Below are 226714 nucleotides of genomic sequence, written 5' to 3'. Positions count from 1 at the left end.
CGTCGCGTCCCCGCTCTCCCTGCAGATCGCCGTGACCATCGCGGCGCCGCTGCTTTTCGGACTCACCCGCCTCATCCAGGGCGGCTTCGATGACGCCTTCTTCGTGCCCGTGGGGCTCGACGTGTCGTTCGCGATCATCCTCGGCAGTGTTCTGGTGGTGCTGGGGTGGACGTATCGCTCGGTCGCGGCGAACGTCGACGAGACCCGGGCGCGCGCCGTCGCGAGCTACGCGGCGGCGGCGGCCGCGGCGGCCACCGAGCGCGAGCGCGTCGCTGTCGCAGCCCTCATGCACGACAGCGTGCTCGGGGCGCTCCTCGCCGCTGAACGCGCCGGCACGCCGCGCGAGCGCACGCTCGCCGTCAGCATGGCCCGGGAGGCCCTCACCCGCCTCGCCAACGCGGAGAAGAACGCGTGGGAGGGCAGTGACGAGCCGGTGGATGCTGCGCACCTGGCCGACGAGATCGAGGCGGCCGCGCGCGAGATGGGCGTCGAGACCGCCGTCGTGCGGCGACTCGACGATGAGACGCCGCGTGTGCCGGGGCGCGTCGCGCGCGCGCTGGTGCTCGCTGCGATGCAGGCCGTCGCCAACGCCGTGCAGCACGCCGACGCCGCGGGGCTCGGTGTGGAGTTGCGCGGGCGTGCGGAGCCCGGTGGCGTCACCGTGCGGGTGCGCGACGCGGGCGGCGGGTTCGACATCGACCGCATCCCCGACGACCGCCTGGGCATCCGCGGGTCGATCCAGGCGCGTGTGACCGCGGTCGGCGGTCGCACCGAGATCGAATCGGGGACGAACGGCACGACGGTCACCCTCCACTGGGAGAGCGGTGATCGCTGGTGACCGTCCGCGGAATCGTCTCCGTCATCGGAGTGGCTTTCACGGCCTACCTGGCCGCTCGCGGGCTGCTGTTCACCGGAGCCGTCGACACACCCTGGTTGACCTACCTCGCGCTGACGTTCTATCTCGTCGTCACCTGGACCGTGATCTTCTGGGGGTACCGGCCGGGCGCGGCGTCGACCGGCGCCGTCCCGCGCGCCACCCTGCCGCTGTGGCTCGCCCTGCTCTCCCTGGTCGCGGCGATCGTCGTCCCCAACGCGATCCTCTCGGCCGTGCCGGTCGAATCGCGCAGTCTCCCGTTCGCGACCTCGTTCATCGGGGGCATCGGTGCGCTGATGACGGTCGTCATGGTGCGCCGTCGTCCGGTGACCGCGTGGATCGGCGTGGGGCTCATGTCGGTGTCGGCCATCCTGTGGCTCGGCCCGCTCGCCGCGCTGAGCCTCGGCCTGCCGGGCTCGATCGTGTGGGTCGCCGCCGCTCAGCTGCTCATGTACGCCCTCGATCGGGCCGCCCGCGACACCGAGCAGCTGGCGAGCCTGCAACAGGCGGCGTCCGCGTGGCAGGCCTCACAGGTGGGGCGCCAGCGCGAGCGCCGGGTGCAGGTGCAGCGTGCCCTCCAGGCCGCCGGCCCCGTGCTGGGCCGCACGATCGAGACCGGGGGCAACCTTCGGCCGGACGAGCGGGTCGACGCCCGTCTGGCGGAGGGCCGCCTGCGCGACGAACTGCGGGGCCGCCGTCTTCTCGACGACGCCGTGCGGGCCGAGCTGGAGGCCGTGCGTCGTCGGGGCTCCGCGGTGACCATGTTCGACGAGGGCGGTCTCGAAGACCTCGACGACGCCGCGCTGGCGATCGTCCGCGCCGAGCTCGCCGAGACGCTGCGTGACGCCGCATCCACCCGTCTGATCATCCGCACTTCGCCGCACGCGCAGATCGCCATCACCGTCGTCGGGCGGTCGGGCGACGGGGAGAGCCTGTCCGACGAGGACAGCGTCGATCTCTGGCGCGAGATCCGCAGACCCTGACACGCGAGGAGTCTTCTCCTCCACCGTCCTGGTAGGGGAGGGGTCCAGGACGGTGGAAGAGAAGAAAGAGAAGGCGAGGGGCGGCGAAGCCGCCCGCCCCTCGCCGTGCGAACGGTTACCCGAAAACCGTCCGCGGGACCGATCCTGGCTCTAATGAGCAGGTCGGCCGAACGCGTAATGCGTTCCAGCTCATTCAGTATCTGCGACCCGAACGCCCGCGTCTGTAGGTATTTCGGGGGACAAATGCTTAGCCTGTCGCCGGTTCAGCCGCTGAAGCCGCCCCAACGGCGTTCGCGGTCGAGGGGACGACGCAGGCCACGTGCCGACAGTTCCCACCGCGAACGGGCGGGGGGTGCGACAACGGGTTCCGCAGACTCCTCGAGGTAGGCGCCGCCGACGACCGCGATCAGGGCGGCGAGCTCTTCGTCGGTCGGGTTTCCGCGCCGCACCCGGATGTCGGGCGGCGTCGAATCGCCGGCCGCCGTGCTCTCACTCACAGGGGGATGTTCCCGTGCTTCTTGGCAGGCTGGGTCGCACGCTTGTTGCGGAGGGCACGCAGAGCCTTCGCGATCGACACGCGCGTCTGGGCGGGTTCGATGATGCCGTCGAGCTCGCCGCGCTCGGCGGCGAGGAACGGCGAGGCCACGTTGTAGGTGTATTCGCTCGCGAGACGCGCCCGCACGGCGGCGACGTCTTCGCCGGCCTCCTCGGCGCGCTTGATCTCGCCGCGGTAGAGGATGTTGACAGCACCCTGCCCGCCCATGACGGCGATCTCGGCGGTCGGCCACGCGAGGTTGATGTCGGCGCCCAGCTGCTTCGAGCCCATGACGATGTACGCGCCGCCATACGCCTTGCGGAGGATGACGGTCACCAGGGGCACGGTCGCCTCGGCGTACGCGTAGAGCAGCTTCGCGCCGCGGCGGATGACGCCGGTCCACTCCTGGTCGGTGCCGGGCAGGTAGCCGGGCACGTCGACGAGGGTGACGATCGGCACCGAGAACGCGTCGCAGAACCGCACGAAGCGGCTGGCCTTCTCGCCTGCCTCGATGTTGAGTGTGCCGGCCATCTGCGACGGCTGGTTCGCGATGATGCCGACCGTCCGCCCCTCGACGCGACCGAACCCGATGACGATGTTGGGGGCGAAGAGCGGCTGCACCTCGAGGAACTCGCCGTCGTCCATCAGGTGACCGATCACGGTGTTGATGTCGTAGGGCTGGTTGGGGGAGTCGGGGATGACGGTGTTGAGCGACCGGTCAGCATCCGTCGTCTCGAACTCGAAACCGGAGTCGAACACGGGGATCTCGGCCATGTTGTTGTCGGGAAGGAACCCGAGCAGGGTGCGCGCGTAGTCGATCGCGTCGTCTTCGTCTTCGGCGAGGTAGTGCGCGACGCCCGAACGGGTGTTGTGCGTGTAGGCGCCGCCGAGCTCTTCCATGCCGACGTCCTCGCCGGTGACGGTCTTGATGACGTCGGGACCGGTGACGAACATCTGGCTCGTCTTGTCGACCATGATCACGAAGTCGGTGAGGGCGGGGGAGTAGACCGCACCGCCGGCTGCCGGACCCATGATGAGTGAGATCTGGGGGATGACGCCGGAGGCCGCGGTGTTCAGGCGGAAGATCTCGCCGTACTTGCCGAGAGCGACGACGCCCTCCTGGATGCGGGCGCCGCCGGAGTCGAGGATGCCGATGATCGGGATGCCGCTGCGCAGCGCGAGTTCCATGACCTTGATGATCTTGTCGCCGGCCGCCTCGCCGAGGGAGCCGCCGAAGGTGGAGAAGTCCTGCGCGTAGACGGCGACGGTGCGGCCGTGGATCGTTCCCGTGCCGGTCACGACGGAGTCGCCGTACGGGCGCGACTTGTCCATGCCGAACGCCGTCGTGCGGTGGCGGACGTACTCGTCGAGCTCGACGAACGAGCCCGGATCGACGAGCAGGGCGATGCGCTCGCGGGCGGTGAACTTGCCCTTCGCGTGCTGCTTGGCTTGGGCCGCGGCCTCGGCGTCGACGACCGCCTCCTGGTACCTCGTGCGGAGGTCGGCGATCTTGCCGGCGGTGGTCGCGTGGTCGGGCTGCTCTGTCACGCGTTCCACACTAGCGGCGGGCTCCCTGTCGGCCTTGGAGGGTGCGCACAACGACTCGCCGAATCCCCTGTCGCCCAGCGCATGTCGGTGAGTTCGGCGCGATTCGGTGCGTATTGCTGTTCACGGTCACCGAAGAGCGCCGAACTGACCGATTCGGGTGGGGCGGGTCACCGCGCGAGGTGAAGATTCTGCGCCATGGCGGCCAGGATGGTGGCCTCCACCCGGGGCCAGTCGTCGACGATCTCGCGGTAATCGAAACGCAGCACGGTGTATCCGAGCAACCGCAGCCGGCGGTCGTGGGCGATGTCGGATCGACGTTGTCTCGGATCGGAGTGGTGGGCGAAGCCATCGATCTGCACGACCAGCCTCGCACCGATGAGGCCGTCGACATGATGGCCGTCGATCTTGACCTGCTGTCGTACCAGGACGCCTCGCCTCCGCATCCGTGAGACGAAGTAGGTCTCGAGGCCGGAGTGCGACAGAGCGGTGGTCTCGTCGCGGAGCGCCCGAGCCCGCTCGCCGCGCCAGTCGATCGCACCGATGCTCTCGACAGTGATGAGGCGGGCGCGCACCGCCGATTCCCAGATCGCGAGGGCTTGTTCGTGAGGACGACAGACCGCGACGGCGGCGAGCATGTTCTCGACCGCATCGATGAGAAGCCGCCGGGGGCGCGCAACGATGCCGGCGCCCCAGTGTCCGTGTGCGGCGGGTGGTGACCTGCGCGCTCCTCTTGGCACCGCCAGGTGGACCGTGGGGTCGTCGTCGGCCCGCCAGAGCGTGCGCAGCGATGCCGCGGAGACGCACGTCACCGCGCAGCCGGTTCGGGCGGCGACCAGCAGTTCCGGGGGTGCGCCGGGAATCAGCACCCAGTCGCGGCCCGCTCGCACCAGCCCTTCCCTCTGGACGGCCGCACGAATGGCGTCGGGGCGCCACCCCGCCTCGCGGACCTCCGCAAGATGGATATAACCGCGCGCGGCGACGAGTGGCCGTAATGATCTCGTGCTCGAACCCATCCGCCCACCGTTGCGGCGTGCTCGCGGTGTGGGGATGCAGGAGGGGGTGAATGGGGAGAGATCCCCTCACAGATCGGCTGGGGAGGACACGTCCCCTCTTTCGTCTCTGCGGTGAAATCGGCCCGATTCGGTGCGTGTCTACCTGGACGCGCACCGACTCCGGCCGATTTCACCGATTCGGGCGGCGACGGCGGCGCACGGCTGTCAACCGCGGATGCTGCGCGGCGCGCGTCCGCGTAGGGTGTGGCCATGCCGATCCCCGCCGAGGGCTACCCGCTCGCCGCCGCCGTCAGTCCGCGCCTGCAGGTGGTCGAGACCACCGATTCGACCAACGCCGATGCGGTCGCCGCCGCATCCGCCGACCCCGAGGGATGGCCGCACCTGGCCGCGCTCGTCACGACCGACCAGCGCGCCGGACGCGGGCGGCTGGGTCGCACCTGGACCGCGCCGCCGGGCACCGCCCTCGCCGTCTCGGTGCTCGTGCGGGTCGAGGGGCTCCCCGCCGCGTCGCGCGGGTGGATCCCGCTCATCGCGGGGGCGGCCATGACCCGCGCGGTGGCCGCGCAGCTGAAGGGCACCGGCAACACCGCCCAGCTCAAGTGGCCGAACGACGTGCTCGTCGACGGCGCGAAGATCTGCGGCATCCTCGCCGAAGCGCTTCCCGGCACGATGGATGCCGTCGTCGTCGGCGCCGGCGTCAACACCCATATGACGCGCGCCGACCTCCCCGTCTCGACGGCGACGTCGTTCGCCGCCATCGGGGCGGAGTGCGACGACGACCGGCTGCTGGCCGACTTCCTCCGCGCGCTCGACGAGCAGCTGCAGGCGCTCATCGGCGCCGGCGGTGATGCCTCCGCGGCGAACGTGCGGGGCGAGGTCGAGAGCCTCTGCGCGACGGTCGGACGCGACGTCGTCGTGTCGCTGCCCGACGACAGGGCGCTCGAGGGCCGCGCGCAGCGCATCGACCCCGACGGGCGCCTCGTCGTGGTGGTCGACGGTGTGGAGACGCCGGTCGCGGCCGGCGACGTGCAGCACGTGCGCTGAGCGGTCCGCCGCCGCGTTGAGCGGCGTGCCGCGTGGGATCACCCCGACGTCGGCGGGGAGGGTGACAATGAGAGCGTGACCCAGCCGACGACCCTCGGGGGGCGCCCGCTGATGCCGGCGCCCGGCGCACCGACGCCCGAGCTGCGTGTGGCGCGACTCCGGCCGCGTGCGACCCGGCTGTTCTGGTCGGCCGTCGTGCTCATCGCCGTCGCGGGCGGTGTCGGGTACTTCTACGACAACCTGCGCGAGCCGTTCGCCGACTGGATGCTGCTGAGCGCGGCCGGTGCGGTCGTGTTCCTTCTCGTCGTGCTGCCGTTCCTCAGCTGGTGGGCGCAGCGCTACACGATCACCACGCGCCGCGTGATCGCCCGGTCGGGCCCGTTCGGCCGCCGCCGCGCCGAGCTGTCCCACGTGCGCGGCTATACCGTGCAGCTCAAGCGCGGAATCCTGCAGCGCATCGGCGGTGGGGGAACCCTGGTGCTCTCGAACGGCGTCGACGCACCCGTGCGGCTGCGTCGCATCGCGAACGTCGCCCTCGTCTACGAAGTGCTGGTCGACCAGGTAGAGGTCAACCAGATCCTGGCCCACCGCGACTCGCAGAGCCTGACGCCTCCGCCGCTGCCCTCCTGACCACCGGGCGCGAGTGCGCCAAGATGGGAACGACGGACTCGAACGAGGGAGTGGCATGACGCTGCGTGTGGGTGTGGTCGGCGGTGGCCAGTTGGCACGGATGATGATCGCGCCCGCGGTCGAACTCGGCATCGAGGTGCGCGTGCTCGCCGAGGAGACCGGTATGGCCGCGGCGCTCGCGGCCACGGCCGTCGGCGATTACCGCGACGCCGAGACGGTGCTCGCGTTCGCCCGCGACGTCGACGTCATCACGTTCGACCACGAGCACGTGCCGCAGGAGGTTCTCGCTGCCCTGGTCGACGCCGGCGTCGCCGTGCACCCCGGTCCGAGTGCCCTCGCGGTCGCCCAGGACAAGCTGGTGCTGCGGGCGCGGATGGCCGAGCTCGGTATGCCGCAGCCCGATTGGGCAGCGGTGTCCGACGCCGCTCAGCTGCAGGAGTTCATCGACGCCCACGGCGGGCGTGCGGTCGTGAAGACCCCCCGCGGCGGATACGACGGCAAGGGGGTGCGCGTCGTCTCGGCCGCGACCGAGGCGGCGGACTGGTTCGCCGCACTCGCCGAAGATGCGCGCGGCGGCGACCTGCTCGTGGAGGAGCTCGTCGACTTCTCGCGCGAGCTCGCCCAGCAGATCGCGCGTCGCCCGTCCGGGGGCATGCGGGCGTTCCCGCTCGTCGAGACGGTGCAACGCGACGGCGTGTGCGTGGAGGTCGTCGCCCCGGCGCCCGGGGCGAGCGAGCGTCTGGCGCTCGCGGCGGAGGACATCGGGATGGCGATCGCCGAGGGGATCGGGGTCACCGGGATGCTGGCGGTCGAGCTGTTCGAGACCGTCGACGGCCGCATCCTCGTCAACGAGCTCGCGATGCGCCCGCACAACAGCGGCCACTGGACCCAGGACGGCGCCGTGACGAGCCAGTTCGAGCAGCATCTGCGTGCCGTGCTCGATCTGCCGTTCGGGGCGACCGAGGCGACCCGCCCCTGGACCGTGATGGTCAACATCCTCGGCGGCCCCGCGCAGGGCGGGCTCGACGAGCGCTTCGACGCGGCGATGTCATCGCACCCCGCGGCCAAGATCCACACCTACGGCAAGGCCCCGCGGCCCGGTCGCAAGGTGGGGCACGTCACGGTGGCCGGCGACGACCTCGACGACGTCGTGTACGAGGCCCGCGCCGCAGCATCCGTGTTCCTGGACTGACCCCGCTACCCCTGGCCGCTGATGCTGTCGGCGGCGATCGTGAGGATGATGCGCTGCTGGTCGCGTCCGCCGTACCAGGGGTAGGGCTGACCGGTGTACTTCTGCGACAGGGCCTCAATGCTCTCGGCCCCGCCCTCGGTCGTCATCTCGACGACCCTGCCGCGCACCTGGATGTAGCGGAACGGGTTCGACGGATCCTGGATCGCGACCGCCACGCGCGGGTCGCGCTCGACGTTGCGCACCTTCACGAAACCAACGACCGTGTTGATCACGACGTGCTCGCCGTCGGTGTCGACCCACGTCTCGGTCACCTGGGGCGACCCGTCGGGCATGATCGTGGACAGGAAGCAGGGGCTCGGCTGGCGCAGCAGGTCGAGCAGGGCATCGGGCAGTGTCATCGGGTCTCCTCGAGGGGTGGGCTCTCAGTCTGAGCCCTCACCGGGTGTCGAGGCCGCCCGACGCGCAATCGTGCATCGCGCGCACCGTTTCGGCGATCCGCCCGAAATGGCGCATGTGGACGTTGTGGAACCGATCGCCCGAGAGGCGGTGGGTCGCATTCGGATAGCGCCGCGCGACCGCATCGTGCATCGTGATCCACCCTCGGCCGTAGGTGCCGGTGGTGAGCAGCGCCACCGGGAGGTCGCCGTGCACCGCGTCTGCGAGTTCGGACGCCGCCGCCACGGTTCCGGGGAGCACCGCGCGCATCTCGTCGACCGCGTCGCCGAGGAAGAGGGCGGCCACCGCGCTGTGCCATTCGTCGCGTGCCCGCGGCGTGAGGGCCTCCAGGAACGGCCCGCGGCCGGGGTAGAGCGGCAGGGCGTTCCGGCGTACCAGGCGCGCGAAAAGAGGAGGGGGCAGCATCCGCCGCGCCGTGGCGATGCTCTCGGCGTAGAGGCGGTACCCCCGGCGGCGCACCGGGTCGGAGGCGAGAAGGTCGGGCGTCGCGTCGAGCATCACGAGCCCGGCGACCCGCGCGGGGTGCCGCGCGGCGTAGACGCGTGCGATGAGAGCGCCGAACGAATGGCCGACCAGCAGCACGCGAGGTTCCGGCGCGAGCGCGGCGAGCACGCCGTCGAGCTCCGCGACGAGGCCGTCGATCGTGCGCGGGGATCCGGGGGCGCTCGCTCCGATCCCCGAGCGCTCGTACGAGATCACCCGGGCCGTGCGCGCGAGGAGCGTCTGGAGAGGCAGCCACGATCGGGCGGTGTCGCCCGCCCCGGTGAGGAGCACCACGACCGGTGTACCGCCCGGCGACGCGCCCGCGTCGAAGACCTCGACCCGCCGGCCGCCGACATCGACGAATGCCCCATCGAGGGGCGCGACGCGGGTATCCATCGCCGAGCAGTCTAGGCAGCCGACCCGACGATCGAGCCGGATGCTCGTGCGAGCTCGGCGACCGGCGGGCGGGCCGGTGCGTCGACGCGGGTGGGTCGGGCCGGTCGACTACTGTCGAGCACGACCCCAGGAGGCGCCATGTTCCGCAGCCGTTCGACGATCGGTGTGACCACCCTGCTGGTCGCCGTCGTGCTCTCCGGATGCGTCGCCGAATCGGCGACCACCCCGTCCGGAGCGCCGGCCTCGTCGACGCCGACATCGTCTGCGACCGCAGACCCGACGCCGACCCCCACCGCCTCCGAGACGCCTGCCGGCATCGCCCTGCCCGACGATTGTGCGCAGGTCTACTCGCCGGCGATGATGTCGTCGTTGGAGCAGGAGGGCCTGCCGCTGAACGATCCGGCCGTGACGATGCTGGCGACCCAGAACGCAGCACTCCTGGGCGACCTCGAGACCCTGCCCACCCTCCGCTGCTCGTGGGGCGCTCCCGGCACCGTCGGGATCACGACGAACGTCACCGTCGTCGACGCGGCGCAGGCCGCAGCGATCGAGACGGAGCTCGCCGAAGGCGGGTTCGGCTGCGGCGACCAGGGCGGCGCGCGCATCTGCAGCATCGAACAGCGCGGTGTGAGCCTCGACGACGTCCCGTACGTTCGCGGAGAGACGCACGCGCTCCGGGGCAGCGTCTGGGTGGCGACCTCCTGGCTGAACCGCCCTCTCGACGGGTACGTCGAAGACATCCTCGCCACCCTGGGAGCCTGACCGCTCCACGGGGCGGCGACAGGGGCCTCCGCGCCCGAGCCCATCGACGGCGGCGCGGGGGTGCGCAGCATCCGAGTCGCTCCCGACTGCCGCGCGTTGCGGTGATCTTCCAGCGATGCGTTCTAGCCTTATGGGCGTGACCCGACCGCTGCATTCTTCCGACGCGCCCGTGGTCGGCGTCGTCATGGGCTCCGATTCCGATTGGAGGGTGATGGCGGATGCGTCGCAGGCCCTCACCGACTTCGGGATCGCGCACGAGGTCGAGGTCGTCTCGGCCCACCGCACGCCCGACAAGCTGCTGAGGTACGGCCGTGAGGCGCGCGAGCGCGGTCTTCGCGTCATCATCGCCGGGGCCGGCGGCGCGGCGCACCTCCCGGGCATGCTCGCGTCCGTGACGGCTCTCCCCGTCATCGGCGTGCCGGTGCAGCTCGCGACGCTCGACGGCCTCGATTCGCTGCTGAGCATCGTGCAGATGCCCGCGGGTATTCCGGTCGCCACCGTGTCGATCAACGGGGCCAAGAACGCCGGACTGCTCGCCGCCCGTATCCTCGGAGCCGGGGATCCCGCGATCGCCGACCGCGTGGAGGCCTTCGCCCGCGACCTCGAAGCGCAGGTCGAGGAGAAGAACCGCCGGTTGAAGGAGTCGCTGTGAGCGTTGCGAGCCCGCCGCTCCAGCGCCCCGTGCGCAAGAGCGTCATCGAGTCGCGTCCGATCCGCAACCCCGACGTGACCTCCGCCGGCATGATGACCACACGCGGATGGTGGCTCGTCGCACTCAACTTCTTGCTGCCGGGCTCCGCCCAGGTGCTCGCCGGAAGCCGGAAGCTCGGGCGCTTCGGCCTCGGTGCCACGGTCTTCATGTGGCTGCTCCTGATCTTCGCGGGTCTCGGAGCGCTGCTCTGGCCCTCCGGCACCTTCAGCATCGCGTCGGGCGCCTGGCTGCCCGCACCGCTGTCGCTCCTGCGTCCGATCCCGCTCCTCATCGTGCAGGGGCTCTTCATCGCGTACGCGGTGCTCTGGATCGTTCTCACCGTCGACACGCTGCGGCTGGTGCGGCTCGTCAGGGTCAAGACGCTCTCGCGCATCGGAATCCCCGTCCTCGCGATCATCCTGGCCGCCGCGTCGTCGACCACGGCGGCGTACGGTGCGCAGGTCGCAGGCTCGACGCGTGACGCTCTGGGAGCGATCTTCGGCTCCTCGGCCGCGGTCGTCCCGCCGTCGGACGGCTACTACAACATCCTCCTCCTCGGCGCCGACAGCGGCGAAGGCCGCGACTCGATGCGGTTCGACAGCATCTCGGTGGTGTCGGTCAACGCCGAGACCGGCGCCACCACCATCACCGGCATCCCTCGCGACCTCGGGCACTTCCCGTTCGCGCCGGGGCCGATGCAGGACCTCTACTCCGACGTGCACGAGGGCAAGTCCAGCGCCACATGCGGATGGGGGAGCGGCATCAATCAGCTGCGCACCGAGGTCGAGGTGTGCCGCGACGGCAACGCCCTGTACCCCGACGCCGTAGCCAACGGCTCCGAGCCCGGTGTCGAGGCGACAAAGGACGCCGCCGAAGGGCTTCTCGGCATCACGATCCCGTACTACGTCTTCGTCGACATGCACGGCTTCGCCGCCATGATCGACGCGCTCGGCGGTGTCGACATCGACGTCGCCCAGCGCCTGCCCAAGGGCGGCGGGCCGCAGTACACCGGCGAGCCCGCCGAGGACTGGGCCATCGGCTGGATCGAAGCCGGTCCGCAGCACATGGACGGCGACACCGCCCAGTGGTACGCCCGCTCCCGTTACACCACGAGTGACTGGGACCGGATGCTTCGCCAGCGTCAGCTGCAGGAGGCGATCCTCGCGCAGTTCACCCCCGAGACCGTGCTCACGCGCTTCCAGAGCGTCGCGGCCGCCGGCACGAACCTCGTGAAGACCGACCTTCCGCAGGGGCTGCTGCCGGCCCTCGTCGATCTCGCCCTGAAAGCGAAGGAGCAGCCCGTCACGACGATCGAGCTGACCCCCGAGGCTCACCAGATCGTTCAGGATGCGCCCGATGTCGCGTACATCCAGCAGCTCATCGACAGCACGTTGCATCCGCCGGCCCCGGAGCCGACCGAGTGACGGTCGCGCTGCGCGTCGTCCTCGACCAGCTCGTCGCCCCGACGGCCCCCGCGCTCGCCGAGGCGTCGGGCGAGCTCGTCCGTGCCCTGGCCGAGACCGCGCCGTCGGGCTGCGTCGTCGAGGGGATCGTGCCCTCTCCCGGACTCGACGACGCGGATGCCGCGGGTCTGGCCGACGTGCACCGGCTCGCCCTCGCGCGCCGCGAGCTCGCCGCATCATGGCAGCTCGGAATCGCCCCCGGGGTCGGGAAGGGCATGATCCACGCACCGACGCTGCTTGCGCCGCTCGTGCGGCACGACCGGGTCAACGACACGCACCAGCTTGTCGCCACCGTGTGGGACCTCCGCGCCTGGGAGGCACCCGACACCCTCTCGCGCACCGAGGTCGTCTGGTACAAGGCGATGCTCAAGCGCGCCGAGAAGCACGCCGATGCGATCGTCGTTCCCACTCATGCGCTCGCCGCCAGGCTCGGCGACCTGGGCCGGTTCGGCCGACGTGTGCGCGTCATCTCCGGCGCCGCGCCCGCGGGGTTCCGGGTGCCGAACGACCACGTCGGGCGCCTCCGCGCCCTGGATCTGCCCTCGTTCTTCCTCGCCACGGCGGGCGGCGCCACGGAGTCGGACGCACTCGCGCACGCGTTCCGCGCCGTCGTCGAGTCGGGCGAGACGGCCGACATCGTGGTGCTGGACTGCCCCGAGGGCGAGGAGCCGGCAGTCGTCGAGATCGCCTCGCGCGCGGGGCTGTCCGCCTCGCGCGTGCACGTCCGCGGCGCACTCGACACGTGGGATCGCGCTGCCGTCCTGGGAGGCGCGAGCGTGTTCCTCGCGCCGTCGAGGCGGTCGGACTGGCCGTGGCGCGTCGTCGAGGCGCTGGTCCTGGGCGTGCCGATCGTCGCGGCAGACTCCCCCGTGCACCGCGAGGTGCTCGTCGATGCCGGAATCCTCGTGTGGCAGGAAGAGCTGGGTGCGGCGCTGGTGCGGGCCACCGACGGCGCGGCCGACCGGCTCCGGGTGCTGTCGCGCGATCGGGCGCAGGCCTTCTCGTGGCGCGAATCGGCGGAGCGCATCTGGGCGCTCCACGCCGACCTCTGATCTGCCTCCGCGGATCAGTTGCGCATCAGCGCGACAGCGCTCTTGCTGGCGCCGTCGAACGCGACTTTGCCATCGCGGAGAAGAATGCCCCGTTCGCAGAGGTCGGAGACCATGTCGAGGTCGTGACTGACGACGACGAGGGTCTTTCCCCTCGCGTGAAGCTCGCGGATACGCGCGAGGCACTTCTGCTGGAAGGGCTCGTCGCCGACCGAGAGAATCTCGTCGATGAGGAGGATGTCGACCTCGGTGTGGATGGCGACGGAGAACGCCAGCCTCAGGAACATTCCCGATGAGTAGTGCTTGACCTCGGTGTCGATGAACTGCTCGATCTCGCTGAACGCGACGATCTCGTCGTAACGCTCTTCCGTCTCCTTCTTGCTCATGCCCAGGATCGCGGCGTTGAGGAAGATGTTCTCCCGCCCCGACAGGTCGGGATGGAAGCCTGCGCCGACCTCGATGAGACCCGCGACGCGTCCGCGCGTGAGCACGCGCCCGGTGTCGGGGAGGAGGACTCCGGAGATGAGCTTCAGCATGGTCGACTTGCCCGAGCCGTTGTAGCCCAGGAGAGCGATCGACTCGCCCTGGCCCACCTCGAAGGAGACACCGTCCAAAGCGTGGAACTTCGTGGTCAACGGCTTGCGGCGAACCGCCGCGACGAACGTCTCCTTGATGGAGTGCGTGTGACGGAGTTTGAACTCCTTGTGCACGCCGTCCACCACGATGCGATTGTTCGATGTCGTCACGGTCTCAGAGATCCTGTGCAAAACGTCCCTCCAACCGCCGGAACACCAGCTGGCCGATCACGAGAAGAGCGAGGGAGAGCACTGCGCCGATCCCTGCGAAGAGCCACATGTCGGGGATCAATTGTCCGTTCACCGGCCCCAGGGGGAACCAGATGCCGAAATGGAACAGCTCGACCGCCGCCGTGATCGGGTTCATCCGGTAGAGCACGAACAGCCAGTCCGGAACCTTCTCCTGGACCATCTCCCACTGATACATCACGGGCGAGGCCCACACCGCGCACATGGTGATGATCTCCACGAAGCTCTGGGCGTCGCGGAAGGTCACGTTCACGGCCCCGAACAGCAGGCCGAGCCCGGTGGCCAGCATGGCGACGATGATCAGGCCGAGCAGGAGGGCCGCGATGTGCAACGCCGACGGCGCCCAGCCGAAGAAGACGGCGATCACCGTGACGACCAGGATCTGCGGCAGGATGTTGACAGCCGCGACCAAGACACTCGCGACAGGGAACATCTCTCGGGGCAGGTAGATCTTCTTGATCAGCGCCGCGTTGTCGACCAGCGAGCGGGTGCCGTTCGTGAAGGCCTCGCTGAAGAACGTGACGACCGTGATTCCCGCGAGCAGGTAGAGCGGGAAGTACTCCACCCGCCCGTTCATCCCGAGGAAGACACCGATGGCGAGGTAGAAGACGACGAACTGCACGAGCGGTTTGACGTACGACCACATCCATCCGAGCACGGACCCGCGATAGCGGATGCCGATCTCCTTGCGGACGATCAGCGACAGAAGATATCGGCGGCGGAAGACGTCTGCCAGCCCGACGCTTCTGCCGGGAGCGACGAATGAGGACTGATCGGACATGGGTCTTCTTTCACGGCGCGCGGGCGCGCGGTCATCTACTGTAATCGCGATCGGCTGTGCGCTCGCACCACAGCGCCGCGCGGGTCAGGCGGAGCTTCTCACCCAGCCTGCGGTCAGCTCGCTCGCGTCGGCGGCGGTGAACCCCGTGGCGGTGATGCGGGTGAGGTCGAGGGTGCTGTTGCGGGGGCGCGGCGAGATGGGGCCTGTGGCGTTCTCGAAGTAGGTGGTGGTGTTGACGGGGGTGACGCGGTCGGGGTCGTGTCCGGTGAGTCGGTAGACGTCGCGGGCGATGTCGTACCAGGTGGTGGGTTCGCCGGCGTTGGTGACGTTGTAAGTGCCGTACGGCGCGCGGGTGTCGAGGAGGTGGCGGATGGCGTCGGCGATGGTCGGGGTGAAAGTGAGCCGACCGTGCTGGTCATCGACGACGGTGGGGTTGATTCCGCGTTCGGCGAGGGTGGCCATCGTGCGGACGAAGTTGTTGCCGTCGCCGATGACCCAGCTGGTGCGGATGATGTAGTGGCGGGGGGTGGTGGCGACCGCGGCGTCGCCGGCGGCCTTCGTCTGTCCGTAGACGCCGAGCGGTGCGACGGGGTCGGTTTCGCCGTAGGCGCCGTCTTTTGTGCCGTCGAACACGTAGTCGCTGGAGACGTGGACGAGGGTGATGCCGTTCTGGGCGGCGATGCGGGCGAGGTTGGTCACGGCGGTGACGTTCGCCGCCCAGGCGTCGGCACGCCCCTCGGGGGTTTCGGCGGTATCGACGGCGGTGTAGGCGGCGGCGTTGATGATGGTGTCGTAGTCGCGCCACCGTCGGGCCGTGCCGAGGTCGGGGTCGGTGAGGTCGAGGGTGTCGCGGGTGGTGTATTCGACGTGGGGCGCGTCTCCGAGCGCATCGTGGAGGGCTTTGCCGAGTTGCCCGTTCGAGCCGGTCACGAGGATCTTCGCCGGGGGCATGGGGGTCACATCCTGCAAACGCGGGTGTGCCTTGTCTTTATCGCTGATCTCGACCTGGTCCAGCGGGATCGGCCAGGCGATCGCGACGGTTTCGTCGGCGAGGTTGAGGAAGGTGTAGGAGGCGGTGGGCGACCAGTGGTCGTTGACGAGGTACGTGTACGCGGTGTTCTCGTCGAGGGTCTGGTAGCTGTTGCCGACGCCGCGAGGCACGAAGATCGCCTTCGAAGGGTCGAGCTCGGTCGTGTACACGGCGCCGAACGTCTCTCCCTCGCGGAGGTCGACCCAGGCGCCGAAGATCCGGCCGGTCGCGACGGACACCCACTTGTCCCAGGGTTCGGCGTGGATGCCGCGGGTGGTGCCGGCGGCGTCGTTGAAGGAGATGTTGTTCTGCACCGGGCCGAAGTCGGGCAGCCCGAGGGCGGTCATCTTCTCCCGCTGCCAGTTCTCCTTGAACCAGCCGCGCGCGTCTCCGTGAACGGGGAGGTCGAAGACCACCAGGCCGGGGATCGGGGTTTCGGTGACGGCGAGCGGCTTGGCGTACTCGGTCATCGGGGTTACTGGCCTTTCGAGGCGTAGAAGGCTTCGACGCCGTCTTTCGCGGGTGCCCACCAGGGTTCGTTGGCGGTGTACCAGTCGATGGTGGCGGCCAGGCCCGCGTCGAAGTCGCGGTACTGGGGTGTCCAGCCGAGTTCGGTGCGGAGTTTGGTGGAGTCGATGGCGTAGCGCATGTCGTGGCCGGGACGGTCGGTGACGTGGTCGTACGCGTCGGGGGATTCGCCCATGAGGGTGAGGATGAGTTCGACGACGGTCTTGTTGTCCTTCTCGCCGTCGGCGCCGATGAGGTAGGTCTCACCGATCTGGCCCTTGTCGAGGATGGTGAGGACGGCGGAGGAGTGGTCGTCGGCGTGGATCCAGTCGCGGACGTTCTCTCCCTTGCCGTAGAGCTTGGGGCGGATGCCGCGGATCACGTTGGTGATCTGGCGGGGGATGAACTTCTCCACGTGCTGGTAGGGGCCGTAGTTGTTGGAGCAGTTCGAGATGGTCGCCTGCACCCCGAAGGACCGCACCCACGCGCGGACGAGGAGGTCGCTGCCGGCCTTCGTCGAGGAGTACGGCGAGGACGGGTTGTAGGGGGTGTTCTCGGTGAATCGTGCCGGGTCGTCGAGCTCGAGGTCGCCGTAGACCTCGTCGGTGGAGATGTGGTGGAACCGGGTGCCGTGCTTACGGGCGGCTTCGAGCAGCGTGTACGTGCCGACGATGTTGGTGTCCAGGAACGGGCGCGGGTCGTTGAGGGAGTTGTCGTTGTGCGACTCCGCGGCGTAATGCACGACCGCGTCGGTGTCGGCGAACAGGGTGTCGACGAGGTCGGCGTCGGCGATGTCACCCTTCACGAGGCGCACCCGGTCTTCGGGGAGGCCGGCGAGGGAGGACTCGTTGCCGGCGTAGGTGAGCTTGTCCAACACCGTCACCGTGTGGTCGGTGTGCTGCACGACGTGGTGGACGAAGTTCGAGCCGATGAACCCGGCACCGCCGGTGACCAACAAACGTGCCATGCGTTACTTCCCCCGCTTCAACAGATCCAACAGGTACGTCCCGTACCCCGACTTCACGAGCCTGCCCGCACGCTCTTCCAGCTCCGTGTCGGAGAGGAAACCCTGCCGCCACGCGACTTCCTCGGGCACCCCGATGCGCATCCCGGTGCGCCGCTCCATGGTGCGGACGTACTCACCGGCATCCATCATCTGATCGAACGTGCCGGTATCCAGCCACGCCGTCCCACGGGGGAGGACCTCCACCTGCAGCTTCCCCGCTTCCAGGTACGCACGGTTCACATCGGTGATCTCGTACTCGCCCCGCGGCGACGGAGACAGGTTCCGAGCGATCTCGATCACATCGTTGTCATAGAAATACAGCCCCGGCACCGCGTAATTGCTCTTCGGAGTGGTGGGCTTCTCCTCGAGGGACACCGCACGCCCCGCCGCGTCGAACTCGACCACCCCGTACGCCGACGGCTCCGCAACGTAGTACGCGAACACCGCGCCACCATCGACGTCCGCGTACCGCGACAACTGCGACCCCAGACCAGGCCCGTACAACAGGTTGTCACCCAGAACGAGCGCGACCTTGTCATCGCCGATATGGTCCGCGCCGATCGTGAACGCCTGCGCCAACCCATCCGGCGACGGCTGCTCCGCAAACGACAGATTGATCCCGAACTTCGACCCGTCACCCAGAAGACGCTCGAAGTGCTCCGCATCATGCGGCGTCGTGATCACCAGAATGTCCCGGATACCCGCCAACATCAACGTCGACAACGGGTAGTACACCATCGGCTTGTCGTACACCGGGATCAACTGCTTCGACACACCCAGAGTGATCGGATGCAACCGCGTGCCAGAACCACCGGCGAGAATTATGCCCTTCACCCGTCAATCGTGCCACACCGGGGTCGCCGACTCTGGCGTGTCGAGCCCGTATCGCCGTGGTCCCACCGGGGTTGTCCGCAAGAATATGCCGGTGAGATCTAACACAGCGCGGTCGCGTCCGCTCCGGTTCTTCCTGGCGTTCGTTGCGACGCTCGCGCTGATCGGTGCGACACCGAACGTCGCCGTGGCCGCTGTCGAATCGCAGACGGCCCTCACCGCTATCGGGACACAGCCCACTGTCGCCTCGCGTCAGATGCAGTACGCCGCCGATCTCTCCCAGTTCCGCCCGGGCAACATCATTTCCAACGCGGTCTTCTACGACTCGACGACGATGTCGGAGGCGCAGATCGATGCGTTCCTCCGCGCCCGCGTGCCGAACTGCCAGTCCGGCTACGTCTGCCTGAAGGACTTCCGACAGGACACCACCACCCGAGCTGCGGACGCGTACTGCGATCGATACGACGGTGCGACGGGGGAGTCGGCGGCGCGCATCATCCAGAAGGTGGCCGCCGCGTGCGGCATCAACCCGCAGGTCATCCTGGTGACGTTGCAGAAGGAACAGGGTCTCGTCACGCACACGTGGCCGTCGGACTGGCGTTACACGATTGCGATGGGGCAGGGGTGCCCGGATACGGCCGCGTGCGACACGAGGTACTACGGGTTCTACAACCAGGTCTACGGCGCCGCACGGCAGTTCAAGCTGTACGGGCAGAGCACCTACTTCACCTGGTACAAGCCGGGCAAGACGTGGAACGTGCTGTTCAACCCGAACCAGTCGTGCGGTTCCTCGCCGGTCTACATCGAGAACCAGGCCACGGCGAACCTGTACTACTACACGCCGTATCAGCCCAACGCGGCAGCGCTGCGCGCGGGGTACGGCGAGGGCGACGGGTGCTCGAGTTACGGCAACCGCAACTTCTACAACTACTTCTCGGACTGGTTCGGCAGCCTCCAGACGCGTTACGCCCCGATCGTGAAGTCCGCCTCGTCGCCCGCGATGTACTTCGTGACCGAGGGCGTCAAGCACTACATTCCGGACGAGGCAACACTGCGCGTGCTGATGTCGGCCTTGCCCACGGTGTCCACCGTTCCCGATGCGTACCTCGCTTCGGTGCCGGCCGGCAGGGACGCCTCGCGCTACGTTCACGACGCCCGCAGCGGTGCGCTGTACCTCCTCGAGAGCGACGGCACGAAGCACTGGTTCTCCAGCGGAGACCTCATCGCTCGATTCGGGTACTCGTTCGGTGACTACGTCAACCTGTCTCCCTCGCACATCGACGCGTTCCGCACCGGTGATGCCGTCGGCGACTACTTCAAGGCCGAAGGATCGGCCGACTACTACGTCTGGCGAGAGAACCAGAAGCGTTATGTCGTCGACGAGTGGGCGTGGGCCGAGCTCACCGGCTCGCGTCCGACCTACGTGGCGACCATGAAGCCCGCGTCAGCAGCCGGTATTCCACTCGGGCGTCCGGTCATCGCCTCCGGGATCCTCGCCAAGGAGCAGTCCACGCCGAATGTCTACCTCACGGGGACGGCGGCCGAGCTGGTCTACGTCGACTCGTTCGACACCGCTCGCGACGCGGGGGTGACCCGGTATCGGATCTACCCCGACGGCACCCTGAGCGGGTTCACGAAATCGAATGTGACCCTGGGCCCGGTCCTGACGTGCGGTGGCTCCGTCTTCGCCCTCGCGGGAACGGGCATCGTTCCGGTCAACGGCACAGTCCCGTCCGCGGCGGCGCCGGCTCTGCCGGAATCCGTCTGCGCCGTCCTTCCGCGCAGGGGCAATGCCGTCAGTACTCCGTTCTTCGTCAAGAACCCGGCTGCGGACCCCGTGCTCCTTTACGCCGAGGGGACCCTGCGACACGTTCGCGATCAGCAGACCCTCCAGCGGCTCAATGCCGGACGGCCCCTGGTCTTCCTCTCCTGGTCGGCCGCGTCCATCGCGCGCGTCCCTTCGGGAGCCCCGTACCTGACCGACGGATCGTTCGTGCAGTTCGGGGATCCCGACGTGTTCTATGCCAACGGTGGAGTGCTCAGACTGGTTCCGGACGTAGAGACGCTCACGCGCCTGGCGAGCCCGCGCTGGCCCGTCGTGGAACGGCTGCCGGAATCTTTCCGCGCCTCGTACACGTTCGGTCCGGCGATGCCCCGCTGACCGGGGCGACGCGCCCCGCCCGCCTAGAATGAGAGCATGCCCACGTCGCTCGCCGATCTTCTGATCATCGTCCCGGCCTGGAACGAAGAGGGGAACGTCGGCAACACGGTTCGAGAGATCCGCAGCGCACTTCCAGCGGCTCATGTGCTCGTGGTCGACGACGGATCCACCGATGCCACGGCGATGGTGGCGAAGGCGGCGGGTGCACGAGTCTTGGTCCTGCCGTTCAACCTCGGAGTCGGCGGAGCCATGCGGGCGGGATACGTCTTCGCGCAGCGGCACGGTTTCGCCCGCGCGATCCAGGTCGACGCCGACGGGCAGCACAACCCCCGCGACATCGTGTCGGTGCTCGATGGGCTCGATCGTGCCGACATCTCCATCGGAGCGCGTTTCGCCGAGGTCGGGGAGTTCTCGGCGCGTGGGCCTCGGCGATGGGCGATGGTCTTCCTCGCCTCCATCTTGTCGCGCGTCGCCAAGACCCGGCTCACGGACGTCACCAGCGGCTTCCGTGCCGCGAATCGTCGCGCCATCGACCAGTACGTCCGCTACTACCCGGCGGAGTATCTCGGAGACACCATCGACAGCCTCGTGGCGGCTGCGCACGTCGGTCTCACGGTCACTCAGGTGCCCGTGGCGATGCGACCGCGACAAGGCGGACGTCCGAGCCAGGGCGCGCTCGGATCGACGATCTACCTTCTTCGATCCGTCTTCGCCCTGATGCTCGCGATCATGCGACGACCGACCGGACCGACCAGCCCGGGAGCGCGCGCATGATGGTTTTCGGGGCGATCCTGCTCGCCGTCGCTCTCGTCGTCGCCGTCGTCACCATGCTCCTGCGCCGCCAGTTGCGCGAGAAGTACGCCGTCCTCTGGCTGATCATCGGTGCGGCCGTGCTCGTCCTCGGCATCTTCCCGCAGCTGCTGATGTGGGCGACGGTGTCACTGGGCTTCCAGTTGCCCGCGAATCTTCTTTTCACCCTGGCGATCCTCCTCCTGCTGGGTGTGGCGCTGCACCTCTCGTGGGAGCAGTCGCAGGCGGAGGAGGAGATCCGTCGTCTGGCCGAGGAGGTCGCGGTGCTTCGAGAGAGCATCGAGCGGATCGAGGGTGCCCTCGACGCGGCCTCCGCCGACGCTACCGATCCCTCCGACGGCCCCGACCGGTGATGACCGGCCCTCGCACGAGACCGTCAGCCGTCATCGCTTCCTTTCGCCCCCCGGCGGCACTCGCCGACCTGGTCGCAGTGCTCGCCCGGGATTGCGACGTGGTCGTGGTCGACGATGGCAGCGGGTCTCGGTCCGACGCCGTCTACGAATCGGCGGAGCACGCCGGCGCCGAGGTCGTTCGTCACGAGGAGAACCGAGGGATAGCGCACGCCCTGAATGTCGGCGTCCAGCGGGCGCTGTCATCGGGCGCCGACGCCGTCTTCACGTTCGATCAGGACTCCTCGCCTCCGGAGGACTTCGTCGAGCGGATGAGCGACGCCCTCTCGCGGGCGCGCGCATCCACGTCCTCCTCGGTCGCCGCGATCGTCCCCGAGTTCTTCGCCGACACGGCTCAGTCGCGTGGAGCGGACGTCGCGCCCGGACTGTGCCGGGCGAGGAAAGTCATCCAGTCGGGGATGCTCGTTCCGTACGAAGCGTGGAGCGCGCTCGGTGCACTGCGCGACGACTACTTCATCGACCTCGTCGACACAGAATTCGAGATGCGAGCACTGACCCGCGGCTGGGAGGTTCTCGCAGCGCGGGGCGTGTCGATGCCGCACTCGCTCGGACGCACGATGCGGTTGAGCCTGGCTCCGGGGCTGCACGTCACGACGTCGGTCAGCACGCCGTTCCGTTACTTCTACCGGGCCCGCAACCGCGTGATGCTCAGCCGTGCCTACGTGCGGCGGGCTCCGGTGCGAGTGCTCTCGGATGCTGGTGTCGATCTCGCCTATTTCGTCGTCGCCGTCCTCGGGGCTCGACCGCGCCGGGCACTTGCACACATCGTCGTTCGCGGTCTGGGTGCCGGGTTCCGGGGCGTCATGGGACGCGTACCCGACCGTCTCGCGAACGTGGCCGACGGCGTGCGGTGGAGCGGTGTCGAGGTCAGCGGCGACGTCGTCGCGGACTGATCGTCCCGCACATCCAGCTCGCCAGGTACTGCAGTGCGAATCCGCGGGGAACATAGCCGTCTCGTACCGCTGCGCGAAGGTTGGGAACCAGAGCCCGCAGCCGCCGTCGTGACCCGAAGCTCCGTTCGAGGACGTCCAGTGACGCGGCATCGTCGCGTCGTCGCGCGAGGGTCACCGTCATCGCCTGGCGCCAGCCTACGTAGACGTTGAACGTGGTGCGCACGACCGCGAGAACGCCGTCACCGCCCTCCGCGCTGCGGCTCATCTTCCGAGCATTCCGCCACGACTGGAGGACGGAGGGGCGTGAAGGCATGGAGGTCGGATCGCCGAAGACGTTCGCGGAATGCTGCACGTAGTCCTGCACGACGTCACTCGTGATGTGCGTGCCCGATGTCGCTGCAGCGCACACGGCCAACCAGTGATCGTGAGCTGCTGCCCTCGTGCTCAGCCGCGGGAAGGGGAGGGCGAGTTCCAGCACTTCGCGGCGGAGCACACTGAGTGAACCGGTGAACTGGTTGCTGAGCATCAGACGCTCGAGTGAGCCGTTACGCCGCTCAGTCGTGCCGAGGACGGCACCGGACGGGTACTGCACGAGGCGCGCCTGACCGGAGACCATTCCGTAGGTCGCGAGGTGGGGGAGCAGCACCTCCAGTTTCTCGGGATACCACCAGTCGTCCTGATCGGCGAGGGCAACCCACTCGGTCTCGGGCGGCACGGACAGCAGGCCGCGTTCGAAGTTCAGATAGAAGCCGAGCCGCTCTCCGCCCGTGTCGACGATGGTGAAACGTTCGTCGCCCGGGGCGGCCTGATCCAGGAGAGCGCGGATCGGCGCGGGGTCGCTGTCAGGAGAAATGACACAGATGAAGTCGGGGATCGTCTGGGCGGCGATGGATCGGATCTGCCGTCGGAAGAGCTCCGGGTCGGGCTCGTAGACAGCCATCACGATGGCGCCCGGTGCGGGACGGAGCATCGATCGTCCTCCCGATTGAGCTGCATGGCGGCGCCTCTCGGCGCTGTGGATAGTCTAGATGGCGCGGGCGCGCTGCACGGAATGCGCCGTCGATCGCGCATCCGACCGGAGGATTCACAGTGGACACCACTCCTGCGCCGTCAGGCCCCCGTGTCTCGGTCTGCATGGCGGTGTACAACGGCGCGCGGTGGCTGACGCCGCAGCTGGAGTCCATCCTCGGCGAACTCCGTTCCGACGACGAGATCGTGATCGTCGATGACGCGAGCACAGACGACAGCGTCGCCCTCATCGAAGCGCTCGACGATCCACGAGTGCGCATGGTGAGGCACGAGGCCAATCGTGGGTATGTGGCGACGTTCGAGCATGCTCTCTCGCTCGCGACGCGCGATGTGATCCTGCTCTCCGATCAAGACGACGTCTGGATCCGCGGACGGCGTGATCTTCTGTGCGCTGCCGTGGAATCGGCTGATGTCGCGGCATCCGATCTCGTCCTGTTGGGCGACGGTGCGCCTCTTCCCCACCCTCTGACGAGGCGCCCGTGGCGGTTGGGACGATCCCGGCGCTCCGATCGAATCCGTCGTCAGCTGACGATCTGGGCGGGCGTCGCACCATACTTCGGCTGCGCGATGGCGGTGCGCCGAGAGTTTCTCTCGACGGTGCTGCCCTTCCCGACGTTCCTCACCGAGTCACACGATCTGTGGATCGCCACGGCCGCCAACGCGGCCGCCGCCCTCGAGCACGTGCACTCGCCGTCGGTACAACGGAGACTGCACGAGGCGAACGCGTCGCCCTCGCGTCCCCGAGGAGTTCGTGCGGTCCTTCGCGCTCGCGTCATGCTCGTGCGATGCTCGATGGAGGCCGTGCGCCGTACCCGCGGGCAGTCCCGGAGCAGGTCTTAGCTCATCGTCCGAAAGCGTTCCGCGCCGCTGCGGAGGAAGCGGCGGAGTCGCGTGACCGCACGGCTCCCGGGAGTGCGGCGGCGGAATGGAGTCGCGACGACGGGCGCAGCGCCGCCCAACGCGCCGCTTTCCTCCATCCGCGGGCGCGCGCGCGCACGCTGATCTCGCGGTGGAATCGAGCTTCGTCGCGGAATCGGACGCCGTCGGAGATCGCTGTTTGCGACAGGCTGGATCCGTGCCGCCGGTACTCGAACGACGGCGCACCGTTCATGTACATCACGGTCCCTCCATCGAAGGCGACGTCCAAGATGAAGGCCAGGTCGAGGATGATCGGCAGGTCGAGTCGGAACGGAATCTGCTTCAGCCGGGCGGTGCGGATCGCCAGTGAGGGCCAGTAGAGCCAGTTGCCGCGAACGAGGCTGGCCACGAGGGCCTCGCCCTCGAGCCGCACCGGTCCCGCCGTCGGCGCCGGCGCCAGAACCGTCTTGACACGATCGGCCAGCGGGCTGTGGCGGTCACCGTTCTCATCGATCACGACGACGGCCGGAGCGAAGATATCGACGTCGGGGAACCGCGAGAGGAAGTCTCGAAGCGAGCGGACGTAGTCGGGGAGAAGCCGGTCGTCCGAGCCCAGGATCGTGGTGTATTCCGCGGAGGCCAGCTCAGCGCAGCGACGGAAGTTCTCCGTGATGCCGATGTTGCTGTCGTTACGCAGGTACTGCACTCGTTCGTCGTCGATGTCAGCGAAGAATGCGGGTACCGCCTGGCTCGGGTAGGCATCATCGATGACGGTCAGGCGCCATCCGGGGTCGCTCTGTTCGAGAACGCTTCGCACCGCCTCGAATAGAAGTTCCGGCGGCCCCCAGAAGGGGAGCATGATGTCGACGACGACACCGTCGCCGCTCATCATGCGCAGCCCACGATGCGGTAGAGGCGCGCGTCGCCCTCCTCGTCCACGAGTTCGACTGCCTTCGAGGCGGCGAGTCGGCTGAACCCGGGATAGGAGTGATTTCCGCCGTGGACCTCGCGGGTGCCGAAGTCGAGGACGTACTGCACCCTCGTGTCGTCGACCGCCCGGCACACAGGCCCGCCCGGCACCGCGCGGTCGAGGCCGTCGTTGATGGCGGTCATCTCGCTCGTGATGTCCATGAGGGTGTGGGGCTGAAGAACCTCTCGCCCGCTGATGGCATAGGCGAGTCCGGCACCCGTCCACGGGCTCCCCGCGATCACCGCGTCCGGCTCCACCTCCTCGTCGAGTCGGCGCATGAGGGCCATCTCGTCGGCTGAGACCAGGGGGGAGTCGGCGTTCAACGTGTAGTTCGCCTGCGCCGTGTCGATGGGCGTCCTCATGGGCAGGAGCGCGGCGACGACGGCGATGAGCAGAACGCCCGCGGTCGCGAACGTCCGGAGAGGGCCGCGCAGCCGTGCACGTCGAGCCGCGGCTCGCACACCCGACGACAGGAACAGCGCACCCGCGCCGGCGAGAGGGACCACCGCCGTCGGCAGGATCGCGGCGACCCGCGGGAGGTTGTTGTACCAGCTGCCCGTCAGTACGTCGCGAACGTCGAGGTAGGGGAGCGCGGCGACGACGACGTACAGGCCGCCGACGGCCAGGAGGGCGGCAACGGCATAGAGGGGGGCGCGACGGCGCGCCCGCAGTGCCCAGGCGACTCCCGCGATCATGAGAATGGCGACGAGCAGCGCGAGCGGCGCGCGGTAGGGAGACGCGAACGACACCTCTCCCAGGGCTTGGGCGACGGTCATCTCGGGCGTCCACGTCCGAGCCGCGGCCGGTGGGCGCAGGACCCACCACACGGCGGCGGCGACGATCGCGTAGGTACCGACGAGCAGGACGACGAGAGCACGCTGTCCTCTCGAGCGCGACCCGTTCCACGCGCGCACGGCGGTGAACACGATTCCCACCGAGACGAAGACAATCCACGCGACGAGAGCACCGGGGTGTGCGACGGCCAGGCCGGGCAGCGTTCCGAGGGCGCCGACCACGGTCAACGCCATGGGCAGGCGTCCGGGAGAGGTGATTCGCAGCGCCCGTAGCGCGAGCGCGAGTGCGGCCGGGAGGACGGCCAGGCCCATGTGGAGCGGGTAGAGCACGCCGTAATCGATCATCAGCAGGGGGAACGACGCCGACCCGATGATGGCCAGTCCTGCACCCAGGGCGGTGCCGCGCCCGCGCCCGAAGAGCTCGGACGTCAGCCACATCGCTCCCGCCGGCCAGGCGAGCGCGGAGAACACGAGGGCCATCGCATTGGCGGCGACGGGAATGGATGCCCCGGTCGCCTGAACGACCAGCGCGGCCACCGCGTGCCATGCGGTGGGGTAGAACCACATTCCGCCGCTCGTGCTCGTCATGGACCCGACGAACAACGGCGACGCATTCCCGTTGTCCAACGCATATCGCACGGCGTTCAGGTGGAAGATGTTGTCGAACGTCTGGGAGATGTTGTCGGGGGCACCGATGACGACGACGACCTGTGCCGCGACGATGATCCCTGCCGCTACCACCGCGGCGATGACCCAGTGCCCTCGATCCACCGGCTGCGACGCGGGGAACCGCCAGCCGCGATTCGCAGCGAACCGTACGCCGACGATCACGGCTGCGAACACGACCGTCACGAGCGCGACGGGTAACGGCGACCAGGAAAGACCGATGAGCGGGGCCGCGACGGAGGCCGTGCTGACGACGGTCACTCCGAACGGGAAGGCAGCGGCCCACGACCCGAGCCCGCGCAATCCCATGACGAGGCCGAGCACAATCCCGGGAAGGACGACCACGGCCGCGGTGAGGGCGCCGGCGATGGCGAGATCGATCCAGGTCATACATATGTCTTTCGCTCGGCGCGCGGGGCCCGGAGGGCTCGAACTCGGCGCATATCGGCACCGAGCCCGCAGGGAAGAATAACGGACCTAGATCGACGGACTCCGAGAGGCGGCGCCGCAGGTTCTCGAATCGAGGTCAACTAGTCTCTTCGGGTGGCCACTCTCATCCGACGTCTTGCCGGATTCTCCACACTTCCTTTCATCTCGGCCATCCTGCCCTTCTTGGCCATCCCTATCGTGGGGCGCGCCAGCGGAGAGGACGGATGGGTCGCGTTCAATGTCGGACAAGCCGTCGGCACATACGCCGCCGCGGTCGGCTACGTCGGGTGGAACGCTCTGGGCACGCCCATGGTCGCCGTGGAGACGTCGGGTCGAGCCCGGCACGAGCTCTACGCTCGGTCGTTCTATGCGCGCCTGCCCATCATCGCCGTCGTCGCCGTGGGAGCTGCCATCATCGGCGCCCTTCTCGCGCCCGGAGCGACGGTCGGCGTCGCCGTGACGTTCGCCATCGCCGGGGCGCTGGGCGGCTTCGGAGTGAGCTGGTATGCGGTCGGGGTCTCGTCGATCTCGATCATCGTCTGGTTCGAAATCGTCCCGCGCGCGATCGCTACGGCGATCGCCATCGGCCTGCTGCTGTGGACGGGCGACGTGGTCTGGTACGGCGTCGCCATGATCGTGGCGGCGGTGGCGGGCGTCCTCGCGTTCCACCTCGTCCACCTTCGACGACTGTTCCCACGGTGGGTGGGATGGCGTCGCGTCCGATCGGACATCCAGGGGCTGCGCTCCGCCTGGGGTGTCGAGGTCGTCGGGAACCTCTATTCGAACGCGCCGGTGCCCATCGTCGCGGCGACGTCCTCGCCCGCCGCCTCGGCATCGTATGGATCGAGCGACCGCATCTATCGCTATGGTCTGCTCGGCGTGGTCGCCATGGGGAACGCCCTGCAGGGGTGGGCGCTCGAAGCGCGCGGGCATCATCGCCGCTCGCGCAACCTCGCGTCTATCGGGATCATGCTCGCCCTCGGGCTGGTGGGGTTCGCTTTCCTCGTTTTCCTCGGGGTACCGGCGAGTCAGCTCATCTTCGGGCCGGAGCTGGCAGCCGACCCCGCCATGCTGTTCTGGCTCGGGGTCTCGTACATCGCGATATCCACCTCGACACCGTTGATACGCAACGTGCTGCTGCCGGCACGGCGGGAGGGTTCGGTTCTCTGGGTAACGACGGCGAGCGCAATCCTCGGCTTGTCGGGGATGCTCGTCGGCGGAATCGCCTTCGGTCCGGTCGGAGTCGCTGCGGGCCTCGCCCTCAGCGAGGTGTTCACGCTGCTCTGCTGCGTCTGGTACTCCCGACGGACGGGACTGGCGGAGCCGCTCACTTCCGAGGCGGCATCGCGGTGAGCGCCGACGAGACCGTCTCGGACGTCCACTTCCTGCTACCTGCCCCGGCCCTGACCCCCATCGGCGGGTACAAGGTCGTGTACGAGTACGCCGACGCGCTCGTGCGTCAAGGTGTCGGCGTGACGGTCTGGCACAGCTCGTTCTTCAACGCGTTCGAGAATGGACGGTTCTCGCTGTACCGTGCCGGGATTCTGGCGGCGGGTCTGTGGAGGCGGCGTCTGACCGGGCATGCGACCACGTCCATCCCGTGGTACCGCCTCGACCCGCGCGTACGAGTGAAGGTCACCGCCGCCCGGCCCCGGCCGAAGCTGGGCCGACGCTCTGTGGTCGTCGCGACGGCGGTGCAGACCACCGGGCACGTCGCCGACGTGGCCCGGCGTGCGGGCGCGACGTCTCTCGCCTTCATTCAGCACTTCGAGACATGGGCGGCCCCCGAGGACGTGATCCGTCGTGCCTGGGCACGCGCTGACGAGCGGATAGTCATCGCCCCGTGGCTGGCGGAGCTGTGTTCCCGTGCGGGGCTCTCCAGCGTCCTCCTGACGAACGCGCTCGACGTCGACTCGTTTCCGACGGGTGCCCCGCTCGCGCAACGTCGCCCGATGGTGATGTCGCTGCTCTCTCCTCACGGGTACAAGCGGCCCGATGTCGTCGCACACGCGCTCGGCGCCGTGCGCGCCCGCCGACCGGATGCGCGGGTGGTCGCCTTCGGCATCGATCCCGTTCCGCCGCGTCCGCTCGCCCCCGGCGTGGAGTATGTTTCCGACCCGTCGCCTGAGACGCTGCGGGAGCTCTATCGGTCTGCTTCCGTCTATCTCTGCGGGAGCGATGCGGAGGGGTGGCATCTCCCGCCTGCGGAGGCGACTCTCTCCGGAGCAGCAGTGGTGTCCACCGACATCGGCGGCGTCCGAGCCTCGATGGGTGATGAGGCGCTCTACGGTCCGCCCGGTGATGCCGAGGCACTGGCCTCGCTCGCCGAACGCGTGCTGGAGAATCCGGACGCGGCGCAGGTCCGCGTCGACACCGCGGCTGCGAGGCTCCGCTCGGTGACCTACGCGGAGAACACCCGGACGCTGCTCGCTGTCGCCGCGGCCGTCCGGCAGCGCCGTAGCTGAAAATGCGCGACGGGGCGGCCGTCTAGACTTGATGGCGATTTGCCAACGCAAAGGACGTGACTGTGAATCCTGATCTTCTCGTCGTCGGCTCCGGCTTCTTCGGTCTCACGATCGCGGAGCGGGCTGCGGCATCCGGTCGAAAGGTGACCGTGATCGACCGCCGGCACCATGTCGGTGGGAACGCGTACTCCGAAGCCGAACCGACCACCGGGATCGAGGTGCACCGCTACGGCGCCCACCTCTTCCACACGTCCAACCCGACCGTGTGGGAGTACGTGAACCGGTTCACCCAGTTCACGAACTACGTGCATCGCGTGTACACGAACCACAAGGGCGTCGTGTTCCCCCTGCCGATCAACCTCGGAACGATCAATCAGTTCTTCCAGGCGGCGTACACACCCGCGGAAGCCCGTGCCCTGGTGCAGGAGCTGGCCGGCGAATTCGACCCGAAGGATGCGGCGAACCTCGAGCAACGAGGTATCGGTCTGATCGGTCGTCCTCTGTATGAAGCGTTCATCCGCGATTACACGGCGAAGCAGTGGCAGACCGACCCGAGCAATCTGCCCGCCGAGGTGATCTCGCGTCTCCCGGTGCGTTACACCTACGACAACAGGTACTTCAACGACACGTGGGAGGGCCTCCCCGTCGACGGCTACACCGCGTGGCTGGAGCGCATGGCCGACCACCCGAACATCGATGTCAAGCTGCAGACCGATTTCTTCGACGAGTCGCAGCCGTTGAACAAGCGAGCGACTGTCGGGCAGCTCCCGATCGTGTACACGGGCCCCGTCGACCGCTACTTCGACTTCGCGGAGGGCGAGCTGAGCTGGCGCACCCTCGACTTCGAGCAGGAAGTGCTGCCGGTCGCGGACTTCCAGGGCACGAGCGTCATGAACTACGCCGATGCCGACGTCCCGTACACGCGCATCCACGAGTTCAAGCACTTCCACCCCGAGCGCGCCGACCGGTATCCCTCGGACAAGACGGTCATCATGCGGGAGTTCTCGCGGTTCGCCACACGTGCGGACGAGCCCTACTATCCCGTCAACACCCCCGCCGATCGCACCGGCTTGCTCGCATACCGCGAGCTCGCCAAGGGCGAGAGCGGGGTGCATTTCGGGGGCCGGCTGGGCACATACCAGTACCTCGACATGCATATGGCCATCGGCGCGGCCCTCTCGCTGTGGAACAACACGCTGGCGTCATGACGGAGGACACCTCGATGAACACGACCGACGACTTCGTGACCGTGAACCGGATCGTCTTCCCGACGGAGGGGGTCGCGGAGGTCTCGGCGCTCTACGTCGATACGGGGGCGGGCGACGGGTCGCAGCCGGGCGCCGACTACGAGATCAACGGGCGACGGTCGATCACGGTGTACGCCCACCGCCGGATCTCACTGAGCACCTACTTCAACGCTTTCCCCGCCAGCTACTGGCAGCGCTGGACGAGCGTCCGGTCTGTTCGGCTGATCGTGACGCTTCGCGGTCAGGGACTCCTCTCCGTGTACAAGTCGAGCGCACGCGGTCGAGCCTCCGCCGTCGCTTCGCAGCAGTTCGACGACGAGACCGTGTCATTCGATCTCCCGGTGCTCTCGTTCGTCGATGGTGGGAACTACTGGTTCGACATCGCGTGTGCGCAGTCCGAGGCGACCCTCGAGAGTGCCGAATGGCAGGTGGCCGCCCCCGAGGCGAAGGCGCCCGGCACTGTTTCGGTGGGCATCACGACGTACAACCGGCCCTCGTACTGCCTGAACCAGCTCCTCACGATCGGTGCCGACACCGACATCGCGGGCGTCCTCGACACCGTGTACGTGATCGATCAAGGAACCGATCTCGTCGAGGATCAGCCCCGTTTCGGCGAGGCCGCCGAGCAGCTCGGTGAGCACCTGTCGGTGCTGCGCCAGGCCAACCTGGGCGGGTCCGGCGGGTTCTCGCGAGCGATGCTCGAGACGCTGACGGAGGGCCGCAGCGACTACGTCCTCCTCCTCGACGACGACGCGATCTCCGAGCCCGAAGCGATCATGAGGGCGGTGCGCTTCGCCGACTTCGCGACGGTGCCGACGATCGTGGGAGGGGGAATGCTCCACCTCGACGAGCGGTCTGTCCTCTACACCCAGGGAGAGGTCTGGGACACCCGCAAGTCGTGGATGTCGGCCTCGGGCGAGAGCGAATACGACCACGACTTCGCCGAAGACACCCTTCGCGAGACACCCGAGCTCCACCGTCGTCTCGCGGCCGACTTCAACGGCTGGTGGATGTGCCTGATCCCGACGCATATCCTTCGCGACATCGGCCTCTCCCTGCCCGTGTTCCTGAAGTTCGACGACATCGAATACTCCCTGCGGGCGGCACAGAGCGGCTACCCGACCGTCTGTCTACCCGGCGTCGCCGTGTGGCACATGGCCTGGCACGACAAGGACCCGACCAGGACGTGGGAGGAGTACTTCATCCACCGCAACCGCGTCATCACCGGCCTGCTCCGCTCGCCGGTGCCGCGCGGCGGCTACCTGCCGCTGCATTCGTTCCTCGGTGACGTCAAGCTTCTGTTCATGCTGCAGTACTCGACCGTGCGGCTGCGTCACCAGGCGCTGCGCGACGCGTTCGCGGGCCCGGATGCCTTGCCGGGTTGGCTCGCGACCAAGCAGGGCGACGCGCGACGACTTCGCGCAGACTACGTCGACGCGACCGTCGTCGAGGATTTCTCGACCCTGCCACCCGTGCGCCGTTCGTCACGGGTCATGCTGGGCGCCGTCCGCCGTCCGACCAACCCCGTCGCGGCGGTCGTCCTCGCCCTGCGCGTGGCGGTGAGGCAGCTCTTCATCCGCGAATCGGAGGGCAGCCATCGCAACCCGGAACGCATCATCGCTGCGCCTGACATCACCTGGTGGCGGTTCGCCGACATCGACTCCGCCCTCGTCACCTCGCCGGACGGAGTGGGCGTCGCCTGGTACCAGCGCGACCGTTCCGCGATGCGACGGTTCCTCTTCGACAGCGTTCGCCTGAACATGCGGTTGGCCCGTCGTTGGGCGCGGCTCGCCGAGGAGTACGGTCGGGAGGCGCCGAAGATCACGTCTCCCGAGCAGTGGCGGTCGATCTTCGCGGGAGACGTGACCACCACGAAGTGAGGCACGGGCGCCTGCGGCGGCCGCGTGTCGCGGCAGGCTAGCCTCTTCCGAGGCGGAACGCCGCCTTCGGAGTAGAGGGATCGAGCATGGCGACACCGGCCGTCGAAGCGCCGTCGAACGAGCCCGCTGAGCGCACCCGGATCTTCCGCACCGATATCCAAGCGCTTCGCGCCCTCGCCATCGCGGCGGTCGTGCTCAACCACCTCTGGCCGCTGCGCTTCACCGGCGGTTACGTCGGGGTCGATGTCTTCTTCGTGATCTCCGGCTTTCTCATCACCGGGCATCTCCTCGCGGAGATCGACCGCACGGGGCGCGTGCGCCTCGGCCGGTTCTATGCCCGCCGCGTCCGCCGTCTCCTCCCGGCAGCCCTCCTGGTGCTGGCCGCCGCCGCCGCGCTCGTGTACGTCTTCCTGCCGTATCCGCGGTGGGAGCGCAACGCGGCCGAGATCGCCGCGGCGGCGCTCTATGTCGAGAACTGGGTGCTGACGGGCTTCTCCGTGAACTATTCCGCCGCGAACGAGGCGGCCAGCGCGGTGCAGCACTACTGGTCGCTGTCGGTGGAGGAGCAGTTCTACGTCGTCTGGCCCGTACTGCTGCTGGCGATCGCCGGGTGGGGTGTTCGCCGCGCGGCCGGCCGCCGTCGCCGGGCGCTCCTGCTGATCTCCGTCATCGCGGTCGCGTCCTTCGCGGCGAGCGTCGTCTACACGCAGCTGGCGCCGAGCGCGGCCTACTTCGTCACCTTCACGAGAATGTGGGAGTTCGCGCTGGGTGGGCTGGTCGCCGTCTCGGCTTCGCGCATCCGCGTGCCCCGAAGGGCCGCCGACCTGCTGTCGCTGGTGGGATTCGCGGGCATCCTGGTCTCCGTCGTGCTCTTCGGCACCGAGACTCCGTTCCCGGGATGGGCGGCTCTTCTCCCGGTGCTCTCGACCGTCGCCGTGATCGTGGCGGGGACGGGTCACGATCGGCTCGTCCACTCCGCGGTGACGGGGGCGAGGCCCGTGCAGTGGGTGGGCGACGTCTCGTACTCGCTCTATCTCTGGCACTGGCCCCTCATCGTCGTGGCGCCGTTCGTGTTCGCGGGACCCCTGTCGACGGTGTCGAAGATCGCCGTGCTCGTCATCTCCCTGTTGCTCGCCTGGATGACGCATCGCCTCGTGGAACGACCCGCCCAGCGGTGGCGGTGGTGGTCGACGTCGACCCGCCGGGCCTTCGCCGGGATGGCGGTCGGCATGATCGTGGTGCTCGCAGCGGCGGGCTCGTTGCAGGCGGCCTACGCCCACCAGAGCTCGTACGATCTGCCCGACGGCCCGCTCCGGGCGGGAGCGTGCGTAGGACCGGCGGCGATCGCGGATGCGGCGTCCTGCCCCGATGCGTTCGGACCCCCGGAGTCGGCCGTCATCACCGGCGCGCACGTCTACTGGTGGGCTCCCGAGGTCTGCCGGCCTCTCGACCGGATGGTCTACGACGACCGCGCGACGACGACGCTGTGCGACTTCTCGCGCGGGGGGAGCGACGCCACCGACGTCTGGCTCGTCGGCGACTCGCACGCCGAGCAATGGCAAGGTCCTCTCCTCGACATCGCAGAGAAGCGAGGATGGCGCCTGACGATCAGCCACTTCGGCGGCTGTCCGCCCGCGGACGTACCCTTCGCGGGGTTCCGGACGCCCTGGGGTCCGCCGGAGGTCGCGGTCTGCCGCACCTGGTCGAGGGATGTGTCGGCGGCGGTCGTGGAGAGCCGCCCCGATCTGGTGTTCACATCGATGGCGGGCCGTCTCGAGCTGCTCGAGGGCGACCTTTCACCCGAACTCGCCCAGGAGCGGTTCGCCGACGGCCTCGTCGCGGATTGGGACGCCTGGGCCGACGCGGGGTCGCGCGTCTTCGCCATCGTCGATCCGCCGCTCAACGGCGACGTCCGCGATCCCGACTGCGTTCTGCTCAATCCGCAGCATCCGCTCGAGTGCGCTCGGCCCCGCGCGGTGGCACTGCCTCCGGGCGATCCGCTTCCGCTGGCCGTCGAGAAAGCGGACAGGCCGGAGGTGCGCCTGATCGACCTCACGGACGCGTTCTGCGACGACCGGTCGTGCTTCGCCGTGATCGGTGGAGAACCGGTGTACTACGACGCCGACCACGTGAGCCGGCGATACTCCCGCATGCTTGCCGACCGGTTCGAAGACGCCGTGGATCGCGCGCCCGGCACCTGACGGGCGATCAGGCGGAAGACTCGACGGCGTCGGCGAGAGGAGGCATCGGCCGCCACGACCGATCGCGCGCGATCTTGCGCCCGTCGCGGAGGCCCCGCGCCAGATGGCTCGTGCCGCGGATCGTTCTCTCGACCAGCACGAGACGGACCAGCTCCTTGGCGAGCGTGAGTGCGGTGCCGGCGGCGAACGGCACGGGTTTGTAGGCACCGTGCGCTCGGTAGTACTGCTTCAGGTAGGCGCGGTTGCGCATGATGTAGTACCGGTAGGCGTTGCTCGACGCGTTCATGTGCCGCACGCCGAAGTCGTGCTGCTTGATCTCGCGCGTGCGGCGCAGCACGAAGTCGTCGACGATCACGGACGTCGTCACTCGGGACGCCAGCCAGCCGTACATCTGGTCGTCCCAGTAGATGAAGAACCGGGGATCGGGCAGCCCGATCTCGCGCACGATGTCGCGGTGGATGAACATCCCCTCGAAGCATCCGGAGTTCATCTCCTTGAATCCGGATGCGTCGAACCCCGCGGGCGCGAACGGGATCGGGATCGCCATCGACTCCGCCACGCGGTACTGCCAGTAGAACGCGCTGCCGTCGTAGTCGTAACGCCGGCCCTGGATGCTGCGGAAGCGGGGCGTCCATCCGCCCATGCGGGCGAGGCCGTCGGAGATGACCTCGACGTCGTCGTCCATGAGCCACATCCACTCGGATCCCAGCTCGTAGGCGACGCGCATGCCCTCGCTGAATCCGCCGGACCCGCCGGTGTTGGTGTCGAGCCGACGGTAGACGAGCTCCGTGCCGAGCTGGGCGCGCAGGGACTCGACGACCTCGGTCGTGTCGTCGGTGGACGCATTGTCGATGACGACGACGTGACCCGGCTTGGGCTCCATCCGCCCGATGCTCTCGAGAAGCCGGGTGAGCAGGTGCGAGCGGTTGTAGGTGACGATCGCGATCGTCACGGACGACGGATCGAACGCTTCGGACTCGGGCACGGACGAGCGGGAGGAGGCGTTCATATCGTGCTCGATCCTATCCGAGGGACCTCAGGAGACCTGTCCGGGCGCCTCTCCGCGTTCGATCGCCATGCTCTGCTCGGCGGGTCCGACCCCGATCAGGGGCGCCTGCTTGATCTTCGCGCCGAGCAGCACGAGCAGCATCCATCCCCAGAGGAGGAGCACTCCCGGTTCGGCCACCCCCTCCACGAGAAGGAGCGCCGCCAGCAGAGTCGGGAGGAGCGAAAGGGGGGAGTAGGGGCGGTCGGCGCGCAGGTCGAAGCGGGGACGATCGATCGCGAAGAACCAGGCGCGCCAGATGAAGGCGAGCAGGGTGAGAGCCAGGAGCACCACCCCGACCGGGCCGAGGTGCGCGAAGACCTGGGCCCACGCGCCCTCGGCACGCGAGAGCTCGGCGCCGAAGGCGATCCAGACGACCGCGCCGCCGGCGAGACCCGCCGTGGCGTACAGGAGGTAGTAGCGGGTGCGCTCGCCGGGGTGGGTGGCGGTGCGCATGAGGAGCACGGTCGTGAGGACGAGGGTCACCCCGGCCAGAGCGAGGAGCGACACGGTCGATCCTGAGCGGATGAGGATGAACGCCGCGATCACGATCCAACCGAGCAGGGCGGGGCGCCGCGGAGCCCGGGCAGCGAAGCGGATGACGAAGACGACCATGGCGAGCACCATGAGGGCTCCGAGCACGCCGGGGTCGCCGACGAGACCCTCGAGAGGACTGGCGCCGAAGAAGTCGCCGCTGGACCAGAACGTCGCGGGGTCGGAGCCGGCCGAGGCGACGACGAATCCCGGGAGGAGCGGCCCGCCCACGAAGACGCCGACCGCGAGTTCGAAGACGATGGAGAGCCCGATCAGCCACTTCAGCGCTGACGCGACCGTGCGCACGACATCGCGCCAGGTGAGGGCGGCGGCGATGAACATCGCGTGCACCGCGGCGGCCGCCAGCAGCATCCACACCACCGCTGCCTCTGCGGGTCGGGGACTCCAGACCATCGGCACCGCGGCCCAGAAAAGGAAGGCGAGCGCGACCCACGGAAGCCGACGCCACTGGAGCGGAGGCCGGATCGTGACCCACAGCACGATCGTGACGATCACGGTCGCCGCCACGAACACGCCCGTGCCGACGGGGCCGAGGGCGAACACCCAGCCCGACCCGATGAGTGCTGCGACGATGACGAACACGCACCACCCGCGCAGCAGTAGGTGGCCGGTCGTCTCGCGCGCCGGTGCCTCCGGGGGAGCGGACGCGGGATGCTTCGTCGAGATCGCCATCGTGCCTTCCAGGGTAGTGCGGCAGCGACCCTACGCTAGATGGATGTGCGGTCGTCTCTCCCTCACCTCGCTGCGGCCAGGATGAGTCGGGCGAGCTCTGCCTCCGGAGCACTCTCCGGGCTCCGGACTACGACGAGGACCGTGTCGCGGTCCGCAGAGCGCAGAGCCGACATCGACGGCCTGAGAGCGTTCGCGATCGCTCTCGTCGTCATCTACCACGTCTGGGTCGGGCGCGTCTCGGGCGGCGTCGACGTCTTCCTGATGGTCTCGGCGTACTTCTTGACCTCGTCGTTCCTCCGCCGCGCCGACAGCGTCGATGCTCCCTATCTCGGGCGGTTCTGGCTGCGCAGATTCGCCCGCTTGATCCCCGCCGCCGCTGTCACGGTGCTCGGGGTGCTGCTGCTGGCTGCGGCGGTGTTCCCCACGTCGTCATGGAACACGATCTGGTCGCAATCGTTCGCATCGCTCTTCTACGCGCAGAACTGGCAGTTGTCGGCCGAGTCGGTGGACTACTACGCACGCACCGAGGCCTTCCCCTCGCCGCTCCTGCACTTCTGGTCGCTGTCCATCCAGGGCCAGGTCTTCCTTCTCTGGCCCGTGATCATCGCGGGGGGTCTCTGGGCGGCCCGCAGGCTGCGCCTCGACCCGCGACGGGTGCTGCTGATCGTGTTCGGCGCGGTCTTCGCCGCATCCTTCATCCGCTCCATCATCTACACCGCCGCCGATCAGCAGCTGGCGTACTTCGACACGTGGTCGCGGCTCTGGGAGTTCGCCCTCGGGTCGTTGCTCGCGATCGTCGCGCCGTCGTTGCACATCCGCGCCCGCTCCGGCGCGATCCTGGCGTGGATCGGCATCGCCGGGGTGCTGCTGTGCGGGATCGTCCTGGACGTCGAGTCGGGGTTCCCCGGAGCAGCGGCGCTGTGGCCCACGCTGAGCGCAGCCTTCCTCATCCTGGCGGGACAGGCCGAGGCGACGAGCGCCCCCGTGCGATTCCTCGGCTCCCCCTGGATGGTCAGGCTCGGGACCATCGCCTACAGCCTCTACCTGGTCCACTGGCCCGTGCTGGTGGCGTACCTCGTGGTCACCGATTCGCCCTCGGTCTCGTTCGTCGGCGGGCTCGCGGTCGTCGCCGTCTCGCTGGCGTCGGCGGTGACCCTCAATCGCCTCGTGGAGCGTCGGGCCGAGAAGGTGTCGTCCTCCTCTGTGCGCACGAGCGTCGGCGTCACCGTCGGGTGGCTGCTCATCGTGCTCGTGCCGCTCACGGGGTGGCAGGCCGCCGACAGGGTCCGGTCTGCGATGGCCGACCCGCAGGCGAACCCCGGTGCTTCCGTCCTCCTCCCGCGGAACGCCGCCAACGTCATCGCCGACGCCGACATCGTTCCGGTCGGCACCGCGGTCGACACCGACTGGGTGGAGTTCGATTCGAGGTGCACGGGGGACAGGGTGCCCCGTGATCGTTCGCTGGCTGCGACCTGCCTCGAGACCCTGAGCGCGGAAGGCGCCGCGCAGACCGCTCTCATCATCGGCGACTCCCACGCGCAGCAGTGGTCGGGGGCGTTGGTGCCGATCCTGCAGGACGAGGGCTGGAACGCCGTCGCCCTCCTCAAAGGCGGGTGCTTCTTCGCCCCGGGCGAGGCCGCCCAGGTCGACGCGGAATGCGAGGACTGGGAACGGGCGGCGGCGTCCTACGCGGAGGATTTCCCCGCAGATCTCGTGGTGCTGATCGGCAGCCGCGCCGTCGCGGAGTCGCCGGACGAGCGTCTGCCGCTCGGGATCGCGGAGCGAGTGGATCAGATCGTCGCATCCGGATCCGACGTGCTCCTCATTCGAGACAATCCGCGGTACGAGACCAACATGTATCGCTGCATCGAGGACAACGGGCGAGAGGCCGCCGAGTGCACCCGCGCTCGGGTCGACGTCTCGGCCGAGATCAATCCCGCTGCGGAGCTGGGTTCTCGCCAGGGCGTCCATGCCGTGGATCTCCTCGACTTCCTGTGCCCCGAGGAGACGTGCCACGCGGTCATCGGCAACGTGGCGGTGTACCTGGATCAGAGTCACCTCTCTGCCACCTACGCGGCGAGCTTGACGCCCGCGATGCGCGACGCCCTCGCGTCGATCCCCGGCATCCCCATCGGGTAGCAGGGCTCCCGCTCCGAGAGGCGATGCCGTCTGCCGCCCCGCCCTACGATGGGAGCGTGCTGACCCGCATCTCGAACACACCGCGCGACTACGCCTGGGGTTCCACCACCCTGATCGCCGAGCTGGAGGGGCGCGCCCCGAGCGGCCGGCCCGAGGCCGAGGTGTGGTTCGGCGATCACCCTGGCTCACCCTCCGAGGTGCATGACGGCACCGGTCGCACGCTCGACGACTGGCTTCCGGCGGAGGCCGCCGCCGACGACTCGCCGGCGAAGCTGCCGTACCTGCTCAAGCTGCTCGCGGCCGGTGCGCCGCTGTCGATCCAGGTGCATCCGTCGAAGGCGCAGGCCGAGGTCGGGTTCGCCCGGGAAGAGGCCGCGGGGGTCCCGCGCGACGCGGGCGAGCGGAACTATCGCGACGACAATCACAAGCCCGAGGTCATCGTCGCGCTGAGCGACCCGTTCGTCGCTCTGGCAGGGCTGCGCGATCTCGACACGACGCGGCGCCTGGTCGACGTCCTCGGAGCCGACGCGGTGTCGCTGCGCGCGCATCTCGACGGAACGGATGCCGAAGAGGCCCTCCGCTCGACGATCGGCTGGCTGCTCGGCGGCGACGCGCAGGCCGACGTCGACCGGATCATCGACGCCGCCGCGTCGGCATCGTCGGACGAGTTCGCCGACGAGGTCGCGCTCGCGGCCCGCCTCGCGCAGGCCTACCCCGGCGACCCCGGGGTGGTCGTCGCGCTGCTGATGAATCTCGTGTCGCTGCGGCCGGGCGAGGCCGTCTTCGTGCCGGCCGGCGTGCTGCACGCCTACGTCTCGGGGCTGGGGGTCGAGCTCATGGCTGCGAGCGACAACGTTCTGCGGGGCGGTCTGACCCCGAAGCACATCGACGTCGACGAGCTGCTCTCGCTGGTGGATGCTGCGCCCTCTCCGCCGCCGACGCTCACGCCGGTCGAGCTCGAGGCCGGTGTGAAGCTCTTCGACGCGGGTGTGCCCGACTTCGCGCTGCTGCACGTCGAGTCGGCCGACGCCCCGATCCATGCCGCGCTGCGGGGCACCGCCATCGCCCTCGCGACGCGGGGCACGGTTCGCGTGACGGGCGCGTCGGGGGAGAGCATCGAGCTCTCGCCCGGTCAGGCGGCTCTCGCGACGGTCGACGAGGCGCCGCTCGTGGTCGCGGGCTCGGGCGAGCTCTTCATCGCCATGCCCGGCGACGACTGACCTGCGGGATTCACCCCCGCGACACGCCGATGAATCCGGGTAAAGGTTCAATGCGCGATTGAGGCTTTAGTATCCGCGACTTGATTTCCTCGAATAACACCGGTGTAATTATGAGCGCGTGACCGACACGCGGGGGATCGCGAAAGGGACGAAATGGCGTCAGATTACCGTTCCGGTGCACCCGAGAACTGGTTCGTCGATCCGGTGCAACTCGGCGTCCCCGGTGTCCGCCGCGAAGCCGACGTCGAAGACAACGCCCTCGCCTGGCAGACCGACGCGCTCTGCTCGCAGACCGACCCCGAAGCGTTCTTCCCCGAGAAGGGCGGTTCGACGCGAGACGCCAAGCGCGTCTGCACCACCTGCGACGTCCGCACGGAATGCCTCGAGTACGCGCTGCAGAACGACGAGCGTTTCGGCATCTGGGGCGGCCTCAGCGAGCGCGAACGACGCAAGCTCAAGCGTCGCGCCAGCTGATCGTCGATCCCGTCGGCTTCGGCGCGTGCGGCTCGCCCTCGCCGCCGCCCCGCTTAGGCTGATCGCGCCATGCCCTCGCGAGTCCATGCCATCCTCGTCGTGCGTCCCGAGGGACGTACGCCCGCTGCGGCGCACCTGAAGCGCACGATCGACGCGCTCCGTGCGCAGACCCAGCCGGTCGACGCACTGACGATCGTGCTCTGCGGTGGCGACGCCGCACTGACCGAGATCGCCGCAGCATCCGGTGCCGAGGGCGTCATCACCGCCCCGCACTCGACGGGCTTCGCCGCGGCGACCGCCCTCGCGACGCCGCGGCTCACCGGCGACGCCGTGTGGCTGCTCGCCCAGGACACGGCGCCCGAGCCCCAGGCGCTGACGCGATTGGCCGGCGCCCTCGAACTCGCACCGTCGCTCGCGATGGTCGCGCCCAAGCTCGTCCGCTGGGACGACCGCACCGAGATCGTTTCGCTGGGTGTGAGCATGAGCGGCTTCGGCCGCTCCGTCGAACTGGCCGCCGACGAACTCGATCAGGGCCAGCACGACGCTGCGGCGGACGTGCTCGGTTCCGATATCCGCGGCGTGCTCGTGCGACGCGAGGACTGGCGCGTGCTGGGCGGGCTCGACCCCGCGCTGGCGGGTGCCGACGAAGGCCTCGACCTCGGAGTCCGCGCGCGACTCGCCGGCGACCTCGTCACCGTCGTCCCCAGCGCGCGGGTCGCCGTCGCCGGAGACGGCGTCGCATCCCTCCCCGAAGGTCACCGTGCCTCGCGTCGCGCGTTCGCGGTGCGTACGGCCGAGCTCCACCGTCGTCTGAGCTACGCCCCGGGCTTCGCGGTGCCGCTGCACTGGCTGTCGCTGCTTCCCCTTGCGATCTGGCGCACGATCATGCATCTGGTCTCGAAGGAGCCGGGGCGCGTCTGGCCGGAGTGGCTCGCGACGCTCCGCGTTCTGGTGCGCCTCGATCACGTCGCTCGCGCGCGCGGGCGGATCCGCGCGGTGCGCCGCGTCGGCTGGCCGCGTCTGGCCTCGCTGCGCGTGAGTCGCACCCAGTTGCGGCTGCGCCTCGACGGCGACGCCGAGCCCACCGCGCCCGTGCGCTCCGACCTCCGCTTCTTCACCGGCGGCGCGGCCTGGGTGGTGCTCGGCGCGATCCTCGTGTCGGTCGCCGCCTTCCCCGCGCTGCTGGCGTGGCCGGCTCTCGGGGGCGGCGCGCTCGCCCCGATGCAGGACACCGTCGCACGCCTCTGGGCCGACGCCGGCTTCGGGCAGCGCTCCGTCGGACTCGCCGAGATCGGTCCGGCCGACCCCTTCTCCGCCGTCATCGCGCTCCTGGGCACCTTGTGGCCCTTCGCGCCCGCCCGCGCGATGGTGCTCCTCTGGCTCGCGGCGCTGCCTCTCGCCGTGCTCGGCGCGTGGTTCGCGAGCACGCGCGTCACCGAACGCTCCTCGCTCCGGCTCACCGCCGCCGTCGCGTGGGCGCTCGCCCCGACGTTCCTCGCGGCGCTCTCGGAGGGTCGCGCGGCGGGCGTGCTCGTGCACCTGCTCCTGCCGTGGCTCTTCTACACCGCGAGCGTGGCGCATCGCTCGTGGGCTGCCGCGGGCGCAGCATCCCTGCTCCTGGTCGCCGTGATCGCGTGCTCGCCGTCGCTGGCTCCGGCGTTCGTGCTGCTGTGGTCGGCGACGCTGCTCCTGGCCGCCCTCGTCACGCGCGGTCGCGGACTCGGACAGATCGTCTGGCTCTTCGTGCCCTCGGTGGTCGCCTTCGCACCCCTGGTCTGGCATCAGGTGCGCGTCGGCAACCCGTGGGCTCTGTTGGCCGACCCGGGTGTGCCTTACGCGGGCGGCACGGTCGCGGCCGACGCGGTCGGACGTTTCTTCCTCGCGACGGGTTTCCCGCTCTCCGACCCGGGCGGATGGTCGTCGTTGCTCGCGGGCGCTCCGACATGGTGGGTGCCGCTGCTCGCCGCCCCGATCGCCGTGCTCGCGCTTCTCGCGGTGCTGACCCCGCGATGGGTCAGCGGCGCGGCGCTGCTCGTCATCGCCGGCGCGGGGCTCGCGACGGCGTTCGCCGCGATCGGGGTGGCGGTGTCGTTCGTCGATGCCACAGCCGTCGCGATCTGGCCCGGCGCGGCTCTCAGCCTGGCGTGGCTCGGCGCGATCGGTGCCGCCATGGTCACCCTCGATGCGGGTGTGGTGAACCGCATGCGCGTGGTCCGCCCGGTCGCCGCGGTGCTCGCCCTGGCGGCGTTGGCGGTCGCTGCGGTCCCGGTGCTCACCCTCTCGTTCCGCAATGAGCTGGCGCTGACCAACGGCCCCGCCTCGACCCTTCCGGCCTACGTCGCCGCCGAGGGTCGCGACGACGCGCGGCTGGGCACGCTCGTGCTCGACCCCGACGACACCGGACTCCACGTGCGCGTGGTGTGGGGCGGTAGCGAGACCTTGGGCGGTCAGAGCACCGTCATCTCGACGCGCGACGTCGTCGACGCGTCGGATCGGGAGGTGGCCGATCTCGCCGCGAGCCTCGTCACGTCGTCGGCGGGCGACGCGGTCTCAGGCCTCGCGACGCGCGGGATCGCGTTCGTGCTGTTGACTCCGGGTGATCCGGCCACGGCCGACGCGGCCGCGACGCTGCAGCTGTCGGCATCGACCGCGCTCGACCAGCTCGGCGGGCTCGACACGGTCGGTGAAACCTCTCGCGGCACGCTGTGGCGCGTGACCGAGGCGATCGCCCCGCGCGCCGAACCCTCGCGGATGACGCGGGATACAGCGCTCCTCATCGCCGGCGTGCAGATCGGTGTCGTCGTCATCGCCCTGCTGCTCGCCATCCCCACGACCGCCAGCCGAGGAACGGCGCGCCGATCCCCGCGCATCGTCGGGCCGACCCCCGGGGAGACCCGATGACCGATTCACGCGCACGCCGCTGGGCCACCACGAGCGCACGTCTCGTGGTGGGAACGGGCATCGCCGCGGCCGCCGTCGTCGCGGTCGGGGCCGGGATCGCCGCCCCCTGGCCGAGCCTGTCGGCCGAACCGGTCATGGTCTCGGCGACGCCGACGCCGTCGGCCGCCACGGTCGTCTGCGACGGCCCCATCCTCGCTCTGGGCCGCACCATCGAAGACTCCTCGGCGATCAGCATCGCCGCGGGGCAGTCCGTCGTGTCGGGGCCGTCGACCACCGCCGCGGAGACGGCGAGCGTCACGGGGCCCGCAGGAGCCGAACCCGTCGCGCTCTCGGCCGATCCGTCGGGCGGAGTCCGAGCAGAGTTGGCGGCGTCGGGCTCGGCGTCGCTCGCCGACGCCGACCTCGCCGGATTCGCCGCCTCGTCGTGCACGACGCCGCTGATGGAGTCGTGGCTCGTCGGGGGAGCGACCACCACCGGTTCGAACGATCTCGTCGTCGTGTCCAACCCGGGCGACGTCGCCGCGACCGTGCAGCTGACCGTCTACGGCGTCGACGGTCCGCAGCTGCCTCCCGGGGGCAGCAACCGCGTCGTCGCAGCCGGATCGCAGGTCGTGATCCCGCTGGCCGGCCTCCTCCTCGGCGAGGAGAGCCCGGTGGTGCGGGTCACCTCCAGCGGTGCGCCCGTGCGCGCGTCGCTCCAGGCGAGTCTTGCCCGCGCGCTGACGCCCGGCGGCGTCGACCAGGTCGGCGCGCTCGCCGCCGCCTCACCACGTCAGGTGATGCCGGGCGTATCAGTGGTGTCCGAGCCCGACGGCGCGAACTCCGCGACGATCGTGCGCCTGCTCGCGCCGGTGGGCGATGCCGAGGCGACGGTCACGATCGCGTCGGTCGACGGCTCCGCGCCTGCGCGCACCTCGACGGTTCCTCTGGCGGCGGGGCTACCCTCCTCGCTCGCCTACGACGATCTTGAGCCCGGGCGTTACACGGTCACGGTCGACGCATCCGTGCCCGTCGTCGCCGGCACCTTCCAGGCGACGGGTTTCGGCGAGGGCGACGACTTCGCCTGGTACACGTCGGCCCCCGAGATCTCGACCGCGAGCGTCTTCGCGGTGCCCGACGGCGCCGGTGCCGCCCTGACGATCGCGAACGCGGCGACCGAGGCCGCGACCGTCACGCTGGTCGACACCACCGTCGGCGGCTCCACCACCCTCTCCGTCGCGGCCGGCGGTTCGACCACTGCCCCCGTCTCACCCGGCAGCGTCTACCGGCTCGAGCCCTCCGCGCCGGTGCATGCCGGTGTCGACTTCGCGTCCGAGAGCGCGATCGCCTCGTTCGTCGTGTGGGCAGCGGATGCTGCGGCTCCCGCGCTCACCGTCTACCCCTGATCCGACGCGCCCGCGGTCATCGGCCACGACCGGCACAGCGGAGCGCCCCGTCGCATCGTGTCGGGCCGATCGACCTCACGCGCGCCTCAGAAGAAGCGGAAGCGCTCGGGGCCGAGGTCCCACGGGTCGCGGTCGAGGTATTCTGCGGCGGCGCGGAACACGCACCCCTCGATCACCATGCGACGGTGCAGCTCGTCGTCCCGGTGCAGGTGACTGAGCCGCTCGATCGGCACGCGGAACAGGATGATGCGCTTCTCCTCGCGCAGCACCCGCCACCGGGGGATGCCGGCGTCCTCGGCGAGCGGCGGCATGATGCCGATCTCGAACGAGACGTCGCGCAGTTCGTCCCACGCCGACCGGAGGAACTCCGCCGCTGTGCCGACGGTGAGCTCGAAACGCTCCGCGCGCGTATCGAGCGGCGGGAGCGGAGGGCGCACCACGGGGCTGCGATTCTCGCGCCCGTGGCGCCCGTGGCGAGACGGACGCGGTGCCGCGGTCTCTCGAACCCGTCGCCACGCCATGCGGCCCATCCTACGCGGCGGCGGCCCGGCGTTCGGCGGTGCGCGGGGTGGCGTCGCGGGCGTGGGGGAGGCCCGGACTACGCTCGGGACAATGCGCGAGAGACTGTGTTCCAAGGTGGCGTGCGCCCGTGAGGCCGTGTCGACGTTGACGTACGACTACGGCGATCAGATGGCCGCGATCGGACCACTGGGGCGCGCCGACGATCCGCACGCACACGATCTCTGCGCCATCCATACCGAGCGCCTCTCCGTGCCGCGCGGGTGGATCGTCGTGCGACACGAGACCCTCCAGGTCTGACCCCGGGTTCGACGACTCAGCGCAGCGCGTCGCCCGTGCCCGCGAGGAGTGCGTCCACCCGCTGGTTCTGACGGTTCAGCGCGCGCCACTCACGATCGCGACGCACCGCCGCCACGCCCCGCAGCAGCGTCTCGGCGTCGACCGGAGGGATGGGGGCGACATGCCGACGCGCCTCGTCGGCGAGCGACGCGGCGAGCCGGGCGCGGGGTGCGGGCTGCAGATCGGACGCCTGCCGCACGAACTGGGCGATGCGCGACGAGAGCCGGTCGGGAAGCCGGTCGACATCCGCCGTGCGCGCCCAGTCGACGAGCGCATCGGGAACCCCGGGGGCAGGGGGTGGAAGGCGTTTCGTGCGCGTGCGCTCGGAGTATGTGCCGGCGAGCAGATCGCCCAGCCGCTGTGCGCGCGGCGTGAACGCGCCGACGAGGGCGGCGACCGAGCCGACGGTGAGCCAGATCTCGAGCACTCCCGCCAGGGCGCGCAGCAGCGCGTGCCGGAACCCCGCCGCCCCGCCGTCGGCGCGGACGATCCGGCCGCCCACGGCCAGCTTGCCCAGGCTCCGCCCTCGGGTGATGGTCTCGACGGTCGTGGGCAGCACGACGGCGACGAGCACCAACACGACGATCGCGACGATCGGCAGCACCTCCGCGCTCAGGGCCCCGGCGTCGATGAGGGCGAAGGTCGCGAGCGCGAACAGCACGAGCACCACGATCGAGACGACCACGTCGATCAGGAGGCCGACCCCGCGGAGGAAGAACCCCACGGGCTGCACGTCGAGGGCGACGGCCTCGCCGGTGAGGGTCTCCTCCTGAGGGATCCGTACCGGGGCGGGCGCCTGCGTCATGGATACAGTTAACCAGTGGACCTCGATGCCCTCACCGCCGCGCGACGCGAGGAATGGGCGCGCCTGGACGAACTCGGTCGCCGCCGCCGTCTCAGCGGCGCCGACGTCGACGAGCTGGTCACGCGCTACCGCGCAGCATCCGCCGATCTCGCCGACATCAAGACCTCGGCGGGTCGCACCCCGCAGGGCGACCACGTCTCGACCCTGCTGGCCCGCACGCGGCTGCGGCTGACCGGTGCGCGCGAGAACGTGCTGCGTCAGGTTCCCCGCTTCTTCGTGCGTCAGCTGCCCGCGGCGCTGTACCGCGTGCGGTGGTCGACCCTGGCCGTCGCGGTGGCCTTCCTCGTGGTGGCGAGCCTGGTCGGATCATGGATCTCGTCGGATGCTGCGGCTCTTGCCTCCCTGGGCGAGCAGGTCGATCTGCAGGCCTACGCCGACGACCAGTTCACCGGCTACTACACCGAGAACCCGGCGGCGGTGTTCGCCGGCACGGTGTGGACGAACAACGCCTGGATCGCCGCTCAGTGCGTGATCTTCGGCATCACGGGCTTCTGGCCCGTCATGGTCGTCATGCAGAACGCCGTGGGCGTGGGTCAGGCCGCCGCCATCATGTTCGCTTTCGGCCGGGGCGACATCTTCTTCCAGTTCATCCTCCCGCACGGGCTGCTCGAGCTCACGGCGATCTTCGTCGCGGCAGCGGCGGGCCTCGGCATCTTCTGGGCGTGGATCGCGCCGGGTCGTCGATCGCGCGGCGAGGCCCTCGCCGCGGCGGGGCGTTCGCTCGGCACGATCGCGGTGGGCCTCGTGTTCGTCCTGGCGTTGTCGGGCCTGGTCGAGGGGTTCGTCACGCCGCAGGCGTGGCCGTGGCAGGTCAAGCTCACGATCGGCGCCGGAGCACTCGCGGTGTTCCTCGTCTACATGCTCGTGCTCGGGCGCCGCGCCGCCCAGGAGGGCGAGTCGGGCGATCTCACCGAGTACGAGGCGGGCACGCCCCGCCTCGTTGCCGGCTGACACGCCCGGTGACCTGCTTCTTTTGAGCAGATCAAAAGAAGCGGCTAGGTTGGAGTCGTGCCCGATCTTCCCGCGACCTCCGAGACCGAAGGCGTGATCCGCCGATCTGGTCTCCGCGTCACGGGCACGCGCGTCGCGGTCTTCGACGCCCTGCGAGACCTGCCCCACGCGCGGGCCGATGACGTCTTCGAACGGGTGCGCCCCACGCTCGCTCACACCAGCCTGCAGTCGGTGTACAACGCGCTCGGCGACCTCACGGCGGCGGGCCTGGTTCGTCGGATCGAGCCGGCGGGTCACCCCGGACTCTTCGAGCTGCGGGTCGACGACAACCATCATCACCTCGTGTGCGCGTCCTGCGGTCGCATCGAAGACGTCGACTGCACGGTCGGGGCGGCGCCCTGCCTCGTGCCGGGCGACACCCACGGTTTCACCGTCTTCTCGGCGGAGGTGACGTTCTGGGGTCTGTGCCGACCCTGCAGCGGCGCCGCGGCATCCGCCCCCATCGACTCGACCTCTGCCCTCACCCACCTTGCGGAAGGAACCGAATGACCGACAGCGAAACCCCCGTCGTCACCGACGAGGAGACCGAATCGACCACGACCACCGGCGAGGAGTCGCCCGCCGCCGGCGCGAGCTGCCCCGTGCTGCACGAAGACCTTCCTCGTCCGACCGCGGGTGACCCGAACCACACGTGGTGGCCGAACAAGCTCAACATCGACCTCCTGGCGTTCAACCCGGCCGAGCGCAACCCTCTCGGCGCCGAGTTCGACTACGCAGCCGCTTTCCAGGGCCTCGACCTCGCCGCGGTGAAGGCCGAGATCCTCGAGGTGCTGACGACGTCGCAGCCCTGGTGGCCCGCCGACTTCGGCCACTACGGCCCGCTCATGATCCGTCTCGCCTGGCACAGCGCCGGCACCTATCGGGTGTGGGACGGCCGCGGCGGTGCCGGAAGCGGTCAGCAGCGTTTCGCGCCGCTGAACAGCTGGCCCGACAACGTCGGTCTCGACAAGGGGCGCCGCATCCTCTGGCCGCTGAAGAAGAAGTACGGGCAGAGCCTCTCGTGGGCCGACCTCTTCATCCTCGCGGGCAACGTCGCACTGGAGTCGATGGGCTTCCAGACCTTCGGCTACGCCGGCGGCCGCAAGGACGTCTGGGAGCCCGAGAACGTCTACTGGGGCTCGGAGACCCAGTGGCTCGGCGACGAGAAGCGCTTCCCCGGTGGCCGCGAGGCGAAGAACCTCGAGAAGCCGCTCGCGGCGACCCACCTCGGACTCATCTACGTGAACCCCGAGGGCCCGGGCGGCAACCCCGACCCGGTCGCCGCCGCGCACGACATCCGTGAGACGTTCGGCCGCATGGCCATGAACGACGAAGAGACCGTCGCGCTGATCGCCGGTGGCCACACCTTCGGCAAGACGCACGGTGCGGCGCCCGACTCGAACCTCGAGGGCGACGTCGAGGCCGCGGGCATGGAGCAGCAGGGCCTGGGCTGGAAGAACAACCACGGCACCGGCAAGGGCGACGACCAGATCACGAGCGGGCTCGAGGTCACCTGGACCTACCACCCGACGCGCTGGGACAACGAGTTCTTCCACATCCTCTTCTCGTACGAGTGGGAGCTGTTCAAGAGCCCGGCGGGCGCCTGGCAGTGGCGTCCGAAGGACGGCGCCGGCTCCGACCTCGTGCCGCTGGCTCACGACCCCTCGGCGCGCCGCGAACCGCGGATGCTGACCACCGACCTCGCCCTGCGGTTCGACCCGTCGTACGGTGAGATCTCGCGCCGGTTCTTCGAGAACCCCGACGAGTTCGCCGACGCGTTCGCCCGTGCCTGGTTCAAGCTCACGCACCGCGATCTCGGTCCGAAGGTGCGCTACCTCGGACCCGAGGTCCCGGCGGAAGACCTCATCTGGCAGGACCCGCTCCCGGCGGCCGAATCCGAGCCGATCGACGCGTCGGATGCTGCGGAGCTCAAGCGCCGCATCCTCGAGTCGGGCCTCACGCCCGCTCAGCTCGTGTCGACCGCGTGGGCCGCAGCATCCACGTTCCGCGGCGGCGACAAGCGCGGCGGCGTCAACGGTGCGCGCATCCGTCTGGCTCCGCAGAAGGACTGGGAAGTCAACAACCCCGTCCAGCTCGCGACCGTGCTCGAGGCGCTCGAGGGCGTCAAGAGCGCGTTCGATGCGGCGCAGACCACAGGCAAGCGCGTCTCGATCGCCGACCTCATCGTGCTGGCGGGCAACGCCGGCGTCGAGGAGGCGGCCCGTGCTGCCGGCGTCGAGGTCGAGGTGCCTTTCCGCGCCGGACGCGTCGACGCGACCCCCGAGCAGACCGACGAGAAGTCGTTCGAGTGGCTGGAGCCCGTCGCCGACGGCTTCCGCAACTACCAGAGCCGGTCGGCGTCGCTCCCGGCCGAGTACCACTTGATCGACAAGGCCGCCCAGCTCACGCTGACCGCGCCCGAGACCACGGTGCTCGTCGGCGGACTCCGCGCGATCGGTGCCACCTGGGACGGCTCGTCGTTCGGTGTGCTCACCCAGACGCCGGGCGCGCTCACGAACGACTTCTTCGTGAACCTGCTCGAACTCGGCACCACGTGGAAGCCGCTCGACCCCGGGTCGCACGCGTTCCAGGCGCACGACGACGCCACCGGTGAGGCGACCTGGATCGGCACCCGCGCCGACCTGGTGTTCGGCTCGAACTCCGAGCTGCGTGCTCTCGCCGAGGTCTACGCCTCCGACGACGCCCGTGAAAAGTTCGTCGCCGACTTCGTCGCCGCCTGGCAGAAGGTCACCGAGCTCGACCGCTTCGACCTGGTCTGAGACTCACCACGACGCGGCTCGTCCCTCCGGGGGCGGGCCGCGTCGCTGCATCCGTCCCCGAGACGCGGGGGATCGGTCGGGGCGCGGGCTTTGGGGTGTGGATTGCCCGCGTGTGGGCCGGAAGCCCGCGTGCGGCGCGAGCAGCGCACACCCGCACGCAGCCCGGGCGGGCGCGGCTCAGCGGGCGTAGTGGGCGGCGAGGCGGGCGAGGCCGGCGTCGAGGGACACCGCGGGCGACCAGCGGAGGTCGTGACGGATGCTGTGCTGCTCGAACCAGTGCGCGGTGGAGAGCTGCTCGGCGAGGAACCGGGTCATCGGCGGTTCGTCCGAGCCCGGGCGCACGGCCCACACGCGCTCGATCAGCCCGCCCGCGGCGCGGGCGAGGGGCGCGGGCACGCTGACGCGAGGAACGGACACGCCGGCGGCGCGGCACATGCCGGCGAGGAGGTCGCCGACCGGGCGCGGCTCACCGTTCGTCAGCACGTACGCCCGTCCGCCGACGTCGGGCGCGCGATGAAGAGCGGCGACGATGCCGGATGCGGCGTTGTCGACGTACGTCGAGTCGATGAGCGCTGTTCCCCCGTTGAGCAGCGGCAGTCGCCCGCGCCGGGCGCGGTCGATGATGCGCTCGACGAGCTGAGTATCGCCCGGGCCCCACACCAGATGCGGCCGCACGGCGACCACGGCGAGACCGTCGCGGTTACGCGAGAGCGCGAGGATCTCGGCCTCGGCCTTGGTCCGCGCGTATTCGCCGCGCGCGCCCACCGGGTCGGCGGGTTGCGCCCCGACCCCCGCGAGGGCGCTTCCCGCGTGCGCGACCGACGGGGAGGAGACGTGCACGAAACGGGCGATGCCGTGCGCCTCTGCGGCGTCGAGCAGCATCCGCGTTCCGTCGACGTTCACCGCGCGGAAGTCGGCGGGCGAGCCGGCGAGGGAGACCTTCGCGGCGAGGTGCACGATGGCGTCGACATCTCGCGCGGCGCCGTCGACGACGCCGCGGTCCGTGACCGACCCGAGCACGTCGGTCACGCCAGGAACCCCCGAGGGTCGGCGCTGCAGCGAGCGAACCTCGTGCCCGGCCTCGACGAGCGCCGAGGCGACCGCACGCCCGAGGAAACCGGACGTACCGGTGGCGAGGACGATCACGGCGCGCTCGGTGTGCGGCCCGACAGCACGCCGTCGGCCCACGCCGAGAGGCGCGAGCGGTCGATCTTGGAGTTGTGACGCACGTCTGTCGGGAGCGCCCGCACCTGAAGCACGGCCGCGATGGGCAGATCGGTGCTCTCGCGGATCGCTGTGGTCAGCTCGGGGTCGGCGAGGGCTGCCCGTCGGGCACCCGCGGTGGTCTCGATCACCGCGACGCACTGACGCTGCCCCTCGGGTCCGACACCGACCACCGCAGCTCGCGCGACACCGTGCACCCGCTCGATGCTCTGCTCGGCGCCGACCGGGGTGACGGGTCCGTCGCTCGTCGCGATGACGTGCGGCATCCGGCCCTCGATCCAGAGCCTTCCCTTCTCGTCGAGATGCCCGACGTCGCCGGTGCGGTGCCATCGGGCGGAGGGATCGGATGCGACGTCGCGGGCCGCCTCGCGGTCGGTCGCCCAGAGGCGGTGGTAGCCGCGCTTGAGGTGCGGTGCCGAGATGACGACCTCGCCCGTGACCCCGGGGTCGGTCGTGAGAGCGCCGGTCGCCCGGCCGACCTCGTCGAGCGGGATGATGCGCACGCGGCCCGACCCGATCGGGGCTCCGACGCACACGCCCTGCTGTCCGGATGCTGCGGCGTCCTCGACGTCGGACAGGGTGATGTCGGTGACCAGGAGGCACTCGGTCATGCCGTACGGCGTGTGCGCGACCGCGTGGGGCATGAGCTGCTGCGCGGCGCGGAGCAGCTCGAGGCTCACGGGGGCACCGGTGGAGAGGAACGTGCGCACGTCGGCGAGGGCCGCGCGATCGGCGTCGTCGAGATCGCCGGAGGTGGCCACGACGTTGGTGACCGCGGCGGGGGAGAGGAAGACGATCTTCGCCGCCGACTCCCGCACGGCGCGGGCGACCGCGGTGGCGGTGAGCGTGCGCGGCGCGGAGACGTCCATCTCGGGGGTCGCGGAGCGGGTGCCGAGCGCCGGACCGAGTAGCGCGAAGGGCGCGAAGCCCGTCACGAGACCGGAATCCTCGTGGACGTCGAAATGATCGCCGAGCGCGTCGCGGAGGGCCGAGAGCTGTCCGTGCGTGTAGACGACGCCCTTCGCCGGCCCGGTCGAACCGGAGGTGAAGAGCACCGCCGCATCGTCGCTCGATGCGGGGGGCTCGGGGAGCACACCCGACGCGCCGCGGGCGGCGACGTCGGCGAGGCTGTGCGAGACCCCGAGCAGCCGTGCTGTGGCCGACGGGAGCCGAGCGGCCGAGATCCGCGTGCCCGACCAGCCGAGGGCACGTGCGGCGGCGAGGCCGGCGACCTCTCCGACGACGAACCGAGGGCTCGCACTGCGGACGGCGCGGGAGAGGCCGCGGATGCCGAGCCCGCGATCGGCCACGACCACGACCGCACCGATGCGCAGGCAGGCGTACAGCACGGCCGTCAGCGTCGGCCCGGGCTGCACGAGCAGCGAGACGCGATCGCCGCGTCGCACGCCCATGCGGTGGAACCCGGCGGCGAGCTGCTCGACGCGATCGGCGAGCTGGCGCCAGCTGACGCGCAGCGCGGCGCCGTCGCTGCCGGCGGTCATGTCGATGACGGCGGTGCCGTCGTCGTCGCGGCGGGCGAACAGCCGATCCCACAGGGGAGTCGACACGTCGGACGGGGCGGATGCGGCGACCGGCGCGTCGGGGGGTGCCTCGCCGGTGGAGCCGAGGGTCGGGGCGACACGGTCGGACAGCCAGGCGAGCACCGTCTGGGCGTACGGCCGCTCTTCGACGAGCAGGTGGCCGGCGCCTTCGAACCGATGCACGTCGGCCCACGGCATCCGCCGCGTGAGATCTTCGAGGTGCTTCTCGAGGAAGACCGGGTCTTTCGGGCCCCGCAGCAGCAGAGCGGGCACACCGATCCCGCTCAGTGCGCCCGAGACCCGCTCGAGCGCGGGCGTGCTGCGATGGTCGGGGGTCGCGGGGATGTCGGCGACGAACTCGCCGATCCCTCGCCGGCGCGCGGTGGTCGCGTAGGGCGAGCGGTAGGCCGCCGACACGGCCGGGTCGAGCTTCGGATCGGCGAGGGACAGCGTTGTATCGAGGAACGCCGTGGTGACCGTGGTGGCGGCACCGAGCACGCCTCGGGCCCCGGCGACGCGGAGCGGGAACGGGATGCGCTCGTCGGACGGGTGGTGCACGGCGGTGTTGAGAACGATCGCGCCGGCCAGCCTCGCCGGATTCTCGACGGCCCAGCCGAGCGAGATCGGACCGCCCCAGTCGTGCCCCAGGGTGACGATCGGCCCCTCGGGGGCGAGGGATCGCACGAGCGCGGCGAGATCGCCGATGCGCTGCGCGAGCCCGCGGGATCGCGGGGTGCGCTCGGAGTACCCCATCTCCAGCTGGTCGACCGCGATGATGCGCCAGGCGTCGCCGCCGTCGGCCGCCTGGCGCAGCGACGCGGCGAGCAGGTCGCGCCAGAGATACGACCACGTGGGGTTGCCGTGCACGGCGATGATCGTGCCGAGCGGCTCCGCCCCGAGGCGGCGCAGTGCGTCGCCGGTGTCGAGCACGTGCCACCGCGGGGAGCGGCCGACGTCGACGCCGAATCCCGGCACGGCGACGACCCGGGAGAGATCGGGGTCCAGGCCCGGCAGCCCCTCCGGCGGGAGGGTCGCCGAGAGACCGGTCTCTCGACTCACCAGGCCAGCTCGAGCATGCCGGTGTTCAGGCCCGATCCGACTCCCATGAGCAGTACCCGGTCGCCCGAGCGCAACGTCGCCTTCTCCGCGTCGAGGGTGATCGGGATGGAGGCAGGCCCGACGTTGCCGAGATGCGGGTAGGTCACGGGTACGCGCTTGCGGTCGAGGCCGATCGCCTTGACGATCGCGTTGGTGTGCACCGCCGAGACCTGGTGGGTGATGTAGCGGTCCATGTCCGACCACGACCAGTCCGTCCGAGCCTCTTTCCACGCAGACATGACGAGCTCCATGCCGCCCTTGAGCAGTGCCTTGGCATCGGTGAACATGCCGTCGACGCTGCCGACGCAGAGCTCGTGGAACTGGGTCGCGGCGCGGGTGACGCCGCCGAGGATGCGGTGTCCCTCCGGGTGCTCGCTGGCGCGCCCGAGCACGGCGGCAGCCGATCCCGAGCCCAGCGTGAGGGTGGCGAACTCGCTCATGAAGGAGTCGCGGTCGATGTCGCTGCCCAGAAGGCGCGCGACGGTGTTCACCTGCACGTCGTCCGCATCCTCACCGTTCACGATGAGGGCGTAGCGCACCTGGCCCGACTGGATCATGCCCGCCGCCAGGCTCATCCCGTTGATGAAGCCCAGGCAGGCGTTGGCGACGTCGAAGTTCACGGCCGAGCTCGGCAGGCCCAGCTCGTGGTGCAGACGCACCGCGACCGAGGGCTCGAGGTGCTTCCGTGTCACGGAGGTGTTGATGATCAGCCCGACCTCGCCGGGGTCGACGCCGGCCTCGGCGAGAGCGCGTTGGGCGGCGATGACGGTCGAGGTGTCGGCGGATTCGCCCTCGGCCCAGTTGCGCCGCTCGAGCACGCCGGCGACGCGACGCAGGAGTCCGGGCTTCAGGTGCATCCGGGACAGGGCCGAGGCGAGGCGGCGCTCGATATCGTCGGACGAGGTGACGCGTCCGGGTAGCTGGCTGGCGACCGAGATGAGGGCGACATCATCGAATCGGGTCGTGGCGTTTCCGTGCAAGAGATCTCCGGTAGTGACGGCGGTCGACGGGGCGGGGCACTGCGTGTGCGCGAGCTCGCGGCCACATCCTTGCAACCCTAATCCGCTCCGTATGACGGAGGGCGTATGCATTCGCCTCTTGCGGAATCTCCCCAGGGAGGGATCACAGACGCCCGGCCGCCTTCAGCGCCAGATATCGGTCGGCGACGAGCGGCGGAAGGGCCTCGGCGTCGGCCACGAGAGCCTCGCCCCCGGCGCGGCGGACGGCGCCCGCGACGCGCCCGGCATCGCGCCGTGCGCGCTCCACCGCGGCGGCGGCGTAGACGTCGGAGGCATCGTCGAAGGTCGGGTCCGACGCATCGGCGTCGGTGGCGGTGGCCACAAGGACGCGGGTGCGATCGGTGAGCCCGGAGAGACTGGCGAGGAACCCGCGGGCGGCGAGCGGCTCGTCGTGGGCGGTGAGCAGCACGACCAGCGACGGGCGACCCGTGAGTCGGCGCACCTGCGCGAACGCGGCATCCCAGTCGGTGTCGATGAGCTGCGGCTCGACCGGTGCCATGGCGTCGACCATCGCCGGCAGCAGCGCTGGGCCGTCGAGACGGGTCACCCGCCCTCGCACCGCGCGATCGAACAGCAGGAGATGGACGTGGTCGCCCGCGCGCACGGCGAGGGCGGCGAGCAGCAGGGCCGACTCCATCGCGGCGTCGAGGCGCACGCCGTCTCCCACGCGGGCGGCGGCCGTGCGCCCGGTGTCGATCACGATCACGATGTGGCGGTCGCGTTCGGGACGCCACGTGCGCAGCATGGTCGTGCCCGCCCGGGCGGTGGCACGCCAATCGATCGCACGCACGTCGTCGCCGCGGACGTACTCGCGCAGGGAGTCGAACTCCGTTCCCTGGCCGCGCACCTGCACGCTCGTGTTGCCGTCGAGTTCGCGCAGGCGCGCGAGGCGCGACGGCAGGTGGCGTCGCGACGTGAACGGCGGGAGCACGCGAACGTGGCCGGGGGCGTCGATCCACGCCTGACGGCCCGCAAGACCGAGCGGTCCGTTCGAGCGCACGGCCACTCCGTCGGTGCCGAGCTCGCCGCGACGCCGCGGCCGGAGGGCGATCGGCACCGATCGGCGCTCGCCCGGCGGGAGGTCGACGGTGGGGCGAGCGGCCGATGCACCGGCCGTCGGCTGCCACGCGTCGCGTACCCGGCCGCGCAGTCGGCGGACGCCGGCGTTCGTCAGGAGCAGCTCGGTGGCGAGCGGCTCCTCGCGCAGCACGCGCGAGGGGACGCGCCGTTCGACCGACACACGACGCGGATCGGCCGCAGCCGCAGCATCCGCCCCCATCGCCGCGACCGCGAGCAGCACCCACACGCCGGTGGCGGCCCACGGGCTCACCCCTGCGACAGAGAGCACCACGACGGGCACGACGCCGAGGGCGACGAGAAGAGCGAGACGACCGGTGACGAACATGCGCGCGATCAGATGGGGACGCGGGTCTGCTGGACGACGGACGACAGGATCGCGTCGACCGACACTCCTTCGATCTCGGCCTCCGGACGCAGCCGGATGCGGTGGCGCCACGTCGGTACGAGCATCGTCTGCACGTGGTCGGGGGTGATCGCGGGGTACCCGCCGAGCCACGCCCATGCCTTCGCCGCCGCGAGGAGGCCCGTCGAGGCGCGCGGGCTCACCCCCAGTTCGACGGAGGGGCTCTCGCGGGTCGCCCGGGCGAGGTCCACGACGTAGGCGAGCACGTCGTCGGCGACGGCGACGGATGCGGCGGCCTGGCGGGCGGCGAGGATCTGCGCCGGCGTGACGGCCGCCTGCACTCCGGCGTCGCCGAGTTCGCGCGGGTCGAAGCCGTTGGCGTGACGGCGGAGCACGGCGACCTCCGCATCGCGATCGGGCATTCCCACGACGAGCTTGAGCAGGAAGCGGTCGAGCTGCGCCTCGGGAAGGGTGTAGGTGCCCTCGTGCTCGACCGGATTCTGGGTGGCGGCGACGAGGAACGGCTCGGGGAGGGGGCGCGTGATGCCGTCGGTGGAGACCTGCCGCTCCTCCATGGCCTCCAGAAGCGCGGCCTGCGTCTTGGGCGGGGTGCGGTTGATCTCGTCGGCCAGCACGACGTTGGTGAAGACCGGCCCGGCGCGGAACTCGAATTCGCCGGTGCGCGCGTCGTACACGAGCGATCCCGACACGTCGCCGGGCATCAGGTCGGGCGTGAACTGGATGCGCTTCGTGTCGAGCCCGAGTGCGCGGCTGAACGAGCGGACGAGCAGCGTCTTCGCCACGCCCGGCACGCCCTCCAGCAGCACGTGGCCACCCGCCAGCAGGGCGATGAGCAGCCCGGTCACGGTGCCGTCCTGGCCGACCACGGCCTTGCCCACCTCGAGCCGCACGCGGTGCATCCCCTCGCGGAGGGCGGCGTCGTCGGATCCGACCGTCTCTTCGTGGCTCATGGGGTGTTCCTTTCGGGTCGAACGGCGGCGTGGACGCGCGCCTCGAGGTCGCGCAGGCGGGCGGCCCACTCGACGAGGTCGCCGTCGCTGCGCGGGGTGGTGTCGATGAGGATGCTGCGCACCGACGCGCGGTCGCTGCCCAGGCGCGCGGCGACGGCGTCGACGATGCTCTCGGGACGCGCGGTGACGGACAGACCGAGCGTGCGCGCGAGACGTTCGAGCGCACCGAGTCGCAGCTGGTCGAGAGCGTGCCCCGGATCGTGCGCACGGGCGTACAGGCGAGCGCGCCCGGCCGTCGTCTCCGAGGCCCGCACCATGACGGGCAGGTTCTCGACCACGAGCGGACCGAATCGGCGCCCGCGCCAGAACCCCGCGGCGACGGCGGCGAGCAGGAGCAGCACCAACGCCGGTGTCACCCAGCGCGGCGTCAACTCTCCGAGAGTGGGCGCGGCGGTGGACATGTCGGAGTCGGCGAGCGAAGGGACGTACCAGACGACGCGCGGATGCGCTCCGACGATGCCGAGGGCCAGAGCGGCGTTTCCGGCCTCGGCGAGCACGTCGTTCGCGAACATCGCCCGTCCGTCCACCGCCGTCACGCGCGTCGGCCCCGTCTCGCCGACGAGCAGGGCGAACCCCTCGTCGGACGGATAGCAGCCGGTGATGCCGTCGCCGGGGGTCATGAGCGAGCCGCCGATCACCCCTCCCGCGCGTTGGGCCACCGCGAGGTCGCAGGCGGGGGCGAGTTCGTCGGTGCCGGCCGATCCCGCGAGCTGTGCGCCGGGAAGGAGGAGGCGGAGGGTCCTGCTGCGCGGTTCGAGCATGACGACCTCACCGGCCGCCGATGCGAGCTCGGCGATCGCCTCGTCCGAGAGTGCGGGCGCGTCGGGCATGACCAGCGTCGCCTCGCCGTCGAGGGCGGCCAGCGCCGAGGCGCGATCGCGGGTCACGCGCACGTCGATGCCCTGGTCGACGAGGATGCGTGCGAGTGCGCCGGTGCCCGCAGGGCCCGCGGATTCCGGATCGAGGGCGTCGCGCTCGGCCCACCCGTCGCCGGCCAGCACCGTGCCGATCAGGGCCAGCGCGACCACCGCCGCGACGATCGCCCCCCACCCGAGCAGGGCGCGTCGGAGGCGGCTCGGTGGGGCGGCGACGCGGGTGCGCTCGGTCGTGACGGTCATGAGACGCCCGCCAGGGCCGGACGCGCGCGAGCGAGATCGTCGTCGAGGGCGCTGATCGCGCGGTAGGCGGTCTCGCTTCCGGGGCGCCGCAGGTACCGCACGTCGTCGAAGGCGGCGGCCGCCGCATCCATCCGCTGAGACTCGGCGGGGAAGACGAGCGCTGCCCGTCGTGCGAAACCGTGCACGGTCGTGCCGGCCGACACCTCGACGAGGGTGCGCTCGGCGAGCCCGCGGGCGAGCGCGCGGAAGCGCAGCACGATGGCGTCGTTCCACTCGCCGGCCGATGCGGCGGCGGCAGCGTCTCGACGCAGGTCGGCCGCCGTCCGTGCATCGGCGTCGCCGAACAGCGGCGTCGTGAGGGCGGGGAGGCGGGCGCTGCGCCGCGGCCGACCCCAGACGAGGAGTCCGGCCACGATGAGCACCGCGACGATCACGGCGACGACGATCGCGGCCACCGGCCCCCAGTCGCCCGTGAGCTGTCCGTTGAACAGGCCGCCGACGAACTCGACCACGGCGCGCGCGGCTCGATCGAGGAGGTTCGGCTCCGCCGCGGCGTATCGCGGGTCGGAGAGCTCGCGCTCAGCCCACTCGCGTGCGGCATCGCGGTCGGGCGAGAGCGGAGCCGCGGCGAGCACGTGGGTCAGGATCGCGGGGGCCGTCACGAGCCGTCGCCCGGCGCGGACCAGCGGGTCGGCGAGGGGTCGGCGGGCGCGGTCGGAGCCGGGGGAGCGGGGGGCGCGGCCTCGTTCGGCCCGGCTTGCGCGGGCGCGGGGCGGTCGTACCCCGGCGGGGGCGCGTACCCCTGCGGCGGAGCGTACCCCTGCGGCGGGTAGGGGTACTGCGCAGGTCGCGGGCCCACGGTGCGCCCGATGTTCTCGCGGTAGGGATCGGGCAGACCGGTTCCGCCGGCGTCCCTGCGCTCGACGTAGGTCTGCAGGTCGAGGTCGAGTCCCTCGTGCCGCATGCGGCAGTCGACGTAGATGAGAGCGGTCGCGGTGGACTGCACGATGACGGCCACGCACTGGACGAAGAGGGTGAGCACCTGCGTGAGCAGGGTGGACGCGATGTAGCCGATGATCGCTGTCGGCTCAGGATCGCCCGTGGGCGTCAGAGCGGTGGTGAACCCCAGGGAGATGAAGGAGGTCGGGATGCTGATGAGCTGTGCGATCGCGCCGAAGGTGAACGAGATGATCACCACGATGCCGAGGGTCGGCCAGAACCGCCCGCGGGTGAGCCGCCACGACCGGACGATCGCCGTGCGGATGCTCGCGTGCTCGAGGATGATGACCGCCGGCACCAGCAGAAGTTTCGTGGTGAGCCAGAGCGACAGCGGGATCGCTCCGAGGACGGCGAGGATGCCGCCCAGGATCGCCAGCGGGAGCACCGCGACACCGACCGCGAACAGCAGCCCGCCGACGACCGCGATGGCGATCAGAGCCGCCAGCGTCACGAGGAAGGTGTAGCCGATGAGGCGCCACGCGACCGGCTTCACGCGTCGCCAGATCTCGCCGAGGGTGGGCTTCTCGGCCACGACGGCCGAGGCGACCTCGCTCACCACGACACCCTGAACGATGACTCCGAGGGCGGCGGTGGCGAGACCGAGGACGAAGCCGGTGATGCCCGTCGCGGCGATCGATCCGATCATCACGGCGTCGTAGTCGTCGGTTCCCGACGGGATGGTCTCCAGACGCGAGAACGACGCGAACGCCACCCCGCCCGTGGCGACGATGAGCACGATGTAGGAGACGACCTGCACGCACAGCGCGAAGCCCAGAAGCACCTTCGGGTTCTGCCGGAGTGCCACGAACGAGCGGCCGAGGATCGTGCCGAAGCCGAAGGGGTGCAGCGGGACGATGCCCGGTCTCGGGGCGGGGCTCCAGGCCGGATACGCGGTCACGGTCGGTGCCTCCTCGTGCTGCGGCGGTCGTCCCATCGTGTCATACGCCACGCGGCGGATGCGGCTACCTCTCCGACACGTCGACTACTCTGTGGGGAGCGCACGGGGAGGCTGATGCGCGGGCCCATGGCGCCTGGGCCGGACGCGGGAGGGCGAAGCGCATATGACTTCACGGATCCTGGTGGTCGACGACGACACCGCACTCGCCGAGATGATCGGCATCGTGCTGAGCACCGAGGGATTCGAGACGGCCTTCTGCGCGGACGGAGCGCAGGCCGTCGACGCCTGGCGGCGCGAGCGGCCCGATCTGATCCTGCTCGACCTCATGCTCCCCGGGATGGACGGCATCGAGATCTGCACCCGCGTGCGTGCGGAATCGGGCGTGCCCATCATCATGCTGACCGCCCGCACCGACACCGCCGACGTGGTGAAGGGGCTCGAGTCGGGCGCCGACGACTACATCATGAAGCCCTTCAACCCGAAGGAGCTCGTCGCGCGCATCCGCACGCGTCTGCGCCCCGCAGGCCAGCCGAGCAGCGAGACCCTACGCATCGGCGATCTCACCGTCGACGTCGCAGCGCACGAGGTGCGCCGCGGCGACGCCCCGATCGGACTGACCCCGCTCGAGTTCGAACTCCTCGTCGCGCTGGCGTCGAAACCGCAGCAGGTGTTCTCCCGCGAGATGCTCCTGGAGCAGGTGTGGGGCTACCACTACAAGGCCGACACCCGCCTGGTGAACGTCCACGTGCAGCGCCTCCGCGCCAAGGTCGAGAACGACCCCGACAACCCGCGCATCGTCACCACCGTGCGCGGCGTCGGATACCGCGCCGGGGCGGTCGTGTGAGGCCCTGATGACCGGCCCGGTCATCACCTCGACGGTGCGCGTCATCCGCGACTGGCGGGCGTGGCCGACGCGACTGGCGACGCTGTGGCGTCGTTCGCTGCGATTCCGCACGGTGCTGCTGACGGTAGGACTGACGGCTCTCGCCATCCTCGTGGCGTGCGTCGGCATGGCCCTCGCGATCCAGAACGACCTCTTCCAATCGCGGCTGAACCAGGTGCTCGAGAGCTCCCAGAACGCCACGATCGCGGCGCAGAAGACGCTCGAATCGACCGTGGACACCGGTGAGAGCGCGGTGGCGAGGCAGAACCTCCTGACCAGCATCCAGCAGCCTCTGCTGCAGCAGGCCTCGAGCGACGTGTTCGCCTTCTACCGCATCGGCACCGACATCTCACCGCTCGCGCCCCAGAACCAGACGTCTCGCGGGTTCGACGAGAGCATCCTGTCGTCGGGGCTCCGCGAGCAGGTGCAGAACGGCGACAGCGGCTCGCAGTGGTGGCAGTCGGTGCCCCTTCCGACGTCGGGCGGCGGCACGGTTCCCGGCATCGTGGTCGGCCAGCAGCTCGAGATCCCCGACGTCGGGCCCTACGAGCTCTACCTCGCCTACGACTTCGCCAGTCCCGCTCAGACCCTCTCGTTCGTGCAGTTCGTGCTGTGGATGGTCGGCATCGTGCTGCTCATCCTCATCGGCGGCATCGCCTGGTACGTGCTGCGCTCGGTGACGACCCCCATCGGCGAGGCCGCCGACACGAGCGCGAAGCTCGCGTCGGGCGACCTCGGGGTGCGACTGGACGTCCGGGGCGACGACGAGCTGGCCACACTCGGGCGTTCGTTCAATGCGATGGCCGACAGCATCCAATCGCAGATCAAGGAGCTCGCCGACCTCTCGCTCGTGCAGCAGCGATTCGTCTCCGACGTCTCGCACGAGTTGCGTACCCCGCTGACGACGATCCGTCTCGCAGCCGACATGCTCAACGATCGCCGTGACGACTTCGACCCCGCGACGGCGCGGGCGGCCGAGCTGCTCCACGCCCAGGTGCAGCGCTTCGAGACGCTGCTGACAGACCTCCTCGAGATCAGCCGGTACGACGCCGGGTCGGTGCAGCTCGAGCTCGAGCCCACGAGCCTGGCCCACCTCGCCGAAGACGTCATCGCCTCGATGTCGCAGCTCGCCCAGCAGCACGGATCGGACGTCCGGCTCGTGGCGCCCGGCGGCTACTCGCCGGTCGAGATGGACCCGCGTCGCATTCGACGCATCGTGCGCAACCTGCTCGGCAACGCCATCGAGCACGGTGAGGGACGACCGATCGTGATCACGGTCGACAGCGATCAGCGCACCGTCGCCCTCGGCGTGCTCGACTACGGTATGGGGATGCTGCCGGCCGACGCCGAGCGCGTCTTCGACCGGTTCTGGCGCGCCGACCCCTCTCGCAAACGCACGATCGGCGGCACCGGTCTCGGGCTCTCGATCGCCCTGGGAGACGCGCGTCTGCACGGCGGCACCCTGGCGGTGTGGTCGGAGCCGGGCCGGGGATCGCACTTCGTGCTGACGCTGCCGCGCGACGGCTCGCACGTGGAGGGCTCGCCCATTCCGCTCGCGCCGCGGGAGGGCGAGGCCGCCCCGTTCGGTGCGCTGGGACTCACCCAGCCCATCCACGTCTCGGACGGTGCCTCGTGAGGCGCGTCATCGCCGCGCTCGCGGTGGGGATGCTGCTGCTCCTGGCCGGCTGCACGGGGCTGCCGACCTCGGGGCCGGTGCAGCCGGGACTCCTTCCTCGCGAGGCCGACGACTCGCCGCCGTTCGACCTCGTCCCCGATCCGCCGCAGGCCGGCGCGTCGCCCCAGCAGATCGTCGACGGGTTCCTGCGTGCCGGCGTCGGCGCGCAGAACGACTGGAAGACCGCTCGCGAATACCTCACGACGGACTTCGCGCCCCAATGGCAGCCGAGGTCGGTGACGATCGACCGACTCAGCGAGCGGGCCGCCGCGCCCTCATCGCCGTCCCCGACGCCGTCGCAAGGGTCCGACTCCGTCGAGATCACCCAGCGCGTGACCGCGGAGGCGTTCGTCTCGGAGACGGGGGAGTACACACCCGCCGACGGCAGACCGATCTCGCTGGCATTCCACCTGGTGCAGACCGACGAGGGCTGGCGCATCGACCGCGCCCCGAACGGCATCGTGCTCTACCAGGAGGTCTTCGCGAGCGTCTTCCGGCCGGCGTCGATCATGTACTTCGATCCGACCTACACCTACCTCGTGCCCGATGAGCGGTGGTTCCCGAACACCCTCATCGCGGCGAGGGTCGCCCAGGCCCTCGTCGACGGCCCGCCGAGCGAGTGGCTGGCGCGGGGCATCGCCAACGCCTTCCCCGAGAACGTGACCCTCGCCAGCAGCGCCGTGCCGCTCGAAGACGGCGGCACCACCGCGCAGGTCGAGTTCACCCCGGCCGTCCTCGCGCTCGACGATCTCACCCTCAATCGCATGCAGACCCAGCTCGAGAAGAGCCTCGAGACGGTCGGCGTCGCCGAGGTGCAGATGAACGTCGGCACGACGCCCGTCACGGCGCAGGCCGTCGCCGTGCGCTCCACCCGCGTGAACTCCAACCCCCTCGTCGAGATCGCCGGGGGTGAGTTCGGGTTCCTCAGCTCGAACACCGTGGAGGCCGTCCCGGGCATCTCCGGTGCCGTGCGCGAGATCGACGCCGCATCCGTCGTCCTCGCCGCCGACCGTCGCACCGCTGCCGTCCAGAACACGGACGGCGCGATCCTGCGTGCGTTCGCGGACGGCACGTACGAGGTTCTCGACGGCAGCTCCGTCGACCTCGTCGTGCCGTCGCTCGACACGCAGGGAGCGGTGTGGTCGGCATCGGCGAGCAACCCCGACGCCTTCACGGTGTACCCCCTGGAGGGCGAGCCCGTCGCGGTGTCGGCCTCTCTCTGGACGAGCGCCGTCGAGATCGCGGCGTTCCAGGTCTCGCGCGACGGGACGCGGCTCGCCGCCCTGGTGCTCACCAGCGACCGCACCGAGGTGTGGGTCGCCGCCATCACGCGCGAAGGCGGGGTGCCCGTCGCCGTCGGCGAACCGCAGGTGCTCGCCACCACGTCGTCGCTGGGACTCGACCTTGCCTGGCTCGACGACGTCAGCGTGGGGGTGCTCCTCGCCTCGGAGCAGGGATCGACCGTGCTGCTGCAGCCGGTGGGCGGGCGAGGGTCGTCCAACGCGGTGACGTCCGACGCCGTGAGCATCTCGGGCGGCAACTCCAGCGTCCGCCTGCGGACCTTCGACGGAGCGCTGCTCATCCAGCGTGGCGCGAACTGGGAGGAAGCAGCCGGCGACATCGCTGTACTCGGCGTTCAGCAGGGCTCGGCGGAGTAACCCGTCTCCTCCCCAGGCGGGCGGGAGGCAGCATCCGTTCTCGCCTGCGTGCCCGGGGCGCTTCCGCGCAGGCTGGACGCGCGACGATGACGCGATGGACTCCGCTGTCATCCGGCGCGCGCTCGCCGACGCGCTCGCCTTCGTCCTCCCCGTCGAGTGCGCCGGGTGCGGGGCCGAAGACCTGGCCCTGTGCGCCGAGTGCCTCGCCGCGCTCGAGCCCGAGCCGCATAGCCGCGTGATCGACGGCGTGGCGGTCTGGAGCGGTGTGCGCTTCGAGGGCAGAGCTGCCCGCGTCGTGCGCACGCTGAAGGAGGAGGGGCGCACGGCCCTCGCACGCCCGCTCGGGGCGGCTCTCGGCGCGGCGCTCGCCGTCCTCCCCGCGGGCGCCGCGTTCGTTCCGGTTCCGACCTCGACCGCGTCGATGCGACGACGCGGATACCGCGTGCCCGAGCTGCTGCTGCGCCGAGCGGGGGTTCCCGTCGACAGGGCTCTGCGCATCGTGAGGGCCACGGGCGACCAGCGCGCGCTGGGCATCGACGAGCGCCGAGCGAATGTCGAGCACAGTCTGGTCGCGCGGGGGGTCGCGGGCCGCCGGGTGATCGTGGTGGACGACGTCGTCACGACCGGCGCGACCCTCGGCGAGGCCGTCCGGGCCCTGCGCACGGCAGGAGCCGACGTGGTGGGAGCGGCGACGGCCGCGGCGACGCCGAGGCGTCGCGAGGGCCTTCGCTAGGCGAATCCGATGAGGTTCATCGCATCCGAGTTTCGTGCGTGACAGGCCCGGTCGTCACGACTACGGTGGGGGGACTAGCAAGGCGACGGACCGTTCGCCCTTGGCACCGAACAAGCCGATTGGGCGAACCCGGAACAAGGAGGTCACGGATGGACACCAACATCGTCGGCGTGGGAGTAGGGATCACGGAACGATTCCGAACAGTCGTCGAAGAGAAGGCCTCACGCATCGAAACCCTCGCGCCGCGCGCGCAGGGCCTCGAAGTGAAAGTCACCCATCGCGCCTATCACAACGGGCGGATGGAAGACGAGACCGTCGAGCTCACCCTCGGCGGTAAGGGTCCGGTCGTACGGGCCGAAGCAACGGACGGCGACAAGTTCACCGCCCTCGATCTCGCCGTCGACAAGATGGCCGAGCAGTTGCGTCGAGCCAAAGACAAGCGCGTCGACGCGCGCAACCACCCGCGGGGTGCGAAGTTCGAGAAGGAGAGCGGATCGCTCGCGGGCATCGACATCGAGCCCGCTTCCGCCGAGCTGCTGCACGCCGTCGCGACGGGTGAGGTGCCCGTCGTCCAGGCGGACGACGAGGCCGACTACACGCCGGTCGTCATCCGAACGAAGCAGTTCGACGCCGAGTGGATGACGGTCGAGGAGGCCGTCGACCGGATGGAGCTCGTCGGACACGACTTCTTCCTCTTCGTCGACGCCCGCTCCGATCACCCGAGTGTCGTCTACCGCCGCAAGGGCTGGGACTACGGCGTGATCTCCCTCGAGACGCAGGCCGCTCCGGAGGCACGCGCAGCATCCTGACGTCCCCCTGACGAAGACCGCGAGACCCGATCCGACCGGCGAGACCCTGGCTTTCTGTCAGGGTCTCGCCGCGGAGATCGGGTCTCGCGGTCTGTGGGCGAGCGGATGCTGCGACGAGCCGATCAGCCGTCGAACATGTCGCCGAGCAGCGACCCGATGACGAGGCCGCCGAGCATGCCGCCGACCATGTTGCCGCCGCCCATGCCGCCGCCGCGTCCACCGCCGCGGCCTCCGCCCCACCCGTCGCCGCCCCAGTCGTTCGGGCGCGAGGAGTCGATGTCGTTCTGCGCGAGCTGGAGGGCCTCCGACGCCAGGGCGGCCACCCGCCGGGCCTGCGCGATCGTGCGCTCGCGCGCCTCCTCGTCGATCGGGCCGAGGGGGATCTCCGCGCGGAGGCGCTCGGCCTCCGCGAAGCGCGTGCGCGCGTCTGCTCCGATCCAGCCGCGGTGGCCGGAGATGATGCTGCGGGCCACCGTGAGCTGTCGATCGGCGTCGTCGACGGCGTGGGTCACGTGGGTCTGGGGGATGACCGGCCGCGAGGCGCGCTCGCGGGCGGCGTCGAGCTCGGTGTTCGCCTGACGCAGTCGCGAGAGCGCGCCGAACGGGTCGTCGCGCACTCCGCCGGCCGGGAGCTCGGCCAGGGCCCTCTCAAGCGCCACCATCGCTTCGCGGACGGCCGGGGTCTGCGGACCGCTGCGCGCATCGACCAGGTCGCCACGGGAGTCCTCGACCACGGCGGCGAGCGTCGACTCGGCGCGCAGGGCCTCGATCTCGTAGGAGTCGATGGCGTCGAGCAGCGACTCGGCACGGCGTATCGACTCCGTCGCCGCCTCGAGGGCGACCCCGGCCTGCTCGCGCTGGCCGGCCTCGCGACGGCGCTCCGACACGTCGGTGGTGTGACCGGCGAAGCTGAGCAGCTGCTCGATCTCCTCGGGGTTGCCCGAGATCTGCTGCAGCGCTGCGGGGCTGTATCTGGTCGACAGCCGCTGCACGGCATCCCGGGCGGCGGGCACCCGCAGTGAGAGGCGTTCGCGGTCGGCGCGCACTCGTTCGAGCACCTCGGGCGCGCGACGCACTTTCTCGATCGCGCCCTGCAGCACCGCGGTGCGCTCCTCGAGCAGGTCTTCGGCCCACTCGGAGAGCTGGATGATGCGGGCGTTGCGGGTGCGGAGCTCCTCCGGGGTGTCGGGGATCTCATCGTGATTGAGCTGGTGGAGGTGGAACGCCTCACTCAGGTGGGTCTTCACGGAGTCGAGGGCGTTGCGCAGGTCTGCGGTGGCCGACTCGCCGAGTTCGGCGACCGCGAAGTCGAGCTCATCCGCGGTCAGGCGCACCCGCTCATCGGCCGCGACGATCGCCATCTCGGCTCGCCGCATCAGGTCGGCATCCGCCGCATCCTGCTCTTCGCGCTTGCGTTTTCCCCAGAACCCGGCCATGTTCCGATCCTACGATCCCGGTGCGGTGTCGAAGCCGACTGTTCGCCGTGGGCGCGCAGTGGACGTGCGCACCCTGGTTCCTCCGAGGTCACGAACGGATAACATGGGCGTCATATGCCTGTTCGCAGGCGGGCCTTCGCGCCGCACCCGACAGATGGAGATCCTCCGTGGCCAATCCTCTCGAGAAACTGCTCCGCGCCGGAGAGGGGCGCATCCTCCGCCGGCTCCAGCAGGTGGTCAAAGCGGTCAACGCACTCGAAGACGACTACGCGCAGCTGACCGATGACGAACTGCGCGGCGAGACCGCGGAGCTGCGATCGCGTCACGAAGCGGGCGAGACGCTCGACCAGCTCATGCCGGAGGCGTTCGCCGCGATCCGCGAGGCGGCCAAGCGCACCCTCGGCCAGCGTCCCTACGACGTGCAGATCATGGGCGGCGCGGCCCTGCACCTCGGCAACATCGCCGAGATGAAGACCGGTGAGGGCAAGACCCTGACGGCGACGTTCGCGGTCTACCTCAACGCGATCGCCGGCAAGGGCGTCCACGTCATCACGGTCAACGACTTCCTGGCGAGCTACCAGTCCGAGCTCATGGGCCGCGTCTACCGCGCGCTGGGCATGACCACGGGCGTCATCGTCGCCGGTCAGACGCCGCAGGTGCGCCGCGAGCAGTACGCGGCCGACATCACGTACGGCACGAACAACGAGTTCGGGTTCGACTACCTCCGCGACAACATGGCGTGGCGCAAGGAAGACCTCGTGCAGCGCGAGCACTTCTTCGCGATCGTCGACGAGGTCGACTCGATCCTCATCGACGAGGCGCGCACCCCGCTGATCATCTCCGGTCCTTCGTCGGGCGAGGCCAACCGCTGGTTCGCCGAGTTCGCGAAGATCTCTCGCACTCTCGAGGTCGGTGTCGACTACGAGGTCGACGAGAAGAAGCGCACGATCGGTGTGCTCGAGCCCGGTATCGAGAAGGTCGAGGACTACCTCGGCATCGACAACCTCTACGAGTCGGCCAACACCCCGCTCATCTCGTTCCTCAACAACTCGATCAAGGCGCTCGCGCTGTTCAAGCGCGACAGCGACTACGTCGTGATGAACGACGAGGTCATGATCGTCGACGAGCACACCGGCCGCATCCTCGTGGGTCGCCGGTACAACGAGGGCATCCACCAGGCCATCGAGGCCAAGGAGAACGTGCCGGTCAAGGCCGAGAACCAGACCCTCGCCACGGTGACGCTGCAGAACTACTTCCGTCTCTACGACAAGCTCGCGGGCATGACAGGTACGGCCGAGACCGAGGCCGCGGAGTTCATGTCGACCTACAAGCTCGGCGTGGTGCCCATCCCCACGAACAAGCCGATGGTCCGCAAGGACCAGTCCGACCTCGTCTACAAGAACGAGACGGCCAAGTTCGCCCAGGTGGTCGAAGACATCGCGGAGCGCCACGAGACCGGCCAGCCGGTGCTCGTCGGAACCACCAGCGTCGAGAAGAGCGAGTACCTCTCGCGGCTGCTGGCGAAGAAGGGCATCAAGCACGAGGTGCTCAACGCGAAGAACCACGCGCGCGAGGCCGAGATCGTCGCTCGTGCCGGGCGTCTGGGCGCGGTCACGGTCGCCACGAACATGGCCGGTCGCGGTACCGACATCATGCTCGGCGGCAACGCCGAGTTCCTCGCCGTGCAGGAGATGAAGGCCAAGGGCCTCGACCCCGTCGAGACCCCCGAGGCGTACGAGTCGGAGTGGGACACGGTCTACCAGGGCACGAAGGACGTGGTCTCGGAGGAGGCCGCCAAGGTCGTCGAGGCCGGGGGTCTCTACGTGCTCGGTACCGAGCGGCACGAGTCGCGCCGCATCGACAACCAGCTGCGCGGTCGCTCGGGCCGTCAGGGCGACCCCGGCGAGAGCCGCTTCTACCTCTCTCTGACCGACGACCTCATGCGCCTGTTCCAGTCGGGTGCGGCGGAGGCGATCCTCGCCCGTACGAACTTCCCCGACGACGTCGCGATCGAATCGACCATGGTCTCGCGCGCGATCCGCAGCGCTCAGACCCAGGTCGAGGCGCGCAACGCCGAGGTGCGCAAGAACGTGCTGAAGTACGACGACGTCCTCAACCGCCAGCGTGAGGCGATCTACGCCGATCGTCGCCAGATGCTGCACGGCGACGACATCGCCGGGCGCGTCGAGCACTTCATCGAAGACGCCATCAGCACGGTGATCGACGACCACACCGGCAGCGGCCACACCGAGAGCTGGGACTTCGACGCGCTCTGGACCGAGCTGAAGACGATGTACCCCGTCTCGGTCACCATCGACGAGGTCGTCGCCGAAGCCGGCAACAAGGGCCGGGTGACGGCGGCCGGTCTCAAGCGCGAGATCCTCTCCGACGCGATGATCGCGTACAAGAACCGCGAGGAGACACTGGGCGCGCCCGCCATGCGCGAGCTCGAGCGTCGCGTCGTGCTCCAGGTGCTCGACCGCCGCTGGCGCGACCACCTCTACGAGATGGACTACCTCAAGGACGGCATCGGCCTGCGCGCGATGGCACAGCGCGACCCGCTCATCGAGTACCAGCGCGAGGGGTACCAGATGTTCCAGTCGATGATGGACCAGATCAAGGAGGAGTCCGTCGGATACCTCTACAACCTCGAGGTCGAGGTGCGTCGCGCCGAAGGCGACGAGGCCGAGGTCGAGGCCAAGGGTCTCGCCGCGCCGCCGGTGGAGGGTCAGCGCCTGGAGTACTCCGCCGCGAACGACGCCGGCGAGGTCGAGGTGCGCAACGACCGCGGGCAGGTGCAGCAGGCGGCGACGAACCGCGTGCGTCAGGCAGCGGCCGCGGCATCCGTGCCCTCCGCAGCGCCCGTCGCCGAGGCGCCGCGCGGTGCCTTCGGACAGCGCACCGACGGCGGCCAGGGTGCTCCGTCGGCTGCCCCGCAGAACCGTGCGGAGCGGCGGGCCGCCCCGAAGAAGAAGTGACCGCGGCCCCGGACCGGTCCACGCGATGAGCATTGGCCGGTTCGGGGCGGGTTTATTCTGACTGGATGACCTCGCCACGCTCGCTCGACCAGTCGTCGAAGCTGAAAGACGTCCTCTACGAGATCCGTGGTTCGGCGCTCATCGAGGCCGACCGGCTCGAGAGCGAGGGGCACCGCATCCTCAAGCTGAACACCGGCAACCCGGCCGTGTTCGGCTTCGAAGCACCCTTCCAGATCGTGCGCGACATGATCGACGCCGTTCCGCATGCCCACGGCTACAGCGACAGCAAGGGCATCATGTCGGCGCGCCGCGCGGTCGTCTCGCGGTACGAGCAGGTGCCCGGATTCCCGCTGTTCGATCCCGATGACGTGTACCTCGGCAACGGTGTGTCCGAGTTGATCACGATGGTCATGCAGGCGCTTCTCGACGAGGGCGATGAGGTGCTCATCCCGGCACCCGACTACCCGCTCTGGACGGCGATGACGAGCCTCGGCGGCGGTACGCCGGTGCACTACATCTGCGACGAGCTCGACGGGTGGCAGCCCGATCTCGACGACATCCGGTCGAAGATCACCCCGCGCACCAAGGCGATCGTCATCATCAACCCGAACAACCCGACGGGTGCGGTCTACTCGCGGGAGGTGCTGGAGGGGATCGCTGCCGTCGCGCGCGAGCATTCGCTGCTGCTCCTCGCCGACGAGATCTACGACCGCATCCTCTTCGACGACGCGCAGCACATCCCGCTCGCGACCGTCGCGCCCGACCTGCTGTGCCTCACCTTCAACGGGTTGTCGAAGACCTATCGGGTGGCGGGGTTCCGGTCGGGCTGGCTCGTCATCACCGGTCCGAAGGACCACGCCAAGGGGTTCATCGAGGGAATCACCCTCCTCGCCTCGACCCGTCTGTGTCCGAACGTGCCGGCGCAGTACGCCGTTCAGGCGGCGCTCTCGGGGGTGCAGTCGATCGACGCGCTCATCGCGCCGACGGGTCGGCTCCATGAGCAGCGGGATGCGGCGTGGCAGGGCCTCGAGGCGATCCCCGGTGTCTCCTGCGTGATGCCGCAGGGAGCGCTCTACGCCTTCCCGCGGTTCGACCCGGAGGTCTACGAGATCCCCGACGACGGAAAGTTCGTCCACGACTTCCTCATCGCCGAGCACGTGCTCCTCGTGCAGGGCACGGGGTTCAACTGGCCGACGCCCGATCACGTCCGCATCGTGACGCTGCCGGAGGCGCGGGTTCTGACCGACGCGATCGAGCGGCTCGGCAACTTCCTCTCCTCCTACCGCCCCTAGCGTCACAGGAGGGCGAGCGACGTCGCCCTCCAGCGACGGTCCATCCCCTCCAGCCGGATGGCCACGGCGCGGGTGCGCGCCGGGCCCGCGACGATCACGACCGCCTCGACGACTCCGTCGGCGGGCACGCACTCGCGCACGGACAGGATCCGGTGAACCGGGCGCGCGGCGGGCACCCCTCGTGCGCTGCGGGCCCGGGTGGCGAGGTTGGCGCGCGTCAGGAGGCTGCGGTAGGCATCTTCGGTGAGCCAGCGCGAGAGCTGCTCGATCTCACGGACGCCGGCCAGCACCTCGAGGACGCCCAGCGTGAGGTTGCGCAGCAGCGGTGCGGGGGCGGGCAGATCACTGGAGCGAGTGGGCTGGGGAGCGAAGTACTCGTCGATCTCCAGTGATCGAACCGTGAGGGGGAATGCGCGGGCAGTGCTCGTAGACATCGGTGCCATCAGTGCGCCTATCTCGACCGGGGGGGTGTCGTTGAGTCCAGCGGGGAACTTTCCGCTCAGTACAGCACAACATCTCCTACGGCTGCCGAACTTTTTCGGGATGTGGATAAGAGGCCGGGGCTGCTTCGAGGCTGCCCTAACGTCGGCGTCATGCGATGGGACCGTTTCTTCGAAGACATCGAAGATCAGCTGGAGTCGGAGTGGGAGGCCGAGCGCGCCGCTCTCGACAGCGAAGCGGAGCGCCTGCGGCTGTCGAAGCTGACCCTCCACGAACGTGTCGCCGCGATGGTCGGCGCCGACGCCTCCGCAGCGCTCGAACTCGTCGACGGCACCGTGCTCGATGCCCCCGTCACCGCTCTCGGAGCGGACTGGCTGCTCGTGTCTCCCTGGCAGACCCGCGCCGGAGCCGCGCTCGTCCCGCTGGCCTCCGTGACGGCTGTGCGCATGTCTCACGCCGAGCTTCTGCGCACCGCGCGGCCCGTCGGCGCGACCGCGAAGGCGCCCGTCTCCCGCCGCGCGACGTTCGGGTTCGCGGTGCGCGATCTCGTGCGCCGCCGGGCGGGGGTCAGCATCCACGCGACGTCCGCGCGCGTGTTCTCGGGGACGATCGACCGGGCGGGCGCCGACCACCTCGATCTCGCACTGCACGACCCGGGCTCGCCGCGCCGTCGCGCGGACGTCTCGGCGTACCGGATCATCCCCTTCGCCTCGGTCGCCTGGATCGGCATCGTCGCGCCGATCGCGGTGTGAGCGAGGGGACTCGGTCAGTCGGGGTTGCGCACGCTTCCTCGGCCCCAGAGCTCGGGGAAGCTGGCGGCGTTCGATTGGCGCCAGAGCGCCATCCGCCGCGCCTCCTCCGCCTGATCGTCGAGGTACCCCCCGACGCTGTCCTCGTCGACTCGCCATCTCGCGGGCGTGCCGACGCGGGCGCCTCGAAGGCGTCCGTCGTGGACGAGCGCGATGACCTCCTCGACGGTCACATCGAGCAGTTCGGCCACCTGCGACGGCGCGAGCATCCGCGCGCCGGTCGGGGGGACATCTGGCATGTCTTCATTATGAGCGTCGCCACGCCGGCTCCGCTTCGACCCGCGCCGTTGTGGATAATCGCCACCGCGACGGCGCGGTTCGTTGCACCATGGTCGCCATGACGGCCATCGACTCTCCTCGCCGGCGACCTCGAACGTTCTGGGCCGACGCCCGATTCCTGGTCGGGATCGTCTTCATCGCGATCTCCATCGCCGGCGTCTGGTTCGTCGTGGCCGCGGCCCGGCAGACCGAACCGGTCTACGCTGCGACGCGCACGATCGTGCCGGGGGAGGCGGTGGCCCCTTCCGATCTCCGGGTCGTCGACGTCGCTCTCGGCCCGGCGCGCCGGTCCTATCTCTCGGCTTCGGCGCTCGAAGACGCACTCGTGGCGACCAGGACGATCGGGGAGGGAGAGCTGGTGCCGGTCGACGCCGTCGGCGGTGCCGGCGACGCCCGGACGACCAGCGTCGTCGTCCGCTCGACGACCGACGTCTCCGAGGCGATCGGGGTGGGTACGCGTGTGGAGGTCTGGTACGCACCCCCTCTCGATCGCGACACCTTCGAGGCGCCGCGCATCCTCGTCGCCGACGCCACGGTGGCCCGCGTCAGCCGCGACGACGCGATGGTCGGACGCCCGACCGCGACGCTCGAGCTCGTGATCGCGAGAGCCGATGTCGCAACGATCCTCGGGGCGCAGTCCGACGGCTCGGTGCTGTCGGTGGTCCCGATCGCCGGAGCGACGCCATGACCGTCGTCGTCGCGGTCGACGGGGCACGGGGCTCCCGCCTCGCATCCGAGCTCCGCGGCGAAGGTCTGACCGTCGCCGCGGTCGTCGACGCGGATGCTGCGGCGCGCACGCCGCGCGACATCCTCGCCGCGGGTGCCGACGTGCTCGTGGTGCAGTCGTCTCCTCGAGGCCTGTCGCGGATGCTCGTGGAGGAGTGCCATCGGCGTGCAATCAGGGTCGTCGTGCTCGGTGACGACCCGTGGGCCCGGCGCGACGCAGGGCTGCTCGGACTGGCACGGCCGCTCCCGCTGGACGTCGAGGGGTGGGTGCTCGCCGACGCTCTCGCCAGCCCCGCCGCGGCGTTCGCCGCCGCACCGGCACCGCCGAGAGGGAACGGGGTGATCGCCGTATGGGGCCCCCACGGCGCGCCCGGCCGCTCGACCCTCGCCATCGAGCTCGCGGTCGAGCTGCGACGCAGCGCCGCGAGGGTCGCGTTGGTCGACGCCGACACGCACGCGCCCGCGCTCGCGGTGATGCTCGGGCTCGCCGACGAGGGGCCGGGGTTCGCCGCGGCGTGCCGCCAGGTCGATCTCGCCGAGCTCGACGATGAAGAGCTGAGCCGGATCAGCGTGCCCATCGGGGCCGGCGCGGGTCCCGTCGACGTGCTGACGGGCATCAACCGTCCCGGGAGGTGGCCCGAGCTGACGCATGAACGCGTGACGGGAGCGCTGCGTGCCTGCCGGGGCTGGGCCGACCACGTGGTGGTCGACGTCGCGGCCTCTCTCGAGACCGACGAGGAGATCGTCAGCGACCTCGACGGGCCACGACGCAACGCTGCGACACTCGGCGTGCTGCAGGAGGCCGACATGATCGTCGCCGTGCTGTCGGCCGATCCCGTGGGCGTATCGCGCTTCCTTCGCGCGCACGCCGAGTTGCGTGCTGCGGTGGGGGCGACGCGCGTCGTCGTCGTCGCGAACAGGATGCGCCCGGGCACTCTCGGGGTGGACGCCCGAGGGCAGGTGCGTCGGACACTCGAGCGCTTCGCCGGGATTGAGGACGTCTGGTTCGTCCCCCTCGATCCCCGCTCGGCCGACGCGGCGGTGCTGGCGGCTCGACCGGTGGCAGAGACGTCTCCCCGCTCCCCGCTCGCCGCTGCCGTGCGTCGTGTCGTCGGTGAGGCGGTCGCTCCCGCGGCGGCCGCCTCAGCGGTTGCTCGAACGCGCCGGCGCTCGGTCGGGCGACGCGTGGCGCGTACCGCGTGAGCGTCGGTGGACGGGGGAGGCTCCCCGTACGCTAGGGGGGTGTCCACGCTCAGCGACCTCGTCTATGCCCAGGGCCGATTCACGGAACCGGACGTCGAGTGGCTCCATCGTCTCGCCGGGGACGGGCAGCTGCTCGCCGACCTCGCGTTCGCAGACGTCGTGATCTGGGTGCCGACCGCCGACGACTCGTTCGTCGCCGTCGCGCACACCCGCCCGGGCGGCGCCGCCACCCTGTTCTACCGCGACATCGTCGGTGACCGCGTGCGGCCGCAGTGGCGCACGCAGGTGCTCGAGGCCTTCCAGAGCGGCCGCATCGTCGATTCGGCGTCGCCCGACTGGTTCGAGGAGACTCCGACGCGCGTGCGCGCCGTGCCGATCGTCCGCACCTCGACGCAGGCCGGTCAGGCACCGGTCACGGTCGGCGTGCTCACCCGTCATACGAACCTCGGCGAAGCACGCATCCCTTCGCGTCAGCAGATCACCTTCAACGACTGCGCCGACGACGTCTTCGGGATGGTCGCATCGGGGGAGTTCCCCGATCTCGCGGCTCCGATCGCGCCTCGCCGCGGCGCGCCGCGGGCCTCCGACGGCCTCATCCGGCTCGACGTCGACGGGATCACCACCTTCGCCAGCCCGAACGCCCTCTCGGCGTTTAATCGCATGGGCTTCGACGACGAGCTCGAGGGCGAGGCGCTCGTCGACGTCACCACCCGCATCCTCCCCGCCGACCGCGAGGTCGACGAGTCGCTGCCCGTGGTCGTGACCGGGCGTGCTCCGTGGCGGGCCGACATCGAGGCCCGTGGCGTGCAGGTGTCTCTCCGCACCATCCCGCTCCGCGATCACGGGGTGCGCACCGGTGCGATCGTGCTGTGCCGTGACGTGACCGAGATCCGCCACCAGGAGCAGGAACTCATCACGAAGGATGCGACGATCCGCGAGATCCATCACCGGGTCAAGAACAACCTGCAGACCGTCGCGTCCCTGCTGCGGATCCAGGCGCGACGCACCCATTCCGACGAAGCCCGGGACGCTCTCAGCCAGGCCATGCGACGCGTGTCGGCCATCGCCGTGGTGCACGACACCCTCTCGGAGGGGCTCGCCCAGAACGTCGATTTCGATGACGTGTTCGACCGCGTGCTGAAGCTGGTCGCGGAGGTCGCCGCCGCGCCCAACACCCGCGCACGTACGCGTTCCACCGGCCGTTTCGGAACCCTGCCGAGCGAGTACGCGACGCCGCTCGCGCTCGCTCTCACCGAGCTCGTCACCAACGCGGTCGAGCACGGACTCGCCGGACGCGAGGGCGAGGTGGAGATCACCGCCGAGCGCTCAGACGAGAGACTCGAGGTGCGGGTTCGCGACTCCGGTGTCGGTATGCCCGAGGGGCACGTCGGCCAGGGACTCGGAACGCAGATCGTCCGCACCCTGATCCAGGGCGAACTGGGCGGCACGATCGACTGGCACACTCTCGTCGGTAGCGGCACCGAAGTGACGATCGACATCCCCATGCGCTACATCGACCGCTCTCGCGCCTGAGCGGGGAGCATCCGAAGACGCTCCCCGCTCAGTTGCGGTTGCTCACCGCGCGAGTGGCTTCACCAGGTCTGCGTCGTGTGCCCGGTCGTGGGCGTGTGACGCAGGCGGTGGACGCTCAGGAAGCGCGACGGGCGCGCGCGGCGCGTCGCTTCAGCGCGCGACGCTCATCTTCTGACAGGCCGCCCCAGACACCGGAGTCCTGTCCGGACTCGAGCGCGTACTGCAGGCACACCTCGGTGACGGTGCACCGGGCGCAGACGGACTTCGCCTTCTCGATCTGGTCGACGGCCGGGCCGGTGTTCCCCACGGGGAAGAACAGCTCGGGGTCGACGGTGAGGCAGGCGGATTTGTCGCGCCAATCCATGGTGGTGCTCCTTGTGACGTAAGTCGGAATGGGTTCGGATCCCGTATTCGGGTGTCGGGTACCCTGGTGGGAGATGCGGGCAGAGGCCCGCCCCACTTCGCTGTGGGAGCACACGGCTTCGACCATGCTCCCACAGCGCTCCCGGACGATCAAGAGGTAACCGGCAGGTTTCCAGGGAGTTACCGCCCGCATCCGGTTCCCGAAAGGACGCATCGTGCCCGTGCGCGTTCTCGCTGCAGCCATGCTGGCCCTCGAAGCCGCGGGTGCGCTCGCGCTCGTGGTGTGGCAGATCGTCGCCCTCTTCGAGGGTGACACCGTGTTCCTCACGACCGCTCTCGCGCTGATCGTGCTCACTGCGGTCGCCGCCGGTGCCTTGGCCGCGTTCGCCGTCGCCACGGCGCGCGACCAGTCGTGGGGGCGCTCGGGCGGGATCGTGGTGCAGATTCTCATCCTCGCCGTTGCGCTGGGTGCGCTCACGGGGGTCGGCGCCGATCCCCTGACGGCGCTCGCGATCGCCGCGCCGGGCGTGATCGGTCTCGTGCTCCTCGTCGGGGCCGTCAGGCGGGCCGCGCCGCAACGCCCCGACGGAGAGTGACGAAGACGCCGACCGTCAGGCGGCGTCGACGCCGAGGGTCTTGCGCAGGCGCGCGACGTGTCCCGTGGCCTTCACGTTGTACAGGGCTTCGCGCACGGCACCGTCTTCGTCGAGCACGAACGTCGACCTCAGCACCCCGGTGATCGTCTTGCCGTAGTTCTGCTTCTCGCCCCACGCCCCGTACGCCTCGTGCACGGCGTGGTCGGGGTCGCTGAGCAGGGGGAAGGTGATGCCGTCGTTCTCGCGGAACTGGCGCAGCTTGGCGGGTTCGTCGCGCGAGAGGCCGAGCACGGTGTAGCCCGCCCCCTGCAGCGACGCCATGCTGTCGCGGAAGTCGCAGGCCTGCGTCGTGCAGCCGGGGGTCATAGCGGCGGGGTAGAAGTACAGGATGACGCGACGCCCGCGGAAGTCCGAGAGCGACACCGGTCGCTCGTCCTGGTCGAGGAGGGTGAAGTCGGGCGCAACGGAGCCGGGTTCGAGATGGGTCACCCGACCAGCCTACGATCCGGCGAAGGTGGCCAACAGCCGCTGCAGCGAATCCAAGCGGGCCGCGCCCTCCGGGCCCAGTCGGCCTTCGCCCACGGCCTCCACGATCGCGCAGTCGGGCGCATCGGGGAGATGCGTACACCCGCGAGGGCAGTCCTCGGCGACCAGCGCCAGCTCGGTGAAGGCGCCGAGGATGTTCGCGGGGTCGACGTGACCCAACCCGAACGAGCGGACGCCGGGCGTGTCGATGACCCAGCCCGACCCGCCCTCGCCGCGGTACCGCAGCGACACGGTCGAGGAGGAGGTGTGCCGTCCACGGCCGGTGACCTCGTTCACGTGCCCGGTCGCCCGATCGGAGCCGGTGAGGGCGTTGACGAGCGTGGACTTGCCGACGCCGGAGTGCCCGACGAAGACCGTGGAGTGATCGATCAGAGCGGCGCCGATGCGTTCCAGCGGCATCTCGTCGCGCCCGCTCGTGAACACCTCGAGATCGAGGCCGTCGAAGTGCGAGAGGAAGCGCGCAGGATCGGCGAGGTCGGTCTTCGTGACGACGAGAAGGGGGCGGACCCCGGCGTCGAGTGCTGCCACGAGATAGCGGTCGACGAGGCGCTCGCGCGGCTCGGGGTCGGCTGCGGCCACGACGATGAGCATCTGGTCGGCGTTGGCGACGATGATCCGCTCGACCTGATCGGTGTCGTCGGCGCTGCGTCGGAGGAGGGACGTGCGCGGTTCCAGCCCGACGATCCGTGCGAGCGTGCCCTCGGTCGCGGAGGTGTCGCCGACGACGCGGGCGAGATCGCCGGTGACGATCCGCTCGCGGCGCAGCTCCCGCGCCCGCGTGGTGGTCACGCGTCGCTCCTCCGGGGTGTTCTCGTCGACGAGAACCGTGTAACGGCCGCGATCGACCCCCAACACCCGCGCGATGGTCGCGTCGGCGTGGGCCGGACGCCGCTTCGTCCGCGGCCGGTTCGCCCGCGGGTTGGGACGGGCGCGGAAGTCGGACTCGTCGAACTCCGGCTCGTCGTCGTCGGAGTCGTCGATCCAGCTCATCGGGCCGTCACGGGGTCAGGATCCCGCATCCGCGGAAGACCCGTCGAGCATCCGCTGCCACAAGTGCGCGAACTGGGGCATGGTCTTGGCGGTCGTGCCGATGTCGTCGACCACCACACCGGGCACGCGCAGTCCGATGAGGGCGCCGGTCGTGGCGAGACGGTGGTCGTGGTGCGCACGCCACACGCCACCGGTGAGCGGGCGGGGAACGATCCGGATGCCGTCCTCGAGCTCCTCCGCCTCGCCGCCGAGCGCGCGGAGGTTGCCGACGAGGGCGGCGATGCGATCGGTCTCGTGACCTCGGATGTGTCCGATGCCGTAGAGCGTGGTGGGCGCGTCGGCGAACGCGGCGAGACCGAAGAGGGTGGGGGCGAGCTCTCCCGCCGCGGAGAGGTCGAGATCGACGCCGACGATCGACTCTCCCGCCGTCACGGTGAGGCTGCCGCCGCGACGCGAGGCCCGGCCGCCCATCTCCGTCAGGATGTCGGTGAGCAGGGCCCCGGGCTGGGTCGAGTGCAGGGGCCACCCGGCGACGGAGACACTGCCCCCGGTGAGCATCGCGGCCGCGAGGAACGGGGCCGCGTTCGACAGGTCGGGTTCGATCGTCACGTCTTTGGCGCGTACCGAACCCGCCGGCACGAGCCACTCGCCGGGCGCGGGCTGCTCGACGTGGATGCCGCGATGACCGAGCGCCTCGACCGTCATGTCGATGTGGGGGATGCTGGGGAGCCTGCCGCCCACGTGTCGGAGCCGCAGGCCCACGTCGAAGCGCGGCGCGGCGAGCAGAAGGCCCGAGACGAACTGGCTCGACGCGCTCGCGTCGATCTCGACCTCGCCGCCGCGGACGTGCCCGTGGCCGCGAACGGCGAAGGGGAGCGCCCACCGGCCGCCGTCGTCGATGTCGACGCCCACGTCGCGGAGCGCCGTGATCATCGCGCCCATCGGGCGGTGCAACGCGCTCTCGTGAGCGGTGAGGACGACTTCGCCCGCGGCGAGTCCGGCGAGCCCGGCGACGAACCGCATGACGGTACCGGCCTGCCCGCAATCGATCGAGGTGCCGCCGCGGAAGGGGGCGACGGGGGTGACCATGAGGTCGGGTCCGAACGATCCCGAGTTGGCGACCGCCTCGATCCCGACGCCCAGTTCACGCAGAGCGTCGATCATGCGCGCCGAGTCGTCGGAGTGGAGCGGGGAATGCAGCATCCCCGGTCCGTCGGCGATCGCCGCGAGGATCAGCTCGCGGTTCGTGAGCGATTTCGAACCGGGCACCGACAGCGACGCTCGGATGGCGCCCTCGGCGACGGGCGCGGTCCACTCCCCACGGGGAGCTGTCGCGTTCGTGGTGGTCGGGGAATAGCCGTCGGCGGTCATCGGTTTCAACTCTACTGAAGGCGAAAGGAGCCTGATGCCTGCAATCTTGGAACGAGAGTACGTACGATCGCCGCAGGCGACCGTGCCGGTGTCTGCGTCGTGGCCCGACATAGACTGGCCGGTGATGAACGACGAGGTCGACGCGGCAGCGGAAACGCGCGCGCAGTTCGAGGAGCAGGCGCTCCCCTTCATGGATCAGCTGTACGCGGCTGGCATGCGTATGACGCGCAATCCGGCCGACGCGGCAGACCTCGTGCAAGAGACGTTCGTGAAGGCTTTCTCGTCGTGGTCGTCGTTCACGCAGGGGACCAACCTCAAGGCGTGGCTCTACCGCATCCTGACGAACACCTACATCAACACGTATCGCAAGAAGCAGCGCGAGCCCTACCAGGGCACCATCGACGACCTCGAAGACTGGCAACTCGGGGGAGCCGAATCGACCACGGCCACGAGTTCGCGCTCGGCCGAGGCGGAGGCGATCGACAGGATGCCCGCATCCGTCGTGAAGGACGCCCTCCAGTCGATTCCCGAAGATTTCCGTTTGGCGGTGTACCTCGCCGATGTCGAGGGCTTCGCCTACCAGGAGATCGCCGACATTATGAAGACTCCGATCGGCACGGTCATGAGCCGCCTGCACCGAGGCAGGCGAATGCTGCGTGAACTGCTGGCCGGCTACGCGAAGGAGCGCGGCTTCACTGCCGCGTCGGGAGTAGAGAAATGAGCGACTGCGGCTGCGACAAGGCCCGACGCGACCTGGAGGAGTACCTCCGCCACGAGGTCTGCAAGACCTCGCACCACGACATCGAGCAGCATCTAGAGGGTTGTCCCGGCTGCCAGGACGAGGCCCTGGTCGCGCGCACCCTCACAGAAGTGGTGGCCCGTGCGTGCAAGGAGTCGGCGCCCGAGGACCTGCGCGACCTCGTTCTCGCACGCCTCGCCGCCGCGCAGACCAGTCGCTGACCCCTCGGCCGCCGCCACGGCTCGCTGAGCATCGCGGGTCGGCACGGCACGCCGGCGTGTGCGAGCGTCGCGCCGCACCGCACCACGAAGAAGGCCCCGCACGGCGAACCGTGCGGGGCCTTCTTCGTGGTGCTTACGGGGCGACGGCCTCAGCGAGGATGGCCGCGGACTCGCGAGCGTGCACCTTGGGTGAACCGGTCGCGGGGGAAGCGGCCGCGGAACGCGAGATCCGGCGGATCGTGCGACCGTGCAGGTGCTTCACCAGCTCGAGAGCGATGAACGGCCAGGCGCCCTGGTTCTCGGGCTCGTCCTGCACCCACACCAGTTCGGCGTTCGGGTAGCGGTCGAGCACCGTGTTGAGCTCGGCGATCGGTGACGGGTAGAACTGCTCGAGGCGCACCAGGGCGATCTCCGGGCGCGGGTTCTTCTCGAGCTCGCCGCGGAGGTCCCAGTGGATCTTGCCCGCGTGGAGCAGGACACGGGTCACCTTCGAGGCGTCGATGCCGCGATCGTCGTCGAGCACGGGCTCGAACCTGCCGGTGGTGAAGTTCTCCACCGGGCTCGTCGCCCCGCGCAGACGAAGCATGGCCTTCGGCGTGAACACCACGAGCGGACGACGCGGCCGCTGGTACGCCTGGCGACGCAGCAGGTGGAAGTACGACGCCGGGGTCGACGGACGCGCGACGGTCATGTTGTCCTGCGCGCACAGCTGCAGATAGCGCTCGATGCGCGCCGACGAGTGATCGGGCCCCTGGCCTTCGTACCCGTGGGGGAGCAGCAGCACGACGCTCGACTGCTGGCCCCACTTCTGGTCGGCCGACGAGATGAACTCGTCGATGACCGACTGCGCACCGTTGCCGAAGTCGCCGAACTGCGCCTCCCAGAGCACGAGCGCGTCGGCCCGTTCCACGGAGTAGCCGTACTCGAACGCCATGGCCGCGTACTCGCTCAGCAGCGAGTCGTAGACCCAGAACCGTCCCTGGTTCTGGCTGAGGTTCGACAGCGGGATCCACTCCTGCCCGTTGGCGCGGTCGTGGAGGACGGAGTGACGCTGCACGAAGGTGCCGCGGCGGGAGTCCTGACCCTCGAGCCGCACGGACGTGCCCTCCAGGAGCAGCGAGCCGAAGGCCAGCAGTTCGCCGAAGCCCCAGTCGATGTTGCCGCTGCGGCTCATCTCGAGGCGCTTGTCGAGCAGCTGCTGGAGCTTCGTGTGGACGGTGAAGCCCTCGGGCTTGTTGACGAAGGCGTCGCCGATCGACTGGACGACCTCGATCGACACACCGGTCGTCTCGGGCTCGCCCGCGACGGGCTCGTCCGAAGCATCCGGGTCGGCGATCGGCAGCGCACCGGTCTCGGCGGCATGCGTCTCGGCGAAGGCGACCTCGAGCCGACCCTGGAAGTCGGCCTTGGCCTGCTCGTACTCCTCCTGCGTGATGTCACCGCGACCGATGAGCGACTCGGTGTAGAGGCGACGCACCGACCGCTTCGCCTCGATGAGGTTCGTCATCAGGGGCTGGGTCATCGAGGGGTCGTCGCCCTCGTTGTGCCCGCGGCGGCGGTAGCAGACGAGGTCGATGACGACGTCGCGGTGGAATTCTTCGCGGTACATGAACGCGAGCTGCGCGACGCGGACGACGGCCTCGGGGTCATCGCCGTTCACGTGGAAGATCGGCGCCTGGATGGTCTTCGCCACATCGGTGGCGTAGACCGACGATCGTGCGTCGGAGGGCTGCGTGGTGAAGCCGACCTGGTTGTTGACCACGACGTGGATCGTTCCGCCGGTGCGGAATCCGCGCAACAGCGACATCTGCAGCGTCTCGACGACCACGCCCTGTCCGGCGAACGCCGCGTCGCCGTGCACCAGGACGGGAAGCCACGAGAAGCTCCCGATCGGCTTGCGGTCCTGCTTGGCGCGGACGATGCCCTCGAGCACGCCGTCGACGGTTTCGAGGTGAGACGGGTTGGCCGCGAGGTAGACCGGCAGCTCCGTGCCCGTCTCCGTCGCGAAGGTGCCCTCGGTGCCGAGGTGGTACTTCACGTCTCCCGAGCCGCGCTCGTTTCCGAGAGCGACCGATCCCTCGAACTCGCGGAAGACCTGACCGTAGGTCTTGCCCGCGATGTTGGTCAGCACGTTGAGGCGACCGCGGTGGGCCATGCCGATGGCTGCCCCGTCGAGACCGGCGGATGCTGCGCCCCGCAGGATCTCGTCGAGGAGGGGGATGAGCGACTCGCCGCCCTCGAGGCTGAAGCGCTTCTGTCCGACGAACTTCGTCTGCAGGAACGTCTCGAACGCCTCCGCCTCGTTGAGCTTCGACAGGATGCGCAGCTGCTCGTCGTGGCCGGGCTTGGTGTACTTGACCTCGACGTTGTTCTGGAACCACTTGCGCTGCACGGGATCCTGGATGTGCATGTACTCCAGGCCGATGGTGCGGCAGTAGGAGTCGCGGAGCACGCCGAGCACGTCGCGCAGCTTCATCACGCGCTTGCCACCGAAGCCGGCGGTGACGAATTCGCGATCGAGGTCCCAGAAGGTCAGACCGTGCGACTCGATCTCGAGGTCGGGGTGGGTGCGCTGCACGTACTCGAGCGGGTCGATGTCGGCCATGAGGTGGCCGCGTACGCGGAACGCGTTGATGAGTTCGTGGACCCGGGCTGCCTTGTCGATGCGCTCGGACAGGTCGACGTGGATGTCCTTGCCCCAGCGGATGGGGGAGTACGGAATGCGCAGCGCCGCGAACAGGTCGTCGTAGAAGCCGCGCTCACCCGTGAGCAGCTCGTGCACGCGCTTGAGGAACTCACCGGACCCTGCGCCCTGGATGACCCGGTGGTCGTAGGTGCTGGTGAGGGTGATCGTCTTGCCGACGGCGAGCTCGTTCAGGATCGTGTCGCTCGAACCCTGGAACTCGGCGGGGTACTCGAGGGCGCCGGCGCCGATGATGCATCCCTGCCCCTTCATGAGGCGCGGCACCGAGTGCACGGTGCCGATGCCGCCGGGGTTGGTCAGCGAGAGGGTCGTGCCCTGGAAGTCGGCCGCGGTGAGCTTGTTGTTGCGCGCGCGCTTGACGAGATCTTCGTAGGAGGAGAGGAACTCGTCGAACGTCAGCGTGTCGGCGCGCTTGATGCTCGGGACGAGCAGCGCACGCGTGCCGTCGGGCTTGGGGAGGTCGATCGCGATGCCGAGGTTGACGTGGGCCGGTGCGACGACCGAGGGCTTGCCGTCGACCTCCGCGTAGAACACGTTCTGGCTCGGGAACTCCTTGAGCGCCTGGACGAGCGCCCACCCGATGAGGTGCGTGAAGCTGACCTTGCCGCCGCGCGTGCGCGCCATGTGGTTGTTGATGACGATGCGGTTGTCGATCATCAGCTTCGCGGGCACGGTTCGCACGCTGGTCGCCGTCGGAACGGTCAGCGACTCGTCCATGTTGGCGGCGAGGGTCTTCGGCATACCCCGGAGCGGGGTGACCTTGTCGGCCTCCGGCTCGACCTCGGGCTTCGCCTCGACGGGCGCTGCCTTCGGCGCCTGCGCGGGGATGGGCTGCGGCTTGGCGGGCTTGGCCGTCGTGCGTGCGACCGGCGGGGCGCCGATCACCGGGATCGGAGCCGTCACGGGCTTCGGCTCGGAGGGAGCTGCTCCCGTCGGGTTCGCCTCGTCGACGACAGGGTGGTAGGCCTCGAGAACCGGCCACCAGGCCTTGTCTACGGAATTCCGGTCGGACTTGAACTGTTCGTAGAGCTCGTCGACAAGCCATTCATTGGCGCCGAATTCGCCCTCGTTCGAAGTACCGACGCCCGTCACCTGGCTCGACACGGTCGATCGCCTGCTTTCCTCGATGAAGATGGAGGCGGCGCGTCGATGCTGCCTGTTGCACGCCGCCCCACAAGCGTAGCCCAGTTGACAGAGGGGTCTCCTCGGGGCGGGGCGCAACACGCGGCGGCCGACCCGCGCGTAGCGTAGGGGGCATGGAGTTCTACGGAGAGCGGCCCGAGGTCGATCTGACCTATTCCGACGTGTTTCTCGTTCCGCGCCGTTCGGCGGTCACGAGCCGGCTCGACGTCGACCTCTCGCCCGGTGACGGATCCGGCGCGCGCATCCCGCTGGTCTCGGCGAACATGAACTCCGTCACCGGTCGACGACTCGCCGCCACCCTCGCCCGCAGGGGCGGGCTCGGAGTGCTGCCGCAGGATCTTCCGCTGCAGGATCTCGACGCCGCCATCCGATGGGTGAAGGCCCAGCCGGTGCGGTGGGACAGCGCCCTCGTCCTCCCGCCCGATGCGACGGTCGCCGACGCCGCGCGCCTCCTGCCGCCGACGCAGGGGCACGGAATCGTCGTGGCCGAGAACGCCGAGCGGGTGCACATCGACGATGTGGTGGGCACGGTCTCTGCCACCCGGCTGGGCACGGCCCTGCCCGACGCGCGATTGGGCGACCTCGTGCGGGGACGCCCGCCGGCGATCGACGCCCACGACGTGGAGACCGCGCGGCACGCCTTCGACCTCATCGTGGCCGCCGACGCCGATACGGTCTGCGTGCTCGAGCACGGATATCTCGTCGGCACGCTGTCGCGGCGCAGCGCCCTTCGCTCCACGCTCTACGCCCCGGCCGTCGACGCCTCCGGGCGTCTGATCGTCGCCGCGGCGGTGGGCATCAATGGCGACGCCGCGGCCAAGGCGCGCGCTCTCGCCGCGGCCGGCGTCGACGTGCTCGTGCTCGACACCGCACACGGGCACCAGGACGGTATGCTGCGCGCCCTGCGCGAGGTGGCGTCGCTCGGGCTCGGACTGCCGATCGTCGCGGGGAACATCGTCACCGCCGACGGCGTGGACGACCTGGTCGACGCCGGTGCGACGATCCTCAAGGTCGGCGTCGGGCCGGGGGCGATGTGCACCACGCGCATGATGACGGCCGTCGGGCGTCCGCAGTTCTCGGCCGTGCTCGAGACCGCCGAGGCCGCTCGCGCGCGCGGCGCGCACGTCTGGGCCGACGGGGGAGTGCGCTACCCGCGCGACGTCGCCCTCGCACTCGCGGCGGGCGCCGCATCCGTCATGATCGGCTCGTGGTTCGCGGGCACCATCGAGGCGCCCGGCGAGCTGCTGACCGACGCCGACGGGCGCATCTACAAGGAGTCCTGGGGCATGGCCTCGACCAAGGCCGTCCATGAGCGGTTCGGGCGCCTCGACCCGTACGAGCTGGCGCGAAAGGAGCTGTTCGCCGAGGGCATCTCGTCGTCGCGCATCTACCTCGACCCGCTTCGTCCGGGCCTGGAAGACCTGCTCGACATGATCACCTCGGGCGTGCGCTCGTCGTTCACCTACGCCGGCGCGGCCACCGTGGCCGAGTTCCGCGACCGGGCCCGCGTCGGCCTGCAGTCGGCCGCCGGCTACGAGGAGGGCAAGGCGCTCCCCGTCTCCTGGTGACCCCCACCGCTGCCCCTGCCGCTGCCGGGTGCCCCCCCCGCATCGGTATGTGCCGGATTGTGGCGCATTCCTGCAACTGACGCCAGCGATTCGTAGCGTCAGAAGCAGGATGCTGTCGCAGTCGCCCTAATAGCCGGGGCGACGCATCGAGGTGGGAAGGCCCGCGGCGGTGAGAATGTCCCAGAGGGCGCGGGGGGAGTCGAGGGCGCTGACGCGCCACCTCGCCACGCGATGGACGAGCCGTCGCAGCTCGTCCTCACGGTCCTTCTCGTCGGAGAGCACCTGCGAGGGCGAGCGGCCCGCCCGCATCCGTTCGTCGAGGTACTTCGTCAGGCCGTCGAGCTCGCCGATCACGCGCCACTTCGGCCACCAGAAGTCGGAGTAGGCGACTCCTCCGCCGGGTAGGTCGAATCGCTGCTGCAGCTCGGGGGCGGGGAACCCCAGGGTGTGGATCAAGACCCGGCTCTGCGATTCCCGCACGTTCGCCGCCCGCGCATCGGCGAACCGCGCGACGCGATCGACACGCACGTTGCCACGCCCGATGAACGCGTGAACGGCATCCCCCAGCTCGTCGGCGCTCAGGAGTGCGCCGCCGATCCGGCGTTCCCAGAGTGCCTGGTCTGCCGCGGCGACCCCGATCGTGAACGGGTGGGAGGCCGCGATGTCGACGACCGTCTGAGCGGGCGTCGTCACGAAGTGGTCGCCCCACGCAACGATGCCGTCCACCGGAACGCGCCGCGAATGCCGCACGATGAGACCGGTCGATCGGCCACCGCCGGAGTCGTCGACGGCGACGTCGACGCGGCCGGGCCACGGGCCGAGGGTGTCTATCGACCAGAGCGCAGCTGCGGCGTGACGGACGAATACTGCGCCGGGCTGGAGGCGTGCGGCGGCTTCCCAGACCCGCTGCGCGTGCTTTCGCAGTGGGTCGGCCGCGTCCCACGCATCCCTCCATGCGTACGAGCCGGGGGCGATCCGCACGGCTTCGCCGCTGTCCACGATGCGGCGGAGTCGGCGCTCGTTCACCTCCGCATGTTCGCGCCGCCGGAAGACGGCGGAGATGGGCGGGTGGTCCATCCATGTCATCCGTCGAGCGTGGTGCAGCCGCAGCATCCGCCCGTCAGATACAGCGGGGGTGCGGACAGACGGCGCCGCGCCGACGCCTGTGGAGGAGAGCACGCGGTGGGTCTTCGCATACGACTGCGCCATTGTCCGGCGAATGACGGTGCGAACCTGCGGTATCACTCGCCGGAACGAGCCACATTCCGGCGAGGGACAGATCCCGAGAAGACCCTCCGGGCCAGGAATGCTCGGGATAGAATGGCGGGACGATGGACGACCCTCCCAGTTGTAGATCCTTGCCCCACTGTCCTCTCTCCGCCCCGAGCGGAGGTGGTGCGTGATGGAATTCGTCATGCTGGGCGTGGGGCTTGTGCTCACGGTCGGAACGGGTCTGTTCGTTGCGAGCGAGTTCGCGCTGGTCAATCTGGATCGCGCCGATCTCGAGAAGCGACAGGATGCGGGTGAGTCGCGACTGTCGTTGACGATCGCGGCTCTGCGCATCACCTCGACCCACCTCTCGAGCGCGCAGCTGGGTATCACGCTGACGACTCTGCTGACCGGTTACACGATGGAGCCGGCCATCTCGAGTCTGGTGCGCCCGATCTTCTCCTCGTGGGGATGGCCCGACGGATTCGTCACGCCGTTCTCGGCGATCCTCGGCGTGTCGGTCGCGACCGTCCTGTCGATGATCCTGGGCGAGCTCGTGCCGAAGAACTTCGCCCTCGCGATCCCGCGGCAGACGGCGAAGCTCGTCATCCCCTTCCAGGTCGCGTTCACCGCCGTCTTCCGTCCCGCGATCGCGGTGCTCAACGGCAGCGCGAACGGCATCCTCCGCGCGATGGGCGTGGAGCCGAAGGAGGAGCTCTCGGGCGCCCGCACGGCCGAGGAGCTCTCGAGCCTCGTACGCCGCTCGGCGAGCGCGGGGATGCTCGAGGAAGACACCGCGTCGCTGCTCGACCGGAGCCTGACGTTCGCGCGGCTGAGCGCCGCCGACGTGATGACGCCGCGTCCGAGCGTGCACGCCCTGTCGGCGGAAGACTCCGCCGACGACGTGGTGCAGCTGGCCCGACGCACCGGGCACAGTCGGTTCCCCGTCTACCAGGACTCGATGGACGACATCGTCGGCATCGTGCATCTGAAGGCCGCGATCGGTGTTCCGCGCGACCGCCGGGCCGACGTTCCCGCCGCGGCACTGGCGACCGAGCCGCTGCGCGTTCCCGAGACCGTGCACCTCGACGCACTCGTGGCCGAGCTGCGTGCCCGGGGCTATCAGATGGCCGTCGTCGTCGACGAGTACGGCGGCACCGCCGGCGTCGTCACCCTCGAAGACCTCGTCGAGGAGATCGTGGGCGAGGTGCTCGACGAGCACGACCGCTCGCGCGCCGGCGTGGTGCGCACCGGGGGGTCGATCAATATTCCGGGCGACCTGAGACCCGACGAGGTGCTCGACCGCGCGGGCGTCCGCGTTCCCGAGGGTGACGTCTACGACACCGTGGGTGGGTTCATGATGGCCGAGCTCGAACGCATCCCGGTCGTCGGCGACAGCGTGCCCGTCGAGGACGGCACTCTCACCGTCATCCGGATGGACGGCCGCCGCATCGACCGCGTGGCGTTCACCCCGAATCCCGTGGAGGAGAACGTCGGCGACCTCGTGCGCGCCGCGAAAGGGGGTGACCAACGATGAACGATTGGGCAGGAATCGCCTGGCTCGTCGTCCTTCTGGTCGCCAACGCCTTCTTCGTCGGTGCCGAATTCGCCGTCATCTCGGCCCGTCGCTCGCAGATCGAACCGCTGGCGGAGCGCGGATCGCGCGCCGCCAAGACCGCGCTGTGGGCGATGGAGCACGCCACTCTCATGCTCGCGACCTGCCAGCTGGGCATCACGATCTGCTCGCTGCTGATCCTGAACGTGTCGGAGCCGGCCATCCACCACCTGCTGGCCGAACCTCTGGGTCTGACCGGCATGGGCGAGGTCGCCGTCGACGTGACCGCGTTCGTCGTCGCCCTGCTGATCGTGTCTTATCTGCACGTCGTGTTCGGTGAGATGGTGCCGAAGAACCTGGCGTTCTCTTTGCCCGACCGGGCCGTGTTGATGCTGGCGCCGCCGCTGGTGGCGGTGTCGAAGGTCTTCCGCCCGATCATCGTCACGCTGAACTGGATCGCCAACCACGTGCTGCGCCTGTTCCGTGTCGAGCCCAAGGACGAGGCAGCATCCACCTTCACCCTCGATGAGGTCGCGACGATCGTGAACCAGTCGCGCCGAGAGGGCGTGCTCGACGACCTGGCCGGCACGGTCGCGGCGGTCGTGGAGTTCACCGACAAGAAGAGTCGCGACGTGGCGGTGCCGCTGGCCGACCTGGTGACCCTCCCCGAGACGACCACGCCCGACGAGATCGAGCGGGCCGTCGCCAAGCACGGGTACTCGCGCTACGTGATCGTGGATGCCGAGAACATGCCGGTCGGCTACGTGCACCTGAAAGACGTGCTGCGCGCCGCGGAGGTGGAGGGAGCGGTGACCGACGTCGCCCGTCCGCTGCCGTCGAAGCGGATCCACCACATGGTTCCGGTGATGGAGTCGACCGACCTCGAAGACGCCCTCGCGCTCATGCGGCGCGCGGGCCGCCACCTCGCTCAGGTGCGCAACGAATCGGGCGAGACGACGGCGGTGCTGTTCCTGGAAGACATCATCGAAGAGCTCGTCGGCGAGGTGCAGGACGCCACCGCGCGTCGACGCTGAGGCGTCGCGCGGAGCGCGATTCGCGTGATCGCCACACCTTCCGGCGACTGACCCTGCGAATTCGTGGGGTCAGTCGCCGGAATGCGTCACATTCCTGCGAGGGAGAACGCCGCGGGAGCGGTGGCGGATGCTGCGGGGCGTCAGCGGCGGCGGGCCCGCTCGTACTGCGGGGGCCAGGTGACATCGGCGCCCAGCTCGCCGGCGGCGCGGAGGGCGAAGTGCGGGTCGCGGAGCCACTCGCGCGCCGACATGATCGCGTCGGCGTCGCCGCGGGCGAGCACCTCCTCGGCGAGCGCGCCCGTGTCGATCATGCCGACGGCGTTCACCGGGATGTCGACCCGCGCGCGGACGGCCGCGGCGAAGGCGACCTGGTAGCCCGGTCCGGTGGTGATCTGCTGGTGGGCGACGAGTCCGCCGCTGGAGACGTCGATGAGCTCTGCGCCGAGGTCTTCTGCGACCGCGGCTGCGCGCACGGTGTCCTCGACGTCCCAGCCGCCCTCCGCCCAGTCGGTCGCGGAGAACCGCACGGCGACGACCGCCGTGGGCGCGGCATCCTTCACCGCGGTGACCACCCGGCGCAGCAGCCTCGTGCGGTTCTCGAACGATCCGCCGTACTCGTCGGTGCGCAGGTTCGACAGCGGCGAGAGGAACTGGTGGAGCAGGTATCCGTGGGCGGCGTGGATCTCGAGCACCTCGAAGCCGGCGGCCACCGCGCGGCGGGCGGCGGAGGCGAAGTTCGCCACGACGTGATCGATACCCGTGTGATCGAGTTCCGCGGGAGCCGCGTACCCCTCGAAGGCGACCGCCGACGGCGCGACGCTCTGCCAGCCGCCCCGGTCGGACGGCACGGTTCCGCGCTCGCCGGCGAACGGCGACCACGTCGAGGCCTTGCGCCCGGCGTGGGCGAGCTGGATGCCGGCGACGGCGCCGCGGGAGCGGATCGCGGCGACGATCGGGGCCCAGGCGGCCTGCTGCGCGTCGTTCCAGATGCCGACGTCCTCGGGCGAGATGCGTCCCTCCGGCGAGACCGCGGCCGCTTCGGAGACGACCAGGCCCGCGCCGCCGGAGGCGAACTGGGCGAGGTGCACGTGGTGCCATTCGCCGGGCATGCCGTCGGTGGCGCTGTACTGGCACATGGGGGCCACCCACAGCCGGTTGCGGAACGTCGTCGCACCGATCGTGAGGGGGGAGAAGAGGATGCTCATGGTGCCTCCGGCGCGTAGGGTGTGGGCCATGTCTGGTGAGGGGCTCGAAGCCGCGATCGATCCCACGGTCGGCGAGTGGACCGTGGAGCGCGCGTCGCGTGTCCTCCGGGTGCCAACGGCGTCTGACGACAAGTATTCCCGCGGGGTGCTCGGGGTTCGAACCGGCTCGACCCGCTACCCGGGTGCGGCCGTGCTCGGCGTCGAAGCCGCGTGGCGTACGGGCCTCGGCATGGTGCGCTATCTGGGCCCCGAGCGCGCGCAGGACCTCATCCTCGCCCGCCGCCCCGAGACGGTCACCGCCGACGGCCGGGTGCAGGCCTGGCTCATCGGGTCGGGGACGGATGCTGCCGACCGGCCGGCGTCGGAAGACGCGGCGCTGCGCCGCATCCTCGGCTCCGGCCCCCCGGTCATCGTCGACGCGGGCGCTCTCGATCTCGCGGGCGTCGGGTCCGCACCGCGCATCGTGACCCCGCACGGGCGCGAGCACGACCGCCTTCGCGAGAGCATCGGACTCGCGCCGGTCGGGGGCGACGCCGACGATGTCGAGCGGCAGCGAGGGGCGCTCGAGACGGCCCGCGCACTCGGTGCCACGGTGCTGTTGAAGGGTGCGCGCACGATCGTCGCCACGCCCGGCGGATGGGTGGCGCGCGTGACGTCCGGCACGCCGTGGCTCGCGACCGCCGGCACGGGCGACGTGCTCGGCGGGATCATCGGCGCGGTCGTGGCAGCCGCCTCGGTCGAGCCGGTGACCGACGCGGAGAGCCTGGGCGCGCTCGCCGCCACGGGTGCGTGGCTGCACGGCCGGGCGGCGACGGCGGCCGCCGACCGGTACGGAGAGGCCGGAGGGCCGATCACCGCCCTCGACATCACCGAGGAGCTCCCCGGAACCGTCGCCGCGGTGCTCGCGCACCGCATGAGCTGAAGAGTCGTCCCGCGTCGCACGATGCGGGCGCTCCGGTCGTCGCGCTTAGGATGGACGCCGTGTCGAGGCGGGGTGTGTTGTGGGTCGCCTTCGTGCTGGTCCACGTCGCCGTCGCCGTCGCCGGGTACATCCTGCCCAGTGGGCCGATGGGCGATGTCTACCTCGTCTACGAACCCTGGTCGGCACGGGCGCTGACCGGCGGAGGCATCGTCGGCATCACCGAGCCGTGGGTCTACCCGCAGCTGGCCCTCGTTCCTCTCGTGCTCGCCTGGGTTTTCGGCTTCCTCACGTACACCGCCGGGTGGGCGGTCTTCGTCACGCTCATCGATGCGGTCGTGTTCCGGATGCTGGTGGGCACGGCGCGCTCGCGCGGCCGTGTCACCGGTGCGTGGTTCTGGCTCGCGGCGATCCTCCTCCTCGGTCCGGTCGGGATGTACCGTCTCGACGGGGTGACCGTGCCGCTGGCCATCGCCGGTTCGCTGTGGCTCGTCGGTCGCCCCTGGTTGGGCGCGATCCTGCTCGCCGTGGCGACGTGGATCAAGGTATGGCCGGCCGCCGTGCTCGCCGCGGCCGTCGTGACGCTGCGACGGCGCTTCACCGTGGTCGGCGGGGCTCTCGTCGTCTCGGCCGTCACTCTGGCGATCGTGTTCCTCGCCGGGGGCGGGTCGTACGCGTTCGCGTTCGTGACGGAGCAGACCAATCGGGGCTTGCAGATCGAGGCTCCGGTGAGCGGCTTCTACATGCTCCTGGCTTCGCTCGGCGTCGAGGGCGCGAGCGTCTACTACGAGCCCAACATCCTCACCTTCCAGGTGACGGGCCCGAACGTCGACGCCGTCATCGCCGCGATGACCCCGCTCATGCTGCTGGCGATGGGCTCGGTGTTCGTGATCGGAGCGGTGAAATCCTTGCGGGGCGCGAGCTTCGCGGCGGTCTTCCCCGCACTCACCCTCGGTCTCGTGCTCGGGTTCATCGTGTTCAACAAGGTCGGGTCGCCCCAGTACATCGTGTGGCTCGTGACGCCCGTGATCGTCGGGCTCGTCATCGATCGTGCCCACTGGGCCAAGCCCGCGATCCTCATGCTGGCCATCGCGGGACTCACGCAGGGCGTGTATCCGCTCGCCTACGACGGACTCCTCGTCGCGCAGATCGGCGCCGTCCTCCTGGTGAACCTCCGCAACGTGCTCCTCGTGATGCTGTTCGCGTGGACCGTCTACCGGCTCGCCCGGGTGCGGACGCGCCCCCACGCGGCATCCGTTCGCTCCCGGCGGCCCGCCGCCGTGAAAGGCTGACCCCATGCTCATCGCCTTCTCTGTCGCCCCGTCCGGATCAGGCAACGCCGACGGCTCGGTGCACGACGCCGTGGCCGCGGCGGTCGAGGTCGTCCGCGCGTCGGGCCTGCCGAACCGCACGACCTCGATGTTCACCGAGATCGAGGGGGAGTGGGACGAGGTGTTCGATGTCGTGCGCCGCGCGACCGAGGCCGTGATGCCCTTCGGCTCGCGGGTGTCGCTCGTGCTGAAAGCCGACATCCGCCCCGGACGCACGGGTGAGATCGACGGAAAGATCGAGCGGCTCGAAAGCGCCATCGAATCGATTCGTCATACCGACGCGGGCGGGTCTAGCATCGAGGAATGACCTCCTCGATCCTCTCGAGGGGGGCGGCGATGCGGGCGCTCCTCTCGCTCGCTATAGGCAGCTTCGGCATCGGCATGACCGAGTTCGTGATGATGGGCCTGCTCCCGAACGTCGCGGCGGAATTGCTGCCCACCGCCTGGGCCGCGAACCCCGACGACGCGATCGCTCAAGCCGGCTGGCTCATCTCCCTCTACGCCCTCGGCGTCGTCATCGGGGCCCCCACGATCGCGGGCTCCGTCGCGCGCTTCCCCCGGCATCGTGTGATGATCGTGCTGGCGCTCGCGCTGACGGTGTTCAACCTGCTCACGGTGATCGCTCCGACGTACGAGCTGGTCGCCGCATCCCGTCTTCTCGCCGGCCTCCCGCACGGCGCCTACTTCGGCATCGGAGCTCTCGTCGCCGCCGACGTGCTCGGCCCCGGCAACCGCGCGAAGGGCGTCGCGTTCGTCCTCACCGGTCTGACGGTCGCGAACGTGGTCGGCGTTCCGCTGGGAACCCTGCTCGGTCAGAACTTCGGGTGGCGGCTCGCGTTCCTCGTCGTCGGCGGAGTGTTCGCGCTCGCGACCCTCGCGATCGTGCTCTTCGTTCCCGAGCACCCCGGCGATCCCGGGCGACGACTGCGCGACGAACTGAGAGTGTTCCGGGTCGGTCAGGTCTGGTTCGCACTCGGCATCGGGGCCGTCGGCTTCGGAGGATTCTTCGCGATGTACAGCTACATCGCCCCCATGGTCACCGAACTCGCCGGATCGCCCGAGTGGGCGGTGTCGATCGTGCTCGTCATCGTGGGCATCGGCATGACGATCGGCAACATCGTCGGCGGGCACCTCGCCGACGTGAACCTGAAGAAATGGCTGCTGATCGGCCTCCTCGCGATGGCGGCCGCCTCGGCACTGCTCGCCCTGACGGCGGGGTGGGTCGTGACCCTCGCCCTCTTCGCCTTCGCGGTCAGCTTCGTGGGATCGGCGCTGAGCCCCGCCATCCAGACGCGGCTCATGGACGTCGCGGGCGACAACCAGTCGATCGCCGCGGCGCTCAACCACTCCGCGCTCAACATCGGCAACAGTCTCGGCGCGTTCCTCGGCGGTGTCGTCATCGCGCTCGGCCTCGGGTTCGCCGCGCCCGCGTGGGTGGGGACGGCGCTCGCGATCGGCGGTCTGTTCGTCGCGGTCTGGAGCTTCCGCGTCGAGAAGTCGCGGGCCGCGGAGCCCGTCGCGGTCTAGACGGCGAGCAGGCGCCGCAGGTGGCGGCCGACCTCGTCGGTCTCGATGAGGAAGCCGTCGTGGCCGAAGTCGCTCGAGATCGTCACCGCTTCGCGCCCGTCGAGAGTGTTCGGGATGCTGCGGGCGATGCGATGCTGTCCGTCGATGGGGAACAGGCGGTCGCTGTCGATCCCGAGCACGAGCGTCGTCGCGGTCACGCGCTTGAGGGCATCTTCGATGCCGTCGCGGTCGCGCCCGACGTCGTGGGAGTTCATCGCGTCGACGAGTGTCAGGTAGCTGTTCGCGTCGAAGCGGCGCGTGAACTTGTTGCCGTGGAAGTCGAGGTACGACGCCACCGCGAACCGCCCCCCGCGACCGAGCGGACTGACCCCCGACTGCCAGGAACGCTGGAAGCGCTGGTTGAGCTCGGTGGGACTGCGGTAGTTCAGCAACGCCATCCTGCGGGCGAGCGCGAGGCCGCGGTGCGGGCCGTCGCCGTCGCCCGCGTCGTAGTACTCCCCGCCTGCGAAGCGTGGGTCGATGCGGATGGCCTCGAGCTGCACCGAGTTCAGCGCGATCTGGTCGGCGGTGGTCACCGGAGGCGCCGACAGGATGGCCGCACGCTCGACGCGCGCAGGATGGCCGATCGCCCACTCGAGTGCGTGCATGCCGCCCATCGAGCCGCCGATGACGCCCGCCCACACGTCGATGCCGAGCGCGTCGGCGAGACGGGCCTGCGCGCTCACCTGGTCGCGGATGGTGAGGTACGGGAAGCGCGCCGCCCACTCGTAGCCGTCAGGTGCCACGCTCGCCGGGCCCGTCGACCCCTGACAGCCGCCGAGCATGTTGGGCGCCACCACGAACCACTCGTCGGTGTCGATGGGCGCACCGGGGCCGACGAGGTCCTCCCACCAGCCGGCCGTGGGGTGCCCCGGGCCGGCGGGGCCGCGCAGGTGGCTGTCCCCGGTGAGGGCGTGGAGCACCAGCACGGCGTTGTCGCGGGAGGGGGAGAGTTCGCCCCAGGTCTCGTACGACAGCCGCCACGAGGGCAGCTCCTCGCCACCCTCCGTGCGGAAGCCGGTGAAGCTCGCGAACCGCCGGTCGCCGACGGGGTCGCCGTCGCGCCAGGCGCCCGTGGTCGGTGGACGGCCCAGGAGCATGCGCGCGTCGGCCTCCGTGATCGGTGCCGACGGCACCGTGTCTTCCGACGTCTGCCAGTCCATCGGCACCACCTTTCGCGCCCTTCCAGGCTAGGCGGTCCGACCCGCCGGTCCGCCAACTGTTACACCGACGATCGGTATGGGTGCGATCGCGCCGATACGCCGCGGGCGGCCCGGGTGAGGAGACAATGACGGGGGAGGTACTCCATGGCGCGATATCTGATCATCGCCGCATCCAGCGGTATCGGCGCGGCGACGTGCGAGCTGTTGCGCTCGGCGGGCCACGAGGTGGTGACGACGGCTCGTGAGGCCGGGAACGGCGATCCCGACATCGTGCTCGACGCGACCGACTTCGAGGCCGTCGAGCAGGCTTTCGTCGAGGCCGGGCCGCTGGACGGTGTGGCGTGCTTCGCGGGATCCATGCTGCTCAAACCCGCTCACCTCACCTCGCGCGCGCAGTACGACGGCATCGTCGCCGCGTCGTTGACGACCGCGTTTGCGACCGTCCGGGCCGCCGGCCGGCAGCTGCGGTCGGGCGGCGCGGTCGTGCTGGTCTCCTCGGCGGCCGCGATGGCGGGCTTGCCGAACCACGATGCGATCGCGGCGGCGAAGGCCGGCGTCATCGGGCTGATGCTCTCGTCGGCGGCGAGCTATGCCTCGCAGGGGCTCCGCATCAACGCGGTCGCGCCGGGCCTGACCCGCACGCCGCTGACGTCTGCGCTCACCGCGAGCGAAGGGTCTCGCAAGGTGTCAGAGTCGATGCACGCGCTCGGCCGTCTCGGCGACCCCGACGATGTCGCGCGCGGCGTGCAGTTCCTCCTCGACCCGGCGAACGACTGGATCACGGGCCAGGTGCTCGGCATCGACGGAGGACTCGGGCACCTCCGCCCGAAGGTGCGGGCATGACCTCGCCAGCACCCGATCGCGGATGACCTCGCCCCCGCGCGGGAAGAACGACGGATGCCCCGGCGCCCGTGAGGGCGGTCGGGGCATCCGGATGCTGCGGGTCAGACGCGTGCGGCGTCCACACTGCGGCGAGCCGCGGCGAGTGCCTGCGAGAGATCGGCCTTGAGGTCGTCGATGTTCTCGAGCCCCAGCGACAGCCGCACGAGGCCGGGCGTCACGCCGGTGGTGAGCTGCTGCTCGGGGGTCAGCTGCGAGTGGGTGGTCGAGGCGGGGTGGATCACCAGGGATCGCACGTCGCCGATGTTGGCGAGGTGGCTGAAGAGGGTGAGCGAGTTCACGAACTCCCGCCCGGCGTCGACCCCTCCCTTGAGCTCGAACGACAGCACCGCGCCGACGCCCTTGGGCGCGTAGGTGTTGGCGGCGGCGTACCACGGGGAGGTGGGCAGGCCCGAGTAGTTGACCGTGGCGACATCGGGCTGGCCCTCGAGCCACTCGGCGATCTCCTGAGCGTTCTGCACGTGGCGCTCGATGCGCAGCGACAGCGTCTCGATGCCCTGGATGAGCAGCCACGCGCTCTGCGGCGAGATGGCCGCACCGAGGTCGCGCAGCAGCTGCACGCGGGCCTTGATGACGTAGGCCAGACCGTCGCCGACCGCTGCGGTGTAGCTCGCGCCGTGGTACGAGGGGTCGGGCTCGGTGAGGCCGGGGAAGCGCTCGACGTTCTCCGACCACTTGAACGAGCCGCCGTCGACGATGACGCCGCCGATGACCGTGCCGTGCCCGCCGAGGAACTTCGTCGCCGAGTGCACGACGATGTCGGCGCCGTGCTCGAACGGACGGATGAGGTACGGCGTCGCGATCGTGTTGTCGACGATCAGCGGCACGCCGGCGGCGTGCGCGACGTCGGCGACCGTGCGGATGTCGAGCACGTTGATCTTGGGGTTGCCGATCGTCTCGGCGAAGAACAGCTTGGTGTTCGGGCGCACCGCGGCGCGCCATTCGTCGGCGTCGTCCTGGTTCTCCACGAACGTCACGTCGATGCCGAGCTTCTTCAGCGTGTACTTGAAGAGGTTGTAGGTGCCGCCGTAGATCGACGACGACGACACGATGTGGTCGCCGGCCTCGGCGATGTTGAGCACCGCGAAGGTCTCGGCGGCTTGACCGCTGGCGACGAGGAGCGCGCCCGTACCGCCCTCGAGAGCCGCCACGCGCTCCTCCACGACCGCCTGGGTCGGGTTCTGGATGCGCGTGTAGATGTTGCCGAACTCGGCCAGCGAGAAGAGATTCGCGGCGTGGTCGGCGTTGTCGAAGACGTAAGAGGTCGTCTGGTAGATCGGAGTGGCCCGCGCCTTGGTCACCGGGTCGGGCTGGGCGCCCGAGTGGATCTGCTTGGTCTCGAATCGCCAGTTCTCGGGTGCGGACATGATCGGGCTCCTGCAGTCGGATTGGGTCAGGCGGGTGCGGTGACCTGCTGTGAGACTACGGACGTCGCATCGGACACGCCACCGCTTCGGACACGCGGCGTAACAGCCGTCGGGGGAGCCGGGCGCGGGTAGCGTTGCTCTAATGACGCGACGTGTTGTGGTGACGGGTGCAAGTTCCGGAATCGGTGAGGCGACGGCTCGGATGCTGCGCTCCCGGGGCTGGGACGTGGTGGGGGTGGCCCGGCGGGCCGAGCGCCTCGAAGCGCTCGAGGCCGAGACCGGCATCGTGGCGTACGCGGCCGACCTCACGCGCGGCGAGGACATCGACGCGCTCGCCGAATGGCTCGCCGAGACCGGCCCCGTGCACGCGCTCGTGCAGGTGGCGGGGGGAGCTCGGGGCACCGACCTCGTCGAGCACGGCGATCCGGTCGACTGGCAGTGGATGTTCGAGGTCAACGTCGTCTCGACCCAGCGGCTCGTCGCCGCGCTGCTTCCGTTGCTGCGCGACGCCGCAGCATCCGACGGCCATGCCGACACCGTCTTCGTGACCTCCACCGCCGCCCAGACCGCTTATCCGGGCGGTGCGGGCTACAACGCGGCGAAGGCCGCGGAGGCGATGCTCGTGCACGCGCTGCGCCTCGAGCTGAACGGCGAGCCCCTCCGCGTGATCGAGATCGCGCCGGGCATGGTCGCCACGGAGGAGTTCTCGCTCAATCGTCTGCGCGGCGACCAGAATGCCGCCGACCGCGTCTACGAGGATGTCGAGAACCCGCTCACCGGCGACGACGTCGCCGGTGTCATCGCCTACGCGTTGGAGGCTCCGGGCCACGTCAACCTCGACCTGGTCACGATGCGTCCGGTCGCGCAGTCCGCGCAGCACGCGCTCGCCCGAGGACCGCTGCGGGTGCGTCAGGACTAGATCACCTGCGTCTGCCCGGCGGCCGCATCCGCCGCGTCGGCGTCGCTGAACGCGACCTTCGGGACGAACAAGAGCAGCGCCGCGGCGAGGAACCCACCGACCGCGCAGACGGTCCACACGGTCAGGTAGCCGACCAGGGGTGCGGCGGTGCTGGCGACCGCGGCTCCGACGCCGGCGGCGAGCACCACACCGAAGACGGCCGAGGCGAACGTGCCGCCGATGGTCTTCGTCGTGTTCGTCAGTGCGGAGGCGATGCCCGTCTGGCCGCGGGGCGCAGCCGCGGCGGCGGCGGCGGGCAGGGCCGCCACGAGTGCCCCCGAGCCGATGCCCGCGATCGACAGGTTCGCCAGCACCTGCCACAGCTCGACGTGGAACGGGACGAAGAGCGCGTAGCCGATACCCACGAGCGCCGAGGCGCCGATCAGGATGAGGCGTGGATTGCCCCGGCGCGAGAACACCGCGAAGAGGACGGCTCCGACGATGAGCGACACGAGGTAGACGCCGATCACGTTGGAGCGGTCTGTCGCGTCGAGTCCGAGGCCGTACCCGAGCGATGCGTCCGTGCCGGCGTACGTGGCCAGCGGACCCTGCGCGCCGAGCAGGCTGATGCCCACCAGGAACGCGGTCGCCTGTACCGGCCACATCTCTGGACGCGCGAGCACGCGGATATCGACCGCGGGGTCGGTCTGACGCAGCTCGTACCAGACGAAGACGGCCAAGGCCGCGAGACCGGCGACGAGCAGGGCGACGACGACACCCGCGCCGGGCCCGTCGGGCACCCGGAGGAACGACAGGGCGCCGGTGACGAGCAGCAGCGCGAAAGCCAGGAGCACGAAACCGCCGATGTCCAGACGACGCCCGGGCACGGGTTCGGACTCGGGCACGCCGAGCCAGATGACCACGCAGACGAGCGTGACCGCTACGGCCGGCACCATGAGCGTCAGCTGCAGGTTCTCGCTCGTCGCCGCGAACAGGCGCCCGGCGGCGAGGGCGCCGAGAATCGCGCCGGCCTGGAGGCCCACGACGAGCAGGCCGGCAGCGCGCCGCGTCTGCGACACGCCCCGGGCCTGGCGGCGCCCGCGTTCGAACACGAGCGCGATCTCGAGGGGCAGCCACACCACGTAGAAGCCCTGCAGCGCCCACGCGATGAGGAACGTCGTGAACGAATTGGCGAAGACGAGCCACCAGCTCGCGCCGGCCGTGAGGATCGCCGAGGCGAGGAGCACCTTCTTGTGCCCGTACATGTCGCCGAGCTTGGCGAGGATCGGCAGAACGAGTGCCGAGAGCAGCAGCTGCGCCGCCTCGAACCAGTTGACGTCGGCGTCGGTGACCCCGAGATGCACCACGATGTCGCTGAGCAGAGGCACGTAGTAGCCCTGCAGGATGCCGCTGGTGAGCTCGACGACGACGAACCAGCCGATGAGCCCGGCGGTGATGCCGAACGAGGACCCGCGCAGGCGTTCAGCGGCGGACGATGCGCGTGACATGGGCCCGAGAGTACACCGGGCGTCGGGCGGGAGACGGGCACGGCCGGCCGGATGCCTAGGCTGGAGCGAACCGTCCCCGAGGAGGACCCCATGGCCATGAGCGAAGAGCGCGAGACACTGACGTGGGACGGGTTCGGCGCCGCATCCCGAGACCTCGCCCGCGAGATCCTCGGTGACGGGTTCGTCCCCGAGGTCGTGGTGGCGATCGCCCGCGGCGGTCTGCTGCCGGCGGGTGCGATCGCGTACGGGTTGGGGGTCAAGAACTGCGGCGCGCTGAACGTCGAGTTCTACACCGGCATCGGAACCGTGCTCGACGCCCCCGAGGTGCTGCGCCCGGCGCTCGATACCGAGTATCTCGGTGGTCGCAAGGTGCTTCTCGTCGACGACGTCGCCGACAGCGGGCGCACGCTCGCCCTCGCGGTGGCGATGCTGCGCGAGCGCGGTGCCGACATGCGCTCGGTCGTCATCTACACGAAGCCGACGACGATCATCCAGCCCGACTACTCCTGGAAGGAGACGTCGCTGTGGATCGACTTCCCATGGTCGGCACAGGGGACCGTCGTCGAAGAGGACGAGGCCTGACACCGTGGCGATGACACTGCCCGAGCTATCTTCTGCCGGGCTCCTCGACGACGGGTGGGCCGACGCGCTCGAACCCGTCGCCGGCGACATCGCCGCGCTCGGCGAGAGGCTCCGGGCCGAGGTGGCGGCGGGTCGCTCCTACCTGCCCGCGGGGGAGAACGTGCTGCGCGCCTTCGCTCGGCCGCGCGATGACGTGAAAGTGCTGATCGTCGGGCAGGATCCGTACCCGACGCCGGGCAACCCGATCGGGCTGTCGTTCGCCGTCGACCGGCATGTGCGGCCGATCCCGCGGAGCCTGTCGAACATCTACGCGGAGCTCGAGTCCGATCTCGCCATCCCGCCCGCGCCGCACGGCGACCTCTCGGCCTGGAGCGACCAGGGCGTCATGCTGCTCAACCGAGTGCTGACCGTCGCGCCCGGCGAGGCGGGCTCGCACCGAGGCTGGGGGTGGGAGAAGGTCACCGAGCTCGCGATCCGCAGCCTGGTCGAACGTGACGCACCGCTCGTGGCGATCCTGTGGGGGAAGGATGCGGCGAACCTCCGCCCTCTCCTCGGCGACACGCCGATCGTCGCCTCCGCTCATCCCTCCCCGCTGTCGGCGCGGCGCGGCTTCTTCGGCTCCCAGCCGTTCTCGACGGCGAACGCGCTGCTCGAGCAGCAGGGAGCGACGCCGGTGGACTGGCGCCTGCCCGCCTGATCCGCGGCTGCGCCTCGGGCATGCGTCACCGCCGGGCACGACGCGCAGCCCGCCGGGCACCACGGCAGCCCGCCGGGCACGACGCGCAGCCCGCGAGCGGTCGGAGGCGCGCAGACCACATAAAATGGCGGGCATGCTGGAAGACGAATACGACAAGAGCCGTCGGCGTCTTCCGTGGCATCTGCGCCGCACGCCCGAGCCCGAGCGTCCCTTCACGTACGAGATCCGGCCGGTGCGCGAGGGCGACATCCCCGACATCCGCGAGATCTACAACTACTACGTGACGAACTCGATGGTGACGTTCGACGAGAAGCGCTGGACCCTCGCGCAGTGGCGGGAGAAATACGCGCACCTGCAGAAGCTCGGCATGCCGTTCCTGGTCGCGCAGTCACCCTCGGGCCAGATCCTCGGTTACGCGCTGCTGCAGCCGTGGAAGAGCAAGTCCGCCTATCGCTACACGGTGGAGAACTCGATCTACCTCGGGCAGGCGGCCGCGGGCAAGGGGCTCGGGCGGGCGCTGATGGAGGCCGTCATCGCCGCCGCTCAGGAAGCCGGGATCCGTGAGATCGTTGCGGCCATCAGCGACCGGGGTGCGGAGTCGTCGATCGCCCTGCACCAGAAGCTCGGTTTCGTCGAGGTCGGCCGCATGGGGCGGGTCGGTTTCAAATTCGGCCGATGGCTGGGCGTGGTCTACCTGCAGCTGAGTGTGCCGAAGCTGAAGAAGAAGCGCCTCTTCGGCTGACGCGCCGCGTCAGCCTGCGCGATCGGGTCGACGGGGGCGGGACTGCGCGCGCACCTCGTCGACGAGCGTGCGCCACGGGCCGGCCAGGCTGTCGTCTCCGAGTCGGACTTCGCGCACGGGGGCGTCGTCTCTGCGTGCGCGGATGCTCCACTGGTATCGATCAGCTCCGGGCTTCACGGCGGGCGGGTCGTCCCACGGGCACCCGTCGATCAGCGCGGTCCACCGAGCCACCGCGTCGGGTGCCGGTTCTGCCCGCCACTCGCGCCGCAGCCCGGCGATCCCGCCGGATCGGACGACGGTGACGACCACCCTCGTCGGCTCAGTGGCTCGCTGCATCCTCGATGACGCCGACTCCGGCCCACCCGGCGCGGACGGCGGCGACCTCCTCCGACTCCTCACCGTACTCCGCCGTCGCCGCAGCGATGGTCGCCGCTGCGAACTCGACGAAGTCGGCGGTGGGCGAGAGGGCGCCGCCCGTGAGAGTGCGGTACCACACCCGTCCCGCGCGCTCCCATGCGCGGCCGCCGAGAGCGGTCGCCGCGAGGTAGAAGGCCTTGTTCGGGATGCCCGAGTTGATGTGCACCCCGCCGTTGTCGTCGGTCGTCTCGACGTAGTCGCGCATGTGGCCGGGCTGCGGATCCTTCCCGAGCACGTCGTCGTCGTACGCCGTGCCGGGCGCTTTCAACGAACGCAGGGCGTGACCCTGAACCTCGTCGCTGAAGATGCCCTCGCCGACGAGCCAGGTCGCGCTGTCGGCCGTCTGCCCGAGATGGTGCTGTTCGGCGAGCACGCCGAACACGTCGGACAGCGATTCGTTGATCGCCCCCGACTGTCCCTGGTATTCGAGGCCGCCCTCCGCCTCGGTCACCCCGTGCGCGAGCTCGTGCGCGATGACGCTGAGCGACCGAGTGAAGCCGATGAACACCTCGCCGTCGCCGTCGCCGAAGACCATGCGCTCGCCGTTCCAGAACGCGTTGTCGTAGTCTTCGCCGAAGTGCACCGTTGCCAGCAGCGCGCCGCCCGCGGCGTCGATCCCGTCTCTCGAGAACGCATCCCAGAAGAAGTCGAAGGTGGCGCCGAGGCCGTCGAAGGCTTCGTCGGCCGCGGCGTCGCCGGTGGCCGCATCGTCTTCGGACCGCACGATCGCCCCCGGCAGCCGCTCGGTGTTGCCGGCGTCGAACACGATGCGATCGGGACCCGGCGCGGTCTCGGCGACCAGTGTTCCGGATTCGTCGATCGACAGTCGCAGGCGCGCCCGGACGGGCCGGTCGGGACGACCGACCGCGAGGGTCGCACGCGCGGCGGCCGCGGCGCGGGCGAAGCGGGGATGGTCGGTCTCGGCGAGCCGATCGAGCAGGAACGGGGGGATGATCGCGGGGGACATGCCCGAACACTAACCGCCGGTTCCGACACCTCCGTGTCGCGAGGACTACGGCTGGGGGAGTGTCGGGATGGCGTCGAGCAGCGACCGCGTGTACGCGGTGGTCGGATGCTGCAGCACCGACGCGGTGCGTCCACGCTCGACGATGCGTGCGTCCTTCATCACGACGACGTCGTCGCACAGGTTCTGCACGACGCCGAGGTCGTGGGAGACCAGGAGGAGTGTGAGCCCCGCGGTGGCGCGCAGTTCGGCGAGGAGCCGCAGGATCTGAGCGCGTACGGTGACATCGAGCGCCGACAGCGGTTCGTCGCCGACGAGGACGGCCGGTCGGTGGACGATGGCCCGGGCGATGGCGATGCGCTGACGTTGACCGCCCGAGAACTCGTGGGGGAAGCGGTCGGCCATCCCCGCTTCGAGGCCGACCTGCTCGAGCACCTCGCGAACACGAGCGCGTCTGTCACCGGCGATGTCGAGCGCCCACAGCGGCTCGCCGACGATCCGGCCGATGCTCATGCGCGGATCGAGCGAGGCGTAGGGGTCTTGGAAGACGATGCCCGTCTGTCGGCGCATCCAGTGGAGCGACCGCGCGCTCTGACGGGCGTCCACCGGGCGGCCGTCGAGTTCGACCGTTCCGTCGGTGGGGGTGTCGAGGGCCAGGAGCAACCGCACGAGGGTGGACTTTCCCGACCCCGATTCGCCGATCACGCCGACCGCCGAGCCCGCGGTCACGTCGAGGTCGACCGCATCGAGGGCCGTCGTGACGACCCGCGGCGTGAACAGGGCGCGGCGCGGCGCCGTGTAACGGCGCGTGAGTCCGCGAGCGCGCAGCAGGATCTCGCTCATGACCGACCCTCCGGGCGCCAGAGCGTGGCGCGCGCGTCGCGCACGAGTCCGCGCGTGACGGGTGACGCCGGCGCATCGAGCAGCTGCGACACCTCACCTGCTTCGACGACGCGCCCGTGCTCGAGCACGACCGCCGTCGTCGCGACCTGCGCGAGCACCGCCAGGTCGTGCGTGATGAACACGAGCGACATGCCCGCATCGCGGACGAGGTCTGCGAGAAGGGAGAGGATGCCGGCCTGGATGGTCACGTCCAGAGCCGTGGTGGGTTCGTCGGCGATGAGCAACCGTGGTCGGCAGGCGAGGGCCATGGCGATCGCGACCCGCTGGCGCTGGCCGCCCGAGATCTGGTGGGGGTAGCGGGTCACGATCGTCGCGGGATCGGGGAGGGCCACCCTCTCCGCCTCGGTGATCGCCCGCCGCCGGGCCTCGGCGCGGGAGAGCCCTTCGTGGATGCGCAGCGACTCGCCGATCTGCCGTCCCACGGTGCGGATCGGATTGAGGGCGGTCTGCGGTTCTTGGAACACGACGCCGATCTCGTCGCCGCGCAGCTGCGCGAGGTCACGGTCGGGGAGGCCGAGGATCTCGCGGCCATCCCAGCGGATGCTTCCTGCCGCCGTCGCCCCGTCGGGCAAGAGCCCGAGGATCGCGAGCGCGGTGAGCGACTTGCCCGACCCCGACTCGCCGATCAGTCCGAGACGGCCGCCGTCGGGAACGTCGAAAGAGACGGCGTCGACGGCCCGGCGCCCCCCGATCTCGACCGTCAGATCGCGCACTTCGAGCGTCACGAGACCACCTCCGGGACGTGCAGGCGGGACGCGGCGGTGCGCCGCGACAGCGTGGGATCGGTGGCCTCGCGCAGCCCGTCGCCGAGGAGGTTGAGGCCGAGCACGGTCAGGGTGATCGCGAGCCCGGGCCAGACCACGGTCAACGGGTAGACCGACACGTACCGCTGCAGCTGCTCGAGGAGCACCCCCCACGACGGGTCGGTGAGTGGTGCGCCGAACCCGAGGTACGACAGCCCGGCTTCGGCCAGGACGGCGACGGCCATCGCCCACGACAGCTGCACGATGAAGACGGGCGCGACGTTCGGCAGCAGGTGGCGCCAGAGGTTCTGCGCGGGGGAGAGGCCGCTGGCTCGACCGGCCAGCACGAACTCGCTGTGCAATACGCGACGCAGCTCCGCGCGCGTAACGCGGGCGATGTTCACCCCGAAGCCGATGCCGACCGCCCAGATCACCACGCCGAGGGATCCGCCCCAGACGGCGGTGATCATCATCGCGATGATCAGCACGGGGAAGGCGACGAGGATGTCGATCAGCACCGCCACCGTCTCGCGCACCCACCGGGCCGTCAGAGCGCCGAGCGCGGCCAGAGCGATACCCAGCAGGGTTGCGACCACGCCCGCCCCGAGGGAGACCATCAGCGTGGTGCGCGCCCCCGCCATCAGCAGGCTCAGGATGTCGCGCCCGGTGTCGTCGGTGCCGAGCAAGTGCGGCCAGCCGGGCGACGACCAGCGGGCGCCGATGTCGACCTGCTGCGGCGGGAAGGGGGTCCAGAAGGCCGCGACGATCGCCGTCGCGACGACGACCGCCACGACGATGAGACCGAAACGCCCGGTGCCGAGCGCCCAGAGGCGTCGGAGCCACGCCAGACGCTCGGCGGGTCTCGCGGTGCTCATGCTGCCTCCCGCTGCCGGGGGTCGATGAGTCGCTGCACGAGATCGACGACGAACCCGATGACGAGCACGAAGCCCGTCAGAGCGAGCAGCTCGCTCTGCACCTTGGGGAGGTCTCGCTGCCCGACGTCGGTGACCAGCATCCGTCCGACGCCCGGAAGCGAGAACAGCTGCTCGATGATGACGGCGCCGACCACGATCCCGGCGATCTGCAGACCGAGGACGGTGATGATCGACAGCGCGACGTTGGGGAGCCCGTGGCGGATCAGCGCCCGCGTGCGGGTGAGTCCCTTCGCCGCCGCCGTGCGGACGTAGTCCTGACCGATCGCCTGCAGCGTGGCGCTGCGGACGAAGCGCATGAGCATCGCCCCCTCCACCACCCCGATCGTGAGTGCCGGGAGGATCAGCGAACGGACGGCCGCGGCGGGGTCGTCCCAGCCGTTGCGGGGAAAGCCCTGCGCGGGCAGCCAGCCGAGCCAGACCGCGAAGACGACGACGAGCATCAGACCCGCCCAGACCACCGGCACGGCCGCGAGCGACTGGGCCGCCACGCTCAGCGCGGTGCCGTCGGCGCGGCCGCGGCGCAGGGCGGAGGCGACGCCGAGGGGGACGCTGAAGGCCAGGGCGATCAGCAGCGACATCACGCCCAGGGGCACGGTGACCAGCGCCTTCGAGGCGAGTTCGTCGGCGACCGGAGCGCCGGTCAGCAGCGACGTGCCGAGGTCGCCGCGCAGGAGTCCGCCGATCCAGTCGGTGTACTGCACCACCAGCGGCCGGTCGAGTCCCAGGCCCTCGCGGATGGCCGCGACCTGTTCGGGCGACGAGGTGGTGCCCCCGATCACCGCCGCGACGTCGCCGGGGAGCACACGCAGCGTCAAGAAGATGAGCACGCTGGCGACGAGGAGGCCTGCCAGGAGCAGGACCATCCTCGTCACCGCGTAGCGCATCACTGCGAGGACACCGTCAGTTCTTCGAGCGCATCACTCGGACGAGACCGTCACGCCGGCCAGCGGAAGCCGCACGTTCAACGAGTTCTTCGGAAAATCGCCGACCTGCGTGCTCACCGCGGCTAGCGGAGCCGCCGCGAAGAGCCAGTCGGCCGCGTTGTCTTCCGACACGATCCGCGCGGCCTGGGCGAGAAGGGTGTTCGCCTCGTCCTCGTCCACCGAGGCGACGGCCTCGGCGTAGAGGGACTGGACCTCGGGGTTGTCGTATCCGAAGTAGTAGTCGGGGTCGACCCAGTTCGAGAAGTCGCGGGCCTCGACGTGGCGGACGAAGCTGAGCTCGTAGTCCTTGTTCGTGTAGACGTCCTGGAGCCAGACGGAGAACTCGACCGATTCGACCGTGAGCGTCACACCGATGTCGTTGAACGCCGACACGAGGTAGGTCGGAATGGTCGCGTCGTAGATGTTCGGGATCGTGAGCGTGAGCTCGAGATCCTCCTGACCGGCTTCCGTCAGCAGCTCCTTCGCGCGGTCCGGATCGAACGGGACGAGATCCGAGAGGTCTTCGTACCCCGGGTCGAGCTCGGGAATCGGACCGTAGAGCGTCGAGCCGACGCCGCCGATGGCCTCGACGAGCCCATCGTGATCGATCGCCAGGCGCAGCGCCTCGCGCACCTTCGGATCGTTCAGCGGGGGAGCGGCGTTGTTGAAGGCCAGTGTGCCCTTGTCGGTGGTCTGTCCGGTCTCGATGGTGAACAGGCCGCTGTCCTCGATCTGCGCGCGGAACTCGGGGTCGAGCTCGAGCGTGACGTCGACCTCGTCCGCGAGGGCGGCGTTGGCGGCCGCCGTGCGGTCGGGGATGTAGTCGATGACGACCTCGGCGACGCCGGCCTGCTCACCCCAGTAGGCGTCCGCCCGGTCGAGGGTCAGGCTCTGGCCCTGCGCCCACTGCGACACCGTGAAGGGGCCGGTGCCGTTCGCCTTGGTCTGCAGGTCGGTGGTGTCACCTGCGCGGACGACGAGACCGGCGCGCCCGGTGAGCGAGAAGAGGAAGTCGCTGTTGGGCTCGGCCAGCGTCACGACGACGGTCGCGGCGTCGGGAGAGGTGATCGAGGTCACGCCCGCGAGGTCGGAGTTGCCCTGGACGGTCGGGTCGTCCTTCGCCGTGGTGAGCGAGGTGACGACGTCGTCGGCGGTGAGGGCGCTTCCGTCGTGGAAGGTGACGCCCTCCTGCAGGGTGAACGTGTAGGTCAGCCCGTCGTCGGAGACCTCGTAGGCGCTCGCGAGCTTCGGGACGACATTGTTGTCCTGATCGCGGGAGACGATCCCCTCGTAGACGTTGTCGATGAGCGCCTGGTCGAGGGCTGCCCCCGACGTGCGACGGATGTCGAGGTTCGACGGCTCGAGCGTCGCGGCGATCGTGAGGGTCGCGTCGGGGTCGGGGGCGCCGACGGATGTCGGTGCCGGGGACGGTGAACTGGAGCACCCCGCGAGGATCAAGGCCCCCGTGACGAAGAGGGCGGCAGTGGCGAGGGTGGCGCGGCGGGGCATGTGCGGGCGGGTCCTTTCCCCAGGAGGCGGCGTCATCGATGCTGTCGGACGCCGCGGGCAGGCAATCTCGGTGTGCCTACCAGCCTATGGTTCCGCGCGGGTGCGTGAGGCGACGGTGACGCGGAACGTCACAGGTCGGTGCGTGTGCGGACTCAGAGGAGGTCGGCGATCGCCCGCGCCAGCTCGACCGGTGCGTCCTCCTGCACGTTGTGCCCCGAGGCGAAGGTGACGGTGCGGGCCGCGGGCACGCGACGGGCGAACTCCGCGGCATCCGCCTCGGTGACGTACCCGCGCTCGCCGCGGATCAGCGTGATCGGGGCACGGACGGCCGCGAGGTCGTCCCAGCCCGCGCCCGACAGCAGCGCCGTGACAGCGTCGTCGCGCGACGGAGTGCCTCCGGCGTCGTTCGCGGCGGCTGCGGCGAGATGCGCGAAGTGGTGCTTCCACTCGACCCGCCCGTCGGCGCGAACCCGGGAATTGAGGAACACCCCGCGCGCCGCCTTCTCGCGGGAGCCGCCGCCGAGACCGAACGCGAGTGCTCGGTCGACGAGCTCGTCGCGCGACGCCCAGTCGGTGGGCCCCGCGAAGAAGGTGCGCACCTGCGTGGGGCCGGCGTCGGGATCGACGCCCGGGGTGATGTCGACGATGAGGAGACGGGAGACGGCGTCGGGGGCGGATGCGGCGACCGGGGCCGCCGTGAGGCCCCCGAGCGATTGACCCACCAGCACCTGCGGGCGGTCGGTCCATGCCGACAGCGCCGCGACGACGTCGGGCGCGAGGTTTCGCGGGGTGTAGGCCGCGTCGTCGCGCCACGACGAATCGCCGTGCCCCGCCAGGTCGATCGCCAGCGCAGGGCGGCCGAGCGCCAGGATCGTCGTGTCCCACGTGTGCGCGTTCAGTCCCGCGCCGTGGAGAAGGGTGACTTCGGGGGCCGAGCCGCCGTAGCGCACCGCGCTGAGGGTCCGTCCGTCCGGGAGGGTCAGGGTGAGACGCTCGCCCCGGGGGATCGGAACGGTCAACCCGGCCTCGGCGGCCTGGTCGGGCAGGAACGAGAACTCGTCGAAGTCGGTCACGCGGCTATTCTGCCCGCACACACGCGCGGCGCGCGCCTAGGCTGGTCGCATGACGGATGAAGCGCGTGTCCACCTGTCGCGATCGGCCCCCGACGCGTATCGCGCTCTCGAGGCGTTCGCGAAGACCGTCGGCGCGGTGGCGTCGGATTCGGGTATCGAGCCGCGACTGCGCGAGTTGGTGCAGATCCACGCGTCGCAGCTGAACGGGTGCTCTTTCTGCGTACGGGTGCACGTGGACCGCGCCGTCGCGGCGGGCGTCACGGCCGACGAGATCGCGCAGGTCGCGGTGTGGCGCGATTCCGGCGTCTTCACCGACCGCGAGCGTGCCGCCCTCGAGCTGGCCGAGGCGTTCACCTTCATCTCGGAGGACGGCATCCCCGACGAGGTCTACGACCACGTCGGCAGCATCCTGAGCGAGAAGGAGTACGTCGGGCTGAGCTGGATCCTCGTGGCGATCAATGCCTTCAACCGCGTCGCGATCGCCGGTCGTTACGCCGTGCCGGCCCGCGAGGCGCAGGCATGAGCGAGGCGCCGCCGACGCTCGTCTCGGGCGTGATGAACTTCCGCGACGTCGGGGGTCTGCCGGCCGAGGGCGGCCTCACCCGCAGTGGCGTGCTCTACCGGTCGGGAAACCTCGCCGACGTCGACGCCGCGGGGGCCGAATCCCTCCGCGGACTCGGACTGCGCCGCATCCTGGATCTCCGCGACGACGAGGAGGTGACGCGCTCGCCGAGTCGGGTCGACGGACTCGACCTCACGACCCAGCGCGTGCCCCTGTTCCTCGGCTCGGTCGCGTCCTTCTTCCGCAACGACCCGAGCCTGGGCGAGTTGTACGACAGCCTCATCGAGGACTCGGCCGACCGTGTGGTCGAGGTGGTGCGCAGCGTCCTCGTCGACCAACCCGTGCTCGTCCACTGCACGGTCGGCAAGGATCGCACCGGGGTGACCGTCGCCCTCACCCTCGCCGCAGCGGGTGTCGACCTCGACGCGGTGGTCGACGACTACGCCCGCACCGAGACCCTGCTGCCCGCGTCACGCAACACGCAGGTCATCGCCCGGCTGCGGGCGATGCATCCCGAGGCGCTCCATCTCGAGGAGCTCGCGACCCGGTCGCCGGCGCCCGTGATGCGAGACCTGCTGGCCCGGCTCGAGCGCGAGTACGGATCACCGAGCGACTACCTGCGTGCCCAGGGGCTCGGCGACGACGAGATCGCCGAGCTGCGCCGCATCCTGATCGTTCGCCCGACATAAGGTGAGGCAACCCTTCCCTCGCGTATAGTGAGAGGGTCATGGGTACCCAGAACGAGCACAACGAGACCGTCTGCCGGTCGTCGCGTCACACGCGCGTGCAGCACCTCATCACGGCCGACGAGTCGTCGCTGGTCGAGCTCGAGACGCTGCTCGTGACGCTCCCGATCTGTTCGACGGGTCGCGTGTTCATCGAGGTGCCCGACGCGTCGTGGATCGGCCCCCTCCGTGCCCCCGCCCGCATGACGGTCACCTGGCTCGACCGTTCGCGTCGCGCCGGCGCGCCCGGCACCGCCCGTTCGTGCACCCCCGGTGAGGCACTGACCCGCGCCGTGACGGGGTGGGCGGGCGAGATGCTCTGCGACGCCGAGTCCGCAGCCCACACGCGGGTCTTCCTGCTCGGCGGATACCTGGGGACGGCCGACATCGTCGACGAGCTGACCTCGGCATACGCCGTCGATGCCTCCACGATCCACACCCCCGAGCGGTTCGGACTCGCGACCGCCCGCTGACGCCCGCTCGCAACCCCCGCTGATACGCACTTTCGGGCGAGACACACCGCCAGGCGGTGGGTCTCAGCCGATGCGTGTGTTTCGCCGGGAGGCGCCCCGCATCACGCGTCGCGAGGGACGTAGTTGCCGTCGACCAGGCCGGCCTCGATCTCGAAGCGGTTGCGCAACGGATCGCGCCCGGCGAAGGCGTACAGGAACGGCATGAGCATGCCGTAGTGCCGCCACTGCCGCTGATGCACGGCCTCATGGCGCAGTATTGCGGGGGTCACTCGCGCGGATCCGGTGAGGAAGCATCCGCCCACGCAGACGCCGCCGCGCCCGTAGGTCCAGGCGGGCATCCCGCGGAAGACCCAGAGATCGCCGTGGCGCTCGACGCGCCCGGTGCTCCAGATCGTGCCCCAGATCCACCCTGTGGCCGTGCCGTAGAGATAGCCCAGCCGGCTCAGAGGGGAGTCGAGGAGGAACGACGGAATCCACCGATCGAGTCGGCGACCGCGCTCGACGGCGCGCTCGGCGCGTTGCTCCCACCCGTCGGGCGGCGTGGCGACCGGGCTCACGCGAGCGCCCCGACGATGCGGAGGATCGTGCCGAGGTCGTCGACGGCGGCGTCCGGCGAGGAGGGCGAGAACTCGGTCAGGGATGCGCCGGCGAGCGGCATCCGGGCCCGCAACGCGCGGATCGAACCGATGAGGTCAGCGGTCGCCACCCCGAAGGGCTCCGCGAGGCCGATTCCGGTGATCTCCGCGGGATCCAGCACGTCGAGGTCGACGTGCACGTAGACACGCGCGGCGCCGGTCGCCTCGACCGCGTCGGCGAGAGCGTCGTGGTTGGACAGGTCGGTGGGCGTCAGCATCCGGATCTCCGACCCGGCGACGTAGAGCTCCTCTTCGAGGTCGAGGGAGCGCGTGCCGGCCAGCACGACGCGCGACGGCGTGACGAGCCCGGCCTCGACGGTCATGCCGTCGGGACCGTCGCCCAGGATGCTGCGCAGGACCATGCCGTGGAAGGCCCCCGACGCCGACGTCTCGGGGTTGTGGGCGTCGGCGTGCGCGTCGAGCCAGACGACGGCGAGATCGTCGCCGGCGACGGCCGAGACCGAGCCGAGCGTGACACCGCAGTCGCCGCCGACGACGACGACGGTCTCGGTGGCCTCTCTCACCGCCTCTTCGACCTGGGTGCGAACGCGATGCAGCGCGCTCAGCCGGTGCACGCCCGAGCCGAGCGCGTCACCGGCTTCGAGGGGGATGTCGAGCCGCGTCGTGGCGCTGCGCGGCAGATCTCCGGCGATGGCGTCCGCCCCGTCGACGAGCTGCATCGCGCGCGACGACGACGAACCCTGCCACTGGGGAACCACGACGAACCTGGTCATGCGTCCATCCTGCCTGTGCGGGCCCGGGCGGGCCCTTCTTCAGGGACGGAGCCTCGGCACGGTGTCCATCCTGCCGCAGGTCGCGGGGGTTCAGCCCTTCGCGTCGGAAGCGGCCTTCCTCTTGGCGTTCTTCTCGGTGAACAGCGTCTCGGACTGCTCCAGCGCCATGCCCTTCGTCTCGGGGATCTTGATCGCGACGTACACGAACGACAGGGCGGCGAACAGCGCGTACATGCCGTAGGTCAGCGGGAGGGACCATTCCGACATGACGGGGAACGTCACGGTGATGAGGAAGTTGGCGACCCACTGCGCGGCGGCGGCGACGCCGAGCGCCTTGCCGCGGATGCGGCTCGGGAAGATCTCGCCGAGCAGCACCCACACCAGCGGACCCCACGATGCGCCGAATCCGACGACGAACAGGTTCGCGGCGACCAGCGCGATCGGGCCCCACGCCCCGGGGAGGCTCACTTCGCCGTCCACGGTCTCGGCGAAGGCGAAGGCCAGCGCCATCGTGCCGAGCGACAGCGCCATGAGCGTGGATCCGGTGAGGAGGATGGGCTTGCGTCCGACGCGGTCGACCAGCCAGATCGCGATCAGGGTCACCACGACGTTCGTCACCGAGGTGATCACGCTGATGAGCAGCGAGTTGCTCTCGCCGAAGCCGACCGCCTGCCAGAGAGTGGTCGAGTAGTAGAAGATCACGTTGATGCCGACGAACTGCTGGAAGACCGAGAGGATGATGCCGGTCCACACGATGCCCTGCAGCCCCAGCACCGGTCCGCGCAGCGACGCGTTCGCGTTCTTGCGGTCGGTCTCGATGGCCTGCGCGATCTCGTTCACCGACTTGTCGAGGTCGGCGGGCGGCACGAGGCGCGCGAAGATCGCGCGGGCCTCGTCGGCGCGGTCCTTCGACAGCAGGTAGCGCGGCGACTCGGGCATGACGAACGCCAGCGCGCCGTACACGGCCGCGGGGACGACGCCGATGAGGAACATCCACCGCCAGGCCTCCAGGCCCCACCACAGCTGCTCCGAGGCCCCACCCGCGGAGGTGGCGAGCACCGCATCGCTCAGCAGCGCGGCGAAGATGCCGAGCGTGATCGCGAGCTGCTGGAGCGAGGCCAGCGCGCCGCGGATCTGCCGCGGTGCGATCTCGGCGATGTACGCGGGAGCGACCACCGAGGCGATGCCGATGCCGATGCCGCCGATCACGCGCCAGAGGATCAGGTCGGGCACGCTGAAGGTGAGCGCCGATCCGACAGAGGAGACGAGGAACATGATCGCGCCGAGCTTCATCACGCGCAGCCGGCCCCAGCGGTCGGAGAGGTTGCCGGCGATGATGGCGCCGAGCGCGCAGCCGAGCAGCGCGATGGCGACCACGAACCCCTTGAGGAACTCGCCCAGGGCGAAGTTCTCTTGGATCGAGTCGACGGCGCCGTTGATCACCGAGGAGTCGAACCCGAAAAGGAACCCGCCGACGGCGGCAGCGATCGAGAGGGCGGCTGCGCGTCGACCGAACGGGCTCTTCATCGAGAACGCGTTCGCGGGAATGGTGCCGGTTGATGTCATGGCCGTCACCGTACTCCTCGCCGGGAGACAAGACGAAGGCTTGCGCGCGAGGTCGTAGGGTAAAAGGATGCCTGTAACCCTGCTCGGGGCGACCGAGATCCGCCGACTGGCGGCGGAGCTCGACGTCACCCCGACCAAGAAGCTCGGGCAGAACTTCGTCGTCGATGCGAACAGCGTCAGACGCATCGTGCAGGTCGCGGGCGTGACCGCCAGCGACCGTGTCGTCGAGATCGGCCCGGGTCTCGGTTCGCTCACCCTCGCCATCCTCGAAACCGGCGCGACGGTGACGGCGGTCGAGATCGACCACCGCCTCGCCGCTCGCCTCGCCGAAACGGCCGCTGCACACGGCGTCCCCGCCGGCGCGTTGACCGTCGTCGACGCCGACGCGTTGAGAGTGACGGAGCTTCCGGGCGACCCCGAGGTGCTCGTGGCGAACCTGCCCTACAACGTCTCGGTGCCCGTGCTGCTGCATTTCCTCGAGACCTTCCCGGCGCTGCAGCGCGGTGTCGTGATGGTGCAGGCCGAGGTGGGGGAGCGCATGGCCGCGGGCCCCGGCTCGAAGATCTACGGCGCGCCCAGCGTCAAGGCGGCCTGGTACGGATCGTGGCGGCTCGCCGGAAACGTGTCTCGACAGGTGTTCTGGCCGGTGCCCAACGTCGACTCCGTGCTCGTCGCCTTCACCCTCGACTCCGAGACGCGTGGCACGGAGGAGGAACGCCGCCGCACCTTCGCGATCGTGGATGCGGCGTTCCAGCAGCGACGCAAGATGCTGCGGCAGGCCCTCGCGGGCGTCGTCGGCACGACGGCCGCCGAAGCATCCGCCCTGCTCGAGAGCGCCGGCGTCGCGCCGACGGCTCGCGGCGAGGAGCTCGGCGTCGAGGACTACCTCCGCATCGCCCGCATCAGCGTTTCATGACGTGTCCACCCGACGTTCACGAAACATGTCTGTAACATTTCCCTCGTTCTGCCACGATGATCGCCCGGCAGCCGGACTTCCGGCTCCACGGCACGAGGAGACACATGCGGTATGCGGAGTACCCCAAACCCGAGCGGGTACTGCTCCACCTGAGTGACACTCACCTGCGCGCGCACGGCGCCCCGCTGTACGACAGCGTCGATTCCGAGGCCTATCTCGCCCGTGCGCTCGCCGCGATCTCGGCCTCGGGCGTGCAGCCCGACGCGCTGATCTTCACCGGCGATCTCGCCGACCACGGCGAGGACGACGCCTACGACCGGATCGCCGCCCTGGTCGAGCCGCTCGCCGCGTCGCTCGACGCGCGTGTGATCTGGGTCATGGGCAACCACGACGATCGCGCCGCCTTCCGCGCGCGGCTCCTACCGGGCGATGCGGCCGGCGACGCGCCCGTCGACCGGGTCGACGAGCTCGACGGCCTGCGCGTCATCACGCTCGACACCACCGTTCCGGGGCATCACCACGGCGAGGTGACCGACGCACAGCTGCGCTGGCTCGCCGGCGAGCTCTCGACGCCGGCGCCCCTCGGCACGATCCTGGCCCTGCACCACCCGCCCGTTCCGAGCGTGCTCGAGCTCGCAGCATCCGTCGAACTGCGCGATCAGCGTCGCCTGGGCGACGTGCTGCGCGGCAGCGACGTGCGTGCCATCATCGGCGGCCACCTGCACTACTCCACGTTCGCGACGTTCGCGGGCATCCCGGTGTCGGTCGCTTCGGCCACCTGCTACACGCAGGACCTCACCGTGCCGGTCGGCGGAACGCGCCCCCACGACGGCGCACAGGGGTTCAACCTCATCCACGTCTACGACGACACCGTGGTGCACTCGGTCGTTCCGCTCGACACCGCGGCACCGCTGCAGTTCGTGGATGCTGCGGAGTCGCTCGCGAGACTGCGTGCCGCGGGCATCGAGACGCCCGCGGCTCGCGCGCTCACACCATCGACGCCGCCGACGGCTCCGATGACGTCGATCCGCTGAGTTCGGCGGAGGCGACATCGGCGCGCTCCCACGGCGCGCGCACCGGGAAATAGCGCTCGAGGCACGAGCGCAGCGCCTTGACCCGCATCTCTTCGGGGATCTCCGGTTCGCTGCCGTCGTTGAGGCAGAACATGTCGGTGTCGCGCCGCTCGATCAGGCGCTCCATCCTGCGGAGCGAATCGAGCTTCGTGGTCTGTATGTAGCGCACCCTCGGCTCGGTCGTCACGACCGCCCGCCCGGTGAACAGCGAGTAGTAGTGGTACAGGCTGTTCGTCACCGAGACATCGGTGGCCGAACGGAATCGGCTGCCCGCCGTGCGGGCGTAGTCGTCGGCGAAGGTGCGCTCGAGTTCTGCGGCGATGGATCGGCGCATCGGGACGGCGCTGTGCTCGAGGTCGTGGGTGATCACGCGCCCGAAGCGTTCGCGCAGCAGCGCACGGTTCACCCGCAGCGCGTTGTCGTGGCCCGAGCGCTCCGGGGCTGACGCCCCACTGCCGATGCGGATGCCGCTCTCGACGAACCGGCTGACGCCCGATCCGCTGAAGAACAGCTCCGGCGAGACGGGGCGACCGAAGAACATGTCGTCGTTGCTGTAGAGGAAGTGCTCTGCGAGCCCCTCGATGCGGTGCAGCTGCGCTTCGACCGCATGCGAGTTGTGAGTGGGGAGCGTCGACGGGTCGGCGAAGAACTCCTCGCTCCGCACGATCGTCACGTTCGGGTGGTCGTCGAGCCACGCCGGCCGCGGGGAGTCGGTCGCGATGAAGATGCGCCGCACCCAGGGTGCGTACATGTGCACGCTGCGCAGCGCATAGCGGAGCTCGTCGATCTGGCGGTACCGCGCGGGGGCGTCGTCGCCGTCGCCGACCACGTACCCCTGCATGCGGGCGGCTCGCTGGCGCTGGAACTCCGAGTCGGTGCCGTCCACCCACGAGAAGACCATGTCGACGTCTTCGGTGAACTCGTTCGCGTGGGGCTCGAACATGCCCTCCACGGTGCGCCAGCGACGACCGTGGCGTTCGACCTCGACGAAGGACAGGTCGGAGGCGGCCATCACGCGTCGGGTGAGGGCGTTGGGACGCGGGGCTTCGACCAGCGTGTCGCCGAATCGCCAGAACTCGAGGTGCGGCGCCAGGGCGGAACCGTAGCGGAACGCGCCGTCGACGGAGGCGCGGGGGCGGAAGACGGCCATCGCCGAGACGGCGTCGGTCGCGAGCGTCGCGGTGTGCACGGGTGTGGGGTCTTCACCCGACGTCTTGAGGTAGAGCGGTTCGTCCGCTGCGGCCAGGCGCAGCGCCGAGAGCGCGGCTGCAGCATCCGCCAGATCCACGACGATCTTCGGGCGGCGGTTGGTGTCGCGCACGAGCAGGATGTCGATCGACGCGGACTCCAGCGCTGCGGCGATGTAGAGAAGGTCGGCGTCGCGAGCTTCGGCCGGAGCGGTGTCGTCTCCGACGAGATGCAGGATGCCGTCGGAGAGGCGGACGTCGTCGCGCGAGAGGATGCGGCGAAGCGGATCGGTCTCGGCCGGCAGCGGTGTGATTCGGGGCAACGAGGCTCCTTGAAGGGCAGGATGTGGCGCGCTTCGCGAGCGCGAAGGTGTACTAAAGGTAAACACACCGTGTTGCGCCCGCATTTCACAACGGCTTCCTTCGGGGGCGGGGTCGCGCGCTAGGGTCGAAGAGTGAGTGATTCCGACCGTTTCGGCGCCGAAGTTCGAGACCTGCACCGGCCGTACGCCGCCCGGGCCGAACGGTACTCGGGAGTCGAGTACCGCCAGGTCGGAACGAGCGGGCTGTACCTGCCGCCGATCTCGCTCGGGCTGTGGTGGAACTTCGGTGACAACATCCCGTTCGATCAGCAGCGCGCGCTTCTTCGTCACGCCTTCGACCGGGGCATCACGCACTTCGACCTCGCCAACAACTACGGACCGCCCTACGGCTCGGCCGAGACGAACTTCGGCCGCATGATGCGAGAAGACCTCGCGCCCTACCGCGACGAGCTGATCATCTCGTCCAAGGCGGGGTACGACATGTGGCCCGGGCCCTACGGGAACTACGGCTCGCGCAAGTACCTGATCGCCAGCGCCGATGCCTCGCTGAAGCGGATGGGGCTCGACTACGTCGACGTGTTCTACTCGCACCGGGTCGACCCGGTCACGCCGATCGAGGAGACCATCGGGGCGCTCGACACCCTCGTCCGCGACGGCAAGGCCCTCTACGTCGGCATCTCGTCCTACAGTGCCGAGCTCACGGCCGAGGCCGTTGCCGTCGCGCGCTCGATGGGCACGCCCCTCGTGATCCACCAGCCGTCGTACTCCATCGTGAACCGGTGGGTGGAGGACGGCCTGACCGGCGTCCTGCGTCAGGAGCAGATGGGCGCGATCGCGTTCACCCCGCTCGCGCAGGGGCTCCTGACCGACAAGTACCTCGGCGACGGACGGGCCACCCGTGCTCAGAAGCGGTCGTCGCTGCCGGAGGCGGCGCTGCCGCATCGCACGGTGTCGGCGCTGCGCACCCTGAACCTCATCGCCAAGGAGCGCGGGCAGACGCTCGCCCAGATGGCGATCCAGTGGGTGCTGCGCGACCCGGTGGTCGCCTCCGCTCTCATCGGCGCTTCCCGTGTCGAGCAGCTCGACGACAACATCGCCGCTCTCGACGGCCCCGCGTTCGACTCCGAGGAGCTCGAGCGCATCGACGCCATCTCTGACATCGTCGGCGCCGATCCGTGGGCGGATTCGGCGAAGCAGTGACTCTCGCGTCGTCGTCCGAGCGCGTGCACGTGCGCGCGCCGGGAAAGATCAACGTCTTCCTCGAGGTCGGCGACGTGCAGGACGACGGGTACCACGACGTCGCCACGGCCTACCAGGCCGTCTCGCTGTACGAAGATCTCTGGGCGAGTGATGCCGACGAGATCACGGCCCACGTCTCGGGGACCGTCGCGATCGGCGACGTGCCGGTCGACGACCGCAACCTCGCGGTCCGGGCGGCGCGACTGCTCGCCGGGGCCGCCGGGGTCGATCGCGGCGTGCACCTCGAGATCCGCAAGTCGGTTCCGGTCGCCGGCGGTATGGGCGGCGGATCGGCGGATGCTGCGGCCGCCCTGGTCGCGTGCGATGCGCTCTGGGGCACCGGGCTGTCCACCGCGGAGCTTGCCCGTCTGGGCGCGCGGCTCGGGGCGGACGTGCCGTTCGCGCTCCTCGGGGGCACCGCGATCGGGACGGGCCGCGGCGACGAGCTGAGCCCCGCACTCGCGCGCGGACGGTTCGACTGGGTGCTGGTGGTCAGCGACGAGGGGATGTCGACCCCCGTCGTCTACGGCGAGCTGGACGCCCACCGTGCGCGCCACCTCGTCGACATCGGTCCCGCACCGAGGCAGCCGCGCGTCGACCCCGACGTGCTGCACGCGCTGCGCCAGGGCGACGCGGGCATGCTCGCCGCGGCGCTCCGCAACGACCTGCAGGCACCGGCGCTGCTTCTGCGCCCCGACCTCGGCGCAGCACTCGAGACGGGGGAGAAGGCCGGGGCGTTGGCCGGCATCGTGTCGGGTTCGGGCCCTACCCTGGCGTTCCTCGCCGCCGACGACGCATCCGCGCTCGATCTCCAGATCACCCTCAGCGCTGCCGGCTTCTCCGCGCTCCACGTGCACGGACCCGTCTCGGGCGCGCGCGTCGTCTGACGCGATCACATAACACGTCGGCGTCATACGCGGCAATCTCGGTCGAGACCGAGCCGGGCGTCGGTAGCCTCGGGTACCGTGGCGGGATCGCACGGGTTTCCGTGCCCTGCGGAGCTCCGAGGAGGACTCATGAAGGCTGTGCTCGACGGTGTCGTGATCGCTGAGGCGGATCGCGAAGATCTGATCTCGATCGAAGGCAACTGGTACTTCCCGCCCGCCAGCATCCGCGAGGGTGCGCTGACGAAGACCCCCACCCCCTACACGTGCCCCTGGAAGGGTGCGGCGCAGTACTGGAGCATCGCGCTCGACGGCGCCGAGCTCACCGACGGGGCGTGGTCGTATCCCGACCTGCTGCCCGGCGCGGTGGAGAAGGCCGGCGGCGACTTCGCGGGCTTCGTGGCGTTCGACCGGAAGGTATCGGTCCAGGACTGAGGCGGTCGACATGATCGAGTTCACGAACGTCTCGAAGGAATTCCCCGACGGCACGCGCGCGGTGGGCGACTTCGACCTCGTTCTGCCGTCGCGCAAGACGACCGTCTTCGTCGGATCTTCGGGATGCGGCAAGACCACTCTGTTGCGCATGATCAACCGCATGGTCGAGCCCACCGCCGGCACCATCTCGATCGACGGCGAGAACATCGCCGACCGCTCGCCGGTGGAGTTGCGTCGCAGCATCGGTTACGTCATGCAGAACTCCGGTCTGCTGCCGCACTTCACCGTCGCCGACAACATCGCAACGGTGCCGGTGCTGCAGGGACAGTCGCGCAAAGCCGCCCGCACCCGGGCTCTCGAGCTGATGGAGACGGTCGGGTTGGAGCCCTCCATGGCCGACCGTTACCCGAGTCAGCTCTCGGGCGGTCAGCAGCAGCGCGTCGGAGTGGCGCGCGGACTCGCCGCCGATCCCAACATCCTCCTCATGGACGAGCCGTTCGGGGCCGTCGACCCGATCGTGCGGGCCGAGCTGCAAGAAGAACTGCTTCGACTGCAGCGCGACATCGGCAAGACGATCGTGTTCGTCACCCACGACATCGACGAGGCGTTCCTGCTCGGCGATCAGGTCGTCATCCTCGAGAAGGGCGCCAAGGTCGCCCAGCTCGGCACGCCGACGGAGATCATCCAGAACCCGGCCAACGACTTCGTCGCCAGCTTCGTCGGAACGGAGCGCGGCAAGCGGGCGCTGCACATCGAGACGACGGCGAACGGGTCGTTCCTCGTCGACGGTGAAGGACGCACGCAAGGTGCGCTCGTGGACGGACCCACCGGGTGAGCTGGGTTCTCGACAACCTCGGTCTCATCGGCGGCCTGACGCTCGACCATCTGCGTCAGAGCGTCATCCCGCTGGTGATCGGGTTCGTCGTCTCGGTGCCGCTCGGATGGGTGGCGTGGCGTTACCGTCTCGTGCGCAGCGGTGTCATCACGATCACGGGTCTGCTCTACACGATCCCGTCGCTCGCGCTGCTCATCCTGCTGCCGTCCGTCCTGGGCTACAGCATCGTCAGCGAGACCAACCTCATCGTGGCCCTCGCGATCTATGCGGTCGCGATCCTCGTGCGCTCCGTCGCAGACGGTCTCGACTCCGTCGACCCCGGCGTGCGCCAGGCATCGACCGCCATCGGGTACGGCACGTTCCGCCGCTTCTGGGCGGTCGACTTCCCGCTCGCGGGTCCGGTCATCCTCGCGGGCCTGCGCGTCGCCGCGGCGAGCACCATCTCGCTCGCGACGGTGGGCATCCTCGTCGGCGTGATCAACCTCGGCTACCTGTTCACGAACGGTCTGCAGCGCCGGATCATCCCCGAGGTGCTGGCCGGGGTCGTGGTGGTGGTGCTGCTCGCGCTGCTCGTCGACTTCGTGCTCGTCGTGGCCGGTCGACTGCTCATGCCGTGGACGCGGGCGACGTCGGTTCGCCGTGCGCGCCGCGCCCCGATCGGTGCGGAGGCGACAGCATGAACCTCTTCATCGACGCCTTCGCGTGGATCTTCTCGCCCGACCGTCTGTCCGGCGACCTCCCGCTGCAGCTCGCCCTCTTCCAGCAGCTGGCCTACACCTTCGTCTCGGTCGTCATCGCGGCCCTCATCGCGGTGCCCGTCGGTTGGGCCATCGGCCACACCGGGCGCGGTCGCGAGGTGGCGGTCGCGATCTCGGGCGCCGCGCGCGCCATCCCCTCGTTCGGTCTGCTGATCCTCCTCGTGCTGCTCCTCGGCGTGCTGCGCAAGCCCGAGGCCGCGGTGATCACCTTCGTCATCCTGGCCATCCCGTCGATCCTCGCCGGTGCCTACACGGGTCTCGAGGCGATCGATCGACGGGTCGTCGACGCCGGGCGGGCGATGGGAATGACCGAGTGGCAGATCCTGTGGCGCATCGAGGTGCCGCTCGGACTACCCCTGCTCGTCGGCGGGCTGCGGGCCGGAACGCTGCAGGTGGTCGCCACCGTGGCGATCGCCGCGTACATCGGTCTGGGAGGACTCGGGCAGTACATCATCAGTGGTCTGCAGCTGCGCCAGCTCGACGTGATCATCGGCGGTGCCATCCTCGTCGCCGTTCTCGCCCTGGTGCTCGATGCGCTGTTCGCGATCGTCCAGCACCTGGTCGTGCCGCGCGGCATTCGCGCCGGTGCCGTCGCTGCCGGTTCGGAAGGCCGCAAGAAGACCTCGCGCACCGCAATCGAAGAACGACCGGTGAGCGTCACGACGGCTGACGCCGCCCGTTAGACGCCCTCGGGAACACGAACCCCACCAAGGAAAAGAGAGATCACATGTTCACAGCACGAACTCGAAAGGGCCTCGTCGGCACAGCCGTCGGCGCGGCGGCGCTCCTCGCCCTGGCCGGCTGCTCGTCCAGCAGCCCGCTTGATTCCGGTGCGTCGGCCGGCGACGGCGGATCCGACGGTCCCATCGTCGTCGGCTCGCAGGCCTACCCCTCGAACGAGATCATCGCCGAGATCTACGCCCAGGCTCTCGAGGCCGCCGGCTTCGAGGTCACGACCCAGTTCAGCATCGGACAGCGCGACGCCTATATCCCGCTGCTCGAAGACGGCTCGGTCAACCTGTTCCCCGAGTACTCCGGCAACCTGCTGCAGTACTTCGACGACGCGACGACCGCGCGCACGTCCGACGAGGTCTACGCGGCGCTCCCCGACGCGCTGCCCGAGGGCCTGAAGGTTCTCGACCAGTCGGCGGCGACCGACCAGGACTCCTACACGGTCACGGCCGCTTTCGCCCAGGAGAACGACCTCACCACGATCGCCGACCTGGCGAACGTCACGGTCCCGCTGACGCTCGGTGGCAACGCCGAGCTGGCGGAGCGTCCCTACGGTCCGACCGGTCTGAAGGACACCTACGGCGTGGACGTCTCGTTCACCCCGACCGGTGACACCACCGTCGAGGATCTCCTCGCCGGCACCGTCAACATCGCGAACGTCTACACGGCCGATCCGCGCATCGAGACCGACGACCTCGTCGTGCTGGAAGACCCCGAGGGCCTGTTCCTCGCCTCGAACATCGTGCCCGTCGTGAGCGCCGACTTCCCGGCAGACGCAGCCGACGTCATCAACAAGATCAGCGCGGCGCTGACTCCCGAGGGCCTCGTCACGCTGAACGTGCAGAACACGGTCGACCAGCGTTCGGCGAGCGACATCGCGGCCGACTGGCTGAAGGAGAACGGCCTGGCCTGACCAGCATCCGTTCCCCGAGGGCCGTCCGGCATCCGCCGGGCGGCCCTCGTCGCGTCACCGGGCAGCATCCGATCAACACGTTCGCGCTAGGATCCTCACTCCAATGCCGCCGCAAGATGTTGATTCGGGCAAAGGTGGGTGGAACGGGCGGAGCGGTGTCGCGGTCCGTGACACCGCGCAGCCCGCACCGTTATCACGCCGCCACCCGCGCACACCATCCGCACACCCGCGACCCCGTAGCCTGGAGGCAATATGGCGCATCTTCTCGGGGCCGAGTCCCTGCATCTCGAGTACCCGACCAAAGTCGTTTTCGACTCCGTGACCGTGGGGGTGTCGGAGGGCGATCGCATCGGCATCGTCGGCCGCAACGGCGACGGTAAGTCCAGCCTCCTGGGCATGCTGGCGGGCCTGCGTCAACCCGACTCCGGACGCGTCACGGTCCGCAGCGGCGTCACGGTGGGCGTGTTGCACCAGGCCGATGAGCTCGACGATGACGACACCGTCTCGAACGCTGTCGTCGATGGGCGCGCGGAGCACGAGTGGGCGGGCGACGCGCGCACGCGCGACGTGATCGCCGGCCTCCTGTCCGACGTCCCCTGGGAGGCGCGCATCGGAACGCTCTCGGGCGGTCAGCGCCGCCGAGTCGCGCTCGCGCGGCTGCTCTCGGGAGACTGGGACATCCTCTTCCTCGACGAGCCGACGAACCACCTCGACGTCGAGGCGATCACCTGGCTTGCCGCACACGTGAAGCGCCGGTGGGCGGCGAGTTCGGGGGCCCTTCTGGTCGTGACGCACGACCGGTGGTTCCTCGACGAGGTGAGCACCGTGACGTGGGAGGTGCACGACCGCATCGTCGAGGCCTTCGAGGGTGGATACGCGGCTTACATCCTGCAGCGTGTGGAACGCGATCGGCAGTCGGCGACGATCGAGGCGCGTCGTCAAAACCTCGCCAAGAAAGAACTCGCGTGGCTGCGCCGCGGCGCGCCCGCGCGATCGACCAAGCCCAAGTTCCGCATCGACGCGGCGAACGAACTCATCGCGGATGTGCCCGAGATCCGCGATCGCATCGCGCTGCAGTCGCTGGCGACGTCACGACTGGGCAAAGACGTCGTCGACCTGATCGACGTGGCCGTGAGCTACCCCTCGACGGGCTCAGAGCAGGCGCGCCAGGTCTTCGACGACGTCACGTGGCTGATCGCCCCGGGGGAGCGCACCGGCATCCTGGGCGTCAACGGCGCCGGCAAGTCGACTCTCCTCGGCCTCGTGGACGGATCGATCCAGCCCACCGAGGGCCGCGTCAAGCGCGGCAAGACCGTGCATGTCGCGACGCTGACGCAGCGCCTCGACGAGCTCGAGCAGCACCTCAAGGATCCCGTGCGCGTGGTGATCTCCCGGTTGCGCACGTCGTACACGTTCGGCACCGGCTCGAAAGCGCAGGAACTCTCACCCGGACAGCTGCTCGAGCAGCTCGGTTTCTCCAGCGCGCAGCTCTCCACCCCGGTGAAGGATCTCTCGGGCGGACAGAAGCGGCGCCTGCAGCTGCTGCTGATCCTGCTCGATCAGCCGAACGTGCTGATCCTCGACGAGCCCACGAACGACCTCGACACCGACATGCTCGCGGCGATGGAGGATCTCCTCGACTCGTGGCCGGGCACCCTGCTGGTGGTCTCGCACGACCGGTACTTCCTCGAGCGCGTCACCGATCAGCAGTACGCGATCCTCGGCGGCAAGCTCCGGCACCTGCCCGGGGGTGTCGATCAGTACCTGAAGCTCCGCGCGGCGGGCGAGGGCGACGCATCCGGTCGTGCTGCCACGGCCCAGCCGTCGGCCTCGTCTCTCGCCGGAGCCGAGCTGCGCGCGGCGCAGAAAGAGGTCTCGTCGATCGAGCGACGCATCGTGAAGCTCGACGCCCAGGTGTCGACGGCGCGCACGGCGCTGGCCGAGTGGGATCCGTCCGACTACGAGGGGCTCGGGGCCGAGATGGCGAAGATCACCGCTCTCGAAGCCGAACGCGACGAACTGGAAGTCCGCTGGTTAGAGCTGAGCGAGGCGCTGGGCTGAGCCGCGGCGTCAGGAGTCGAAGCCGAGGCTGAGCTTGCGCAGCAGCCCGGCCAGGCGGTCTCGATCGCCGCGCGAGAGCGCACCGAGCAGCACCGCCTCGGCGTCGACGAGGCGCGTGATCGCCGCGTCGACGCGCGTTCGTCCGTCGGCGGTGAGGGTGACCAGGATGCTGCGTCCGTCGCCGGGGTCCGACTCCCGCCGCACGAGCCGCCGCCCGACCAGGCGGTCGATACGGTTCGTCATGGTGCCGCTGGAGACGAGGGTCTGCTGGAGCAGCTGCTTCGGGCTCAGCTGGAACGGCTCGCCCGCCCGGCGGAGTGCCGACAGCACGTCCCACTCCCACGACTCGAGGTCGCTGCGGCGGAACGCCTCCTTGCGCGCCCGGTCGAGGTGGCGGGAGAGCCGGTCGACGCGGGAGAGCACTTCCAGGGGCGAGAAGTCGAGATCGGGGCGTTGGCGCACCCAGGCGTCGACGATGCGGTCCACCTCGTCGCTGTGCTGGGTCATCGCACCATTATGTCGAGCCGCGCCCCGGCCCTGTCGACGAGGGCGTCTTCGCCTGTCGCCGTGTGCGGGTGCGACCCGCCGAGTGCGACAGGCGAGCGTCGACGACGAAGCTCCGCCGTCACGGATGCGGCGGTCGACCCGCCCTTCGCGACGGGGAAGCGGGGCGGAGACGACGGCACGCGCATGGCAGACTTGTCGGGCGCCGACAGCCCCGAGGCGGGCGCGGTCCGCCGTGGTGTAATGGCAGCACGACAGCCTTTGGAGCTGTTAGGTCTAGGTTCGAATCCTGGCGGCGGAGCATGAACGAAACGAGCGAACTCGCCATCGTGATCCTGGCCGCAGGCCAAGGAACGCGCATGCGCTCCACCCTGCCGAAGGTGCTGCACGCGGTGGGCGGTCGTCCGCTCGTCGGGCACGTGCTCGACACGGCCGGGGCCTTGAACCCCACGCGCGTCATCGTCGTGGTGCGCCACGAGCGCGATCTCGTCGCCGACACCGTGCTCGGTCTCGCTCCCGGCGTCGTCATCGTCGATCAGGACGAGATCCCCGGAACGGGACGCGCGGTGCAGGTCGCCCTCGCCGAGCTCGGCGACTTCGACGGCGATGTGCTCGTCCTCAGTGCCGACGTGCCGCTGCTGGAGTCGTCGACGCTCTCCGACCTGCTCGACACCCACCGCGCTCAGCGGGCGGCGGCGACCCTACTGAGCGCACGACTGGACGATCCCACCGGTTACGGCCGCATCATCCGCGGAGCCGGCGGCGGCGTCGAGCGCATCGTGGAGCAGAAGGATGCGACGGCCGACGAAGCATCCGTCACCGAGATCAACGTCGGTGTCTACGTCTTCCAGGCGCCGTCACTGCGTACTCACCTCGAGCTGGTGGGCACGGCGAACGCGCAGGGCGAGAAGTACCTGACCGACGTCGTTCGACTCCTCCGCGACTCCCGCCACACGGTGGCTGCCGCCGACGCTCCCGACGCCTCGACCGCGCTCGGGGTGAACGATCGCGTGCAGCTCTCGGAGGCTGCGCGCATCCTCAACGCGCGAACGGTGCGGCACTGGCAGCTCGAGGGCGTCACGATCCTCGACCCGGCAACGACCTGGATCGACGTCACCGCGACGCTCGCCCCCGACGTCACCGTGCTGCCGAACACCCACATCCTGCGCTCCACGACCGTGGGCCGGGGCGCTCTGATCGGTCCCGACACGAGCCTCGTCGACTGCGAGGTGGGGGAGGACGCGACGGTCACCCGCACCGATGCCACGCTCGCCGTGATCGGAGCGAAGGCGACCGTGGGTCCGTTCGCCTACCTCCGACCGAACACGGTGCTGGGTGCCAAGGGCAAGATCGGCACGTTCGTGGAGACGAAGAACTCCACGATCGGTGAGGGCAGCAAGGTGCCGCACCTGTCGTACATCGGCGACACCACCATCGGCGAGCGGGTGAACCTCGGAGCCGGCGCGATCACGGCGAACTACGACGACGTGACCAAGCACCGCACCGAGATCGGCGACGAGGTGCACACCGGCTCGCACAACGTCTTCGTCGCGCCCGTTAGGATCGGAGACGGCGCGAAGACCGGCGCGGGAGCCGTCGTCCGCAAGGATGTTCCTCCCGGCGCCCTGGCACTCAGCGTGGCCCCCCAGCGCAACATCGAGGGGTGGGTCGACAAGAACCGATCGGGCACCGGAGCGGCAGCCGCCGCGGCACGCGCCCGGTCTGCACAGGAAGCCGGCGATGGCTCGTAAGAAGAAGACCGTAGACCTCGACCGCGAGAACGACATCGCCCCGGGCTTGGTCGCCAAGACCAAGAAGCGGCTCGTGGTCGCGACGGGTCGTTCGCACCCCGACCTCGCGCACCAGGTCGCGCAGCAGCTCGGCACCGAGCTCGCGCCCACCGAGCACCGCACCTTCGCGTCGGGCGAGATCTACACCCGGTTCGAGGTCTCGATCCGCGGCTGCGACGTGTTCGTGATCCAGTCGTTCGGCCCCCCGGTCAACGAGTGGCTGATGGAACTGCTCATCATGCTCGATGCGCTCAAGCGCGCGTCGGCGAAGCGCATCACCGTCGTCGCCCCCTACTTCCCGTACTCGCGGCAGGACAAGAAGGGCCGTGGCCGCGAGCCCATCAGCGCCCGCCTCGTCGCCGACCTGCTGAAGACGGCCGGCGCTGACCGCGTGATGAGCGTCGACCTGCACGCCGCGCAGATCCAGGGCTTCTTCGACGGGCCGGTCGACCACCTCTTCGCCAAGCCCGTGCTGCTCGAACACTTCCAGGCGAACCTGAGCCCCGAAGACCGCGAGACGCTGACCGTCGTGTCTCCCGACATGGGCCGCGTGCGCGTCGCCGACACCTGGTCGGACAGCCTCAACGCTCCGCTGGCGATCATCCACAAGCGCCGCGACCCGAAGGTCGCCAACCAGGTCACGGTGCGCGAGATCGTCGGTGAGGTCGACGGCCGCACCTGCCTCCTCGTCGACGACATGATCGACACGGGCGGCACGATCGCGAAGGCGGCGCAGGCGCTGAAAGACGCGGGCGCGCGCAAGGTCATCGTCGCGGCGACCCACGCGATCTTCAGCGATCCGGCTCGTGAGCGGCTGCAGCATCCCGCCATCGACCAGGTCGTCGTGACCGACACGGTTCCCATCCCGGAGGAGAAGCGTTTCCCGTCGCTCATCGTGCTGCCGATCGCGCCCCTTCTCGCCCGCGCCGTGCGCGAGGTCTTCGAGGACGGTTCGGTCACGAGCATGTTCGGCGGCGAGGCGTAAACCCTTCCACAGTGCGCGCATAAGGTGAACCGTCACGCTGATGGTCTCGTGTCACCTGAGTGACGATCCTGCTCGGTAGAGCAGCAGGATCGCGAGGCACTGCTGAAGGAGCACCCCCCATGATCCGCACCACCGCCGTACCCCGCCCCGTCCGAGCCGGAGGCGCCCTCGTCGGCGTCCTCGGCATGGTCGCCCTCGCCGGATGCGCCGGCACCACGACGCCCGCCGCTGACGCCGAAGAGACGACGCCCGCGACCACCGCTCCCTCGTCCTCGACCGCAACCGGCACCGACACGGGGTCGATCGTCGGCAGCGCCTACACCGACGGGACCTACACGGCCGAGGGGTCGTACTCGACCCCGGAGTCGGTCGAGACCGTCGAGGTGACGATCACGCTCGAGAGCGACGTCGTCACGGCCGTCGAGGTGACCGGCGACCCGCAGGCCGCCGAGTCGAAGCGGTACCAGTCGGAGTTCATCGGGGGCATCTCCGACGAGGTCGTGGGCAAGCTGGTCGACGACGTCTCGGTCAGCCGTGTCGCGGGGTCGTCGCTCACCAGCGGCGGGTTCACCAAGGCTCTCCAGACGATCAAGTCCGAAGCCGCAGCCTGACCGGCGTCGTGAGCAGCGCGACTCCCACCCGCGCGGTGTGGTCGTTCGAGGCGATCGGCACGGTGTGGTCGATCGAGACCGACGCCCCGCTCGATCATGGGGTGCGCCGTGAGGTCGAGACCGTGATCGACGCGTTCGACCGCGACTGGTCGCGGTTCCGCGACGACTCGGTCGTGTCTCGATTGGCCGGCGCAGGAGGCTCTGCTCCCGTTCCGCCCGATGCCGCCGCGATGCTCGACGTCTACACCGAGCTCGACACGGCCACGCGAGGGGCGGTGAACCCGCTCGTGGGCGCATCGCTCGCCCGCCTGGGCTATGACGCGCGGTACTCGCTCGCCGCGCAGGGCGACCCGGTCGCGGCGCCCGAGCAGTGGCGCGAGATCGTGCGGTGGGATGCCGGCACCCTCGCGGTGGCCGCACCCGCGACGATCGACGTGGGTGCTCTGGGTAAAGGGCGGCTGGTCGACCTCGTGACCGATGTCGTCTCGCGCGCCGTCGACGGCGGTTTCGTCGTCGACGGCGGCGGCGACCTCGCCGTGCGCGGGACCGCTCAGCGGATCGGGTTGGAGCATCCGTACGATCCGCGCCGCGTCATCGGCGTCGTGACGGTGGCGGATGCTGCGCTGTGCGCCTCGGCCGTCACCCGCCGCGCCTGGGGCGAGGGGCTGCACCACGTGCTCGACGCGCGGACGGGCGCCCCCGTGCGCGCGTACGCGGCGACGTGGGCGATCGCCCCCGACGCCCTGCACGCCGACGCGCTCGCGACGGCGCTGTTCTTCGACGGCGGGCCCGAGCTCGCCGCTTCCTGGGGAGCCCACTGGGTTCGAATGCGCACGGACGGCCGCGTGGAGTGGTCGCCGGGCAGTGAGGCAGAGTTGTTCACGTGATCGCCACCCTCGTCGCGGGTTCTTCCCGCGTTCTCGCCGTCCTCGGACGCGTCTCGATGTACCGACTCGTGATGATGTCGCTCGCCGTGCTGGCCGCGCTGTCGTTCGTGCTGTCGTTCTTCGACCTCGTCGGCCCCGGGCCGTTCGAGATCCTCGTCACGGCGGTCGTGCTCGCCCTCGCGTGCGCGGGCACCGACCTCGCCGCGCAGAGCGTGCTGCGCCTCCCTCGACGCTTCGAGTCGTCATTCATCACCGCGGCGATCCTCCTGTTCGTGCTGCGTCCGACGCTCGAGCCGATCGCGATCCTGGGCGTCGTGCTCGCCGCGGTCGCCGCATCCCTCTCCAAGTACGTGCTCGTCTGGCGAGGCCGTCACATCTTCAACCCCGCGGCCGTCGGCGCCACGGTGCTGACCTTCGTCAGCGTTCTCGCCCCCGACCTGGGCGCCTCGTCGTGGTGGGTGGGCACCCCCGTGCTCGCGGCGCCCGTCGTCGTGCTGGGGGTCGCGATCCTCTGGCGAACCGAGAAGCTGCGCATGGTGGTGGGTTTCTGGATCGTGGCGACGGCGGTCGCCTTCCTTCGCACGTCGTCGCAGTACCAGGCGATCGGCGAGACGATCGACCCGGGCGTGCTGCTCACCCAGGTCGCGTTCTCCTCGCCGTTCCTCTTCCTCGGCGCCTTCATGCTGTCCGAGCCGCTGACCATGCCGCCGCGTCGATGGCAGCAGTACACCGTCGCCGTCGTCGTCGGCGTCTTCGCCGGGTGGCCCATCCCGGTCGACCTCGGCATCGGCACCGTCACGCTCGGTCAGGAGCGCGCGCTCCTCATCGGCAACCTGCTCGCGTTCTTCTTCGCCCTCCGCGCGGCGGTGCGTCTGACGCTCGAGCGCCGACGCGACCTGACCCCCACCGTGCGCGAGCTCACGTTCGAGGCGAAGCGCCCGTTCGCGTTCCGCCCCGGGCAGTACCTCGAGCTCGACGTCCCTCACACGCACCCCGATGCGCGGGGAACGCGGCGCGAGTTCTCGATCGCCTCGGCTCCCGAAGACCTGCCGATGGTGCGGATCGCGTTCAAGGAGGGGTCGAAGAGCAGCTTCAAGCGCGCCCTCGCCGAGGTCGCGCCGGGCTCGCCGCTGGCTGTCACGGGCGTGTGGGGCGACTTCCTGCTGCCCGTGAAGTCGTCGTCACCGGTGCTGCTGGTGGCCGCGGGGATCGGCGTGACGCCCTTCGTGTCGCAGTTGCGTCACCTCGTCGCCACCGACCAGGACCGCGACATCGTGCTCGTCTACGTCGCCTCGTCGGCGGACGAACTGGCCTTCCGCGACGATATCGTCGCCGCGGGCATCCCCGTCGTGGTCTTCACGCGCGACGAGCCGGCCGATCTACCCCCGCGCTGGACGTGGGCCGGCCGCAGCACCCGCCTCGACTCCGACGGCCTCATCCGCGCGGTCCCCGACATCGAGGGCCGTCATGCCTACATCTCGGGTCCGCCCGCGCTGATCGCCGACCTCGCGCCGGCTCTGGGGCGCGCTCGCTCGCTGACCACCGACGCCTTCGCGGGTTACTGACCCCGCCGCCCCGCCGCTCACGTGCGCGAGCACACGGGTTCGGTTCGTGCGCACGGGGTGGTGCCGGTCGTAGAGCGTGCGCTCGGGCGCAGAGCGTGTGCTCGCGGGGAGGGCGGGGCGGATGCTGCGCGTCAGGCGGGGTCGGACGGCTTCGCCGGCAGGCGCACCTCGAAGGTGGTGTCGCCGGGAACGCTGCTGACGGAGATGGTGCCCGCGTGGGCCTCGACGATGGCGCGGGCGATCGAGAGGCCGAGGCCGGTGCCGCCGGTCTTGCGTGCCCGCGAACGGTCGGCACGGGAGAACCGCTCGAACAGTTCGTCGGCGACCGCGGGGTCGACCCCGGGTCCGTCGTCGTGCACGCGCAGCACCGCCTCACCGCCGTCGCGGCGAACCGAGACGGTGACGGTCGTGCCCTCGGGCGTGTGGGTGCGCGCGTTGGCGAGGAGGTTCGCGACCACCTGGTGCAGGCGCGACGTATCTCCGGCGAGATGGACGGGCTCGTCGGGCACGTCGATCTCCCACCTGTGGCCGCGACCGGCGGGTCGGGCGTCGCCGACCGCTTCGAGGGCGAGCTGAGTGAGGTCGACGGTTCCGTAGACGAGCTCCTGCCCCTCGTCGAGGCGTGCGAGGAGGAGGAGGTCCTCGACCAGGGTCGTCATGCGCAGCGACTGCGCCTGGATGCGGGAGAGCGCTTCGTGGGAGGTGTCGCTCAGCGTGCGGTCGCGCAGCGACAGTTCCGAATAGCCCCGGATCGATGCCAGCGGGGTGCGGAGCTCGTGGCTGGCATCGGCGACGAACCGCCGCATGAGCTCCTCGTTCTGCTGGCGGGCCGACAACGACGCATCCACGTGGTCGAGAAGACTGTTGAGCGCGGCGCCCACCTGGCCGATCTCGGTGCGATCATCGGTCTGCTCGTCGGGCACGCGCTCGGTGATCGACACCTCGCCCTGATCCATGCGCACCGACGCGACGCGCTGCGCCGTCTCGGCAACGGCGCGCAGCGGTTTCAGACCCGCTCGGATGACAATGGCGATGATCGACCCGAGGAGCACGAGCCCGCCGGCGGTGACGAGAGCGATCGTGGTGAGGATCTGAGCGATCGTCGAGGTCACGTCGGTCAGCGGCAGTCCGAGGACGGCCGATCCCGTGCTGGCCACCCGGTACTCGCCGAGCCCGGGCAGGTCGATGACCTCCGACGCCGGGGCACCCACGAGAGCGTTGACGACGTCGTCGATCTGGTCGGCGTCGAGCTCGCGAACGGTGTCGCCGTCGACATACGCGCCGGTGACACCGGCGAAGTTCGACACGACCAGCACCGTGCCGGGCTCGAAGAACCCGGCCCTGAGCACCGCGCTGGCCGTACTCTGCGGGCCGAACCGCAGCTCCTGCGTCTGCGACTGCACCTTCGTCTGCAGATTCTCCTGCAGCACGTTGCTGAGGATCGCGCTCGTGCCCAGAGCGATGCTCGCCAGGATGATGGCGACCATGCCGATGATCGCCATCATGAGTCGAGCCTGCAGGCTGTAGGCGTGCCCGCGGCGCGTCGTCGTGGTCGCTTCGGCGGTGTCGGCCGTCACTGCGGTGCTTTGATCATGTAGCCCACGCCCCGGACGGTGTGGATCAGCGGTTCGCGACCGGAGTCGATCTTCTTGCGGAGGTAGGAGATGTAGAGCTCCACCACGCTGGATCGGCCGCCGAAGTCGTAGTTCCACACGCGGTCGAGGATCTGAGCCTTCGATACGACGCGACGCTGATTGCGCATGAGGTAGCGCAGCAGTTCGAACTCGGTCGCCGTCAGGTCGATCGACGTCCCCGCACGGGAGACCTCGTGGCTGTCCTCGTTCAGCGAGAGGTCGCCCACGTGAAGGATCGGTTCGCCGCCCCCGGCGAACGCCGTGCCCGCACGTCGCATCAGTCCACGCAGGCGCGCGACGACCTCCTCCAGGCTGAACGGCTTCGTGACGTAGTCGTCGCCGCCCGCGGTCAGGCCCGCCACGCGATCGGAGACGGCGTCCTTCGCGGTGAGGAAGAGCACCGGCACGTCGTTGCCCGAATGGCGCAGCCGCTGCAGCACGGCCATGCCGTCGAGGTCGGGCATCATGACGTCGAGCACCATGGCGTCGGGGGCGAAGTCGCGTGCGGCCTGAAGCGCCTGCAGGCCCGACGCGGCGGTCTGCACGTCCCAGCCCTCCATCCGCAGTGCCATCGACAGGAGGTCGGTGAGCATCTGCTCGTCGTCGACGACGAGCACGCGCAGCGCAGAGCCGTCAGGGCGGGTGAGGGCGGGGGAGGCGACGGTCGCGGTCATGCACTCATTGTGCTCGCCCACCTATGTGGTTCCTATGGCGAATGTTATGGCTGCGCTGTGAATCCGATCTCATCGTGTTTCCACACGTCCGCCACACGCACGGCATGAGTGCGCTTCCTACCGTCGGGGGGACGGCGGCATCCGGTCGCCGGAAGGAGACACATGTACTGGACGTACCTGCGCCGCGAGCTCGTCGGGCGTAAGAAACACACCATCATCGTGGCTGCGGGGCTCGCGATAGCGATCGCCCTCGTCATCGTCGTCGCTTCGCTCTCTGCCGGCGTCCGCGATGCCCAGACCCGGGCACTCGCCGCGGTCTACGGTGTCGGCACCGACCTCACCGCCACGGGTGCGTCGGTCGAGGCCGGCCAGGGAGGGGGCTCGCGCTTCGACTTCGGCCAGGACGACGGCGAGACCGTAGACGGCACGACCAGCCTCAGCCAGTCGCGCCTGATGACCGACATGATGCGGGGCACGCTCGACGCCGCTGCCGTCGACACCGTGGCCGCGCTCGATGGTGTGGCCGCCGCATCCGGGGCCCTGTCGCTTACGAACACCACCTTCTCGGGCGAGATGCCCGATATGTCGCAGATGGGCGAGGGAGAAGACCCCGGTCGGCCGCCCGCGGGCGGCGCGGACGGCGCCGGGGGCAGCGCCTTCGACATCCAGTCGTTCAGCGTGCTCGGGATCGACCCCGCCGCATCCGGGGTCGGTCCGCTGTCATCGGTCGCCGTCACCGACGGACGGGGGCTGGATGCTTCGGACGCGGGCACGAACGTCGCCGTGGTCGACGGCAGCTACGCCGCGACGAGTGCGCTCGCCGTGGGCGACACGATCGACGTCGGCGGCACCGCGATGCAGATCGTGGGCCTGGTCTCGTCGACGTCGTCTGATGCGGACACGGCGGCGAACGTCTATCTGCCGCTCGACGTGGCGCAGACGCTCGCGGGAGTGGGCGAGGTCGTCTCGACCGTCTACGTGCGGGCGGCGTCGGCCGACGGCATCGGCGCGGTCCAGACCGAGATCCGGTCGGCGCTCCCCGACGCGACGGTCAGCTCGCAGTCGGAGCTCGCCTCCACGGTCTCGGGATCGCTCACCAGCGCCTCGTCGCTCGTGTCGAACCTCGGCACCTGGCTGCCGGTGCTGGTTCTCCTCGTCGCGCTCGTGCTGGCCGTGCTCTTCACGATCTCGGGGGTCTCGCGCCGCACGCGGGAGTTCGGCACCCTCAAGGCGATCGGGTGGTCGAACGGACGCGTGGTCGGACAGGTGGCGGGGGAGTCGCTCGTGCAGGGGCTCATCGGCGGCGTGGCGGGGCTCGTCATCGGCCTGGCGAGCATCGCCGTGATCAACGTCGTCTCGCCGACGATCTCGTCCGCTCCCGAGACGACGACGGTCGGCCCCGGCGGGATGGGAGCCGGCGGCGGGCCCTTCGGGCAGGCAGCGACGCAGGTCGCCGACGTCGTGCTCGACGCTCCGCTGACCCCGTGGATCATCGTGGCCGCCGTCGGTCTCGCTGTCGGGGGCGGACTCGTCGCGGGAGCGTTCGGCGGCTGGCGCGCCGCGCGCCTCAGCCCCGCAGAAGCACTGCGGTCGGTCGCATGAGACTCGACCGTCCGTTCGACACCTCAATCGGAGAAGAGAGCATGACCATCGCAGAGACCCCGAGCATCCCGTCCGACACCGACGAGCGCTCGCCGATCTACCGCCTCGCGGGGGTCACCCGCACCTACCGACAGCGCGAGCGCGTCGTCGCCGCGCTCGCGGGAGTCGATCTCGAGATCGAGCAGGGCGACTTCGTCACCATCCAGGGCCCGACGGGCGGTGGCAAGTCGACGCTGCTTCAGCTGCTCGGTGCGCTCGACCGCCCGACGGCCGGGTCGGTGCGGCTCGGCGAGGTCGACGTCGCCGCCGCATCGAATGCCGAGATCGGGCGCCTGCGTGCCACCCAGATCGGCTTCGTCTTCCAGGGGTTCAACCTCATCCCGACGCTGACCGCCACCGAGAACGTCGACATGGGTCTCGAGCCGCTCGGCCTCGGCGGCGACGAGCGTGCGACCCGGGTGGCCGAGGCGCTCGCGCAGGTCGGTCTCGCCGATCGGGCCGACCACCGGCCGGGGGAACTCTCGGGAGGTCAGCAGCAGCGCGTCGCGATCGCCCGGGCGGTGGCGAAGCGTCCACGGGTGCTGCTGGCCGACGAGCCGACGGGCAATCTCGACGAGCGGATGCGCGACGAGATCCTCTCGGTGCTGGAGGGGCTCAACGCGGCCGGCCTCACGCTCATCGTGGTGACGCACGATTCCGCGGTGGCCGCGCGCGCCCGTCGACGCCTGCGCCTCGATCGCGGCCAGGTCACCGACCTCACGCGCCGGTGACACAGGAACCGCGAGACGTCATCCCCGGCACGAGACAGCGGACTACGGTCGCAGTCTCGTATACGGAGTGACGTCTCGCGGTTCGGGCGTTCGCGCCGGGCGGCGCGGCGTCAGTGCGTGTCTTCGGCCTCGATCTCGCTGCGGTCGCCCGACCACAGCGTGTGGAAGGTGCCCGGCTTGTCGATGCGCTTGTACGTGTGCGCACCGAAGAAGTCGCGCTGGCCCTGGATGAGGGCGGCGGGAAGACGCTCGGCGCGGAGCCCGTCGTAGTACGCCAGCGACGACGAGAACGCCGGCGCCGGGATGCCCACTCGTGCGGACGTCGCGACGACGTCGCGCCAGGCGGACTGGCTGAGCTCGAGAGCTTCGACGAAGTACGGCGCCGTCAGCAGCACCGCGAGGTCGGGCGTCTCGGCATAGGCCTCGGTGATGCGGTTGAGGAACTGGGCGCGGATGATGCAGCCGCCGCGCCAGATGCCGGCGATGGCGCCGAGGTCGATCTTCCAGCCGTACTCGGCAGCGCCCGCGCGGATCTCGTCGAATCCCTGCGAGTAGGCGACGATCTTCGACGCCCACAGGGCGAGACGGATCTTCTCGATGAACTCGTCGGCGTCGTCCACCGCGAAGTCGCCCTCCGCCGACGGGCCGGGAAGCCCGCCCGAGATCTCGCGCTGCTCGGCGTGCGACGAGAGCGACCGGGCGAAGGTCGCCTCGGCGATGCCCGAGACGGGCACACCGAGCGAGAGGGCGGTCTGCACCGTCCACGCTCCCGTGCCCTTCGCGCCGGCCTGGTCGACGATCACATCGACGAGCGGGCGTCCTGTCGCCGCATCCGTCTGTCGGAGCACCTCGGCGGTGATCTCGATGAGGTACGACTCGAGCTCGCCGCGGTTCCACTCGGCGAAGATGTCGGCGATCTCGGCGGGGGACTTGCCGGTTCCGCGACGGATGAGGTCGTACGCCTCGGCGATCAGCTGCATGTCGGCGTACTCGATGCCGTTGTGCACCATCTTGACGAAGTGGCCGGCACCGTCGTGACCCACGTGGGTGACGCAGGGCTCGCCCTCGGCGATTGCGGCGATCGACGTGAGGATCGGGCCCAGGGTGACCCACGACTCATCGGAGCCGCCGGGCATGATCGAGGGGCCGAGGAGAGCGCCCTCCTCGCCGCCGGAGACGCCCATGCCGACGAAGTTGATGCCGGTCTCGCGGACGGCCTTCTCGCGGCGGATCGTGTCGGTGAACAGCGCGTTGCCGCCGTCGACGATGATGTCGCCCGGCTCGAAGACGCGCACGAGCTCGTCGATGACGGCGTCGGTGGGGCGGCCGGCCTTGACCATGATGATCGCCGCGCGGGGCTTCTGCAGGGTCGCCGCGAACTCCTCGTAGGAGAAGGCGGGTGCGAAGCCGGCCTCGGGGTGCGCCTGCACGAGGTGCTCGGTCTTGTCGGAGCTGCGGTTGTAGACCGCGACGGTGTTGCCCTCGCGGCTGGCGAGGTTGCGCGCGAGGTTCGATCCCATCACCGCGAGACCGACGACACCGATGTTCGCCTGCCCGCCGGTGGCGGGGGCGTCGACGCCGGCTTCGCCGACGGGGCGGCGGACGTTCTCCGAACCGGGGGCCGATTCGTGATCGGGGGCAGAATCCGGCCCGTCGGCCTGATCTTGCGAAAGGTGCTTCTGTGCGGACGTGGGGTCAGAGGACACGCGAACTCCTTGAAGTCTCGGAACCCCCTCAGGCTATCGGGATCGAACCGGGCACCGTCGACGGCTGCTGGAGCGCGCTGACCTCGTCGGCGACGAGCGACAGATGGTGCCGGGCCTCGCGCTCGGCGACGTCGACGTCGCCGGCCGCGACGGCTGCGGCGGTCGCGACGTGCGCTTCGAGCGTGCCGGGTCGCGGGTCGGAGGGGGTGAGCCCGTACGAGGTGCGTCCGCGCAGGATCTCGGTCACGGGACCTGCCATCTGGGCCAGGAGCGCGTTGCCGCTGGCCGTCAACAGCAGCGAGTGGTAGGCGATGTCGGCCGCGAGGTATTCGTCCGAATCGCCGAGGCCCGCAGCGCCCAGGTCGCTGAGGGCGGTTGCCGAACGCAGGAGTTCGGCCCGCTGCGCGGCGGTGGCGCGCTGAGCGGCGAGCCTCGCCGCGACCGGCTCGACGGCTTCGCGCAGATCCATGAGCTCGATCAGCTGATCGCGGCGCCGGGGGCCGTCGAGCGTCCACTGGATGACAGAGGCGTTCAGGTTGTCCCACTCGGTGCGTGGCTGCACGGTGATCCCCACCCGGCGACGGGATCGGACCAGCCCGTGGGTCTCGAGGACGCGCACCGCCTCCCGCACCACGGTGCGCGACGTGCCGAACTCCTCCTCGAGCCCGGCGAGCGTCAGCACGGTGCCCGCGGGCAGTGTGAGACCGGCGATCCGGCGTCCGAGTTCCTGCACGACACGGCTGTGCGAACCCTCGCGCATCCCGCTCATCAGGCCTCCGTTTGTAAAAGTACTATCTTTGTGGCAGCCTAACGGTGGCTTCCAGGGAAGCGCTCCGTCGAGGCGGTCCCCACCCTAGTCAGCCCCGGTCGCGCGGCGTCAGCCACCGGCCGGTCACCCTCGAATTCAACGGAGAATCCCCATGGAAGAGTGGACTCAGACACTCGGAGCGCTCCCGCTGCTCGGCATCGCCGCAGCAGCGATCGCGGTCATCCTGTTCTTGGTCATCGTCGTCAAGCTGCACGCGTTCCTCGTGCTCGTGCTGGTGTCGCTGCTGACCGCGCTCGCCACCGGTATCCCGACCGGTGAGATCTCGGGAGTGCTGGTCAGCGGGTTCGGAGGCACGCTCGGATCGGTGGCCCTCCTCGTGGGTCTCGGTGCGATGCTCGGCAGCCTCGTCGAATCCAGCGGCGGCGCCCGCGTGCTGGCAGAGAAGATGGTCGACGTCTTCGGCGAGAAGCGCGCGGCCTTCGCCCTCGGCATCGCTTCGCTGATCATCGGCTTCCCGATGTTCTTCGACGCCGGACTGATCGTCATGCTGCCGGTGGTCTTCGCCGTCGCGCGCCGCGTCGGCGGCAACAACCTGCTGCTGTACGGGATCTCCTCGGCGGCGGCGTTCTCGGTGATGCACATCTTCCTCCCGCCGCACCCGGGTCCGGTCACCGCGACGGAGTACTTCCAGGCCAACCTCGGCGTCGTCCTGCTCGTCGGCATGCTGGTCGCATTCCCGACCTGGTACATCTCCGGATACCTCTGGGCCAAGCGCGTCAACAAGCGCATCCCGATGCCCGTGCTGGCTCTGTTCGGTCGTCCGGAAGACGACGTGCAGGCGGTCAACCCGCCGAAGGCGGGCACGGTGATCGGCATCATCGCCGTCCCCATGCTGCTCATCTTCCTCAACACCGGACTCGACGCCCTCGGCTCGATCGGCGTCGTCGATCCGGCAGCGCTCTGGGTGCAGTTCCTGACGCTCATCGGCACCAGCCCCGTCGCCCTTCTGATCTCGGTGCTCGTCGCCCTCGTCGTCCTGGGCCGTGCCCGCGGCGTCGGCGGAAGCGCGCTGGAAAAGATCGTCGAGCGCTCGCTCGGTCCGATCTGCTCGGTGATCCTCATCACCGGTGCCGGCGGGATGTTCGGCGGCGTCCTGCGCGCCTCGGGCATCGGCGATGCGCTGTCGGGCACTCTCGCCGACCTGGGCCTCCCCGTCATCTTCGCCGCGTACCTCATCGCCGTGGTGCTGCGCCTCGCGCAGGGCTCCGCGACCGTCGCGCTGGTCACCTCCGCGGGTCTCGTCGCTCCCGCGGTGATCTCCGGAGACTTCAACCCCCTCGAGGTCGCGGCGATCACGCTCGCCGCCGCGGCCGGCTCGGTCTTCGCCGGACACGTCAACGACTCCGGGTTCTGGCTCGTCGGTCGCCTCATGGGTATGGACGTCAAGACGACGCTCAAGACCTGGACGGTGCAGCAGGGTCTCGAGTCGATCATCGGCTTCGTGCTCGTGCTGATCGTGTACGCCGTCGCCCAGCTGTTCTGACAGAAAGGCACCCCGAGAGATGAACGCGATGTTCGACCTCACCGGCAAGGCTGCCCTCGTCACGGGCTCGTCCCGTGGCCTGGGCCGCGCCCTCGCCCTCGCGCTGGCGGATGCGGGCGCCGACCTCGTGCTGCACGGGCGCGACGAGGCGGCGCTCGCGGAGTCCGCCGACCTGATCCAGGCGCGCAGCGGTCGCCGACCCGTGACGGTGACGTTCGACGTGACGGATGCCGCGGAGGTCGAGCACGCGATCGGCGGGCTCATCACCGCTCACGGCGTGCCCGACATCCTGGTGAACAATGCGGGGGTCCAGCGGCGTGCGCCGTTCGCCGAGTTCCCCGTCGCAGACTGGGACGCCGTGATCGCGTCGAACCTCTCGAGCGTCTTCTACGTGTCGCGCTTCCTCGCGCCCGCGATGATCGAGCGGGGGTCGGGCAAGATCATCAACATCGCGTCGGTGCAGTCGATGCTGGCCCGGCAGACGATCGCGCCCTACTCGGCGAGCAAGGGCGGGGTCGCGCAACTCAGCCGGGGAATGGCGGCCGACCTCGCGCGGCACAACATCCAGGTCAATACGCTCTCGCCGGGGTACTTCGCGACGGAGATGAACTCCGCACTCGTCGCCGACGCGGAGTTCTCGGCGTGGGTCGAGCAGCGCACCCCGGCTCAGCGCTGGGGGCGTCCCGAAGAGCTGGCGGGCACGCTCCTTTATCTCTCGTCGTCGGCGAGCGATTTCGTCAGCGGGCAGAACATCTTCGTCGACGGCGGCATGACCTCCGTCGTCTGATCACCCCCGTCCCGTCACGAAAGGAACGACCATGAGATCGGTCGTCATCACCGGCAAGCTCGACCTCGACGTCGTCGACGCCCCCGAGCCGCAGCCGGCCGCGGGGCAGGTGCGCATCCGGGTCGACTTCGTCGGGATCTGCGGGTCTGACCTGCACTACTACTTCGAGGGTGCCAACGGCGCGTTCGTCGTGGAGGAGCCGCTCGTCCCCGGCCACGAGCTCTCGGGTCGCGTCGACCTCGACCCCCGCGGCGTCCTGGCTCCGGGAACCCCGGTCACGGTGCACCCGGCGCGGTTCGGCACGCCGACGAAGGGGACAGAGGGCGAGCCTCACCTCTGGCCGGGGGGCTCGTACCTCGGCAGCGCGTCGACGCGCCCGCACACCCAGGGCGCGATGAGCGAACTGCTCGTCGTCGAGGCCGACATGGTGCGGGTGCTCCCCGCCGACCTTCCCGTACGTCGCGCCGTGCTCGCGGAGCCCCTGGCCGTGGCGCTCCACGCGATCACGCGCGTCGGCGACATCACCGGCTCGCGGGTGCTCGTGTCGGGCGCCGGACCGATCGGACTCCTGACCGCCGCCGCGGCCCGCGCACGCGGGGCCGAGCACGTGACGGTGTCGGACGTGCTCGCCGAGCCGCTCCGCCGGGCCACCGGCCTCGGAGCCGACGCCGTCGTGCGCATCGGCGAGCAGCCCCTGCCCGACGAGGCCTTCGACGTGGTCTTCGAGTGTTCGGGCGCCGCCCCGGCGATCTCCGCCGCGCTCGCCGCCGTCCGGCGACGTGGCACGGTGGTGCAGGTCGGGATGGTGCCGAACGAGCCGAAACCGCTCAACATCGCGCCCCTGATCTCGAAGGAGGTCGCCCTCCTCGGCGTGTTCCGGTTCCACGACGAGATCGACGACGCCGTCCGGCTCCTGGCGCAGCATCCGCAGATCGAGGCCGTCATCACGCACGTGCTTCCCGTCGACGACGCCGTGCGGGCGTTCGAGATCGCCAAGGACTCCACGGCGAGCGGCAAGGTCGTCGTCGAGCTCTCCGCCGGCCGCTGACCTGGGAGGATCTGACCATGACGGATGCTGCGGACCTGGTCATCGGGCTCGACCTCGGAACGACGAGCACCAAGGCCGTGGCCTTCGCGGTCGACGGCACCCAGGTGGCCACCGCATCGCACGGGTACGCCCTCGACACCCCATACCCCGGGTATGCGGTGCAGGACCCGGAAGCCATCCTCGAAGCCGCCTATGCCGCCGTGCGCGACGTCGTGGCGGTGACGGGCGCCGCCCGGATCGCGGGCATCTCGTTCTCGTCGGCGATGCACAGCCTCCTCGCCCTCGACGCGGCGTACCGGCCTCTGACGCCCGTCGTCACCTGGGGCGACACGCGCGCCGGCGTCCATGCCGAACGTCTCCGGGCCCAACCGGGCGGTCTCGCACTGCACCGGCGCACGGGTACCCCGCTGCACCCGATGTCGCCCCTGCCCAAGCTGGTGTGGTTCCGCGAGGTCGAGCCGAAGCTCCACGAGGAGACGGCGTTCTGGGTGGGCATCAAGGACTGGCTGCTCGTGCGCATGTGCGGCGCGCTCGTCGTCGACCACTCGCTCGCCTCCGCCAGCGGCCTCATGAACATCCACACGCTCGCCTGGGACGACGAGGCCCTGTCGATCGCCGGGATCTCGGTGGAGCAGCTCCCCGAACTCGTCCCCACCCGTCACGTGCTGCGGGGCATCACCGAGGAGGCCAGCGTCGCGATGCGCCTTCCCGCCGACACGGCGGTGGTCGTCGGCGCCGGTGACGGTCCGCTCGCGAACCTCGGCGTCGGAGCGGTCGGCCCGGGTGTCGCCGCGTGCTCGATCGGGACGAGCGGAGCCCTTCGCGTCGGAGTCGACAAGCCCGCGGTCGATCCTCAGGGCGGGGTGTTCTGCTACGCGCTCACCGAGGATCGCTGGGTTGTCGGCGGGGCGATCAACAACGGCGGCGCGACCCTCGACTGGGTGCGCACGCTCCTCGCGCCCGAGATCGCCGCGGGCGAGGAGGCCGAGCTGCTCGAACTCGCCGCCCGCGCCCAGCCGGGTTCCGGTGGGCTGATCATGCTGCCGTACTTGCTCAGTGAACGCGCCCCGCATTGGAGTGCGCTTCCCAAGGGCGCCTACATCGGGCTGTCGCGAGCGCACACCCGTGAGCACCTGATCCGGGCGGCGCTGGAGGGGGTCTGCCTGCAGCTCGCGCTCGTGCTGCAGTCGATGCGTGCCGCGGGGCTCGAGATCACGCAGGTGCGTGCCACCGGGGGAGTGATGAAGAGCGACGTCTGGCGCGACGTGCTCGCCGCGGCGCTCGACATCCGCGTCGACTTCGCCGAGGGGCAGGAAGGATCGAGCTTCGGAGCAGCCCTCCTCGGGATGGAGGCGCTCGGATTGATCGACTCGATCGATGTCGCCGCCGACCTCATCCCTGTCGATGACCACGTACGGCCCGATCCGACCGCAGCATCCGTCTACCGACAGCTGCAGCCGGTGTTCGGCGCGCTCTACGACCAGCTCGTACCCACGTTCGCCAGCCTGCGGCGGCTCGCGCCGTCGCTGCCGGTCGAATTGCGCGAGCGGCCCTGATCGGTCAGGGCTTGCGGTAGCCCTGTCGTCCCATCGAGAACAGTGCCGCGATCAGGCCCACTCCGCCGACCGCGGCGATGCCGCCGACGATCCACAGCATGACGTAGGAGAAGAAGTGAGCGTCCAGGTCCAAGGGGTCCTCCGGAAGGGATCGGGTGCGTCTTCATCGTACCGTCGCCGCTGATAGACTCTGTGCTTGAACTTCGGCGAGGGATGCCCACGTCGCCCGCGAGGGTGATCGCAGCATCCGTGATCGACGCAGTGAAGCAGGCTCACGGCTTTCCTCACGCGCTCGCGTTCGAGTCGAATCCACCCCAGACCACAAGCACTGGGCAGTACCCGTGAACTGCGGGCCGCACGCCCACGAGGAGAACAACCATGTCGGAAGACAACAAGGTCAGCGCCGAGCTGCGCGAGAACTTCGGCAAGGGCTTCGCCCGTCGCCTGCGCGCCGAGGGCAAGATCCCCGCCGTCATCTACGGTCACGGCACCGACCCGAAGCACGTCTCGCTGCCCGGCCACCAGGTCTCGCTGCTCATCCGCCGCGCCAACGCGCTGCTCGAGCTCGACATCGCCGGCACGCCCGAGCTCGCCCTGGTCAAGGACGTGCAGAAGGACCCCGTGCGGCAGATCATCGAGCACATCGATCTGCTCGTGGTCAAGAAGGGCGAGAAGGTCTCGGTCGACGTCCCGATCTACGTCGTCGGCGAGCCCGCCCCCGGAACCATCGCGAATCTCGAGGGCAACACCGTGTCGCTCGAGGTCGAGGCCACCCACATCCCCCAGAACCTCGAGGTCAGCGTCGAGGGTCTCGAGGACGGCACGCACATCACCGCGGCCGACCTGAAGCTTCCCCGCGGCGCCGTCCTCGCCGGCGACCCCGAGGCGCTCATCATCGCCGTCTCCGTCCCGGCCGCGACCCTCGCCGCCGAAGATGAGATCGCCGAGATCGACGCCGCCGTCTCGGCCGCACAGGCACTCGAGTCGGCCGACGAAGAAGCATCCGAGTAAGAGCAATCCTCGCCCGCCGCGGTCCTCGACTCCGTCGAGGGGCCGAGGCGGATCGGAGAGACGAGGGGGCGCCCGGTGCGCCCCCTCGTTTCGTTTCCGGGTATCGGTTCGTTGGAGGATGAGGGCATGGCAGACACGTGGCTGGTGGTCGGACTCGGCAACCCCGGACCCCGGTACGAGGCGACCCGGCACAACATCGGGCAGCTCGTCGTCGATGAGCTCGCGGCCCGGCGCCGCGAGACGTTCCGCGCGCACAAGTCGCACGCGCGAGTCGTCGAGACATGGCTGCGGCCCGGTGCAGCCAAGCTCGTGCTCGCCAAGCCCGACAGCTTCATGAACGTCTCCGGCGGGCCCGTCTCGTCGCTGGCGAAGTTCTACGGCGTCCAGCCGGAGCGCGTCGTCATCGTGCACGACGAGCTCGATATCCCGTTCGACACGATCAAGCTGAAGACCGGCGGCGGGCACGGCGGGCACAACGGCGTCCGCGACGTTGCGAAGGCGCTCGACACCCCTGACTTCCCGCGCGTGCGCGTGGGCATCGGCCGCCCTCCCGGGCGGCAGGATGCGGCGGATTGGGTGCTGGATCCGTTCGGCGCGGCCGAACGCAAGACCCTGCCGATCCTCGTGGGCGATGCCGCCGACGCGGTGGAGCAGCTGGTCGCCGAGGGGCTCGTCGCGGCTCAGCAGCGCTTCCACGCCCCGCGCGCCTGAGGCCCGGCGCCTCGCGCCCGCTCATGACAAAGGCCCCGCCTCCCGGAGGAGACGGGGCCTTCTCGGCGCGTGGGCGTCAGGCGCTGATGTACGGAGCGGCGCCCGCGGCGAAGCCGACGCCCCAGATGATGGAGACGATCACACCGCCGACGACGGCGACGATGATCGCGGCGATGCCCCAGCCGCGGCCGCGCTTCTTCACGACGGCGACGATGCCCTGGATGAAGCCCCAGAGCGCCAGCACACCGAAGACGGCGAACCCGGCGACGGTCAGCAGTCCGCCGGAGGCGGCGATCTGCTGTGCGGCCGGCGGCAGATCGTTCGCATCGACGGTGCCCGAAGTGCCCGTGTACTCGATCAGGGTGCCCAGGCTCTGTCCGCCGAGGTACGTCACGATCGATCCGATGACCACGGCGGCGAGGGCGACGACGAACGCGATCACGCCGAGCTTGTTCGACCCCTTCGGCTGTTCCGTCGGGTAGTCGGACGGCGCTGCCGGGTAGGAGCCGGGGGCGGAGTACTGGGGAGCGGGCGGCGGCGCGGAGGCTCCCGGTGTCGGGGGCTGGTACGCGGGCTGCGAACCCTGCGGCTCGGGGGCGGGCGGGACGTTGCTCATGGCTACTCCTGGCTGTCGGCGAGCGGGGTACAGCCGCAAAATGGCTGTGAACCCGTCAGTCTAGGGTCCCCGGTGGAATCGAGCCAGGGCACTTCGGACCCTCGCGTCACAGACCGTCGCGCCTCTATCATTTCGCTCTCGTGAGAGAACGGATGCGGCGGCGAAGCCCCGTGGGGGTGGAGGCGCGTATGCTTCTCCGGTGACAGTTCCCGGGATCGTGCGCGCCCTTGAGCAGGATGAATCGTTCCGGGAGGCGATGGCCGCCGCGGTGGTCGATGCCGACCTCTCGCTGGTCGAGGGGCTCCACGCCCCGGCCCTCGCCGGCCTCCTCGAGCGGCGACGCTCAGCCGGGAAGCCCCCCGCGCTGCTGGTCATCGCTCCCACCGGCCGTCGTGCCGACTCGCTGGGCCCTGCCCTGGAGGCCCTCGTCCCGGGTGCTCAGGTGCTGCACTTCCCCGCGTGGGAGACGCTGCCCCACGAGCGGCTGAGCCCGAGTCCCGAGACCGTCGGCCGCCGTCTCGACGCCCTGCGACGCGTCGCGTCGTGGGACGGCGAGACACCCCTCATCGTCACAGCATCCATTCGCAGTGCTCTGCAGCCGCTCGCGTCCGGCCTCGCCGACGTGGCGCCGATCGACCTCACCGTGGGCGGGCGCGACTATGACCTCGAGTCGGTCACGCGCCAGCTCGTCGAGCGCGCCTACCTCCGCGTCGACATGGTGTCGCGCCGCGGCGAGTTCGCCGTGCGCGGCGGCATCCTCGACGTCTTCCCGCCCGTCGCCGACCACCCGCTGCGGGTGGAGTTCTTCGGCGACGAGGTCGACCAGATCCGCGCGTTCTCGGTGGCCGATCAGCGGTCGCTGCCCGGAGACGTCACCTCCGTCTCGCTCGTTCCGAGCCGTGAGCTGCTGCTGACCGCCGAGGTGCGGGCGCGGGCCGCCGAGCTGCGCGATGAGCTGCCCGCCCTTCGGTCGATCCTCGAGAAGATGGCCGAGGGCATCCCCGTGGAGGGGATGGAGTCGCTCACGCCCGCGCTGCTCGACCGCGTCGTACCCCTCGTCGAGTACCTGCCCATGGGGGCGGCCGTGGCGCTCGTCGACCCCGAGCGGTCGTTCGCCCGCGCCACCACCCTCGCCGATACGAACCGCGAGTTCCTCGACGCCGCCTGGTCGGCCGCGACCGCCGGTGCGGAGACGCCGATCAGCCTGGGGGCGGGCGACTTCCTCTCCCTCGCCACCCTGCGCGACGCGGCCCGCGAGCGCGAGGGCGTGTGGTGGTCCTTGTCGTCGTTCGACTCGGGGGCCTCCGACGCGACGTCGGACTTCGAGGGCACGGAATACGACGGGCTCGCCGCCGACGGCTCGCTGCGCGTGCGCGGCCAGGCCGTGCCCTCCTTCCAGGGCAACATCGACGGCGCGACCGAGCACGTCGGGCAGCTCTTGACCGACGGCTGGCGGGTGGTCGTCGTGGCCTCCGGGCCCGGTCTCGTCGACCGCGCGCGTGACGTGCTGGCCGAGCGCGGCATCGCCGCCCGGCGTGACGAGGCGCTCATCCAGGAACCCGCCCCGGGGGTGGCCCTTCTCGTCTGCGCCGAACTCGAGCGCGGGTTCGAGATGCCGGGGTCGCGGTTCGCGGTGCTCACCGAGGCGGAGTTCTACGGGCGCGCCGTCGCCAACGACTCGCGCACGGTCAAGAAGCTGGCCTCCAAGCGGCGCAACGTCGTCGATCCGCTGCAGCTGAAGACCGGCGACTTCGTCGTGCACTCGACGCACGGCATCGGAAAGTTCGTCGAGCTGCAGCAGCGCGAGGTCTCCAGCGGCGGTCGCAATGCGGTCAAGAGCATTCGCGACTACCTCGTGCTCGAGTACGCACCGTCCAAGCGCGGCTACCCCGGCGACAAGCTCTACGTGCCCACCGACCAGCTCGACCTTCTCTCCCGCTACGTCGGGGGAGAGGCGCCCACCCTGTCGAAGATGGGCGGCAGCGACTGGGCCCAGGCGAAGGGACGCGCGCGCAAGGCGGTGCGCGACATCGCGGTGGAGCTGGTGAAGCTCTACTCGGCGCGCATGGCCGCGAAGGGCCACGCCTTCGGCCCCGACACCCCGTGGCAGCGCGAGCTCGAAGAGGCGTTCCCGTTCGCCGAGACCCCCGACCAGCTGCAGACGATCGACGAGATCAAGGCAGACATGGAGAAGCCGATCCCCATGGACCGCCTGCTGTCGGGCGACGTCGGATTCGGCAAGACCGAGGTCGCCGTCCGCGCCGCCTTCAAAGCGATCCAGGACGGCAAGCAGGTCGCGATGCTCGTGCCGACGACCCTGCTGGTCAAGCAGCACACCGAGACCTTCGCCGAGCGGTTCGCCGGGTTCCCGGTGAAGGTGCGCGCGCTCTCGCGCTTCCAGACCGACAAAGAGGCCCGTGAGGTGCTCGCGGGCATCACCGACGGCACGATCGACATGGTCATCGGTACGCACCGCATCCTCACCGAGAAGGTGCAGTTCAAAGACCTCGGGCTGATGATCATCGACGAGGAGCAGCGCTTCGGCGTCGAGCACAAGGACGCGCTGAAGAAGATGAAGACGAACGTCGACATCCTCGCCATGAGCGCGACGCCGATCCCTCGCACGCTCGAGATGGCGGTCACCGGCATCCGCGAGATGTCGACGCTGCAGACCCCGCCGGAAGACCGGCACCCGATCCTGTCGTACGTCGGCGCTCGCAACCCCAAGCAGATCGCTGCGGCCATCCGCCGTGAGCTTCTGCGGGAGGGGCAGGTGTTCTACGTCCACAACCGGGTGCAGTCGATCAACAAGGTCGCCGCAGAGCTGGCCGAACTCGTTCCCGAGGCGCGGATCGCCGTCGCCCACGGCCAGATGGGCGAGCACGCCCTCGAGCAGGTCGTCGACGACTTCTGGGAGCGCCGGGCCGACGTGCTCGTTTCGACGACGATCATCGAGACGGGTCTCGACATCGCCAACGCGAACACGATCATCATCGATCGCGCCGACAAATACGGGCTGTCGCAGCTGCACCAGCTGCGCGGCCGCGTCGGGCGCGCCCGCGAGCGTGCCTACGCCTACTTCCTCTACGACGACCAGAAGCCGCTGTCCGAGACGGCCGCCGACCGTCTCGAGACGATCGCGGTCAACAACGACCTCGGCAGCGGCATGCAGGTCGCGCTGAAGGACCTCGAGCTCCGCGGCGCCGGAAACCTGCTCGGGGGCGAGCAGGCAGGACACATTGCCGGTGTCGGCTTCGACCTGTACCTGCGCATGGTCGGCGAGGCCGTCGCGACTTTCCGCGGTGAAGACACCGAGGGGCCGGCCGAGCTGCGGCTGGAGCTCCCCGTCGACGCGCGCCTTCCCGAGTCGTACATCGACAGCGAGCGCCTGCGGCTCGAGGCTTACCAGAAGCTTTCGGCCGCAGCATCCGCCACCGCCAAGGACGACGCGATCGACCTCGTCATCGATGAGATGCGCGACCGCTACGGCGAGCCCCCGGCCGAGGTCGACGGATTGATCGCCGTCGCGCGTCTGCGCCGCCGTGCGGCGCGCGCGGGGCTGGAAGACGTCGTGGCGATGGGGCCGAACCTGCGCGTCGCCCCCGCCCGACTGGCCGATTCGATGCGCGTGCGCCTGCAGCGCTTGTACCCGAAGGCGAAGCTCGTCTCCGGCGGCGACGCGATGGTCGTGCCGCTGCCGACCGACACGCACGACGCCGCGCTGATCGCCTGGGTCGCCCAGCTGCTCGACGCGCTCTTCCCCGAGCCCGTCGCCGCGCCCGCCGAGCCGCAACCCGCCTCCGCCTGAGCCCTCCTCACGCCGAGAGTGCCCGTTTTCGCCGAGAGTGCCGCAACTAGCGGGCACGATCGGCGAAAACGGGCACCCTCGAGCGGATGCTGCGCGCTCAGCCCGTGTTCTGGAGCCCGGCCGCGACCCCGCTGACCGAGAGCAGCAGCAGGCGCTCCTGCTCGGGATCGCTGGGCGTCGCCTCGTCGCCGGAGCGGAGCGACCGCAGCGCCCGCAGCTGCAGGAGCGAGAGGGCGTCGACGTAAGGGCTGCGCATCTTCACCGCGCGCTGGAGCACCGGCTTGTTGTCGAGCAGCTCCGAGCCGGCGGTCACGCGGATCACCCACGACCGCGTCAGCAGCATCTCGCCCATGACGAGGTCGGCGAGGTCGTCGCGGTCGCCGAGGTCGAGGTAGCGCCGGGCGATCCGCGCGTCGGCCTTCGCGAGGCTCATGGCCACGTTGTCGACGAGGGTGCGGAACAGCGGCCAGTCGGCGTACGCCTGACGGAGCCGGTGCTCGTCGCCGACGGCCTCGAGGGCCGTACCGAGTCCGAACCAGCCGGCGAGGTTGATGCGGGCCTGCGTCCACGCGAACACCCACGGGATCGCCCGCAGGTCTTCGAGCGACTCGACCGACAGGCCACGGCGCGCGGGGCGCGAGCCGAGTGCGAGGTTGCCGAGCTCCTCCATCGGTGTGACGGTCGCGAACCACGGAGCGAAGCCGGGCGCCTTGACCAGTTCGAAGAAGCGGGCGCGGGATGCTTCGTCCATCGCCGCGGCGACATCGGCGTAGCGCTCGGCGGCATCGCGGTTGCGGTCTTCGTTCGAGGGCGCCGAGGCCATGAGCACGGCGGCGGCCACCTGATCGATGTGTCGCATCGCGATGGCGGGGTCGCCGTAGCGGGCGAAGATGACCTCGCCCTGCTCGGTGAGCTTGAAGCGCCCGTCGACCGAGTGCGGCGGCTGGGCGAGGATCGCCGAGTTCGCGGGCCCGCCGCCGCGGCCGAGCGCACCGCCGCGACCGTGGAACAGCGTCAGCTCGATGCGGCTCTCATCGGCCCAGGCCGCGATCTTCGCCTGCGCCTCGTAGAGCGCGAGATTCGCCGCGACCGGGCCGACGTCCTTCGACGAGTCGGAGTAGCCGAGCATGACCTCCAGGCGGCGGTCGGTCGCGTTCAGCCGCGCCTCGAACTCGGGGTGATGCACGACCTCGGCGAGGATGGCCGGCGCGGCCTGCAGATCGGCGAAGGTCTCGAACAGCGGGATGACGTCGAGAACGGGCAGGGTCGCGCCCTCGCCCATGGCGTGACGGGCCAGCTCATGCACGTTCGCGAGGTCTTCGGCCGACTGCGTGAACGACACGATGTAGCGTCCCGCAGCGCGCGGGCCGAAGCGCTCCTGCACGAAGGCGATCGCGCGGAAGACCTCGAGCACCTCTTCGGTCTGTTCGCTGCGCGCGCCGCCGGCGGCGAGCTCGGCGAGCACGGCGCGGTGGACGGCGGAGTGCTGACGCACCTCGAGCTCGGCGAGGTGGAAGCCGTACGTCTCCACCTGCCAGATCATGTGCTGCAGCTGGCCGTACGCCTGGCGCGGTGCACCGGCCGCCACGAGCGACTCCTGCACCGTGCGGAGGTCGGCGAGGAGGTGGTCGGGGTCGCGATACGCCAGGTCGGCGTCACGGGTGCGCGTCGCGGCGATCTTCCGAGCCACGACGAGCAGGATGCGGCGGTGCGGCTCGTTGGGCGAGCGCTTGGCGATCTCGGTGGCGGCGTCCTCGTCGGCGGCGCGGAGACGCCGCCACAGTGCCAGCAGCGCCTCGCTCGGCGGAGTCGTCGTCGCGTCGAGCGTCAGACCGCGGCCGATGCGCTGCGCCGTGCGCTCGAGACCGAGGAGCACGTGCTCGCTGGCGATCCCCGCGGCTTTGCGGGTCACCTTCGCGGTCACGAACGGGTTGCCGTCGCGGTCGCCGCCGACCCACGATCCCACGCGCACGAAGGGGCGCACGATCGGCGGGCGGGACCCCGCATCCGCTCCCTGGATCGCCTCGTCGATGCGCCGGTAGACGTCGGGCACAGCCGTGTAGAGGGTCTCGTCGAAGATCGCCATGACAGCGCGCACCTCGTCGGTGGGAGACGGCTTCTCGGCGCGCAGCGGCGCGGTGCGCCACAGGGTGTCGATCTCCTCGATCATCTTCGGTTCGATGCGGGCCGAGTCGGCGCCGTCGCGGATCGCCGCGTCGCGCTCGTCGATGAACTCCGCGAGGCGTCGGATGCTGCTCGACACCGCGCGGCGGCGGGCTTCGGTCGGGTGCGCGGTGAAGACCGGGTGGAACCGCAGCGACTGCAGGCGGGTCAGCGCCGCCGCCTCGCCGACCTCGGACGACAGCTGCGCGTACGCGCCGGCGATGGAGTCGGTGGCGGAGCGCCCCGGTCGTCCGTCGCGCTCGCGAAGCGCACGCACGCGCTGGTGCTCCTCCGCGAGGTTCACGAGGTGGAAGTAGGCCGTGAAGGCGCGGGCGACCTCGTCGGCACGCGCGACGGTGAACCCGTCGGCGATGGCCGCCGCACGCGCGAAGGCCTCGGGGGTCTCATCGGTGTAGGCGTGGATCGTCGCCGTGCGGAGGCGTTCGACGTCTTCGTACAGACCGGGGGAGCCGCTCTCACGCAGAACGCGCCCGAGCAGCGAGCCGAGCAGTCGCACGTCGGAACGCATCTGCTCGGGCAGCTCCTCGGCGGCTTCGAAGCGGCCGACCAGGTCGATGGCCTCCGTGTGGGTCAATTCGCGCATCCCTCCACGCTAGCGCCGCCGGATGACGGTGATGTGACACGGCCCGTCTCGACGGGTGGGTCCGGTGCGGCCGGAGGACCGCGATACTCGTCTCGTGGCGCGCACGCCGCAGCATCCTTCTCCCCGGGAGTCCTCATGAGCACCGTCGATCCGCTCCGCGAAGCCGCTGAGACCATGCGCGCCGTGCGCGACCGGTGCGTCTGGTCGCAGCAGATCGATCACCGCGCCCTCGTGCCCTACCTGGTCGAGGAGAGCGCCGAGGTGATCGATGCGGTCGAGGCGGGCAGTCGCGACGACCTGCGTGAAGAGCTGGGAGACCTGCTGTGGCAGGTGCTCTTCCACGCCGAGATCGCGTCTCGCGATGAGGACGACCCTTTTGACATCGACGACGTCGCACGGGTGCTGACCGAGAAGATGGTGCGCCGTCACCCGCACGTGTTCGCCGGCGAGGTGGCAACGACGCCCGAGCAGGTGCTCGTGCACTGGAATGCGGCCAAGGCCGCGGAGAAGCGCACGCGCACGAGCGTGCTCGACGGCGTGTCGGAGCACATGCCGTCACTCGCGCTCGCGCAGAAAGTGCTCGGCCGCGCCGCGCAGGTCGGCGTCGAGGCGATGCCTGCCGCTGCGCCGGCGCGGACGGAGGCCGAGCTCGGCGACGCGCTCCTCGCGCTCGTCGCCGAGGCGCGCGGCAACGGCTGGGACGCCGAGCGCGCGCTCCGCGAGCGTCTGCGGATGCTGCAGGCCGACGTCCGCGCGGCGGAGGAGCCCGCGTAGCGCGCTGAGAGTCCACGACACCCGGACGCGCCTCGCGCTGCCTCCGGGTGTTGTGGACTCTCAGTGATCGGGCGCGGCGGAGCGCCCCGCGGCAACCTGGAAGAATGGCGCGGTGGCAACCGTGAACCCGCCGCGCGGCATGCGCGACTTCCTCCCCGCCGAGAAGGCCCGTCGCGAGCGCGTGCTCGCCGTCATCCGTGATCGCTACCGCGCGCACGGCTTCGACGAGATCGAGACCCCCGTCATGGAGGAGTACTCGCGCCTGCACGCGGGCATCGGTGGCGACAACGAGAAGCTCGCCTTCAACGTTCTGGCCCGCGGGCTCGACGCCGACGCCATCCGCGCCGCTGCCGACGACCCGGCGGCCCTCACCGACCTCGGGCTCCGCTACGACCTCACCGTGCCGCTCGCGCGCTTCTATGCGAGCCACCGCGGCGAACTGCCCGGGGTGTTCCGCGCGATCCAGATCGCCCCCGTCTGGCGTGCCGAACGGCCGCAGAAGGGCCGCTACCGCCAGTTCGTGCAGTGCGACATCGACATCATCGGCGATGCCACCGCGCGCGCCGAGGCCGAACTCATCGCCGCCACGCTCGACACCCTCGACGCGCTCGGGCTCGAGGGAGGGGTCGTGCGGGTGAACGATCGCCGGGTGCTCGACTGGATGCTGTCGAGCTTCGGTTTCGCCGAAGACGAACGCCCCCGCGTACTCATCACGATCGACAAGCTCGACAAGATCGGGCCCGACGGCGTGGTGCGCGAGCTCGCCGACCGCGGTGCCGCCGCCGCGGCCGTCGAGGCGTTCGGGGAGTTCCTCCGCCGCACCTCGGATGCGGACGTGCCGTTCGGCGAGCAGCAGATCCGCGGTGCGCTCCCCGACGGGGTCCCCGATGAGATCGTCGCGCACCTGACGGGGATCGGCGACGCCGTCGCCGCCGCGCGGCCGGGGGAGTCCGGCATCCCGGTCGTGTTCGATCCGTTCCTCGTGCGCGGCATGGGCTACTACACCGGCACGATCTTCGAGCTCGCCCACCCGAGCGTCGGCTACTCGCTCGGCGGCGGCGGCCGTTATGACGGCATGATCGGGAGGTTCCTCGGCCAGGACGTGCCTGCCGTCGGTTTCTCGATCGGTTTCGAGCGCATCGTCGACCTGCTCGAGGGCGATGCGGACGCCGCCGACCGGGCGATCGTGCTCGTGCACGACCGCGATGTCACGGTCGCCGAGCTGGTCGCCGTGAAGGCCGCTCTCGTCGCGGAGGGCGCACGCGTCCGCCTCGAGCAGCGCCCGAAGAATCTCAAGCCGCTCCTCGAACGCGCGGCCACTGACGGCTACACCGGGTTCGCCTTCGTCGCCGCGGGCGCGAACCCGTCCGACATCGAGGTGAAGCCGCTCGCCTGACGGGGGGCCTCTTCACCCTCCGGCAACGTACCGTTCAGCTCGCCGGGGTCGAATCGGGGCATGAGCCGCATTCGAGTGGCCGCGATCGCCGCGTCCGGACTCGCCGGGGCCGGCGTCGTGGTCGTCGCATCGCGCGAGGTGCTGCGCCGCCAGGCGGCCGTCGCGCGCAGACGCATCGGCAAGCCTCTGGGTGAGCTCGCGCCCGACTCCGACCGGGTGTGGCGCCGCTCGCTCGAGGGGGCACCGGTCGAGCTCCTGCTGCTCGGCGACTCCATCGCCGCCGGCCTCGGAGCCGAACGACGCAAAGACACCCTCGGCGCGCGCCTCGCGAAGGGGCTCGCCCGGCGCACCCATCGGCCCGTGCGGCTGAGGACCGCGGCGGTGGTCGGCTCCGAGTCCTCGGCGTTGGCAGGACAGCTCGACACGCTTCCCCCCGACTACGCCGCCGATCTGGCGGTCATCGTCGTCGGCGGCAATGACGTCACCCACCGTGTACCGGTGTCGGTGGCGACCGGGCACCTCATCGAGGCGATCGGCCGGTTGCACGAACGCGGCGCGGCCGTCGTCGTCGCGACCTGTCCCGACCTCCGGTCGTTGCGGGCCGTCCCGCAGCCCCTGCGGAGCCTCGCCTCCCGGCTCTCACGACAGCTCGCGAACGAGCAGGCGGAGGCCGCGACTGCCGCGGGTGCCGAGGTGTTCTCCCTGCGCCGGACGGTGGGGCCCATGTTCCTGTCCGAGCCCGACGAGATGTTCAGCCTCGACCGCTTCCACCCCAGCGCCCTGGGCTACCGGCGCACGGCCGAGGCGCTCCTCCCCGTCGCGCTGCACGCGCTGACGCGCCACGCCTGACCCCGCAGCATCCGCCCGCCCTCCTCGGTCCGCGAGCGTGCGGTCTCGCGGGGGAGCACCTTGACCAGGCGCGCGCCGGGACGCGAGGCTGGCGGCATGAGCGAGCTCACCCCCGCCGCGTACCGCGCGGTCGACGCCTATCTGTCCGAGACCCTCGTCGGACACGACCCCGCTCTCGAGGCGGCCGTGGCAGACCAGGATGCTGCGGGGCTGCCCTCGATCGAGGTGGCACCGGTCAACGGCAAGCTCCTCCACCTGCTCGTGCGGATGAGCGGCGCGCGCCGGGTGCTCGAGATCGGCACGCTCGGTGCCTACTCGACGATCTGGCTGGCACGGGGCCTTCCCGCCGACGGGCGTGTCGTCACGATCGAGGCCGAGGCGGCGAATGCCGCCGTCGCCCGCGCGAATCTCGAGCGGGCGGGGGAGAGCGGCCGGGTCGAGGTGCTCGAAGGTCGGGCGGCCGACGTGCTCCCCACCCTCGCCGGCGGCGAACCGTTCGATCTCGTCTTCATCGACGCCGACAAGGAGTCGAACACGATCTACCTCGACTGGGCGGCCCGGCTCGGGCGCCCCGGAACCGTCGTGGTCGTCGACAACATCGGCCGCAACGGCGACGTCGCCGACGCCGACACCGTCGACCCGCGGATCGTCGGCACCCGCGCGGGCCTGGCGATGCTCGGCGGCGACCCGCGATTCGACGCCACCGCGCTGCAGACCCTCGACCGCAAGGGCTGGGACGGCGTGGCCATCGCGCTCGTGACGGACGCCGCATCCTGACCCGCCCCGTGGAGAGCCGTTCGCATCACTAGACTCGACGAGGACCGACGACGCTCCGCACCACCTCACACCCCGAGATCACACAGGGAGTCCTCCGTGGCACTTATCGAGGCTGTCAACGCGCGCGAGATTCTGGATTCGCGCGGAAACCCGACCGTCGAGGTGGAGGTGTTGCTCGACGACGGCATCGTCCAGCGCGCGGCCGTTCCGTCCGGCGCATCCACCGGCGCCTTCGAGGCGTACGAACTCCGCGACGGAGACAAGAGCCGCTACAGCGGCAAGGGCGTCCTCAAGGCCGTCGCTGCGGTCGTCGATGAGCTCGGCCCCGCGCTCGAGGGCGTCGAAGCCAGCGAGCAGCGCATCGTCGATGAGATCCTCATCGAGACCGACGGCACCGAGAACAAGTCGCGCTGCGGCGCCAACGCCATCCTCGGCGTCAGCCTCGCCGTGGCCAAGGCCGCCGCCGACAGCGCCGACCTGCCGCTGTTCCGCTACCTGGGCGGACCCAACGCGCACGTCCTCCCCGTGCCGCTGTTCAACGTCATCAACGGTGGTTCGCACGCCGACAACGGCATCGACTTCCAGGAGTACTTCCTCGCTCCGATCGGCGCGGAGTCCTTCTCCGAGTCGCTGCGCTGGGGCACCGAGGTCTACCACGTGCTCAAGGGCCAGCTGAAGGCCGCCGGCTTCGCCACCGGCCTCGGCGACGAGGGCGGCTTCGCCCCCGACCTGCCCAGCAACCGCGAGGGGCTCGACTTCCTCATGGGCGCGATCGAGAAGGCCGGCTTCACGCCCGGCACCGACATCGCCGTGGGCCTCGACGTGGCCGCGACCGAGTTCTTCGCCGACGGCGTCTACACCGTCGAGGGCAAGTCGTGGTCGGCCGAGCAGCTGACCGACTACTTCGCCGACCTCGCCGCGAACTACCCGATCGTCACGATCGAAGACGCGCTGGCAGAGGACGACTGGGACGCGTGGAAGCTGCTCACCGACAAGCTCGGCACCCAGGTGCAGCTCGTCGGCGACGACCTCTTCGTCACGAACCCCGAGCGCCTCCAGCGTGGCATCGACCTGGGCGTCGCCAACGCCCTCCTGGTCAAGGTCAACCAGATCGGCACGCTCTCCGAGACGCTCGACGCGATCTCGCTGGCGACGCAGAACGGTTACCGTTCGATGCTCTCGCACCGCTCGGGCGAGACCGAAGACACCACCATCGCCGACCTCGCCGTCGCGGTGAACGCGGGTCAGATCAAGACCGGCGCGCCCGCCCGCAGCGAGCGCGTCGCGAAATACAATCAGCTTCTGCGCATCGAGGAGGAGCTGGGCGACGCCGGCGTCTTCGCCGGCCGCGGCGCCTTCCCGCGCTTCAAGGGCTGACACGCAGTAACACGCACGACGAGAGGGAGGAACCATGAGCGATCGGGTTCCTCCCTCTCGCACGTCCGGCCAGGGCGACCCTCGCGTCGACGTGCGCGCGTGGCTGGGCGGCATCCGCTTCTCCGGGTTCATGGTCATCATGCTCGGGCTCGTGGTGCTCGCCGTGTTCACCCTCGTGCCGACGGTCGGAACGTACGTCGATCAACGCCAACAGATCGCGGGACTCCAGGATGCTGTCTCGCTCAGCCAGTCCGAGGTGGACGACCTCGAAGCGCAGCGCGAGCGATGGACGGATCCCGCCTACATCACGACGCAGGCCCGTGAGCGTCTCTACTACGTCAAGCCCGGTGAGGTCGTCTATCTCGTCGACGACGACCTGCCCCCGTCGGTCCTCCCTCAGGACGAAGCTCCGGTGAGCGAGGACGTCGAGCAGACCCGCACCGACTGGATGGCACAGCTCGTGCGATCGGTCACGACGGCAGGTCTCGCCCAGACCGCGGTTCCCGCCCCCTGACATCGGCGGTCGGCGCCGCCGATCGGCGTGAGGGGCGCGCCGCACGGTAGCCTGGGGGCGATGAGTACGCCGCCCTACCCGCCGGTCACCGACGCTGAGCTCGCCGTGCTCCGCGAGCAGCTCGGGCGCCCCGCGCGCGGCGTGGTCGGCATCGCCGCCCGTTGCGTCTGCGGCAACCCGACCGTCGTCGCGACCCTTCCGCGTCTCGACGACGGATCACCGTTCCCGACGTTCTACTACCTCACGCACCCGGCCGCCACGGCAGCGATGTCGACGCTCGAGGCGGATCACGTGATGCGCGAGTTCACCGACGAGCTCGCCGAGGACGACCTCGAGCGCGACGCGTACCTCCGCGCACACGAGGCGTATCTGCGCGATCGGGCCCGGTACGGCGAGCCCGAGGAGATCGCCGGTGTGTCGGCCGGTGGCATGCCGACGCGGGTCAAGTGTCTCCACGCCCTGGCGGGCCACGCGCTCGCCGCCGGCCCGGGGGTGAATCCCATCGGCGACCGCGCACTCGAACGCTCCACCTGGTCGCCCGAGCAGTGCGTCTGCGTGAGTCCGGGAGCGGCGGCATGAAGCGCTTCGCCGCGGCCGTCCTCTCGGTGGTCGTGGCGGGCACGCTGGTCGGGGCGGCGACCCCGGCCCCTCCCGTGGTCGACGATCCCGCCGACGGCGTGAGAGCGGCGGAGTACTGGCTTGATCAGTACGGCATCCGCGAGGCGTGGAACACCACCCGCGGCGCCGGCTCGCGGATCGCCATCATCGACACGGGTATCGCGTCGGGGCCGGTGGAGTTCACCGGCGCTGTCGCCGGGGGTATCGACGTCTCCGGCGTGGGCACGCCCGACGGACGCACCCCGGTGGGCGGCACCGACCGCGCGCACGGCAGCTGGGTCGCGTCGCTCGCGGGCGCGCGGGGCACCGGTGACGGGCGGGGGATGATCGGCGTCGCCCCCGAAGCTGAACTGCTGTCCGTCTCCGTCGGGTTCGGCGGCACCTCTTCGGTGTCGTTCATCCAGCAGATCGCCGAAGCCATCCACTGGTCGGTCGACAACGGCGCCAACGTGATCAACCTCTCCTTCACGACGAACACCCTCGACTGGGATGAGACCTGGGACGAAGCGTTCCAGTACGCGTTCGACAACGACGTCGTCGTCATCGTCGCGGCGGGAAACCGCGGGAGCGGAACCAACCGCGTCGGCGCACCCGCCACGATCCCCGGTGTGTTGACCGTCGGGGGCGTCGATCCGTCGGGCGTCGCGAGTCAGGAAGCATCCACTCAAGGCATCACCATCGGGGTCTCGGCTCCCAGCGAGCGTCTTCTCGGCGTTTCGCCGAGCGGTCAGCTCGTCTGGTGGGACGGCACGAGCGGCGCGGCCCCGCTGGTCGCGGGGATCGCCGCCCTCATCCGCTCGGCGCACCCCGAGCTCGACGCCGACAACGTGATCAACCGACTGATCAAGACCGCCAGTCCCGTGCCCGGGATCGCCGCGCTGCCCGATCCCCTCTACGGGTACGGTCTCGTGAACGCCTCCGCGGCGGTCACCGCGCAGGTGGCGACCGTCGACGAGAGCCCGCTCGGGCTGACGCTGGAGGAGTGGATCCGCCTCTACCGCCGGGCCGACGCCGCGCCCGCGCCCGCGGTCACGCCGACCCCGGTGGAGGTGCCCCCGCTTCCCGATGCCGAGGAGCGTTCCTCGGAGGCTTCGCCGTTCGTCCCGAGCGGCGACACCCTGCTCTATGGGACGGTGCCGCTCGTGGCGGGCACGCTCGCGGCTATAATGATCTCGCTCGGCTTCACCGCTGCTGTCCGGCGCATCAGATCGGCGCGCGCATCTCGCGGGCCAAGCCGCACCATCATCTAGGAGTTCTTCCACCGTGACCAACACCGTTCCCAGGATCCTCATCGTCGGTGGCGGATACGCGGGGTTCTACACCGCGTGGCACTTCGAGAAGCGGTCCCGCCGCGGCGAAGCGGATGTCACGATCGTCGACCCGCTGCCGTACATGACCTACCAGCCGTTCCTCCCCGAGGTCGCGGCCGGCGCCATCGAACCCCGCCACGCCGTCGTCGCCCTGCGTCGCCACCTGAAGCGCACGACGGTCGTCACGGCGAAGGTCACCAAGATCGACCACGCGAACAAGGTCGCCACGATCACGCCCGCCGAGGGCGAGCCGTGGCAGCAGGAGTACGACCAGATCGTCGTCACCGCCGGAGCCGTCTCGCGCACCTTCCCGATCCCGGGCATCGCCGACAACGCGATCGGACTCAAGACCATCGAAGAGGCCGTCGCCGTGCGCGACCGCCTCATGTCGAACTTCGACCGTGCGTCGGTGCTCCCCGCCGGCCCTGAGCGCGAGAGACTCCTCACGGTCGTCGTCGTCGGCGGCGGTTTCGCCGGCATCGAGGTCTTCGCCGAGCTGCGCTCGCTGGCATCGGCGCTGCTGAAGGATTACCCGCAGCTGTCGTTCGACGAGACCCACTTCCACCTCATCGAGGCGATGGGGCGCATCATGCCCGAGGTCTCGCTGAAGACGAGCGAGTGGGTGCTGAAAGACCTCGCCAAGCGCGGCGCGTTCGTGCACCTCGACACGCAGCTGCAGAGCGCGGTCGACGGCATCGTGCAGCTGTCGACGGGCGAGACGATCCCGACCGACCTCATCGTCTGGACCGCCGGCGTCATGGCCAACCCGACCGTCGTGCGCGGCGGCGACCTGCCCGTCGAGGAGCGCGGACGCATCCGCACCCGTCCCGACCTGCGTGTCGGCACCGACGACGAGATCGTCGAGGGCGCCTGGGCCGCCGGTGACGTGTCGGCCGTCCCCGACCTCTCCGGTGGTGGTGTCGGCGGTTTCTGCGTGCCGAACGCCCAGCACGCCGTCCGTCAGGGCAAGCTCCTCGCGAAGAACGTGCTCGCGATCGTCCGCGGCGAAGAGCCGAAGAACTACTTCCACAAGAACCTGGGAGCCGTCGCCGGCCTCGGTCTCTACAACGGCGTCTTCCAGTCGGGCAACATCGCTCTCAAGGGTCTCATCGCGTGGTTCGCCCACCGCGGTTACCACGGTATGGCGATGCCCTCGTGGGAGCGCAAGATCCGCGTGGTGTGGGGATGGATCAACAACTTCTTCCTCGGTCGCGACATCGTCAGCCTCGAGGCCGTCCAGACCCCCCGTGCCGTGTTCGAAGAGTTCGCCGCTCGTCCGAAGCCCCCGCAGCCCGCGGCGGTCGAGGAGTCGAAGCCGGCTGCCGAGAAGGCCGAGCCCGAGAAGGTCGCCGCCGCCGGCTGATCCGCCCGCGTCGTCGAACGAGCCGGTGCACCCTGCGGGGTGCCCGGCTCGTTCTGCACCGGCACTACGGTGGTGGTGTCGGCGACGTGCAGGTGCCGGCACCGGCCCCCGTAGCCCAATGGCAGAGGCAGGCGACTTAAAATCGCTTCAGTCTGGGTTCGAGTCCCAGCGGGGGCACATCCGAGCGGTCGGTTCGGCGCTCACCCGGCCGCGCCGGGGAACACCATCTCGAACGTCCCGATGCGCAGGGTGACGCCCTCCGGACGCCGCAGCAGCGTGAGCATCGTGTGGGTGCACGACCGGCATCGCACGATCGCGCCGGCCTCGTCGAGTTCGACGAGCGCTTCGGCGAGCACGCTCTGATCGCCGCACGTTCCGCAGGTGAGCTGCAGCAGGGTCGCGTCGGACTGCAGGGCGTCGGACAGCAGTCCCGCGACCGCATTACCGTCGACGATCACGCTCTCGACCGTGTCGCCCGGTTTCACTCTGACCATCCCTATCCTCCGAATCGCTCGGTGCGCACGCGCGCGGGGTCGTGGCCGAGGGCGACCAGCGCCGTCGCGACCGTCTCGACGAAGCCGGTCGGACCGCACACGAACACCGCCGGCGACTGCGCGGGCGACCACGCAGCATCCCGCAACAGGTCTTGGCTCACGCGACCTGCCGGCCGCGTCCACCCGACCGGTGCCTCGCGCGTGTAGGCCCAGGTGATGTCGACACCGTCGCCGAGCGTTTCGATCTCGTCGCGGTACATGGCATCGTCGGGGCACCGCACCGAGTACAGCAGACGGAACGGCGCCGCGGAGGCGGACGCGGCGCGTGCGCGCGCCATGGCGATCAACGGAACGATCCCCGATCCGCCGGCGATGAGCTGCACGGGGGAGGGGTCGTCGTCGCGCCAGACGAAGTACGCGCCGAGGGGGCCCTTCACCTCGACGGCGTCGCCGGGGCGCGCGTCGAGCACGAGGTAGGGCGACACCTCGCCGTCCGGAACCTCGTCGACCCCCAGCTCGACCCGCTCACCGGGGCCGAAGGAGGCGATCGAATACGAACGGACCGCCTGGTAACCGTCCTCGGCCGTCAGGCGAAGATCGAGGTGCTGCCCGGGGAGGTTGCCCGTCCACCCCGGCACGTCCAGACGCAGCACGCGCGCGCTCGGAGTCGAGGGCTCGATCGCGGCAAGAGTGGCTGGCAACCAGCCGCCGACGCTCACCAATAGCGTTCCTCGGTCCAGGGGTCGCCGTGCAGGTTGTACCCGTTCTGCTCCCAGAATCCCGGATCGTCGTGCTTCTGCATGGTCAGTCCGCGCACCCACTTCGCGCTCTTCCAGAAGTACAGGTGCGGCACGAGCAGCCTCGCGGGCCCTCCGTGCTCGGGATCGAGCGGTTCACCGCCGAACTCGAACGCCACCCATGCCTTACCTCCGAGCAGGTCGGCCATCGCGATGTTCGTGGTGTATCCGCCGTACGAGTGCGCCATCGCGTAGGCGAAGTCGGTGTCGACGCCCGCGAAGAGGGTGTCGAGCGAGACGCCCCGCCACGAGGTGCCGAGCTTGGACCACCGGGTCACGCAGTGGATGTCGGTGTCGACCTCTTCGATCGGCAGATCGTGCAGCTGGTCCCATGACCAGGTGGTCGTCGTGTTCTTCTCGGTCTGGATGCTGAAGCTCCACTCCGCGGTGTCGATCCGCGGGGTCGGCCCGGCGGAGAGCACGGGGAAATCCTCGGTCAGGTACTGGCCGGGAGGGAGCTTCGGGTCGGACTCGCGCCTGCGAGCCCCGAAGCCTCGGGAGAAAACGGCCATGAGGGTCCTTTCGGTCCGTCGGCGCGATGCATGCGCGCCCCGCACCAGGGTACGGCGCGGACGGCCCCGGCGGGAGAGACGTGCGGGCCCGACTCGCGACGGCCCCGTCCGCTAGTCTTTCCATTCAGGCGCATCAGAGTTGCTTTGGGGGGCAACCATGACCGTGACAGAACCGACGACCAGTGCGAGAACGCTCGTTCTCACCGAGACGGTCGACCGATTGTCGACCGCGACGAGTTCCGCTCAGGTCACCGCGATCGTCGCAGAAGCCGTGCGCGCTCTCACCGGGGCCGACGGAGCGACCTTCGTGCTCCGTGAAGACGACCAGTGCTTCTACGCCGACGAGAACGCGATCGCGCCGCTGTGGAAGGGCAGTAGATTCTCGCTGAACGCGTGCGTGAGCGGGTGGTCGATGCTGCACCGGCAGACGGTCGTCATCGCCGACATCTACGACGACGACCGCGTCCCGCACGACGCGTACCGACCGACCTTCGTCTCGAGCCTGTGCATGGCGCCCATCCGCTCGTCGGATCCGATCGGCGTCCTCGGCGCGTACTGGGCTGAGCCCCATGTCCCCGAGCCGGAGGTGGTGCGTCACCTGGAGGTGCTCGCCAACAGCACCGCGGTGGCTCTCGAGAACCTGGAGCTGCGGGGGGCCATCGCCCGCCGCAGCGCGGAACGCGACCAGGAGGCCGCGCGGGCGGACGAGCTCGATGCCGCCATGCACTCGCTGGTGCACGACCTGCGCGGGCCCCTCGGCGCAATGATGGGCTTCTCCGAGCTGGTCGCCGACGGCACGGCGACCGACGTCGCCAGCGCCGCCGCCTACGCCCACTCCGCGCTGGGCGCCGGTCGGCGCATGTCGGATCAGATCGACCGGATGCTGTCGGTCTACCGCCTCTCGACCGAACCGCTGCATGTCGAGCCGGTCGATCTGAGCGCGGTCGCGGAAGGGATCGCCGCCGACCTTCGTGTGCAGGGCCGCGCCCACGGCGTGACCATCGAGGTCGAACCGGCCATCCGGGTCTCGGCGGATCCCGCGATGGTGCACCTGCTGCTGAGCAACCTGTTCGACAACGCGGTGAAATACACCTCCACGACCGACGACGCGACGATCCGGCTGCGCTGCGTCGGATCGGACGGAGCGTTCCGCACGCTCGAGGTGAGCGACAACGGCGTGGGATTCGACGCCTCCGATGCCGACCGCGTCTTCCGTCCCCTCACGCGTCTTCACAGCGAAGACGAGTTCCCCGGCACCGGCCTCGGGCTCGCGTCGGTGTCGAGGATTGTCGCGCTCCACGGCGGGGCGGTCTCCGCGAGCGGGGCGAAGGGCGTCGGCGCTGTCTTCACGTTCTCACTGCCGACGACGACCTGACCGCCGCGCTGCGGCCGATGGTTCTAGGCTGACCCCACACGCGGAGGGAGACGCACACGGTGTCGATCGATCTGATCTCTCGTCCGGCGGCGCACCCGCCGGCCTCGGAGCTCTGGCCGCACCTCGGCCGAGCCGTCTCGTCGGTGAGCGGTCCGTTGGCGACCATCCACCTGCCCGCACTCCGCTACAACGCGGCGGATCTGCTCGTCCGCGCAAGCGGGGTGCCGGTGCGTGTCGCGAGCAAGTCGGTGCGGGTGCGCTCGGTGCTCGACGCCGTGCTCTCGCTGCCCGGTTACCGGGGCATCCTCGCCTACACGCTCCCCGAGGCGCTGTGGCTCGCGGCCGACCACGACGACATCGTGCTGGGCTATCCGACCGTCGACAGGGAGGCCCTCTCGCGACTGGCGAACGACGACGAGGCCGCGTCGCGCATCACGCTGATGATCGACGATCCGGCCCAGCTGGATCTCATCGACGCCCTCGCGTCGCCGGGCGCGCGAACACGCATCCGGATCGCGATCGACGCGGATGCTTCCTGGCGGTCGGCCGTTCTCGGACATATCGGTGTGCACCGTTCGCCCGTGCACGAGCCGGCGGAGGTCGTCGCCCTCGCCCGCCGCATCGCCGACCGGCCCGGCTTCGATCTCGTCGGACTGATGATGTACGAAGCGCAGATCGCCGGGCAGGGGGACGACACGGGGGTCGCCGACCCCGTGATCCGCTGGATGCAGCGTCGCTCGGCGGCCGAGCTCCTCGAGCGCCGCGGGGCGATCGTCGCGGGTGTCCGCGACGTCGTGCCGCTCGAGTTCGTCAACGGCGGAGGGACGGGATCGCTGGAGGAGACGGCCTCCGACACGTCCGTCACCGAGCTCACCGCCGGGAGCGGTCTGCTCGGGGGCCACCTCTTCGACGGATACCGAGCGTTCCAGCCGGCGCCGGCTGCGGCGTTCGCGCTGGAGGTCGTGCGCAAGCCCCGCCCCGACATCGTGACGGTGCTCGGCGGCGGGTGGATCGCATCGGGGCCGCCGCTAGCGTCGCGACAGCCTTTGCCGGTGTGGCCCGAAGGGCTGGCCATGTTCTCGCGCGAGGGGGCGGGGGAGGTGCAGACCCCGTTGCGGGGCGTCGCCGCGCGGGGCCTGCGGATCGGAGATCGCGTCTGGTTCCGGCACGCCAAGAGCGGCGAGCTCGCCGAACGGGTCGACCGCTACCTCCTCGTGGAGGACGACCGCGTCGAGGGTGAGGCGCTCACCTACCGCGGCGAGGGGAAGACGTTCCTATGACCCGTCCGGGTGGCGTCTGGCGCAACTGGGGGCGCTCGCAGAAGGTTCGGCCCCATCGCATCGAGTTCCCCGCCGACGAGGGTGCGGTCCGCCGCGCCGTGACCGCAGCATCCGCCCGTTCTCTCACCGTGAAGGCCGTCGGCGCCGGGCACAGCTTCTCGGGCATCGCCGTTGCGGCAGGCATCATGCTCGACCTGCGCGATCTCAGAGGCCTCATCGACGTCGACACCGATCGCGGACGCGTGCGTCTGCGCGCTGGAACGCGTCTGTGGGAGATCCCCGCCATCCTGGCGCCGTACGGACTGGCGATGCCGAACCTCGGCGACATCGACCGGCAGACCGTCGCCGGAGCCATCTCGACCGGCACCCACGGCACGGGTCTGCGCTTCGGCGGCATCTCGACGCAGGTGGTCGGCGCGACCCTCGTCACCGCCGACGGCGAGGTGCTGCGTGTCGACGACGAGAGCAATCCCGAGCTGCTCCCGGCCGTGGCGGTGGGTCTGGGCGCGCTCGGGATCCTCGTCGACGTCACGCTGCAGTGCGTGCCCGCCTTCGTGCTCGACGCCACCGAGCGCCGCGAACCGCTCGCCGACGTCACCGGCTCTCTTCACGACCGCGTCGGCGCGGCCGACCACTTCGAGTTCTACTGGTTCCCACACACGGACGACGCCGTGACGAAGGAGAACCTGCGGTTGCCGCAGGGGAGTCCCACCCGTCCCCTCCCGCCGGTGCGGCGATGGGTGGACGAGTCGCTTCTCGCGAACGGCGTGTACCGAGCGACGTGCGCGGTGGGCACGGTGGTGCCCGCAACGGTTCCGCCGGTGGCGCGTGTCGCCAGTGCACTGATGGGCAATCGCACGTACGCCGACCGTTCCCACCGCGTCTTCACGCAATCGCGCACCGTGCGGTTCCGCGAGATGGAGTACGCGGTCGCCCTCGACGACCTGCCTGCGGCGTTCGCCGCCGTGCGCGATCTCGTCACCGAGCGCGGGTGGCGCATCTCCTTCCCCGTCGAGGTGCGCGTGGCGGCCGCCGATGACGTGTGGTTGTCGACGGCGTCGGGGAGGGAGAGCGGTTACATCGCCGTGCACCGGTACTGGCGAGAAGACCCGACGGAGTACTTCGAGGCGGTCGGTGAGGTCATGCGCGGTTTCGCCGGACGACCGCACTGGGGCAAGGAACACTCGCTCGGTGCCGACGAACTCCGCGCGCTCTACCCACGATTCGACGACTTCCTGGCGGTGCGGGATCGGCTGGATCCGGATCGGCTCTTCGTCAATCCCTATCTGGCACGCGTGCTCGGTGAGTAACCCCTGGGAGGCGGGGTCGCGAGTCTTCTGCGTCGACCGCCGCGGCTAAGATGAGGAAAACCGTCGAACGGAGAACCCGGCAATGTGGGAATGGCTCATCCCCGTCTTGGCCGTCGTCGCCCTCGTGGCCATCGGCGGAATCTACCTCTGGGCGACGTATAACTCGCTGGTCCAGCTCAACGTCCGCGTCGACGAGGCGTGGAGCGACATCACCGTGCAGCTCAAGCGCCGGGCCGATCTGCTGCCGAACCTCATCGAGGCGGTGAAGGGCTACGCGGCCCACGAGAAAGCCGTGTTCGAGAACGTGACGCGGGCGCGCGCAGAGACCCTGTCGGCGACCGGACCGGCCGAGGCCGGCGTGGCGGAGGGGCACATGCAACAGGCCCTGAAGTCGATCTTCGCGGTGGCCGAGGCGTATCCCCAGCTGCAGGCGAGCCAGAACTTCCTGCACCTTCAGCAGTCGATCGTCGATACCGAAGACAAGATCCAGGCATCGCGCCGGTTCTACAACGGTGGCGTTCGTGAACTGAACACCAAGGTCAAAGTCTTCCCGAACAATCTCTTCGCCCGCCGCCTCGGGTTCTCCGAGCGCGAGTTCTTCGAAGTGGTCGACGGCGCGGCGATCTCCGAGCCGCCCCGCGTTCAGTTCTGACCGTCAGACTCCGGGCTCTTCCGGCGCGAGCGCGAGGGCCTCGAGGGTCGTCGCTCGCTCGTGCCGACCCGCACCCGGAAGCGCTCGTGCGAGGTCGTCGGAGGCGTCGCCCCATCGTGAGACCGACACCCGTTCGAGCCCCTGCCACGCGGCGGCCAGACGTATCTCGGCGGCGATGCGGTCAGCGGCGTCGGACGGTCGCCGGTGCTCCCACCAGGCGGATTGCACGAGAAGAGTGCTCGCGGCGCGATCGGCCTTGAGGTCGATGCGTCCGACGATGTCGTCGTCGACGAGCACCGGGAGAGAGTAGTAGCCGTACCGGCGTTGCGGCGCCGGCGTGTAGATCTCGATGCGGTACTCGAAGTCGAAGAGGCGTTCCGCGCGGTCGCGGAACCACACCACAGGGTCGAACGGGGTGAGGATCGCCGCTCCGGTCAGGCGGCGCGGCAGCACCGCGTCGCGGTGCAGCCACGCCTTCGCGGGGCGTCCGCCGATCTCCCACCCCTCGACGGTGACACGGTGCAGCTCGCCCTGGTCGGTGAGCTCGTCGAGTGCGGTCAGCACGGCCCGGCGATCGCGGATGCGCCAGTAATCGGCGAGATCGGATGCTGTCGCGACGCCGTAGGCGCGAGTCGCGCGCCGCACCAACTCTCGAATGGCATCGGGCCGCGCCACGGGCGATGCGAGTACGGAGGCGGGGATCACCTGCTCGGCGAGCGCGTAGCGACGTTCGAATCCTCGTCGCCCCGCGATGGCGACGTCGCCCACGAGCCACAGGTACTCGAGGGCGAGCTTGATGTCGTTCCAGCCCCACCACGGGCCGCGCTGACCGCCCGCGGCATCGTGTTCGATCTGGGCCGGCCGCAGCGGACCGCGAGAGGCGAGCTCGGCGCGCACCCACTCGACGATCTCGGAATGCGTCGCCATCCATGCGTCGGCCTTCTCGGCGTACTTGGCGCGGTGGTCGTCCATCCGGAAGCGGAACAGGCCCCAGTCATCGGCCGGGATGAACGCTGCGACGTGCGCCCAGAACTCGACGTACGAAGGTCTGCGCGAGAACAGCAGGCGATCGAGCAGGGCGGTGTCGTACGCACCCAGCCGTGAGAACAACGGCATGTAGTGAGAACGGGCGAAGACGTTGACCGAATCGATCTGCAGGGTCGCCATACGCGCGAGCGCGGCGTTGAGCTGCCGCGTACCGACCGTCTCGGGACGAGGTCGCGCGAACCCCTGCGCGGCGAGGGCGATGCGACGCGCTTCAGCTCGTCCGAGGGTCTGTCTCACCGAGCCAGCCTATTGATGGCCACCGACACCGCGGCGGCCATGCCCGCCGCGGAATGCCCCGAGCCTAGACTGAGTGGATGAGCGATCCCGCCCCCGAATCCCGCGGTTCGTTCCTCGACGCGCTGCGTCGCCGCACGGTCACGATCGACGCCCCGAGCGCCGTGCCGAACGCCCTGCGCATCGCGACCTCCTACGCGTGGCGACTGCTCGTGCTCGCCGCCGCGATCGGTGTCGTGATCTGGCTGGTCATCCAGCTCAAGCTGCTGGTCATCCCGCTGCTGATCGCGATCCTCATCACGGCTCTGACCTGGCCCGCGTTCACCTTCATGCTGCGCCACCGGTGGCCCCGGTGGCTCGCCATCGTCGTGACGGTCATCGGCACGATGGCGATCGTCGGCGGACTGTTCTGGGTCGCCGTGTGGCAGATCACCCGCGACTTCCGCTCGGTGCAGGAGCGCACCGTCGCGTCGGCCCAGCAGTTCCGTCAGTTCCTCATCGACGGACCCCTGCATCTGACGGCGGCCCAGATCGACGACGGGCTCGCGCAGGCGATCGACTTCGCGCAGCAACAGGCCCAGGTGCTCTGGACCGGGGCGCTCGCCGTCGGTAGCACCGTCGGGCACGTGGCCACCGGACTCCTCCTGACCATCTTCATCCTCCTGTGCATCCTGGCCGACGGCGGACGCATCTGGCAGTGGACGACGCGTCTGTTCCCGAAGGACGCCCGTCCGGCCGTCGACGGAGCCGGACGCGCGGGCTGGCGCACCGTCGTGACCTACGCCCGGACGCAGCTGCTCGTCGCCACGATCGACGCGGTCGGCATCGGGCTCAGCGCCCTCTTCCTGGGCGTGCCGCTGGCCATTCCGATCGGCGTGCTCGTGTTCCTCGGCGCTTTCATCCCGTTCGTGGGCGCCGTCGTCACGGGTGCCGTCGCCGTGTTCATCGCCCTCGTCTACAACGGGCCGTGGATCGCCCTGTGGATGCTCATCTTCGTGTTGCTCGTGCAGCAGATCGAGAGCCACATCCTGCAGCCGATCCTGATGGGCTCGGCGGTGAAGGTGCATCCGCTCGCGGTCGTGCTGGTCGTCGCCGGTGGCGCCATGGTCGGCGGCATTCCCGGGGCACTGTTCGCGGTTCCGCTCGCGGCGTTCGTGAACGTCGTCGCGGTCTACCTGTCGTCACGGGCCTGGACGACCGTGGGCGAGCAGCCCCTCACGGGAGATCTGATCTGGAGCACCGTGCCACGCAAAGAGAGAAAAAAGGCATGACCGATCCCACCCTGGCCGAGTTCGAAGACGCGGCCGCCTCCCTTCGCGGCATCATCACGCGCACCCCGCTCGACCAATCGCAGCACCTCAGCGACCTCCTCGACGTGCCGGTGCATCTGAAGCTCGAGAACCTGCAGCGCACCGGATCCTTCAAGATCCGGGGGGCCACCTACCGTTTGTCCCGTCTCACGGCCGACGAGCGTGCGCGAGGCGTCGTCGCCGCCTCGGCGGGCAATCACGCTCAGGGCGTCGCTCTCGCCGCGCAGCAACTCGGCATCCCCGCGACGATCTTCATGCCGCTGGGCGTGCCGTTGCCGAAGCTGCTGGCAACGCGCGGGTACGGCGCCGAGGTGATCCTCGAGGGTGACACGGTCGAGACGCCGCTGCGGCTGGCGGCGGAGTTCGCCGCGCAGACCGGTGCGGTGCTCATCCACCCCTTCGATCACCGTGACATCGTCGTGGGGCAGGGAACGCTCGGTCTCGAGCTCATGGACGACCTCCCCGACCTCGAGACCGTCATCGTGGGCATCGGCGGGGGAGGCCTCGCGGCCGGAGTGGCCGCCGCCGTCAAGGCTCGCGCCGCCGCTGAAGGACGCACCGTGCGGGTCATCGGGGTGCAGGCCGAGAACTCCGCGGCGTACCCGTCGTCACTCGCCGCGGGGCGTCCGCTCCAGGTCGAGACCCGACCGACCATCGCCGACGGCATCGCGGTCGCCCGCCCCGGCGATCTGCCGTTCGCCCTCATCAGCACGCACCTCGACGACGTGGTCACCGTGACCGAAGACGACATCGCCCGCGCGCTCCTCGTGCTGCTGGAGCGGGCGAAGCAGGTGGTCGAGCCGGCCGGCGCGGTCGGGGTCGCGGCGATCCTTGCGGGCAAGGTCACCGCCTCCGGTCCGACCGTGTCGATCCTGTCGGGCGGCAACATCGATCCGCTGCTGCTGCAGCGCGTCGTCGCGCACGGGCTCGCAGCATCCGGTCGCTACATGACCCTGCGCATCCCGCTGCCCGATCGTCCGGGGCAGCTCGCGCGGGTGTCGGAGCTCCTGGCGCAGGTGGGGGCGAACGTGGTCGAGGTGATGCACACCCGTCACGGTCAGGGCATGCAGATCAGCGAGGTGGTGCTGCAGCTGAGCGTGGAGACGCGGGGCGAAGACCACCGTGGTCTCGTGATCAGCACGCTCGAAGAGGCGGGGTTCACCGCCACCGTCTCGCGCGACTGACGACGCCGGGCTACTCGCCGGAGTAGGTCTCGACCTTGACGACCTCGACCGGGATCTCGCGGCCGTTGGGCGCGGTGTACGTCACCTTCGCTCCCTCGCTCTGGCCGAGGATCGCGGCTCCGAGCGGGGAGGCCTCGCTGTAGACGTCGAGTTCGGAGTCGACGGCGATCTCGCGATTGCCGAGGAGGAAGCGCTCTTCGCCCCCCGCGACGATGGCGGTCACGATCGTTCCCGACTCGACCACGCCGTGGCTCTGCGGAGCTTCGCCGACCGTGGCGTCCTTCAGCAGCGCTTTCAGGGTGCGGATGCGTGCTTCCTGCTTCCCCTGCTCGTCCTTCGCGGCGTGGTAGCCGCCGTTCTCCTTGAGGTCGCCCTCTTCGCGAGCCGACTCGATGCGCTTCGCGATCTCCTCGCGGCCGGTCGTCGACAGGTGTTCGAGTTCGTTGGCGAGGCGGTCGTAGGCATCCTGGGTGAGGAACGTCACCGGGGCGTCGCTGGACACGGTCGGTCTCCTTGGTCGTCGTGGGGCGTCGATAGCGACGCCCTCAATTCAAAACGCCCCGGCGTCGGCCAGGGCGTCGATCGAATGTGGGTCCTGAGTTTACGTGACCCAGCAGCTGTTGACCAAACCATTGGTTGCCAGGGCGACCGTCGGGATCTCCTCCGAGAAGGCCCGTGCATGCGTGTCGACCGCGGGATACTCCACGACCCGCCAGCCCACGATCCCGTGCTCCTCGTCCTGCGCTTCCAGCACGCACGCGACTCCACGACCCGGGGGAGAGGTGATCTGGAACGTCACCGAAACCGTGTGCGCGTCGACGACCTCGTAGGCGGTGAGGTTGTCGTCGATCTCGTCGATGGAGCGCGCCACGGTGCCCCAACCGACCCATCCGATCAGCCCGACCGCGACGGCCCCGACGACGGTCCAGCCGATCGCCCGACGTCCGCGCGAGCGTCGCCGTCCGTACCGTTCGTCGAGCATCTGCTGGGTCATCGCTACCTCGGGTCGGAACTAGGCTGGAACTCCAGGTTAAGCGCTACCCGCGCAGAACGAGGATGTGTGATGTACGCCGCGATTCTTCTCGCCGCAGTGACCCCCGAGCCCAGCGCGCCTCCGGCCGAACTCGTCACCCCCGGACCGTGGGGCTTCGCTGCCATCGCGTTCATCGCCGTGGCGGTGTTCCTGCTCGTCTGGGACATGCTGCGCCGCATCCGTCGCGGACGGTATCGCGCCGAGGTCAACGAAGACCTGGATGCTGCGGAGGCGCAGGCGAGGGCGGCAGAGGAAGCATCCGACACCGATGACCAGGACATCGATCCGCGCGACGATCGCTTCCGTCGCTGAGGGTCATCCCGCGTGGAACGCGGGGTGCAGCACGATGAGCAGGGACGCGGTCCAGTGGCAGAGGAACGCCAGCACCGTGCAGACGTGGAAGATCTCGTGGAAGCCGAAGTGGCCGGGCCACGGGTTCGGACGCTTCAGCGCGTAGATCACCGCGCCACCGGAGTACAGCACACCGCCGATGACGACGAGCACCATCATGGCGACGTTCGCGGCGAACAGATCGCCCATGTACATCACGGCTGCCCATCCGAGCGCGAGGTAGAGGGCGACGTAGAGCCATCTCGGCGCGTTCAGCCAGAACACGCGGAAGAAGATGCCCAGGATGGCGCCGCCCCAGACGATCGACAGCAGGATGATCGCCTTGTCGGTCGGGAGGGCGAGCACCGACAGCGGCGTGTAGGTGCCGGCGATCAACAGCAGGATGTTCGCGTGGTCGATGCGCTTGAGGATCGCGCGGGTTCTGGGCTTCCAGTGGAAGCGGTGGTAGAGCGCGGAATTGCCGAACAGCAGCAGCGAGGTGGCCATGAAGACCACCGACGCCCACTTCGCGGGAGCCCCCTGTGCCACAGCGATGAGGACGATGCCGGCGGCGATGGCGACGGGGAAGGTTCCGGCGTGGATCCACCCGCGCCAGGTCGGCTTCAGCTCGTCCTGCGCGCCGACCGCCGCCGCCTCGATGAGGGGCAGCTGCGGCATGTCGGGGCCGTCGTTGTCGGCCGCGCGGGAGGAGGCTGGGCGGGTCACGCAACGAGCCTACGTCCGGGTGTATGCCGCTGAGCGCACGCTGTGCGGTTCCGCATGGACTGCACAGGTCGGGGGTAGCGTAGGGGCGTGACGGAGAACGGGATGAACGAGGGCAGAGGACCTCTGTACCGCCTCTACATCAATCGACTCCGCCGCCGATTGACGCCCGACGTGGTTCCCCACCACGTCGCGATGATGATCGACGGCAACCGCCGGTGGGCCCGACAGCTCGGGTTCGATTCCGCCGCGCACGGCCATCGAGCGGGTGCGGCGAAGATGCGCGAGTTCCTCCGTTGGTGCGACGATCTCGGGGTCGGCGTCGTCTCGCTGTACCTGCTCTCCAACGACAACCTCGTCAAGCGCGACTCCCGTGAGCTCGCCGATCTCCTGGAGATCATCGCCGAACTGGCCGACGAGGTCTCCCGCGAGCCGAACTGGCGGGTGCAGCACGTGGGTCGCGCCGCCCACCTGCCGACCGAGCTCGCGCGAGTGCTCGCCGAGTCGGCGGACCGCACCCGTGCTCACACGGGTCTGCACGTGAATCTGGCGGTCGGCTACGGCGGACGCAGCGAGATCGTCGACGCCGTGCGCAGCATCATCGCCCAGCACGACAGCGAAGGCGGCTCGCTCGAGCAGCTCGCCGCGAGCCTCACGCCCGAGCAGATCGGCGAGCACCTCTACACGGGCGGGCTGCCCGACCCCGACCTCGTGATCCGCACGTCGGGCGAGCAGCGGCTCAGCGACTTCCTGCTCTGGCAGAGCGCCCACAGCGAGTTCTACTTCGTCGAAGCCCTCGGCCCCGACCTGCGCGAGGTCGACTTCCTGCGCGCCGTCCGCGACTTCGCCAAGCGCGACCGCCGCTACGGCGGCTGAGGCTTCCGCGTAACCGCAGCGGCGCGCCGAGACCCGCGCATGATGGCAGGGTGTCGTCGCGCAGACCGGCTCTCGCGGTCACCGGCGAGCGGTCACCGGCGAGCGCAGTGGCGAGCGGAGTGGGAGAATAGCCGTTTGTGACCGACTTCGATACCTACGTGCACTCCTTCGGCGACGAGACGGGGTATCTCGATTGGGCGTCCTTCGGCCCGCTCGCCCCCTCCGTGGTGGCGGAGACGAACGCTGACGCCGAGCTCCTCGCGTCGGGTCGGCGATCGAGCATCGACCTGGTGGTCGATCACATCGCTGAGGCCGGTGCCGCCGTGGCCGAGGTGCTGGGCGCACCGGCCGAGCAGGTCGTGCTGCAGCCCTCGACGGCGCATGGCCTGATGCAGGCGATCTATGCCCTCCGTGGCACGCTGCTGCTCTCGTCGGCCGAGTTCCCGAGCCTGACGGTCGCCGCGGCGCGCTCGGCCGCGGTCGGGGGCGCACAGGTCTCATGGATGCTGCCGCCGGCCGGGTTCGTGACTCCGGAGGTCGTCCGCGACGCCCTCACCGACGATGTGACCGCGGTGGCCGTGAGCCTCGTCGACTTCCGCACCGGCTACCTCGCCGACCTCGCCGCCATACGTGACGTGATCGGCGACCGATTGCTCATCGTCGACGCCGTCCAGGGATTCGGTGTGGTCGAGGCGGACTTCGCCGCGGCCGATGTCGTGTGCGGCAACGGGTACAAGTGGCTGCGCGCGGGCCGGGGCACCGGCTACTCCTGGTTCGGAGATCGCGCACTCGATCGGCTCGACCCCGTTCTCTCGGGATTCACCGGAACCGAAGCGGAGGGACTGCCGCTCGACGAGGTGCCGCCGCCGGTGCACCAGGCTCGCGCCTTCACGGTGAGCGCGTTCGACTCGCTGGCCGCGGGTCGCCTCAAGACGGCGGTGACCGACATCCGAGATGTCGGCGTCGCCGCGATCGGCTCCCGTGTCGCCGAGCGAGCCGCCGACGTCTTCGCCCTGGCCGAGCAGCACGGCATCCCCGTGACGACACCCCGCGATCCCGCGCACCGTGCCGGCATCATTGCGCTCGCCCCCGGCGCCCAGGACGCCGCGCCGTTGGCCGCCGCCCTGTCGAACCACGGTCTGGCCGTCACCGTTCGCTCAGGCGGGATCCGGATCGCCGTGCACGCCGGTACCAGCCCTGACACTCTGCGCCAGCTCGGTGATGCCATGGCCGCGTTCGCGGCGTCGCGGGTGTGGTGAGGAAGTTCACCTACTCGTAACGCGAACCGAGGGGCGTGTCGCTGCGCGCCCGGTGGGTTCCGTCGTAGCTTGATCGCATCGGGCAAGGCGCCCGTTCGAGTCGGCCTTCTGGATCGCGACTCGTGACCCCTGGTCGACTCGTCGCTTTCCGGGAAAGTGTCCCGGGTCGGGAGTGGGTTGTGAGCGCACGAGCACCTCAGAAGCAGCGTCTGGAGAACACCGCGGAAGACGCGTCGACGGAGCAGGACCTCCGCACGTACGTGCTCGACACGTCTGTTCTCCTCAGCGATCCGCGCGCCATCTTCCGCTTCGCCGAGCATTCCGTCGTGATCCCGGTCGTCGTCGTGACCGAGCTCGAGGGAAAGCGCCACGACCCGGAGATCGGATACTTCGCGCGCCAGGCTCTTCGCCACCTCGACGAGCTGCGGATCGAGCACGGGCGGCTCGACTTCCCGGTGCAGGTCGGCACCGGGGGAACCTTCCGCGTCGAACTCAACAACACCGATCCTTCGGTGCTGCCCTCGGGTATGCGGCTCGGCGACAACGACAGCCGCATCCTCGCCGTGGCGATGCATCTCTTGCAGGACGGCAGCGAGGTCACCGTCGTGTCGAAGGATCTTCCGATGCGGGTCAAGGCCGCATCCCTCGGTCTCTCGGCGGAGGAGTACCTCGCGGAGCAGGCCGTCGACTCGGGCTGGACGGGCATCGCGACGATCGACGTCTCCGGCGACGACATCAGCGACCTCTACGAGAGCGAGGTCGCCGTCAGCGACGACGTCGTCGGCCTTCCGGTCAACACGGGGCTGATCATCCACTCCGAGCGGGGCTCTGCCCTGGGCCGGGTGACCGGAGACGGCGGGTACAAGCTCGTGCGGGGAGACCGCGACGTGTTCGGGCTGCACGGCCGCTCGGCCGAGCAGCGCATCGCGATCGACCTGCTGACCGACCCCGAGGTCGGCATCGTTTCGCTTGGGGGGCGTGCGGGTACCGGCAAGTCGGCTCTTGCCCTGTGCGCTGCCCTCGAAGCCGTGCTCGAGCGGCAGGAGCAGCGGAAGATCATCGTCTTCCGACCGCTCTTCGCCGTCGGCGGCCAGGAGCTGGGGTACCTGCCGGGCGACGCTCAGGAGAAGATGAACCCCTGGGGGCAGGCCATCTTCGACACGCTCGGCTCGGTCGTCTCACCCAACGTGGTGGAGGAGGTCGTCGCCCGCGGCCTTCTCGAGGTGCTTCCTCTCACGCACATCCGGGGGCGGTCTCTTCATGACGCGTTCGTGATCGTCGACGAGGCGCAGTCGCTGGAGCGCAACGTGCTCCTGACCGTGCTGAGCCGCATCGGACAGAACTCGCGTGTCGTGCTCACCCACGACGTGGGCCAGCGCGACAACCTCCGCGTGGGCCGTCATGACGGGGTCGCGTCGGTGATCGAGACCCTGAAGGGGCACGCTCTCTTCGGCCACGTCACGCTGACGCGCTCCGAACGGTCGGCGATCGCCGCTCTCGTCACCGAGCTGCTCGAAGCGGGGGAGCTCTCCTGAGGCGCGTCCCGCGCTGAGGCGCATCATGAGAGGGCGGGATGCTGCAGCATCCCGCCCTTGTCATTGCGGGGCGACGTGCACTGAACATGAGAGGACTCTCACCTCGGGTTCCTCGGGTTCTCACGCGTCGAGATGAGGATGGACAGCAGCGAGGGAAACCTCTCTACCGCCCACCGGCGGATTCCCCCACAGAGGTACGGGCCCATCGGGTCCGCCACGGAGAAGGAGTCATCGCGATTCGGGTATCGCGACAGGCATGCGAGATCTTCCCCCAAAGATCTCCGACTCTCCCATAGCCCCCGGCGTCCCCCAGCGCCGGGGGCTCTCTCTGCCTGCGGGTGGCTCTTTACACCCCTGATGCCGTGCGGGCTCGCACCTTCGAACAGCGCGATAATCGGAGGATGAGTCGCATGCCGAGACTGTTCTCGGCGCGCGCGCGGATTCTCGGGGCCGTCCTCGCCGTGGCGTGCGTCGGCCTCATCGTCGTCGGCGGCGTCACGTTCTGGGCGCAGCGCAACCACGTCGTCACCGCGATAGACCGCCAACTGGAGGCCTTCGCCGCCGCGTTCACGAACCTCTCGGGTGTCGAAGCGGCCACGGAGATCGTCGTCGACACCGTCGGCGGCCCGACCGAGGGCGCTCTGCTGCTCTCGGGAGGCGCCGTGGTGGCCACCGCGTCACCGTCGTCGGGGTTGGATCTGGCTGCCGATACGGCGTTCATGGACCAGGTCATCGGTGCGCCCGAGGGACTCGGCACGGCGGTCGGTGACGGCGGGATGTATCGCTACGTCGTCGTGTCGGTGGGCGACGCGGAGATCGTCACTGCGGTGTCTCTCAGCGCGCGCATGGAGTTGGTGCTCATCGGCGTCGGTACGTACGCGATCGCGGCTGCGGTCGTGCTCTTCGCCATCGGCACGGTCGGCTGGTTCGTGACGGGTCGACTGCTGCTGCCCATCCGGCGGCTGCGCGAGACGGCCGACTCCATCACCATCTCCGACCTCGGCGCGCGCATCGCCACCGACGGCACCGACGAGATCTCCGACCTCGGCCGCACGATGAACTCGATGCTCGATCGCCTCGAGGGGTCGGTCGATGTGCAGCGGCAACTGCTCGACGACGTGCGGCACGAGCTGAAGACGCCGATCACGATCGTGCGCGGCCACCTCGAGATGATGGATGCCTCGGACCCGGCCGACGTGGCGAACGCCCGCGAGATCGGCATCTCGGAACTCGATCGCATGACGCGTCTCGTCGACGACATCGACCTGCTCGCCGCGGTCGAGGGAGGCGGATTCTCGATGGGCGTCGTCGACGTCGATGCCCTCACCGCTCGCGTCGGAGAACTCGTCGCGGTCATTCCCGGTCACCCCTGGTCGGTCGAGCAGCGCGGGCGCGGCCGGGTGGAGGGCGACTACGACCGGCTCTTGCAGGCGTGGTTGCAACTCGCCGACAACGCGTCCAAATACACGCCCGAAGGGTCGCCGGTCGAGATCGGCAGCTCTGTCGACGATCGCGGAGCGCTGCTGTGGGTGCGCGACCACGGACCGGGGATCCCGCCGGCCGCGCGTCACCGCATCTTCCGGAGGTTCGACCGCGCTCTCGGCAAGCGCACCGTCGGCGGTTCCGGGCTCGGGCTCGCGATCGTCGACGCGATCGCGAAGGGGCACGACGGCCACTGCGCCGTCGTCGAGACGCCCGGCGGCGGCGCGACCTTCACGATCCACCTTCCCCTGGGACGGAACACGGCACCCGCCGGGTTCCCGGCCCCCGTGCGCGCCGGCGACGTCGTGCTCCAGCGAGAGGCCGCCGGATGACTCGTATCCTCATCGTCGAAGACGAGAGCCGCATCTCGGCCTTCGTCGCCCGCGGGCTCGAGGCCGCGGGGTACCAGACCGCCGTCGTCGAAGACGGCGAGGAGGCCCTCGAGCGCGCCATGTCGGGCGAGGTCGACCTTATGCTCCTCGACATCGGCCTGCCCACCATGGACGGGTTCGAGGTGCTGCGTCACCTCCGCGGACAGGGTTCGACGCTCCCGGTGATCATGCTCACCGCGCGCTCCAGCACGAGTGACACGGTCGACGGACTCGATGCCGGCGCCAACGACTACATCGCCAAGCCCTTCAAGTTCGACGAGCTGCTGGCGCGGGTGCGGTCGCGCCTGCGCGAGAACGTCGCGACCGCCACGATCGCCGTGTCGCACCTCGACGTGAGCCTCGACGTGCTGACGCGCCGGGCCACGGTATCGGGGCGGGAGGTCGACCTCAGCGCGCGGGAATTCGCGCTCGCCGAGCAGTTCCTGCGTCACCCCGGCCAGGTGCTCAGCCGTGAGCAGCTGCTCAGTCGCGTCTGGGGCATGGACTTCGACCCCGGCTCGAACATCGTCGACGTCTACGTGCGGTACCTCCGCGGCAAGTTCGGCCACGACCGCATCACGACGGTGCGCGGAGCCGGCTACCGCTGGGAGTGACCCGGTCCCTGCGCCGCTGCTTCCTCCCCGCCTTCGACAGGAATGTGGCGCATTCCTGCGACTGACGGCATCGATCTGTGCGGTCAGTCGCCGGAAACGGGCGCAGTCCGCCGTTCGGGGCGCCGGCCGCGCGGGCGCGGGCCGCGCAGGCGCGGGGCGTGGACGGATGCTGCGGACACGCGAAACCGCCGCCGCCCCGGAGGGCGACGGCGGTCGACGCACGTACGGCTCAGCCGGGGTGGGTCATCGAGAGCAGGTCGAGCTTCTCGTCGAGCTGTGCCTCGGTGAGTTCGCCGCGCTCCACGTAGCCGAGGTCGATCACGGCCTCACGCACGGTGATGCCCTTCGCGACCGAGTGCTTGGCGATCTTCGCAGCCGCCTCGTAGCCGATCAGCTTGTTCAGCGGCGTGACGATCGAGGGCGACATGCCCGCGTAGGCAGCGGCGCGGTCGACGTTGGCCTGGAGCCCGTCGATCGTCTTGTCGGCGAGCACGCGCATCGCGTTCGACAGCAGGCGGATCGACTCGAGCAGGGCGGTGCCCATGACGGGGATGGCGACGTTGAGTTCGAACGAGCCGGATGCTCCGGCCCACGCCACCGTCGCGTCGTTGCCGATGACTCGGGCCGACACCATCAGCACGGCCTCGGGAACGACCGGGTTCACCTTGCCCGGCATGATCGACGACCCGGGCTGCAGATCGGGGATGTGCAGCTCGCCGAGGCCGGTGTTCGGTCCGGAGCCCATCCACCGGATGTCGTTGTTGATCTTCGTGAGCGACACGGCGATCGTGCGCAGGGCGCCGGATGCTTCGACGAGGCCGTCGCGGTTCGCCTGCGCCTCGAAGTGATCCTTCGCCTCGGTGATCGGCAGCTCGGTCTCAGTGGCGAGCAGCTCGATGACCTTCTGCGGGAAGCCGAGCGGGGTGTTGATGCCCGTGCCGACCGCCGTTCCGCCGAGAGGCACCTCGCCCACGCGGGGGAGGACGGCCTGCACGCGCTCGATGCCCAGGCGCATCTGGCGGGCGTAGCCGCCGAACTCCTGGCCGAGCGTCACGGGGGTGGCATCCATCAGGTGGGTGCGGCCCGACTTCACGACCGACTTCCACTCGTCGGCCTTGGCCTCGAGGGCGACGGCGAGGTGGTCGAGCGCGGGGATGAGGTCGTCGATCAGAGCCTGGGTGACGGCGATGTGCACCGACGTCGGGAACACGTCGTTCGACGACTGCGACGCGTTGACGTGGTCGTTGGGGTGCACGGGCGACCCGAGGCGCTGGGTCGCGAGGGTCGCGAGCACCTCGTTCATGTTCATGTTCGACGAGGTGCCGCTGCCGGTCTGGTACGTGTCGACGGGGAAGTGCGCGTCGTACTGCCCGGTGATGACGTCGTCGGCCGCACCGGCGATGGCGTCGGCGATCGCCGCATCCAGCGTGCCCAGCTCTTTGTTCGCGAGCGCGGCGGCCTTCTTGATGCGGGCGAGGGCCGCGATCTGGGTGGTCTCGAGACCCGAACCCGAGATGGGGAAGTTCTCGACCGCGCGCTGCGTCTGCGCCGCGTAGAGCGCGTTCTTCGGAACGCGCACCTCGCCCATGGTGTCGTGTTCGATGCGGTACTCGGTGTCGGTCACGTCGTCGTCCTCCAGTTGCCGATGTGCGGGGTTGTTCACGGGTGCGAATCGCCGGCGTCGCCCACGATCACGTCGGGCTCGACCAGGCCTTCATTGAGGCGGTAGTTCGCGCCGACGATCGCGACGCGTCCTTCGGCGATGGCTTCGCTGATCAGTTCCGACGAGTGCAGCAGCTCTCCGACGGTGTCGCGGAGGTGCTCGCGGCCCACCAGCTCGGGGTCTGCGGGGCCCTCGTTCGCGCGCAGCACGCGTCGGACGGCGGGCACGATCGGGGCGATCTGCTTCCAGATGCCGGCGGGAAGGTCGGGGGCGTCGAGGCCGGTGCTGTCGATGGCGGCGCTCACGGCTCCGCACGCGTCGTGCCGCAGAACCACGATGAGCTTCACGTCGAGGACCGCGACGGCGTATTCGAGGCTGCCGATCACCGAGTCGGAGATGACCTGACCGGCGTTGCGCACGACGAACAGATCGCCCAGGCCCTCATCGAAGATGATCTCGGCGGCCAGTCGGGAGTCGGCGCACCCGAAGAGTGCGGCGCGTGGCGTCTGGCCCCCCGCGAGGTCGTGGCGTCGCTCGACGTCCTGTCGTGGGTGCTGCGGCTCGCCGGCGACGAAGCGCTCGTTGCCGAGTCGCATCTCGTCCCAGACCTGGCGCGGAGTGAGTCGAGTCGTCGTCACGGGGTTGCCTCTCGGAGTTCGCGGATGTCGGCGGTGACGGCCGACGCGGCCGCCTTCGCGATGTCGGGCGCGGCCGTGCCGTAGACGAGAACGCGGTCGTCGCCGGCGGTCGTGGCGAGCGCGTAGGAGATGTTGCCGGCACCGGCGGCATCGGAGATGGAGTACTCGGCCCACTCGATGCCGTCGATCGTGACGGTGGCCGATGTCGTGGCCCCCCGCAGCATCTCGGCCGGCCACGACTCGCTCGCGCCGAACCCCTGCGCGATGTTGAGGAACCCGCGCTCGGCCCGGGGGGCGTACGAGATGGTCCACGCGTCGACGCTGCCGCCCTCGATGCGAGCGGCGTTCACGCGCCAGTCGTCGGGGACGGCGGGGTCGATCACGGGGTGTCCGAGGTCGGCCGCCAGGGCGGCCGATTCGGCGGTGACATCGATGGGAGGAGCCTCGGCGGGCGTGCCGCGCGGAACGCCGAGCACGACGACGAACATGATGGCGAGGGTGGCGAGAATGGCCGCCAAGAGGCTGGGGAACGTCTTGCTCGACCGGTAGCGGCGGGAGAACTCGGCCTTGCGGGCCGCGGTCTCCTCGGCGGTCTCGGGTCTGCCGAGCTCTGCGACGACGCGGGCCATCATGCCTCCGCGCGTGCGTCGGTCGAAACTTCGCCGCGGGCGGCGTCGAGCCGCCGCTTGGCTCCGAGCAGCCACTCCTCGCAGCGGGCGGCCAGGGATTCGCCGCGCTCCCAGAGCGCCAGCGATTGCTCGAGCGTCGGCGCACCCTGCTCGAGCTCAGCGACGACGCGCACGAGTTCGTCGCGGGCCTGCTCGAACGACAGCGTCGCGACGTCGGCGGTGGGTTCCGAGGGCGACGCGGTCATGGGTTCCATTCTAGGGCGGGGCTCCGACGGCTCAGGCTCCGCTCGGAGACTCCGCGACCTCGCCGTCCGAGCGCGCCGCCACCGATCCGCGTGCCACGGTGATGGTCATGGCGGTGCCCGCGGGCGCCTGCGCGGCGTCGCGCACGATCACGCCGTCGCCGATGTGGGCGATCGCGTAGCCACGGGCGAGGGTCGCGACGGGCGAGAGGGCGCGCAACGACGCACGCAGCTCCATCGTGCGTCGCTCGCGCAGCGAGAGGTCGCGCTCGACGAGGTCGCGCCCCCGGCTCGCCAGCATCCAGATCTCCTGAGCACGCGCGGTGAGGGTCGTCTCCGGGGTGCGCAGCACCGGTCGCGAGCGCAGTTGGTCGAGCTGCGCGATATCGTGGCCGACGCGCTGCGAGAGGCGCCCGACCAACCGCGCGCGCAGCTGCGCCACCAGCGCCCGCTGCTCCGAGACGTCGGGCACGACCCGCTTCGCCGCGTCGGTGGGGGTCGAGGCGCGCAGATCGGCGACGTCGTCGAGGAGCGGGTGGTCGTTCTCGTGACCGATCGCGCTCACGACGGGGGTGGATGCGGCGGCCACCGCGCGCAGCATCCGTTCGTCGCTGAATCCGAGCAGCGTCTGCGGGTCGCCGCCGCCCCGGGCGATGATGATGACGTCGATCTCGGGGTCGGCGTCGAGCGCCTTCAGCGCCGCGATGGTCTCGGGCACGCACCGGTCGCCCTGCACGGCGGCGTGCTTGGTGCGGATGAGCACGTGCGGCCAGCGCAGCTCGGCATTGCGGTGCACGTCTTTCTCGGCGTCGGAGTTCTCTCCGGTGATGAGCCCGATGTGCCGGGGGAGGAACGGCAGGGGTTTCTTGCGCGACGGATCGAAGAGGCCCTCTTTGCGCAGCGCGAGCCGCAGCTGCTCGAGCTTTTCGAGCTGATCGCCGAGACCGACGTGGCGCATCGCCGACACCGAGAAGCTGAAGTCTCCTGTGCGGGGGAAGTAGTCGGGCTTGACGCACGCGATGATGTGGTCGCCGACCTTGAGGTCTCGGGGAAGGCGCTGCAGAGTGCTCGACCAGATGCGGAATGAGATGGTGGCATCGGTGGCGAGGTCTTTCATGCGTCCGAAGACGTTTCCGCCGCGTTGGTTCCACGACGTGATCTCGCCCTCGACCCAGACCGATCCCCATTTCTCGACGAACCCGCGGATCGTGTCGTTCAGGCGCGCGACCGAGGTGGGGGCCTGCGCGGTGGAATCACGCGGGGGCACGGAGTCGGGCGGCGGCGGTTGTCCCGGAACGGCCTCGGGCTGGAACGTCGTCATATGCTCCGGGTTCGTCGGGGTGTGGCGGGTATCGGCCGTCATCCAGGGGCACCCCCGTAGAATCGAGGGGTGAGTACTCCTGTCGTCAAGCTGCCCCTGCCCCGCATACCGGGGCGTCGAGGACGGCTCCAGGATATCCCGGTGCCCGGACACAAGAAGGTGCTGCTGGCGGCCCCGCGCGGGTACTGCGCCGGCGTCGACCGCGCGGTCGTCGCGGTGGAGAAGGCGCTCGACCGTTTCGGTGCACCCGTCTACGTGCGCAAGCAGATCGTGCACAACATCCACGTCGTGCGCGAGCTCGAGTCCCGCGGGGCGATCTTCGTCGAAGAGGTCGACGAGGTTCCGCCGGGATCTCACCTCGTCTTCAGCGCCCACGGCGTCTCGCCGGCGGTCGTCAACGCGGCCGCCGAGCGTCAGCTCCAGGCGATCGATGCCACGTGTCCTCTCGTCACCAAGGTGCACCGCGAGGCCGTGCGCTTCGCTCGTGACGACTTCGAGATCCTGCTGATCGGCCACGAAGGCCACGAAGAGGTCGAGGGCACGGCGGGCCACGCGCCCGACCGTGTGACGATCGTGAACTCTCCCGACGAGGCCGACACCGTCGAGGTGCGCGATCCGTCGAAGGTCGTGTGGCTCTCGCAGACGACCCTCTCGGTCGACGAGGCGATGGAGACCGTGCGGCGTCTGCGCCTGCGTTTCCCGCAGCTGCAGGATCCGCCGTCGGACGACATCTGCTACGCCACCCAGAACCGCCAGGTGGCGATCAAGAAGGTCGCGCAGGACGCCGATCTCGTGATCGTCGTCGGCTCGGCGAACTCGTCCAACAGTGTGCGTCTCGTCGAGGTCGCGCTGGAGTACGGCGCGAAGGCCGCCTACCGTGTCGACTACATCGACGAGGTGAAGCAGGAGTGGCTCGACGGCGTCGAGACCGTCGGTGTCACCAGCGGCGCATCGGTGCCCGAGGTGCTCGTCGAGGAGGTCATCGCCGAACTCGCCGGTGCCGGCTATCGCGACGTCGAAGAGGTCAAGACCGCCGAGGAAGACCTCCTGTTCTCGCTCCCGAAGGAGTTGCGGTCGGACGACCGTGCCCTCGGCGGGCGGAGCCGCGCGTGAGTACTCCCGACCCTGACGATCGGCCGCGCCCGCAGTACGGCGAGTACGCCTCGCCGGAGGAGCAGCGGGCGCGCATCCGTCAGCCCGATGCCACCGACGCTCTGCTCGCGGGCCAGGCCCTCGATGCTCCCGCGACCTCCGCCTCCGCGCCCCCGGCGACCCTGGCCGAGCAGACGCGGCGAACGACATCGGCCCCCTCGACGTCGGCGCTCGCGCGCCCTCTCACCGGCTGGCGTCTCGCCGATCGGATCATCACGATCGGTCTGCTCGCCTACGGGCTGGTCAACGTCATCGCCACATCGGTGCAGCTCTTCTCGTTCGAGCAGTACGCCAACACGATCCTCGGATTGTTCGGCGTCGATCAGGCCTTCACCAATGTCGCGCAGGGCCAGCTGTGGGGAACCGTCGCCGGGATCACGATGATCGTCGGGTGGCTGCTGACCGCCACCCTCACGTGGCGTCAGCTGCGCCGCGGCCGCATCGCGTTCTGGATCCCCGTGGCCGGAGCGCTCGTCGTCAGCATCGCGGTGTCGATCTTCATCACGGTTCCGATCCTCAACGACCCCGCCTTCAGCGAACTGTTCAACCAGGTCGCGACGTCGGGGAGCTGAACCTCCGGCGCCTCCGTCTCGTGTTCTGAGGAGGAGGCGGTCGATGCGTGCAGACGAGGCGGAACAGCTCGCGGCGCTCTACGACGCGCACGCGGCCCCCGTGTGGCGGTACGTGGTATCGCTGACGGGTGATCGTGCGGGTGCCGACGACATCGTGCAGGAGACCCTGCTGCGCGCCTGGCGGACGCCCCGCATCATGGCTGATGACCCTGCCGCGCTCCGCTCGTGGATGATCACCGTGGCCCGCAACCTCGTCGTCGACGAGGCGCGGAGCGCGCGGCGCCGGCATGAGAACCCCGTCGCCGACATCCCCGACCGTGCGACCTCCGACGACACCGACGCCCTCTTCGACGCGCTGCTCATCGAGGAAGCCCTCGCGGCGCTCAGCGCCGATCATCGAGCCGTGATCGTGACCGCCTACTACGGCGGCCGCAGCGTCGCGCAGTGCGCGGCCGCCCTCGGGATCCCCGAAGGTACGGTCAAGTCGCGGCTGCACTATGGATTGCGAGCGCTGAAGCTCGCCCTGCAGGAGAAGGGAGTCACGCGATGAACCCCGATCACGCGCGCTTCGCGGAATGGGACGCCGCCTACGTGCTGGGCGCCCTGTCGGCATCCGACCGACGCGACTACGAAGACCACCTGGCGGAGTGCGCCGAATGCACGCGCGCGGTCGGCGAGGTCGCCCCCACCGTCGGCCTGCTGTCGCGGATCGCCGCGCCGCCGCTGACCGAGCGCGACGAGGAGCCGGATGCTGCGCGCCGCGCGCAGCTCGTTTCGATCGCGGGTCGCCGCGCACGCCGTCGGCGGGGGTGGTGGGTGGGCGCGGGCGTCGCGGCCGCAGCAATCGTCGTCGCAGCCGTCGCCGTTCCGTTGACGATCGAGAGTGCTTCGCAGCAGGGGAGCGTCTATGCCCTGGAAGACCTCGCCAACGCGCCCCTCGAAGCATCCGTCCGGCTCACGGACGCCGCGTGGGGAACCCAGATCGACCTGGTCTGCCGATACAGCGGCGAAGTGCTCGATGCGCCCGAGGGCGGGTGGCCGTACGCGCTCGCCGTCGTCGATGCGAACGGCGCGTCGACGACCCTCTCGACCTGGCGGGCGGAACCCGGGTCGACCACGCAGCTGAGCGCGGGGACCGACCTGGGCGTCGGCGACATCGGGGCGGTGGAGATCCGCACGATCACCGGCGAGCACGTGCTCATGCGCTACGAGGCCGATCGCTGAGCCGCACTCGCGGGGTCGTAGGATCGTGCGATGCCCCGACTCCTCGCCGTCTGCGCCGTGCATCAGCTGCGTCCTGATTCGGGGTCGCTCGGCGTCACCGCGATCGACAAGCGCCCGCTCGACGGCGCGGTGAAGGTCGGGCCCTTCGGTGTGCGCGGCGACGTGCAGGCGAGCCGTAAGCACCACGGCGGTCACGACAAAGCGCTCTACGCCTACGCGCAGGAAGACGCCGAGTTCTGGGAGCGCGAACTGGGCCGGGCACTGCCGCCCGGCTGGTTCGGCGAGAACCTGCGTGTCGAGGGACTCGACGTCAACGCGGCGCGCATCGGCGAGGTCTGGCGCATCGGCGACCGCCTCGAGGTGCAGGTGACGATGCCGCGCACGCCCTGCGCGACGTTCGCCCGGTGGGTGGGCGGCAGCGCCGCGCGCGGCTGGGTGAAGCGCTTCGACGCCGAGCGCCGCCTGGGGCCGTACCTGCGCGTGCGGCGGGCGGGCAGCATCCGTGCCGGTGACGAGATCGTCGTGGTCGCCGCGCCGGCCGGCGCACCCGCGCTGCTCGACGGCTACCGCGGCGCCTGAGACCGAAACGACCGCGAGACCCGTCCTGCGTGACGAGACTCCCGCAGAATGTCGGGGTCTCGCCGCGCGGAACAGGTCTCGCGGATGCTGCGGATCGGGTCAGGCGGCGAGGGACTTGCCGTGCGAGCCGAGCTGCTTGGTCGCCTCGACGACGCGGACGGCCATGGCCGACTCTGCGACCTTGCCCCACGCACGCGGGTCGTACAGCTTCTTGTTGCCGACCTCGCCGTCGAGCTTCAGGACGCCCTCGTAGTTCGAGAGCATGTACCCGGCGATCGAGCGGGTGAAGGCGTACTGCGTGTCGGTGTCGATGTTCATCTTGATGACACCGTTCGCCACGGCGAGGGCGATCTCTTCGTCGGTCGAGCCGCTGCCGCCGTGGAAGACGAGGTCGAGGGGCTTCGGTCCGGTGCCGAAGCGCTCGGCGATGCCGGCCTGGATCTCACCGAGCAGCTCGGGACGCAGCTTCACGCCGCCGGGCTTGTAGACACCGTGCACGTTGCCGAAGGTCAGGGCAGAGATGTAGCGACCCTGGTCGCCGAGACCGAGGGCCTCGACGGCCTTGGTCACGTCGGCGACGGTGGTGTACAGAGCCTCGTTCGAGCCCTCGTGCTGAACGCCGTCCTCTTCGCCGCCGACGACGCCGACCTCGATCTCGAGGATGGCGTTGATGTTCTTCAGGCGCGGAAGCAGGTCTTTCGCGATCTGGATGTTCTCGTCGAGGGGCACCGCCGAGCCGTCCCACATGTGGGACTGGAAGATGGGGTTGCGCCCCGCGCGGACCTCTTCTTCGGACGCCTCGATGAGCGGGAGCACGAAGCCGGGGAGGGCGTCTTTCGGGCAGTGGTCGGTGTGGAGCGCGACCGTGATGGGGTAGTTCTTCGCGACCTCGGTAGCGAACTTCGCGAACGCCAGCGCGCCGGTGGCGCGGGCCTTGACGCTCTGACCGGCGAAGTAATCGGCGCCGCCGGTGGTCACCTGGAGGATGCCGTCGGAGCCGGCCTCGGTGAGGCCCTGGAGGACCGAGTTGATGGTCTGCGAGCTCGACACGTTGATGGCCGGGTACGCGAAGCCGCCGGCCTTCGCGCGGTCCAGCATGTCGGCGTACTGCTCAGGTGTGGCGACGGGCATAGTCGTGCTCCTTGGGTTAGACAGGGGTCTTCGCTCAGCCTAGCGAAGGGGGCCGCGGCGCACCGGGAGGTCGCCAGCCCGACCAGATCGACGCCGGATGCTGTGTGGTTAAGAACTGCGATTCCTTCGCGTTCTGTCGACGTCAATTCTCCGGATCGGTGCGATCATGCCGCGTAGGCTGGCCGCATGGTGAGCCTTACCGCGGACATGAGCCCGCTGCATCCCGACCGCAACCTCGCACTCGAGCTCGTTCGGGCGACGGAGGCGGCGGCGATTCGCGCCGTCCCGTTCGTCGGTCGCGGAGACAAGGAAGCCGCCGACGGCGCCGCCGTCGACGCGATGCGGGCGTTCTTCACGACCGTCGATTTCGACGGCACGATCGTGATCGGCGAGGGCGAGAAAGACAACGCCCCCATGCTCTACAACGGCGAGAAGGTCGGCAGCGGGCGGGGACCGCAGTGCGATGTCGCCGTCGACCCGATCGACGGCACGACGCTCACGGCCGCGGGGCGTCAGAACGCCCTGTCGGTCATCGCCGTCTCCGATGCCGGCAGCATGCTCGACGCCTCGACGGTGTTCTACATGGACAAGCTCGTCACCGGTCCGGCCGGCGTCGGCGTCGTAGACATCCGGCTGCCGATCGGTGAGAACATCCGCCTCCTGTCGAAGGCGCTCGGCAAGCCCGTTGAAGAGATGGTCGTCTCGGTGCTCAACCGCCCCCGTCACGAGCAGCTGATCCAGGAGATCCGGGAGGCCGGCGCCGGAACCCGGCTGATGAGCGACGGCGACGTCGCCGGCGGCATCAACGCGGCGCGCCACAACGCGCGCACCGACATGTGCGTCGGGGTCGGCGGAAGCCCCGAGGGCATCGTGACGGCGTGCGCGATCAAAGCGCTCGGCGGTCACATCCAGGGTCGACTGCGTCCGCGCGACGACGAGGAGCGCCAGAAGGGCGCCGACGCCGGGTTGAGGTTCGACGACTACGTCTACGAGGCCGATGACCTCGTCCGCGGCAAGAACACGATCTTCGTGGCCACCGGCGTCACGGACGGTCAGCTCGTGGGGGGCGTGCGCCGCGAGGGCGACTTCCTCTATACGGAGAGCGTCGTGCTGCGCGGAGCTTCGGGAACCCTCCGGTGGATCTCGTCGGAACACCTCACGTCGAAGTGGCTCTGACGCCTCTTCTGTGACCGCCCCGTGTGCGGCATCGACGCGCGGACCCGCCGTCGTGACCGAGTCGTGACGACTCGTTCAGGTGATGCATGGCAAAATTGACCTCGGTGTCAACGGCGATGCTTCCGTGATCACAGACGTGAGGGGAGTGGACATGTCCGCTCAGTCGAGCCAGTCCGCACCGCAGACCGGTGCCCAGGCCGTCGTCGCCGACGCCGTGGCACACGCCGCCGCAGCCGCCGCCGTCGCAGCTCCGATCGACCCCGCGCGTCGGCCCGACGTGCTGTTCCGCGTGCGACGGGAAGAGGGCCACGAGCCCAGCGTCTGGTGGATGATCGGCGCGTTCGTGATCGTCTCCGGCGCCGTCATCTCGCTGCTGAGCTTCGTGCCCGGCGGGGCAGGCTGATTTCTCCCGTGGCGCCGATCGGCGCCACGTCGGCTCGCTAGAGCCGTCCGCGAAGGTCGCCGAGGTCGGCGATGGTCGACGGCGCCGCATCGTCGAGGCCGTCGAGAAGTTCGGGCGCCGTCCACCGGCGCGTGCTGCGGTCGATCACCGCGGGGGCCGACGCCGCCTCGAGGCGTGTGTCGTCGATACCGGGGAACTTGCGCGCGCTGACGAGCACGCGGCTCTCGAGCGACCCCGCGAACTTGTTGTACGAGTCGACCGTGCGTTCGATCGCCCGGCGAAGGTCGTCGGCGTGCCCGGCGAGGGTGCCGATGCGCTCGTACATCTCGGTGCCCAGGGCGAAGAGCTGCCGCGCCTCCTGCGAGACGTCCTGCTGCGTCCACGTGTAGGCCACGGTCTTGAGCACGGCCCAGAGGTTCACCGGTGATGCGAGTGCGACCCGCTTGCCGAAGGCGTAGTCGAGCAATGCCGGGTCGTGCTCGAGTGCGGCGGACAGGAGGGATTCGCTCGGGATGAAGCACACCACGAACTCGGGACTCGATTCCAAGCCCGACCAGTAGCTCTTCTTCGCCAGGGCGTCGACGTGCGCCCGCACGGCCCGCGCGTGTCGGTCGAGCAGCGACGCGCGTCGCGCGGCTTCTTCGCCCTGGGCGGTGAAGGGGATCGCGCTCGCCTCGAGGTAGGCGTCGAACGGCACCTTCGCATCGATCGCGAGCGTCTTATCGCCGGGGAGCCGCACGATCATGTCGGGACGCCCCGCGCCGGCCACCGTCGAGATCGTCGCCTGTGTATCGAAGTCGACGTACCGCATGAGGCCCGCCGCCTCGACCACGCGGCGGAGCTGGGTCTCGCCCCACACGCCACGGGTGCTGCTCGAGCGCATCGCCGACGCAAGGGCCTCGGTCGTGGAGCGCAGCGCCTCGTCGGATTCGTGCGCGCGCCGCAGCTGCTCGCTCAGCGATCCGAACTGCATCCCGCGCTCGCGCTCCAGTTCTTCGACCTTGCGATGCATCGTCTCGAGGGAGTCGCGCACGGGCGCGAGCGCCCGAAGCACCGTCTGCTCTCGACGCTCGCGTTCCTCGCGCGCGGCCTGATCGGCGCGTGCCTGACCCGCGAGGTCGCGGTAGAGCAGCTGCTGGTGGTCGAGCTGCGCCTGCACACCGATCCTGGCCGCGTCAGCCGCGGCGAGCCGGGCCGCAGCATCCGCCTGATCGCGCACCGCACGCACGTTCGCGCGACTCGTGCCGACGACGAAACCGGCGGCGAGACCGAGGGCGACGCATACGACCAGCGTCAGGAGGAAAGCAGGTGCGTCCATGTCGTCAGGATGCCGCAGCCCTCCGACATCGCGTCACGCCACGGCGGAGAGGGCCGGAACGGCGGGCTCGGCGATGGCGATCCGGCCCATGCGCACGCCCGCGGATGCTGCGAGATCGGCGATGTTGCTCACACCGGCTCGCCGCGCGGCGTCGATGACGATGTGCGCGCACGCGAGCGAGTCGGCGACGGCGTCGTGATGGTCGAACTCGCTGAAGCCCGCCTCGGCGGCGACGAAGGGCAGCCGGTACGACGGGAGCTCGTACGTCTTGCGCGCGAGCTGCAGGCTGCAGAGGTAGCGGTAGGGCGGGCACTCGTCGCCCGTCGCCTCGCAGGCCCGGCGCAGCACGGCCATGTCGAACCCGGCGTTGTGCGCGACGAGCACGTCGGCCCCGGCGAAGGCGGCCAACGGCGTGAGTTGCTCGGACCAGCCGAGGGCGTCGGCGCAGTGCTCGGGGCGGATGCCGTGGATGCCGATGTGGAAGTCGAGGAACTCGTCGTGGCCCGGCGGGGGCTTGATCAGCCAGCCCGCGGTCGCGACGACCTCGCCGTCGCGCACTCGGGTGAGTCCCACGGAGCACGCCGAGGCACTGCTGGAGTTCGCCGTCTCGAAATCGATAGCGGTGAAGTCCAGGGGCACGGATCCAGGGTCGGATGCCGGAGTGGGCACCCGGGGGAGGCGCGCCGGGGCCGACACAACTCCGGCAGGACGACGCCGCAGGCGCGGAAGCGGCGGTTCGCGTCGCGGGGCGGCCCGCGACGTCCGTTCTGAAGCAGGTGTGTCGGTCGTAGGGTCGATGCATGGCCGATCGCACGGAGATGTCGAGATCGTTCGGGGCCGAAGCCGCCGCCTACGAGGCCGGTCGCCCCGACTACCCGCTCGAGGCGGTCGAATGGATGCTGGAGCCCATCCGTCGCTCCGGGCATACGCCGCGGGTGGCCGACGTGGGTGCGGGAACCGGCAAGCTCACCCGCGTTGCCCTGGCGGCGGGGGCGGAGGTCGTCGCGGTCGATCCCGACGCCCGGATGCTCGACACGCTGCGCGCCCACGTCGCCGGGGTGCCGACCCGTGTCGGCACCGCCGAGAAGCTTCCGCTGCCCGACGGCTCGCTCGACGCGGTTCTGGTCGCGCAGGCGTGGCACTGGGTCGACCCGGAGGCCGCCTCCGCGGAGGCCGCGCGCGTGCTCGGCGACGGCGGAGTGCTCGGGCTCGTCTGGAACCTGCGCGACGAGAACGTCGACTGGGTGCGCCGTATGACCGAGGTGATGACGCCGAGCAACGCCGAGCTCATGCTCGCTCAGGGGACGCCTCCCGTGGGCCCGCCCTTCGGCGAGTTCGAGCATCGGCGCTGGACGTGGAGCCGACCCATGACGCGCGAGACGCTGTTCGCGATGGCGCGCTCGCGCAGCTACTCGGCGACGGTCGACGATGCCACTCGCGCCCGCATGGCCGCGCAGCTCGGCGAGCTGTTCGACGACATCGGTGCGACGGGTGACGCGGTCGTCGAGCTCCCGTACACGACGGAGGCGTTTCGCTTCCTGCGCCCCTGACGGACCGCTCTTGACGCACCGGGCGGAGGGCGCAGCATCCGCCCGCCTAGACTTGGTGCCCGTGGCTCTTACCATCGCGATCGTCGGACTGCCCAATGTGGGCAAGTCCACCCTGTTCAACGCTCTGACGAAGAGCACGGTTCTCGCGGCGAACTATCCGTTCGCCACGATCGAGCCGAACGTCGGCGTGGTGAACCTCCCCGACCCCCGGCTCGACCAGCTCGCCGGGGTCTTCTCGAGCGAGCGCACCGTGCCCGCCGCCGTGTCGTTCGTCGACATCGCCGGCATCGTGCGCGGCGCGAGCGAGGGCGAGGGGCTGGGCAACCAGTTCCTCGCGAACATCCGAGAGGCCGACGCGATCGCGCAGGTCGTGCGCGGATTCGCCGACGGCGACGTCGTGCACGTCGACGGCGCGGTCAACCCGCAGAACGACATGGAGACGATCAACGCCGAGCTGCAGCTCGCCGACCTCCAGACGCTCGAGAAGGCCATCACCCGGTACGAGAAAGAGGTGCGCGGCAAGAAGCTCGACCCCGTCGTGCTCGAGACCGCCACCGCCGCGCGCGACGCGCTGCAGCGCGGCGAGGTGCTCTCCGCCACGTCGATCGATCTGGCTCCGATCCGCGAGCTGGGCCTGTTGACCGCCAAGCCCTTCATCTTCGTGTTCAACGTCGACGAGGCGGTGCTGACGGATGCTGCGCGCAAGGCCGAACTCGCAGCCCTCGTCGCTCCTGCCCAGGCCGTGTTCCTCGACGCGAAGATCGAGTCGGAGCTGATCGACCTCGACCCCGAGGACGCCGCCGAGCTGCTCGCGTCGACCGGTCAGGACGAGTCGGGCCTGGACCAGCTCGCCCGCATCGGCTTCGCCACCCTCGGACTGCAGACGTACCTGACGGCGGGTCCGAAGGAAGCGCGCGCGTGGACGATCCCGCAGGGCTCGAAGGCCCCGCAGGCGGCGGGCGTCATCCACACCGACTTCGAGAAGGGCTTCATCAAGGCCGAGGTCATCTCCTTCGCCGACCTTTTGGAGCTCGGCTCGGTCGCCGAGGCCCGCGCGAAGGGCAAGGCTCGTCTCGAGGGCAAGGACTACGTCATGCAGGACGGCGACGTCGTGGAGTTCCGCTTCAACAACTGACATCCCGCGCGGTGGGCGCCGCTAAGGTCAGGGTCATGGATAGCCCGAACGAGCGCGCGTTCGCCGACTTGAAGCGAATGGTCGACACGTACGGCTGGGCGGTGAGACACGTACTCGGCATCGCGTCTGCCGCACCGTTCTCCTACACGGTTGGTCTCACGACGAGAGGGTGGGACGAGCTCCTGATCACCGGCCTGCCTGCAGACGTCGCTGACGTCTTCATCAGGAATGCGGTGGACGAACAGGAATCGAGAGGAGCGTTCCAACCGGGCGATCGCACAGATGCCCTTACGGAGTCGGGCTCGGTGGCGCTTATCCGGGTCGATGACCGCCGCGGGTTGACGGCGGCTGAGAGGATGCTCGGCGACTTCGAAGCACTTCAAATGGTGTGGCCGGATTCGAGCGGCAATCTCCCGTGGGATATCGGCTATCGCAATACGCCAGAAGCACAACCGGTCCTAGGTCCAACTCCGAGGCCGAATCGTGCGCCGTGATGCTCATCGGTGGCGTAACCCGGTGGAGTTCCGCTTCAACAACTGGCGGACACGAGGCAGGGCATGAGCGGTGTGGGTGTCGACGTGACCGCTCCTGTGCTGCATCCGCTCGAGACCTCTGATCGTCCGGGTTTCATCACGCGCCTGCAGGCCGCCTTCGATGCCGGTGCGGCGGCCTTCGGGAACGAATCCGACGAGCCGGTGATCTCCGAAGCGGAGATCCGTCAGTCGATGGATCAGCCGGGTGCCGCAACGTGGGACGTCCGACAAGATGGCAGACGCGTGGGCGGCGCCGTCGTCGCGATCGGCGAAGACGGGCGCCGAGCATCTCTGGACCTGCTGTTCATCGACACAGCCGAGCAGGGGAAGGGCCTCGGCAAGAGGGTGTGGGCCTGCATCGAGGCCCGCTATCCCGCGGTCGAGGTCTGGAGAACCCTGACCCCGTACGAAGACACGAGGAACATCCACTTCTACGTCAACACGTGCGGCTTCCACATCGTCGAGTTCTTCCACCCGGGCCACCCCGATCCGAGCGAACCTCCTCGAGCCGGGAGCGCGGGGGAGGCATCCGGTGCGGATCTGATGTTCGCGTTCGAGAAGAGGCGTTCGCCCGCGGATGACGACGCCCGCTCAGACGTGCGCGTCGATGGGCCGCAGGACGAGAATCCGGTGGAGCTCCGCCCCGATGACCGAGGGGGCGTTCTGGGGACGGAAGGCGTCACAATGCGGCGACGGCTTCGAGACGGATTCGATGCGACGTCCCTCGCGCTGGCGGACATCTTCCAGACTTGGGACGTGCTCGGTGTGTACGAGGACGAAGACGACCGGCCCGAGGATGACGAAGAGTACGACGACCTGGTGAGCCCGATGCGCGTCTGGCTGTCGAGCGGCATGACCCCGGAAGAACTGAGCCGGTCACTGACGGAGAAGCTCCGACGCGACTATGGACTCTCCCCGGAATCGCCCTTGGCTGAACTCGACTTCACGTCGCGAGTCCATTCATGGTGGCATTCATCCGCACGACCGGGCCCAGTACGCGGGTCAGCGCGCGAGGGATGAGCGGAAACGGGCGGGCGTGGTGCCCAGCAGTTTCACGAAGTGTCTCGTGAGGTGCGCTTGATCGTGGAATCCCGCCTGCGCGGCTGCGCGCGCGGGGCGATGCCCGCTGATGAGGAGTTGGCGTGCGAGGTCGACTCGTCGTCCGGTGACGTAACGATGGGGCGGGAGGCCGAAGGCCGCGACGAACGACCTCGAGAGATGGCTGGGATGACTGTTCAGCAGATCGCTCGCCTCCGCGAGTGACACGGCGCCGGGCAGTCGTGCCTCGAGAAGCTCGCGGAGACGGCGGGCAAGGCCATGGTCGCGGAACGACCGACCGGTGTCGTCGGCTCGCGAGGCCACAGCATCCGAAAGTTCGATGAGGGCTTGTTCCGCGGCGAGCCCTTCGCCGGGGGTCGCCAACGCCCGATGTGCGCGGCGCGTGGCAGTCAGGAGATCGACACGAGTGGGCTGGTCGACGATGGCGCCGATTCCGGACCGAGAGGCCCACGACGCGTCGAGATACGCCACGCGCTTGGCGAAGCCCGCCGCGCCGGGAGCAGCGCGTCCGTCGTGAGCGACTCCCGGCGGAAGCAGAGTCGCGGCGGCGTTGTCGGCGATATGCGCTCGGCCGCCCAGGGTGTAGACCACCGCGCCTTCGTCGACCAGCATGAGCGCCCAGTCGGCGTGGGCGTGCAACGGATAGGCGTGGGTCGTCATCCGGGCGTGGAGGACTTCTCTCACCCCGGGCACCTCCGATGGCCACACATGCATCTGTGTGAGCTCCGCCATGCGAGAAACGTACAAGACTCCGCCCGCCCCCGTGCCGGATCGTGGAGCCATGACCGACGAACCCGTGCGCTTTCCCACCCGCATCGCCCTCATCCTCCGCGACGATCTCGAGCCGTGGCAGAGCGTCAACGTGGCCGCGTTCCTCGCGAGCGGCGTCGCCGCTGACACCGCCCTGCTCGGCGAGCCGTACGTCGATGCGGATGGCACCGAGTATCTGGCGATCTTCGGACAGCCCGTCATCGTCTGGGAAGGGGACGGGGAGGTGCTGCAGGGTGTGAGAGCGAGAGCCGTCACGCGTGACCTCCGCGTGTCGGTCTACGACCGGCGGATGTTCGGTACGACCCACGACGCGGCGAACCGCGAGGTCGTCGCCGCATCCGCCGGTGTCGACCTCGACCTCGTGGGTGTGGCCGTCCACGGGTCGAAGAACGCCGTGGATCGCATCCTGAAGGGTGTTCCCCGCCACCGGTGAGACACGGGGGACGAGCTCACCGCGCGGCGGTCAGGACTCCGAGGGCTCCAGGGGGAGCTCGAGTCCGTAGTTCCACGACATGATGGCGGGCTGCTCGCGGTAGAAGCTCAGAACCGACACCGATCCGGCATCCAGGGTGATCTGAGCCCCGAAACGCGGCGCCATGCGCAGGAAAACGGCGGTCAGGATGCGGAGGAAGTGGCCGTGGGCCACGAGTGCCACGTCGCCGTCGACCATCGCGGGGAGCACCCGGGTGAGCACCCGCGAGGCGCGTCCGGCGACCTCTTCGACCGTCTCGCCCGGCGTCTCCCCACGGATCACGCCGTGGGTGAAGGCGCTCCAGTTGTAACCGAGCTCTTCGCGGATCTCGCGCGTCGTGCGCCCCTCGTACCCGCCGTAGTCCCATTCGACGAGCAGCGGGTCGATCTCGGGGTGCAGGCCTGCGAGCTCGGCGGTGCGTCGCGCGCGCTCGAGCGGAGAGGTCAGCACCAGCGAGAAGTCGTACCCCGCAACCAGACGGCCGGCGCCGCGGGCGAGGTCCTCGCCGCGAGCGGTGAGGGGGATGTCGGTGAGTCCGGTGTGCTTGCCGCTCTTGGACCACTCGGTCTCGCCGTGGCGGAGGAGAACGAGCTTGCCCGAGGGGTTGTCGGGTGCGGGCCGGTCGGGCAGCGGGTCGTTGGTGATCACACCGCAACCGTACTGTCCGCCGGGGCGAGAACGGCGCCGATCGGGCGGGCGCTCTCACTCGCCCGGCCATAACTCAGGATGGATGGTGCGCCGCGGTGGCGGCATCCGCATGTTTCCGGGGTAGCGCACCCGGCAGACCGGCATCCATCCTGCGTTCTGGTCGGACGTTCTGCTCGGGCGGCCGGTCGGGCGTTCTGGTCGGAAGGAGGAGCAGGTCCGGTGGCCGGCGTCCGTCACCGGGCCCGGCGGTCGGGGAGAATGGAGGCATGACGATCAGTGCCCCGCAGACCTTCGAACCCGACGGCCGTTCCATCCCCTTCGTCGACGAGGGCGAAGGGCACCTGCTCGTGCTCCTGCCCGGTCAGGGTCTGAGCATCGCCTCGCTCGGCACGCTCGCGCACGTGCTCGAGGAGGAGGGCTTCCGCATCCTCCGCATCGGCGTGCGCGCGCAGTCGCCCGACACCGCCCCGGTCACCCTCCACGACCTCGGCCGGGACGTCGTCGACGTACTCGACCACCTCGGCATCGGTCAGGCCTGGATCGGCGGCCACGGCTTCGGCAGCACGCTCGCGCGCGTGATCGCCCGCGACCACGCCGACCGCGTCGAGGGCCTCGTGCTGCTCGGCGTCGAGGGATCCGAACCCGTCTCCGCCGACGCGTCCGCCGCTCTCGATTCAGCCTTCGCTGCAGAGACGGCGGCCGAGGCGGGAGACGCCATCCGCGTTCTCGCGGGCGAGGCGGTCGACGCGGGCTTCGCATGGAACGTCTTCTCGCGCCTGCGCGACGACGATGCGCGCGCGCTGCAGGCGGCCGCACGGGCGGCGACCCCCGTCGAGGACTGGGAGCCGCTGGCCGAGCGCATTCCGGTGAACATCATCCAGGGCACGCACGACCGCATCGATCTTCCCGAGACGGCCGAGAAGCTGCGGGCGACGGCCCCGACGCGGGCGAGCCTTGCGAGCATCGAGGGCGGCGGGTACCTCGCGGTGATCACGCACCCGGGCGAGATCGGCGCCGAGATCGAGGACTACCTCGGCTGGGATTGACCCGCCCCTCCGACACGGACGACAGGACACAAGATGACCGCGACACTCGTGGCTCGCGGTGTGGCCGGCGGCTACGGCCACCGCACGCTCTTCGACGCGCTCGACCTCACCATCGCCCCGGGCGACGTCGTGGGCGTCGTCGGGGCGAACGGCGCCGGCAAGTCCACGCTGCTGCGTCTTCTCGCCGGGGTGGACGAACCGCAGGCCGGCACCATCACCCTCGCGCCCACCGACGCCTTCGTCGGGTGGCTGCCGCAGGAGCACGAACGCGTCCCCGGTGAGACGGTCGCGCAGTACATCGGACGCCGCACCGGCTGCACGCGGGCGACGGACGAGATGGATGCTGCGGCCGCCGCGCTCGCCGATCCGTCGCCCCCGGACGGTGCCGACCCTGCCGACGTCTACTCGGCGGCGCTGGAGCGGTGGCTGGCGAGCGGCGCGGCCGATCTGGACGAGCGGATCCCCGCGGTGCTCGCCGACCTCGGCCTCGATCTCGCGAGCGAGACAGAGATGACGTCGCTGTCGGGCGGTCAGGCGGCGCGGGTCGGACTCGCGGCCCTGCTGCTGTCGCGGTTCGACATCGCCCTTCTCGACGAGCCCACGAACGACCTCGACCTCGACGGTCTGGAGCGGCTCGAAGCCTTCGTGCGCGGCCTGCGGGGCGGCGTCGCGCTCGTCAGCCACGACCGGGAGTTCCTCGCGCGGTGCGTCACGCGGGTGCTCGAGCTCGATCTCGCCCAGGGGTCGAACCGTGTGTTCGGCGGCGGGTACGACGCATACCTCGAGGAGCGCGCGACGGTGCGACGTCACGCGCGCGAGAAGTACGACGAGTTCGCCGACAAGAAGGCCGATCTCGTCGCCCGCGCGCGCACTCAGCGCGAGTGGTCGAGCCAGGGCGTGCGCAACGCGATGAAGAAGGCGCCCGACAACGACAAGATTCGGCGGAAGGCCGCGACGGAGTCGAGCGAGAAGCAGGCGCAGAAAGTGCGCCAGATGGAGAGTCGCATCGCCCGCCTCGATGAGGTCGAGGAGCCGCGCAAGGAGTGGCAGCTCGAGTTCACGATCGGTGCGGCGCCGCGGTCGAGTTCGGTGGTGTCGACGTTGAGTTCAGCGGTCTTCACGCAGGGGCCGTTCACGCTCGGTCCGGTGTCGGTGCAGGTCAACGCGGGGGAGCGGATCGGCATCACGGGGCCCAACGGCGCCGGCAAGTCGACGCTGCTCAGGGCGCTCCTGGGCCGTCAGGAGCCCACCGAAGGAACGGCCGGTCTCGGCGCCAACGTGCGCATCGGGGAGATCGACCAGGCTCGTTCCCTCTTGGCAGGCACCCAGCCGTTGGCCATCGCCTTCGAGGCGTTCGTACCCGAGATGGGGTCGGCGGACGTGCGCACGCTTCTGGCGAAGTTCGGGCTCAAGGCGGACCACGTCAACCGTCCGGTCGACGAGCTGTCGCCGGGCGAGCGCACGCGCGCGGGGTTGGCGCTGCTGCAAGCGCGGGGCGTGAACGTGCTGGTGCTCGACGAGCCGACGAACCACCTCGACCTGCCGGCGATCGAGCAGCTCGAGCAGGCGCTGGAGTCGTACGACGGAACCCTGCTGCTGGTCACGCACGACAGGCGGATGCTGGACGCGGTGCAGACCGACCGCCACTGGCACGTCGACGCCGGTCGGCTCACCGAAGCCTGAGACCGCGGGTCGCGAGGGACGGACGCCGTCAGCGCCCCTGGCGCTTCTTGAACGGCTTCGGCTGTCCTTTGACCACGGGAGCTCGGCCCGTTCCCTTCGACGCCTTCGCCTTGCCACCCGCGGGTGCGGGCACGTTGCCCGACGACACGGGGGTCTCGGCGATCTGCCGGCGGGCCTCGTCGAGGAACAGCTCGCCGGCGGGTGTGAGTGTCGTCTTGCCGTTCGCGCGTGTGAAGAGGGGGTGCCCGATCTCGTTCTCGAGCTTCTGGATCGCCGAGTAGAGCGCGGGGAGCGAGATGCCGAGCGATTCCGCGGCGCGAGGGAAGTGCAGCTCTTCTGCGGCGGCGACGAACCGCACGAGGGACTTGAGACGGCTCACCTCTCGAATCTAGCCTGGCGACCGCCCCGCCCCGATCCCGGGGCCGCGTGGCAGACTGCCGAGGTGACAGACATCGAGATGGCCCGGATCGGCGGAGGGGCTGTCGTTCTGTACGACGCCCGCCTCGAACGACGGTGGACGGTGGAGCTCGAACCGTTCGAGATCGGCGTCTACCCGGTTACCCAGGAGCAGCTGTCCGAGATCATCAGCGCACCCTCACCCGACCCGCGACGGCCCGCGACGGGGGTGAGCTGGCTGCGCGCGATCCGGTTCTGCAATGCGGCCTCGGAGTGGGAGGGACTCGACCCCGCCTATTCGTTCGAGGGTGAAGAGGTGACCTGGCACGTCGATTCCGACGGCTTCCGGCTACCGACCGAGGCGGAATGGGAGTTCGCCTGCCGCGCCGGTTCGACGGGCTCGCACTACGGCCCGCTGCGTGAGGTCGCATGGACGAGCGCGGACGGGGTGACGACTCCGCAAGACGTGGGCGCGAAGCATCCGAACCTCAACGGGCTCTTCGACACGCTCGGCAACGCGTGGGAATGGTGCTGGGATCTGCTCGATCCTGCACGCTACGGCGACTATCGGGTATTCCGAGGCGGCGGGTTCGCTGACGACTCGTGGACGGTACGCGCGTCGACCCGCCGCGGTGGGCATCCTCGCACGGGCCAGGACGACGTCGGATTCCGTCTCGCGAGGGGCGGATTCGACGGCACGGATGCTGCGCAGGGGTGGTCGGCGGCGCTGGATGCCGAACGGGGCGCGGCCGCAGACCCGCACTAACGAATCTCACAGCCGTCCGTGTCCCCCATATGGGGGACAAGACACTAGAGTATTCCGAGTTGGGCAACCCTCACTGCCCCTTCTCAAAGGACGCCCCCTCCTGGGCGGCGAGGGTTGCCCGACTTTCGAGCCGACCTGCTCTCAGGCGTCGGCCGGGGCGGGAGCCGCCTCCGGTGCTTCGCCCGGACGGCGGGCAGACGCATCGGCGAACGCCTCTCCGACCGCTCGGCCCTGGATGATGGCGGTCAGGTCGATTCCGGTCGCGGCGCGGACCGCGTCGAACGATGCGCGAAGCCCCGTCGCCGACTCGGTCGCGAGGTGTCCGCTGGCGCCTTCGCCACCGAGCACGGTGATCGAACCGACCTTGTCGTAGCCCTTGGCGAACTCGGTCATCATCGGCACGAGCGTCTCGAGCGCCCGCTGAGCGAGGAGCGCCTGCTGGTTCAGCGAGAGCGCCTCGGCCTCGGCGCTGATCGCTGCGGCTCGAGCCTCACCGGTCAGGCGCAGAGCGTCGGCGTCGGCCTCCGCCTTGAGTCGAACGGCCGTAGCTTCCTGCGCGGCGATCTGCGCCCGCGCCTCGGCGGCCTTGACCTGGGCGTACGCCTCGGCGTCGGCCTCCTGCTTGCGCTGGTAGAGGTCGGCGTCGGCGACGCGGCTGACCTCGGACTCCAGGCGGGCCTGGGTGTTCTGCGCCTCTTGGACGAGCACCGCCTGCTGACGCTCGGCACGGGCGAGGGCCTCTGCCTGCTCGGCCTCGGCGTTTGCGCGGCCGACCTCGGCCTTGGCGGCGGCGTTGTTCTTGTCGAGCGCGGTCTGCTCGATCAGGTTCGCCTCGTCGGTTGCGATCTGGCGGGCCCGGATCTCGCGGACGGCGTTGATGCGGGCCACCTCGGCTTCGCGCTTCACGCGCTCGACCTCGGTCGCACCGAGCGCGGAGATGTAGCCGTTCAGGTCGGTGATGCCCTGGATCTGGAACGAGTCGAGGATCAGACCCTGTGACGAGAGGTCTTGCTTGATGCCCTCGGCGATCTGATCCGACAGGCGCTGCCTGTCGCGCATGAGCTCTTCGACGGTCAGCGTGGCGACCACGCCGCGCAGTGCGCCCTCGAGCTGCTCGGTGGTGAACTGTTCGATGGCTTTGTCCTGCGAGGCGAAGCGCTCGGCGGCTCGGCGCACCGACTCGGGGTCGGAGCCGATCTTCACGAGGGCGACGCCGCTCACGTTGACCGTGACACCCGTCGACGACTGAGCGGTGGGCTCCATCTTGATCTGGCGGGCGCGCAGCGAGATCATCTCGGCGCGCTGCGTGAGCGGGTTGACGATGGCGCCGCCGCCGGTGATGACGGTGATGCGCGACGAGGTCACGCCGTCGGTGCTGCGCTGACGCTTACCGACGATGACGAGGGCTTCGTCGGCCTTCGCTACGCGGTACCACGCGCGGATCAGGAGGGCGATGAGGATCAGGGCGACGAGCGCCACCCCGACTCCGATCAGAACCAGAATTCCGATTCCTGCGATTTCCATGGGGTCTCTTCCGTCGTGCGTCGATAGTCGACGCGGCGGTATGCCGGCCACGTCCAATCTATCCGGGGCCTCAGACACGGAGTCAATCGGGGCAGCGGAACGCTCACACCGCGCCGGTCCGCGGCTCTAGAGTGGCCGCATGATCCGTCGTCGCGTCACCGCCCTCAGCGTCGCCGCCGCGGCGGCCGTCCTCCTCCTCGCCGGATGCGCCGGCAGCGCCGACCCGAGCGGGAGCCCGACGCTCTCGGCCTCGCCGACGGCGACGTCCGCATCGCCGACCCCGACTCCGACTCCGACACCTCCTTCGACGCCGACCCCGACGACCTCCACCGAGACGTTGCCGACGGACTGCGCGCAGCTCGGATCCGCCGCGACGCGCGCAGAGACCGTCGGTGACATGACTCTGCAGAGCGACGGCGCAGGCTTCATCCGTCCCGCGCCCGAGGGAGCCACCCTCGCTCTCGGGTGCGACTGGATCGTGGGTGAGGGGGCGGGGGTGCTGCTGCTCATCAGCACCGCGCCCGCCGCGAACGTCACCGCTGCGCTCCCCAGCCTCGCGTCGGAGGGGTACACGTGCCAGGCGGCGGAGGATTTCGGCGCGCAGTACTGCCTCCTGCCGGGGAGCGGCACCGACACGGAGGAAGCGATCGTCGCTCGCGACGACGTCTGGATCTACTACGCGACCGTGAACCGCAACGGCCGCGCCCTGCTGTCGGAGATCGCCTCGGGCATCTTCGGCTGAGGGCGCGGACCGTGTTCTAGCGGTTCGACGAGTCGCCGAGGTCGGTGTCGGTGTATTCGCCGGGGGTCACGTCGTCCTGGTGCGTGTCGCGCCCGTCCGGCGTCTCGACGTCGGTGTATTCGCCTTGGTCGGTGGTCTCGCGCTGGGCTGCGTCTTCGGGATGCTTGTGGTCGGTCATGGCCGCCTCCTCGGGGTATGAGGTCTCGAACGCTACTCCCGGGGCCCCCGGTGCGCACGCCCTTGACACATTCACGTCAACGGTCGGCGGATGCGGCGAGGGCGACGAGGTCTTCGCGGAGGTATCTCGCGTATCCGCCCGGCGTGCGCCCTTCCGAACGCCCGCTCGTGACGACGTTCGCCCGTGCGGAGGCGACGATCGTCGCACCGGCGGCGCGCGCTCGATCCACGATCATGACGTCCTCGTGCTCGGGCACGGGCGCGAAGCCACCCGCCGCTACGAGCGTCGATGACCGGATGCCGAGGTTGGCGCCGTGCACGGCTCCGTTTGCGACTCCGATCTCGTAGGTCGCCAGCCACGCGCGGCGCTGGTGATCGTCGAGATCGCGCAGGTCGGGGTGGACGGTCCCGACGACGACGTCGGCACCGGCCGCGGCGAGGTCGAGCTGATGCGAGAGCCAGTTCGGCGGCACCACCGAATCCGCGTCGGTGTGCGCCGTCCACAGGCGTTCGGGGTCGATGCCGGAGAAGACAGCGCTCGCCGCCGCGGCCCCCGCGGCGCGGGCCGCGCCGACTTTTCCCTCTTCGATCACCACGGTGGCCACGTCGTGCCCCGCGGCGATGGTCGCAGACAGGTCGGTGCACGCGTCGAGCACGACGAAGACGGCGACGGGCACGTGGCTCACCGATCGGACGGTGGCGGCGACCGAGCGCAGGCAACCGCCGAGCAGCTCTTCCTCGTCGTGCGCGGGAACGATGACGGCGATCGCGTCGATGTCGGCACTCACGCCAGCCCCTCCCGCTCGGCGACGGACCCCGGAGCGGTCGCGAAGACGTCGAGCACGAAGTCGGCCTCCTCGTGGCGTGCGATCCGGTGCAGGCCCAGCGAGCGCGACAGCTCGTGATGCACGCGGTCGCCGGTCGTCGCCGCGTCGTCGATGCGACGACGCCAGTGGCACGCGATGACCACGCCGTCGTCGGTGAGCGATCCGCGGATGCGTCGTGCGAGGAGCTCTCGGTCGTCCGCGCCCAGGTAGTAGGCCAGTTCCGACACGATGACGAGGTCGAAACGGCCGTCGGGCCAGGCGCCCGGAAGCATGAACTGTTCGACCCGCACGTTCGCGAGGTCTCGGGTGCGGTCCGACGCGGCCCGCACCGCGGGCTCGGAGGCGTCGACGGCGAGCAGATCGTCGCACCGGTCGGCGAGCTCGGCGGTCAGGACACCGTTGGCGCACCCGAGTTCGAGCGCCCTCGCGAACGATGCCCGCGGGAGCGATGCCCGCAACACCGAGCGCTTGCGTGCCTCGTACCAGCGCGACTCGAACCCCCACGGATCGTCGTGTCGGCGGAAGAAGTCGTCGAACGCCGCGATATCCGCACTCGTCTCCTCGGTGGGGGGAGCGCCGACGTACACCTCGTCGTCGCGGAGGAAGTGCGCGCGCATGCCGTCGTGCACGATCGCCTCTCCGCCGGGGAGCGGTGAGAGCGGCTCGACCTGCGTGCGGTGACGGGCGATCGCTCCCGACTTCGCGGTCCGTTCCGCATCCGTCAGGTGCAGCACCCGCCAGCCGGACGTGTCGACGGCGTCGGGTGTCGCCCAGTGCCAGAGCCAGATGGGATAGCCGACGACCTCCACCGTCGGCGCTCCCAGGTCGAGCGCGATCTCGCCGAGCACGCGATGATCGCGGTGCCCGTCGCCCCACCAGGGTGCCGCCACGAGAACGGCACGATCGGAGAAGCCCGAGAGAACGGCGTTCACGCGTTCGGAGATGTCGGCGCGCTGCTCGTCGACACGCCCATCGTCGAACCCGAGGAACACGAGCGCCGCCGACGGAGCGAGATCGGCGACCGCCTCGACCGTCTCGCTCCGTCGCTCGCGCGCGAGGTCGCGCTCGTCGCCGAGAAGGGGATGCGACGCGCCGCCGTCGGTGACGACGACGACCGTGACCGGGATGCCGACGGCGTGGCACCGCGCGACCAGGCCGCCGGCGCCGAGCGTTTCGTCGTCGGGGTGTGCGGCGAGGACGACCACGGCGTCGGCGGTGAGCCGCAGCGGGGGAGCGGAGCGCCAGGGCGCAGCGTCAGCCCATGTCTGCTCGAGCGTCCCAGGATCGCGGTGGTCGAAGGCGACGCTCACGATGCGACCAGCTTGCGGCCGAGCCCCGCGAGGTCGCGCCGACCGTGATGCTGCCGCAGGTAGATGCGCAGGTCGGCGATCCTGCGTGCGAACGGTTCGTCGGTCGTCAGCGGGGCGGGTCCGAGCGCCTGCTCGGCGAGCGAGGCGATGCGATCGGCGGTCTCGGCGACGGTGGCTCGGACGCGGTGGGCGAGCACCGCCGGCGCGTCGACCCCGCGGCCGGCGCGCCCAGCCGCATCGGTGAGAACCGCTCGTGCGGCCCACGACGCGGCATCCGCCTCGCCCGCGTACGCCGCCGCGAGCTGGTCGGCCCCCTCGCGCGCCGCCGCGCGCGCGAGTGCCTCCGTCAGCGGAAGAGAGGCGCCCCACCAGACGGCGGCCACGCCGATACCGCCCCAGGCGAATCCGGGTCGCCGGAGGTACCACCCGTCGTCGCCGACCGGCGCCGCCGCCGCATCGTCGAAGTCGACGGGCGCGCTCACGACCTGCGCGAGGCCCCGCGACACCCAGGGGCCCGTGTGCGGGTGCACACCGGGTGCGCGAAGATCGACGGCGAAGAGCCGACGTTCGTCGGGCGCTGTCCACGCCGTCACGAGAGCGTGGCTGAGGTGCGACGCCAGGGAGCACCAGGGTTTCGTGCCCGAAAGCACCCACCGCCCCTCGTGCTCGCGGGCCCGCACCGAGACGCCTCTCCCCTCGGCGGCGAAGACTCCCCACGTCGCGTCCTCGCCTGGGACCGCGTCGGTGCTCACGGCGTCGGCACGGGCGGCCTGCGCGAGGATCTGCAGAGCATCGACGTGGGGCTCCAGCATCCGCGCCCCCGCGACGTCGACCGCCGCCGTGGCGGCGAGCGACTCCCAGCCCGCGGAGTGCGACGCAGACGCGACGTCGGGGCCGACCGCGCGCACCCACGCGAGCGTCGCGTCGATGTCGAGGCCGAAGCCGTCGGCCGCGCGCGCCGACCTCGAGATCGCAGCGGCGAGATCCGACGGACTCCCGGGGCCGAGGGTCACATCGACATCGTCCATGTCGCGAGCCTATGCGCGGGTGAACTCTGGGTGTCCGGCATTGCCCGTTGCCCCGCCGGCTGGTATCCGACAGGCATACTGGTCACGTGACTACACCCACCGTTCTCTTCGTGTGCGTTCACAACGCCGGCCGTTCACAGATGGCTGCGGGCTACCTGCAGGCCCTCGCCGGCGACCGGGTCGACGTGCGCTCGGCCGGTTCGGCCCCCAAGGACGAGATCAACCCGGTCGCGATCGAGGCCATGGCCGAGGAGGGGATCGACATCGCGGGCAACGCGCCGAAGGTGCTCACCGTCGAGGCCGTCCGCGAATCCGACGTCGTGATCACCATGGGCTGCGGCGACGCGTGCCCGATCTTCCCCGGCAAGCGCTACGAGGACTGGGAGCTCGACGACCCCGCCGGTCAGGGCATCGACGCCGTCCGCCCCATCCGCGACGAGATCCGCGCGCGCGTGGAGACGCTCATCGCCTCGCTCGTGCCGGACGCGCCGCACGCCTGAGCCGTGTCTCGATCCGGGTCGGCCGCCGAGGTGTTCGGCGTCTTCGCCAAGCTCGGGCTGACCTCGTTCGGCGGACCGATCGCGCATCTCGGGTACTTCCGCGACGAGATCGTGACACGCCGTCGGTGGATCGACGACGAGCGCTACGCCGACCTCGTCGCGCTCTGCCAGTTCCTCCCCGGCCCGGCGTCCAGCCAGGTCGGATTCGCGCTCGGGATGCTGCGCGCCGGCGTCGCCGGTGCGCTCGCCGCCTTCGTCGCCTTCACCCTGCCCTCGGCCGTGCTGATGATCGTCGCCGCCTACGGGGCCGGCGTGATCGGCGGCCCCGTCGGCGGCGGAATCGTCGACGGGCTGAAGATCGTCGCGGTCGCCATCGTCGCCCAGGCGGTGTGGGGCATGGCGAAGACGCTGACACCCGACCGGCAGCGCGCGGCGATCGCCGTCGTTGCGGCCACGATCGCGCTGGTGCTGTACGGCGCAGGCGGCCAGGTGCTCGCGATCGTGGTCGGAGCGCTCGCCGGCCTGTGGCTCTGCCGCGCGGGGGCGGAGCCGGGGGCGGGGATGCTGCGGTTTCCTGTCTCGCGAACGGTCGGGTGGGTCTGTCTCGCAACGCTCGTCGTGCTGCTGATCGGGCTGCCGATCGTGGCGGCTCTCGCGGGAGGCGGCGCGGTGTCGCTGTTCGACGCGTTCTTCCGCGCCGGGGCGCTCGTCTTCGGCGGCGGCCACGTCGTGCTGCCCCTCCTGGATGCGGGCGTGGTGTCGACCGGATGGCTCGCACCCGACCAGTTCGTCGCCGGCTACGGCCTCGCCCAGGCGATGCCCGGACCGCTGTTCACCTTCGCGGGATACCTCGGCACGCTCTCGTCGGTCGGACCCGGGGGTGTGGCCGGCGGCGTGATCGCGCTCGTGGCGATCTTCCTGCCCGGATTCCTGCTGCTGGTCGGCGTGATGCCGTTCTGGAACGCACTGCGCACCCGGCCGTGGGCCGGTGCGATGCTCCGCGGCGCGAGCGCCGCCGTCGTCGGCATCCTGGGGGCCGCGCTCTACGACCCGGTTTTCGTGTCGGGCGTGGTCGACGGCGGGTCGTTCGCTCTCGCCCTCGTCTGCTTCGTGCTGCTCGTATCGTGGCGGGTCGCGCCGTGGATCGTCGTGCTCGTCGGCGCCGCGGGCGGCGTGCTGCTCGCGTTCCTCTGAGCGGCGCTGGAGGTAGGAGAAGGGCCCGGTGCAGGACGATCGCGGTCGGATCGTCCTGCACCGGGCCCATGTCCTGCCTCGAGGACGCGCGGCGGGCTACTGAGCGTTGTTGAGGTCGTGGATCAGTTCGCGCTCGACGTCCTCCGACAGCGACGTCTGGACGACCTTGCCGTTGAACGGGGCGAGGGCGGCGGCGAACTTGTCTTCGGTGATCTTCGTGGCGTAGATCACGATCGCCGACTTGCCCTCCGACACGGTCGACTTCACGCGATCGCGGAACTGCGCGTCGAGACCGGTCTTGTCGAGGCCGGCGAACAGTCCGCCGAAGAGTCCTCCGAAGACGAGGCCGGCGAGCGGCACGAAGAAGAGGATGCCGATGAGCGTGCCGAAGAGCGCTCCGCCGGCCGCGCCGGCACCGATTCGCGCTCCCGAACCCGGGTACTCGACCTTCGTCTTCCCCTCTTCGTCGACCTTGACGAGGGCGAGGCCCGCGAGCTGGACGATCAGATCGTCCTGCAGCTCCTGAACCTTCGCGTAGGCCGCCTCGGCCTCGCTCTCTTTGTCGAACGCGATAACGATGAGATCTGCCATGTCGCATCTCCTGATCAAGGGTCTGGTCCGCCCGAACGGCGGGTTCGAGTGCGACCTTAGTGGACCCTGGAGAACGGCGACAGACGTCAGCGCCCGGGCGAGGTCTCGCCGAAAACGCCCACGGCCCGCCCGGCGGTGTCGACGTCGATCGTGAAGATCGATCCGCTGAGCGGGGCCGCGCGCAGATCGTCCTCCGAGAGGTTCTCTCGCGCCGAACCGACGAAGAGCGTCCGTCGCTCGCGACCGCCGAGAGCGACCGATGTCAGGTTGGGTGCGGGCACGGCGAGACGGGCGATCACCTCGCCGTCCGGGCTCCATCTCAGTACCTCGCCGCCGCCGTAGACGGCGTTCCAGAAGCATCCGTCGACGTCGCGCACGAGACCGTCGGAATCGTAGCCGCGGAGGTACGGCTCGAGCTCGCCCAGCTCGCCGCGACCCGGCCCGTAGGGCGCGCGGTAGACGGTCTTCGTCGACGTGTCGGTGACGTATATCTCGCCGCCGTCGGCGGCCCACTCGAAGCCGTTGGCGACGCCGAACCCGCCCCGCAGCACCTCGGGGCGCTCGTCGGCGCTGAAGGCGTAGAGCGCCGCGTCGGGGTTGGCGGAGGTGACGTCCATGCCGCCCACGATGAACCGCCCGAAGGGGTCGACCTTGCCCTCGTTGAAGCGGATGCCCGCGTGCGCGTGCTCGACCTCGGCGATCGTGCCGGTGATCGTCCCCTCCGCGTCGAGCGACACGATGCGATCCTTCAACGCCGCGACGAACCCGCCCCCGTGCGCGGGCTGCACCGCGCTCATCGGCGCGGGCAGCTCGACCACGCGGTCGTCCGAGCCGTCGACCGCACCGTCGAGCCGCGCGCGATGGAAGGTTCCGGTGGTGATGTCGACCCACGAGACCTCGTCGTAGCGCTCGTCCCAGAAGATGCTCTCCACGAGCACCGAATCCAGGTGGCGGAAGAGCTTCGGGTCAGCGTTCATCGAGGAGCCTTCGATCGTGTTCGTGGTGAGCGGATGCTGCAGATGTGCGGGGCGGGGAGGTCAGTGGCCCTCGAGCTTCTGTGCGGGTGCCAGGTCTCGAATCGTCAGGGCTGCGGTGACGAGCGCCAGGTGGCTGAGCGCCTGGGGGAGATTGCCCCACGACTCGCCGTCGGACTCGTCGATCATCTCGGCGTAGACCCCGACGTCGTTGCCGCGCGTGACGAGGTCGTCCATGGTCGCGATCGCCTCATCGTGGCGTCCGACGCAGGCCAGGGTCGCGGCTCGCCAGAACGCGCAGGCGACGAACGTGTGCTCCTCCTGGTCGACGCCCGAGTACCGGTACAACAGGTTGCCGGCGCCGAGGTCGCGAGTGATCGCGTCGATCGTCGACGACATGCGTTCGCCGCGGTCGTAGCCGCTGGGGCCGTGCAGCAGCACGGAGGCGTCGAGGTCGGTCGAACCGGGGTACATGACGTAGGCCTGGGCCTGCTCCGACCAGCCGTTCTCCTCGATCCACTGGCGGATGCGTTCGCGCTCCGACGCCCAGCGTGCCGCGCTTCCCGGGATCTGCCCCGCCTCGGCGAGAACCACCGCGTCGTTCAGGGCCTGCCAGCATCCCATCTTCGACGAGGTGTAATGACGGATCTCGGGCAGCTCCCACATCCCCGAATCGGGATTGCGCCACAGATCGCAGACGCGGTCGGCCGTGTCGGCGAGCATGCGACCTGTCGCCACGTCGAGCACGTTGCCCGCGTCGACATAGGTGCGGCAGATGGCGAAGAGGTCGCCGTAGACGCCCAGCTGCAACTGGCCCTGGGCCGGATTGCCGGTGACGACCGGGCCGATGCCGCGCCACCCCTCGACATCGAAGGTCTGCACGTCGGTGCTGGTACCACCGCGGAGGGTGTACATGACGTGCAGATCGGGACCGTTCTCGCGGATCGTCCGCAGCAGCCACGAGATCGCGGCGTGGGTCTCTTCGCGCAGACCGAACAGGATGAGGGCGTGGGAGGCGTACGCGAGGTCGCGCACCCAGGCGAACCGGTAGTCCCAGTTCTTACCGCCGCGCGGGTTCTCGGGGAGCGACGTGGTCGCCGCCGCCGCCATCGACCCGGTGGGGGAGTAGACGAGCAGTTTCAGCGCGAGCGCGCTGCGCTGCACATGCCGGGCCCAGGGGCCTTCATAGGAGAACTCCTTCGACCATGCCCGCCAGCCCCCGATCGTGCGGTCGATGCCGCGGTCGACGTTGTCGGGGTCGGGGAGATGCAGCGGCTCGTCGTCTGTCGCGGCCAGCACGATGAGATGCCGGGAGCCGGTCGTCGTCGTGAAGCGCCCCTCGACGCGGGGAGCCGACGCCGAACCGGGCTCGGGGTCGGCGCGACCGTGATTCTTCCCCACGATCGCGAAGGAGATCTCGCCCACCCGCATCACGCACGCCCCGTCGATGTCTTCGATCCACGGTGATGCGGTCTGCAGCTGGGTACCGGGGCGGATGACCCACTCGACCTCGACCTCGCCCTCGATGCCGTCGACGCGGCGTGCGAGCTCCGCCCACGGCAGCCGCCCGGCAACCCCGGTCACCATGGCGTCGGTGAGTCGCATCGTGCCGGTGGAGGTGGTGAACGTCGTCTCCAGCACGTTCGTCCGCGGGATGTATCGCCGCTTCACCTCGTAGTCGCCGGAGGGGTGCAGATCGATCGCGCCCCCGGTCTCGGCGTCGAGCAGGCGGGCGAACACCGGATGCGAATCCAGGTTCGGCAGCGGCATCCAGTCGATCTGTCCGCGCATCCCGATCAGTGCGACCGTGCGACCGTCGCCGATGGGTGCGTAGGAACTGAGAGGGTCGGCGGAGGTCGGAGTGTCGGGCACGTTCCCACCGTACGAACAGCCGACCGCTGGGAGTGCGGGCTTGCGCGAACCCTCGGGCCCGACTAGCCGCCGCGCACTAACAACGAACGGATGCATCGACAACCCCCGTGGCGTCGGCGCGGAGCGGGTCTACCGTCATTCACATACCCGTTGCGACCGTCAGGAGACATCATGGCAACCGACTCGAAGACAGCCCCCCGTAACCGCCGTCGCCCCGCGAAGGGCGGAAGCGGCGCGGGCCTCACCGCGACCGAGAACGCCGAGAGCGGCTTCACCGCTTCGGCGAAGCTCAGCGAGAACCTCCAGCGTGTTCTGGTCGACCTGATCGAGCTCTCGATCCAGGGAAAGCAGGCGCACTGGAACGTAGTGGGCAAGAACTTCCGCGACACCCACCTGCAGCTCGACGAGGTCATCGAGGCCGCCCGCGAATTCAGCGACACCGTCGCCGAGCGCATGCGCGCCCTGCACGCCCTTCCCGATGGACGCAGCGACACGATCGCCGAGACGACGACTCTGCCGGAGTTCCCGCAGGGCGAGGTCGACACGAGCGAGGTCGTCGATCTGATCACCGAGCGCCTCGAGTCGGCCACGTCGACCGTGCGCGAGGTGCACGACGACGTCGATGAGGAAGACCCCACGAGCGCCGACATCCTCCACTCCATCCTCGAGCGCCTCGAGCAGCTCGCGTGGATGGTCAGCGCCGAGAACCGCACGCCGCGCAAGCGCTGAGACGCCCGCATAGACGGCTTCGACCGCCGCCGCAACCCCCGGGAGCGGCGGCGGTCGCTCGTTCTAGCGTGACGGAATGGCCGACAACATGTACACGCCCCAAGACCCCAACACCCAGTTCCCCCGGCCGCCGTTCCCCCCGCAGCAGCAGACCGGCCCCGGCGACATCCGCAAGATGGATCCGGCTCCCGACCACGGTGAGACCAGCTACATCGGCAACAACCGCCTGCCCGGCCGGAAGGCCCTCATCACCGGCGCAGATTCGGGCATCGGCCGAGCCGTGGCGATCGCGTACGCCCGTGAGGGTGCTGACGTCGCCCTGAGCTACCTGCCCGAGGAGCAGGAGCAGGCCGAAGAGGTCGCCGCCCTGATCGAGAAGGAGGGCCGCAAGGCCGTGCTCCTCCCCGGTGACCTCCAGGACGAGAGCGTCGACAAGGAGATCGTCGACAAGACGGTCGCCGAGCTCGGCGGTCTCGACATCCTCGTGATCAACGCCGGCACGATGCCGACGGTCGACAGCATCGACGACTTCGAGACGAAGACCCTCGACCACGTGCTGAAGGCCAACATCTACCCGCTCTTCTGGCTGACGAAGGCGGCATCGCCGCACCTCAAGCCCGGTGCGTCGATCATCACGACCTCCAGCATCCAGGGCTTCGTCCCGTCTCCGTCGCTCGCGGAGTACGCCGTGTCGAAGGCCGGCATCGCGAACTGGACGCGCGCGATGGCTCAGCAGCTCATCGAGCGCGGCATCCGCGTGAACGGCGTCGCACCCGGACCGGTCTGGACGCCGTTGCAGCCCGCCTTCGTGCCGAACGAGAAGATCGAGTCGTTCGGTGAGGAGACGCCGATCGGCCGTGCCGGTCAGCCCGTCGAGCTCGCGCCGCCGTTCGTCTTCCTCGCCTCGCAGGAGTCGAGCTACGTCATCGGCGAGACCATCGCGGTCACGGGCGGATCGCCCACGCACTGACCGTGCCAGCACAGCCCCGGACGCTGCGACGAGCTCGGCGTCCGGGGCTTCGCTGTGCGCGCGGCGTAGCCGCTCCTGAGCTCGTCGGAGGGCACTGCACCCGCCAACGAGGAGGAGGATGCTCTCATGCCCGAGTCACCGGAAGTGCAGGCCCTCGCCGAGTACCTCGACCGGCACCTCGTCGCGCAGCGGATCGTCGGCGCGGACCTCGAGGAGTTCCGTGCGCTGAAGACCCGAGCCCGTCCGCTCGACGAGCTGATCGGCGCGACCGTCTCCGGGGTGCGGCGCTTCGGCAAGCACCTGGAGATCGCCACCGACGCCGCCGGGCTGCTGATCAGCTTCGGCCGCGCGGGGTGGGCGCTCCTCGACGAGCAGACGGATGCGCCGGTCCTCGCGCGCCTGGAGTTCGACGGCGGTGCGTCCCTCACGGTGACCGACGCGGGGTCGTTCCTGTCGCTCGGGCTGTCGGTCGTGGACGACGCGCGCGACGTCGCCTCCATCGCCAAGCTCGGTCCGGATCCCCTCGATCCGACCTACTCTCGTGCACAGCTCGATTCCGCCCTCGGCTCGAGGCGCAAGCAGATCCGCGCCCTCCTGCAGGAGCAGGAGTCCATCGCCGGCGTCGGGGGAGCCTACTCCGACGAGATCCTCCACGTCGCGAAGCTGTCGCCCGTCGTGCACGCGGTCGATCTGAGCGACGACGATCGAGACCGGCTGTTCGCTGCGGTCGTCGAGGTTCTGCGTGAGGCGGTCACGGCTCGCCGAGGCATCCTGCCCTCCGGGCAGAAAGCGGCGAAGGTCGACGCGATGCGCGTGCACGGGCGAACCGGCGAGCCCTGCCCGGTGTGCGCAGGCACCGTGCAGGACGTGCCCGGTTCGAAAGGCGCGGCGCAGTACTGCCCGACGTGCCAGACAGGGGGAGTGCCCATTCCGGGGTGAGGTCTGGGGCCTGCGCTCGGTGTGCGGGGCGTGACGAACACGGTCTGCGGCGAGAGATCGGGCTCGGTCGTCTGCGCGAGGACAGGCGACCGAGCCCGAGCGGGCCGAGGGCCGTCAGTGTGCCAGCGGTAGTTCCGCCGGGGCGTCGGCCGGCTTCTTGATCAGGAACGCGCCCACCAGCAGCGGCAGCGAGATGATCGCGGCGACGAGGAATGCACCCCGCGCGCCCGCGGCCTCGGCGGCCGCGGCGGTCTCGGTCGACGCGCCCATGACCGATGCCATGGTCGTGATGAGGATCGAGATGCCGGCTGCCCCCGCGACCTGCTGCAGTGTGTTGACGACGGCCGAGCCGTACGAGTACTGGCGAGGCTGAAGAGAGCCGAGCGAGGCGGTGATCAGCGGGGTGAAAGACAGCGCCAGACCGAGCGAGAGCAGCGTCTGCATGATCACGACCATCCAGATCGGCGTCGTGGTGGTGCTCAGCAGAGCGTACGCCCACAGCATCGCGCTCACGAGGATGGCGCCGGAGACGAGGAGCACCTTCGTGCCGCGGCGGTCGTAGATGCGGCCGATGACCGGACCGGCCAGACCCATCGCGAGCGCGCCCGGGAGGAGCACCAGTCCGCTCTCGGCGGCGTTCAGCCCCAGTCCCTGCTGCAGGTACAGCGGAAGCAGCGTGATGGTGCCGAAGAACGCCAGCGACATGACGCCGAGCTGGGCGACGGCCAAGGAGAAGTTGCGCACCCGGAACACGCGCAGATCGAGCAGTGCGTCGTCGGTTCGCTGGAGACGGAGCTGCCGCCAGCCGAAGAGCACGAGGGCGATGGCGCCGCCGACGAGGGCGACGATGAGCACCAGCGGAGACGAGGGTTCGCTCGCCGCATCCGCCTCGCCGTGGCCGCCGCCCAGCTGGCTGAGGCCGAAGACGATGCCGCCGAAACCGATCGCCGACAGCACCACCGAGAGGATGTCGATGCGGTTGTGCTCGGTCTCGGAGATGTTGCGGATCCAGGTGGCGCCGATGGCGAGCGAGACGAGGGCGATGGGCAGCACGAGGCCGAAGTTCCAGTGCCACCCGATCGTGTCGACGACGAAGCCGGACACGGTGGGACCGATCGCGGGCGCCAACGAGATGACGATGCTGACCCGGCCCATCATGCGGCCGCGCAGGTGCGGAGGAACGACCGTCATCAGGGTGGTCATGAGCAGCGGCATCATGATCGCCGTGCCCGAGGCCTGGATGACACGCGCGGCGAGCAGCATCGGGAAGCCGACCGAGAGGAAGGCGACGAGGGTTCCGGTCGAGAAGAGGGACATCGCGGCGATGAACATCTGGCGCGTGCTGAAGCGTCGCAGAAGGAATCCGCTGATGGGGATGATCACGGCCATGGTCAGCATGAACGCTGTCGTCAGCCACTGCGCGGCGACCGCGGTGATGCCGAGATCCTCGATGAGGGCGGGAATCGCCACGCCCATCGTGGTCTCGTTGAGGATCGCCACGAACGCGGCGACCAGGAGAAGCCAGATGACCCGGCTCTGCTCGGGGGAGACGCCCGACGCGGACGTGGCGGATTGGGGCTGTCGGATGCTATCGGTGGCGGGGGCGGCCATAGGTGGCTCCTCATCGTGCAATCGGGGCGCTGGTCGCCACCGGACCGGTGGCACCAACTCCGTAACGTCGGTCGACGGCGCGGCATTCCCTCGACGGCGAACAATCTCGATCGGCGGTGCGCATCCCGGGCCCGGTGTCGGCGGGCGGACGTAGGCTGACCGGCATGAGCATGGCAGGCGGCGTCGGATTCCGCGGCGTCGACATCGAGGCGCAGCGAAAGCGCAACGCCGATGCCCCACGGGTGGCGAACCTCGGCAGCCGGGTGGTCGCGCTCTTCCGCCGCTACCGGTGGCGCATCGCGATCACGGCGCTCCTGGTCGTTCTCGGCGCCGCCGTCGCGGTCGTGCCGCCGCTGCTGGTGCAGCGCATCTTCGACGACGGCCTGTTCCCCGTCGCCGGGGGGCCGCCCGACATCCCGGTGCTCGTGCGGCTCGTCGTGCTGATGATCGCGTTCTTCCTGCTCTCGGCGGTGCTCGGCGTCGGTCAGACGTGGCTCACCGCCACCGTGGGCAACGCGGTGACAGGAGACCTGCGCCTGCGGCTCTTCGACCACCTGCAGGCGATGGAGCTCGGCTTCTTCACCCGCACCAAGACCGGAGTGATCCAGTCGCGCCTCCAGAACGACGTCGGGGGAGTCTCCGGCGTACTGACGAACACGGTCACCAGCATCCTGGGCAATACCGTCACGGTCGTCGCCTCACTCGTGGCCATGGTGCTCATCGACTGGCGGCTGACCCTCATCGCCGTGGTGATGATGCCCATCCTCGTGCTGGTGCAGCGGAGGGTCGGCCAGGTGCGGGCGCGCATCGCGGGCGAGACCCAGGAGTCGCTATCGGAGCTCACCTCCATCACGCAGGAGACGCTCAGCGTCTCGGGCATCCTGTTGTCGAAGTCGTTCAACCGCCAACGCGCCGAGTCGGGGCGGTTCGCCAACGAGAACACCAACCAGGTGCGCCTGCAGGTGCGCCGCGCGATGAGCGGGCAGGGATTCTTCGCCGTCGTGCAGGTGCTCATGGCGAGCGTGCCGGCCGTGATCTACCTCGTGGCGGGGTTCCTCGTCACCGGCGGCGATGGCGGCACGGTCACGGCGGGAACGATCGTCGCCTTCACCACCGTGCAGGCGCGATTGCTCATGCCGCTGATGGGACTCATGCGCGTGGCCCTCGATCTGCAGACGTCGGCGGCTCTGTTCGCCCGCATCTTCGAATACCTCGACCTGGTTCCCGCGATCACCGACAAGCCCGACGCGATCGACGTGACGCAGGCCCCGGGGCCGCTCGGGCGCCTCGAGTTCCGTGATGTGCAGTTCCGATACCCCGATGCGGCAGAGGCCGCGCGTCCCACCCTCGACGGGGTGTCGTTCGTGGCCGAGCCCGGGCGGCACGTGGCGTTCGTCGGCCCGTCGGGGGCCGGTAAGACGACGATCCTCTACCTCGCACCGCGCATGTACGAGGCGTCCGGGGGTGCGGTGGTGTTCGCCGGGGCCGACGTGCGCGACCTGCGCGCCGAGTCGGTGATCGACCAGATCGGAATCGTGTCGCAGGAGACCTATCTCTTCCACGCCACGATCCGCGAGAACCTCCGCTACGCCCGGCCCGATGCGACCGACGCCGAGCTCGAGGCCGCCTGCCGATCGGCGAACATCCACCACGTGATCGCCGGGTTCGAGAACGGTTACGACACGGTGGTCGGCGAGCGGGGCTACCGGCTGTCGGGCGGAGAGAAGCAGCGCATCGCCATCGCGCGCGTGCTGCTGAAAGATCCGCCGGTCCTCCTTCTCGACGAGGCGACGAGCGCGCTCGACACCGTCTCGGAGCGCATCGTGCAGGAGGCATTGGATGCTGCGGCCCGCGGCCGCACGACGCTCACCGTCGCCCATCGCCTGTCGACGGTGATCGGTGCCGACGTGATCCACGTCGTCGACGACGGACGGATCGTGGAGTCGGGCACCCACTCGCAGCTCCTCGCCGCGGGCGGCCTGTATGCGAGCCTCGCCGCCGAGCAGCTGGCAGCGACCCGCGTGCTGACCGAGGAGCAGACGGCGGGCTGACGTTCAGCTGACACCGATTCAGCTGTCGCGTGCCGGGGTGAGATGCGCGCCGGAGACCCCGGCTCACGGCACCTCGGTGACCCGGGCACGCGGAGTGTTCGTTCGCGCGCGAGGTCTCGTTCACCTTCGCGCACATCGCCCGTTCTCTGCGCCGCGGGACGGTGACGGTGCCCGAACACACCGTCTCCGCGGACGCGCCGTGCGCGCACGCCCGCCAGCCAGGGAGAACCATGCCTCTTCTGCTCGCCGCCCCGAAGCGTCGGCTTCCGCTTCTCCTCGGTGGAGGTGCCACCGCTGCGGTGGTCGTCGCCGGGGTTCTCGTCGCAACCCTCGCCGGGGGTGCCGCATCCGCTCTCGAGGGCTCCGGAACGGCCGAGGCCCCCTACGTCATCGACGACGCGGCGGAGTTCTCGACCTTCATCCAGAGCGTCAACGCCGACACGGCCGGAACGGGGGCCGCCGCCGCGCACTACGAGCTCGGCGCCGACATCGCCCTCACCGCACCGGTGCCGATGATCAACAGCTTCGCCGGTGTGCTCGACGGCGCCGGACACACGGTCTTCGGACTCTCGATCGACTACTCGACGTCGGCCGCCTACCAGGCGTCCAACGGCGTCAACAAGACCGCGGCCCTCATCAACGCGCAGCGCGGCACGGTCGAGCGGATCGGCTTCAGCCAGGTCTCGATCACGGGAACCAGCGCGGCCGAGTCGCAGACGACCGCGACCAAGAAGGCCACGGTGGCCGCTCACAACTACGGACTCATCGACCAGGTCTACGCCCTCGGTTCGGTGGACGGCGGGTGGCGTACCGGCGGCCTCGTCGCCGACAACATGGGTGGCGGAACCATCCAGAACAGCTACTTCCGCGGGTCGGTCGTCTCGGGCTGGGAGGCGGGCGGAATCACCGCACGCAACGACAACGCCGGCGTCGAGAAGATCACGAACGTCTACGTCAGCGGCACCGTGTCGACCGCGACCCGCAACATCGGCATGATCGCCGGCTACAGCTACAGCACGGCCACCATCCGCGGCGCGGTCGCCCTCGACGGCTCGGTCACTCAGGGGTCTGGCCAGTCCGCCAACAACATCGGTCGCATCAACGGTCAGAACAACACCAGCGTCGGCAGCCGCGGTGCGACCTACGCCGACAACCTCGCGCTCGATTCGATCCGTCTGACCACGGGCACGGCGGGCGTGACGGTCACCGGCACCGCCGCCGACCGACAGGGCCTGTCGAAGACCTCCGCCGAGCTGACCCAGCAGTCGACGTTCGAGAGCATCGGCTGGGACTTCACGTCGACCTGGCGGATGGATGCGGCGACGCTGCGCCCGCACCTCGGAGGAGTCGCCGAGAAGGCGGCGCCCGTCGTCTCGACGCCCACGCCCACGCCCACGCCCACGCCCACGCCCACCCCCACCCCCACCCCCACCCCGACCCCGACGGTCACCGACCTCACGTCGTCCTCCGCCGTGACCAGTCCCGACGGCAAGACCGTCGCCACGGTGCGCACCGACGCCGCGGGAGACCTCACCTACTCCGTCACGCAGGACGGCAGCACGATCGTTCGCGACTCCGCCCTCGGCCTGGTCGTCGACGGCATCGATTGGGGCCAGGGCGTCTCTCTCGGCACCGCCGTCACCTCGACGACCGACGAGTCGTACCCGTTGATGGGCCTGAACGACACCGGACGCGACCACCGCAACACCAGCGTGCTCCCGCTGCGCAAGGGCGACGGGTCGCTCGTCTCGGTCGAGGTTCGCGTCTTCGATACCGGCGTCGCCGTCCGTTACGTGCTCGACCCCTCCCTGGTCGGCGCGGTCGTCTCGCGCGAAGACACGGCGTTCTCGTTCGACCCGGCGTCGACCCTGACCTACCAGGCGGTCACGGCGAGCACCATCGACGACCTGCAGAACAGCTTCGCCCGGTCGAGCTTCGATGCCGCCGGCGACCGCGACATCACGGTGCTGCCCACGGTGGAGACCCCCGACGGGCACGTCGCCAACATCACCGAGGCGAACATCCTCGACTGGCCCGCGATCGCGTTGAAGACCACCCGGGGCGGCGTCATCTCGACCTACTACTGGGCGACCGACAACGGGCAGGGCACGTTCGTCGTGAAGGCCGAGAGCCCGCACTCGCCGTTCCGTGTCATCACGATCGCCGACAACCTGACCGACTTCACCAACTCCGACATCGTCACCGCCGTGAACCCGGCGATCGACACGTCGGTGTTCCCGGGCGGCGACACGAGCTGGATCGAACCGGGCACGAACGCCTGGTCGACGCTGACGACCAACGATCAGAGCGTCACCGGCATGCAGGCGCTCCTCGACGCCGCATCCGACGCCCGCATCCCCGGGATCCTCATCGAGGGAAACCTCACGCACTCCTCGTGGGGGTCGACCACCGCCCAGCGGTTCGCGAACATCGCGGCCCTCGTCGAACGCGGGAAGGCGAAGGCGTTCCCGGTCTCGGTGTGGCTGTGGACCGACTACGACAGAGCGGCCGGCGTCGACAGCACGTTCACCGCCGGTGTCACGTACGACTCGGCAAGCCCGTACCCGCAGGTGAGCCTGCAGAACCCCGACCTGCGCGAGGCCTACCTCGACCTGGTGCGGGCGACGGGCATCGCCGGCACGAAGGTCGACCACACCAACGAAGAAACCGAGACCAAGGTCACCTTCTTCCGCGACTTCGCCCGCGACTCCGCGGCTCGCAAGCTCATGGTGATCTATCACAACCCGCTCGAGCCGACGGGTCTCAACCGCACCTATCCCAACGAGCTCGGGCGCGAAGCGATCAAGGGCCTTCAGTCGGGCTACAGCGCGAACCAGCAGACCCTCGCGCCGTTCACGCGCCTGATCGCCGGCACCGCCGACTACACGCCGTTCCTGCTGTCGGGATCGGGTGGCAACGTCACCTGGGCGCACCAGCTCGCTTCCACGGTCGTCTACTCGATGCCGTATCTGCAGCTCTCGGAGCGCCCCGACCACCTCGCTCCCGGCGGGCAGTACCACGACCTCGTCGGCGACGTCATCGCGAACCTGCCGACCACGTGGAAGCAGAGCCGGATGCTGCCGCAGAGCGCGATCGGCGCGACCACCGCGGTCGTGCGCGAGACCTCGGACGGGGAGTTCTGGATCGCCGTGACGGCGGGGGCAAGCGCCGGCGGTGAGATGTCGATCCCGCTCGACTTCCTGCCGTCGGGCACGACCTATAACGCCGACGTCTACGCCGACAAGAGCACATCCTCCGCGATGAGTCGCACGGTGTCGCAGGTCGACAGCGCGTCGACGCTCACCGCAGCAGTGCGCAACGGCGGAGGCTTCGTCGCCCGCATCACGACCGGGGCGATCGACAACCCGCTCGGCGAGGGCGGGACGAACGGCTACACGATCGACGACGAGGCCGACCTCGCGCTCATCGCGCAGCATCCGATGGCCACCTTCACGCTCACCGCCGACATCACCCTCACCAAGCCCTGGACCCCGGTGCCGTCGTTCCTCGGCACCATCGACGGCGACGGTCACAAGATCGTCGGCCTCGAGGTCGAGGGCGGTGCGTCGAAGGCGTTCATCCTCAACAACTCGGGCGTGATCCGCCGGCTGGGGTTCGTCGATGCGGTCTCGACGGTCGCCGCACCGTACGTGCAGAGCACACGCGTCGCCGTGGTCGCCGTCGCCAACGCGGGTCTGATCGACGAGGTCTTCGTGCGGGGCGCCGAGGTCGCGGGCGGATGGCGGACGGCGCCGATCGCGGCCGAGAACACCGGTGAGGTGCGCTCGAGCTACACCGTGGACGCGAAGGTCGTATCGAACTGGGAGGCGGGCGGCCTTGTCGCGTGGAACTCCGCGGCGGGCGTGCTGACGAAGAACTACGTCGTCGGCGCCGACGTGCGCGCCGAGGTGCAGAACGGCGGCATCCTCACCGGCTACGGCTACTCGGGCACCCAGGTGCGCGGCAACGTCGTCGTGAGCGGGTCGATCACCACGGCGAACGCCCCGCGGGCCCGCATCGTGGCCCGCGAGAACGGCGTGCCCACCTACAGCGACAACCTCGCGCTCGCGACGGCTCAGGTCAACGGGGCTGCCGTGACCGGTGGCACCGCGGGCAACCGCAACGGCGCCGACCGCACCGCGCAGGAGCTCGCCACCGCCTCGACGTACGAGGCGATCGGGTGGGACTTCTCGGAGGTGTGGGAGTTCGACACCGACAAGGGTCGCCCGGTGCTCCGGGCCGTGGACGAGGCGGTCGCCTCCGGGCCGTCGACGGCCTCGCAGCAGGTGCAGGTCGCTGTGCCGCAGATCTCGGAGGGCGAGTTCGTCTGGAGCATCGACGGGTCGAACGACACCGTCGACCTGGGCGAGGCCGTGCAGGGGCCGGGGTACTTCCAGGCGACGGGCGAGATCCACCCGATCCGTGTGACCGACACCCGCCGCACGGCCGGAGCGTGGTCGCTGTCGGGCCAGGTCACCGACTTCACCGGCACCGCCGGCACGTTCGGCGCGGAGCACCTCGGATGGACCCCGAAGATCGTCGAACCAGGCGCGGGTGCCCGTGCCGGTGCCGCCGTGGCGCCCGCGCTCGACGGGGGCACCGGACTCGGCGTGTCGGCGACGCTCGGCTCGGCCGACTCCGGGCACGCGACGGGCTCGGCGCGACTGGGCGCCGACCTGCTGTTCAAGCTGCCCGCCGAGGTCGCCGACGGCACCTACCGCGGCACGCTGACCCTGACGGCGCTCGGCTGAGCGCATGAGTTGCCGCAACTCGGGGCCTTAGATCGGAAGAG

The 226714-nt window shown here is 70.0% G+C and carries 210 protein-coding genes and 2 tRNA genes (1 of these 212 running past the window's edge); 127 read left to right on the top strand and 85 right to left on the bottom strand.

Annotated elements, in window-relative coordinates; translation table 11 throughout:
* Positions 1-838 carry the 3' portion of a sensor histidine kinase gene (locus ABTU82_RS03875; RefSeq protein WP_407171862.1) on the top strand. The gene continues 416 nt to the left of window position 1, outside the view, so the window shows 838 of its 1254 coding nt (coding positions 417-1254); its start codon lies beyond the left edge, outside the window; its stop codon occupies positions 836-838.
* Entirely contained in the window at positions 835-1857 is a 1023-nt protein-coding gene (locus ABTU82_RS03870; protein WP_240606747.1) for a hypothetical protein, read from the top strand. The genes ABTU82_RS03875 and ABTU82_RS03870 overlap by 4 nt, the downstream gene beginning before the upstream one ends.
* Before the next feature lie 263 nt (positions 1858-2120).
* On the opposite strand, the gene ABTU82_RS03865 is transcribed toward ABTU82_RS03870, so the two are convergent.
* From ABTU82_RS03865 to ABTU82_RS03855, 3 genes are all read right to left on the bottom strand, one after another.
* Positions 2121-2354, bottom strand: a complete 234-nt coding sequence (locus ABTU82_RS03865) for an acyl-CoA carboxylase subunit epsilon (RefSeq protein WP_407171860.1) — start codon at positions 2352-2354, stop codon at positions 2121-2123.
* The gene (locus tag ABTU82_RS03860) at positions 2351-3940 is read right to left on the bottom strand and encodes an acyl-CoA carboxylase subunit beta (protein WP_407171858.1); all 1590 of its coding nucleotides are present in this window, start codon (positions 3938-3940) and stop codon (positions 2351-2353) included. The genes ABTU82_RS03865 and ABTU82_RS03860 overlap by 4 nt, the downstream gene beginning before the upstream one ends.
* Positions 3941-4107: 167 nt before the next feature.
* Positions 4108-4953 carry an endonuclease domain-containing protein gene (locus tag ABTU82_RS03855; RefSeq protein WP_407171856.1) on the bottom strand — a complete coding sequence of 282 codons (846 nt, stop codon included), beginning with the start codon at positions 4951-4953 and terminating at the stop codon, positions 4108-4110.
* A gap of 249 nt (positions 4954-5202) precedes the next feature.
* Here ABTU82_RS03855 and ABTU82_RS03850 point away from each other — a divergent pair, with 249 nt between their 5' ends.
* The 3 genes from ABTU82_RS03850 (at position 5203) to ABTU82_RS03840 (ending at position 7819) form a co-directional block, all read left to right on the top strand.
* Entirely contained in the window at positions 5203-5997 is a 795-nt protein-coding gene (locus ABTU82_RS03850; RefSeq protein ID WP_116646024.1) for a biotin--[acetyl-CoA-carboxylase] ligase, read from the top strand.
* 75 nt (positions 5998-6072) lie between these two features.
* A complete protein-coding gene (locus tag ABTU82_RS03845; protein ID WP_116646025.1) occupies positions 6073-6627 on the top strand; it encodes a PH domain-containing protein in 555 nt (184 codons plus the stop codon).
* Between the two features lie 55 nt (positions 6628-6682).
* On the top strand, positions 6683-7819 hold the full coding sequence (locus ABTU82_RS03840; RefSeq protein WP_407171853.1) for a 5-(carboxyamino)imidazole ribonucleotide synthase: 1137 nt from the start codon (positions 6683-6685) through the stop codon (positions 7817-7819).
* A gap of 5 nt (positions 7820-7824) precedes the next feature.
* Here the strand turns inward: ABTU82_RS03840 and ABTU82_RS03835 are convergent, their stop codons facing one another.
* Together ABTU82_RS03835 and ABTU82_RS03830 are read right to left on the bottom strand one after the other, a co-directional pair.
* Positions 7825-8217 (bottom strand): PPOX class F420-dependent oxidoreductase, encoded by a 393-nt coding sequence (locus ABTU82_RS03835; RefSeq protein WP_116646027.1) that lies wholly within the window; start codon positions 8215-8217, stop codon positions 7825-7827.
* A 37-nt stretch (positions 8218-8254) separates the two neighbouring features.
* On the bottom strand, positions 8255-9154 hold the full coding sequence (locus ABTU82_RS03830; RefSeq protein ID WP_407171851.1) for an alpha/beta fold hydrolase: 900 nt from the start codon (positions 9152-9154) through the stop codon (positions 8255-8257).
* A 138-nt stretch (positions 9155-9292) separates the two neighbouring features.
* On the opposite strand from ABTU82_RS03830, the gene ABTU82_RS03825 reads away from it, so the two are divergent.
* From ABTU82_RS03825 to ABTU82_RS03810, 4 genes are all read left to right on the top strand, one after another.
* A complete protein-coding gene (locus ABTU82_RS03825) occupies positions 9293-9916 on the top strand; it encodes a RodZ family helix-turn-helix domain-containing protein (protein WP_407171848.1) in 624 nt (207 codons plus the stop codon).
* A 184-nt stretch (positions 9917-10100) separates the two neighbouring features.
* Positions 10101-10568, top strand: coding sequence for a 5-(carboxyamino)imidazole ribonucleotide mutase (gene purE / locus ABTU82_RS03820; protein ID WP_116646753.1), 468 nt, complete (start codon positions 10101-10103; stop codon positions 10566-10568).
* The gene (locus ABTU82_RS03815) at positions 10565-12031 is read left to right on the top strand and encodes an LCP family glycopolymer transferase (RefSeq protein WP_116646030.1); all 1467 of its coding nucleotides are present in this window, start codon (positions 10565-10567) and stop codon (positions 12029-12031) included. The genes purE and ABTU82_RS03815 overlap by 4 nt, the downstream gene beginning before the upstream one ends.
* Positions 12028-13122, top strand: a complete 1095-nt coding sequence (locus ABTU82_RS03810; protein WP_407171845.1) for a glycosyltransferase — start codon at positions 12028-12030, stop codon at positions 13120-13122. The genes ABTU82_RS03815 and ABTU82_RS03810 overlap by 4 nt, the downstream gene beginning before the upstream one ends.
* Before the next feature lie 14 nt (positions 13123-13136).
* On the opposite strand, the gene ABTU82_RS03805 is transcribed toward ABTU82_RS03810, so the two are convergent.
* The 5 genes from ABTU82_RS03805 to rfbA form a co-directional block, all read right to left on the bottom strand.
* Complete coding sequence (locus ABTU82_RS03805) at positions 13137-13865, bottom strand: ABC transporter ATP-binding protein (RefSeq protein WP_407171842.1); 729 nt, start codon at positions 13863-13865, stop codon at positions 13137-13139.
* 4 nt (positions 13866-13869) lie between these two features.
* A complete protein-coding gene (locus ABTU82_RS03800; RefSeq protein WP_407171840.1) occupies positions 13870-14724 on the bottom strand; it encodes an ABC transporter permease in 855 nt (284 codons plus the stop codon).
* Positions 14725-14808: 84 nt separating this feature from the next.
* On the bottom strand, positions 14809-16224 hold the full coding sequence (locus tag ABTU82_RS03795; protein ID WP_407171838.1) for a sugar nucleotide-binding protein: 1416 nt from the start codon (positions 16222-16224) through the stop codon (positions 14809-14811).
* A gap of 5 nt (positions 16225-16229) precedes the next feature.
* On the bottom strand, positions 16230-17228 hold the full coding sequence (rfbB, locus tag ABTU82_RS03790; RefSeq protein ID WP_407171835.1) for a dTDP-glucose 4,6-dehydratase: 999 nt from the start codon (positions 17226-17228) through the stop codon (positions 16230-16232).
* A gap of 3 nt (positions 17229-17231) precedes the next feature.
* Positions 17232-18101 (bottom strand): glucose-1-phosphate thymidylyltransferase RfbA, encoded by an 870-nt coding sequence (rfbA, locus tag ABTU82_RS03785; RefSeq protein ID WP_407171833.1) that lies wholly within the window; start codon positions 18099-18101, stop codon positions 17232-17234.
* Between the two features lie 91 nt (positions 18102-18192).
* On the opposite strand from rfbA, the gene ABTU82_RS03780 reads away from it, so the two are divergent.
* The 4 genes from ABTU82_RS03780 to ABTU82_RS03765 are packed head-to-tail and all read left to right on the top strand — an operon-like array spanning position 18193 to position 22372.
* Entirely contained in the window at positions 18193-20259 is a 2067-nt protein-coding gene (locus ABTU82_RS03780; protein ID WP_407171831.1) for a hypothetical protein, read from the top strand.
* Positions 20260-20295: 36 nt separating this feature from the next.
* Complete coding sequence (locus tag ABTU82_RS03775) at positions 20296-21033, top strand: glycosyltransferase family 2 protein (RefSeq protein ID WP_407171830.1); 738 nt, start codon at positions 20296-20298, stop codon at positions 21031-21033.
* Positions 21030-21422: a DUF2304 domain-containing protein gene (locus ABTU82_RS03770; protein ID WP_407171828.1), complete on the top strand. Its 393-nt coding sequence runs from the start codon at positions 21030-21032 to the stop codon at positions 21420-21422. Before ABTU82_RS03775 ends, ABTU82_RS03770 begins: the two co-directional genes overlap by 4 nt.
* A complete protein-coding gene (locus tag ABTU82_RS03765; RefSeq protein WP_407171826.1) occupies positions 21422-22372 on the top strand; it encodes a glycosyltransferase in 951 nt (316 codons plus the stop codon). The genes ABTU82_RS03770 and ABTU82_RS03765 overlap by 1 nt, the downstream gene beginning before the upstream one ends.
* On the opposite strand, the gene ABTU82_RS03760 is transcribed toward ABTU82_RS03765, so the two are convergent.
* Positions 22347-23342, bottom strand: a complete 996-nt coding sequence (locus ABTU82_RS03760) for a glycosyltransferase (protein WP_407171824.1) — start codon at positions 23340-23342, stop codon at positions 22347-22349. The two genes, ABTU82_RS03765 and ABTU82_RS03760, sit on opposite strands and share 26 nt — an antisense overlap.
* Positions 23343-23461: 119 nt before the next feature.
* Here ABTU82_RS03760 and ABTU82_RS03755 point away from each other — a divergent pair, with 119 nt between their 5' ends.
* Positions 23462-24241 carry a glycosyltransferase gene (locus ABTU82_RS03755; RefSeq protein WP_407171821.1) on the top strand — a complete coding sequence of 260 codons (780 nt, stop codon included), beginning with the start codon at positions 23462-23464 and terminating at the stop codon, positions 24239-24241.
* 1 nt (position 24242) lies between these two features.
* Here the strand turns inward: ABTU82_RS03755 and ABTU82_RS03750 are convergent, their stop codons facing one another.
* Positions 24243-25148 (bottom strand): glycosyltransferase, encoded by a 906-nt coding sequence (locus tag ABTU82_RS03750; RefSeq protein ID WP_407171819.1) that lies wholly within the window; start codon positions 25146-25148, stop codon positions 24243-24245.
* Positions 25148-27079, bottom strand: coding sequence for a DUF6541 family protein (locus tag ABTU82_RS03745; protein WP_407171817.1), 1932 nt, complete (start codon positions 27077-27079; stop codon positions 25148-25150). Before ABTU82_RS03745 ends, ABTU82_RS03750 begins: the two co-directional genes overlap by 1 nt.
* A 153-nt stretch (positions 27080-27232) precedes the next feature.
* Here ABTU82_RS03745 and ABTU82_RS03740 point away from each other — a divergent pair, with 153 nt between their 5' ends.
* The 5 genes from ABTU82_RS03740 to ABTU82_RS03720 all read left to right on the top strand — a co-directional run bounded on the left by ABTU82_RS03740 (position 27233) and on the right by ABTU82_RS03720 (position 34911).
* The gene (locus tag ABTU82_RS03740) at positions 27233-28471 is read left to right on the top strand and encodes a lipopolysaccharide biosynthesis protein (RefSeq protein WP_407171814.1); all 1239 of its coding nucleotides are present in this window, start codon (positions 27233-27235) and stop codon (positions 28469-28471) included.
* The gene (locus tag ABTU82_RS03735) at positions 28468-29583 is read left to right on the top strand and encodes a glycosyltransferase family 4 protein (protein WP_407171812.1); all 1116 of its coding nucleotides are present in this window, start codon (positions 28468-28470) and stop codon (positions 29581-29583) included. The genes ABTU82_RS03740 and ABTU82_RS03735 overlap by 4 nt, the downstream gene beginning before the upstream one ends.
* Before the next feature lie 62 nt (positions 29584-29645).
* The gene (gene glf, locus ABTU82_RS03730) at positions 29646-30791 is read left to right on the top strand and encodes a UDP-galactopyranose mutase (protein ID WP_407173286.1); all 1146 of its coding nucleotides are present in this window, start codon (positions 29646-29648) and stop codon (positions 30789-30791) included.
* Positions 30788-32710 carry a glycosyltransferase gene (locus ABTU82_RS03725; protein ID WP_407171809.1) on the top strand — a complete coding sequence of 641 codons (1923 nt, stop codon included), beginning with the start codon at positions 30788-30790 and terminating at the stop codon, positions 32708-32710. The genes glf and ABTU82_RS03725 overlap by 4 nt, the downstream gene beginning before the upstream one ends.
* Before the next feature lie 86 nt (positions 32711-32796).
* A complete protein-coding gene (locus tag ABTU82_RS03720; protein WP_407171807.1) occupies positions 32797-34911 on the top strand; it encodes an acyltransferase family protein in 2115 nt (704 codons plus the stop codon).
* Between the two features lie 7 nt (positions 34912-34918).
* Here ABTU82_RS03720 and ABTU82_RS03715 read toward each other — a convergent pair whose 3' ends face one another.
* The gene (locus ABTU82_RS03715; protein WP_407171804.1) at positions 34919-35920 is read right to left on the bottom strand and encodes a glycosyltransferase family 2 protein; all 1002 of its coding nucleotides are present in this window, start codon (positions 35918-35920) and stop codon (positions 34919-34921) included.
* Positions 35921-35947: 27 nt separating this feature from the next.
* On the bottom strand, positions 35948-37183 hold the full coding sequence (locus tag ABTU82_RS03710) for an O-antigen ligase family protein (RefSeq protein WP_407171803.1): 1236 nt from the start codon (positions 37181-37183) through the stop codon (positions 35948-35950).
* A 141-nt stretch (positions 37184-37324) separates the two neighbouring features.
* On the opposite strand from ABTU82_RS03710, the gene ABTU82_RS03705 reads away from it, so the two are divergent.
* The 5 genes from ABTU82_RS03705 (at position 37325) to ABTU82_RS03685 (ending at position 45302) form a co-directional block, all read left to right on the top strand.
* On the top strand, positions 37325-39322 hold the full coding sequence (locus ABTU82_RS03705; RefSeq protein ID WP_407171802.1) for an acyltransferase family protein: 1998 nt from the start codon (positions 37325-37327) through the stop codon (positions 39320-39322).
* A gap of 56 nt (positions 39323-39378) precedes the next feature.
* Positions 39379-40542, top strand: a complete 1164-nt coding sequence (manA, locus tag ABTU82_RS03700; protein WP_407171800.1) for a mannose-6-phosphate isomerase, class I — start codon at positions 39379-39381, stop codon at positions 40540-40542.
* A 153-nt stretch (positions 40543-40695) separates the two neighbouring features.
* Positions 40696-41016, top strand: coding sequence for a WhiB family transcriptional regulator (locus ABTU82_RS03695; RefSeq protein WP_116646056.1), 321 nt, complete (start codon positions 40696-40698; stop codon positions 41014-41016).
* Between the two features lie 69 nt (positions 41017-41085).
* Positions 41086-43917, top strand: a complete 2832-nt coding sequence (locus ABTU82_RS03690) for a glycosyltransferase (protein ID WP_407171796.1) — start codon at positions 41086-41088, stop codon at positions 43915-43917.
* Positions 43914-45302, top strand: a complete 1389-nt coding sequence (locus ABTU82_RS03685; RefSeq protein ID WP_407171795.1) for a DUF5719 family protein — start codon at positions 43914-43916, stop codon at positions 45300-45302. Before ABTU82_RS03690 ends, ABTU82_RS03685 begins: the two co-directional genes overlap by 4 nt.
* Positions 45303-45388: 86 nt before the next feature.
* Here the strand turns inward: ABTU82_RS03685 and ABTU82_RS03680 are convergent, their stop codons facing one another.
* A complete protein-coding gene (locus tag ABTU82_RS03680; protein ID WP_116646059.1) occupies positions 45389-45742 on the bottom strand; it encodes a metallopeptidase family protein in 354 nt (117 codons plus the stop codon).
* Positions 45743-45914: 172 nt separating this feature from the next.
* Between ABTU82_RS03680 and ABTU82_RS03675 the strand changes: the two genes are divergently transcribed.
* Positions 45915-46121, top strand: a complete 207-nt coding sequence (locus ABTU82_RS03675) for a DUF3499 family protein (protein WP_116646754.1) — start codon at positions 45915-45917, stop codon at positions 46119-46121.
* A gap of 16 nt (positions 46122-46137) precedes the next feature.
* Here the strand turns inward: ABTU82_RS03675 and ABTU82_RS03670 are convergent, their stop codons facing one another.
* Positions 46138-46965, bottom strand: a complete 828-nt coding sequence (locus ABTU82_RS03670; protein WP_407171793.1) for an RDD family protein — start codon at positions 46963-46965, stop codon at positions 46138-46140.
* 15 nt (positions 46966-46980) lie between these two features.
* Here ABTU82_RS03670 and ABTU82_RS03665 point away from each other — a divergent pair, with 15 nt between their 5' ends.
* Genes ABTU82_RS03665 through katG form a run of 3 tightly spaced genes read left to right on the top strand, consistent with a single transcriptional unit; the run spans position 46981 to position 50795 of the window.
* Positions 46981-47976 (top strand): stage II sporulation protein M, encoded by a 996-nt coding sequence (locus ABTU82_RS03665; RefSeq protein WP_116646061.1) that lies wholly within the window; start codon positions 46981-46983, stop codon positions 47974-47976.
* 57 nt (positions 47977-48033) lie between these two features.
* On the top strand, positions 48034-48525 hold the full coding sequence (locus ABTU82_RS03660) for a Fur family transcriptional regulator (RefSeq protein ID WP_116646062.1): 492 nt from the start codon (positions 48034-48036) through the stop codon (positions 48523-48525).
* Positions 48522-50795 (top strand): catalase/peroxidase HPI, encoded by a 2274-nt coding sequence (katG, locus tag ABTU82_RS03655; protein WP_116646063.1) that lies wholly within the window; start codon positions 48522-48524, stop codon positions 50793-50795. The genes ABTU82_RS03660 and katG overlap by 4 nt, the downstream gene beginning before the upstream one ends.
* A gap of 177 nt (positions 50796-50972) precedes the next feature.
* Here katG and ABTU82_RS03650 read toward each other — a convergent pair whose 3' ends face one another.
* The 8 genes from ABTU82_RS03650 to ABTU82_RS03615 all read right to left on the bottom strand — a co-directional run bounded on the left by ABTU82_RS03650 (position 50973) and on the right by ABTU82_RS03615 (position 61146).
* Positions 50973-51941: an NAD-dependent epimerase/dehydratase family protein gene (locus ABTU82_RS03650; protein WP_407171790.1), complete on the bottom strand. Its 969-nt coding sequence runs from the start codon at positions 51939-51941 to the stop codon at positions 50973-50975.
* Complete coding sequence (locus tag ABTU82_RS03645) at positions 51938-54619, bottom strand: alpha/beta fold hydrolase (RefSeq protein ID WP_407171787.1); 2682 nt, start codon at positions 54617-54619, stop codon at positions 51938-51940. The genes ABTU82_RS03650 and ABTU82_RS03645 overlap by 4 nt, the downstream gene beginning before the upstream one ends.
* Complete coding sequence (locus ABTU82_RS03640; RefSeq protein WP_240606749.1) at positions 54616-55638, bottom strand: 3-oxoacyl-ACP synthase III; 1023 nt, start codon at positions 55636-55638, stop codon at positions 54616-54618. Before ABTU82_RS03640 ends, ABTU82_RS03645 begins: the two co-directional genes overlap by 4 nt.
* Positions 55639-55780: 142 nt before the next feature.
* The gene (locus ABTU82_RS03635) at positions 55781-57082 is read right to left on the bottom strand and encodes a DUF58 domain-containing protein (protein ID WP_407171785.1); all 1302 of its coding nucleotides are present in this window, start codon (positions 57080-57082) and stop codon (positions 55781-55783) included.
* A gap of 8 nt (positions 57083-57090) precedes the next feature.
* Entirely contained in the window at positions 57091-58071 is a 981-nt protein-coding gene (locus tag ABTU82_RS03630; RefSeq protein ID WP_116646067.1) for an AAA family ATPase, read from the bottom strand.
* Positions 58068-59249, bottom strand: coding sequence for a DUF4350 domain-containing protein (locus ABTU82_RS03625; protein ID WP_116646068.1), 1182 nt, complete (start codon positions 59247-59249; stop codon positions 58068-58070). Before ABTU82_RS03625 ends, ABTU82_RS03630 begins: the two co-directional genes overlap by 4 nt.
* Positions 59246-59911 (bottom strand): DUF4129 domain-containing protein, encoded by a 666-nt coding sequence (locus ABTU82_RS03620; RefSeq protein ID WP_407171782.1) that lies wholly within the window; start codon positions 59909-59911, stop codon positions 59246-59248. Before ABTU82_RS03620 ends, ABTU82_RS03625 begins: the two co-directional genes overlap by 4 nt.
* Positions 59908-61146 carry a DUF7847 domain-containing protein gene (locus ABTU82_RS03615; protein ID WP_116646070.1) on the bottom strand — a complete coding sequence of 413 codons (1239 nt, stop codon included), beginning with the start codon at positions 61144-61146 and terminating at the stop codon, positions 59908-59910. The genes ABTU82_RS03620 and ABTU82_RS03615 overlap by 4 nt, the downstream gene beginning before the upstream one ends.
* 163 nt (positions 61147-61309) lie before the next feature.
* On the opposite strand from ABTU82_RS03615, the gene mtrA reads away from it, so the two are divergent.
* The 5 genes from mtrA (at position 61310) to hpf (ending at position 66904) form a co-directional block, all read left to right on the top strand.
* The gene (mtrA, locus tag ABTU82_RS03610; RefSeq protein ID WP_116646071.1) at positions 61310-61990 is read left to right on the top strand and encodes an MtrAB system response regulator MtrA; all 681 of its coding nucleotides are present in this window, start codon (positions 61310-61312) and stop codon (positions 61988-61990) included.
* Positions 61991-61997: 7 nt separating this feature from the next.
* Entirely contained in the window at positions 61998-63665 is a 1668-nt protein-coding gene (mtrB, locus tag ABTU82_RS03605) for an MtrAB system histidine kinase MtrB (protein WP_116646072.1), read from the top strand.
* Positions 63662-65362 (top strand): LpqB family beta-propeller domain-containing protein, encoded by a 1701-nt coding sequence (locus ABTU82_RS03600; protein ID WP_116646073.1) that lies wholly within the window; start codon positions 63662-63664, stop codon positions 65360-65362. The genes mtrB and ABTU82_RS03600 overlap by 4 nt, the downstream gene beginning before the upstream one ends.
* A 94-nt stretch (positions 65363-65456) precedes the next feature.
* A complete protein-coding gene (locus ABTU82_RS03595) occupies positions 65457-66095 on the top strand; it encodes a ComF family protein (RefSeq protein ID WP_407171777.1) in 639 nt (212 codons plus the stop codon).
* Positions 66096-66244: 149 nt separating this feature from the next.
* The gene (gene hpf / locus ABTU82_RS03590) at positions 66245-66904 is read left to right on the top strand and encodes a ribosome hibernation-promoting factor, HPF/YfiA family (protein ID WP_121148980.1); all 660 of its coding nucleotides are present in this window, start codon (positions 66245-66247) and stop codon (positions 66902-66904) included.
* Positions 66905-67026: 122 nt separating this feature from the next.
* On the opposite strand, the gene ABTU82_RS03585 is transcribed toward hpf, so the two are convergent.
* Positions 67027-68340, bottom strand: coding sequence for a coiled-coil domain-containing protein (locus ABTU82_RS03585; RefSeq protein WP_407171775.1), 1314 nt, complete (start codon positions 68338-68340; stop codon positions 67027-67029).
* 167 nt (positions 68341-68507) lie between these two features.
* Between ABTU82_RS03585 and secA the strand changes: the two genes are divergently transcribed.
* Complete coding sequence (gene secA, locus ABTU82_RS03580; protein ID WP_407171774.1) at positions 68508-71318, top strand: preprotein translocase subunit SecA; 2811 nt, start codon at positions 68508-68510, stop codon at positions 71316-71318.
* A 65-nt stretch (positions 71319-71383) separates the two neighbouring features.
* Entirely contained in the window at positions 71384-72610 is a 1227-nt protein-coding gene (locus tag ABTU82_RS03575) for a pyridoxal phosphate-dependent aminotransferase (protein WP_116646078.1), read from the top strand.
* A 2-nt stretch (positions 72611-72612) separates the two neighbouring features.
* On the opposite strand, the gene ABTU82_RS03570 is transcribed toward ABTU82_RS03575, so the two are convergent.
* On the bottom strand, positions 72613-73044 hold the full coding sequence (locus ABTU82_RS03570) for an Rv3235 family protein (RefSeq protein ID WP_116646756.1): 432 nt from the start codon (positions 73042-73044) through the stop codon (positions 72613-72615).
* A 159-nt stretch (positions 73045-73203) separates the two neighbouring features.
* On the opposite strand from ABTU82_RS03570, the gene ABTU82_RS03565 reads away from it, so the two are divergent.
* A complete protein-coding gene (locus tag ABTU82_RS03565) occupies positions 73204-73803 on the top strand; it encodes a hypothetical protein (RefSeq protein WP_116646079.1) in 600 nt (199 codons plus the stop codon).
* Positions 73804-73817: 14 nt separating this feature from the next.
* On the opposite strand, the gene ABTU82_RS03560 is transcribed toward ABTU82_RS03565, so the two are convergent.
* Positions 73818-74099 carry a helix-turn-helix domain-containing protein gene (locus ABTU82_RS03560; RefSeq protein WP_205781190.1) on the bottom strand — a complete coding sequence of 94 codons (282 nt, stop codon included), beginning with the start codon at positions 74097-74099 and terminating at the stop codon, positions 73818-73820.
* A 98-nt stretch (positions 74100-74197) separates the two neighbouring features.
* Here ABTU82_RS03560 and ABTU82_RS03555 point away from each other — a divergent pair, with 98 nt between their 5' ends.
* Genes ABTU82_RS03555 through ABTU82_RS03545 form a run of 3 tightly spaced genes read left to right on the top strand, consistent with a single transcriptional unit; the run spans position 74198 to position 77601 of the window.
* Positions 74198-74827, top strand: coding sequence for a hypothetical protein (locus ABTU82_RS03555; RefSeq protein WP_407171770.1), 630 nt, complete (start codon positions 74198-74200; stop codon positions 74825-74827).
* Complete coding sequence (locus tag ABTU82_RS03550) at positions 74824-76068, top strand: CpaE/TadZ family protein (protein WP_407171768.1); 1245 nt, start codon at positions 74824-74826, stop codon at positions 76066-76068. Before ABTU82_RS03555 ends, ABTU82_RS03550 begins: the two co-directional genes overlap by 4 nt.
* Positions 76069-76107: 39 nt before the next feature.
* Positions 76108-77601: a sensor histidine kinase gene (locus ABTU82_RS03545; protein WP_116646082.1), complete on the top strand. Its 1494-nt coding sequence runs from the start codon at positions 76108-76110 to the stop codon at positions 77599-77601.
* A gap of 115 nt (positions 77602-77716) precedes the next feature.
* Here ABTU82_RS03545 and ABTU82_RS03540 read toward each other — a convergent pair whose 3' ends face one another.
* On the bottom strand, positions 77717-77965 hold the full coding sequence (locus ABTU82_RS03540) for a WhiB family transcriptional regulator (protein ID WP_116646083.1): 249 nt from the start codon (positions 77963-77965) through the stop codon (positions 77717-77719).
* A gap of 214 nt (positions 77966-78179) precedes the next feature.
* Here ABTU82_RS03540 and ABTU82_RS03535 point away from each other — a divergent pair, with 214 nt between their 5' ends.
* Positions 78180-78560 carry a histidine kinase gene (locus tag ABTU82_RS03535; protein ID WP_407171766.1) on the top strand — a complete coding sequence of 127 codons (381 nt, stop codon included), beginning with the start codon at positions 78180-78182 and terminating at the stop codon, positions 78558-78560.
* A gap of 15 nt (positions 78561-78575) precedes the next feature.
* Here the strand turns inward: ABTU82_RS03535 and bcp are convergent, their stop codons facing one another.
* From bcp to aroA, 3 genes are read right to left on the bottom strand one after another with little or no spacing between them, the layout of a single operon-like run.
* On the bottom strand, positions 78576-79049 hold the full coding sequence (bcp, locus tag ABTU82_RS03530) for a thioredoxin-dependent thiol peroxidase (RefSeq protein WP_407171764.1): 474 nt from the start codon (positions 79047-79049) through the stop codon (positions 78576-78578).
* Between the two features lie 9 nt (positions 79050-79058).
* Positions 79059-80096, bottom strand: coding sequence for a ribosome small subunit-dependent GTPase A (rsgA, locus tag ABTU82_RS03525; protein WP_407171762.1), 1038 nt, complete (start codon positions 80094-80096; stop codon positions 79059-79061).
* A gap of 15 nt (positions 80097-80111) precedes the next feature.
* On the bottom strand, positions 80112-81467 hold the full coding sequence (aroA, locus tag ABTU82_RS03520; protein ID WP_407171760.1) for a 3-phosphoshikimate 1-carboxyvinyltransferase: 1356 nt from the start codon (positions 81465-81467) through the stop codon (positions 80112-80114).
* A 34-nt stretch (positions 81468-81501) separates the two neighbouring features.
* Between aroA and ABTU82_RS03515 the strand changes: the two genes are divergently transcribed.
* Both ABTU82_RS03515 and ABTU82_RS03510 read left to right on the top strand, forming a co-directional pair.
* On the top strand, positions 81502-82188 hold the full coding sequence (locus ABTU82_RS03515; protein WP_116646087.1) for a sigma-70 family RNA polymerase sigma factor: 687 nt from the start codon (positions 81502-81504) through the stop codon (positions 82186-82188).
* Positions 82185-82427, top strand: a complete 243-nt coding sequence (locus ABTU82_RS03510; RefSeq protein ID WP_116646088.1) for a zf-HC2 domain-containing protein — start codon at positions 82185-82187, stop codon at positions 82425-82427. Before ABTU82_RS03515 ends, ABTU82_RS03510 begins: the two co-directional genes overlap by 4 nt.
* Positions 82428-82560: 133 nt before the next feature.
* Here ABTU82_RS03510 and ABTU82_RS03505 read toward each other — a convergent pair whose 3' ends face one another.
* Positions 82561-86235 carry a multifunctional oxoglutarate decarboxylase/oxoglutarate dehydrogenase thiamine pyrophosphate-binding subunit/dihydrolipoyllysine-residue succinyltransferase subunit gene (locus tag ABTU82_RS03505; protein ID WP_116646089.1) on the bottom strand — a complete coding sequence of 1225 codons (3675 nt, stop codon included), beginning with the start codon at positions 86233-86235 and terminating at the stop codon, positions 82561-82563.
* 152 nt (positions 86236-86387) lie between these two features.
* On the opposite strand from ABTU82_RS03505, the gene guaB1 reads away from it, so the two are divergent.
* Complete coding sequence (gene guaB1 / locus ABTU82_RS03500; protein WP_407171756.1) at positions 86388-87842, top strand: GMP reductase; 1455 nt, start codon at positions 86388-86390, stop codon at positions 87840-87842.
* A gap of 126 nt (positions 87843-87968) precedes the next feature.
* Here the strand turns inward: guaB1 and ABTU82_RS03495 are convergent, their stop codons facing one another.
* Positions 87969-88919 (bottom strand): hypothetical protein, encoded by a 951-nt coding sequence (locus ABTU82_RS03495; protein WP_116646091.1) that lies wholly within the window; start codon positions 88917-88919, stop codon positions 87969-87971.
* A 325-nt stretch (positions 88920-89244) separates the two neighbouring features.
* Here ABTU82_RS03495 and ABTU82_RS03490 point away from each other — a divergent pair, with 325 nt between their 5' ends.
* Together ABTU82_RS03490 and ABTU82_RS03485 are read left to right on the top strand one after the other, a co-directional pair.
* On the top strand, positions 89245-90588 hold the full coding sequence (locus ABTU82_RS03490) for a hemolysin family protein (RefSeq protein ID WP_407171752.1): 1344 nt from the start codon (positions 89245-89247) through the stop codon (positions 90586-90588).
* Positions 90585-91640, top strand: a complete 1056-nt coding sequence (locus tag ABTU82_RS03485; RefSeq protein WP_116646093.1) for a hemolysin family protein — start codon at positions 90585-90587, stop codon at positions 91638-91640. The genes ABTU82_RS03490 and ABTU82_RS03485 overlap by 4 nt, the downstream gene beginning before the upstream one ends.
* A gap of 140 nt (positions 91641-91780) precedes the next feature.
* Here ABTU82_RS03485 and ABTU82_RS03480 read toward each other — a convergent pair whose 3' ends face one another.
* A complete protein-coding gene (locus ABTU82_RS03480) occupies positions 91781-92845 on the bottom strand; it encodes an NADH:flavin oxidoreductase/NADH oxidase (RefSeq protein ID WP_407171750.1) in 1065 nt (354 codons plus the stop codon).
* Positions 92846-92873: 28 nt separating this feature from the next.
* On the opposite strand from ABTU82_RS03480, the gene ABTU82_RS03475 reads away from it, so the two are divergent.
* From ABTU82_RS03475 to ABTU82_RS03460, 4 genes are read left to right on the top strand one after another with little or no spacing between them, the layout of a single operon-like run.
* A complete protein-coding gene (locus ABTU82_RS03475) occupies positions 92874-93767 on the top strand; it encodes an ADP-dependent NAD(P)H-hydrate dehydratase (RefSeq protein ID WP_407171748.1) in 894 nt (297 codons plus the stop codon).
* A 59-nt stretch (positions 93768-93826) separates the two neighbouring features.
* Positions 93827-95056, top strand: a complete 1230-nt coding sequence (locus ABTU82_RS03470; RefSeq protein WP_407171747.1) for a hypothetical protein — start codon at positions 93827-93829, stop codon at positions 95054-95056.
* A 4-nt stretch (positions 95057-95060) separates the two neighbouring features.
* Positions 95061-95402 carry a thiamine-binding protein gene (locus ABTU82_RS03465; RefSeq protein WP_116646096.1) on the top strand — a complete coding sequence of 114 codons (342 nt, stop codon included), beginning with the start codon at positions 95061-95063 and terminating at the stop codon, positions 95400-95402.
* Entirely contained in the window at positions 95399-96622 is a 1224-nt protein-coding gene (locus ABTU82_RS03460) for an MFS transporter (protein ID WP_116646097.1), read from the top strand. Before ABTU82_RS03465 ends, ABTU82_RS03460 begins: the two co-directional genes overlap by 4 nt.
* Here ABTU82_RS03460 and metX read toward each other — a convergent pair.
* A complete protein-coding gene (gene metX, locus ABTU82_RS03455; RefSeq protein ID WP_407171744.1) occupies positions 96619-97824 on the bottom strand; it encodes a homoserine O-acetyltransferase MetX in 1206 nt (401 codons plus the stop codon). The genes ABTU82_RS03460 and metX overlap by 4 nt on opposite strands.
* Positions 97825-97968: 144 nt before the next feature.
* On the opposite strand from metX, the gene ABTU82_RS03450 reads away from it, so the two are divergent.
* Complete coding sequence (locus tag ABTU82_RS03450; protein WP_116646099.1) at positions 97969-98667, top strand: SDR family NAD(P)-dependent oxidoreductase; 699 nt, start codon at positions 97969-97971, stop codon at positions 98665-98667.
* A gap of 101 nt (positions 98668-98768) precedes the next feature.
* Here the strand turns inward: ABTU82_RS03450 and ABTU82_RS03445 are convergent, their stop codons facing one another.
* On the bottom strand, positions 98769-100091 hold the full coding sequence (locus ABTU82_RS03445) for a bifunctional o-acetylhomoserine/o-acetylserine sulfhydrylase (RefSeq protein ID WP_116646100.1): 1323 nt from the start codon (positions 100089-100091) through the stop codon (positions 98769-98771).
* Between the two features lie 142 nt (positions 100092-100233).
* On the opposite strand from ABTU82_RS03445, the gene ABTU82_RS03440 reads away from it, so the two are divergent.
* A complete protein-coding gene (locus ABTU82_RS03440; protein ID WP_407171740.1) occupies positions 100234-101010 on the top strand; it encodes an SDR family oxidoreductase in 777 nt (258 codons plus the stop codon).
* Here ABTU82_RS03440 and ABTU82_RS03435 read toward each other — a convergent pair.
* A complete protein-coding gene (locus tag ABTU82_RS03435; protein ID WP_407171739.1) occupies positions 101007-102497 on the bottom strand; it encodes an MFS transporter in 1491 nt (496 codons plus the stop codon). The two genes, ABTU82_RS03440 and ABTU82_RS03435, sit on opposite strands and share 4 nt — an antisense overlap.
* Positions 102498-102593: 96 nt before the next feature.
* Between ABTU82_RS03435 and ABTU82_RS03430 the strand changes: the two genes are divergently transcribed.
* From ABTU82_RS03430 to ABTU82_RS03420, 3 genes are all read left to right on the top strand, one after another.
* Entirely contained in the window at positions 102594-103079 is a 486-nt protein-coding gene (locus ABTU82_RS03430; protein ID WP_116646761.1) for a phosphoribosyltransferase, read from the top strand.
* Between the two features lie 4 nt (positions 103080-103083).
* Complete coding sequence (locus ABTU82_RS03425; RefSeq protein ID WP_205781193.1) at positions 103084-103776, top strand: uracil-DNA glycosylase; 693 nt, start codon at positions 103084-103086, stop codon at positions 103774-103776.
* Between the two features lie 133 nt (positions 103777-103909).
* The gene (locus ABTU82_RS03420; protein ID WP_116646762.1) at positions 103910-104518 is read left to right on the top strand and encodes a GNAT family N-acetyltransferase; all 609 of its coding nucleotides are present in this window, start codon (positions 103910-103912) and stop codon (positions 104516-104518) included.
* 9 nt (positions 104519-104527) lie between these two features.
* Here the strand turns inward: ABTU82_RS03420 and ABTU82_RS03415 are convergent, their stop codons facing one another.
* The 8 genes from ABTU82_RS03415 to ABTU82_RS03380 form a co-directional block, all read right to left on the bottom strand.
* Positions 104528-104854 carry a hypothetical protein gene (locus tag ABTU82_RS03415; protein WP_407171737.1) on the bottom strand — a complete coding sequence of 109 codons (327 nt, stop codon included), beginning with the start codon at positions 104852-104854 and terminating at the stop codon, positions 104528-104530.
* Positions 104838-105902: a M4 family metallopeptidase gene (locus ABTU82_RS03410; RefSeq protein ID WP_116646104.1), complete on the bottom strand. Its 1065-nt coding sequence runs from the start codon at positions 105900-105902 to the stop codon at positions 104838-104840. Before ABTU82_RS03410 ends, ABTU82_RS03415 begins: the two co-directional genes overlap by 17 nt.
* Before the next feature lie 45 nt (positions 105903-105947).
* Positions 105948-106742 (bottom strand): ATP-binding cassette domain-containing protein, encoded by a 795-nt coding sequence (locus ABTU82_RS03405; RefSeq protein ID WP_407171735.1) that lies wholly within the window; start codon positions 106740-106742, stop codon positions 105948-105950.
* Positions 106739-107527 carry an ATP-binding cassette domain-containing protein gene (locus tag ABTU82_RS03400; protein WP_116646106.1) on the bottom strand — a complete coding sequence of 263 codons (789 nt, stop codon included), beginning with the start codon at positions 107525-107527 and terminating at the stop codon, positions 106739-106741. The genes ABTU82_RS03405 and ABTU82_RS03400 overlap by 4 nt, the downstream gene beginning before the upstream one ends.
* Entirely contained in the window at positions 107524-108420 is an 897-nt protein-coding gene (locus ABTU82_RS03395; RefSeq protein WP_407171733.1) for an ABC transporter permease, read from the bottom strand. The genes ABTU82_RS03400 and ABTU82_RS03395 overlap by 4 nt, the downstream gene beginning before the upstream one ends.
* Entirely contained in the window at positions 108417-109367 is a 951-nt protein-coding gene (locus tag ABTU82_RS03390; protein ID WP_407171732.1) for an ABC transporter permease, read from the bottom strand. Before ABTU82_RS03390 ends, ABTU82_RS03395 begins: the two co-directional genes overlap by 4 nt.
* A gap of 30 nt (positions 109368-109397) precedes the next feature.
* Entirely contained in the window at positions 109398-110912 is a 1515-nt protein-coding gene (locus ABTU82_RS03385; protein WP_407171730.1) for an ABC transporter substrate-binding protein, read from the bottom strand.
* 152 nt (positions 110913-111064) lie between these two features.
* Positions 111065-111985, bottom strand: a complete 921-nt coding sequence (locus ABTU82_RS03380; RefSeq protein WP_407171728.1) for an alpha/beta fold hydrolase — start codon at positions 111983-111985, stop codon at positions 111065-111067.
* Between the two features lie 49 nt (positions 111986-112034).
* Between ABTU82_RS03380 and ABTU82_RS03375 the strand changes: the two genes are divergently transcribed.
* The 3 genes from ABTU82_RS03375 to ABTU82_RS03365 are packed head-to-tail and all read left to right on the top strand — an operon-like array spanning position 112035 to position 113745.
* Complete coding sequence (locus tag ABTU82_RS03375) at positions 112035-112508, top strand: carboxymuconolactone decarboxylase family protein (protein ID WP_116646111.1); 474 nt, start codon at positions 112035-112037, stop codon at positions 112506-112508.
* Positions 112505-113236: a tyrosine-protein phosphatase gene (locus tag ABTU82_RS03370; RefSeq protein WP_116646112.1), complete on the top strand. Its 732-nt coding sequence runs from the start codon at positions 112505-112507 to the stop codon at positions 113234-113236. Before ABTU82_RS03375 ends, ABTU82_RS03370 begins: the two co-directional genes overlap by 4 nt.
* Positions 113237-113274: 38 nt before the next feature.
* A complete protein-coding gene (locus tag ABTU82_RS03365) occupies positions 113275-113745 on the top strand; it encodes an SIP domain-containing protein (RefSeq protein WP_116646113.1) in 471 nt (156 codons plus the stop codon).
* A gap of 101 nt (positions 113746-113846) precedes the next feature.
* Here the strand turns inward: ABTU82_RS03365 and ABTU82_RS03360 are convergent, their stop codons facing one another.
* From ABTU82_RS03360 to ABTU82_RS03350, 3 genes are all read right to left on the bottom strand, one after another.
* Positions 113847-114302 carry a Fe-S oxidoreductase gene (locus ABTU82_RS03360; RefSeq protein ID WP_116646114.1) on the bottom strand — a complete coding sequence of 152 codons (456 nt, stop codon included), beginning with the start codon at positions 114300-114302 and terminating at the stop codon, positions 113847-113849.
* Entirely contained in the window at positions 114299-115114 is an 816-nt protein-coding gene (locus tag ABTU82_RS03355; RefSeq protein ID WP_407171725.1) for an arginase family protein, read from the bottom strand. Before ABTU82_RS03355 ends, ABTU82_RS03360 begins: the two co-directional genes overlap by 4 nt.
* A gap of 90 nt (positions 115115-115204) precedes the next feature.
* Positions 115205-116680 carry a sugar porter family MFS transporter gene (locus tag ABTU82_RS03350; RefSeq protein ID WP_116646116.1) on the bottom strand — a complete coding sequence of 492 codons (1476 nt, stop codon included), beginning with the start codon at positions 116678-116680 and terminating at the stop codon, positions 115205-115207.
* Between the two features lie 67 nt (positions 116681-116747).
* On the opposite strand from ABTU82_RS03350, the gene rsmA reads away from it, so the two are divergent.
* Both rsmA and ABTU82_RS03340 read left to right on the top strand, forming a co-directional pair.
* Positions 116748-117596, top strand: a complete 849-nt coding sequence (gene rsmA, locus ABTU82_RS03345; RefSeq protein WP_116646117.1) for a 16S rRNA (adenine(1518)-N(6)/adenine(1519)-N(6))-dimethyltransferase RsmA — start codon at positions 116748-116750, stop codon at positions 117594-117596.
* Positions 117597-117700: 104 nt separating this feature from the next.
* Positions 117701-118630, top strand: coding sequence for a phosphodiesterase (locus ABTU82_RS03340; RefSeq protein ID WP_116646118.1), 930 nt, complete (start codon positions 117701-117703; stop codon positions 118628-118630).
* Here ABTU82_RS03340 and ABTU82_RS03335 read toward each other — a convergent pair.
* On the bottom strand, positions 118584-120179 hold the full coding sequence (locus ABTU82_RS03335) for a stealth conserved region 3 domain-containing protein (protein ID WP_116646119.1): 1596 nt from the start codon (positions 120177-120179) through the stop codon (positions 118584-118586). The genes ABTU82_RS03340 and ABTU82_RS03335 overlap by 47 nt on opposite strands.
* A 132-nt stretch (positions 120180-120311) precedes the next feature.
* Between ABTU82_RS03335 and ABTU82_RS03330 the strand changes: the two genes are divergently transcribed.
* The 8 genes from ABTU82_RS03330 (at position 120312) to ABTU82_RS03295 (ending at position 128036) form a co-directional block, all read left to right on the top strand.
* Positions 120312-121379 carry an aldo/keto reductase gene (locus tag ABTU82_RS03330; protein ID WP_116646120.1) on the top strand — a complete coding sequence of 356 codons (1068 nt, stop codon included), beginning with the start codon at positions 120312-120314 and terminating at the stop codon, positions 121377-121379.
* Positions 121376-122305 (top strand): 4-(cytidine 5'-diphospho)-2-C-methyl-D-erythritol kinase, encoded by a 930-nt coding sequence (locus tag ABTU82_RS03325; RefSeq protein ID WP_116646763.1) that lies wholly within the window; start codon positions 121376-121378, stop codon positions 122303-122305. Before ABTU82_RS03330 ends, ABTU82_RS03325 begins: the two co-directional genes overlap by 4 nt.
* A 129-nt stretch (positions 122306-122434) precedes the next feature.
* Complete coding sequence (locus tag ABTU82_RS03320; RefSeq protein WP_116646121.1) at positions 122435-122737, top strand: DUF427 domain-containing protein; 303 nt, start codon at positions 122435-122437, stop codon at positions 122735-122737.
* A 10-nt stretch (positions 122738-122747) separates the two neighbouring features.
* Positions 122748-123572: an ABC transporter ATP-binding protein gene (locus tag ABTU82_RS03315; RefSeq protein ID WP_116646122.1), complete on the top strand. Its 825-nt coding sequence runs from the start codon at positions 122748-122750 to the stop codon at positions 123570-123572.
* Positions 123569-124252 carry an ABC transporter permease gene (locus tag ABTU82_RS03310; protein ID WP_116646123.1) on the top strand — a complete coding sequence of 228 codons (684 nt, stop codon included), beginning with the start codon at positions 123569-123571 and terminating at the stop codon, positions 124250-124252. The genes ABTU82_RS03315 and ABTU82_RS03310 overlap by 4 nt, the downstream gene beginning before the upstream one ends.
* On the top strand, positions 124249-125013 hold the full coding sequence (locus tag ABTU82_RS03305; protein ID WP_116646124.1) for an ABC transporter permease: 765 nt from the start codon (positions 124249-124251) through the stop codon (positions 125011-125013). Before ABTU82_RS03310 ends, ABTU82_RS03305 begins: the two co-directional genes overlap by 4 nt.
* A 44-nt stretch (positions 125014-125057) precedes the next feature.
* Positions 125058-125975 carry an ABC transporter substrate-binding protein gene (locus ABTU82_RS03300; RefSeq protein ID WP_407171717.1) on the top strand — a complete coding sequence of 306 codons (918 nt, stop codon included), beginning with the start codon at positions 125058-125060 and terminating at the stop codon, positions 125973-125975.
* Positions 125976-126227: 252 nt separating this feature from the next.
* Positions 126228-128036: an ABC-F family ATP-binding cassette domain-containing protein gene (locus tag ABTU82_RS03295; protein WP_407171716.1), complete on the top strand. Its 1809-nt coding sequence runs from the start codon at positions 126228-126230 to the stop codon at positions 128034-128036.
* A gap of 9 nt (positions 128037-128045) precedes the next feature.
* Here ABTU82_RS03295 and ABTU82_RS03290 read toward each other — a convergent pair whose 3' ends face one another.
* Complete coding sequence (locus ABTU82_RS03290; RefSeq protein ID WP_116646127.1) at positions 128046-128543, bottom strand: MarR family winged helix-turn-helix transcriptional regulator; 498 nt, start codon at positions 128541-128543, stop codon at positions 128046-128048.
* A 226-nt stretch (positions 128544-128769) separates the two neighbouring features.
* Between ABTU82_RS03290 and ABTU82_RS03285 the strand changes: the two genes are divergently transcribed.
* The 6 genes from ABTU82_RS03285 (at position 128770) to ABTU82_RS03260 (ending at position 134378) form a co-directional block, all read left to right on the top strand.
* Positions 128770-128841: transfer RNA gene (locus ABTU82_RS03285), tRNA-Gln, on the top strand.
* Between the two features lies 1 nt (position 128842).
* On the top strand, positions 128843-130291 hold the full coding sequence (gene glmU, locus ABTU82_RS03280) for a bifunctional UDP-N-acetylglucosamine diphosphorylase/glucosamine-1-phosphate N-acetyltransferase GlmU (protein WP_116646129.1): 1449 nt from the start codon (positions 128843-128845) through the stop codon (positions 130289-130291).
* Positions 130281-131315, top strand: a complete 1035-nt coding sequence (locus ABTU82_RS03275; protein ID WP_121149028.1) for a ribose-phosphate diphosphokinase — start codon at positions 130281-130283, stop codon at positions 131313-131315. Before glmU ends, ABTU82_RS03275 begins: the two co-directional genes overlap by 11 nt.
* Positions 131316-131434: 119 nt before the next feature.
* Positions 131435-131926 carry a hypothetical protein gene (locus tag ABTU82_RS03270; protein WP_407171713.1) on the top strand — a complete coding sequence of 164 codons (492 nt, stop codon included), beginning with the start codon at positions 131435-131437 and terminating at the stop codon, positions 131924-131926.
* Positions 131927-131934: 8 nt separating this feature from the next.
* Positions 131935-132813: an FAD:protein FMN transferase gene (locus ABTU82_RS03265; protein WP_407171712.1), complete on the top strand. Its 879-nt coding sequence runs from the start codon at positions 131935-131937 to the stop codon at positions 132811-132813.
* Entirely contained in the window at positions 132810-134378 is a 1569-nt protein-coding gene (locus ABTU82_RS03260; protein ID WP_407171710.1) for an FAD-dependent oxidoreductase, read from the top strand. Before ABTU82_RS03265 ends, ABTU82_RS03260 begins: the two co-directional genes overlap by 4 nt.
* A gap of 131 nt (positions 134379-134509) precedes the next feature.
* On the opposite strand, the gene ABTU82_RS03255 is transcribed toward ABTU82_RS03260, so the two are convergent.
* Both ABTU82_RS03255 and ABTU82_RS03250 read right to left on the bottom strand, forming a co-directional pair.
* A complete protein-coding gene (locus ABTU82_RS03255; RefSeq protein ID WP_240606803.1) occupies positions 134510-135883 on the bottom strand; it encodes a sensor histidine kinase in 1374 nt (457 codons plus the stop codon).
* A gap of 68 nt (positions 135884-135951) precedes the next feature.
* Positions 135952-136686, bottom strand: a complete 735-nt coding sequence (locus tag ABTU82_RS03250; RefSeq protein ID WP_116646133.1) for a response regulator transcription factor — start codon at positions 136684-136686, stop codon at positions 135952-135954.
* 162 nt (positions 136687-136848) lie between these two features.
* Here ABTU82_RS03250 and ABTU82_RS03245 point away from each other — a divergent pair, with 162 nt between their 5' ends.
* Together ABTU82_RS03245 and ABTU82_RS03240 are read left to right on the top strand one after the other, a co-directional pair.
* Entirely contained in the window at positions 136849-138288 is a 1440-nt protein-coding gene (locus ABTU82_RS03245; RefSeq protein ID WP_407171708.1) for an ABC transporter permease, read from the top strand.
* A 41-nt stretch (positions 138289-138329) separates the two neighbouring features.
* Positions 138330-139058 (top strand): ABC transporter ATP-binding protein, encoded by a 729-nt coding sequence (locus ABTU82_RS03240; protein ID WP_407171706.1) that lies wholly within the window; start codon positions 138330-138332, stop codon positions 139056-139058.
* A 110-nt stretch (positions 139059-139168) separates the two neighbouring features.
* Here ABTU82_RS03240 and gndA read toward each other — a convergent pair whose 3' ends face one another.
* Positions 139169-140764, bottom strand: a complete 1596-nt coding sequence (gene gndA, locus ABTU82_RS03235) for an NADP-dependent phosphogluconate dehydrogenase (RefSeq protein ID WP_116646135.1) — start codon at positions 140762-140764, stop codon at positions 139169-139171.
* Positions 140765-140792: 28 nt separating this feature from the next.
* Complete coding sequence (locus ABTU82_RS03230) at positions 140793-141533, bottom strand: FadR/GntR family transcriptional regulator (protein ID WP_240606751.1); 741 nt, start codon at positions 141531-141533, stop codon at positions 140793-140795.
* Between the two features lie 151 nt (positions 141534-141684).
* Between ABTU82_RS03230 and ABTU82_RS03225 the strand changes: the two genes are divergently transcribed.
* From ABTU82_RS03225 to ABTU82_RS03210, 4 genes are read left to right on the top strand one after another with little or no spacing between them, the layout of a single operon-like run.
* Positions 141685-143076 carry a GntP family permease gene (locus tag ABTU82_RS03225; RefSeq protein ID WP_116646136.1) on the top strand — a complete coding sequence of 464 codons (1392 nt, stop codon included), beginning with the start codon at positions 141685-141687 and terminating at the stop codon, positions 143074-143076.
* 19 nt (positions 143077-143095) lie between these two features.
* A complete protein-coding gene (locus tag ABTU82_RS03220) occupies positions 143096-143863 on the top strand; it encodes an SDR family oxidoreductase (protein ID WP_407171702.1) in 768 nt (255 codons plus the stop codon).
* 31 nt (positions 143864-143894) lie between these two features.
* Complete coding sequence (locus ABTU82_RS03215) at positions 143895-144911, top strand: L-idonate 5-dehydrogenase (RefSeq protein WP_407171701.1); 1017 nt, start codon at positions 143895-143897, stop codon at positions 144909-144911.
* A gap of 17 nt (positions 144912-144928) precedes the next feature.
* Positions 144929-146467, top strand: a complete 1539-nt coding sequence (locus tag ABTU82_RS03210; RefSeq protein ID WP_407171700.1) for a gluconokinase — start codon at positions 144929-144931, stop codon at positions 146465-146467.
* A 4-nt stretch (positions 146468-146471) separates the two neighbouring features.
* Here the strand turns inward: ABTU82_RS03210 and ABTU82_RS03205 are convergent, their stop codons facing one another.
* Positions 146472-146600 carry a hypothetical protein gene (locus ABTU82_RS03205; protein WP_276308324.1) on the bottom strand — a complete coding sequence of 43 codons (129 nt, stop codon included), beginning with the start codon at positions 146598-146600 and terminating at the stop codon, positions 146472-146474.
* Positions 146601-146845: 245 nt separating this feature from the next.
* Between ABTU82_RS03205 and ABTU82_RS03200 the strand changes: the two genes are divergently transcribed.
* Positions 146846-147478: a 50S ribosomal protein L25/general stress protein Ctc gene (locus ABTU82_RS03200; protein ID WP_116646140.1), complete on the top strand. Its 633-nt coding sequence runs from the start codon at positions 146846-146848 to the stop codon at positions 147476-147478.
* Positions 147479-147604: 126 nt separating this feature from the next.
* Positions 147605-148189, top strand: a complete 585-nt coding sequence (gene pth, locus ABTU82_RS03195; RefSeq protein ID WP_116646141.1) for an aminoacyl-tRNA hydrolase — start codon at positions 147605-147607, stop codon at positions 148187-148189.
* 76 nt (positions 148190-148265) lie between these two features.
* Here pth and ABTU82_RS03190 read toward each other — a convergent pair whose 3' ends face one another.
* On the bottom strand, positions 148266-148805 hold the full coding sequence (locus ABTU82_RS03190) for a hypothetical protein (protein WP_116646142.1): 540 nt from the start codon (positions 148803-148805) through the stop codon (positions 148266-148268).
* 199 nt (positions 148806-149004) lie between these two features.
* Here ABTU82_RS03190 and mfd point away from each other — a divergent pair, with 199 nt between their 5' ends.
* Complete coding sequence (gene mfd, locus ABTU82_RS03185; RefSeq protein ID WP_407171696.1) at positions 149005-152613, top strand: transcription-repair coupling factor; 3609 nt, start codon at positions 149005-149007, stop codon at positions 152611-152613.
* Positions 152614-152710: 97 nt separating this feature from the next.
* Here mfd and ABTU82_RS03180 read toward each other — a convergent pair whose 3' ends face one another.
* Positions 152711-155380 (bottom strand): phosphoenolpyruvate carboxylase, encoded by a 2670-nt coding sequence (locus ABTU82_RS03180; protein ID WP_407171693.1) that lies wholly within the window; start codon positions 155378-155380, stop codon positions 152711-152713.
* A gap of 135 nt (positions 155381-155515) precedes the next feature.
* Here ABTU82_RS03180 and ABTU82_RS03175 point away from each other — a divergent pair, with 135 nt between their 5' ends.
* From ABTU82_RS03175 to ABTU82_RS03130, 10 genes are all read left to right on the top strand, one after another.
* On the top strand, positions 155516-156154 hold the full coding sequence (locus ABTU82_RS03175; RefSeq protein WP_116646145.1) for a nucleoside triphosphate pyrophosphohydrolase: 639 nt from the start codon (positions 155516-155518) through the stop codon (positions 156152-156154).
* Between the two features lie 139 nt (positions 156155-156293).
* Positions 156294-157550, top strand: a complete 1257-nt coding sequence (gene hisS, locus ABTU82_RS03170; protein WP_407173285.1) for a histidine--tRNA ligase — start codon at positions 156294-156296, stop codon at positions 157548-157550.
* A 60-nt stretch (positions 157551-157610) separates the two neighbouring features.
* Positions 157611-158399, top strand: coding sequence for an SGNH/GDSL hydrolase family protein (locus ABTU82_RS03165; protein WP_407171691.1), 789 nt, complete (start codon positions 157611-157613; stop codon positions 158397-158399).
* 96 nt (positions 158400-158495) lie between these two features.
* Entirely contained in the window at positions 158496-159176 is a 681-nt protein-coding gene (locus ABTU82_RS03160; RefSeq protein ID WP_407171689.1) for an O-methyltransferase, read from the top strand.
* A gap of 96 nt (positions 159177-159272) precedes the next feature.
* The gene (gene eno, locus ABTU82_RS03155; RefSeq protein WP_407171688.1) at positions 159273-160553 is read left to right on the top strand and encodes a phosphopyruvate hydratase; all 1281 of its coding nucleotides are present in this window, start codon (positions 159273-159275) and stop codon (positions 160551-160553) included.
* 34 nt (positions 160554-160587) lie between these two features.
* Complete coding sequence (locus ABTU82_RS03150) at positions 160588-161067, top strand: FtsB family cell division protein (protein ID WP_407171687.1); 480 nt, start codon at positions 160588-160590, stop codon at positions 161065-161067.
* 60 nt (positions 161068-161127) lie between these two features.
* Positions 161128-161646: a DUF501 domain-containing protein gene (locus ABTU82_RS03145; protein ID WP_407171685.1), complete on the top strand. Its 519-nt coding sequence runs from the start codon at positions 161128-161130 to the stop codon at positions 161644-161646.
* Entirely contained in the window at positions 161643-162935 is a 1293-nt protein-coding gene (locus tag ABTU82_RS03140) for a S8 family serine peptidase (RefSeq protein WP_407171683.1), read from the top strand. The genes ABTU82_RS03145 and ABTU82_RS03140 overlap by 4 nt, the downstream gene beginning before the upstream one ends.
* Positions 162936-162948: 13 nt before the next feature.
* The gene (locus ABTU82_RS03135; protein WP_407171681.1) at positions 162949-164358 is read left to right on the top strand and encodes an NAD(P)/FAD-dependent oxidoreductase; all 1410 of its coding nucleotides are present in this window, start codon (positions 162949-162951) and stop codon (positions 164356-164358) included.
* Positions 164359-164462: 104 nt separating this feature from the next.
* A tRNA-Leu gene (locus tag ABTU82_RS03130) sits at positions 164463-164535 on the top strand.
* 23 nt (positions 164536-164558) lie between these two features.
* Here the strand turns inward: ABTU82_RS03130 and ABTU82_RS03125 are convergent.
* From ABTU82_RS03125 to ABTU82_RS03115, 3 genes are read right to left on the bottom strand one after another with little or no spacing between them, the layout of a single operon-like run.
* On the bottom strand, positions 164559-164852 hold the full coding sequence (locus tag ABTU82_RS03125; RefSeq protein ID WP_116646153.1) for a DUF6510 family protein: 294 nt from the start codon (positions 164850-164852) through the stop codon (positions 164559-164561).
* 2 nt (positions 164853-164854) lie between these two features.
* On the bottom strand, positions 164855-165571 hold the full coding sequence (locus tag ABTU82_RS03120) for an FAD-binding oxidoreductase (protein WP_407171680.1): 717 nt from the start codon (positions 165569-165571) through the stop codon (positions 164855-164857).
* Positions 165568-166161 carry a molybdopterin-dependent oxidoreductase gene (locus ABTU82_RS03115; protein ID WP_407171678.1) on the bottom strand — a complete coding sequence of 198 codons (594 nt, stop codon included), beginning with the start codon at positions 166159-166161 and terminating at the stop codon, positions 165568-165570. Before ABTU82_RS03115 ends, ABTU82_RS03120 begins: the two co-directional genes overlap by 4 nt.
* Positions 166162-166318: 157 nt before the next feature.
* Here ABTU82_RS03115 and ABTU82_RS03110 point away from each other — a divergent pair, with 157 nt between their 5' ends.
* From ABTU82_RS03110 to ABTU82_RS03095, 4 genes are all read left to right on the top strand, one after another.
* Positions 166319-167536 carry a sensor histidine kinase gene (locus ABTU82_RS03110; RefSeq protein WP_407171677.1) on the top strand — a complete coding sequence of 406 codons (1218 nt, stop codon included), beginning with the start codon at positions 166319-166321 and terminating at the stop codon, positions 167534-167536.
* 59 nt (positions 167537-167595) lie between these two features.
* Positions 167596-168816, top strand: coding sequence for an alanine racemase (locus ABTU82_RS03105; protein WP_407171675.1), 1221 nt, complete (start codon positions 167596-167598; stop codon positions 168814-168816).
* The gene (locus ABTU82_RS03100) at positions 168813-170126 is read left to right on the top strand and encodes a D-arabinono-1,4-lactone oxidase (RefSeq protein WP_407171673.1); all 1314 of its coding nucleotides are present in this window, start codon (positions 168813-168815) and stop codon (positions 170124-170126) included. The genes ABTU82_RS03105 and ABTU82_RS03100 overlap by 4 nt, the downstream gene beginning before the upstream one ends.
* An 82-nt stretch (positions 170127-170208) precedes the next feature.
* The gene (locus ABTU82_RS03095; RefSeq protein WP_116646158.1) at positions 170209-170778 is read left to right on the top strand and encodes a LemA family protein; all 570 of its coding nucleotides are present in this window, start codon (positions 170209-170211) and stop codon (positions 170776-170778) included.
* 3 nt (positions 170779-170781) lie between these two features.
* On the opposite strand, the gene ABTU82_RS03090 is transcribed toward ABTU82_RS03095, so the two are convergent.
* Positions 170782-172062 (bottom strand): winged helix-turn-helix domain-containing protein, encoded by a 1281-nt coding sequence (locus ABTU82_RS03090; protein WP_407171672.1) that lies wholly within the window; start codon positions 172060-172062, stop codon positions 170782-170784.
* A gap of 77 nt (positions 172063-172139) precedes the next feature.
* Between ABTU82_RS03090 and ABTU82_RS03085 the strand changes: the two genes are divergently transcribed.
* Both ABTU82_RS03085 and ilvA read left to right on the top strand, forming a co-directional pair.
* A complete protein-coding gene (locus ABTU82_RS03085) occupies positions 172140-173330 on the top strand; it encodes an AI-2E family transporter (RefSeq protein ID WP_116646160.1) in 1191 nt (396 codons plus the stop codon).
* Positions 173327-174553, top strand: a complete 1227-nt coding sequence (gene ilvA / locus ABTU82_RS03080; protein WP_116646161.1) for a threonine ammonia-lyase — start codon at positions 173327-173329, stop codon at positions 174551-174553. The genes ABTU82_RS03085 and ilvA overlap by 4 nt, the downstream gene beginning before the upstream one ends.
* Positions 174554-174563: 10 nt before the next feature.
* Here ilvA and greA read toward each other — a convergent pair whose 3' ends face one another.
* Both greA and ABTU82_RS03070 read right to left on the bottom strand, forming a co-directional pair.
* Complete coding sequence (gene greA / locus ABTU82_RS03075; protein WP_116646162.1) at positions 174564-175055, bottom strand: transcription elongation factor GreA; 492 nt, start codon at positions 175053-175055, stop codon at positions 174564-174566.
* A gap of 99 nt (positions 175056-175154) precedes the next feature.
* On the bottom strand, positions 175155-175547 hold the full coding sequence (locus tag ABTU82_RS03070) for a DUF4307 domain-containing protein (RefSeq protein ID WP_116646163.1): 393 nt from the start codon (positions 175545-175547) through the stop codon (positions 175155-175157).
* A gap of 69 nt (positions 175548-175616) precedes the next feature.
* Between ABTU82_RS03070 and ABTU82_RS03065 the strand changes: the two genes are divergently transcribed.
* Positions 175617-175898, top strand: a complete 282-nt coding sequence (locus tag ABTU82_RS03065) for a hypothetical protein (RefSeq protein ID WP_116646164.1) — start codon at positions 175617-175619, stop codon at positions 175896-175898.
* Positions 175899-175901: 3 nt separating this feature from the next.
* On the opposite strand, the gene trhA is transcribed toward ABTU82_RS03065, so the two are convergent.
* Positions 175902-176594, bottom strand: coding sequence for a PAQR family membrane homeostasis protein TrhA (trhA, locus tag ABTU82_RS03060; RefSeq protein ID WP_116646770.1), 693 nt, complete (start codon positions 176592-176594; stop codon positions 175902-175904).
* A gap of 150 nt (positions 176595-176744) precedes the next feature.
* Here trhA and ABTU82_RS03055 point away from each other — a divergent pair, with 150 nt between their 5' ends.
* From ABTU82_RS03055 to ABTU82_RS03035, 5 genes are all read left to right on the top strand, one after another.
* On the top strand, positions 176745-177515 hold the full coding sequence (locus ABTU82_RS03055; protein WP_116646165.1) for an isoprenyl transferase: 771 nt from the start codon (positions 176745-176747) through the stop codon (positions 177513-177515).
* A 137-nt stretch (positions 177516-177652) separates the two neighbouring features.
* Positions 177653-178774: an aminotransferase class V-fold PLP-dependent enzyme gene (locus ABTU82_RS03050; RefSeq protein ID WP_116646166.1), complete on the top strand. Its 1122-nt coding sequence runs from the start codon at positions 177653-177655 to the stop codon at positions 178772-178774.
* 179 nt (positions 178775-178953) lie between these two features.
* On the top strand, positions 178954-180309 hold the full coding sequence (locus tag ABTU82_RS03045) for an RNA 5'-3' helicase PhoH2 (protein WP_116646167.1): 1356 nt from the start codon (positions 178954-178956) through the stop codon (positions 180307-180309).
* Positions 180310-180719: 410 nt separating this feature from the next.
* Positions 180720-182123, top strand: coding sequence for a sensor histidine kinase (locus ABTU82_RS03040; protein WP_407171667.1), 1404 nt, complete (start codon positions 180720-180722; stop codon positions 182121-182123).
* On the top strand, positions 182120-182776 hold the full coding sequence (locus tag ABTU82_RS03035) for a response regulator transcription factor (RefSeq protein ID WP_116646169.1): 657 nt from the start codon (positions 182120-182122) through the stop codon (positions 182774-182776). Before ABTU82_RS03040 ends, ABTU82_RS03035 begins: the two co-directional genes overlap by 4 nt.
* A gap of 229 nt (positions 182777-183005) precedes the next feature.
* Here ABTU82_RS03035 and ABTU82_RS03030 read toward each other — a convergent pair whose 3' ends face one another.
* The 5 genes from ABTU82_RS03030 to xseA are packed head-to-tail and all read right to left on the bottom strand — an operon-like array spanning position 183006 to position 187269.
* Positions 183006-184400, bottom strand: a complete 1395-nt coding sequence (locus ABTU82_RS03030) for a class II fumarate hydratase (protein WP_116646771.1) — start codon at positions 184398-184400, stop codon at positions 183006-183008.
* A gap of 35 nt (positions 184401-184435) precedes the next feature.
* Entirely contained in the window at positions 184436-185035 is a 600-nt protein-coding gene (locus tag ABTU82_RS03025) for a carbonic anhydrase (protein ID WP_116646772.1), read from the bottom strand.
* 38 nt (positions 185036-185073) lie between these two features.
* On the bottom strand, positions 185074-185706 hold the full coding sequence (locus ABTU82_RS03020) for a DUF4245 family protein (protein WP_116646170.1): 633 nt from the start codon (positions 185704-185706) through the stop codon (positions 185074-185076).
* Positions 185706-185951 carry an exodeoxyribonuclease VII small subunit gene (locus ABTU82_RS03015; RefSeq protein WP_407171664.1) on the bottom strand — a complete coding sequence of 82 codons (246 nt, stop codon included), beginning with the start codon at positions 185949-185951 and terminating at the stop codon, positions 185706-185708. Before ABTU82_RS03015 ends, ABTU82_RS03020 begins: the two co-directional genes overlap by 1 nt.
* 31 nt (positions 185952-185982) lie before the next feature.
* Positions 185983-187269, bottom strand: a complete 1287-nt coding sequence (gene xseA, locus ABTU82_RS03010; protein WP_116646172.1) for an exodeoxyribonuclease VII large subunit — start codon at positions 187267-187269, stop codon at positions 185983-185985.
* Positions 187270-187338: 69 nt separating this feature from the next.
* Here xseA and ABTU82_RS03005 point away from each other — a divergent pair, with 69 nt between their 5' ends.
* Genes ABTU82_RS03005 through ABTU82_RS02985 form a run of 5 tightly spaced genes read left to right on the top strand, consistent with a single transcriptional unit; the run spans position 187339 to position 190796 of the window.
* Positions 187339-188382 (top strand): 4-hydroxy-3-methylbut-2-enyl diphosphate reductase, encoded by a 1044-nt coding sequence (locus ABTU82_RS03005; RefSeq protein ID WP_205781197.1) that lies wholly within the window; start codon positions 187339-187341, stop codon positions 188380-188382.
* On the top strand, positions 188379-188993 hold the full coding sequence (locus tag ABTU82_RS03000; protein WP_116646173.1) for a DUF6264 family protein: 615 nt from the start codon (positions 188379-188381) through the stop codon (positions 188991-188993). The genes ABTU82_RS03005 and ABTU82_RS03000 overlap by 4 nt, the downstream gene beginning before the upstream one ends.
* 43 nt (positions 188994-189036) lie before the next feature.
* Positions 189037-189543 carry a sigma-70 family RNA polymerase sigma factor gene (locus ABTU82_RS02995; protein ID WP_116646174.1) on the top strand — a complete coding sequence of 169 codons (507 nt, stop codon included), beginning with the start codon at positions 189037-189039 and terminating at the stop codon, positions 189541-189543.
* Complete coding sequence (locus tag ABTU82_RS02990) at positions 189540-190217, top strand: zf-HC2 domain-containing protein (RefSeq protein ID WP_116646175.1); 678 nt, start codon at positions 189540-189542, stop codon at positions 190215-190217. The genes ABTU82_RS02995 and ABTU82_RS02990 overlap by 4 nt, the downstream gene beginning before the upstream one ends.
* A 30-nt stretch (positions 190218-190247) precedes the next feature.
* Positions 190248-190796, top strand: a complete 549-nt coding sequence (locus ABTU82_RS02985; RefSeq protein ID WP_116646176.1) for an MOSC domain-containing protein — start codon at positions 190248-190250, stop codon at positions 190794-190796.
* 99 nt (positions 190797-190895) lie between these two features.
* On the opposite strand, the gene fbaA is transcribed toward ABTU82_RS02985, so the two are convergent.
* A complete protein-coding gene (gene fbaA, locus ABTU82_RS02980; protein WP_116646177.1) occupies positions 190896-191927 on the bottom strand; it encodes a class II fructose-bisphosphate aldolase in 1032 nt (343 codons plus the stop codon).
* A 186-nt stretch (positions 191928-192113) separates the two neighbouring features.
* Here fbaA and glpX point away from each other — a divergent pair, with 186 nt between their 5' ends.
* Both glpX and ABTU82_RS02970 read left to right on the top strand, forming a co-directional pair.
* The gene (gene glpX, locus ABTU82_RS02975) at positions 192114-193103 is read left to right on the top strand and encodes a class II fructose-bisphosphatase (RefSeq protein ID WP_116646178.1); all 990 of its coding nucleotides are present in this window, start codon (positions 192114-192116) and stop codon (positions 193101-193103) included.
* Positions 193104-193254: 151 nt separating this feature from the next.
* Positions 193255-193506 carry a UDP-N-acetylmuramyl pentapeptide phosphotransferase gene (locus tag ABTU82_RS02970; protein WP_116646774.1) on the top strand — a complete coding sequence of 84 codons (252 nt, stop codon included), beginning with the start codon at positions 193255-193257 and terminating at the stop codon, positions 193504-193506.
* Positions 193507-193543: 37 nt separating this feature from the next.
* Here the strand turns inward: ABTU82_RS02970 and ABTU82_RS02965 are convergent, their stop codons facing one another.
* A complete protein-coding gene (locus tag ABTU82_RS02965) occupies positions 193544-194824 on the bottom strand; it encodes a DNA recombination protein RmuC (protein WP_407171658.1) in 1281 nt (426 codons plus the stop codon).
* Between the two features lie 33 nt (positions 194825-194857).
* Positions 194858-195463, bottom strand: coding sequence for an exonuclease domain-containing protein (locus tag ABTU82_RS02960; RefSeq protein ID WP_407171656.1), 606 nt, complete (start codon positions 195461-195463; stop codon positions 194858-194860).
* A gap of 161 nt (positions 195464-195624) precedes the next feature.
* Between ABTU82_RS02960 and ABTU82_RS02955 the strand changes: the two genes are divergently transcribed.
* From ABTU82_RS02955 to ABTU82_RS02940, 4 genes are all read left to right on the top strand, one after another.
* Positions 195625-196374 carry a class I SAM-dependent methyltransferase gene (locus ABTU82_RS02955; protein WP_407171654.1) on the top strand — a complete coding sequence of 250 codons (750 nt, stop codon included), beginning with the start codon at positions 195625-195627 and terminating at the stop codon, positions 196372-196374.
* A gap of 61 nt (positions 196375-196435) precedes the next feature.
* Positions 196436-197509: a redox-regulated ATPase YchF gene (gene ychF, locus ABTU82_RS02950; protein ID WP_116646182.1), complete on the top strand. Its 1074-nt coding sequence runs from the start codon at positions 196436-196438 to the stop codon at positions 197507-197509.
* A 35-nt stretch (positions 197510-197544) separates the two neighbouring features.
* Positions 197545-198003 (top strand): DUF4262 domain-containing protein, encoded by a 459-nt coding sequence (locus ABTU82_RS02945; protein WP_133241689.1) that lies wholly within the window; start codon positions 197545-197547, stop codon positions 198001-198003.
* Positions 198004-198066: 63 nt separating this feature from the next.
* Complete coding sequence (locus ABTU82_RS02940; RefSeq protein WP_407171650.1) at positions 198067-199062, top strand: GNAT family N-acetyltransferase; 996 nt, start codon at positions 198067-198069, stop codon at positions 199060-199062.
* On the opposite strand, the gene ABTU82_RS02935 is transcribed toward ABTU82_RS02940, so the two are convergent.
* The gene (locus tag ABTU82_RS02935) at positions 199045-199785 is read right to left on the bottom strand and encodes a helix-turn-helix transcriptional regulator (protein ID WP_407171648.1); all 741 of its coding nucleotides are present in this window, start codon (positions 199783-199785) and stop codon (positions 199045-199047) included. The genes ABTU82_RS02940 and ABTU82_RS02935 overlap by 18 nt on opposite strands.
* Positions 199786-199882: 97 nt before the next feature.
* Here ABTU82_RS02935 and ABTU82_RS02930 point away from each other — a divergent pair, with 97 nt between their 5' ends.
* Positions 199883-200305, top strand: coding sequence for a DUF2000 family protein (locus tag ABTU82_RS02930; protein WP_407171646.1), 423 nt, complete (start codon positions 199883-199885; stop codon positions 200303-200305).
* A 30-nt stretch (positions 200306-200335) separates the two neighbouring features.
* Here the strand turns inward: ABTU82_RS02930 and ABTU82_RS02925 are convergent, their stop codons facing one another.
* Positions 200336-200989 carry a histidine phosphatase family protein gene (locus tag ABTU82_RS02925; protein ID WP_116646776.1) on the bottom strand — a complete coding sequence of 218 codons (654 nt, stop codon included), beginning with the start codon at positions 200987-200989 and terminating at the stop codon, positions 200336-200338.
* 269 nt (positions 200990-201258) lie between these two features.
* On the opposite strand from ABTU82_RS02925, the gene ABTU82_RS02920 reads away from it, so the two are divergent.
* Together ABTU82_RS02920 and ABTU82_RS02915 are read left to right on the top strand one after the other, a co-directional pair.
* Positions 201259-202038, top strand: a complete 780-nt coding sequence (locus ABTU82_RS02920; protein ID WP_407171644.1) for an alpha/beta fold hydrolase — start codon at positions 201259-201261, stop codon at positions 202036-202038.
* 33 nt (positions 202039-202071) lie between these two features.
* Positions 202072-203721, top strand: coding sequence for an ABC-F family ATP-binding cassette domain-containing protein (locus ABTU82_RS02915; RefSeq protein WP_407171641.1), 1650 nt, complete (start codon positions 202072-202074; stop codon positions 203719-203721).
* A 28-nt stretch (positions 203722-203749) separates the two neighbouring features.
* Here the strand turns inward: ABTU82_RS02915 and ABTU82_RS02910 are convergent, their stop codons facing one another.
* Entirely contained in the window at positions 203750-204100 is a 351-nt protein-coding gene (locus ABTU82_RS02910; RefSeq protein ID WP_116646188.1) for a LysR family transcriptional regulator, read from the bottom strand.
* A gap of 63 nt (positions 204101-204163) precedes the next feature.
* Here ABTU82_RS02910 and ABTU82_RS02905 point away from each other — a divergent pair, with 63 nt between their 5' ends.
* A complete protein-coding gene (locus ABTU82_RS02905; RefSeq protein ID WP_205781198.1) occupies positions 204164-204883 on the top strand; it encodes a formylglycine-generating enzyme family protein in 720 nt (239 codons plus the stop codon).
* Positions 204884-205024: 141 nt separating this feature from the next.
* On the opposite strand, the gene ABTU82_RS02900 is transcribed toward ABTU82_RS02905, so the two are convergent.
* On the bottom strand, positions 205025-206407 hold the full coding sequence (locus ABTU82_RS02900; RefSeq protein ID WP_116646189.1) for an SPFH domain-containing protein: 1383 nt from the start codon (positions 206405-206407) through the stop codon (positions 205025-205027).
* 139 nt (positions 206408-206546) lie between these two features.
* On the opposite strand from ABTU82_RS02900, the gene ABTU82_RS02895 reads away from it, so the two are divergent.
* Positions 206547-207149: a hypothetical protein gene (locus tag ABTU82_RS02895; protein ID WP_407171639.1), complete on the top strand. Its 603-nt coding sequence runs from the start codon at positions 206547-206549 to the stop codon at positions 207147-207149.
* Positions 207150-207165: 16 nt separating this feature from the next.
* Here the strand turns inward: ABTU82_RS02895 and ABTU82_RS02890 are convergent, their stop codons facing one another.
* From ABTU82_RS02890 to ABTU82_RS02875, 4 genes are all read right to left on the bottom strand, one after another.
* Entirely contained in the window at positions 207166-207327 is a 162-nt protein-coding gene (locus tag ABTU82_RS02890) for a hypothetical protein (RefSeq protein ID WP_165817896.1), read from the bottom strand.
* Positions 207328-207403: 76 nt separating this feature from the next.
* The gene (locus ABTU82_RS02885; RefSeq protein WP_240606754.1) at positions 207404-208114 is read right to left on the bottom strand and encodes a glycosyltransferase family 2 protein; all 711 of its coding nucleotides are present in this window, start codon (positions 208112-208114) and stop codon (positions 207404-207406) included.
* On the bottom strand, positions 208111-209463 hold the full coding sequence (locus tag ABTU82_RS02880) for a PIG-L family deacetylase (protein ID WP_407171635.1): 1353 nt from the start codon (positions 209461-209463) through the stop codon (positions 208111-208113). Before ABTU82_RS02880 ends, ABTU82_RS02885 begins: the two co-directional genes overlap by 4 nt.
* Complete coding sequence (locus ABTU82_RS02875; protein ID WP_407171633.1) at positions 209460-210491, bottom strand: acyl-CoA dehydrogenase family protein; 1032 nt, start codon at positions 210489-210491, stop codon at positions 209460-209462. The genes ABTU82_RS02880 and ABTU82_RS02875 overlap by 4 nt, the downstream gene beginning before the upstream one ends.
* Before the next feature lie 86 nt (positions 210492-210577).
* On the opposite strand from ABTU82_RS02875, the gene ABTU82_RS02870 reads away from it, so the two are divergent.
* The gene (locus ABTU82_RS02870; RefSeq protein ID WP_407171631.1) at positions 210578-210991 is read left to right on the top strand and encodes an arsenate reductase ArsC; all 414 of its coding nucleotides are present in this window, start codon (positions 210578-210580) and stop codon (positions 210989-210991) included.
* A gap of 3 nt (positions 210992-210994) precedes the next feature.
* Positions 210995-212185: a chromate efflux transporter gene (chrA, locus tag ABTU82_RS02865; RefSeq protein ID WP_407171630.1), complete on the top strand. Its 1191-nt coding sequence runs from the start codon at positions 210995-210997 to the stop codon at positions 212183-212185.
* A gap of 96 nt (positions 212186-212281) precedes the next feature.
* Here the strand turns inward: chrA and ABTU82_RS02860 are convergent, their stop codons facing one another.
* From ABTU82_RS02860 to ABTU82_RS02850, 3 genes are all read right to left on the bottom strand, one after another.
* The gene (locus ABTU82_RS02860; protein ID WP_116646195.1) at positions 212282-212776 is read right to left on the bottom strand and encodes a DUF1269 domain-containing protein; all 495 of its coding nucleotides are present in this window, start codon (positions 212774-212776) and stop codon (positions 212282-212284) included.
* 86 nt (positions 212777-212862) lie between these two features.
* Positions 212863-213753 carry an SMP-30/gluconolactonase/LRE family protein gene (locus ABTU82_RS02855; protein WP_407171627.1) on the bottom strand — a complete coding sequence of 297 codons (891 nt, stop codon included), beginning with the start codon at positions 213751-213753 and terminating at the stop codon, positions 212863-212865.
* Between the two features lie 60 nt (positions 213754-213813).
* Positions 213814-215622, bottom strand: coding sequence for a glycoside hydrolase family 15 protein (locus ABTU82_RS02850; protein WP_240606755.1), 1809 nt, complete (start codon positions 215620-215622; stop codon positions 213814-213816).
* Positions 215623-215793: 171 nt separating this feature from the next.
* Here ABTU82_RS02850 and ABTU82_RS02845 point away from each other — a divergent pair, with 171 nt between their 5' ends.
* From ABTU82_RS02845 to ABTU82_RS02835, 3 genes are all read left to right on the top strand, one after another.
* Positions 215794-216351 (top strand): Dps family protein, encoded by a 558-nt coding sequence (locus ABTU82_RS02845; protein ID WP_116646198.1) that lies wholly within the window; start codon positions 215794-215796, stop codon positions 216349-216351.
* Positions 216352-216427: 76 nt separating this feature from the next.
* Positions 216428-217321, top strand: coding sequence for an SDR family oxidoreductase (locus tag ABTU82_RS02840; RefSeq protein WP_407171623.1), 894 nt, complete (start codon positions 216428-216430; stop codon positions 217319-217321).
* 126 nt (positions 217322-217447) lie between these two features.
* Positions 217448-218260: a DNA-formamidopyrimidine glycosylase family protein gene (locus tag ABTU82_RS02835; protein WP_407171620.1), complete on the top strand. Its 813-nt coding sequence runs from the start codon at positions 217448-217450 to the stop codon at positions 218258-218260.
* A 114-nt stretch (positions 218261-218374) separates the two neighbouring features.
* On the opposite strand, the gene ABTU82_RS02830 is transcribed toward ABTU82_RS02835, so the two are convergent.
* A complete protein-coding gene (locus tag ABTU82_RS02830) occupies positions 218375-219871 on the bottom strand; it encodes a DHA2 family efflux MFS transporter permease subunit (RefSeq protein WP_407171617.1) in 1497 nt (498 codons plus the stop codon).
* Between the two features lie 170 nt (positions 219872-220041).
* Here ABTU82_RS02830 and ABTU82_RS02825 point away from each other — a divergent pair, with 170 nt between their 5' ends.
* Positions 220042-221922, top strand: a complete 1881-nt coding sequence (locus ABTU82_RS02825; RefSeq protein ID WP_407173282.1) for an ABC transporter ATP-binding protein — start codon at positions 220042-220044, stop codon at positions 221920-221922.
* Positions 221923-222152: 230 nt separating this feature from the next.
* Positions 222153-226673 carry a glycoside hydrolase family 97 N-terminal domain-containing protein gene (locus ABTU82_RS02820; protein WP_407171615.1) on the top strand — a complete coding sequence of 1507 codons (4521 nt, stop codon included), beginning with the start codon at positions 222153-222155 and terminating at the stop codon, positions 226671-226673.
* Positions 226674-226714: the final 41 nt, after the last annotated feature.

The sequence above is a fragment of the Microbacterium deferens genome (assembly GCF_045517775.1).
GTDB lineage: Bacteria > Actinomycetota > Actinomycetes > Actinomycetales > Microbacteriaceae > Microbacterium.
The sequence above is the reverse complement of the archived record's forward strand: the minus strand, read 5'-3'. Positions and strand labels throughout refer to the sequence as shown.

What these genes read in the sequence shown, in the direction of transcription:
- ABTU82_RS03855 (WP_407171856.1), bottom strand. Translation starts at nt 4,953, where the DNA reads ATGGGTTCGAGCACGAGATCATTACGGCCACTCGTCGCCGCGCGCGGT.
- ABTU82_RS03475 (WP_407171748.1), top strand. Translation starts at nt 92,874, where the DNA reads ATGTCTGGTGAGGGGCTCGAAGCCGCGATCGATCCCACGGTCGGCGAG.
- ABTU82_RS02900 (WP_116646189.1), bottom strand. Translation starts at nt 206,407, where the DNA reads ATGGAAATCGCAGGAATCGGAATTCTGGTTCTGATCGGAGTCGGGGTG.
- ABTU82_RS03840 (WP_407171853.1), top strand. Translation starts at nt 6,683, where the DNA reads ATGACGCTGCGTGTGGGTGTGGTCGGCGGTGGCCAGTTGGCACGGATG.
- rfbB (WP_407171835.1), bottom strand. Translation starts at nt 17,228, where the DNA reads ATGGCACGTTTGTTGGTCACCGGCGGTGCCGGGTTCATCGGCTCGAAC.
- ABTU82_RS03225 (WP_116646136.1), top strand. Translation starts at nt 141,685, where the DNA reads ATGGAAGAGTGGACTCAGACACTCGGAGCGCTCCCGCTGCTCGGCATC.
- ABTU82_RS02855 (WP_407171627.1), bottom strand. Translation starts at nt 213,753, where the DNA reads ATGAACGCTGACCCGAAGCTCTTCCGCCACCTGGATTCGGTGCTCGTG.
- ABTU82_RS02875 (WP_407171633.1), bottom strand. Translation starts at nt 210,491, where the DNA reads ATGGACGATGTCGATGTGACCCTCGGCCCCGGGAGTCCGTCGGATCTC.
- ABTU82_RS02990 (WP_116646175.1), top strand. Translation starts at nt 189,540, where the DNA reads ATGAACCCCGATCACGCGCGCTTCGCGGAATGGGACGCCGCCTACGTG.
- ABTU82_RS02945 (WP_133241689.1), top strand. Translation starts at nt 197,545, where the DNA reads ATGGATAGCCCGAACGAGCGCGCGTTCGCCGACTTGAAGCGAATGGTC.
- ABTU82_RS03825 (WP_407171848.1), top strand. Translation starts at nt 9,293, where the DNA reads ATGTTCCGCAGCCGTTCGACGATCGGTGTGACCACCCTGCTGGTCGCC.
- ABTU82_RS03760 (WP_407171824.1), bottom strand. Translation starts at nt 23,342, where the DNA reads ATGCTCCGTCCCGCACCGGGCGCCATCGTGATGGCTGTCTACGAGCCC.
- xseA (WP_116646172.1), bottom strand. Translation starts at nt 187,269, where the DNA reads ATGACGACGTTCCAGCCCGAGGCCGTTCCGGGACAACCGCCGCCGCCC.
- ABTU82_RS03100 (WP_407171673.1), top strand. Translation starts at nt 168,813, where the DNA reads ATGACCCGTCCGGGTGGCGTCTGGCGCAACTGGGGGCGCTCGCAGAAG.
- ABTU82_RS03765 (WP_407171826.1), top strand. Translation starts at nt 21,422, where the DNA reads ATGACCGGCCCTCGCACGAGACCGTCAGCCGTCATCGCTTCCTTTCGC.
- glmU (WP_116646129.1), top strand. Translation starts at nt 128,843, where the DNA reads ATGAACGAAACGAGCGAACTCGCCATCGTGATCCTGGCCGCAGGCCAA.
- ABTU82_RS03465 (WP_116646096.1), top strand. Translation starts at nt 95,061, where the DNA reads ATGCTCATCGCCTTCTCTGTCGCCCCGTCCGGATCAGGCAACGCCGAC.
- ABTU82_RS03220 (WP_407171702.1), top strand. Translation starts at nt 143,096, where the DNA reads ATGAACGCGATGTTCGACCTCACCGGCAAGGCTGCCCTCGTCACGGGC.
- ABTU82_RS03460 (WP_116646097.1), top strand. Translation starts at nt 95,399, where the DNA reads ATGACCTCCTCGATCCTCTCGAGGGGGGCGGCGATGCGGGCGCTCCTC.
- ABTU82_RS03015 (WP_407171664.1), bottom strand. Translation starts at nt 185,951, where the DNA reads ATGACCGCGTCGCCCTCGGAACCCACCGCCGACGTCGCGACGCTGTCG.
- ABTU82_RS02895 (WP_407171639.1), top strand. Translation starts at nt 206,547, where the DNA reads ATGATCCGTCGTCGCGTCACCGCCCTCAGCGTCGCCGCCGCGGCGGCC.
- ABTU82_RS03290 (WP_116646127.1), bottom strand. Translation starts at nt 128,543, where the DNA reads ATGACCCAGCACAGCGACGAGGTGGACCGCATCGTCGACGCCTGGGTG.
- ABTU82_RS03070 (WP_116646163.1), bottom strand. Translation starts at nt 175,547, where the DNA reads ATGACCCAGCAGATGCTCGACGAACGGTACGGACGGCGACGCTCGCGC.
- ABTU82_RS03630 (WP_116646067.1), bottom strand. Translation starts at nt 58,071, where the DNA reads ATGAGCCACGAAGAGACGGTCGGATCCGACGACGCCGCCCTCCGCGAG.
- ABTU82_RS03245 (WP_407171708.1), top strand. Translation starts at nt 136,849, where the DNA reads ATGTACTGGACGTACCTGCGCCGCGAGCTCGTCGGGCGTAAGAAACAC.
- ABTU82_RS03275 (WP_121149028.1), top strand. Translation starts at nt 130,281, where the DNA reads ATGGCTCGTAAGAAGAAGACCGTAGACCTCGACCGCGAGAACGACATC.
- ABTU82_RS03720 (WP_407171807.1), top strand. Translation starts at nt 32,797, where the DNA reads ATGGCGACACCGGCCGTCGAAGCGCCGTCGAACGAGCCCGCTGAGCGC.
- ABTU82_RS03295 (WP_407171716.1), top strand. Translation starts at nt 126,228, where the DNA reads ATGGCGCATCTTCTCGGGGCCGAGTCCCTGCATCTCGAGTACCCGACC.
- ABTU82_RS02825 (WP_407173282.1), top strand. Translation starts at nt 220,042, where the DNA reads ATGGCAGGCGGCGTCGGATTCCGCGGCGTCGACATCGAGGCGCAGCGA.
- ABTU82_RS03770 (WP_407171828.1), top strand. Translation starts at nt 21,030, where the DNA reads ATGATGGTTTTCGGGGCGATCCTGCTCGCCGTCGCTCTCGTCGTCGCC.
- ABTU82_RS03560 (WP_205781190.1), bottom strand. Translation starts at nt 74,099, where the DNA reads ATGCCAGATGTCCCCCCGACCGGCGCGCGGATGCTCGCGCCGTCGCAG.
- ABTU82_RS03515 (WP_116646087.1), top strand. Translation starts at nt 81,502, where the DNA reads ATGCCTGCAATCTTGGAACGAGAGTACGTACGATCGCCGCAGGCGACC.
- ABTU82_RS02985 (WP_116646176.1), top strand. Translation starts at nt 190,248, where the DNA reads ATGCCCCGACTCCTCGCCGTCTGCGCCGTGCATCAGCTGCGTCCTGAT.
- purE (WP_116646753.1), top strand. Translation starts at nt 10,101, where the DNA reads ATGGGCTCCGATTCCGATTGGAGGGTGATGGCGGATGCGTCGCAGGCC.
- ABTU82_RS03230 (WP_240606751.1), bottom strand. Translation starts at nt 141,533, where the DNA reads ATGAGCGGGATGCGCGAGGGTTCGCACAGCCGTGTCGTGCAGGAACTC.
- pth (WP_116646141.1), top strand. Translation starts at nt 147,605, where the DNA reads ATGGCAGACACGTGGCTGGTGGTCGGACTCGGCAACCCCGGACCCCGG.
- ABTU82_RS03410 (WP_116646104.1), bottom strand. Translation starts at nt 105,902, where the DNA reads ATGTCCCCCGCGATCATCCCCCCGTTCCTGCTCGATCGGCTCGCCGAG.
- ABTU82_RS02940 (WP_407171650.1), top strand. Translation starts at nt 198,067, where the DNA reads ATGAGCGGTGTGGGTGTCGACGTGACCGCTCCTGTGCTGCATCCGCTC.
- ABTU82_RS03095 (WP_116646158.1), top strand. Translation starts at nt 170,209, where the DNA reads ATGTGGGAATGGCTCATCCCCGTCTTGGCCGTCGTCGCCCTCGTGGCC.
- ABTU82_RS03595 (WP_407171777.1), top strand. Translation starts at nt 65,457, where the DNA reads ATGGACTCCGCTGTCATCCGGCGCGCGCTCGCCGACGCGCTCGCCTTC.
- ABTU82_RS03835 (WP_116646027.1), bottom strand. Translation starts at nt 8,217, where the DNA reads ATGACACTGCCCGATGCCCTGCTCGACCTGCTGCGCCAGCCGAGCCCC.
- ABTU82_RS03025 (WP_116646772.1), bottom strand. Translation starts at nt 185,035, where the DNA reads ATGCGACTCGGCAACGAGCGCTTCGTCGCCGGCGAGCCGCAGCACCCA.
- ABTU82_RS03670 (WP_407171793.1), bottom strand. Translation starts at nt 46,965, where the DNA reads ATGACGCAGGCGCCCGCCCCGGTACGGATCCCTCAGGAGGAGACCCTC.
- ABTU82_RS03480 (WP_407171750.1), bottom strand. Translation starts at nt 92,845, where the DNA reads ATGAGCATCCTCTTCTCCCCCCTCACGATCGGTGCGACGACGTTCCGC.
- ABTU82_RS03490 (WP_407171752.1), top strand. Translation starts at nt 89,245, where the DNA reads ATGGAATTCGTCATGCTGGGCGTGGGGCTTGTGCTCACGGTCGGAACG.
- ABTU82_RS02915 (WP_407171641.1), top strand. Translation starts at nt 202,072, where the DNA reads ATGACCGCGACACTCGTGGCTCGCGGTGTGGCCGGCGGCTACGGCCAC.
- ABTU82_RS03145 (WP_407171685.1), top strand. Translation starts at nt 161,128, where the DNA reads ATGAGTACGCCGCCCTACCCGCCGGTCACCGACGCTGAGCTCGCCGTG.
- mtrB (WP_116646072.1), top strand. Translation starts at nt 61,998, where the DNA reads ATGACCGGCCCGGTCATCACCTCGACGGTGCGCGTCATCCGCGACTGG.
- ABTU82_RS03540 (WP_116646083.1), bottom strand. Translation starts at nt 77,965, where the DNA reads ATGGATTGGCGCGACAAATCCGCCTGCCTCACCGTCGACCCCGAGCTG.
- ABTU82_RS02840 (WP_407171623.1), top strand. Translation starts at nt 216,428, where the DNA reads ATGGCCGACAACATGTACACGCCCCAAGACCCCAACACCCAGTTCCCC.
- ABTU82_RS03250 (WP_116646133.1), bottom strand. Translation starts at nt 136,686, where the DNA reads ATGACCGCGACCGTCGCCTCCCCCGCCCTCACCCGCCCTGACGGCTCT.
- ABTU82_RS03150 (WP_407171687.1), top strand. Translation starts at nt 160,588, where the DNA reads ATGAGCGATCGGGTTCCTCCCTCTCGCACGTCCGGCCAGGGCGACCCT.
- ABTU82_RS03420 (WP_116646762.1), top strand. Translation starts at nt 103,910, where the DNA reads ATGCTGGAAGACGAATACGACAAGAGCCGTCGGCGTCTTCCGTGGCAT.
- trhA (WP_116646770.1), bottom strand. Translation starts at nt 176,594, where the DNA reads ATGCCGCAGCTGCCCCTCATCGAGGCGGCGGCGGTCGGCGCGCAGGAC.
- ABTU82_RS03710 (WP_407171803.1), bottom strand. Translation starts at nt 37,183, where the DNA reads ATGGCGATCTCGACGAAGCATCCCGCGTCCGCTCCCCCGGAGGCACCG.
- rsmA (WP_116646117.1), top strand. Translation starts at nt 116,748, where the DNA reads ATGCCTGTAACCCTGCTCGGGGCGACCGAGATCCGCCGACTGGCGGCG.
- ABTU82_RS03485 (WP_116646093.1), top strand. Translation starts at nt 90,585, where the DNA reads ATGAACGATTGGGCAGGAATCGCCTGGCTCGTCGTCCTTCTGGTCGCC.
- ABTU82_RS03625 (WP_116646068.1), bottom strand. Translation starts at nt 59,249, where the DNA reads ATGACCGTCACGACCGAGCGCACCCGCGTCGCCGCCCCACCGAGCCGC.
- ABTU82_RS03115 (WP_407171678.1), bottom strand. Translation starts at nt 166,161, where the DNA reads ATGGCCGTTTTCTCCCGAGGCTTCGGGGCTCGCAGGCGCGAGTCCGAC.
- ABTU82_RS03370 (WP_116646112.1), top strand. Translation starts at nt 112,505, where the DNA reads ATGAGCGAGGCGCCGCCGACGCTCGTCTCGGGCGTGATGAACTTCCGC.
- ABTU82_RS03020 (WP_116646170.1), bottom strand. Translation starts at nt 185,706, where the DNA reads ATGGCCCGCGTCGTCGCAGAGCTCGGCAGACCCGAGACCGCCGAGGAG.
- ABTU82_RS03725 (WP_407171809.1), top strand. Translation starts at nt 30,788, where the DNA reads ATGACGGAGGACACCTCGATGAACACGACCGACGACTTCGTGACCGTG.
- ABTU82_RS03200 (WP_116646140.1), top strand. Translation starts at nt 146,846, where the DNA reads ATGTCGGAAGACAACAAGGTCAGCGCCGAGCTGCGCGAGAACTTCGGC.
- ABTU82_RS03430 (WP_116646761.1), top strand. Translation starts at nt 102,594, where the DNA reads ATGAGCGAAGAGCGCGAGACACTGACGTGGGACGGGTTCGGCGCCGCA.
- ABTU82_RS03635 (WP_407171785.1), bottom strand. Translation starts at nt 57,082, where the DNA reads ATGTTCGTCACCGGTCGTCTCGCTCTTCTCGTCGCCCTCGGCGTCGTG.
- ABTU82_RS03585 (WP_407171775.1), bottom strand. Translation starts at nt 68,340, where the DNA reads ATGGCCGGGTTCTGGGGAAAACGCAAGCGCGAAGAGCAGGATGCGGCG.
- ABTU82_RS03750 (WP_407171819.1), bottom strand. Translation starts at nt 25,148, where the DNA reads ATGAGCGGCGACGGTGTCGTCGTCGACATCATGCTCCCCTTCTGGGGG.
- ABTU82_RS02835 (WP_407171620.1), top strand. Translation starts at nt 217,448, where the DNA reads ATGCCCGAGTCACCGGAAGTGCAGGCCCTCGCCGAGTACCTCGACCGG.
- ABTU82_RS03685 (WP_407171795.1), top strand. Translation starts at nt 43,914, where the DNA reads ATGACCGATTCACGCGCACGCCGCTGGGCCACCACGAGCGCACGTCTC.
- ABTU82_RS03215 (WP_407171701.1), top strand. Translation starts at nt 143,895, where the DNA reads ATGAGATCGGTCGTCATCACCGGCAAGCTCGACCTCGACGTCGTCGAC.
- ABTU82_RS03555 (WP_407171770.1), top strand. Translation starts at nt 74,198, where the DNA reads ATGACGGCCATCGACTCTCCTCGCCGGCGACCTCGAACGTTCTGGGCC.
- ABTU82_RS03255 (WP_240606803.1), bottom strand. Translation starts at nt 135,883, where the DNA reads ATGATGGCGATCATCGGCATGGTCGCCATCATCCTGGCGAGCATCGCT.
- ABTU82_RS03240 (WP_407171706.1), top strand. Translation starts at nt 138,330, where the DNA reads ATGACCATCGCAGAGACCCCGAGCATCCCGTCCGACACCGACGAGCGC.
- ABTU82_RS03570 (WP_116646756.1), bottom strand. Translation starts at nt 73,044, where the DNA reads ATGTCTACGAGCACTGCCCGCGCATTCCCCCTCACGGTTCGATCACTG.
- ABTU82_RS03440 (WP_407171740.1), top strand. Translation starts at nt 100,234, where the DNA reads ATGACGCGACGTGTTGTGGTGACGGGTGCAAGTTCCGGAATCGGTGAG.
- ABTU82_RS03300 (WP_407171717.1), top strand. Translation starts at nt 125,058, where the DNA reads ATGTTCACAGCACGAACTCGAAAGGGCCTCGTCGGCACAGCCGTCGGC.
- ABTU82_RS03830 (WP_407171851.1), bottom strand. Translation starts at nt 9,154, where the DNA reads ATGGATACCCGCGTCGCGCCCCTCGATGGGGCATTCGTCGATGTCGGC.
- aroA (WP_407171760.1), bottom strand. Translation starts at nt 81,467, where the DNA reads ATGACCGCCGACGGCTATTCCCCGACCACCACGAACGCGACAGCTCCC.
- ilvA (WP_116646161.1), top strand. Translation starts at nt 173,327, where the DNA reads ATGACCGATCCCACCCTGGCCGAGTTCGAAGACGCGGCCGCCTCCCTT.
- ABTU82_RS03575 (WP_116646078.1), top strand. Translation starts at nt 71,384, where the DNA reads ATGACCTCGCCACGCTCGCTCGACCAGTCGTCGAAGCTGAAAGACGTC.
- ABTU82_RS03140 (WP_407171683.1), top strand. Translation starts at nt 161,643, where the DNA reads ATGAAGCGCTTCGCCGCGGCCGTCCTCTCGGTGGTCGTGGCGGGCACG.
- ABTU82_RS03270 (WP_407171713.1), top strand. Translation starts at nt 131,435, where the DNA reads ATGATCCGCACCACCGCCGTACCCCGCCCCGTCCGAGCCGGAGGCGCC.
- katG (WP_116646063.1), top strand. Translation starts at nt 48,522, where the DNA reads ATGACCGACAGCGAAACCCCCGTCGTCACCGACGAGGAGACCGAATCG.
- ABTU82_RS03040 (WP_407171667.1), top strand. Translation starts at nt 180,720, where the DNA reads ATGCCGAGACTGTTCTCGGCGCGCGCGCGGATTCTCGGGGCCGTCCTC.
- ABTU82_RS03675 (WP_116646754.1), top strand. Translation starts at nt 45,915, where the DNA reads ATGCGCGAGAGACTGTGTTCCAAGGTGGCGTGCGCCCGTGAGGCCGTG.
- ABTU82_RS02830 (WP_407171617.1), bottom strand. Translation starts at nt 219,871, where the DNA reads ATGGCCGCCCCCGCCACCGATAGCATCCGACAGCCCCAATCCGCCACG.
- ABTU82_RS02965 (WP_407171658.1), bottom strand. Translation starts at nt 194,824, where the DNA reads ATGGACGCACCTGCTTTCCTCCTGACGCTGGTCGTATGCGTCGCCCTC.
- glpX (WP_116646178.1), top strand. Translation starts at nt 192,114, where the DNA reads ATGGTGAGCCTTACCGCGGACATGAGCCCGCTGCATCCCGACCGCAAC.
- guaB1 (WP_407171756.1), top strand. Translation starts at nt 86,388, where the DNA reads ATGGAGTTCTACGGAGAGCGGCCCGAGGTCGATCTGACCTATTCCGAC.
- ABTU82_RS03180 (WP_407171693.1), bottom strand. Translation starts at nt 155,380, where the DNA reads ATGCGCGAATTGACCCACACGGAGGCCATCGACCTGGTCGGCCGCTTC.
- ABTU82_RS03450 (WP_116646099.1), top strand. Translation starts at nt 97,969, where the DNA reads ATGGCGCGATATCTGATCATCGCCGCATCCAGCGGTATCGGCGCGGCG.
- ABTU82_RS03385 (WP_407171730.1), bottom strand. Translation starts at nt 110,912, where the DNA reads ATGCCCCGCCGCGCCACCCTCGCCACTGCCGCCCTCTTCGTCACGGGG.
- ABTU82_RS03035 (WP_116646169.1), top strand. Translation starts at nt 182,120, where the DNA reads ATGACTCGTATCCTCATCGTCGAAGACGAGAGCCGCATCTCGGCCTTC.
- ABTU82_RS02930 (WP_407171646.1), top strand. Translation starts at nt 199,883, where the DNA reads ATGACCGACGAACCCGTGCGCTTTCCCACCCGCATCGCCCTCATCCTC.
- ABTU82_RS03305 (WP_116646124.1), top strand. Translation starts at nt 124,249, where the DNA reads ATGAACCTCTTCATCGACGCCTTCGCGTGGATCTTCTCGCCCGACCGT.
- ABTU82_RS03375 (WP_116646111.1), top strand. Translation starts at nt 112,035, where the DNA reads ATGACGGATGAAGCGCGTGTCCACCTGTCGCGATCGGCCCCCGACGCG.
- ABTU82_RS02955 (WP_407171654.1), top strand. Translation starts at nt 195,625, where the DNA reads ATGGCCGATCGCACGGAGATGTCGAGATCGTTCGGGGCCGAAGCCGCC.
- ABTU82_RS03055 (WP_116646165.1), top strand. Translation starts at nt 176,745, where the DNA reads ATGAACGAGGGCAGAGGACCTCTGTACCGCCTCTACATCAATCGACTC.
- mtrA (WP_116646071.1), top strand. Translation starts at nt 61,310, where the DNA reads ATGACTTCACGGATCCTGGTGGTCGACGACGACACCGCACTCGCCGAG.
- ABTU82_RS03405 (WP_407171735.1), bottom strand. Translation starts at nt 106,742, where the DNA reads ATGAGCGAGATCCTGCTGCGCGCTCGCGGACTCACGCGCCGTTACACG.
- ABTU82_RS03795 (WP_407171838.1), bottom strand. Translation starts at nt 16,224, where the DNA reads ATGACCGAGTACGCCAAGCCGCTCGCCGTCACCGAAACCCCGATCCCC.
- ABTU82_RS03085 (WP_116646160.1), top strand. Translation starts at nt 172,140, where the DNA reads ATGAGCGATCCCGCCCCCGAATCCCGCGGTTCGTTCCTCGACGCGCTG.
- fbaA (WP_116646177.1), bottom strand. Translation starts at nt 191,927, where the DNA reads ATGCCCGTCGCCACACCTGAGCAGTACGCCGACATGCTGGACCGCGCG.
- ABTU82_RS03065 (WP_116646164.1), top strand. Translation starts at nt 175,617, where the DNA reads ATGTACGCCGCGATTCTTCTCGCCGCAGTGACCCCCGAGCCCAGCGCG.
- ABTU82_RS03125 (WP_116646153.1), bottom strand. Translation starts at nt 164,852, where the DNA reads ATGGTCAGAGTGAAACCGGGCGACACGGTCGAGAGCGTGATCGTCGAC.
- ABTU82_RS03395 (WP_407171733.1), bottom strand. Translation starts at nt 108,420, where the DNA reads ATGAGCACCGCGAGACCCGCCGAGCGTCTGGCGTGGCTCCGACGCCTC.
- ABTU82_RS03800 (WP_407171840.1), bottom strand. Translation starts at nt 14,724, where the DNA reads ATGTCCGATCAGTCCTCATTCGTCGCTCCCGGCAGAAGCGTCGGGCTG.
- ABTU82_RS03355 (WP_407171725.1), bottom strand. Translation starts at nt 115,114, where the DNA reads ATGACCAGGTTCGTCGTGGTTCCCCAGTGGCAGGGTTCGTCGTCGTCG.
- ABTU82_RS02845 (WP_116646198.1), top strand. Translation starts at nt 215,794, where the DNA reads ATGGCAACCGACTCGAAGACAGCCCCCCGTAACCGCCGTCGCCCCGCG.
- ABTU82_RS02970 (WP_116646774.1), top strand. Translation starts at nt 193,255, where the DNA reads ATGTCCGCTCAGTCGAGCCAGTCCGCACCGCAGACCGGTGCCCAGGCC.
- ABTU82_RS03160 (WP_407171689.1), top strand. Translation starts at nt 158,496, where the DNA reads ATGAGCGAGCTCACCCCCGCCGCGTACCGCGCGGTCGACGCCTATCTG.
- ABTU82_RS03495 (WP_116646091.1), bottom strand. Translation starts at nt 88,919, where the DNA reads ATGGACCACCCGCCCATCTCCGCCGTCTTCCGGCGGCGCGAACATGCG.
- ABTU82_RS03110 (WP_407171677.1), top strand. Translation starts at nt 166,319, where the DNA reads ATGACCGTGACAGAACCGACGACCAGTGCGAGAACGCTCGTTCTCACC.
- ABTU82_RS03850 (WP_116646024.1), top strand. Translation starts at nt 5,203, where the DNA reads ATGCCGATCCCCGCCGAGGGCTACCCGCTCGCCGCCGCCGTCAGTCCG.
- ABTU82_RS03365 (WP_116646113.1), top strand. Translation starts at nt 113,275, where the DNA reads ATGGGTACCCAGAACGAGCACAACGAGACCGTCTGCCGGTCGTCGCGT.
- ABTU82_RS03695 (WP_116646056.1), top strand. Translation starts at nt 40,696, where the DNA reads ATGGCGTCAGATTACCGTTCCGGTGCACCCGAGAACTGGTTCGTCGAT.
- ABTU82_RS02860 (WP_116646195.1), bottom strand. Translation starts at nt 212,776, where the DNA reads ATGGCAGATCTCATCGTTATCGCGTTCGACAAAGAGAGCGAGGCCGAG.
- ABTU82_RS03190 (WP_116646142.1), bottom strand. Translation starts at nt 148,805, where the DNA reads ATGAGCAACGTCCCGCCCGCCCCCGAGCCGCAGGGTTCGCAGCCCGCG.
- ABTU82_RS03435 (WP_407171739.1), bottom strand. Translation starts at nt 102,497, where the DNA reads ATGTCACGCGCATCGTCCGCCGCTGAACGCCTGCGCGGGTCCTCGTTC.
- ABTU82_RS03510 (WP_116646088.1), top strand. Translation starts at nt 82,185, where the DNA reads ATGAGCGACTGCGGCTGCGACAAGGCCCGACGCGACCTGGAGGAGTAC.
- rsgA (WP_407171762.1), bottom strand. Translation starts at nt 80,096, where the DNA reads ATGAGCTGGATCGACGACTCCGACGACGACGAGCCGGAGTTCGACGAG.
- ABTU82_RS03445 (WP_116646100.1), bottom strand. Translation starts at nt 100,091, where the DNA reads ATGTCCGCACCCGAGAACTGGCGATTCGAGACCAAGCAGATCCACTCG.
- ABTU82_RS03775 (WP_407171830.1), top strand. Translation starts at nt 20,296, where the DNA reads ATGCCCACGTCGCTCGCCGATCTTCTGATCATCGTCCCGGCCTGGAAC.
- hisS (WP_407173285.1), top strand. Translation starts at nt 156,294, where the DNA reads ATGCGCGACTTCCTCCCCGCCGAGAAGGCCCGTCGCGAGCGCGTGCTC.
- ABTU82_RS03315 (WP_116646122.1), top strand. Translation starts at nt 122,748, where the DNA reads ATGATCGAGTTCACGAACGTCTCGAAGGAATTCCCCGACGGCACGCGC.
- ABTU82_RS02995 (WP_116646174.1), top strand. Translation starts at nt 189,037, where the DNA reads ATGCGTGCAGACGAGGCGGAACAGCTCGCGGCGCTCTACGACGCGCAC.
- ABTU82_RS03565 (WP_116646079.1), top strand. Translation starts at nt 73,204, where the DNA reads ATGCGATGGGACCGTTTCTTCGAAGACATCGAAGATCAGCTGGAGTCG.
- ABTU82_RS03415 (WP_407171737.1), bottom strand. Translation starts at nt 104,854, where the DNA reads ATGCAGCGAGCCACTGAGCCGACGAGGGTGGTCGTCACCGTCGTCCGA.
- ABTU82_RS03690 (WP_407171796.1), top strand. Translation starts at nt 41,086, where the DNA reads ATGCCCTCGCGAGTCCATGCCATCCTCGTCGTGCGTCCCGAGGGACGT.
- metX (WP_407171744.1), bottom strand. Translation starts at nt 97,824, where the DNA reads ATGGACTGGCAGACGTCGGAAGACACGGTGCCGTCGGCACCGATCACG.
- ABTU82_RS03320 (WP_116646121.1), top strand. Translation starts at nt 122,435, where the DNA reads ATGAAGGCTGTGCTCGACGGTGTCGTGATCGCTGAGGCGGATCGCGAA.
- ABTU82_RS02920 (WP_407171644.1), top strand. Translation starts at nt 201,259, where the DNA reads ATGACGATCAGTGCCCCGCAGACCTTCGAACCCGACGGCCGTTCCATC.
- hpf (WP_121148980.1), top strand. Translation starts at nt 66,245, where the DNA reads ATGGACACCAACATCGTCGGCGTGGGAGTAGGGATCACGGAACGATTC.
- ABTU82_RS02890 (WP_165817896.1), bottom strand. Translation starts at nt 207,327, where the DNA reads ATGACCGACCACAAGCATCCCGAAGACGCAGCCCAGCGCGAGACCACC.
- ABTU82_RS03350 (WP_116646116.1), bottom strand. Translation starts at nt 116,680, where the DNA reads ATGACATCAACCGGCACCATTCCCGCGAACGCGTTCTCGATGAAGAGC.
- ABTU82_RS03715 (WP_407171804.1), bottom strand. Translation starts at nt 35,920, where the DNA reads ATGAACGCCTCCTCCCGCTCGTCCGTGCCCGAGTCCGAAGCGTTCGAT.
- ABTU82_RS02820 (WP_407171615.1), top strand. Translation starts at nt 222,153, where the DNA reads ATGCCTCTTCTGCTCGCCGCCCCGAAGCGTCGGCTTCCGCTTCTCCTC.
- ABTU82_RS03165 (WP_407171691.1), top strand. Translation starts at nt 157,611, where the DNA reads ATGAGCCGCATTCGAGTGGCCGCGATCGCCGCGTCCGGACTCGCCGGG.
- ABTU82_RS03745 (WP_407171817.1), bottom strand. Translation starts at nt 27,079, where the DNA reads ATGACCTGGATCGATCTCGCCATCGCCGGCGCCCTCACCGCGGCCGTG.
- ABTU82_RS03210 (WP_407171700.1), top strand. Translation starts at nt 144,929, where the DNA reads ATGACGGATGCTGCGGACCTGGTCATCGGGCTCGACCTCGGAACGACG.
- ABTU82_RS03175 (WP_116646145.1), top strand. Translation starts at nt 155,516, where the DNA reads ATGAGCACCGTCGATCCGCTCCGCGAAGCCGCTGAGACCATGCGCGCC.
- ABTU82_RS03550 (WP_407171768.1), top strand. Translation starts at nt 74,824, where the DNA reads ATGACCGTCGTCGTCGCGGTCGACGGGGCACGGGGCTCCCGCCTCGCA.
- ABTU82_RS03340 (WP_116646118.1), top strand. Translation starts at nt 117,701, where the DNA reads ATGCGGTATGCGGAGTACCCCAAACCCGAGCGGGTACTGCTCCACCTG.